Origin of the sequence: Cryobacterium sp. SO1 (assembly GCF_004210215.2) — a bacterium.
In the GTDB taxonomy this organism is placed as follows: Bacteria; Actinomycetota; Actinomycetes; order Actinomycetales; family Microbacteriaceae; genus Cryobacterium.
The window spans coordinates 1,702,508-1,931,385 of record NZ_CP067394.1 but is presented as its reverse complement, the minus strand read 5'-3'; the positions used below and the strand labels follow the sequence as shown (position 1 = coordinate 1,931,385).

Genomic DNA, 228,878 nt, shown 5'->3' with positions numbered 1-228,878 from the left:
GTGCCCGAACTGTTTCAGCGACCTAGCCCCTGCGGGACAACTGGTGCTCGCCTGTGCCAACCGGCATCGCTTCGACACCAACCGCCGTGGATTCGCCTCACTCGTCGTCGGCTCACGGAAACTTATCGGGGACTCCCCCGCGATGCTCGACGCCCGGGACACCTTTCTGGAACGCGGCTGGTACGCCGAGTTGCGCAGCGCTCTCGGCGCGCTCGTCGCCACCGAATCCCCGGGCCGGGTCATCGACATCGGCTGCGGCACCGGCTACTACCTTCGCGGTGTCTTGGCCAGCACGACAGCCGCCGCGGCGCATCCTACCGCTCGCAGCGGGCCCGAGCACCCGCAGTCGCCTGACCCCGGTGTCCGTGCACTGGCCATGGACCTGTCCGCGGCCGCTGTAGCGCGCACGGTCCGTTCCGGGCTCGCCGACGACAGTGCGATGACGCAGGGACTTGTCGCGGACGTCTGGTCGCCGTTGCCCATCAGGAACGGCGCGGCCGACGTGCTGATCAACGTGTTCGCACCCCGGAATCCGGCCGAGTTCCATCGCATCCTCGGCCCCGGTGCCCTGTTGGCCGTCGTGGTGCCGCACCCGAGCCATCTGCAGGAGCTCCAGGCCGCCGGCCTGGCCCTGGCCGTGCACGACAACAAGAGCGATGACCTGATCGGCAGTCTCGCGTCGGGTTTCGTTCTGGAGGGCACCGAGGACCTCAGCCGGGTCCTGACGCTCTCCCCCGATGACGTCGCCGCCCTGATCGGCATGGGCCCGTCCTCACACCACGCGCCGCATTCGGCGTCGTCTTCGAGCCCCTCCGGAGAACGCACGTCAACCGACGTCACCGTCGCGTTCCGCCTGCTCGCCTTCCGGCGAACCGGGGTCTGAACGCCGCGCACGACACAGCGCCAGTGACCCTGGGGTCACCGGCGCTGTGTCACCGGATGCGCCGCTAGCGGGCGAACAGGCCCCGGTAGTACTCGTACACCCAGCCGACGAGGCTGATCACGCCGAGGCCCACGGCGATGAATGAGATCCAAAAGCCGGCGGCGAGCCCCAGGAACAACAGGGCCGCGCTGGCCGCGAGCAGGATGGGCCACCAGCTCCACGGGCTGAAGAAGCCCAGTTCGGGGTCGCCGTCATCGATGTTCGCGTCGAGCATGTCCTCGGGCAGTTCGCCGCCCTGCGCCTTGTACACGCGGGACAGGTAGAAACCGATGAACGCCACCAGCAAGGCGCAGAGGGCGATCGCGAAGGTCCCGACCCACTCGATGCGTCCCTGGTTCGGGTCCACGAGGCCCCAGACGATATACGCCACCGTCACCACGGCAAGGAACACCGTCAGGATCCAGTAGAGGTTGATATTGGCTTTCATCTACTTGACCTTTTCCGATCCTGCGTCATACGTGGGGGCATCCGGCGCGTCCTTTGCCGGACCGATACCGACGGGCATGCCGGCCTCCGGGTGGTTCAGGTCGAACGCCGGACGCTCGGAACGGATCCTGGGGATCGACGTGAAGTTGTGCCGCGGCGGCGGGCAGGAGGTCGCCCACTCCAGGGAGGCGCCGTAGCCCCACGGGTCGTTGACCGTGACCTTCGGAGCCGTGCGCGCGGTGACGTACACGTTGAGGAAGAACGGGATCATCGACACGGCCAGGATCATCGAGCCGACAGTGGAGAGCTGGTTCATCCAGGTGAAGCCGTCATCGGGCAGGTAGGACGCGTAGCGGCGGGGCATGCCCACCACGCCGAGCCAGTGCTGCACCAGGAAGGTCGTGTGGAAGCCGACGAACAGCAGCCAGAAGTGCCACTTGCCCAGGCGTTCGTTGAGCATCTTGCCGGTCCACTTGGGCCACCAGAAGTAGAAACCGCTGAACATGGCGAAGACGACGGTTCCGAAAACGACGTAGTGGAAGTGTGCAACCACGAAGTAGGTGTCGGACACGTGGAAGTCCAGCGGCGGCGACGCCAGGATGACGCCGGTCAGGCCGCCGAAGGTGAACGTGATGAGGAAGCCGATCGCCCAGAGCATGGGGGTTTCGAAGGTCAGCGAACCGCGCCACATGGTGCCGATCCAGTTGAAGATCTTCACACCGGTCGGTACCGCGATGAGCATGGTCATCAGGGAGAAGAACGGGAGCAGGACCGAGCCGGTCACGTACATGTGGTGAGCCCACACCGTCACGGACAGTGCCGCGATCGAAATGGTGGCGTAGATCAGGGTCTTGTACCCGAAGATCGGCTTGCGGCTGAAGACCGGGAAGACCTCGGAGACGATGCCGAAGAACGGCAGCGCAATGATGTACACCTCGGGGTGGCCGAAGAACCAGAACAGGTGCTGCCAGAGGATGGCGCCACCGTTGGCCGGGTCGTAGATGTGCGAGAGGAAGATCCGGTCGCTGGCGGCGGCGAGCATCGCCGCGGCGAGGACCGGGAACGCCATCAGGATCAGCAGCGAGGTGACCAGGGTGTTCCAGGTGAAGATCGGCATACGGAACATGGTCATGCCCGGCGCGCGCATCGTGATGATCGTGGTGATGAAGTTCACGCCACCGAGGATGGTGCCGAAACCGGACAGACCCAGGCCCACCATCCAGAGATTGCCGCCGATTCCTGGCGAGAACGTTGTGGAGGCCAACGGTTGGTACGCGAACCATCCGAAGGACGCCGCACCCTGCGGGGTGAGGAAGCCGCCGACGGCGATCAGGCTGCCGAAGAAGAACAACCAGAACGAGAACGCGTTCAGTCGCGGGAAGGCCACATCGGGTGCACCGATCTGCAGCGGCATCAGTGCGTTCGCGAAGCCGAAGAACAGCGGCGTGGCGAACATGAGGAGCATGATCGTGCCGTGCATCGTGAAGAGCTGGTTGTACTGCTCCTTGGTCTGCACGATCTGCAGGCCGGGTTCGAAGAGCTGGGCGCGCATCACGAGCGCCATCACCCCGCCGAGGCAGAAATAGATGAACGAGGTGATCAGGTACATGTACCCGATGACCTTGTGGTCGGTGGAGGTGATCCACCGGACGACGATGTTGCCCTTACGGTCGACACCGGTCGGCCGTGCCGCCGGGGTGGCCGCCGGGGCGCCGGCGGGAGCTGTTGTCGTGCTCATGGTCTAGTTGCCTTCCTCAGCCGTCGGGGCGTCGGTGCCTGGGAGATTCGAGTTGCGGTCGTATTCGTTGGAGACCTGGCCGTCGTTGCCGGCTGCGCGGAGCGAGTCGACGTACGCCTCGTAGTCGGCCTCTGACACGACTTCCACGTTGAAGAGCATCAGGGAGTGATACTCGCCGCACAGCTCGGCGCACTTGCCGTCGTACGTTCCGATGCGTTCGGGGATGACCGACATGTAGTTGGTCTTGCCGGGAATCATGTCCTTCTTGTAGAGGAAGTCGATGACCCAGAAAGAGTGGATGACGTCGCGCGCCTCCAGGGCGATCTCGATCTTCTTGCCGACCGGAAGGACGAGGGTGGGGATCTCGGACTCGACGAGTGCGCCCCTCTCCCCCTCGAGGTCGGGCTGACCCTGGATGCCCTGGGTGAACACGTCGTCGGTGACGTAGTTGAAGTCCCAGGCCCACTGCTTGCCGATCACTTCGATCTGCAGGTCGGGTTCATCGAACCTGGCCTCGATCGCGTTCTGGTCCCGAGCGGTGAACGCGAAGAAGCCGAGCACCAGAATCAGCGGAACGATGGTGTAGAAGATCTCGATCGGCATGTTGTAGCGCAGCTGCACGGGCAGACCGGTCTGGCCCTTGCGGCGTCGGTAGACCACGACGGCCCAGATGGTGAGGCCCCAGGTGATCAGACCGACGATGAGCAGGACGATCCACGAGGTGGTCCAGAGACCGGAGACACGCTCGGTGTTGTTGGTCACCGGAGCCTCGCCCTCCTCGAAGCCGGGCAGGTACCCGTTGAGTTGAGCCTGGGTACATCCGGCGAGGACAATGGCTAGCGTTGCTGCGACCGGAATGGCGGCCCATCGGAGACGGCGGTTTCTGAGCACCGGTGACCTTTCGGGAGACGTGAGGGCACTACACAGGAAGTGCTTTTATCATCTCTAGCTTACTCCGCGCCGGTCCCCGCTGAGTGCACGAACGACGGGCCCGTGGCAATTTTGGACCACGGTCCCGGCGCGGCAACAGGGTCGAAGGGCCTGTTCCCGGCGGTTTCCCGGGCCTGTTCCCCGATGAAGGTCACCGCGGGGCTACGTACGAAGGAGACCGTCCGAGGACGGTCTCCTTCGTGGGCAACGGAACGTCTAGTGGAAAGAGTCTCCGCAGGCGCAGCTGCCGCCGGCGTTGGGATTGTCGATGGTGAAGCCCTGCTTCTGGATGGTGTCCTCGAAGTCGATGGAGGCTCCCTCCAGATAGGGCACGCTCATCTTGTCGACGACGACCTCAACACCGTTGTAGTCCATGACAGCGTCACCCTCGAGGGTGCGCTCGTCGAAGTACAGCTGGTAGATCAGGCCCGAGCAACCGCCGGGCTGTACGGCCACGCGCAGACGCAGGTCTTCGCGGCCTTCCTGGGTAAGCAGGCTGCGGACCTTCTGGGCTGCGACATCGGTGAGGCCGACGCCGTGGGCGTCGGTGCGGGTTTCGATCGTGTCGGTCATGGTACTCCTCGGTATTATCCGGTTTCGCTTCGGTGAGCATCCCACGCGCATGGGGTCCGGCCGGCGAATCTGTTCCTAGTGTATCCGCCCCGCCCGGGAACGGGCTGGACCGTTGGCACGGGTTGCCTGATCAGTGTCCGGTGCGCGCGTTCAGGCGGCCCAGCAGGAACGCCTCGCTGAGCACAGCCCGGGTGAAGACGCCCAGGTGTAGTGACTCGTTGGGGCTGTGCGCACGGGAATCCGGGTCTTCCACCCCGGTGACCAGAATCTGGGCGTCGGGGAATTCCCGGACCAGGTCCGCGATGAACGGGATCGAGCCGCCGACGCCGATGTCGACGGGGTTGACCCCCCACCCGGCCGTCATGGCCAGGCGGGTTTCGGCCACGGCCCATCCCCCGGTGTCCACCAAGAACGGTTCTCCGGTGTCGAGATCGTCGATCTGGATGTGGGCGCCGAACGGCGCGTTCTGACGCAGGTGAGCCTCGATCGCGGCCGCGGCCTCCTTGGCGGACTGACCCGGCGCGATGCGCACGCTGATCTGCACGCTGACGGAGGGGGTCAGGGTGTTGGACGCGTTGGCGACGCTTGGCGCGTCGATGCCGGTGACGGTCATCGCGGGTTGCGACCAGATCCGGCTGAGGATCGTGCCGTGGCCGATCGGCTGGACGCCCTCGAGCAGGCCGGTCTCCTGGCGCAATGCGGATTCCTCGTACGACGGGGTCGGTGCGTCGTGACTGGTGAGACCCGTTATCGCCACGGACCCGTCCGCGGCGTACAGGGTGCCCAGCAGTGTGATGGTCGCCATCATCGCGTCCGGAACGGCGCCGCCGAACATCCCCGAGTGCGACGCATGCGCCAGGGTGCTCACGGTGAGCCGGAAGGTGACGTTGCCGCGCAACCCGGTGGTGATCGCCGGGGTGTGGATGTCCCAGTTGTTGGAGTCGGCGACGACGATCGCGTCGGCCCGCAGCGCCTGCCGGTTCTCGCTGAGGAAGGTGGCGAACGAGCGACTGCCGAACTCCTCCTCACCCTCGATGAAGAGTGCCAGGCCCAGGTCGAGGTCGCCGCCGGTGGCCGCGTGGAGGGCGCGCAGCGCGGCGACATGCGCCATCACGCCGGCCTTGTCGTCGGCGGCGCCGCGCCCGTACAGTCGGTCGCCGCGCACGGTCGGTTCGAACGGGGGCGATTCCCAGTGTTCGTCCAGTCCAGGGGGTTGCACGTCATGGTGGGCGTAGAGCAGCACGGTGGGACGCCCGTTCTTGGCCGCGCGGGTGGCGAGCACGGCGGGCTGTCCGAGTTCGTCGGCACCGGGGATCCCGGCCTGGGTGACAGTGACGGCGTCGAAGATGCCGATCTCCCTCGCCAATTCGGCGACGGCCTCGGCGCTGTTGCGCACGTGCTCCCGGTCGAAGGCCGCCCAGGACACGGAGGGGATCCGCACCAGCGTGCAGAGGTCGGCGATGGTGCGCGGGAGCTCCCGTTCGACGGCGTTCCTCAGCGCGGATTCGAGTGTTTGCGCCGTGTCTTGCTGGGTGGTTCCTGCTTCTGTATCCGCGGTATCCGTCATGCGGGTAATCTTAAGGCAAACCTGACTGCAAGGAACTGATGTGGCTAAGCAACCTGTAAATCCCGGCGCAGAGCCGTCGATCGAGTCTGCCGACGAAACGAAGGCCCGCCTGGCCGGAACGCCCGGCGGCAAGGGCCAGCCCACGCCGAGCCGCCGGGTGCAGGAAGCCGCGAACAAGCGCCCCCTGGTTCCGGACGACCGCAAGCTCGCCGCCAAACAGGCCCGCGCCAAGTCGGCCGAGGGCCGCGAGCGGGCCCGTCTGGGCATGGCCGCCGGCGAGGACAAGTACCTGCCGTCGCGTGAGCGCGGACCGCAGAAGCGTTTCGCCCGCGACTACATCGACGCGCGATTCAACGTGGGCGAGTTCATGATCCCGGTCATGTTCCTGGTCATCCTGCTCACGTTCTTCCCGGACCCGTCGGTGCAGACCTACGGCATCCTCGCGCTCTGGGCGTTCTTCCTGGTGGCGATCGCGGACTGTATAGTGCTGGGATTCATCCTGACCAAGAAGATCGAAGCCAAGTTCGGTGCCGACCGGGCCGAGAAGGTTCGTTGGTACGCGGCCATGCGAGCCCTGCAGCTGCGGGTCATGCGCCTGCCGAAACCGCAGGTCAAGCGCGGCCAGTACCCGGCCTGAGCCACGACACACAGCAACCCCTCGCAGCTCTCGCTCCGAGGGGTTTTTCGTGCTCGGCGGTCAACGCCGGTAGGCGCCCAGACGAACGAGTGGAACGCGCAGTTCCTCGTCGGTGAGCGAACCGTGCTGGCCGATCATGCCGCGTGCGGACTGATTGGGTTCCCGGGAGTCGTAGTAGGCGATGAGCTTGCGGGCGGCGACGATGACGTCGCCGATGCGGGGCAGCGCCTCGGCCCGCACGGCGCCGAACAATCCCGCGCCGACGGCTTCGGCCCTGGTGAAGACCCAGGCTCGCTCACCCTCCACCGCACGCCAGTGATCGGCCAGCGCGTCCGCGTCGACCCCCGGTTCGGTGTAGAGCTGTAGGCAGCGCGGGTCGCCGCCGATGTGCCGCACACCGGCGACGAGGTGCGGCACGGTGTCGAAGAGCACCTGCCTGGCTTCGGGCACGTCGACGACACCGTGGTCCGCGGTGAGGATCATGCCCTCGTCCTGCCGTAGGCCGCCGGCGAACCGGGCCGCTTCCGCGTCCAATGCCTCCAGCTGGGCCAGCCAGCGCGGTGATTCCCAGCCGTGGGCGTGCGCGCTGATGTCGAGCTCCGGCACGTACAGATAGATCAGCGCCCGGGGCTCGGTGTCGAAGACCGCGCGGGCCGCGGCGAAACGCGCACCGATGGTCTCCGCCGGCAGGTAGTGTGCGCCGCGGAGCACCGCCTGGCTGAAACCCGATCCGGCGAACCGCTTGGGTCCGACGGCGAAGCTGGGGATCCCGGCCTCCGCGGCGCGCTCGAAGACCGTGGGCTGGTTCTGCCAGAGGTGCGGTTCCATCTGTTCGTCCCAGCCGGTGAGCTGGTTGACCACCCTGTCGTGCGCGCTGTCCAGGACCCTGTAGCCGACCAGGCCGTGGGTGCCGGGCGCGACCCCGGTGGCGAGGGAGGCGATACCCGCGGCGGTGGTGGCCGGGAATACCCCGTCGACCACATCGGCCTTGGCCAGGTTGCTGGTGAGGAACCTGGCGTGCCCGGCCCTGGCCCGCAGATTGCTGACGCCCAGACCATCCGCCAGCACCACGACGGCCTTGCCGGTGCTCGGCAGGCCGAGCGGGTTCGGCTCGGCCGACAGCGACGCCAAGGAACTTGTCAACACATCGGCAAGGCGGACGGCGCTGAAGGGCCGGACCGGTAGCATAGGGGGCATCTGGCCCAGTCTGACATAGACCCGGCCGCACGTTTCCTCAGCGCCGGTCCGTGCGCATCAGCCACGTGCCGCCGGTCCTGCCGGTGTGCACCACACAGCAGAATCTACGAATGAGCCGCTCAGACAAAACAGTGTCAGACACCACGGGGCCCGCTGCATCGACCGAGCGCATCGAAGACGTCGATGTGTCCACGGAGATGCAGGGGTCGTTCCTCGAGTACGCCTACTCGGTGATCTACTCGCGTGCCCTCCCCGACGCCAGGGACGGGCTCAAGCCTGTGCAGCGGCGCATCCTGTACCAGATGAGCGAGATGGGCCTGCGGCCCGATCGCGGTCACGTCAAGTCGGCGCGGGTCGTGGGTGAGGTGATGGGCAAACTGCACCCGCACGGCGACACGGCCATCTACGACGCCATGGTGCGCATGGCTCAGGCGTTCACCCTCCGGGTGCCGCTCATCGACGGGCACGGCAACTTCGGCTCACTCGACGACGGCCCGGCCGCCCCCCGGTACACGGAGGCGCGCCTGGCTGCGCCCGCGTTGGCGATGACCGAACACCTCGACGAGGACGTCGTGGACTTCGTGCCCAACTACGACAACCAGCTGACCCAGCCGGACGTGCTCCCGGCGGCCTACCCGAACCTGCTCGTCAACGGGGCCAGCGGCATCGCGGTGGGCATGGCCACGAACATGGCCCCGCACAACCTGATCGAGGTCATCGGGGCGGCCCGGCATCTGCTTGCGCACCCCCGGGCGACCCTGGACGAGCTGATGGAGTTCATTCCCGGCCCCGACCTGCCCACCGGCGGCACGATCGTCGGCTTGGCGGGCATAAAGGACGCCTACCTGACCGGGCGCGGCAGCTTCAAGACCCGGGCCAAGGTGACCGTCGAAGCGATCACGGCCCGCAAGGCCGGACTCGTCGTCAGCGAACTGCCGTACCTCGTGGGCCCCGAGCGGGTCATCGAGAAGATCAAGGACGGGGTCAACTCCAAGAAGCTCAGTGGCATCTCGGACGTCACCGACCTCACCGACCGGACCAAGGGGCTGCGCCTCGTGATCGGGATCAAGACCGGGTTCAGCCCGGAGGCCGTGCTCGAACAGCTCTATCGAGTCACACCGCTGGAAGACTCCTTCAACATCAACGCCGTCGCCCTCGTCAACGGCGGCCCGCAAACCCTGGGCCTGGTGGAGTTGCTTCAGGTCTACGTCGACCACCGCATCGAAGTCGTCACGCGTCGTTCGGCGTACCGACTGGCCCGCCGACTGGAACGGCTGCACCTGGTCGAGGGTCTGCTCATCGCGATCCTGGACATCGACGAGGTTATCCAGGTCATTCGCGCCAGCGACGACACCGACCAGGCCCGCACCCGCCTCATCGACGTGTTCGACCTCAGCCAGCTGCAGGCGGAATACATCCTCGAGCTGCGGCTGCGCCGCCTGACCAGGTTCTCCCGGATCGAATTGGAAACCGAACGGGACCAGCTGCTCGCCGAGATCACGGAGCTCAAGGCCCTGCTCGCCAGCAAGCAGGCCATCCGCACCCTGGTCTCCGACGAGCTGGCCACCATTTCCGACAGGTTCGGCACCCCGCGGCGCACCCTGCTCACCGAGGCCCGACCGAGCATCGCCGGCGCGTCCGCCCGGAAGGCGGCCGTGCTCGAGGTGACGGACTCCCCCACCCGGGTGTACCTGAGCACCACCGGCCGCATCGCCAGAGTCGACCTGCCGGCACCCGGCGACGACCAGACCGAACGAATCACGCCGGCACACCGCCGCAGCAAGCACGACGCCGTGCTGTCGGTGCTGGACACCACCAGCCGGTGCGAGATCGGGGCCGTGACCAATCGGGGCCGGCTCATCCGGTTCTCCCCCGTTGACCTTCCGGGATTGCCGCCAACCTCGATCCAGCTCGCCGCCGGCGTGCGCGTGCGCGACTATCTGTCGTTGGGCAGCGGCGGCGAGGTTGTGCGGGCCCTGGTGGCCCTGGACAGCGACCGGGCCATTGCGCTCGGTACCCGGCAGGGCGTGGTGAAACGGCTCACCCCGAATGACTGGGCGAACAAGCCCGATTTTGAGATCATCGCGCTCAAGCCCGGTGACGAGGTCGTCGGCGCGGTTCAGGGCTCCGAGGACGACGAGCTCGTGTTCGTGGCCTCCGACGCGCAGCTGTTGCGGTTCCCCGCCGCTGCAGTGCGCCCGCAGGGCCGAACGGCGGGCGGGATGGCCGGCATCAAGCTGGGTCCGGAAGCGCGGGTGGTCTTCTTCACCAGCCTGTCCGCCGATGCCGCCGAGAACGCCGTCGTCGCGACGATCGCCTCCGGCAGCCAGACCCTGCCCGGCACGGATCCGGGCAGCGCGAAGGTGTCTGCGTTCACCGAGTTCCCCGCCAAGGGACGAGCCACGTCAGGGGTGCGCTCGCACCGTTTCCTCAAGGGCGAGGATGTCCTGGGGGTGGCCTGGGTCGGCGCGGCACCGGCGCGCGCACTGGGCGCCGAGGGAACAGCCCGGACCCTGCCAGAAACCTGGGCACGACGCGACGCCTCCGGCACCATGCTGGATGCCGTGATCGGCTCGATCGGCTCGGGAATCGGTTGAGCACTCCCGGCTGCTCCTGCCGGATGGCCGGGTGTTCGCAGTAGGGTGGGGCATGCTTGAACTTCGCGGTTCCACCATCCTCGTTGTCGGGGCCACAGGCGGGCTCGGCCGGGAGATCGCCCGCCAGCTCTCCGACGCCGGGGCGACCCTGGTCCTCAGCGCCAGGGACCCCGCCGTCCTGGCCGCCCTCGGCCTGCCGGGCGCCATCGTCGCCGCCGATCTCACCGACCCGGCCGCCGTGCGACGGCTCGTGGACGTTGCGGCCACCGTGACCGGCCGACTCGACGGAATAGTGGTGGCCGCGGGGGTGGTGGCCTTCGGTCCGGCGGCGGGGCTCACCGCCGACACCATCGCCCGGCTCTTCGCGGTGAACACCACCGCGCCGATGCTGCTGCTCCAGGCCGCCCACGCGCCCCTCGCGGCATCGGCCGCCGCCGGCCGGTCGCCCTTCCTGCTGACCCTCAGCGGGGTGGTCAGCGAGAGCCCGACCGCGAATCTCGCGGCCTACTCGGCGTCGAAGGCCGCACTGGCCGCTTTCGGGTCCGCGGCGGGCCGGGAACTGCGACGGGTGGGCATCCGGGTGATCGACGCCAGACCCGGGCACACCGAGACGGCCCTGTCTAGGCATCCGATCAGCGGGACCGCGCCGCGCCTGCCGGTCGGCCTTGACCCCGTCGCTGTGTGCGCCCGAATCGTGCGCGGCATCGTAGACGGCGAACGGGACCTGCCCAGCACGGCCTTCGCGCCCGTGTGACCGGCGTGAGCGGCCCGTCGGTCAGACGTCGATACGCTCGCGGCTGAGTTTGTCCGAGCTGTCGATGATGAATTCCTTGCGGGGGGCGACGTCGTTGCCCATCAGTAGTTCGAAGACCTTTCCCGCCATTTCGGCGTCGGCCACCTGGACCCGGCGCAGGGTGCGATGCGCCCGTTCCATGGTCGTCGTCGCCAGCTGATCGGCATCCATCTCGCCCAGTCCCTTGTAGCGCTGGATAGGATCCTGATAGCGCTTCCCACTCTTCTTGAGTGCGGCGAGCACGCCCTGGAGTTCGATTTCAGAGTAGGTGTAGATCGTCTCGTTAGGCTTGTTGCCGGGGTTCATCACGATCACCCGGTGCAACGGGGGAACTGCGGCGAAGATCCGGCCGGCCTCGATCATGGGCCGCATGTAGCGGAAGAACAGGGTGAGCAGCAGCGTACGGATGTGCGCGCCGTCGACATCCGCGTCGCTCATGATGATGACCTTGCCGTAGCGTGCGGCGGAGAGGTCGAAACTGCGGCCGGAACCGGCGCCGATGACCTGGATGATCGACGCGCATTCCAGGTTGGAGAGCATGTCGGAGACCGAGGCCTTCTGCACATTGAGGATCTTTCCCCTGATCGGCAGCAGCGCCTGGTGCTCGCTGTCCCTGGCCAGTTTCGCGGTGCCGAGGGCCGAGTCGCCCTCCACGATGAACAGCTCGCTCAGGGCGACGTCGTTACTGCGGCAGTCGACCAGCTTCGCCGGCAACGACGAGCTCTCCAGGGCGTTCTTGCGCCGCTGCGTCTCCTTGTGGGCGCGGGCGGAGATGCGCGACTTCATTTCTGCCACGATCTTGTCCAGCACCACCGCCGACTGGGTTTTGTCGTCGCGCTTGGGCGAGGTGAACCGCTCGGTCATGGTCTTGTTGATCACGGCGGCCACGATGGCCCGGACCGCCGGCGTGCCGAGCACCTCCTTGGTCTGACCCTCGAACTGCGGTTCGGGCAACCGGACGGTGAGCACCGCGGTCAGGCCGGCGAGGATGTCGTCCTTCTCCAGCTTGTCGGAGCCGACCTTGAGCCGCCGGGCATTCTGCTCGACCTGCGCCCGCAGGAACTTGAGCATGCCCGCGTCGAAGCCCGCCTGGTGGGTACCGCCCTTGGGGGTGGCGATGATGTTGACGAAACTCTTGATCACGGTGTCGTAGCCGGTCCCCCATCGCAGGGCGATGTCGACCTGGCACTCCCGGACCAACTCGGTGGGGATCATCGCGCCGGTGTCGGTGAGTACCGGCACGGTTTCAGTGAAGCTTCCGGCGCCGGTCAGCCGCCAGGTGTCGGTGATAGGCGTGTCGACGGCGAGGTGATCCACGAATTCGGAGATGCCGCCGGCGAAGGTGAAGGACGCTTTCGCGGGCTCGGCGCTGCGCCGGTCGTCGATGTCGATGGTGAGGCCCGGAATCAGGAACGCCGTCTGGCGGGCCCGGCCCATCAGGTCCTCGGTTTGGAAGGTTGCGCCCTTGGTGAAGATCTGGCGGTCGGCCCAGTACCGGATGCGCGTCCCGGTCACGCCCTTGCGCACCTTGCCGACCACCCGCAGTTCGCTCGTGCTCTCGAAGGGCGTGAACGGGGCATCCGGGCTTTTCTCGCCGGTGTCGGCGAAGACCCCTGGCTCGCCTCGGTGGAACGACATCGCCCAGGTCTTGCCGTCCCGGTCGACCTCGACGTCGAGCCGTTCGGACAGCGCGTTCACCACCGAGGCGCCGACGCCGTGCAGGCCGCCGGAGGCGGCATAGGAGCCGCTGCCGAATTTGCCCCCAGCGTGCAACTTGGTGAAGACGACCTCCACACCGGACAGTCCGGTCTTCGGTTCGATGTCGACGGGGATGCCGCGGGCGGTGTCACTGACCTCGACGCTCTCGTCGGGGTGCAGCACGATACCGATCGACGACCCGTGGCCACTGAGCGCCTCGTCGACGGAGTTGTCGATGATTTCCCAGAGGCAGTGCATCAGCCCTCGGGAGTCCGTCGAGCCGATGTACATGCCGGGGCGTTTGCGCACCGCGTCGAGGCCTTCGAGGACCGAGAGGTGGCGGGCGGAATAGTCAGAACTCACAAGGGACAAGAATAGCGACCCGGCCGCGTCCCGCTCCGATCGACACTCGCGCGGGGTCCGATGCGCCGGGTTCACCGCACCGAGTGCTACGCGGTGAGCGAAATGTCACCCAACTGTGGCCCAATCGGGGCCGGAGCGTGTTTACATGGTGAGTAAGGATTCAATTGGTATCACCTGGTATCAGTCTGGAGGAGGAGAATATGTCCCAGATCGCCACCGAGAACGGTGCCGTCGACCAACAGGGCGCCCCCCACCAGCTCACCGCGGCCGACCGCTGCGACGCTTGTGGCGCTCAGGCCTACATTCGTGTAGTCGTGAATAACAGCGAGTTGCTCTTCTGCGCCCACCACGGACGCAAGCACCAAGAGAAGCTCGCGGCCATCGCCGAAAGCTGGCACGACGAGTCGAGCCGACTCTTCGACGACCAGAAGTCGTAGTCGCCGCTCGGCGCCGCAGTCCGCTGCGGCGCCGAGGGCGCACTACTCCGAGGTGAGGCCGAGCCGCACAGCAACTTGGTTGCGTGCGGCTTTTGCTATGCCGTCGACCGATTCGGTCTGCGCGGACGGAGCCAGGGTCAGGCCCCTCGCGTCGCAGGCAGACCGGAGCAGCCGGTCGGCGAGTTCCGGATTGCGGGCAAGGACCGGGCCGTGCAGATGAGTCCCGGTGAAGGTTCCGTCGACCACACCCTCGGTGCCGTCGCCGTTGCCGATGCCGGAGGAGACCGTGCCGAGCGCGGTCGGGCCGCCGCCGTAGCCGCGGAGATGGTTTTCGAAGCCGAGCAGGCGCAGCCCCCCGGCGTCGACGGCGAGATCGTCGGCGACACGAGCGGGCAGGGCACTCGCGCGGCCGGCCACCAGGCCAAGACCATCGACCGACGAGCCGTCGGCCAGGTCAAGGCCGGCACTGAGCAGTTCCCACCCGGTACCGACAGCCAGCACGGGCACTCCCCCGGCCAGCCAGGCACGCAGGGGCGCGGCCAGGGTGTCGAGGGCGTCGCGGGCTGCGGCGAGATCGGTGTCGGTTCCCGATCCGATCACGACAAGGTCGACGGTCTCGGGAAGGTCGGCGGCGGACTGAACGGGCACGATCCTGGCCGTCAGTCCGGCCCAGCGCGCGCGCTGGGCAAGCACCCGCGCGTTCGCGGCGTCGCCGTTGGTGTCCAGCAGCCGCGGCAGCAGGGTCACAATGGTCAGGTCTGCCGGGTGGTCTGCTGTCATGACGGGTCCGCTTCGTTGGTCTCCAGGCCGAGGTGAGCCCGGGTGCGCCGCATCGAGTCGGCCGAGAAGATGATGGTCTTGACACCGCGGGCGGGCTCCGGCAGGGCCAGGAAGTCGTCGAGCGCCCGGCCGAGGTCGGGTTCGATCCGGTCGACGAGCACGCCGTCATAGGCCAGCTGCAGGCCGATGTCGTGGGCTTTCGAACCCGAGGCGATCAGCACGTGGCCGAGGCCGGACGTGTCTGCCGGCCAGAGGTAGGACGGGTCGCGCACATCGGAACCGATGGCGACGAGAATCTGTTCAGTGTCAGGGTCAAGGCTGTCCACGTTCAGCTGCAGGCTGGCCGGGTTCTGCACCAGAACGAATTCCACGGTGGTGCCGCGCACCTTCACGATCTCGCCCCGGCCGAAGACCGGGGGGATGGTGGAAATCGCCGCGACAGCGACGGCGGCATCGAACCTGTCGAGCAGGGCCGCCCGTGCGGCGGCGAGGGCAGTGAGTGCGTCCACGGCGTAGTGGGTGCCTCTGGCCGGCAATCGCAGCTCGTGCAGCCGCCCGTCGACCAGGACGCTCGCGTCGAGCCCGCTGACGCCGGTCAGAATCATGCCGTCGGCGGCCTCGAGCCGGGTCGGCGAGGTGAGGGTATACCCCAATCCGTGCGGGTTCGCCGCAAGCACCTCGTCAGCCACGCCGTAGCGGGCAACGCTGACGCCGGCGGCGATGCCATCCCCCAGCCTGGCCAGGTAGAGGTCGTCGGCGTTCAGCACGACGGAGCCGGTGGCACGTGCGGCGATCTTCGCCAGCATCGCGGCGACCATGTCGGAGTCGTGGAACCTGTCGATCTGATCGACCATCACATTGGTCAGCACGACCACGCGCGGGTGCAGGGTGGCCGAGATCAGCGCGCCATGGCCCTCATCCATTTCCAGTACGGCGATATCGCCCGCGATGCGGCCGGTCAGGCTGACCCGCTCCAGCAGCGCCGAGGTGAGACCCTGGCTGATGTTCGCCGTCGACTGGTTGGTGAACACCGACAGACCGTGGGCGCGCAGGGCGGCAACGAGCATCTTGGTGGTCGTGGATTTGCCGGCCGACCCCGTCACGATGACGAGCCCACCGGGAAAGCCGTTCAGGGTGCGCGGGAGGAACCCGGGCGCGATGGTGTTGACCACCAGGCCGGGTACCGCAGACCCGCCACCGGGTTTGCGCCAGCGCGCGAGGGTGCGCGCGATCCTGCCGAGCAGGATCGCCGGCGCGTACCGCACAGGCAACTCTTTACTCGAGGTAGTCGCGCAGCGACTGCGACCGGGACGGGTGGCGCAGCTTGGCCATGGTCTTCGACTCGATCTGGCGGATACGCTCCCGCGTGACGCCGAAGGTGTCACCGATCTGGTCGAGGGTCTTGGGCATGCCGTCGCCGAGGCCGAAGCGCATCCGGATCACGCCGGCTTCACGCTCGGACAGCGAGTCCAGCAGGCTCTCGAGCTGCTTCTGCAGCATGGTGAAGCCCACGGCGTCGGCGGGAACCACCGCTTCAGTGTCCTCGATCAGGTCACCGAATTCGCTGTCGCCGTCCTCGCCGAGGGGGGTGTGCAGGGAGATCGGCTCGCGGCCGTACTTCTGCACCTCGACGACCTTTTCCGGCGTCATGTCCAGTTCGCGGCTCAGCTCTTCCGGCGTGGGTTCACGGCCAAGGTCCTGCAGCATCTGGCGCTGCACCCGGGCGAGCTTGTTGATGACTTCCACCATGTGCACCGGGATGCGGATGGTGCGGGCCTGGTCGGCCATGGCCCGGGTGATGGCCTGGCGGATCCACCAGGTCGCGTAGGTGGAGAACTTGAAGCCCTTGGTGTAGTCGAACTTCTCGACCGCACGGATGAGGCCCAGGTTGCCTTCCTGGATCAGGTCCAGGAACTGCATGCCACGACCGGTGTAGCGCTTGGCCAGCGACACCACCAGGCGCAGGTTGGCGCCGAGCAGGTGGCTCTTCGCGCGGGCGCCGTCCTTGGCGACCCACTGCAGTTCGCGTCCGAGCGCGCTCTTCTTCTCGGCGTCGGTCATCTGGGAGAGCTTGTCCTCGGCGAAGAGTCCGGCCTCGATACGCATGGCCAGTTCGACTTCTTCGGCGGCGTTGAGCAGCGCGACCTTGCCGATCTGCTTCAGGTAGTCCTTGACCGGGTCAGCCGTCGCGCCGGTGATGGCGCTGGAGTAAACCGGGACCTCGTCCTCGTCGTCGACGAGGGACAACACGAGCGCACCGCTGGGCAGCGGCTCGGCGGGGGCGACCCGCTTGGCGGTGCCGTCGGTGGAGTCTTCATCATCACCGTCGTGCTCCTCGCCGGGCGCCGCGACCTCGTCGTCGCCGGCTTCGGCAGCCCCGGCCTTCTTCTTGCCCGCGGGCGCCTTGGCCTTGGTGGCGGCGGCGCGCTTCCGCGGCGCCGCCTTCTCGGGCGCGTCGGCACCCTCAGCGGCCGCAGCCTTGGCGGCGCGCGTCGCGGCGGCCTTCTGCGCGGGCGTCTTGGCCACGGTGGCGGTCGATGCGCCGTCGGCCGGCGCGGTCTCGGTGGTCTTCAATTCGGGCTCTGTCTTCGTTGGGGTTGCCATTCGAACACCTCTCATGCCGTGGTTCGTGCGCGTGCGGCGCGCCCACGCTCTTCCTGACATGCGGCACGGGCCGGGTTCAGCGCAAGAGCGGGGATTTTTGGGTTGTACGTTTTTGGGGCAGTACGTTTTTGGGGCAGTACGTTTTTGGGCAGTACTAGGACCCATGTCAAGTCCCCGGGATTGCATCCGACAAACAGCCGGAGCACCCAGGAACCAGAACGGGTCCTATTGACAATTATTGCACGGATTGTGTATAAACCGAGCCAAGCCTGCCTACAGTCCCCGTCTGCGGTGCCGCAACTTCCTAGAGAGTTCAACCCAGAGCGGGGCGACTTCTATTCCCTCGTCACGAGAGAGCAGACGCCTGGTTCGCTTGCGGGTGTTGATGAGCATCACCACACCGGTGCCGACGATCAGGAACTGCACAGTGAACGCGATCCGGAACGAGTCCAACGAGTACAGATCGCTGGCCCCGCCCTGCGCCTGGCGCCAGCCGTCCTGCAGGTCCAGGAGCACCCCGATCAGGAACATCATCACAAAACTGGCCAGGAATCCGCCGACGTTGACCACGCCGTTCGCCGACCCGAGGCTGCGCTGCGGGTTGAAGGTGCGGGCGAAGTCGAAACCGATCAGCGACCCGGGGCCGCCACCGCCCAATACGATCAGCAGCAGAACGATGAGCCAGAGGGGCGGGGCCACCGGCCACAGGAGCACCAGCGCCCACGCTGTGGCCATCGCCGTGACGATGCCCAGCACGATGTTGCTGCGCCGCAACGGATGCCGCGCCGTCAGCACGCCCAGGATCGGCCCGCAGATGATTCCCGCCGCGACCGGGATGGTGAGCATCACCGCGGCCATGCTCGACTCGTAGCCGAGCCCGTACACCATGAACGGGAAACCCCACAACAGGGTGAAGACGGTTCCGGAGGACTGGGTGACGAAGTGGGACCAGAATCCCAATTGGGTACCCGGCCGGCTGAAACTGTGCCGGAGCTGGGTCAGTGCACTGCCCCAATCGCTCGGCCGCGGCTGGTCGAACGAACCGGCCGGCCGGTCGCGGATGCCGACGACCACCACCACGAAGGCCACGAAGGCCACCAGGGTGGCTGCCAGGAACGCCGGCGTCCAGCCGAACTCGTGCAGGATCCACGCCAGCGGCACGGCTGAGAGCACCTGGCCCAGCTGGCCGATGTTGCCGAACCATTGCGAGAGCTGGGGCACGATGCGCCCGGAGAACCATGAAGTGATCAGCCTGATCATCGAGATGAAGATGGTGGCGTCGCCCGCCCCCACCAGCATCCGGCCCACCACCGCGATCGTGATGGACGGTGCGAAGGCGAGAATCAGCTGCCCCGCCACCATCAGCACGGTGCCGGAGAGCATAAGCACACGGGGCCCGAACCTGTCGATCAGAACCCCGACCGGGATCTGGGCGGCGGCGTACACAATCAGCTGCACCACGGCCAGGCTGGACAGTACGGCGGCAGAGCCACCGAATCGTTCGGTTGCCGACACCCCCGCGATGCCGAGCGACGTGCGCTGCAGGACGGCGGACAGGTACACGAACGATCCGAAGGAAAAGATCAACCAGGATCGACGAGAGTTCACCCGCCTCAATCTAGCCGGATGGTCGGTCTGACCTGACCACCCGGGTGCCGACAGGCTACGGCTGCTGGCCGTCGTCCCGGCCGCGCCTGGTCGCGAGGAATTTCTCCAGCTCGGCGGCGATCTCGTCCGCCGACGGCAGCGCACCGTCTTCGTCGGTCAACGGCGACCGCAGGGTGTTCCCCTCCATGTAGGCGTCATAGCGTTCCTCGAGGGTGCCGACGAGTTTGGCCAATTCGGGGTTGTCGCCAACCTGCTCGTCGATCCGGCCGATGAATTCCCGGTTCTTCTCGCGCAACCGGTCGGTGGGGAAGATCAGCCCGGTGGACGCGCTGGTGCTTTCCAGCGCCGACAGGGCCGCGGAGGGGTATTCGGTGTCGGCCAGGTAGTGCGGAATGAGGAGAACGTAGCCGATGGTCCAGGCGCCGATTTCCTGCAATCTGAACTCGACGAGGTGCAGGGCGTTCGCGGGCACCTGGGTGTGCGGGCGCCACACCGACATGCTCTCGATAAGGTCGGTGCGGTTGCCGCTGACCGTCACGCCGATGGGCCGGGTGTGCGGCACCGGCATCGGGATGGCGTGCACCCACGTCGTGGACGACACGGTGAACCGGCCGACCAGCTCGAGCACCGCGGCCGTGAACTGCTCCCACCGGAAGTCTGGTTCGAAACCGGCCAGGAGAAGGAACGGCTGGCCGATCTCGTCGTGCGCGAGGTACATGCGGAGTCTCGGCGGCTGGTAATCGGTCAGGTGGTCCTGATCGAAGTAGATGATCGGGCGCCTGGCCCGGTAGTCCAACAGTAGATCGGCGTCGAACTCCGCGATCACCTCGTGCTCGAGGGTCGCGAGCAGGTATTCGGTGAACTGCGACACGGCCCCGCCGGCGTCCGCGAATCCGGTCAGGCCGGCGACGAGATGCAGCCCTTCAGGAACGCCGGCGGCGTCCGCAGTGAGCGTATAGATTTCATCGGGATCGCGCATTCGTTAACTCTAGGCGGAGGTTTCGCCCGGCGTCAGGGAATCGTGGCCAGGCCGTGGTGCCCAGAGCGAACACCTGCGCCCCGTAGCATCGAGGCATGACCGTTTCCCGCGTTTCCGTGTCCGCACAGCCCTCGATCAACTCCACCGCAGACGTCATCGTCCTCGGCGCCGTGCAGGGAAAGGACGGACCGACCCTGCTCGCCGACCCCGGTTTCGAGCAGATCGCCGCACAGTTCGCCGCCGTCGGCGTGTCGGGAACGAAGGACCAGCTGGTACGTTTCGCGCCCGTCGTCGGTGCCGCCCGCAGCATCGCCGTGATCGGACTGGGCTCTGTCGTCTCACCGGAATCGCTGCGCTACGCCGCCGGTTCGGCGGTACGGCAGCTCACCGGCACCGCAACGGTGGCCTTCGCCTGGCCGTTGACCGACCAGGACCAGGCTGACGCCGTGCTCGAGGGCGCCGCGCTCGGTGCGTACTCGTTCACGACCTACCGCACGGCATCGCTGGCGTCCACGAAACTGCCGGCCGCGGACATCACCGTGCACACCGACCAGGCCGCCGAGGACGCGTCCGAACGGGCCGGAATCATCGCCGACGCCGTGAGCCTGGTGAAGGACCTCGTCAACATGCCGCCGCTCGACCTCTACCCCGCCTCCCTGGCCGACTTGGCGGCGGCCGCGGCCGAGGGACTCCCGGTGACCCTGACGGTGTGGGACGAGGAACAGCTCGTCGCCGACGGGTTCGGCGGGATTGCCGGCGTCGGCCAGGGCTCGACCCGGCCGCCCCGGCTGGTCAAGGTCAGCTACGACCCGATCGGCGCGACAAAGCACCTGGCCCTGGTGGGCAAGGGCATCACCTTCGACACCGGCGGACTGTCCCTGAAGCCGCCGGCATCGATGGTGGGGATGAAATACGACATGACCGGCGCCGCAACCGTGCTGGCCGTCACGATCGCGGCCGCCCGCCTGCGCCTGAACGTGCGGCTCACGGCCTGGCTGTGCATCGCCGAGAACATGCCCTCCGGTTCGGCCATCCGTCCCAACGACGTGCTCACCATCCGCGGCGGACGAACCGTCGAAGTGCTCAACACCGACGCCGAAGGCCGGCTGGTGCTCGCGGACGGCCTCGTCGCGGCCGGAGAGGAGAACCCGGACGCGATCATCGACGTGGCGACACTCACGGGCGCTGCCGTTGTGGCCCTCGGCACCCGCTACTCCGCCGTGCTCGGCGACGACGACCTCGTCGCTCACGTTCTCGCCGCCAGCAAGGCCGAGGGAGAACTGGCCTGGCCGATGCCGATGCCCGAGGAACTGCGCGCTCTGCTCAACTCCGACGTCGCGGACATCGCGAACGCCAAGATCGGCAACACCGGCGGTGGGATGCTCCTGGCAGCGGTCTTCCTCAACGAATTCATCGGCAAGACCGGCGAGGGCGCCGACGCAACCACCATTCCGTGGGCCCACCTCGACATCGCCGGCAGCGCCCAGCTTGTCGGCGGCGGGCTCGGGTTCACGGCCCCCGGGCCCACCGGCGTGACGGTGCGCACCCTGCTGCGACTGGCCGAGGACTTTTCACGCCCGTAGTAGGGTCATATAGGCAGGAAAATCCTTGCCGTTCAACGTCTGTCCACGCACAACACGTGCGTCGGACGGGCCGTGAAAATGTATGTGATGCACGAGGGAGTATCTGGGTGTCTGAACAGAATTTTGACCTTGTAGTTCTCGGTGGCGGCAGTGGTGGCTACGCGGCCGCGTTGCGTGCCGTTCAGCTGGGCCTGACCGTCGGCCTGGTTGAGAAAGACAAGCTCGGTGGCACCTGCCTGCACGTCGGTTGTATCCCGACCAAGGCGCTGCTGCACTCGGCCGAGGTCGCCGACGTGAGCCGCGAGTCGGCCAAGTACGGGGTGAACACCTCCTTCGAAGGCATTGACATGGATGCCGTGACCAAGTTCCGCGAGGGCATCGTCGCCAGCAAGTTCCGTGGCCTGCAGGGACTGATCAAGGCCCGCGGCATCACCGTCATCGCGGGTGAGGGCACACTCATCTCCCCCACGACCGTCCAGGTCGGCGAGGACACCATCGTCGGCAAGAACGTCGTGCTGGCCACCGGGTCGTACTCCCGGTCGCTGCCGGGCCTGGCCATCGAAGGACGCGTCATCACCAGCGAGCAGGCCCTCGAGCTCAACTACGTGCCCAAGAAGGTCGCTGTGCTCGGCGGCGGCGTGATCGGCGTCGAGTTCGCCAGCGTCTGGAAGTCCTTCGGCGCCGACGTCACCATCATCGAAGCCCTCCCCCACCTCGCTCCGAACGAGGAGGAGTCGGTGTCCAAGCAGCTCGAGCGGGCGTTCCGCAAGCGTGGCATCGACTTCTCCCTCGGTGTGCGGTTCCAGTCGGTCAGCCAGGATGACTCCGGCGTCGTCGTCACCCTCGAGAACGGCACCACGATCGAGGCCGAGCTGCTGCTCGTCGCCGTCGGTCGCGGCCCGTCCACCGCTGGTCTCGGTTTCGAAGAGGCCGGCATCACCATGGACCGCGGCTTCGTCATCACCGACGAACGCCTCGCCACCAACATCCCCGGCGTCTACGCCGTCGGCGACATCGTCCCCGGCCTGCAGCTTGCGCACCGCGGCTTCCAGCACGGTATCTTCGTCGCCGAGGAGATCGCGGGCCTGGCCCCGATCGTCGTCGACGACCTGAACATTCCCAAGGTCACCTACAGCGACCCCGAGATCGCCTCAGTCGGTTACTCCGAGGCCAAGGCCGTCGCCACGTTCGGTGCCGACAAGGTCACCAGCTACGAGTACAGCCTGGGCGGCAACGGCAAGAGCTCGATCCTCGGTACCGCGGGGTCGATCAAAGTCGTCCGCGAGGCCGATGGACCCATCATCGGCATCCACATGATCGGCGCCCGCGTGGGCGAACTGATCGGCGAAGGCCAGCTGATCGTGAACTGGGAAGCGTACCCTGAGGACCTCGCTCCTCTGCTACACGCGCACCCCACGCAGAACGAAGCGCTTGGCGAGGCCTTCCTGGCCCTGGCCGGCAAGCCTTTGCACGCGATGTAGCCCGTTTCGGCACACAGATTCTCACTAACATTGGTCAGACATTAATGGTTTCAAAGGAGACAAACGCATGAGCGAATCCGTCAACCTCCCGGCACTCGGTGAGAGTGTCACAGAGGGTACGGTTACCCGCTGGCTGAAGAACGTGGGAGACCGCGTCGAAGTCGACGAACCGCTGCTCGAAGTTTCGACCGACAAGGTCGACACGGAGATCCCATCCCCCATCGCCGGTGTCATCGAAGCCATCCTCGTCCAGGAGGACGAGACCGTCGAGGTCGGCACCCCACTGGTGACCATCGGAGACGGCTCGACCGCCGCCGCGCCCGCCGCTGAGGCACCTGCCGCCGAGGTACCCTCGACCGAAGCGCCGGCGCCCGCCGAAGCACCCGCCGCCGTCGCGCCGCCCGCTCCGGCAGCCGTTGAGCCGGCGCCCGCCGCAGCACCGGCCCCGGCAGCACCGGCCCCCGCAGCCCCCGCACCCGTCGCCGCTGCCCCCGCAGCAGCTGCACCCGTGGCACCTGCCCCCGCAGCACCGGCCCCCGCAGCCCCCGCACCCGTCGCCGCAGCCCCCGCTGCAGCTGCACCCGTGGCACCTGCCCCCGCTGCGCCCACACCGGTCGCTGCCGCTCCGGCAGCACCTGCTCCGGCAGCACCTGCTCCCGCAGCACCCGCCGCCGAGCCCACCCGTGGCGCTCACAGCGGCACCAGCGGCTACGTCACGCCCATCGTTCGCAAGCTCGCGAACGAGGCCGGCGTCGACCTCTCCACCATCACCGGCACCGGTGTCGGCGGACGGATCCGCAAGCAGGACATCATCTCCGCATCGGCCGCGCCCGCCACCCCGGCCGCTGCCCAGGTCGAGGTGTCGCCGCTGCGCGGAACCACGCAGCCGATGTCGCGCTTGCGCAAGGTCGTCGCGGAGCGCGCCGTCGCCTCCATGCAGCAGACCGCCCAGCTCACCACCGTCGTGGAGGTGGATGTCACCCGTGTCGCCATGCTGCGCGACAAGGTGAAGGTCACCTTCCAGGAGAAGACCGGCAACAAGCTCTCCTTCCTGCCCTTCTTCGCCCTGGCCGCGGCCGAGGCGTTGAAGGCGAACCCGATCATCAACGCGACCGTCGACGGTACGTCGATCGTGTACCCGGGCCAGGAGAACATGAGCATCGCCGTCGACACCGAGCGTGGCCTGCTGACGCCCGTCATCCGCGACGCCGGCGAACTCGATCTGGCCGGCTTCGCTGCCCAGATCGCCGACCTGGCTGCGCGCACCCGCGACAACAAGCTCAAGCCCGACGAACTGTCCGGTGGCACTTTCACGCTGACCAACACGGGTTCGCGCGGCGCGCTGTTCGACACCCCGGTGGTCTTCCTGCCGCAGAGCGCCATTCTCGGCACCGGCGTGGTGTACAAGAAGCCCATCGTCGTCACCGACAAGGGCCTGGACTCGATCGCCATCCGCTCGACGGTGTTCCTGGCGCTCTCCTACGACCACCGCATCATCGATGGAGCGGACGCCTCGCGCTTCCTCACCACGATGAAGGCGCGACTGGAAGCAGGCGCGTTCGAGGCCAACCTCGGAATCTAGCAGCACAGCTCAGCGTTCCTGGCCACGTAGCGGTCAGTAGTCGAAGAGCTCGCGTAACCGCCAGCCGGCCTCGCCCCTGATCACCAGGGCCGAGGCCGGTTGTGTCTGCGGCGTGCCCGCCGCCGGGGTGAGCACGATCAGCGCCGCGTTACCCCGCTGCTCCTGGACGGTCGCCGTGAAACCCGGCTCCTCGACATTCCTGTTCGCGGGTCGACCATCCGCCCTCTCGCTGTCGCCGGTCGTCTGCCGCACCGCATAGGAATCGGCGGCCATGGCTGCTGACCCGGCCTGGTCGACCCCGTCGAGGCAGAGCACCGACGCAGCAGCCAGGCACCGCTGGCGCAGGTGCAGAAGCGCCAGGGTCGCTGCCGCGGGATCGTCACCCACGAGCGTCGCCGAGTACTGCTCCGATCCTGGCGGCGCGCCGTCCTGCGAAGAGGGCGACTCCGAGTCGTCAGTAGCCGGTGCCGAGTCCGGCGGGTCGGTGACCTCCCCCGATATTGCCAGAGAGCCTGTCCAGGACAGCGCCGCCAGGCTGCCGGCCGAGAGGACAACGGCCAGGCAGACGCCGACCAGGACCGGTCGGCGGGCTCGTCCCAGCGCACCAAACCACGACGCCGTGAACCACGACGCCCTAATCCGCGACGCCGTTCTCCGCCACATCGCGCCCGTCCGCACGACATCGGTCCGGATCGCATCACGCCGCGTCGCCACCTGCCGCAGCACGCGCTGGACCGGGCTACCCTTCCTGCCGCCGAACGGCCGGACCGCGTCCCGACCGACCGGATCAGGGACCGCCGTCAGCCTCGCTGACCTGGTCAGCGTCCTCGGCGGCGTCGCCGGCCCGGCAAGCAGCCCAGTCCACAGGCCAGGCATCAGTCCGGCCGGCGTGCCAGGCTCCGGTTCCGCGGCGCCGGCCATGACGCCACGCACCGCAGTGGCCGGGGCCCAGCCGAAGAGGGCTGATTCCACTGCCGTGAGATCTGCCGGCACGGGCCGCGCCGTGGCCGCCGCCTCGAATTCCGCCAGCAGCGAGCCCGCTGTCGCCGCTTCCGCCGTGCCAGGGTCCAGATGCTCCAACAACGATCTCAGCCATCCCGCCAGCCGCACCAGGTCGTCCCGCCGCCTGGCCGCCCCGGCTCCCCCGGGCGGCAGCTCCTCCAGTGCGCCCAAGCCGAGCAGCACCGGCCTGCCCGCGCCGTCGAATCGCACGCAGTCCGCTCCGATCATCGGATGGCTGAAGCCGGCGTCGTGCAGCGCCTGGAGGGTCGCCGTGATCGTCGCGGCGATCGTGACCACCTCCCCGGCTGCGATCCGGCCCCGCTCCGCCAGCAGGCGATCCAGGGGCGAACCGGCCAGACGGTCCATCACCAGGCAGAGCCGGCCGTCCGGAGCCGTGGCCACGTCCCGCAGCGGCACCAACCTCAACGGTGGCACCGTGAGCATCGCTCGCACCTGCCGGTTCAGCGCCGCGCCGTCCGCGTCCAGACGAAACACCTTCAGTGCCACCGTCAGGCTCGCAGCCTGCCCGTCGGCTGCCTGCGCATCGGATGCCTGACCGAGGTATATCGTCGACCGGCTGCCGGTGCCGATCCGGCGCACCACGCGGAACCCGGCCAGGGTTCTCTCGTTCGCGGGGCCACGCGTCTGTTCCATCGGGCCACCGTGCCGTGACGACCACCTCCCGGCGTCTCCCGGTGGATTTCTGGGGCAAACTCGCGCCGCGCTCCAACTGGGGAGGAGCGCCCCCTAGACTGGCTGGATGCTCGACTTTGTCGTCGCGGGGCTAAGCGCCAACTCCGTGCCGTATTTCGAGGGCCTTGAGCTCCAGCGCGCAGTCCACCGCACGGTGGTGTCCGGTCATCGACCGAACACCGTCCTACTCCTTGAACACCCCGCCGTCTACACGGCCGGCAAACGGACCCAACCGGAGGACCGTCCCACCGACGGCACCCCGGTCGTGGACGTCGACCGTGGCGGCCGGATCACCTGGCATGGGCCAGGGCAGTTGGTCGGATATCCGATCCTCCGCCTGCCCGAACCGGTCGACGTGGTCGGCTACGTGCGGCTGCTCGAGGGCATCCTCATCGAGACTCTGGCAGATTTCGGCATCGACGGCCGGCGGGTTGCGGGCCGCAGCGGGGTCTGGGTCGGACCCGTCGGGGCCGAAGACAAGATCGCCGCCATCGGCATCCGGGTCGCCGACGGCGTGACCATGCACGGGTTCGCACTCAATTGCAACAATGCGCTTGAGCCGTACGACCGCATCGTCGCCTGCGGCATCAAGGACGCCGGTGTCACCACGATGTCCTTGGTCCTCGGCCGCGACGTCAGCCCCCAGGACACCGTCGACCCCGTGACCGCCCATTTCCGTGCCCGGCTGGCGGTGCCCGCGTGAGCGCCGCACCGGATGGGCGCCGGATGTTGCGGCTGGAGATCCGCAATGCCGAGACGCCCATCGAACGGAAACCGTCCTGGATCAAGACTCGTGCCCGGATGGGCCCCGAGTACCGTCAGCTGCAGGACCTGGTCAGCAGCGAGAACCTGCACACGGTCTGCCAAGAGGCCGCCTGCCCGAACATCTACGAGTGCTGGGAGGACCGCGAGGCGACCTTCCTGATCGGCGGCTCCCAGTGCACTCGACGCTGCGACTTCTGTCAGATCGACACCGGCAAGCCCGCCGACTATGACACCGACGAGCCCCGGCGGGTTGCGGAGTCCGTTCTGCGGATGAACCTGCGCTACGCGACGGTGACCGGTGTCGCCAGGGACGATCTGCCCGACGAGGGCTCCTGGTTGTACGCCGAAACCATCCGGCAGATCCACCAGCAGAGCCCGGGTACCGGCGTCGAGATCCTGGTCCCGGATTTCTCGGGCAACCGGGACCATCTGGCGGAGGTGTTCTCCGCCCGGCCGGAGGTTTTCGCGCACAACGTCGAAACCGTCCCGCGGATCTTCAAACGCATCCGCCCCGCATTCCGCTACGACCGGTCCCTGGACGTGCTGAGCCAAGGTCGCGCGGCGGGCCTGATCACCAAGTCGAACCTGATCCTGGGCATGGGCGAAGAACGCGCGGAGGTATCCCAGGCCCTCGCCGACCTCTTCGAGGCCGGCACCGACATCATCACCATCACGCAGTACCTGCGGCCTAGCCCCCGGCACCTGCCGGTGGCCAGGTGGGTGCGACCGGAGGAGTTCGTCGAGCTCAAGGCTGAAGCCGAACAGATCGGTTTTCTCGGGGTGCTCGCCGGCCCTCTGGTGCGCTCGTCCTACCGCGCCGGCCGGCTCTGGGCGCAGTCGATGACGGCAACCGGTCGGGAGGTGCCGGAGCACCTGCAGCACCTCGCCGACGCGGCCCTGGGCTTCACCCAGGCCGTTTGACCCTAAATCCGTCACGCGGATATCGACCGACTGGGTAGTCTTAGAACCATGGCACGCAGCAAGGACAAGAGTCCCCGCACCCCCAAAGAACCTGGCCGCTTGAAGCAAATGTGGCAGGTCTTCCAGATGACCCGGCGCTACGACTCGAACATTGTTCTGTTCATGATCCTGGGCTTCCTGATTCCGGTCCTGATCGGCCTGGCGTTCGCGCTCCTGCTGACCCCCGACAACGGCTTCACGATCGCCCTCTGGATCGTCGCCGGCGTGCTGGGCGGTATTCTGGCGATGCTGATCATCCTGGGCCGCCGTGCCGAGAAGGCCGCGTACTCGCAGATCGAGGGCCAGCCCGGCGCGGTCGGCGCGGTTCTGCGCAGTTCCCTCAAGCGCGGCTGGGTCGGCAGCGAGATGCCCGTCGCCGTCAACGGCAGGACCCAGGACGCCGTCTACCGCGCCGTCGGCCGTGGTGGCGTCGTTCTCATCAGCGAGGGCCCGCGCACCCGCACAGCCCGGATGCTGGAGGAGGAAAAGCGGTCGGTGGCCAAGGTCGGCGGAAACGTCGCTGTCACGGTCATCGCCGTCGGCCCGGACTCGGACGCCGTTCCGTTGCACAAGCTCGCTCGCCGCTTGACCAAGATCAAGCCGTCGCTGACCAAGGCCGAGGTGCTCGCGGTGAACAACCGTCTCAACTCCATGACCAGGAAGCTGCCGATTCCCAAGGGCGTCGACCCCACGAAGGCCCGCCCGCAGCGCGGCAACTGACCGGCAGAACAGATCGAGGGCACGGGTCACCCCGTGCCCTTCCTGCGTTCTCCGACGCCGGCTCTCCGGCTACCGCCGGATCAGAACGGTGCCCGCGATCTTGTCGTGGAAGCCGCGCTGGTCCGAGTCCCAGACCAGGGCGGGCACGGCCAGACCCAGGAGCACCGACCGCGCGATCGGGCGCCACAGGCCGGCGCGCTCCCCGGTGATCGTGATCAGACGCAGGCCCACCAGCCAGTGGCCGATGCTGGCACCGAACGCGGCCAGCTGCACGGCCTGTAGGAGGACGAACACCCCCAGCACCACGAAACCGTCATAGTTCAACAGGGTGTAACCCCAGATCAGACAGGCCAGCCCGACGGCGATGGCCCAGTCGATGACCAGCGCGGCGATCCGCCTGCCCACCCTCCCCACCGAGTGCGGACCGACCCGGGGCAGGCCCAGGCGCTCCCCCGGCCAGGTACTGGGCGGTAGCTGCCCGAAGGTGGTGGGACCAGAAGGCGTCGAATTCACCCGATCAGTTTACCGAGCGCCCCTCTGTAACATGGAGGAAACATAAGCGTCATTCTTAAGTAACCGGCTCGTAATAGTGTCGGGGAAGCCGCAGTGTGCGACATTTCCCGTCACCCACGCCTACGTCGTTTGGAGTAAACCCGCATGTTCCGCGATTCGTCCGAAGTGCTCTCGTTCATCAAGGACACCGATGTCAAATTCCTTGACCTCCGTTTTACCGACCTGCCGGGTGTGCAGCAGCACTTCAACATCCCCGCGTCGACAGTCGACGAGGACTTCTTCACCGTCGGCCAGATGTTCGACGGCTCGTCGATCCGCGGTTTCGCGTCGATCCACGAATCCGACATGCAGCTCATCCCCGACGTCACCAGCGCCTACATCGACGCGTTCCGCGCCGAGCGCACACTGATCATGCTTTTCGACATCTACAACCCCCGCAACGGCGAGATCTACTCCAAGGACCCCCGCCAGGTCGCCAAAAAGGCCGAGAAGTACCTCGCGTCCACCGGCATCGGCGACACCGCGTACTTCGGCTCAGAGGCCGAGTTCTACATCTTCGACGACGTGCGCTACGAGGTCAACCAGCACACCAGCTTCTACTCGGTCGACTCCAGCGAAGGCGCCTGGAACTCCGGCCGCAAGGAAGAGGGCGGCAACCTCGCCAACAAGACCCCGTTCAAGGGTGGCTACTTCCCGGTCAGCCCGGTCGACCAGCACGCCGACATGCGCGATGACATCTGCCTCAAGCTGATCGACGCCGGTCTGATCCTGGAGCGCAGCCACCACGAGGTCGGCACCGGCGGCCAGGGCGAGATCAACTACAAGTTCGACACCATGGTGCACGCGGCCGACGACCTGCTGAAGTTCAAGTACATCGTCAAGAACACCGCGCACGAGTGGGGCAAGACCGCCACCTTCATGCCCAAGCCCCTCTTCGGCGACAACGGCTCCGGCATGCACACCCACCAGTCCCTCTGGGCCGACGGCAAGCCGCTGTTCTATGACGAGGCCGGCTACGGCGGACTGTCCGACGTCGCCCGCTGGTACATCGGCGGCCTGCTCAAGCACGCCCCCGCCGTCCTCGCGTTCACCAACCCGACGGTCAACTCCTACCACCGCTTGGTGCCCGGCTTCGAAGCACCGGTCAACCTGGTCTACTCGGCCGGCAACCGCTCCGCGTCGATCCGCATCCCGATCACGGGAACCAACCCCAAGGCCAAGCGCCTCGAGTTCCGTGCTCCCGACGCGTCCGGCAACCCGTACCTCGCCTTCGCCGCCCAGCTGATGGCCGGCCTCGACGGCATCAAGAACCGTATCGAGCCGCACGAGCCCGTCGACAAGGACCTCTACGAGCTGCCGCCCGAAGAGGCCAAGAACATCCCCCAGGTTCCGGCATCGCTGGAGGAGGCCCTGCAGGCGCTCGAAGCCGACCACGACTTCCTCCTCGCCGGCAACGTCTTCACTCCGGAACTCATCGAGACCTGGATCGACTACAAGCGCGAAAAGGAAATCAAGCCGCTCGCGCAGCGCCCGCACCCGTTCGAGTTCGAACTGTACTACGGGGTCTAATCCTCCGATTGCACGATGAAGGGGCCGCAACCATCAGGTTGCGGCCCCTTCGCCGGTTTCAGCAGGTCGGCGGCGTCCTGGTCAGCCCGAGAAGGGCCCCGGCCGCTCCACCGGTCCGTAGAACCGGCGCTCGAACACGGCGCGGGCCCGCCGGGTGACGCCCAGGTAATCTTCCTCGAGCTGGTTTGCCGAGCCGGGGGGATATTCCATCATGCGTGCCACGCCGTCCAGCTGCATCCGGTCGCTGGGCAGCACGTCCGCCGTCTTGTTCATCCACAGGGTGATCGCCGACCGGCACCTGGATGCGAACAACCAGGCCGCGCGCAACACATCCGTGTCAGACTCCGAGATCAGGCCGGCCCGGGTGGCCTCGTCGAGCGCCTCGAGCGTCGAAGTCGTGCGCAGGGCCGGCAACGCTGCCGCATGCTGCAGCTGGAGCAACTGGACGAACCATTCCACGTCGCTCAGCGAGCCACGTCCCAGCTTCAAGTGCCGGTTCGGGTCGGCTCCCTGCGGCAGCCGTTCGTTCTCGACCCTCGCCTTGATCCTTTTGATCTCGCGGACGTCCTGCTCGCTGATCTGCTCCGGGTAGCGCACGGTGTCCATCACGGCGTGGAAGCTTCGCAGCAACGCCGGTTCACCGGCCACACCGCGGGCCCGCAGCAGCGCCTGGGCTTCCCAGGTCAGCGACCAGCGACGGTAGTAGGCCTGGTACGAGTCGATGGATCGCACCACCGCGCCGTTCTTTCCCTCGGGACGCAACCCGATATCCAGGTCGAACGGCAGCCGATTGTCCTCGGTGAGCCGGTTCAGCTCGCGGACGATGAAGGTCGCCCGGTCGTGGGCCGCACCGCCCTCGAGGGCGGCCGGCCGGAACACGTACATCACATCGGCGTCGGATCCGAAGCCGAGCTCCGCTCCCCCGAACCGGCCCATGGCGATCACGGCGAATTCGATGCCGTCCGGGGCGAACGGCCCGTCGTCACCGGTGAGTCCAGCACCGCGGATGGCACCGAGCACTCCCTGGATGATGACGGTGGACACATCCGTGAGGCCTGCCGCCAGCTCGTCGATGGTGAGCCGGCCTAGGATCGCCGATAGCGCCAGCCTGAGCATCTCCCGGCGCCGACTGGTTCGCAGGACCGACGCGGCCGCGTCGGGGCCACCGTGCCGAGCCAGCACCGCTCGGGCCTCGTCCTGCAGGACACTCAGCGGGCGGGGGCGCAGATCGTCGTCGTGCTCCAGCCAGGCGACGGCCTCCGGGATGGTCTCCAAGAGCTCCCCGACGTACCGGGACGCCGAGAGCACCCTGGTGAGGCGCTCCGCGGCCCCGGACGAATCCCGGAGCATCCGCAGGAACCAGTAGGTGGAGCCGAGGCTGTCGCTCAGGCGCCGGAACGCCAGCAGCCCGTAGTCAGGGTCCGCCCCGTCGGAGAGCCACTGCAGCAAGACCGGCAACAGGTGCTGCTGGATGGTCGCCCGCCTGGACACCCCGCTCGTGAGCGCGGCGATGTGAGCCAGGGCGCCCTTCGTGTTGCGGAATCCGATCGCGGCCAGCCTGGCCTCGGCCTGCGCGCTCGTGAGGTTGAGGCCCTCCGCCGGCAGGGCGGCGACGGCGGACAACAGCGGGCGGTAGAACAGCCGTTCGTGCAAACCGCGCACCCGGTGTTTGGTCGCCTCCCACCGGGCCGTGAGGGCTGCGGCGCTGGTGGCGAGGCCCGTCGCGCGAGCCAGCACCCGCAGCCCGGCCTCGTCCCTGGGCAGCAGGTGGGTGCGCCGCAGCCTGTCCAGTTGCAGCCGGTGCTCCATCAGGCGGAGCATCCGGTAGTCCTGCGCGAATTCGGCGGCTTCGGCTCGTCCGACATACCCGGAATCGGCCAGGGCGGCCAGCGCGGGAAGGGTGCCCGGCTGTCGGACGTCGGGGTCGGTCTGACCATGGACGAGCTGGAGCAGCTGCACGGTGAACTCGATGTCGCGCAGGCCGCCAGGGCCCAACTTGAGTTGCACGGCCACCTCGTCGGCGGGGATGTTGCTCGTGACGCGTTCCCGCATCCGCTGCACGGAGTCGACGAAGTTCTCCCGGCTGGCGCTCGTCCAGACCTTCGGGGCCACGGCGTCGACGTACCGTACGCCGAGTTCCAGATTGCCCGCCAGCGGCCTGGCCTTCAGCAGCGCCTGGAATTCCCAGCTCTTCGCCCACCGGTCGTAATAGGCAATGTGCGATTCGAGTGAACGCACCAGGGCGCCGGACTTCCCCTCGGGGCGAAGGTTCGGGTCCACCTCCCACAACTCGGGCTCCAGGCTGGGTTGGTTCAGCCCGCGCATCATCAGGACCGCGAGTCTGGTGGCGATGTCGACGGCCCTGGCGGCGCTGAGTCCGCGGTCTTCGTCGCCCTCTGCGACGAAGATGACGTCGACGTCACTGACGTAGTTCAACTCCCCCGCCCCGGCCTTGCCCATTCCGATGACGGCGAGCTTGGTCAGACGGACCTCGTCGGCGGGGTAGACCCCGGGCGCGGCGACCGGGCCGCTGCACATTCCCCTGGCGACGGCAAGCGAGGCCTCCAACGCCGCCGTGGCCAGGTGGGCCAGGGCTCTGGCGATCCGGTCGAGCCCCGCGACCGGGTCGCCCTGTTCCAGGTCGAACGCCGCCAGTTCGGCGAGGCGCCGGCGGTAGCGCACGCGAAGCGCCACCCACCCCTCGTCGCCGAGGAGGGCGGCGAACCCATCGGTGGACTGGACGGCGTCGAGCAGGTCGTCGGTCAGCTCACCGGGACCGGCCGGGGCGGTGGTCTTCTCGTGCAGTACCGCGAGTTCGGCGGGGTGCCGGAGGAAAAAATCGGTGAGGCCCGTCGATGCCCCGGTCACCAGCACCAGGCGCTGCAAGGAGCCGGCATGGCGCCGGAGCGTTCCGAACTCCGCCGGCGCCTGGCGCACGAGCGACAGCACGGCGAACAGCGCCGCATCGGGGTTCGCCGCACGGCTGAGCAGCGGGAACAGATCGGACGGGTCGGGGCCCCCGAGTTCACCGACTTCGTCGAGTCGGGCGCGGGCCTCGCCGAGATCGGCGAAGCCCACCCGAGCGAGGTCCGTCAGTGTCAGCTGTTCTCTCGCCATGTCGCGTGCCTGTCGTGGACCTCGCCCTTAAAGCATCTCGAGGTTCTTTGTGAGTTCGAATGGGGTGACCTGGGACCGGTACTCGCGCCATTCCTGGCGCTTGTTCAGCAGGACGTAGTTGAACACATGTTCTCCCAACGTTTCGGCGACCAGTTCGGACTCCTCCATGTACTGGATGGCGTGGTCGAGGCTGGCGGGCAGCTGGTGGTAACCGAGCGCGCGACGTTCGGTGTCGCTGAGCCCCCACACGTTGTCCTCGGCCTCCGGCGGAAGTTCGTAGCCCTCTTCGATGCCCTTGAGCCCGGCGGCGAGCATGAGGGAGTACGCGAGGTACGGGTTGGCCGCCGAATCGATCGCGCGGTACTCGATGCGCGAGCTCTGGCCCTTGTTGGGCTTGTACAGCGGCACGCGAATCAGCGCGGACCGGTTGTTGTGGCCCCAGCACACGAAGCTCGGGGCTTCGTCGCCGCCCCACAGCCGTTTGTACGAGTTCACGAATTGGTTGGTTACGGCGGTGATCTCCGGCGCGTGGCGCAGCAGGCCGGCAATGAACTGGCGACCGGTTGCGGACAGCTGGTACTGCGCACCGGCTTCATAGAACGCGTTGGTGTCGCCTTCGAACAGGGAAAGGTGGGTGTGCATTCCGGAGCCCGGTTGGTCCGACAGCGGCTTGGGCATGAACGTCGCGTAGACGCCCTGCTCGATGGCCACTTCCTTGATCACGGTGCGGAACGTCATGATGTTGTCAGCGGTGGTAAGGGCATCCGCGTAGCGCAGGTCGATCTCGTTCTGGCCCGGGCCGGCCTCGTGGTGGCTGAACTCAACCGAGATGCCGAGGTCCTCGAGCATCCGCACCGACCGGCGCCGGAAGTCGTGCGCCGTGCCGCCGGGGACGTTGTCGAAGTAGCCGGCGGAATCAACCGGTACCGGTCCGTTCTTGCCGAACTTCGACGACTTGAGCAGGTAGAACTCGATTTCCGGGTGGGTGTAGAAGGTGAAACCGCGTTCGGCGGCCTTCGCCAGGGTGCGCTTGAGCACGTTCCGGGGATCGGCGACGGCGGGCTGGCCATCGGGCGTGGTGATGTCGCAGAACATGCGGGCGGTGGGGTCTACCTCGCCCCGCCACGGCAGGATCTGGAACGTGGTGGGGTCCGGGTGGGCCAGTACGTCGGCCTCGAACGAGCGAGTCAGTCCCTCGATCGCTGAACCATCAAAACCCAGTCCCTCGGCGAACGCACCCTCGACCTCGGCCGGTGCGATGGCGACCGACTTCAGGGTGCCGACCACATCGGTGAACCATAGTCGAATGAACTTGATGCCCCGTTCCTCGATGGTCCGAAGAACGAAGTCGCGCTGCTTGTCCATTCACGCCCTTTCTTGTTGCTCCTAGGCTACCGGCTGCCGACGGCGTACGCGCGAGAACCGGCTGATCGAGGCGCGAATGACAGCGGAATGGGCCGCTGAGTACACTGAGCACATGCCAGACTCCGCCACGCCAGATGCCGCCAATGCCGTCGAGGTGCAGAATCCATACGCCACTGCAACTCCCAGCGCCGCCCCTGGTCCCAAGCGTGTGCGCACCAGGCATTTCCAGAACGCGAAGCAGCAGGGCATCCCGATCACCGGCCTGACCAGCTACGACATGATGACCGCCCAGATCTTCGATCAGGCCGGCATCGACTTCCTGCTGGTGGGCGATTCCGCCGGGAACAACGTCTTCGGTTACGAGACCACCCTGCCCGTCACCGTCGACGAACTCATCCCGCTCACCCGCGCCGTGGCCAGGGCCGTGACCAGGGCTCTGGTCGTGGCGGACATGCCGTTCGGCACCTACGAAACCGGCCCCTCAGAGGCACTGCACACCGCGGTTCGCTTCATGAAGGAGGCCCAGGCCCACGCGGTGAAGCTCGAGGGGGCGTGCGCAGCCGGAAGCAGATTTCTCGTATCGTGTCAGCAGGCATCCCGGTCATGGCCCATATCGGCTTCACCCCGCAGAGTGAGCACGGCCTGGGCGGCCACATGATCCAGGGTCGCGGCGCCGGTGCCGAACAACTGATCACGGACGCCCTCGCCGTTCAGGATGCCGGCGCGTTCGCTGTCGTGTTGGAGATGGTGCCGGCCGGCATCGCGGCGCAGGTCACCGAGCGCCTGGAGATCCCCACCATCGGGGTCGGCGCCGGACCCGGCGTGGACGGCCAACTCATGGTCTGGACCGATTTCGCCGGGATGACCCAGGGCAGGGTGCCCCGGTTCGTGCGGCAGTACGCGAACATGCGCTCGGTTCTCACCGACGCCGTGCACGCCTTCAAGGGAGACGTCGAGTCCGGCGCCTACCCTGGTCCAGAGCACAGCTACGAGTAGTTGGGCAGGGGCTGGACCTCAGCGGTCCTCCCCCTCGTCTTCCTCGGCCCACTTGGCGCTGTTGGCTCGCAGTTTGTCGAGCGCATGCGTCGCCTCGTCGAACGTCGAAAACGGTCCGACCCTGTCGGCTGACGGGGACAGCATTCCCTTCTCGACAGCGCCCGTGCGCATGTTGTACCAGAACTGGTGATCAGCTTCTTCGGCCATAAGCTTGATCCTATGCCTAAGGATTCAATCGGTCATCTCATTCCGGGAGCCGTGTCCAGCCACCGCTCCGTTCCCGCCCACATCGTTCGCCCAGAGTACGTCGGTCGCACCGCACCGGCCCGGTTCACCGGATCCGACGTGTACTCCCCCGAGCGGATCTTGTTGATCAGGGAGTCCGGTCGGATCGCTGCGGAAGCGATCCAGGAGGTCGGGCGGGCCGTGCGGCCCGGCGTCACGACCGAGGAGCTGGACAGGGTCGGTCATGAGTTCCTGACCCGGAACGACGCGTACCCTTCCACGCTGGGCTATCGCGGCTACCCGAAGTCGTTGTGTTCCTCGGTCAACGAGGTCATCTGCCACGGAATCCCCGACGACACCGTGCTGGAGAACGGTGACATCGTCAACATCGACATCACCGCCTACAAGAACGGCGTGCACGGCGATTCGAATGTGACCTTCATCGTCGGCGAGGCCACCGAAGAGGTCACCCTTCTCGTCGATCGCACCCGGGAGGCCCTCGCTCGCGGCATTAAGGCCGTCGCACCCGGCCGGCAGGTGAATGTGATCGGCCGCACCATCGAGTCGTACGCCAGACGGTTCGGTTACGGCGTCGTTCGCGACTTCACCGGACACGGAGTCGGCGACGCCTTCCATTCGGGTCTGATCATCCCGCACTACGACTCTGCACCGCAGTACGACACCGTGATGAAGGTGGGCATGGTCTTCACCATCGAACCGATGCTGACCCTCGGGACCAGCGAATGGGACATGTGGGAGGACGACTGGACTGTGCTCACCCGGGACCGCAGCATCACCGCGCAATTCGAGCACACCCTCGTGGTCACCGAACGCGGTGCCGAAATCCTGACGCTGCCGTAGCAGGTAGATTGACTCCATGAGTTCAACCACTGCCATCGGCATCGACATCGGCGGAACCGGAATCAAAGGGGCGGTGGTCGACCTGGCCACTGGGGCCCTGCTCTCCGACCGTCTCAAGCTGCCCACTCCAAAGGGCGGCCGCCCCCAGGACATCATCGAGACCACCCGCCAGCTGCTCGCAACGGTGTCGGCCGGGGCCGGCGAGTTGCCCATCGGGGTGTGCTTCCCCGCGGTCGTCAAGAACGGCCACACGATGTCGGCGGCCAATGTGTCCGACAGGTGGATCGGTCTTGCCGCGGAGAACCTGTTCGAGAAGGGCCTCGGGGTCCCCATCCATTTTGTCAACGACGCTGACGCGGCCGGATACGCGGAGTCCATGTTCGGTGCCGCGAAGGGTGTGAACGGTGTGGTTCTGCTCACCACTCTGGGCACCGGGATCGGGACCGCTCTGATCAACGACGGAGCACTCGTGCCCAACACCGAACTCGGCCACCTGGAAATCGACGGGGTCGATTACGAGACCCGCGCGGCGTTCTCCGCCAAGGAACGGGACAACCTCAGCTGGGACAAGTGGGCCTTACGCCTGCAGAAGTACTACTCCAAGCTGGAGTCCCTGTTCACGCCGGACCTGTTCATTGTCGGCGGCGGCGTGTCGAAGCACCACGAGAACTTCCTCCCGCTGTTACACCTGAACACCAGGATCATTCCCGCCGTTCACCGCAACAACGCCGGGATCCTCGGCGCAGCCGCGCTGGCCGTCAAACACGCACCGGTCAGCGTTTAAACGTTCAGCTGTACGCCCGGGTGGACTGGCGCTGACGGCGGGCTCGCCACCAGAGCCGGACCCGGTGCGCAAGCCGGCGGACCCCCTGCGTGAGCCGGTGGGCGGCGGGAAACTCCGTGCCGAGGACGGCGACGCCCACGAAGACGATCAGCCAGCCCGGGCCGGGCAGAGGCACCAGGATCAGGCCGACGACGACCACAGCCAACCCGGCCAGCGCGACAAGCAGCCGGTACGGGGCATGGAGGCGCGGGTGCCGGTGGATCCAGGCCCGCGACCGGCGCAACAGAGCACGAACGCGCTGCAGAAACCCACCGGGGCCTGCCCCAGCGCGCGGGTCTACGGGGCGGAGCGTTTCGACGGCGCCAGGCTGGGACACGGATGTGCTCATGGAATGAGCGTAGAACCACCGCCTGGGAAATACGCCATACCTGCCGGCCCCTCCCGCACAACTCACAGGTTCGAGGAGGGAATGGGCCGACTGTTACGCCGGGTTTTGTCCTGGTTTGCACCGTGGACGGCCATCTATCTCGGGACTACGTTGCCGCAGCCCTCTAGCGGTCTACCCGGAAACTCGGCGAGCCGCCTTGGCGTTTCCTGTTCGACCTTGCTCCGGACGAGGTTTACCTAGCCGGCCAGGTCACCCTGGCCGCTGGTGGTCTCTTACACCACCGTTTCACCCTTACCGCCGGCTTGCGCCGGTGGCGGTCTACTTTCTGTGGCACTGTCTCGCGGGTTGCCCCGGGTGGGTGTTACCCACCGTCCTGCTCTGTGGAGCCCGGACGTTCCTCGGCATCACGGGCCCGAAAGCCCGGATGACGCGACCGTCTTGTCGACCCATTCCGTCGTCGAGCCTACAGCTCCCCGGCCACCTCTCGGTACCAGGCCGAGGCGCGGCCATGGGTCAGGCTCAGATGCCGGATTCCTCGGTGCGCACCAGGATGGCACCGCAATCCGGGCAGAAGACGATGTCGTCGGCGGGTGCGGCACGTACCTCTTCCAGGTCGTTTCCGGTCAGGGTCATGGTGCAACCGCTGCAGGTGCGGGCGCGCAACAGGGATGCCGCGTTTCCGCGACCGGCCACCCGCCGCTTTTCGTACAGGGCGGCCAGGTCGGCGCCGATGGCGGAGACGATGGCAACCCGGTCCCTGGCCAGCTCGCCGAGCTGACGGTTCAGATTAACCAGCAGCAGGTCGCGGTCGGCCTCGATACCAGCAACCCGGCCGGCCACCGCTGCCCGCTCGGCCTCGGTCTCGGCGAGGGCCGCTTCCTTCTCCTCGAGTCGTTCCATCACGGCGAGTTCGATGTCCTCGAGCGTGACCAGGCGCGCCCCCAGAGCCTTGAGCTCGCTCTCCAGAGCATGGACGTCCTTGATGGAGGAGGTGTGCTGGGCGCGGTCGGTGTCCCGGGCTATGCGCTTTTCGACCACCGCGACGTCGGACTCGATGCGGCGCAGTTCGATCTGGGCGTCTTCGACCTCGCCGGCACGGCCCGTGAGCACCGTCTTGGACGCGTCGAGACCGCGACCGAGGGCGACGAGCTCGGCATGCTGCGGCAGAGCCTTGGCCTGGTGTTCGACCTGCTGCAGCTTGATGTCGAGGGCCTGGAGCCGCAGGAGCTCTTTCTGCTCAGTGGGAGATGCCTTCACGTTGTCCTGACCTTCATGTTCATGGAGTTGAAATGTACGGGGGCGAGCTGAGCTCACTGGGTTACGGCGAAATCCCAGGGGTCGGTCCGTACTTCGCTGACCTCGACACGAATGCCGGGCAATCTGCTCCGCAGCGCCGCGGCGGCCACGTCCAACCAGAGCCATTCGCTGGCCCAGTGTGACACGTCGATGAGGGCGGGGCCAACCCCGGCGAGGATCGACTGCTCCCTGGATTCCGACGCCGGGTGATGGCGGAGGTCGGAGGTGATGAAGACGTCGGCTGAGCGCACGGCGGGCTCCCGCAACAGCGAGTCGCCGGCGCCGCCGCACAGCGCGACGGTCTCGATCGTATCGGCGTAGCCCCCGGCCACGCGCACGCCCGTCGCCGTCGGCGGAATCAGTCCCGCGAGACTCCGGGCAAGCAGACCGAGAGTCGTGGGCTTGGGGAGCCGGCCGACCCGGCCGATTCCGGTGCCGGGGAGCGAACCGGCCGTGATCGGCCGAACGTCGACCAGTCCGAGGCGTTGGGCGATGACATCCGAGACACCGTCTTCGACGACATCGGCGTTGGTGTGCGCGGCGAGGAGGCCGCAGTCCGCCCGGATCAGGCGGGCCAGCATTGCGCCCTTGTAGCGGTCTTCGGCCACGCTGGTGACCCCGCGGAGCAGGAGCGGGTGGTGGGCCAGCAACAGGTCGGCGCCGGAGGAGATCGCCTCCGCGACGGTATCAGCGACCACGTCGACGGCAAGCAGGATGGACTCCACCCGGCCGGCGGGGTCGCCGCTGATCAGGCCCGGCGCGTCCCAGTCCTCCGCACCGGACAACGGCCACAGATCATGGGAAACCCGGGCGACTTCAGCGAGCGAGAATGACACCTCACCAGCCTAGTCGCCGAGTCACCACCCCAGCGTGCCCGGCGCACCCTTGAACGGGCCGACGATGCGGTCGGTGATCCACCCGCCGTAGAAGTCGCCCGGCTGGGCGCGCACAACCTCGCCGTCCACCGTGCACTCCTCCAATCGGCCGGGGTACACGGCCACCCGCCCGGCCAGCGACTCGAAGCCGGCGAGGGGATGGGGGTAGTACCACGCCACGGCATCGGCCAGGCGGTCACCCACGACGATGCTGAGATACGACGCCAGGCCCTTGTATTCGCAGACGCTGTGCCCGTTGACCGGAGTGAGCACACCGTCTGCGAATGCGGACCTGGGCAGGTAATAGGTGGGCGGATGGCTGGTTTCGAGCACCCTGAAGCTGTCCCGGGTGTCGGCGATGACGGCGCCGTTGAACCGCAGGACCAGGTGTTCGCCGCTCGGCTCCACCCGCGGCGGCCGCGGATAGTCCCAGACCGATTCCTGGCCAGGGCCCGGCACGTCAGGGTGCCGCTTCATCACAGACATCGGCTACTGCCTGGGGCGCAGCCCGGCGCCGTACACGGCGGCCTGGGTGCGCCTGGCCATGCCGAGCTTGGCGAGCAGGCCCGACACGTAATTCTTGACGGTCTTCTCGGCCAGGTCCAGCTGGTCGCCGATCTGGCGGTTCGTCAGTCCCTCCGCGATCAGTTCGAGTACCTGGCGTTCCCTGGTGGTCAGGTTGGACACCGGCGAGTCGGCGGCCGTTCCTGTCAGTTCGGTGACCACTTTGCGGGTGACCGCCTTCTGTACCAGAGACTCCCCCCTGGCAACCCGGCGGATGGACTCGACGAGGTGCTGCCCACGGATGTCCTTGAGGACGTAGCCGGACGCGCCTGCCAGCACTGCCGAATAGCTGGCCTCGTCGTCGTCATAGGCGGTGAGCATGAGGCACTGCACCACCGGATTGGCCGACCGGATCGTGCGGCACACGTCGATGCCGCTGCCGTCGGGCAAGCGCACATCGAGTACGGCAACGTCAGGTACCGTCGCGGCCACCCTGGCCACCGCCTGCCGTGCGGTTGATGCCTCGCCGACGACCTCGAGGTCGGGCTCGGCGTTGATCATGTCCGCGATTCCGCGGCGCACGACTTCGTGGTCATCCACGAGGAAGACTCGGATCATCACGATTCCTTTCGTACAAGTTCGGGTTCGATGAGGGCGGTCCAGCGCAGTCGGCTGCCGCCCCTGGCTCGGTTCTCCAGCACGACGTCGCCGCCCCAGTGCTCGGCTCTGACCGCCAGGTTGGCCAGGCCGCTGCGCCGGTCGGATTCGACGACTCCGATGCCGTTGTCGACGACCTCGATCACCACGAGGTCGTCCGCGACACTGAGGTTGACCACCGTCTCGGTCGCCTCGGCGTGGCGGATCACGTTCATCAGGCCCTCGCGGATGACCGCGGCTATGTCATCTGACATGTCCGGCGGGGTCAGCAGGTCGATCGGGCCGGTGAAGACGAGCCGTGGAGTCTGCTCGAACAGGGAGGCTAGTTCACTGAGCAGATCAATGACGCGGTGCCGGATCGAGCCGCGGTCACGGCTGGTCTGGGCGGTCAGGGCGAAGATGGCGGTACGGATCTCGACGATCGCGACGTCGAGTGCCACGACCTCCTCGATGATCCGTTCCCGGACCTCGGGGTCGTCGACCGACCCGCTGATGGCCTGCAGCCCGATGCCGGCCGCGAAGACGCGCTGGATGACGTTGTCGTGCAGGTCACGCGCGATCCGGCTGCGGTCTTCGAGCAGGGCGAGCTTCTGTCCGGCTGAGCGGCCGCGGGCGAGCTCGAGCGCGACGCTGGCCTGACCGGCGAAGTCCGCGGCCATCTCCAGGTCGGAGGTCGTGAAGCGCGGGCGCCCGGCAGAGCGGGACACTGTCATGACACCGTGGGTGCGACCGGAGGCCAGCAACGGGATCACCATCGTCGGGCCGAGCACCAGCTGAGCGTCCGGCTGGTCGAGGCTTGCCCCGCCGTCGGCGGTGAGGATGGGCTGGCCGCTCTCGAACGCGCGGCCCACGGTGGTTCCGGCCGACGGGATCACCAGGCCCTTCACCTGCTTGGCGAGTTTTCCCCTGGCGGTGTCCACGATGAGAGTGGTCTCGCCCGCGGCCAGGACCACGCACACGAGGTCGGCGTCGGCGAGCGACGCGAATCGGTCGGCAAGCAGTTCGAGGGAGGCGTCAGCCCGGTCGGAGAGGAGCGCTGCGCTGATCTCGGCCGACGCCGCCGACCAGCGCTGCCTGCGGCGGGTTTCGTCGAACAGCCGGGCGTTATCGATCGCGATCCCCGCCGTTGCGGCCAGGGCCGTGAGTAGTTCCTCGTCCTCTTCGCTGAAGGCCCCGGACAGCTGGTTGGAGAGATAGAGGTTGCCGTATACCTCCCCGCGCACTCGCACGGGCACGCCGAGGAAGCTGTCCATCGGAGGGTGGTGCGCCGGGAAGCCGGAGGACCGGGCGTCCTCGCCCAGGTGGGTCAGCCGGATGGCGTGCGGATCGTCGATGAGAGCACCGAGCAGGCCATGGCCGGCGGGCAGGTGACCGATTCGGACGGCCAGTTCGTCGTGAATGCCGACGTGGATGAATTGCTCCAGATTGCCGTTCGGGGCGATGACCCCCAACGCGCCATACTGCGCTCCGACCAGGTCGACGGCGACGTCGACGATGCGACGTAGGACGGCGGCGAGATCAAGTTCCTCGACAACAGCCTGGCTGGCCTGCAGCAGGCTGCGCAGCCGGCCCTGTGTGGCAAGCACCTTCTGGGCGTTCAAGACGAGTTCGGACAGCGCCTGATCCAGTGCGGACCGCGGCCCGTCCGGGAAGGAAAGCCTGGTCTCAGGAACGGTCACGGAATGCGTCCCCTTTCGTTCGGAGCTAGAGCAAAGTGTACCTGACTGGGACCTTCGGCCCTTTCGCAGTTCAGCGGTCCGACGCATTCTGGAGGCGTGGCATCTCCCGAAGCACCCCGGGAAGAACTGGAGATCAACTCATGGTTGAGCGAGTGATCGTAGCCGTTGACGGGGGTCCGGCGAGCCGGGTCGCCCTGAACTGGGCGTTGGCCCGGGCAGAGCAGGTGCCCCTGCACCTGGAGCTGACCACCGTGGTTGAACTCGGCTGGTCGCCGGTCGGCGGCCCGGAGGATGACTTCCAACCCGTGTACGAACGTGCCCTGGCCGAGGCCAGCCGCTATGTGGCGCAGAACTTTCCCGAGGTCAAGGCGACCAGTGTCGTGCGGCGGGGGGCTCCGGTGGACGAATTGGTCCGGGCCTCGGCCGAGGCCGACCTGCTGGTCATCGGCACGAACAAGACCAGCACCCTGGTTGGGGCGGTGCACGGCACACTGCCCCTTCGGCTGGCCGCCCACGCACTCTGCGCCGTCGCCGTCATTCCGGCCGAATGGGTGTCCCGCGGCGAGAAGGTCGTCGTGGGAATCGAGGACGACGGAACCATGGACGCCCCCCTCGAGGTCGCGGTGGCTGAGGCCGCCCGGCGCGGTGTCCAGCTCGAGCTTGTGCATGCCTGGTCGATTCCGGCCACCCTCGGCGTGGACTTCGGTGCCGCCGTGCCCTTCGATGCCCTGGTGGAAGCCCACGAGGACATCGTCTTGCGTGCCTTTCAGCGGGTCAAGTCCGACCACCCGTCGGTCGTCGCATCCACGGCTCTGCTGCAGGGGCCCGCGGCGCCTGCACTGGTCGAGGCCGCCGCGACGGCAGCTCTTCTTGTTGTCGGCACTCATGGGCGCGGTGCCGTTGCCGGCCTCATCCTCGGTTCGGTGAGTCACGATGTGCTCCTGAACATGCCGTGCCCGGTGATCGTCGTTCCGCGCAGCCGTCGTGCCGCCGAACAGAGTGGAGCGGGGGCATCCTCATGAGCGCCACCTACTACATCGGCGTCGACGGCTCAGGGCCGAGCCGCGCCGCGCTGCGCTGGGGGGTCCGCCGGGCCGCCGAACGCAATGCCGCCGTGGTGCTGGTCAACACCGTTGACGACGAGTGGGGCCTGGTCGGGCGCGACGCTGCCGCCGATGCCGAGCGCCAGGCGCGCGAGCTCCTCATCGAGGAGTCCGCCCGGGTCGCCGAACTGCATACCGGGGTGACCCTCACCACGCGGATTGTGCACGGCGGCACCGCATGGGCGCTGGCCACACTGCCCAGCCCTGAGGACCTCCTGATCGTCGGCACCCACAAGACTGGTTTCCTCCGAGGCCGGGTGCTCGGCTCCCGCAGCGTGCAGATCGCTTCTGCGGCGCGTTGTTCCGTGGCCATCGTGCCCGACACGACCCTCGACTCCCGCCACGACGTGGTCGTCGGCGTGGACGGCACCGACGGGTCGATCCCCGCGGTGCGAATGGGCGCGCAGGAGGCAGACCGGTTGGACCAGGATCTGCTCCTGGTGCACGCGCCTCCAGGCTCTCCCCGCTCCGACGCGTCCCGCTCCGAATCCGGGCGGAACGATTCCGCGGATGACCGCAGCCCGCAGACCGCACGACTGATGCAGGACGCCGCGGCCGTGGCCGCTGCGACGGCTTCGCGGATCACCGTGCGGCGCCGGATCGCGCACCGGGACCCCGCCGAGGCCCTCCTCGACGCCAGTTTCGACGCCGCCCTGCTGATCTTGGGCGTGTCAGCGCGGCACGGCGAGAACACCCTGATCGGCTCGGTCACCCATGATGTGCTGATGAACATCAACGTCCCTGTCCTCATCGCGCGGGGGGTCGGCAACACGAGCGACACCGCGTCCTTGTCGTGGGCGGCCAGCGCCTGATCAGTAGTCGAACTCGTCGAACTGCGGAGATCCCATCGGGGCGCCCGCCCACACCAGTGACGGGTACATAGCGTTCGCCCGCACCTTGTCCTGCAGCGCCTGGATTGTTTCGGTCTCGGTGAGTTCTGATTCGCCGTCAGCGCTGGTCACGCTGACCAGCTGACTGGAAGAACCGATCAGGAATTGCGCCCGCCCGTGGCTACCGTCTGAGGCGATCACCGGAATATCGACAACATCGGTTTCCTGGCGGTTGCTCAGCGCTTCGGCATACAGCATCACGGCATCGGCGAGTGCGCTGCCGGTGACGATGGAACCCCCGGGGTGATAAATGCGTTTCATTGTGTGTCCCCTGCTGATCACGGAAATTGTCGCGTGCTGCAGCCGGGGTCCGGGGCTATAGAGAGATACTACGTCCGCAACGGCTAAAGCGCGAGGTCTCCGCTGACGATCCGTGCGGCCACCTCGGCCAGCGGCAGGCCGTTGGACCTGGCGTGCTGGCGCATCAAGGTGAACGCCTCATCCATGTTCGCGCCCCGGGTGTAAGCCACGACGCCCTTAGCCTGTTCGATGACGACACGGCTGCTCAGAGCGAACTGCAGCTGCTCTCGCGCCACATCGCTTTCCCGCAACGCACGCTCCTGGAGGATCCCGATGGTGGCCACATCCGCCAGGGCCTGCACGGTGGCCGCGTCATCGACGGGAAGCCCGCCGGTTCGGTCCCAGAACAGGTTCAGCGAGCCGATCGTGGTCGCACGCAGGCGCATCGGCACCGAGAACATCGAACCGAATCCCTGCTCGAGCGCTCCGGCGCGAAAACGTGGCCACTTCGGCCCTGACGCGTCGATGTCGGGGACGGTCACGGCGCGTCCGGTGATCACACTCTCGACGCACGGTCCGGAGCCGCTGCGGAGTTGAAGGATCTCGACGAGGCGGCTGCGCTCGTTAGTCGAGGCGATCACTTCGAATTCCTGATCGTCGGTCAGGATGATGCCAGCGGCCGAGGCGTCGAAAAGGAGGACGCAGTGGGACACCAGGGTGTGCAACAGATCCACCAGGTCATAGCCGACCACAAGCGTGTCGGCGAGAGTCACGAAGGCCTCGACGAGTCGGCCCTCGCGTGTCTGTGTCGCCATCACACCATCATAATGACTCGGACGGATTGGACCATTCCTCGGCGAAGTCGATTCGACGGGCGACGATGTCGGCTGCCACGTCGCGCACGGTGCGTCCCCGGGCGAAGGCGTAGCCGTTGATGATCAGGAGCGCATCCGCGGCGTTGACACCGAGTTGGGCCAGCACCATGCCGGTGGCCTGGTGTACTTCTCGGCGGGAGAAACCGCCGTCGTCCGACGCCGACGAGGCCAGGGGATGGTCAGCTAGCGCCCGTCGCAGCACCTGGCGCGAACAGATGGCGGCGAGCACCGTGGCATCCACGACCTGGGTCGACGACAGTGACAGCGGTGAGTGCGCGTAGAGGTCGATCGCGCCGATGCTCAGCGACCCGAGCGCAAGGGGGAACGCGTAGATCGCTCCGACGCCCGAGCCCGAGACCGCCTCCGCGAACAGGGGCCACCTCGAGGAATCCATCTGCAGGTCCGCGTGCAAAGCCGGTCGACCGCTGGAGCGCGCATCCCAACACGGGCCCTCACCCAGGTCGAACTGCAGTTCATCGAGTCTGGCCGCCTGCGCGTCGCTTGCGCAGACGGTTTCGGAGCCGAACGGGGCACCGAGGGTGGACACGGCGACGCCGGTCACCGGCAGCACCTGCAGGAACGGCAGGCACAGACTGGTGCGTCCATCGACCGCGCCGGTCAGGTCCTTGACGGCGGCACCGAAAGCCGGATGCTCAGACATGTGTCATCACGGGGAGAACGCGCTCCGTGCGCGCTACTGCCAAGGTGACCTCATTACTGACGGGCTTCGGAGGCCGCCGGAAGAGAGTGGGCCCTACCGGGCTCGAACCGATGACATCCACGGTGTAAACGTGGCGCTCTACCAACTGAGCTAAAGGCCCCCACCCGGCGAGGCCGGAACGGGATGGAACGAGCTTAGCGACTTTGGCGGCGCCTGCAAAAGTCAGGCCGGCTGCAGCTCGTGCAGTGCGGCCCGGTACGCCGCCAGTGAGCGGGCCTCCCCAGGTGCCGTGATGAAACTCGCCCTGATGATGCCGTTCGGGTCGATCAGGAAGGTCGCCCGGTTGGCGAAGCCCTTATCGTCGAGAAAGACGCCGTATTCCTTCGCCACGGCACCGTGCGGCCAGAAATCCGCGAGCAGAGTGAACCCGTAGCCCTGCTGATCGCCCCAGGCCCGCAGGGTGTGCCGGGAATCCACCGAGATGCCGATCAGCTCGACGCTGTTGTCGGCGAAGAGGGCGAGGTTGTCGCGCAACTCGCAGAGTTCACCGCTGCAGATTCCGGAGAAGGCCAGGGGGAAGAACACCAGCGCCACGGACTTCTCACCCCGATACCGGCTGAGCTGGATTCGCTCGCCGTACTGGCTGACGAGCTCGAAATCGGGTGCCTGCGTGTCATTCTCCAGAGCCATGGGTGTCCTTTCCGGCCATCGGGGGACGATGGCTGAATACGGGGGGCAAGCCTAGCCGCCGACGAAGGCTTCACCAACACGACAGGGTCGCCGCGATCCGGCCCTCATCGCCGTGCGCGCTTCCCAGCAAGAATCACTAGGCTGACGTGGTGCCTTTCGGTCGTGACCCGACCTAGCTCTGTCCGGCACGCCTAACCAGGCACGATCCTTCCCCCACACGATCTGCCCTACAGAAAGAGGTCGAGTGTGACTGTCAACGACCAAGACCCATACTCAATGGACAACTCAGACGCCGATCCGGATGAGACCAGCGAATGGTCGCAATCTCTCGACGCGCTGGTCGCGGCCAACGGCCCGGGCCGGGCCCGCGAGATCATGCTCAGCCTGCTCAAGCGGTCCAAGGAATTACACCTGAACGTTCCGATGGTGCCCACCACGGACTACATCAACACCATCGCCTCGTCCAACGAGCCGGACTTCCCCGGCGATGAAGACATCGAGCGCCGTTACCGAGCCTGGATCCGCTGGAATGCCGCCGTGCTCGTGCACCGCGCCCAGCGGCCCGGCATCGCCGTCGGTGGCCACATCTCGACGTACGCCTCGTCCGCCGCTCTGTACGAGACCGGTTTCAACCACTTCTTCCGCGGCCAGGACCACCCCGGTGGCGGCGACCAGATCTTCATCCAGGGCCACGCCTCCCCCGGCACCTACGCCCGTGCCTTCCTCGAGGGCCGCCTCAGCGCCAACCAGCTGGACGGGTTCCGCCAGGAGAAGTCCCACGCCCCGGACGGCATCTCGTCTTACCCGCACCCGCGCCTGATGCCGGAGTTCTGGCAGTTCCCGACGGTGTCAATGGGCCTGGGCCCGATCAACGCGATCTACCAGGCACAGCTGAACCGTTACCTGACCAATCGAGGCATCAAGGACGCCAGCGACCAGCAGGTCTGGGCGTTCCTGGGCGACGGCGAGATGGACGAGGTCGAAAGCCGCGGCCAGCTCCAGGTCGCCGCGAACGAGGGACTCGACAACCTCAACTTCATCGTCAATTGCAACCTGCAGCGCCTCGACGGCCCTGTCCGCGGCAACGGCAAGATCATCCAGGAGCTCGAGAGCTTCTTCCGCGGTGCCGGTTGGAACGTCATCAAGGTGGTCTGGGGCCGCGAGTGGGACGACCTGCTCTCCCGCGACACCGACGGCGCCCTGCTGAACCTGATGAACGTCACCACGGACGGTGACTACCAGACCTACAAGGCCGAGAGCGGCGCCTACGTGCGCGAGAACTTCTTCGGCCGCGACCCGCGCGCGCTTCAGCTCGTGGAGGGCTACACCGACGATCAGGTCTGGAACCTCAAGCGCGGCGGGCACGACTACCGCAAGGTCTACGCGGCGTTCAAGGCTGCGTCGGAGCACAAGGGCCAGCCGACGGTCATCCTCGCTAAGACGGTCAAGGGCTACGGCCTGGGCCCGAGCTTCGAAGGCCGCAACGCGACCCACCAGATGAAGAAGATGACGCTGGACAACCTCAAGACGTTCCGCGACAGCATGCACGTGCCGATCACGGATGCCCAGCTCGAGGCGAACCCGTACCAGCCGCCGTACTACACCCCCGGTGAGAACGACGAGGCGATCGAGTACATGCACGAGCGGCGCCGCGCTCTCGGTGGCTACCTGCCCGAGCGCCGGAGCAAGTTCACCCAGATCAACCTGCCGAACGACTCCACCTACGCCGTCACCAAGAAGGGTTCAGGCACCCAGGAGATCGCCACGACCATGGCGTTCGTCCGCCTGCTCAAGGAGCTGCTGCGCTCGAAGGACTTCGGCCACCGCATCGTGCCGATCATCCCCGACGAAGCCCGCACCTTCGGCATCGACGCGTTCTTCCCGAACGCGAAGATCTACAACCCCAACGGCCAGCACTACACCTCGGTGGACCACGCCCAGCTGCTCGCCTATAAGGAGAGCCCGCAGGGCCAGATCCTCCACGTCGGCATCAACGAGGCCGGCGCCCTCGCCGCGTTCACGAACGTCGGAACGTCGTACGCCACCCAGGGTGAACCGCTCATCCCGGTGTACGTGTTCTACTCGATGTTCGGTTTCCAGCGCACCGGCGACGCCATGTGGGCTGCCGGAGACCAGATGGCCCGGGGCTTCATGATCGGCGCGACCGCCGGCCGGACCACCCTCACGGGTGAAGGCCTGCAGCACGCCGACGGTCACTCGCCGCTGCTCGCGTCGACCAACCCGGCCGTCGTGTCGTACGACCCCGCCTTCGGCTATGAGATCGGGCACATCGTCCGCTCCGGCCTCGAGCGGATGTACGGCGGCACCCACACCGACCCGAACGTCATGTACTACATCACCGTCTACAACGAGCCGCAGGTCCAGCCCGTCGAGCCGGCCGATGTCGACGTCGACGGCATCATCCGCGGCATCCACCGCGTGTCGGTGTCCGATATGGCCGGTCCGAAGGCCCAGCTGCTGGCCTCCGGCGTCGCGGTGCCCTGGGCACTCGAAGCGCAGGCCCTGCTCGCCCAGGACTGGGGCGTGTCCGCCGATGTCTGGTCGGTCACCTCCTGGGCCGAGCTCCGCCGGGACGGTCTCGCGGCCGAGGAACACAACTTCCTCTACCCGAACGAGGAACCCCGCACGGCCTACGTGACCGACAAGCTCGCTGACACGGCCGGTCCGTTCGTGGCGGTCTCCGACTTCATGCACGCCGTACCGGATCAGATTCGCCAGTTCATCCCCGGCGACTTCGCGACCCTGGGCGCCGATGACTTCGGCTTCTCCGACACCCGCCCCGCGGCCCGCCGGTTCTTCAAGATCGACGGCCCGTCCATGGTGGTGCGCACCCTGCAGCAGCTCGCGAACAGCGGCGAGGTGGACCGCAGCCTCATCCAGCAGGCCATCGACAAGTACCGCCTGCACGACGTTTCGGCCGGTACCACCGGCTCGGCCGGTGGCGAGAGCTAACCCGGAACGTGGCACCGGCGCCGAAGACAAAGGAACAGACCCTCACCTGGTTGCGCACGATTTCGGGTGAGTTGTCCACGGCGACTCTGAAACGGCTCGAGGACACGCTGCCCTGGTATGGCGATATGCCACCAGGGCGGCGGTCCGCCGTCGGCCTGGTGGCCCAGGCCGGCATCACCTCCTTCATCTCCTGGTACGACGACCCGCGGTCGACACCGTGGATCGCCGCGGACGTCTTCGGAGCCGCCCCCAGGGAGCTGCTCCGCTCGGTGAGCCTGCAGCAGACCCTGCAGCTGATCAGGGTCACGGTCGAGGTCGTCGAAGAGCGCGTCAAAGACGGTTCGGAGACGCTCCGCGAAGCGATCCTGCTGTACTCCCGCGAGATCGCCTTCGGGGCCGCCGATGTCTACGCCCGCGCCGCCGAGGCCAGGGGTCTCTGGGACGCCAGGCTCGAGGCCCTGGTCGTCGACTCCATTCTCAGTGGTGAGTACGACGACGAACTGCCCAGCAGGATCGCGGCCCTCGGCTGGCACGGCCACGGTGAGGTGTGTGTGCTGGTCGGCACGACGCCGAAAATGCTCGACGTCGACCAGCTGCGCCGGGCTGCACGACACATGACAGCTGACGTGCTCATCGGCGTGCAGGGCAACCGGCTGGTGCTGGTCATCGGCCGCGCCCACCCGGCCACCCCGGAGACCGACGAGACCACCCACACGCCCCCGTCGCTCAGCTTCATGGAGATCGCGATGCAGCTCGAGCCCAGCTTCGGGCCCGGCCACCTGGTGCTCGGCCACGAGGTTCCCAACCTCGTCGACGCCTCGAAGAGCGCCAAGGCAGCCCTGGCCGGCTTCGCCGTCGCGCGGTCCTGGCGAAACGCGCCCAGGCCGGTACAGGCCGATGACCTGCTTCCCGAACGGGCCCTGGCCGGCGATCCGCTCGCTCGTGCCACGCTCATCCACCGGATCTATCGCCCGTTGCAGGCGCATTCCACCGAACTCCTCACCACACTGTGGTGCTACTTGGACAACGGCCGGTCTCTCGAAGCGACCGCGCGGGAACTGTTCGTGCACCCCAACACAGTGCGCTATCGCCTCAAGCGCGTGTCGGACGTGATCGGCTACGACGCCACCGGCGCCAGGGAGGCGCTGATCCTGCAGTCCGCTCTCATCATCGGTTCGATCAGCGACCACGACGGCTCGACCCGTCGCCGCTGAGCGCCGCGAGAGGACCGTTTGCGATATCTGACAAACGTTTTGCGGATACTCGGTAGATTTTCCACATGCCCCCTGTGCCTCGAGTTGGGAGACTGAGGAAATGATTGTTGTCGTCTGTCCCGGTCAGGGCTCACAAACGCCCGGATTCCTCGAACCGTGGTTGCAGAATCCGGCCTATGCCGACCAGTTGCGGGCCATGTCGGAGCAGTCCGCCACCGACCTCGTCACGGCCGGCACCACCGCCGACGCCGAGACGATCCGCGACACCGCGATCGCCCAGCCCCTCATCGTGGCCGCCGGGATTCTTGCCTTGAACGCCCTCTTCTCCGATGGCCGCCGAGCAGCAATCGGAGGCATCGCCGGGCACTCCGTCGGCGAGATCACCGCCGCCGCCGGGGCCGGTGTGCTCAGCGCCACCGACGCGCTCACGTTCGTCGGTGAGCGCGGGCGCGCCATGAAGGCAGCCGCCGCCCTCACGCCCACCGCGATGAGCGCCGTCCTGGGCGGCGACGAAGCCGAACTCCTGGCCCGACTCGACGAACTCGGCCTCGAGCCGGCCAATTTCAACGGTGGCGGGCAGATCGTGGTCGCCGGAGCGCGTGAGGCGCTCGCCGCCCTCGCCGCCGACCCGCCGGCCAAGAGCCGCGTCGTCCCGATGCAGGTCGCCGGAGCCTTCCACACCCGGTACATGCGCCCCGCCGTGGCACACCTCACCGACATTGCGACCGGCCTGCGCCCCCGAGATCCTTCCCTGCCGCTGTGGACGAATCATGACGGCAGCACTGTCGCGGAGGGGTCGCGTTTTGTCGACCTGCTCGTCGGCCAGGTGTCCTCGCCGGTACGGTGGGACCTGTGCATGCAGTCGTTTGCCGACGCCGGAGTGACCGGAATCATCGAGGTCACACCGGCCGGCGCACTCGTCGGACTGGCCAAGCGCGCCCTGCGGGGCATCCCGAGCGTGGCCATCAAGACCCCCGATGACCTGCCCGCTGCGTACGCACTGATCGACCACCAGGCCTGAATCAGCCAGAGTCGCCACCGGAAGAGACGAATGACCCAGCCACAACTCCTGCAGTCGCAGGGCGCCCAATACACCCGCATCCTCGCCGTCGGTGCTGCCCGCGGTGACCTCGTCGTCCCCAATGACGACCTGATCGGTCCGATCGACTCGTCCGACGAGTGGATCCAGCAGCGCACCGGGATCATTACCCGCACCAGGGCCAGCCAGGACGTTCAGGCCGTGGACCTCGCCACGACCGCGGCGCTGGAAGCCATCGAACGCTCCGGCATCGCCCCTGAGCTCATCGACGCCATCATCATCGCCACCATCAGCAACGGTCGCCAGACGCCGTCGATGGCCGCCGTCGTCGCCGAACGCATCGGTGCGGTTCCCGCGGCCGCCTTCGACCTCAACGCCGCCTGCGCCGGCTACGCCTACGGCGTCGCCCAGGCGGATGCCCTCATCCGCTCCGGCGCCGCCCACTATGCGTTGGTCATCGGTGCGGAGAAGCTCTCCGACATGGTCGACCCCGCGGACCGGAGCATCTCGTTCCTGCTCGGCGACGGCGCCGGCGCCGTTGTCATCGGCCCGAGCGAGTACCCCGGCATCTCCGCCTCGGTGTGGGGCTCGGACGGGCGGGCGGACGCCGTCGGCATGAACGGCACCCTGCAGGAATACCGCCGGGGCGAGAAGGAGTGGCCGACACTGCGCCAGGAGGGCCAGACCGTCTTCCGCTGGGCCGTCTGGGACATGGCGAAGATCGCCAAGCAGACCCTCGCAGCCGCCGGTATCACCGCCGATCAACTCGCTGCGTTCATCCCCCACCAGGCGAACATGCGCATCGTCGACGAGTTCGCCAAGCAACTCAAGCTTCCGGAGTCCGTCGTCATCGCCCGCGACATCGCCACGACCGGGAACACCTCGGCCGCGTCGATCCCCCTTGCCACCCACCGCCTGCTCGAGGAACACCCCGAACTCAGCGGAGGTCTTGCCCTGCAGATCGGCTTCGGAGCCGGTCTGGTTTACGGCGCGCAGGTGGTTGTGCTGCCGTAGGTACCCTCTGTCCATCTAAACTGAGTCTCGGTCAAACGAGACACCCCCCTAGGAGAAAACAACATGGCATTGTCCACCGAAGAAGTTCTTGCCGGCCTGGCCGAGCTCATCAACGACGAGACGGGCATCGCAACCGACACGGTTGAGCTGGACAAGTCGTTCACCGACGACCTGGACATCGATTCCATCTCGATGATGACCATCGTCGTCAACGCTGAAGAAAAGTTCGACGTCAAGATCCCCGACGAAGAGGTCAAGAACCTCAAGACCGTCGGCGACGCCGTCGAGTTCATCGTCAAGGCCCAGGACTAGGTCCACGCCCGAACGGGCCGGTTGGCATCTGCCGGCCGGCCCGTTCTCCAGGGACGCTCCACCCGGGGTTTCCACCTCGCTTCGCGCACGTTCCCGCTCGCCCACGTTCTGACGGAGAGTCGTTGTTATGACCAAAAAAATTGTTGTCACCGGTCTCGGTGCCACCTCGCCCCTGGGCGGGAACGCCACTGACACCTGGAACGCACTCCTCGCCGGCGAGTCCGGCGCATCAAACCTCGACTACGAATGGGTCGAGCGCACGTCGCTCCCCATCACCTTCGCCGCCCAGGCCAGGGTCCGCCCCGTGGACGTTCTCGCCCGCCAGGAGACCAAGCGCCTCGACCCCTCCAGCCAGTTCGCACTGATTGCGGGCCGTGAAGCTTGGGCCGACGCCGGCATGCCCGCCGTTGAACCCGAACGACTCGCCGTGGACTGGGCCACGGGTATCGGCGGCGTCTGGACCCTGCTCGACGCCTGGGACACCCTGCGCGAGCGTGGACCCCGCCGGGTTCTGCCCATGACCGTACCCATGCTGATGCCGAACGGTCCCGGAGCCGCAATCGGCATGGACCTGCACGCGCGCGCCGGCATCACCACCGTGGTCTCAGCGTGCGCCTCGAGCACCGAGTCGCTCGTGAACGCCTACAACCGTCTGCAGGCCGGCCTGGCCGATGTCGTCATCGCCGGCGGCTCGGAAGCGGCCATCCACCCGCTGCCGATCGCGTCGTTCGCGGCCATGCAGGCACTCTCCAAGCGGAACGACTCCCCCGCCACCGCGTCTCGCCCCTACGACATCAGCCGGGACGGCTTCGTCCTGGGCGAGGGTGCCGCCGCGCTGGTCATCGAAACCGAAGAACACGCGCTCGCCCGCGGGGCGCACATCTACGCCGAACTGCTTGGTGGCTCCATCACAAGCGACGCCTATCACATCACGGCTCCGGATCCTGAGGGGTCCGCCGCGGCCCGCGCCATGATCGCGACCATCCAGAACGCCGGTGCGGACCTGTCTGACGTGATGCACATCAACGCCCACGCCACGAGCACCCCGGTCGGTGACATCGCCGAGTACAACGCGCTCCGCCGCGTGTTCGGCGACCTCCTCGACGGCATCCCGGTCTCGGCGACAAAGGCGTCCACCGGCCACCTGCTCGGCGGCGCCGGCGCGATCGAAGCCCTGTTCACGGTCAAGGCCCTGGCCGAGCGGATTCTGCCGCCGACCATCAACCTGACCGAACAGGATCCCGCCATTCCGCTCGACGTGGTCACCGCACCACGTGCGCTGGGCACCGGGGACCTCCTGGCGATCAGCAACTCGTTCGGCTTCGGCGGCCACAACGCCGTCGTCGCGTTCCGCTCGGTCTGACCCGCCCCCGCCGGCTCGCGACTCTGCCACCGACCGACCTCGAAGCCGCCGGAAGTCGCGAAGATGCGCGACGTCGTCATCCTGCGATGCAACCGATCGTGCTCTAGCCAAACGAGCCGTTCGACCACCACCACACTCTCCGGAGTCCCGAATGGTGACAGTCCGCGCTACGTTAGCGATGCTCGGCAACCCTCAATCCAGCCAAGAGGAGATCGAGGAGCCGTGCCGCCTGGTCTGAGCTTGCGGGCGAACATGCGACGATCAGAGTCCCCATCAGAGCCGCCACCACGTCGTCGGCTCGCGCATCTCTTCGGAGGGTTTCCGATGCACGTCCGGCGTCGAGAATGACGTCCACCGCCTCCGTCAAGAGAACTACGGTTTCCGACTTCGTCAGCGCACCGGATCTCACGAGGGCTTCCAGGCTGTCGGCCATACCGCGTTTGGTCATAACGAACACGCTCCACTGCCTCATCCACTCGCGGAGCGCCCGATCCGCCGGCATGTCCCGGATCAGAACGGGTGCACGACCGCACAGACGTACCAGCTCGCCGCGGTAGACCTCCTCGACGAGCGCCTCGCGGGTCGGGAAGTGACGGAAGAGAGTCCCGATCCCCACGCCCGCGTCTTGTGCGATGTCTTTCAGGGTCGGGGCTTCCTCTCGAGCAAACGCGGACGTCGCCGCTTCGATAAGGCGTTTGCGGCTTCGTTGAGCGTCGGCTCGTGGCGCAGGTCGCGAGAGATCGAAAGTCATGAAAGTGGAGTCGGCTCCGTTTAGGTGTAGTGTCGGCCCAATCGGAGCCGACTCCGAATAGTCTATGAGATCTGAGAAGGACAGCCACCGTGCGAGCAGTCATAATCCACAGTTCCACCTGCATCGCGGTCGAAGACCGCACACCACGAGCCCCGGAGACGGGGGAAGTCAGGATCCGCGTCGTCGGGGCCGCTGTGAATCCGTCCGACCCGTTCCTGTGGCGCTTGATCGGCTCAGGATCGATTCAGCCGGGGCTCATTCCCGGGCTCGACGCGGCTGGCATCATCGACGTCGTCGGCCCGAACGAGACGCGCCTCTCCGTCGGGCAACGAGTCATGGCCGTCGTCGACGCGCGCAGGCACGAAGGAGGCGCGCAAGCCGAACTGGTCGTTGTGCCGTCCGTTTCGGTTGCCCCGCTCCCCGACGACGTCGACCTCATCGAGGCCTCCACGCTGCCCATGACTGGCCTCACCGCCATCGAAGGACTGCGCATGCTCGACCTCCCACCCGGCTCCACGCTCGCCGTCACCGGCGGAGCAGGCCAGCTGGCATCATTCCTCATACCCCTCGCCAAGCGGGTCGGAATCCACATCATCGCCGATGCGAGGGCGGAAGACGCCGAGCTCGTCCGAGGTTTCGGGGCGGATGACGTCGTACCTCGAGGGGAGAGTTTTGTCGACGCCGTGCTAGCCCTTGCCCCCGGCGGCGTCGACGCCATCTTCGACACCGCAAATCTCACCAGGGCCGTCCTCCCCGCGATCCGCGAGGGTGGCGCGATCGCCGTCATCCGCGGATGGGACGATCAGGGCGCACCCGACCGACGCGTAGCGGTGCACGCCGTCGACGTCGGCAACGCCATGGCCGACACCGCCTCACTGGAACTACTCGCAGCCCAAACCGCCACCGGGCACATCCGGCTGCGCGTGCTCGACACCTACCCGCCAGAAGCAGCGGCCGACGCCTACATCCGGATGGAGGGCGGCGGGCTGAGGGGACGCCTTGTGATCACCTTCTGAAAGGCCCCATAGCCCCCGAGTGTCAGCGGTCGTCCTCCTCAGACCAGACACTGAGCCCGGCCCGCAACGTGGTCACCGCGGGCAGTGACGCAGCCGTTCAGCCGACGTTGTGCAGCCAGACGACGCTGGAGAAATCGCTGGCGTGCCGGTACGGCTCAAGCTCGTCATCCCACGCCTGGCCCAGCGCCCGCCGCAGCTCCCGATGAAGGTGCACGGTGTCGGTGCCGGCGGCACGGATCGCCGCGCGCAGCCTGTCCTCAGGCAGGACGACGTTTCCCGCCGTGTCAGTCTGGGCGAAGTGGATGCCCAGCGCCGGCGTGTGTAGCCACCGGCCGCCGTCCCGGCCGGGCCCGGGGTCCTCGGTCACTTCGAATCGCAGCTGATCCCAGCCCAGTAGGGCCGACGCGATCGTCGCTCCCGATCCCGCGGCGCCTTCCCAGAAGAACTCCGCCCGGTGGGAACCGGTGAGGGCCGGTTGCTCAGTCCAGTCGAAGCTGACCGCCACATCCAGCGCGCGACTGGCGGCCCACTCCACGTGCGGGCACAGCGCGGCAGGCGACGAATGCACATACAAAACTCCCCGTGCAGCCGGTGACTGACGAGTACGGGGTGCCGTCATGGTGTTCTCCGTTCCCAGGTTGGTGTTCGAGGTGCGTCTTCCCCAACGATCTCGAACGAGGGCCAACCAGGACACGCTGAACAGAATTCGGCGGTGCGGTATTAGCTGAATTATGCCCCACCCCGCAGGAGAATCGCAACAGACCCTCGCTTCCTAATGTATATTCGGTATGGCTTTAGAGGTCGACAGCGACCGCAAGCAGCCCAAAGTTGGAGGCATGGTGTCGGTTCGAAACTCGCTGCTGGCGATCCTCACGATGGGCCCCGCCTACGGCTTCCAACTGCACGGTGAGCTGGCGACCAGGACCGCGGGCCGGCGCTCGGTCAACGTGGGTCAGATCTACAGCACCCTGGAGCGCCTGACGCGCCAGGGCGCCGTAGAGGACGCGGGCAGCACCCCCGACGGGTTGCCGCTCTACAGGCTCACCGCTCCCGGCCGTGTGGAGGCACTGGCCTGGCTGCAGGACACCGACAGCGGCTCCGGCGCCGAGTGGAACGACATGCTGGACCGGGTGCTGATCGCCTCCTCCCTTCCCCACGTCGATCTCGCACCGGTGCTGGCGGGTTACCGGACTGCCTGGCTGGTGCGCCCGGACCGTGGCGGAGACTCCCGCCGGTCAATCGTGGAAACCGGCCAGGAACGGTTGGGCCGATCCGCCCAGGACCTGCAGGCCCGGGCCGCGCTGGCCTGGCTGGACACCGTGGCCGACGCCGTAGCCGACACGGTGGCCGACACAGTGGCCCCAGACACGCCGGTTCAACTGCATCGCGGACTCAGCCAGCTGCGACCCAAGCGGGGCCGCAGGCCCGCCACACCGGCCTGAACTATTTCGCGTCCGCGTAACTGTCCACCACCACGCAGGTGAGCGGAAAATCGACCGGGAAGTCCCCGAACAGCAGTCGTCCCGCTGCCCCGGCAGCCTCGGTGACTATCCGTGCGACGTCGTCGGCCAGCGCGGCCGGAGTGTGCACGATGACTTCGTCGTGCAGGAAAAAGACCAGATGCGGGGCGACCTCGAACTCGCCGCGTGTGGTCAGCCCCTGCACAGCGGTCCCGGTGGCCGGGACCGATGCCGACAGCGCGGTCAGGCCCTTCCGGATCTCGGCCATCCAACACAGGGCCCACTCGGCGGCGCTTCCCTGCACGATGAAGTTGCGGGTGAACCGGCCCCAGTCCCTGGCCTGGCTCCTGGCCCTGCGCTCATCGGCCGCGGTAGCCCCGGCCTCAGACGCGCGCGCCTGGTCGTCCTGCCAGCCGAGCCCCGGGCGCGGCGAGGACCGGCCCAGCCGGGTACTGACCACGTCGCCGCGCTCCCCCGCCCTGGCCGCCGTCTCGGTAAAGGCAAGCGCCCGCGGGTACACGCGTGCCAGGCGCGGGAGCAGCCGCCCGCTCTCCCCAGAGGTGGCGCCGTACATGGCGCCGAGCATGGCGACCTTGGCGTGTGCCCTGGTCTCCACCACTCCGCTGGCCACGATGCCCGCGTAGAGGTCTGTTCCACGGCCCGCCGCGGCCATCGCGGCGTCGCTCGACAGCGCCGCCAGGATCCGGGGCTCCAATTGGGCGGCATCCGCCACCACGAAGCTCCAGCCCGGGTCGGCGACGACGGCGCCGCGAATCTGCCGGGGCAGTTGCAGCGCGCCGCCGCCACGAGTCGCCCATCGTCCGGTGACCACACCGCCGGGCAGGTATTCGGGGTGGAAACGGTCGTCGATGATCCAGCTCTCCATCCAGTGCCACCCGTTGGCGGCCAGGAGTCTGGAGAGCTTCTTGTAGCGCAGCAGGGGCTCGATGACGGGATGGTCGAGTTTCTCAAGCTCCCACGCGCGCGTGCTCGCCACGCGCAGCCCGGCGCGGTTGAGCGCCTTGAGCAGTTCCGGCGGCGAATCGGGGTTGACGGTCTGGTCGCCCAGTTCGGCGCGGATGCCGGCCGCCAGTTCCTCCAAGCGCGCCGGACGGATTCCCGCGGCAACCCGCGGACCGAGCTCGGCGGTGAGCAGCCTGTCGTGGATCGCGCTGCGCCAGGGCAGCCCGGCGAACTGCATCTCGGCGGCGATCAGGGCGCCGACGGATTCCGCGGCCAGAAGCAGGCGCAGCCGGCCCGGCTCGACACAGGTGCGGATGGCCGTCAGCTGAGCCTGGAACTCCGCCAGCGCGTCATCCGGGAGCGACCCAGCCCCGTCGTGCCCAGTCCCGTCGTACTGGGCCGCACCGAGGTCCATCTCGAACAGGGTGGCCCCGACAGCCGCCGGCTCCGCTGCGGGCGCGGCCGGCGTGTCCCACCGGCTCGCCGGCGCGTTCGCCAGGACGCTGCCGCCTGTCAGTGCGGAATTCCGCAGGATGACGTGGCAGAGCCGCAGATCGTGGCAGCGCGCCACCCTGACGTTCCCCCGCAGGACAACCGGGTAGATCCGCGCGGTGTCCGCCCAGACCCAGCGGACGACGTCGTGTTCACGCTCGCGGAGCAGGGCGAGGAACTCAGGAGTCGTCAGTCGCCGGTCCAACCCGGCGGCTGCACCGGCGGAGTCCAGTTCCTGGACCCTGATCCGCTCCGAGGGAGACCCGGTCACCAGAATGTACACAGTTCATTGTCCCGCCTGTCATTGTCCCGCCCGCGTCGGTCACCGACGCGCGCCGACGCGGTGCCCCTGCTGCCCTACGCGCGCGGGAAGATGGCGACGGGCACCGGAAGGTGGACGACCTGGGTGCTGTACCCGCCGGTGCCCGCAACGGATTCGCTGGAGATGGTCATCGCGAAGTCCAGGATCACGCCGTAGGTGTCGGCGCTGAGCTGGCCGATCTGGTTGGATTCCAGCTGGAACCCGCCCTTGGGTGAGGTGATCAGCAGACCTTTGTCGGACCGAAGGACCTCGGGGTCGAGGGTCACCAGTGTCGGGTCGGTGTCGAGCACGAACGGCGACACGCTGGCTCCGTTGGTGGTCGACGTCGTGGCGGTCACCGAAATGTTGGACATGAAGACCCGCCGCTTGGTGGCGAACGGAGCCTCGGCCGGAACTGCCTTGTCGAAGACGCTGATCACGAACGAGAACAGCTTGTCGCTGTCCGTATACCACTCGTGGGTTTTCTGTTCCGTCCACATGTCCAGCTGCAGCTCGAGGTCGGTACCGATCACCAGCGTCGGGTGGATTGAGCCCATGTCGGTGAACACCGAATCGAAGACGAGCTCGGGTGTCGCCGTGGGGGTCGGCGTGGTCACCGCGACGTTCTGCTGCACCGGCTGGGCGCCGATCAGCGGCATGAACGAGCTGCATCCGGTCAGGCCGAGAGCGAGGACCGTCAGCGCTCCCGCGACGAGGGTGCCAGTGGTGCGAGCACTGGGGGTGAACCGTCCGGGCATGTCGACTACTTTCGAGAAGGAGACTAGGGAACGACGGGACACGATTCTCGTAGGGTGGACGGGACTTGAACCCGTGACCGTGCGGTTATGAGCCGCGTGCTCTAACCAGCTGAGCTACCACCCCGTGCCTGACCATAGTATCGGCCCAACGCGGTACCGACCGTTCAGTCGCGGGACGGCGCCGCGTCCAGCACCTCCGGGTGGGTCGCGGACGGACTCCCCAGCGTTGCAAGGTTCGGGTCCACCGTCGATTCGCCACGGTAGAGGCGTTCGAAAGTGTTCAGGGTGCGCTTGATGTCGTGGGCCTCGATGAGCTTCAACGACTCATGCTTGAGGGCGTCCAGCTCCTCCGGCGACCGGGAGAACACCAGGCTGAGCTTGTCGGCCAGGTCCTGGGCGCTGCCCGGTTCGAACAGATACCCGTTCTGCCCGTCGTGCACCAGGTGCGGCAACGCCATCGCGTTGGCGGCGACGACCGGGAGCCCGGAGGCCATCGCCTCCATGGTCGCGATGCTCTGCAGCTCCGCGATGGACGGCATCGCGAACACCGTGGCCCGCGAGTACGCCTCGCGGAGTTCCTCGTCGGTGACGTACCCGGTGAAGGTGAACTGGCGGCTCAAGCCAAGCGACTCCACGAGGTGCTCGAGGTTACGTCGCTGGTCGCCGCCGCCGACGATCTCCACCTGGACCTCGAGGCTTGTGTCGAGCAGGGCGACGGCCTGCACCAGGACGTCGATCTGTTTCTCCCCGGTGACCCGGCCGACGAAGAGTATCCGGTTCTCGGTCCGCGGAGCAAACCTGGGCGAATAGTTGTCAGCGTTGATGCCGCAGGAGATGGCCTGCACTCCGGACAGGCCGGTGTACTTCTCCAGGAACTCGGCCGCCCGGCGGGTTGGCGTGGTGACGGCCTCCGCACGTTTGAAGGTGTGCTCGGCGTCTTTCCACAGCGCCCGGACGAGTTGGTCCTGGAAGCCCTTGGGGACCAGCGAGAACTGCAGCATGTTCTCAGGCATGAAGTGATTGGTTCCGATGATGCGGATGCCGCGCTTCTCCGCTTCGATGGACACCCCCCGGCCGACCACGATGTGGGACTGGAAGTGCACCACGTCGGGCTGGAAGGAGTCGAGAATGGCACGGCTCTTGGCGCGCACGATCCACGGCAAGGCGAAACGCAGCCAGTCGTGCGGTCGCCAGCGCCAGCTGTGCAGGCGGTGCACGGTCATGGATTCACCCTCGTGCACCTCGGTCCAGGTGCCGTACTTGCGTGTCGGGGCCGGCGCCATGATCTGCACCACGTGACCGCGACTGACCAGGCCGGCGGCGAGCCGCTCGGCGAACCGGGCAGCACCGTTCACATCGGGGGCGAACGTATCGGCGGCGATGAGGACCCGGATGGGTCGTGTCTCTGCCGGCATTGCCGGGTCGGACGTTTTGGCCGGTACGTCAGATGAAGCGCTCAAGTGGGATAGTCCCTACGTAGGTGGGCCGGGGATCAGCGTCCGGCGGGAAGTCTGGGTGTCAACGAAACTGAGCCGTCGAGGTCTGATAGGACCCTATTCTAAACCGGATGGCCCCTGGCAGCCCCCAGGCGCGGCGAGTTGACGAGAACCACAGGTCACGCCTGGGTTTGCGGGTGGTGCTTGGCCAGCCTGAAGACACCCCACACGGCCACGGCCCCGGCGACGGCAAAAAGCGCGGCGGCCCAGGCCGGTGCCTGGGACGCCTCCCCCAACACGATGACTCCGATGCCCACCGCGATCATCGGATCGATCACGGTCAACCCCGCGATGACCAGGTCCGGCGGCCCGGACGAGTAGGCGTTCTGCACGAAGTAGGCTCCAGCGCCGGCGGCCAGCAGCAGGCCGGCCACGCAGACGAGGGTGAGCCACTCAAAATTACCGTTCTGGATTCGGTTGATGATCACCTTGGCGAGCGTGGCCACGAATCCGTACAGAACCCCGGCGCCGATGATGTAGAAAATGGCCTTGAACCGGGTGCGGAGCAGGGCGAATGCGACGCCGAATGCGGCCAGGACCACCGTGAGGACGACCAGGATGCTGATGAGGTTCGCATCCGTCACCGGCTTGTCGACGGCCGTGAACGCGGCGACGGTGACGAAGAGTCCCACGCCGCCGACGCACATGGCAATCGCGATGACCGAGGCCCGGTTGAGCCTCACGTGGCTCACCCTGGCGTTCAGGATCGCCGTGATCACCAGTGCCACGGCGCCCAGCGGCTGCACGACGATGAGGGGCGCGAACGCAAGGCTGGTCAGCTGAAAGGCGATGGCCAGACCGAGCATCAGGGTGCCGAAGACCCACGACGGCCTGGAGAGCAACAGCATCAGCTGCCGGGTGTTCAGCCCGCCGGTGACCTCCCGGGTGTGCGCTTCCACTTTGGTCACGCCGCGATGCTGGAACTGGGCGCCCAGCGAGAGGAACACCGCGCCGATCAAGGCGAGCGGAATGCCGATTGCCTGACGTGGATCGATCGTTATCTCGCCAGCCAGGTCTGTCAGGTCGGGAGTCACTCAACGAGACTATCGAGATCCATGCCGATATCCTTGCTGAATGGCCGTCCGACCGATTGTAATTTCAGGAGATCCCCTCCTGCACTCCCCCGCAGCTCCCGTCGTCGACTTCGACGACGATTTGCGCACACTGGTGCAGGACATGTTCGAGACCATGGACGCCGCTCCCGGCGTGGGTCTCGCCGGACCCCAGGTGGGTGTCGGGCTGCGGCTCTTCACGTTCAGTTACCTCGATGACGACGAAATCGAGACCAGGGGCGTCGCGATCAATCCCGAGCTGTGGATCACGCCGGTTCCCGCGGGCGAGGCCGACGAGGACGAGGACGTCGAGGGGTGCCTGTCGTTCCCCGGCGAACGGTTCCCCCTGCTGCGCGCCGGCTCTGCCGTGCTGCGCGCCGTCGACCTCGACCAGACGCCCTTCGAGATCCCGGCGGAGGGCTGGCTGGCACGCATCTTCCAGCACGAGTTCGACCACCTGGACGGCACCCTGTACGTGGACCGGCTCGAACACTTCTACGCCAAGATCGCCGCCAAGGTGAGCCGCAAGCGCGGCTGGGGCGTACCCGGCCTGAGCTGGCTGCCCGGCGTGGACGACCTCGACGGCTGAAGCCGGCGTTCAGCGGGACAGATCGACGCCGTGCACCCCGTTATGGAAGCGCAGGGACGGGAACACGGCCGAGACCGAGAACCCGACCCCCGGCACCGTTCCCGCGTTGAAGATGCCGCCGAAGAGCTGGGCACGTTCGCGCATCTGAGTGATCCCGGCGCCGGAGATGCTCTCGCTCAGCGCCCGGAGGTCATCGTCGATCGTGTAAGCGGTCTTGGCGGCGAAATCCGTGGCCGAGGCGCTCTCCCTCTGGGCCGCGGCTCTGATGCCGTCGTCGTCGATCAGCAGCTGCAGGCCGTCCTGGGTCCAGGTGAACGACACCCGCGCCTCGGTGCCGGCGCCGCCGTGCTTGAGCGCATTCGCGAGCGCGCTCTGCAGAATGCGATAGATGGCCAGTTCGGCCCCGGGCTTGAGCGGGAAGCGGTCGCCGGATTCGGTGAAACCGACGGCCAGGCCGGCATCGCGCATCACACCGAAAAGATTGCGGGCCGACTGCAGGCCCGGCGCCACGGTGGCGATCGACTCGCCCTCCCTGGCGATGGTCAACACCCGGCGCAGGTCGGCCAGCGTGACCCGGCCGTCCTCGACCAGTGCCGTCGCCGCTCGGACGGCTGTGGACGGGTCGCTCTGGGCCGTGTACCGAGCCCCCTCCGCCCTGGTGATCAGGCGGGCCAGCGACAACACGGCAATGTCCTGCAGCTCGCGGATGATCGCGAGGCGGCCGTGCTGCTCGGCGAGGGAGAGTTCGAGGTCGATGCGCACGCGTTCGGCGGCAGACCTGTCGAAGCGGTGTCGACGCTGCCGCAGGGCGGCCAGCAACCAGAGGAGGAGCAGTGCCGCGGACAGCACGGCCAGTACGACGCTGAGAACCTGCCAGGGAACCACAACCGCCACCTTTCGCATCATTCGGGATCAGACTAGCGGCCCGACCCGGCGGCCAGAGCGGTCCACCGGTCCCGGGCACAAAAAAGGCCACCGGGGGTGGAGCCCCTAGTGACCTTTTCGCTCCCCGACTTGGACTCGAACCAAGAACCTGCGCATTAACAGTGCGCTGCTCTGCCAATTGAGCTATCGAGGAAAGCGTGCTCAGCGAGAGTTTCTTTCGCTTGAACAGCGTAGCCACTTTACCAAAAGTTCGCCGTGCACCAAATCCGGGGGCAGCCTCAGTACCCCGCAACGGGGTCGACCACCCCGACGAAGGGCCTGCTGCCCAGTAAAGCCGCCACATTGAGCCGAATTCGCTCGGCCAGTAGCGGCGCGGTCATCTCGGGCGTGTCGGCCATATGCGGGGTGATCAGGCACCGAGGCTCGCTCCACAGGGCATGGCCGTCCGGCAACGGCTCAGGGTCGGTGACGTCGATCGCCGCTCCCGCGATCCTTCCGGCGGCCAGGGCGTTCACGAGCGCGTCAGTGTCGATCAGCGGGCCCCTGGCGATGTTGACCAGGTGGGCCGTCGGAGCCATCAAGGCGATCTGGGCGGCACCGATCAGGTGCCGGGTCTCCCCGGTCAGGGCGGCGGCGACCACCACCACGTCGGCCTTCCCCAGTTCGGCGTCCAACTGCGCCACCGGCACCGTCCGGGCGGCGCCCGGCACCGGCTCGGAGCTGCGACGCACCACCACGATGTCGGTGCCGAACGGCTCGAGCAGCCGGATCAGCTCGCGGGCAATGCCGCCGGCCCCGATCACCAGCACCGTGCGGCCGTAGAGGGACACACCGGCCGGCTCCGCATTCCAGGACCGCGCCCTGGCCCGCTGCGGCAGCACCCGCAGCGACGCGAGGATCAAAGCCAGCGCGTGTTCGGCCACCGGCTGGGCGTAGGCCCCTTTGGCGCTGGTCACAAGCAGGTCGTCCCGCCGATGCCGCGCCAGAATCGACGCGAAAGCATCCACGCCGGCCCAGGGCAACTGCACCCAACCGAGTTGGGGGTTCTCCGCCAGGATGTTCTCAAGTTCGGCCGCCCGGGCATAGGAGAGCCAGATCAGCCCCTTGGTCTGCGCTGACAGCGGTGCGACGACTCCCCCGCCGGCTCCGACGGCCTCGGCAAAGAGGGCGTTCTCGGTGGGCAGGATGGCTACGGCGCCTGGCTCCGGTCGCCAGGCGCCGGTTCGCACCGGTTCGTCCTGGACCACAGCGCGGTGCTGGCCGGTCATGCCTGTGCACTCCGGTCGTCGCCCTGGCTCGTCTGCGGGCCGGATGGCTCCGGAAGGGTGATGCCGGCCGGGGCATCCGTCGTCTGAGTGCCGAAGGTGAGCGCGGAGGCGAGTTCGACGACATACGGGTGCCACGGGTTGTCGAATACCTCGTCGATCGTGCCCAAGCCGACCAGGACACCCTGATGCATGACCCCGATGCGGTCGGCGACCCGCCGGAGCACGCTGAGATCGTTGCTGATCAGCAGCGCAGAGAATGCGCGTTCACGTTGGAGTGCGCCGATCAGGTCGATGACGTCGTCGCGCACCAGGGCATCCACGCCCGCGGTGGGTTCGTCGGCGATGAGCAGCGACGGCCCGAAGACCAGCGCCTTGGCCAGCGCAACCCGCTGGCGTTGTCCGCTGCTGAGTTCGTACGGATACGAGCCGAGCACCGAGAGCGGTAGGCGGACGGCGTCGATCATGGTCGCGACGAGGGTCTCGAGTTCGGCCGTGTCATAGTACCGGTCGCGTTCGAGAACGGGTTCGGCAACGATGTCGGCCACGGTCAGGCTGGCGGGGAGCGTGCTGGCGGCATCCTGGGCGAGCATCCCGACCCCGAACGTGAGCCTGGCCAGCTTGCGGCGACCGATGCGCCGCAGCCGGTAGCCCAGCACGGTTGCCTCGCCACCCGTGATCTGCGCGTGCACCTCGCCGCGGCCGGGTCCGGAGTCTGCACCGGACAGCACCCGGGCGATCGTGCTCTTTCCCGACCCGCTCTCGCCCAACAGCCCGAGAACCTCTCCCCTGCGCAGGGTCAGCGTCAATCCGCGCAGCGCCACGAAGGCGGAACTGGCGCCGTGGGCCGCGTATTCGACGGTCAGGTCGCTGGCAACGATCGGATACGGATCTGCTTCGACGCGTCTCATGCTCTCAATACTGCCGCACGCAGCCCTCAGAGTCCTCTTCGGTCAATCCGCCGCACGCAACCGCCGGAGTTCCTCCCTGCGCTTGGCCTGAGCGGCCGGATCGGGCACAGGCAGGGACGCGAGGAGGCGTTGGGTATACGGATCGCGCGGGGCGCCGAGCACTTCGGCGCCGGTTCCCTCCTCCACCAGGTGGCCGTGGTAGAGCACGGCGATCCGGTCGGCGAGGATGTCGACGACGGCGAGGTCGTGGCTGATGAACAGGGCGGCGAAGCCGAATTCGGATTGCAGTTCGGCGAAGAGTTCCAGCACCCTGGCCTGCACAGACACGTCAAGGGCTGAGGTGGGTTCGTCAGCGATCAGCAGCGCCGGCTCAAGAGCAAGGGCCCTGGCCAGGCTGGCTCGCTGCCGTTGGCCACCGCTGAGCTCGTGCGGGAATCTGTCGCCGAAGGCCCGCGGCAGTTGAACGGCCTCGAGCAGCTCGTCGACCCGCGCCCGCGCGGCCCTGGGGCTGGAGGCGCGCCCGTGCACCACGAGGGGTTCCGCCACACAGTCAGCGATGGTGAGCAGCGGGTTGAAGCTGGAGGCCGGATCTTGGAAGACGAAGCCGATGTCGCTGCGCAGGTGCTTGAACCGGCGTTCCTTGAACCCGTTCATCTCGTGGCCCAGCACGCTCAGCGAGCCGTCGGTGACCCGGGTGAGACCGGCGATGGCCCGGCCGATGGTGGTCTTGCCCGAGCCGCTCTCTCCCACCAGCCCGAGCACCTCGCCGGGGCGGATCGAGAAGCTCACACCGTCCACGGCCACGAAGCCCGGCCGGCCGAGCCGGCCGGGGTACTGGATGCGCAGGTTGTCCGCGACGACAACGGGGGTCTGCGCGGCCCACTCGGGGGCGCGGGCCTCCGCGCGCTCGGCGGCGCGGATGACGCCCTGGCCGACGTACGGCACCGCGGCGAGCAACCTCTGGGTGTAGGGATCCTGGGGCGAGGTGAACAGGGTCTGCGCGTCGGCTTCCTCGACGACCTTGCCCTGGTACATCACCGCGACCCTGTCGGCGAGGTCGGCCACGACACCCATGTTGTGGGTGATCAGGACGATCGCGGTGCCGAACTCGTCCCGGCAGCGGCGGAGCAGGTCGAGGATCTCCGCCTGCACCGTGACGTCGAGAGCCGTGGTGGGCTCGTCAGCGACGATGAGACCGGGTTCGAGAACCAGGGCCATCGCGATCACGACCCGCTGCTTCTGGCCGCCGGAGAACTGGTGCGGATAGTAGTTCACCCGGACCTCCGGGTCGGGAATGCCGACCCGGCCGAGCACCTCGATGGCCATCTTCTTGGCGTCGGCCCGGCTCACGGCGCCGTGCGCCCTGATGCCCTCCATGATCTGCCAGCCCACGGTGTAGACAGGGTTCAGCGCCGTGGACGGCTCCTGGAACACCATCGACACGTCGGTGCCGCGCACCTGGCGCAGGCGCTGGCGGCTGAGCGCTATGACGTTGTTCTCGCCGGCCCCGTCCCGGCTGGTCAGGATCACCGCCCCCTCGGACATCGCCGTCTCGGGCAGCAGGCCGAGGATGGTCTTGGCGGTGACGGTCTTGCCGCTTCCGCTCTCGCCGACGATGGCGAGCACCTCGCCGCGGCGTACACTGAGGCTCACCCCATCGACGGCACGCACAGCGCCGTCGTCGGTCGAGAATGACACGCCGAGGTCGTTGATCCGGAGCACGGTCTGCTCCGAGCGTGCGGTGCGGGAATCGCTCATGAGGTGGCCTCGCCGTCGTTCGGGTTGATGGGGGCACTCTCGAGCCCGTCCAGACCGCCGGGGCCGGCGGTCAGGGTGCCGCCGGGCACCACGGAGGTCTCGGCGACCAGGCCGGCGGAGGCGCCGACCGCGCGGCGGCCGCGCAAACGGGGGTCGGCGAGGTCGTTCAGGCTCTCCCCGACCAGGGTGATGCCCATCACGACCAGCACGATCGCCAGGCCGGGGTACAGCGAGGTCCACCAGATTCCGCTGGACACATCGGAGATGGCCTTGTTGAGGTCGAAGCCCCACTCGGAAGCGGCGGTCGGTTCGATGCCGAATCCGAGGAAGCCGAGGCCGGCCAGGGTGAGGATGGCCTCCGAGGCGTTGAGGGTGAAGATCAGCGGCAGCGTGCGGGTGGCGTTGCGCAGAACGTGCCTGAGCATGATCCGGATGTTGCCGGCACCGAGCACCCGCGCGGATTCGACGAAGGCCTCGGACTTGATCCGCACAGTCTCGGCACGGATGACCCGGAAGTACTGCGGGATGAACACCACGGTGATGGAGATGGCCGCCGCCATAACGCCGCCGACAAGGTCGGACTTGCCGCCGGAGATCACGATGGACATCACGATGGCCAGCAGCAGCGACGGGAACGCGTACACCGCGTCGCAGACAACCACCAGGACCCTGTCGAGCCAGCCGCCGAAGTATCCGGACACCAGGCCGAGGAACACACCGGCGAAGATCGACAGCAGCACGGCGACCACGATCACGAACAGCGCCGTCTGGGCGCCCCAGAGCACGCGGGAGAGCACGTCGTAGCCGCCCACAGTGGTACCGAACAGGTGCGTGCCGCTTGGCGGCTGCTGGGCGCCGAAGACCCCGTCGGTGCCGCGCAGCTGGCTGTAGCCGTACGGAGCGACCAGGGGCGCCAGGACGGCGGTGAGCACAAACAGGGTGGTGATGACCAGGCCAGCCACGAGCATGACGCGTTGCAGGCCGACGCTCTGGTGCAGCTGGTGGACGATGGGCAGGCGGGCGAGGCGGCTGGGCCCGCGGGAATCGATCCGGGACATGTCAGTACCGCACTCTCGGGTCGATCAGCGCGGCGATGATATCCACGATGAAGTTGGACACGGCGACGATGACCGCCAGCAGGGCGACGATGCCCTGCACGGCCGCGAAGTCACGGGCCTGCAGGAATTGGGAGAGCATGAAGCCCAATCCCTTCCACTCGAAGGTGGTCTCGGTCAGGACCGCGCCGCCCAGGAGCAGGGCGATCTGCAGACCGATCACCGTGATGATCGGGATCAGCGCCGGCCGGTAGGCGTGTTTCCGTACGAGCCGGAACTCGCTGACGCCACGGGACCTGGCCGCGTCGACGTAATCGGTTCCCAGGGTGCCGATCACGTTGGTGCGCACCAGGCGCAGGAAGACGCCGGCGGTCAGCAGTCCCAGGGCCACGGCGGGCAGCACGGCGTGGGTGAGCACGTCGGCCAGGACAGCCGGATTGCCGGTCTGGATGGCGTCGATCGTGTAAAAACCGGTCTTGCCCGGCAGGAGTTGCATCTGCAGCTCCGAGCTCGTTGAGGCCCGGCCGGCGACCGGCAGGACCTTCAGCCAGACGGCGAAGATGAGCTTGAACAGCAGGCCGGAGAAGAACACCGGGGTGGCGTAGCAGAGGATGGCGAAGATGCGCAGCGATGCGTCCGGCGACTTGTCCCGCCAGTAGGCGGCGACCATGCCCAGCGGGATCCCGACGATGAACGCCACCAGCAGGGAGTAGAAGGCCAGTTCGGCGGTCGCGGCGCCGTAGGTGATGAGCACCTCGGACACCGGCCGGTTGGTGCTGATGGTGGTGCCGAAATTGCCGGTGAAGATCTGGCCGAGGTACTCGACGTACTGCACCAGGATGGGCCGGTCGTAGCCGGCCGCGGCCACCCGCTCGGCGAGCTGGTCGGCGCTCAGCCGGCCGCCGAGGGCGGCCGTGATCGGGTCACCCGTGGTGCGCATCAACCAGAACACCATGGAGACCAGGATGAAGATGGTGGGAAAGATCAGCAGGAACCGGATCACGATGTAGCGGACGATTCCGCCGCCGGGCTGCTTTTTCTTCGGTGCCGTCGTGGCGGGTGGCCGCCCGGCCGCCGGTGCCGCTGGTGTAGTCACTACAGTCGTCATTCCTACCTCACTCGTGCAAAACGAAAGACGGGAGCGCTCAGCGAGTCTCGCCTGAACGCTCCCGTCGACTAGCTAGGTGAAACCTGTGAGCCTAGCCCTTGGCGAGGGCCGCGTACCGGAACTTGAACGACGCGTCGAGCGTGTCGCTGGCACCGGTGACCGTTGTACCGGTCACGGCGACCTGGGCACCCTGCAGCAGGGGCACGGTCGACAGCTGGGCTGCGACCTTGTCCTGGATCTCTTCGAGAAGCGCGGTGCGGGCGTCGGGATCGACGGTCACAGCCTGCTGGAGGATCAGGTCGTTGACCTCCTGGTCGACGTAGTGGTTCTTGAGGAAGTTCTCCGTGAGGAAGAACGGGGTCAAGTAGTTGTCCGCGTCGGAGTAGTCCGGGAACCAGCCGAGCTGGTAGGCGGGGTACACGTCGCTTGAACGGTCCTTGGAGTACTGCACCCACTCGGTGGTCTGCAGGTTCACCGTGAACAGTCCGCTCGACTCCAGCTGGTCCTTGATCAGCGCGTACTCGTCGCCCGAAGAGGGACCGTAGTGGTCGTTGCTGTACTGCAGGTTCAGCTCAACGGGCTCGGTGATGCCGGCTGCGGTGAGGGTGGCCGTGGCCTTGTCGACATCCGGAGCGCCGTTGCCGTCGCCGTAGAGGCCCATGAGGGACTCGGTCGCACCGGTCAGACCGGCCGGGACGTAGGAGTACAGCGGCGTGTAGGTGCCCTTGTACACCTGGTCGGCGAGCTCTTCGCGGTCGACGAGGTCGGCAACAGCCTGGCGCACGGCGAGGGACTTGGCCGGGTCGGCGTCGGCCGTCGTTGCGCCGAACGGCTGGGTGTCGAAGTTGAACGTGATGTAGCGGATCTCGCCGCCGGGTCCGTCGACGACCTTGACGTTGTCGTTGCCACGGAGATCTTCGATGTCTGTCGCAGACAGGCTCCGGAAGGCCACATCGATGCCGCCCTCCTGCACCTCGAGCTTGAGGTTGGAGGAATCGGCGAAGTACTTCACGTTCACGACGTCGGTCTTGGCCGGTCCGAGCAGCCCGGCGTAGTCCGGGTTGGCCTTGTAGCCGATGAGGTTGTTGAAGTCGTAGCTGGTGATCACGTACTGACCGGCGAAGGCGTTGGCCTCGACGATGTCGTCGTCGCTGGTGAGTTCGGTTGCCGAGAAGGATTCCTCGTCGACGATCGGACCGGCGGGGCTGGACAGGATCTGCGGGAAGATCTGGTCGTCGGGGGCGATCAGGTTGAACACGACGGTGGTGTCGTCGGGGGTGTCGACGCTCTCCAGGTTGTAGAGCAGCGAGGAGGGACCGTTGTCGGCGGCGATGGCCAACTGGCGGTCGAAGGAGAACTTGACGTCTGAGGAGGTCAGCTCGTTGCCGTTGGCCCAGACCAGGTCGGGCTTGAGGGTGACCGTGTACTGCGTCTGCGCGGTGAACTCGGCGGACTCCGCGATGTCAGGCTCCACGTCGGGGCTGCCGTATGGGGTGTTCATGAGGAACGGGAAGACCTGGTTCTGTACGGCGAAGGATCCGTTGTCATACGAGCCGGCGGGGTCGAGCGTGGTGACCTTGTCGGTGGTGCCGATGGTGAGCGGAGCGCTGCCGGCATCCTCGGCCGGGGTGCCTGAGCAGCCGGCGAGAACGAGTGCCGCGGCGGCGAGACCGGCGGCGACGCCGACCGCGCGGCCACGCCTGGTGGGTTCAAAAGCCATAGTCGAATGCCTCTTCCTCAAGGTGTGTGGGTCTTGGCGAATTTCGCGTATCTGAAGTCGATCGCAGATATGCGTTGCTGTAAACCAAGAATTAGCACACTATGCGCGCCAAACGGCCATTCCGCGATGCATCTTAATAGACCCGCAATATACGAAGCCGCTCACTCAACGCGGAGGTTGCGCCGTTCGGCTTCGACCCGCACGAGTTCGCGCTGGATGGCGACGTAGACCTCACGGTTGGTCGAATCCGCCCGTTGCAGGCGGCCGAGCAGTTCGGCTTTCTGGCGCAGCAGGTCCTTCTCGATCAGCACAATGGTGATGTCTCGGACGTACCGCGTCACCTCGCGCTCGGTGCGCTCGGGCAGGGGCGCCATGGCTAGTTCGGTCACCAGGTTCGCCAGGGGCGCCGGGGTCTCCGCGACGACCCGTTCGAGCCAGTCCGGCGCGGCGGCGTGCGAGAGGGCCGTCGCGAGGGCGTCCCTGACCACGGCGAGGGTGGAGTTGGTCATCACGGTGGACACGGCGCGTTGCACAAGGTCCAGGCCCACCAGGGTCGGGTGCTGCAGCATCGCCATCAGCGCGTCGCGTTCGATCCGGGTGACCGGGTCCGCGGGCAGGTCCGCCAGAGCGAAGAGGCGCTCGCGCGGCGCGGCTGCCGGCTCCCCGGCCCGGCGAGGTTCCTGGGCGGGCGCGGTGCGGGACCTCGCCTGGGCCTGGCCAACGGCCCGGGACACTTCGCCGAGGTCCATGCCGAGCATCCTGGAGAGCTCATGGGTGTAGCCGGGCCGGAGTGACGGGTCCCGGATGTCGCTGACGACCGGGGCTGCCGCACGCAGGGCGGAGACCCGTCCTTCGACGGTGTCCAGGTTGTACTGGGCCAGCAGCTGACGGATCATGAACTCGAACATCGGCTTCTTGGACTCGACCAGACGGCGCACCGCGTCGTCGCCGCGGTGCAGGCGCAGGTCGCAGGGGTCCAGCCCCTCGGGGGCGACGGCCACGAAGGTCTGCGCGCTGAATCGTTGTTCCTCGGCGAAAGCGCGCACGGCGGCCTTCTGACCGGCCGCGTCGGGGTCGAAGGTGAAGACGACCTCGCCGACGCCGCTGTCGTCGCCGAGCACTCGGCGCAGCACCTTGATGTGGTCGACACCGAAGGACGTGCCGCAGGTGGCGACGGCCGTGGTCACCCCGGCGAGGTGGCAGGCCATCACGTCGGTGTATCCCTCGACGACCACGACCTGGTGGCCGCGTGAGATGTCCCGTTTGGCCAGGTCGAGCCCGTAGAGCACCTGGGCCTTGTGGTAGATCGGGGTTTCGGGGGTGTTCAGGTACTTGGGGCCCTTGTCGTCGTCGAGCAGCTTGCGCGCGCCGAAGCCGATGGTCTGCCCGGTGATGTCGCGGATGGGCCAGACCAGCCGGCCGCGGAACCTGTCGTAGACGCCACTGGACCCCTCCCGGCTCGAAACGAGGCCGGCGAGGGTGAGTTCCTCGGTGGAGAAGCCCTTGCCGCGGAGGTGCGTGGTCAGTTCGTCCCAGCTCTTCGGCGCGAATCCGACCCCGAAGCGGGCGGCGGCCTGGGCGTCGAAGCCCCGTTCTCCGAGGAAGGTGCGCCCCACCTGCGCTCCTGGACTGCCGAGCTTGTCGACGAAGAAGTCCGCGGCGGCCTGATTGGCCGCGTACAGGCGGGCCCGGTTGGTGTGGTCGGGGGCGCCACCGTCACCGCCCTCGTAGTGCAGTTCCATGCCGGCCCGACCGGCGAGCCGTTCGACGGCCTCGCTGAAGCTGACGTGGTCCATCTTCTGCAAGAAGGAGTAGACGTCGCCGCTCTCTCCGCACCCGAAGCAGTGGTAGAAACCGACCTGCGGTCGCACATGGAAGCTCGGGCTGCGCTCATCGTGAAACGGGCACAGTCCCTTCATCGAGCCGACACCCGCGGACTTGAGGGTTACGTAATCGCTGATGATATCGGCGATATTCGTGCGCGCCTTGACCTCTTCGATATCGCCCTGACGGATCAGACCTGCCATGGCTCCATCCTCACCTCCCGGGTGAGGTGCAGGCGGCGGTGCAGCGCGATCGCGCTCTGGTCGGTGAGACTGGCTACCTGGTCGACGATCACGCGTTTCCGCGCGGAGTCGTCAGGGGCCGCTGCCCAGTCTTCCCTGAAGCCGGGATCCAGGTGCTCGTCGCCGGTGTCCAGCAGGGTGTCGGCCAGGTAGGTAAGGGTTTCACGCTGCTCGACGTAGAGCGGCTGGCGCACATGGGTGGACATCACGAACGCGGCCACGATGCCCTTGAGCACACCGATCTCGGCCTGAACCTCGCGCGGAACGACGACGTGGGCTGAGAAGCGGATCAGGTGCCTGTCGGGGTATGCGGCCCGGGTGGCCGAGACCGCCGTACCGCTGAACCGGCCGATCAGCTGGCTGGTCAGGTTCTTCAGCCGACCCTGGTCTCGCCGGCCGGCGTCCCAGCCGCGCACCCAGACGTCCAGGGCGTCAAGCCTGTCGTACGCGGCCATGAGCTCGTCGTGGCTGAACTGCCCGCCGGTCCACTCGTACATCGAGGTGACCAGGGCGGCGTGCTCGCTGCGGCTGCCCAGAAGTTCCACGTCCAGGTAGCCGCCGACGACGGCATCCTCGAAGTCGTGCACCGAATAGGCGATGTCGTCGGAGAGGTCCATCACCTGCGCTTCGACGCAGAGCTGCCGGGCAGGCGCACCGTCCCGCAACCACTCGAAGGCGGCCCGGTCGTCCTCGTAGAACCCGAACTTGGCCCGGCCGCTCGGGTCGGACACGGAGGAGTCTGCCGCCCACGGGTACTTGCAGCTGGCGTCCAGGCTGGCGCGGGTGAGGTTGAGCCCGAAGCTTTCACCGTTGTCACCGAAGACCTTGGGTTCGAGCCGGCTGAGCAGGCGCAGGGTCTGCGCGTTGCCCTCGAAGCCGCCGATATCGGCCGCCCAGGTGTTCAGGGCTTTTTCGCCGTTGTGGCCGAAGGGCGGATGGCCGATGTCGTGGGCGAGGCAGGCGGTATCGACGATGTCCGGGTCCAGCGCCAGGCGGAGCGCCAGCTCCCGACCGATCTGGGCGACCTCGAGCGAGTGGGTGAGCCGGTTTCGGGCGAAGTCCAGGCCGGCGGCGGGACTGAGCACCTGGGTCTTCGCGGCCAGGCGGCGCAACGCGCTGGAATGCAGCAGCCTGGCCCGGTCGCGGGCGAAATCGCTGCGGCTCGAGTCGTGCTCTTCCGGACGGAATCGTGCTTCGTCGTGGATGCTGTAGCCGGTCTGATTAACCACCGCTGGTGTCCCCTTCGCCCTCGGTGAGGTTACTGCGCTCGGCCCCGGCGATATCGCGCGAGTCGAGCCAGCGTTCGGGCAGCGAGGTCTTCTTGGGGCTGCCGGCGCGGCCGCGTTGGCCTTCGGCGCCGATGCCCGGGTAGGGCTGGTCAGGGTCCATCGTCGCGAGCAGTTCGTCGAGCTGCTCGAGTGAGACGACGGAGGCGAGGCTGGCGCGCAGGTCACCGCCGACGGGGTACCCCTTGAAGTACCAGGCCACGTGCTTGCGCACGTCGCGGCAGGCGCGTTCTTCACTGTCGAAGAACTCGGTGAGCAGTTCGGCGTGCCGGTGGAACGCATCCGCGACCTGACCGAGGGTGGGTTCGGCTTTGAGCACGTCGCCGCGGAACGCGGCGGCGAGATCGCCGAACAGCCACGGGCGGCCGAGGCAGCCGCGGCCGACCACGACGCCGTCGCAGCCGGTCTCATCGACCATGCGCAGGGCATCGGCGGCAGACCAGATGTCGCCGTTCCCGAGAACCGGCACGCTGGTGATGGCGTTCTTCAGGGTGGCGATGGCCGACCAGTCGGCGTGGCCGGAGTAGTAATCAGCGGCGGTTCGGGCGTGCAACGCGATCGCGGCGACACCGGCTCCCTCAGCGACCCGTCCGGCCTCGAGGTAGGTGAGGTGGTCGGAATCGATGCCCTTGCGCATCTTGACGGTGAGCGGGATGTGTCCGGCTGCGGCGACGGCGGCTTCGACGATTTCGCGGAACAGGGTGATCTTCCACGGCAGGGCCGCGCCGCCGCCCTTGCGGGTGACCTTGGGCACCGGGCAGCCGAAGTTCAGGTCGATGTGGTCGGCGCGGTCCTCCGCAACGAGCATGGTGACGGCCTCTGACACCGTCTTCGGGTCGACGCCGTACAGCTGGATGGAGCGGGTCGTCTCGCTCTCGTGGTGCGTGATCAGGCGCATCGACTCCGGGGTGCGCTCGACGAGCGCCCTGGAGGTGATCATTTCACTGACGTAGAGGCCAGCGCCGTATTCGCGGCAGAGCCGGCGGAAGGCGGTGTTGGTGATGCCGGCCATGGGGGCGAGCACCACCGGCACGTCAAGCTCGATGTCGCCGATTTGAAGCGGGGACAGCAGATTCTGCGTGGGAGTCGAAGTGTTCATCTTGTGCAATTCTCCCAGACCCGGCTGTGTCCGGACGCCACGCCCGGCCATCGGTGGAAAACCGACGACCGGGCATGGCTCAGGCGGAGTGACGGCTAGATACCGCAGGAACCGCCGCCGCAGCATCCGCCGGCAGTGTCGTCCTGCTCGAGCAGCTGGATGATCGGGCGGGGCGCGGTGGGCGTTGAGGCGACAGTGCCGGTGGTGTTCTCGCTCATGCGTGGGTCTCCTCTGTGGTCATGGACTCTGTACTCATGGACTCTGTGCTCATGGACGTGCTGGTCGCTGCTGCTGCTTTTTCGCCCCGCACCTGGCGGAGGGCTTGCGCAAAGGTATCAGGGTCCTGGGCGCCGGAGATGCCGTACTTTCCGTCGATCACGAAAAAGGGCACCCCCTGGATGCCGTACTGGGCGGCTTGGTCGACGTCGGCCTTGACCGCGGCGAGGTACTCGTTGTCGGTCAGGGAGCGCAGCACGTCGGAGCGGTCCAGGCCCACCGTTGCGGCGAGGTCGGCGAGGTCCTCGATGCGGCCGACGTGGCCGCCGTCGACGAAGTAGGTCTTGAGCAGGCTCTCCTTCATCTGCAGCTGCAGCCCGTGCGCCTTGGCATAGTGCAGCAGCTCGTGTGCCTTGATGGTGTTGGTCTGGTGCACGGAGTCGTAGTCGTAGTGCAGGCCGACGCTCTCGGCGATGCCGGTGACGCGCTCCAGCATCTCCAGCACCTGCGGCACGGGGATGCCCTTACGCTCACTGAGGTAGTCGATCGGGCTGCCCGAAAAATCGACGGGGGTGTCCGGGGCGAGTTCGAAGGAGTGGTACTCCACCTCGACCTCGTCGCCGAAGGCGGCGACGCCGGCCTCGAACTTGCGTTTGCCGATATAGCACCAGGGGCACTGTACGTCGGACCAGATGTCTACTTTGATGGTTTCGCTCACGAGGAGGCTAACCCGAGCTGGCCCTCCAGTTATTCCCGCTCAGGCGGTGGGCGTGTCCACGGCGCCGCCGTAGCGGCGGTTCCTGGCGGCGTAGAGCTCGATCGCGTGCCAGAGGTCCACCCGGGAGAAGTCAGGCCAGAGGGTGTCCAGGAACACCATCTCGGCGTAGGCGCTCTGCCAGAGCAGGAAGTTGCTGGTGCGCTGCTCCCCCGAGCTGCGCACGAACAGGTCGACGTCAGGCCGCGTGGAGGTGTACAGGTGCCGTTGGATGGACTTCTCGGTGATGCCGGAGGGCTTGAGCCGGCCGGCGGCGACGTCTTCGGCCAGCGCCCGCACGGCATCCGCAATCTCGGTGCGGCCGCCGTAGTTGACGCACATGGTCAAAGTGAGCACATCGTTGCCTGCGGTGAGCTTCTCCGCGAACTGCAGCTCGTTGATCACGGATGCCCACAGCTTGGGTTTCCGGCCCGCCCAGCGCACCCGCACACCCCAGTCGTTGAGCTGGTCGCGGCGGCGGTGCAGCACGTCCCGGTTGAAGCCCATCAGGAACCGCACCTCGTCGGGTGAGCGCTTCCAGTTCTCGGTGGAGAACGCATACACGCTGATGTGCTTGACGCCGATCTGGATCGCCCCGGCGACCACGTCGAGCAGCGCGGCCTCGCCGGCCTTGTGGCCCTCGACCCTGGAGAGTCCCCTGGCGTTGGCCCAGCGGCCGTTGCCGTCCATCACCACGGCGACGTGCTCTGGCACCACCCTGGTGGGCAGCGCCGGCGGGTAGAGTCCGGTCCAGTCCACCGGTTTGAACGGCACGGCGTCTTTGTGGGTGAACGGAGTGCCTGAGCTGTTCGCGGCGGAACGGAAGGGGTTGGGCGTCATGGGCGCACGTGCTCCAGTGATCGTAGGCCGCGTCCGAGGTGCCACTGCGTGTATGCGGCGACGACCCCGGTGGCCTGGGCGTGGGTGGTGTCTGAGGCCTCGGCCGTGTACGCCCAGTCCCCGGTGAGCAGGGCGCTGAGCAGGGCGATGGTGTCGGGGGCGAGGCGGGGTGAGCCCGGGGCGGCGCAGTTGTCGCAGACGATGCCACCGACCTGGGCCACGAACGCCGAGTGCGGCCCCGGCGCGCCGCAGCGGGCGCAGGCCTGGAAGCTGGGCGCCCAGCCGGCCATTGAGAGGGACCGCAGCAGGTAGGAGTTCAGGGTGGCGCCGGAGCCGTGCTCATGCCTGGACAGTGAGCGCAGCGCCCCGACAAGCAGCAGGTACTGCTGCAGGGACCCTTCCGATTCGGTGAGTTTGTCCGCGGTCTCGACCATGGCGCTGGCGGCGGTGTAACTGCCGTAGTCGGCGGTGATCACGGCCCCGTAGGAGCCGATCGACTCGGCCTGGTTGACGATGTCGAGGCTGCGGCCGATGTAGAGCTGCACGTCGACGACCATGAAGGGTTCCAGCCTGGCGCCGAATTTCGACGCCGTGCGGCGCACGCCCTTGGCCACCGCGCGCACCTTGCCGTGCTGGCGGGTGAGCAGCGTGATGATCCGGTCGGCTTCACCCAGCTTGTGGGTGCGCAGCACGACGGCTTCATCACGATAAACGGGCACGGTCAATTCTCCCACCCCGGCGGCGGGATGCCGACGCCCGCGCCGGAGGAGTTGTTCACCGTGGTAGGTATTGACGGTGCCCACTCCGCTTTTCGCCATTCCGCTCTGGATCGACCTCGTCGCCGTCGCCATCGGCGCGATCCAGGGGGCGATGTTCGCCGGCCGGTTCACCGACCGCCGGATGGACCTCCTGGGCATCTCGATCATCGGCATCACGGTGGGGCTGGGAGGCGGTCTGCTCCGCGACATCCTGCTCGGCGGGGTTCCGGCCGCGCTGCTGAGCAACTGGTACCTACCCGTCGCCGCGGTGTTCGCGCTGCTGGGGATGCTGCTGCAGAGCCTGTTCAACCGGCTCGGCGCCCTGATCATCACCCTGGATGCCGTGACGATCGGCCTGTTCGGCGTGATCGGCACGACCAAGGCCCTCGCGGCCGGCCTGCCGGAGATCCCGGCGCTGTTCGTCGGGGTGGTCTCCGCCGTGGGCGGGTCGGTGCTGCGGGACATGATGCTCAACGTGCCGATAGCCGTGATGCACGTCGGGTCGTTGTACGCGGCCGCCGCGCTTGCTGGGTGCGGGCTTCTGGTCGTCCTGGTGGCGTTCGAGATGCAGATCACCGTGGCGGCGATGATCTGCGTGGTCGCGACGACGGTCATCAGGGTCCTCGCGGCCCGGTTCGGCTGGAGCCTGCCGCAGCAGCGGGCCATCGGCAGCTGGCCGCACTGGCGTCGGCGGGGTCCCATCCCGCCGCTGCGGGTCTGGCCCCTGCGACGGGTCCGGACCGCCCCGGAACCCGCCCCGGAACCTGCCGAGGAACCGACCCTCACCGGGGACCGCTGACCGAACCCTCACCGTTTTCTGAGGATTTATCATTCCGAGCGGTTTTGGCCTCGCCTTAACCCGCATCTGGGGTCAGTATTGAGGCACAACCACGTCGCAGGGAGGTACTCCATGAAACGATTCGAGGGCACTGCGCCCGAACTGTTGCCTGTCCTTTCCCGGGGCAAACACAAGTCCCCACGCAGTGGAGCGTGCTTCATGGAGTTCGCGTCGCATCTCTCCGGTGAGGCGTGGAGCGATCATCCGGCCTGCACCCACCCGGTTTTGGCCTCGCTGGCACGTATGGTCAACGACTGCACGTCCGATGACGCCAGAAGCCGTCTGATGGTGTTGATCCCCTCCGTGATCGGGCTGCGCGGCGACGACCAGCGCATTCGTCTCGTCGTGGCACTCCGTGCCGCGACGGCCGGTCTGCCGGTGGTCAGCGCCGATCACCAGCGGGCCCTGGCCGTGGGCATCCTCAACTGTCAGCGCCACCTGGCGCGGGCCTCAGAAGGACCCCCGATCGATGTGTCCGACCAGGTGCGGGCGGCGTTTGACAAGGCACCGCAGACCGAACGTTGGGCGCGGGAGTTCATGGGCTCGGTCGGATCGTGGTCGCGGACCCGGTTCACCGACCGCACCGCGGAGTCGATCATCCGCATCACGGTGCAGGGCATCGCCGAGGCGTGCATTCCCGACACCGACGAGCGGCTTCACGACCTGTTGGCGCAGGCGATCGACGACTGCACGGCGGTGCTGGGCAAGCCGGCCGGCGAGCCCGTGCCCGCACCGCAGCCGCTGACGCCGGCCGAGGCGCGGCGGGCCATGCGGGTCTGAGCAGCGCAAACACAACGGTGCAGACACATCGACACCGGTCAGACTCAGTCTGACCGGTGTCGTTTCTGACTGGGCCAGGCCCTAGACGGCTGCCATCTCCCGGTCGCCGGATTCGGCCCGGATCCCGCGGTTGACCGCCGAGACCACGGCCTTCAGGGATGCCGTGGAAATGTCGGGGTCGATGCCGACACCCCAGAACCGCTTGCCATTCACGTCGAGCTCGACGTAGGCCGCCGCGGTGGCATCCCCGCCGGCCGACATGGCGTGCTCAACGTAGTCGTACAGGGTGATGGCGATGCCCCGGTCGGCCATCACGCCCAGGAATGCCGCGATCGGACCGTTTCCGGTGGCCGTGGCGGGCGCGACGGTGTCGGAGTCGCGCAGGTCCACCGTGAGGTCGACGGCGCCGGCCAGGTCGCTGGAGGTGCGGGTGGAGAACAACTCGAACCGGCCCCACTTCGCATCCGGGTTGGTGTGGAGGGCGGGCAGGTACTCGTCGTTGAAGATGTCCCAGATCTGCTCGCTGGTGACCTCACCGCCGTCGGCGTCGGTCTTGGCCTGCACCACGCCGGAGAACTCGATCTGCAGCTTGCGCGGCAGGTCGAGGTGGTGGTCGGTCTTGAGCAGGTACGCCACGCCGCCCTTGCCCGACTGCGAGTTGACCCGGATGACGGCCTCGTAGCTGCGGCCCAGGTCCTTGGGGTCTATGGGCAGGTACGGCACCGCCCAGACCAGGTCGTCCACGCTCCGTCCGGTCGTGGCGGCTTCGGCGGCCATGGCCTCGAAGCCCTTCTTGATCGCGTCCTGGTGGGAGCCGCTGAAGGCCGTGAAGACCAGGTCGCCGGCCCAGGGGCTGCGTTCGGGAACGGGAAGCTGGTTGCAATACTCCGCGGTGCGCTTGACCTCGTCGATGTTGCCGAAGTCGATCTGGGGGTCGATGCCCTGGGTGAACAGGTTGATGCCCAGCGCCACCAGGTCGACGTTTCCGGTGCGCTCGCCGTTGCCGAACAGGCAGCCCTCGATACGGTCGGCGCCGGCCAGGTAGCCCAGCTCCGCGGCCGCGATCGCGGTACCGCGGTCGTTGTGCGGGTGCAGGGACAGGATCACGTTCTCGCGGTGCGCCAGGTGCCGGCTCATCCATTCGATCGAGTCGGCGTAGACGTTGGGCGTGGCCATCTCGACCGTTGCCGGCAGGTTGACAATGACCTTCCGCTCCGGCGTCGGTTCGAAGATCTCGATGACCTGATTGGTGATGTCAACGGCGAATTCGAGTTCGGTACCGGTGAAGCTCTCCGGCGAGTACTCGTAGTAGACCGTGGTGCCGGGCACGGTCGCCTCGAGCGCCCGGCAGGTGCGGGCGCCGAACAGGGCCAGGTCGATGATGCCCTGCTTGTCCTCGCGGAACACCACCTCACGCTGCAGCACGCTGGTGGAGTTGTACAGGTGCACGATGGCCTGCTTCGCACCGATGATGGACTCGTAGGTGCGGCGGATCAGGTGCTCACGTGCCTGGGTCAGCACCTGGATGGTGACGTCGTCCGGGATGGCGCCGTCCTCGATGAGGCTGCGCACGAAGTCGAAGTCGGTCTGGCTCGCCGACGGGAAGCCGACCTCGATTTCCTTGTAGCCCATCCGCACCAGCAGGTCGAACATGATCCGCTTGCGCTCGGGGCTCATCGGGTCGATGAGCGCCTGGTTGCCGTCGCGCAGGTCCACGGCGCACCACCGCGGGGCCTCGGTGATGCGGTTCGCCGGCCAGGTGCGATCGCTTAGGTCGACCCGGAACGTGTCCTGGTACGGGCGGTACTTGTGCACCGGCATGCCCGATGCGGCTTGATTGTTCTTCATGGTCTGGTGTCTCCTCGCGAGTGGTGGTCAGCCGACGACGAACTCCGCGACGAGTGAGGCCTCAGATTAGGACTCGTCGCGGCAGCTAAGGAGGAGCAGACCGAACAGCACACACCGAGGCTAACACCGTTTTGCCGTGCGGTCACCTGGCTCACGCGGCAGCCAGGGCCGTCACGGGAGCCACGGAGACGGCCCGGCGGGCCGGCACGAGGCTCGCCACGACGGCGAGCAGCACGGTGCCGACCACGCTGAGCACGACCAGCAGCCAGGGCACGGCGGGCGCGATGATGCCGCCCTCGGAGGACCAGCCGAACAGGGCCTGGGCGGCGGCCCAGCCGTAGAACACACCGAGGACCAGGCCGAAGGCGACGGCGGCCGCGGCCATCTGCAGGCTCTCGGCCAGGATCATCCAACGCACCTGGACGGCGGTGAATCCCAGAGCGCGCAACAGTCCGATCTCGCGGGAGCGTTGCAGCACGCTCTGCGCCAGGTTGTTGACCATGCCCACCGCGGCGATGAGGGCGCTGAACCCGACCAGAACCGAGATCACCGCCAGCGTGACCGATACCGACTCACTGATCGCCGCCCGGGCTTCCGGGTCCTCCATGGTCCGCTGCATCATGACTTCCATGGTCGAGCCGGCCACGGCGAACATCGTGATGAGCGTCACACCGATCACCAGGCCGATGGTGGCCCTGGCGCTGCGCTCGGGGTGGCGTTGCGCGTTGGCCGCTGCGAGTCGTGCCGGGGCGCTGGAACCGAGGACCCGGCCGACCAGGGCCAGCACCGGCGGCATGATCAGGTGCGACCCGAGAACAAGCCCGCTGAAGGAGATGATGCCACCGACCAGGCCGATCAGCACGCCCAGTGGTGACTCCTGTCCCACGGCGACCCCCGCGAGCAAGAGGAGCACCCCCGAACCCATCATGAGTATCGCGATGCGCGCGCGCCTGGGCCGGCGGGTCACCTCCTCCACTGAGCGTTCCTCGGCCGCGCCGACGGCCTGCATCGGACTGACGCTGAGCACCCGGCGTGAGCCCGCCCAGGCCGCGGCCCAGGTGGAGACGACGACCACGATCACCGGGACGGCGAGCACCGGCTGGATGAGGGAATAGGCGACGTCGGGCAGCACGTCGGTGGCGACCAGGATCCGCAGTGCCACGAAGCCGAGCAGGATGCCCGCCACGGCGCCGGCGACGGCGCCGATCGCCCCCACGGCGAGGCCGTCGGTGGCCACGGCCCGGCGTTGTGCGCCCGCGCTGGACCCGATCAGGCGCATCAGGGCGATGGTGCGGGTGCGGCCGGCGATGATGGTCGCCACGGTGTTCGTGGTGACGATCGCCGAGACGTACACGGCGATCGCGATGAACAGGGCGGCAACAATCGTCAGTGTGATCCGTACCGATCCCATCTCCGTCACGCCCCAGGCGTTCAGGACTGTGGTGATGACGCTCGTGACCTCGAGCAGGACCACGCCGAAGGCCGAGGCCAGGGCGGCCACGAGCACGCTCGCACCGCGGCCGGCGTGGTCATTCCGGCGTGAGCGGGTACCGGCGCTCATGCGCGCTGCTCCATGCCGAGCATGATGCGGGAGATCTCTTCGGCCGAGGACTTCTCCCGATCCTCAACCACCCGGCCGTCGGCCAGGAAGAGGATGCGGTCGGCGTAAGCAGCCGCGACGGGATCGTGGGTGACCATGGCTATGCTCTGGCCGTACCCGATGCTGGCTGCCTTGAGCAGAGTGAGCACCTCCCGACCGGTGCGGGAGTCCAGGTTGCCCGTGGGCTCGTCGGCGAAGACCAGCTCCGGGCGGGTCGCGAGGGCCCGGGCGATCGCGACGCGCTGCTGCTGGCCGCCGGAGAGCTCGTGCGGCCGGTGGGTGAGCCTGTCGGTCAGGCCGAGGGACTCGATGAGCTGTTCGATCCAGGTGCTCTCGGTGGTGCTCGGCTTCCGGCCGTCCAGCGCGAACGGCAGCAGGATGTTGCCGCGCACGTCGAGCGTGGGCACGAGGTTGAACGCCTGGAAGATGAAACCGATCCGGCGCCGGCGGAGCACGGTGAGCGCGGCGTCGGCGAGGCCGCTGATCTCGGTGTCGCCGAGCCAGGCGCGCCCGGAGGTGGCGGTGTCCAGGCCGGCCATGATGTGCATGAGCGTCGACTTTCCGGAGCCGCTCGGGCCCATGATGGCCGTGAACTGGCCACGGCGGATGCCGATCGAGACGTCGTCGAGGGCTGTCACCGCCGTGGACGACGAGCCATAGGTCTTTCCGAGGTGGGTCACTCTGGCCGCGAGGCCGAGGTCTGAGGGTGTGTTTTCCATGCTTTCAGGCTAGGAATTCGCAGGGTCCGACCGCGTCGGGCTGTGGAGGTATCGCGGCCGCCGCACGGATGATCCCTGGTCGCGCCGGGTCATCCTCTGGGAGTGTTTGGCGGCTAGGAGGTCAGGCGGTGCTGGAAGGCGAAGACCACCAGCTGCACACGGTCGCGCAGGGAGAGCTTGCCCAGGATCCGGCTGATGTGGGTCTTGACCGTGGCCTCGCTGAGGAACTCCCCCGCCGCGATCTCGGCGTTGCTCAGGCCCAGTGCGGCGAGGGCGAAGATCTCGCGTTCCCGGCTGGTGAGGGTGCCGAAGGCCTCCGGCTCCTCGCGCTCGGGTTCGGGAGCGTCGAAGTGGGCGAACAGTTCCCGGGTGGCCGACGCGGCGATGACGGCGCTGCCGGCGTGCACGGTGCGGATCGCCGCCAGCAGGAACTCCGGGTCGGCGTCTTTCAGCAGAAAGCCGCTGGCGCCGCCGCGGATGGCGCGGCCGGCGCTTTCGTCGAGTTCGAAGGTGGTGAGGACCACGATGCGAGGCGGTATGGTCCCGGCCGAGTCGGCTGCCGCGAGGATCGCCGCGGTGGCGTCGATGCCGTCCATCACGGGCATCCGGATGTCCATCAGGATCACGTCTGGGCTGACCGCTGCGGCCATGGCGACTCCGGCGGCGCCGTTGCCGGCTTCGCCGACGAACTCGAGGTCGGCCTGCGAGGACACCAGCATGCGGATGCCTGCCCGGAAGAGGGCCTGGTCGTCGACCAGGCCCACCCGGATGCGCGCGGGAGCCGCCGCCGCCTCGCTCACTGCACGGCTCCGGGTGCGGCCAGGGCCGCGGCCTGGTCTGCCGGGAGAGTGGCCGCCGGCTGGGCCAGGGCGTTGGTGGTGATGGCCGGGAGTCGCGCGGCCACGATGAACCGGTCGCCGATAGACTCCGCGGCGAGGGATCCGCCGGCCAGGAGCGCCCGCTCCCGCATCCCAGGGAGGCCGTGGCCGATCTCCCCCGAGTGGTCGGTGGAGGAGTCAACGCCCACCGCATTGTCAATCGTCACCGCGACCCATCCCTCCGTCCAGGCGAGCGTCAAATATACCGAACGATCCGCATCTCCGTGGCGGAGGGCATTGGTGAGGGCCTCCTGCACGATCCGGTACACCGCCAGTTGTGCACCGGACCCGAGGGTGGTGGGGGTTCCGGTCGTCGTCCACTCGATGTCGAGCCCGGTGCTCTGCATCTGCGTCACCAGGCGGTCGAGGTCGGCCAGCACCGGCTGCGGTCCGGCGGCGTCGTCCTGGCGCAGCCGGGTGAGCAGGATGCGTACGTCGCCGAGAGCTTCCCTGGCCGTGCTCGAGATCGTTGTGAGCGCCTCGTCGACGGCTTCGGGATTGGCAGCGCGGGCGTAGCGGGCGCCGTCGGCCTGGGCGATCACCACGGCCAGGGAGTGGGCGACGACGTCGTGCATGTCGCGGGCGATCCGGTTGCGTTCCTGTTCAACGACCACGCTGCGCTGGGCGACGCGCTGTTCCTCCACGGCTCGGTGCTGGCTGAGTCGGCCCTCCCTGGCGGTCTGCCAGGTGCGCATGAGTAGTCCGAGGGTCCAGGAGAGGCCCAGAACCGCGACGCTCGCGATCAGGGTGACGACGAAGGACCACACCAGGTCGGCTGCGTTGCCCTGCGCGAGGGCGTCGCCGACGGACAGGACGCCTCGCTGTCCGACGGCGATGTACGCCGCAGCGAGTATGGCGCCGACCCCGACGCAGACCAGGCCGGCCCAGCGCAGCACCTTGCCGCCATACGCCGTCGTGGCATACAACACGGCGAGCACCGCGAAGTTGCCCATGAGCACCGGCAGCCCCGCCAACATCTGGGCGAGAGCGCTGACCCAGGCGAGCGTAAGCGCCAGGCCAGGTGACAGCCGGCGCACGGCCAGGGCGGTGGTGAAGCCGACCAGTACGAGGAACGACATGACGCCAGTGCCGGCGTCGAGGATGAGGCAGAAGAGGAAGAAGGCGACCGAGATTCCGACATCGACGGCGAGGGTGCGCCGAGAGACGGCCCGGAGAACGAACCGGCCGCCGGTGCGGCCACCGAACAGGTCACCCACCAGAGCGACCAGGGGGCCTCGGAAAGGAATACCGAACGACACCGTGCTCGTCGGTGCGCCCTGCGGGAGCATCAGCCAGGTCTCCAGGGTCAGGGCGTCGGGATCAACCGGCCCAGCGGTCATCCGGCGATCGGCCCTGCCCCGCACGACCAGCGCCAGCGCCCAGCCGCCCACCAGGGCGAGGGCGGCCAGGAAGCCTCCGGCGAGCCCGAACCCCAGGTCGCCGAGGAACCTCAGTGTGGTCGGCAGGTCCTGGGGGTTTGGCATGGTGAGGGGCAGCAGCTGGAAGACGGTGACGAGCATGCCGAGGAGAAGCGCTGCGGACAGACCGACGAACCTGACCCCACGCCGCCCGTAAAGCCCGGCACCCCAGACCGCCAGGCAGCCGGAGGTGAGAAGCAACGGTACGGCGCCCGGCCATGACACATAGCCGGTTCCGGCGGTGACCACGGCCGTTGTCGCGACGGCGCCGATGGCCAGGCCCAGCAGCGGGGCGAAGCGAGACAGGCCCACCGCGATCGCGAACATCCAAACCGTCAACAGCACAGCCGTCTGGCCCATCCACAGTGCGGGGGTCCCCCACGCCAGGGCGAAGATCACGCCGAGCGCGGGTTCCAGCGCCCAGCGGAGGGGGGCGGTACGCGTGAAGAACCCTGGAACCGGCATGGATACAGCGTAGGGCTCTCTCGGTGCACCCTCCGTGTTCCGGGCGTCACATCATCCGGGCGTCCGAGGATGTCATCCCAGAGATGTAGCGCGGTCTGCCGTCATCTGTCGGTGAGGTCCGCCACCAGCCCCTCGACCGCGGAGGCGTCCGTACCGAGCGAGCGGCCCCGTCGGACGAGGGCTCCCCCGATGGCATCCAGCTCGTTTGGCTGCCCGGCCTCGAGGTCGTTCTGCAGCGACGAGCGCATCGCGGGTGGCAGTGCGGAGAGTGCGCCGGCCAGCTGCTCCGGGTCGGTGGGGACTCCGTCGAGGCTCGCGATCCGGGCCACCTCGACCAGGAGTGCAGTCGTGAGCGCCGTGTCGCGCAGCAAGGCAGCACCGATCGGTAGCCGCCAGTACGAGGTGAGCAGGGCCATCGGGGCGAGGAAACGGAGTTTGGACCAGAGCACCTCCCGGTCGGTGCCGCCCACCGTGACGTCGAGTCCGGCGAGCTGCCAGGCGGCGGTGATGCCGGCATTGGCGGCGTGGCCCGGCACGGTGAGGCGGAGGAAGGGGCTGCGGTTTTCGATCTCGGTCGGGCCGAGCCTGGTCGATTCCACGGCGACGGAGGCGCCGGCCACCAGGGCTCCGGGCGCGGAATCCTGAAGGAGCGCCAGGTGTTCGATGCCGTTGAGCAGGGAGACCACTTCTGCGGGTCGAGCCTCTGCGAGCGTGCCGGTCAGGGTGGGGAGGGCGAAGGCCTTGGTGGCGATGATGACGCGGGCGCCGTCGGGGATCTCGGTGACCGCCGTGATTCTCGAGACACCGTCGCCGAAGTTCCGGCTGTGGATCGCGAGCCCCGCCGAGCTGATCGCTCGAGCGGTTTCGGGCCTGGCGACGGCCACGACCTCGATGCCCGCACGTTCCATCAGGGCGGCGAGCAGACCGCCGACAGCCCCCGCACCCACAACGGCGATGACCGGCTCAGACATTGGATTCCGTCGACATGGTGTGGCTCCCTGGTACTCGGGCTCGGCCGCCGCGGTCCGGATGGCCGTGGCTAGGTCCCATTGTGGCAAAGACTGCCGGCGGCCTAGGGTGTTGAAATGCCACACAACGCTGCTGCGCTCGCCGCGCTCGCCGACGAGCGCTTCGTTTCGCTCACCACGTACCGCCGGTCCGGCGACGCGGTGTCGACTCCGGTCTGGATCGCGAGGGATGGCGATGACCTCATCGTCACGACCCCCAAGCAGAGCGGCAAGGTCAAGCGGCTGCGCAATGACAGCCGGGTCCAGCTGCGAGCCTGCTCGCGTACTGGGGCGGTCAAGGATGGCTCCGTCGCGGTGGACGCCCGTGCGGTGATCGACGATGACGACCGCAGCCGGGCGCTGCTCACCAGGGTGTTCAGCGGCAAGTACCGCACGCAATACCGGGTGTTCATGTTCATCGAACGGCTGGGCAAGACCGGCGCGAAGCAGCATGTCCTGCTGCGGATCAACGCCGGGGACACGCCGCCGGGGTAACGGCCTGGCGGACTGACCGCTATCGTTCCTGGTCACCCACCGCGCCCCGCTCATTCGGTGTGGGGTGGTTTTCGGGTTGTGGGGTTGTGGGCGCGGTGTTGGGGTGGTGTGCGCCAGGTGCCGGTGGGGTCGATCCAGTGTGGTGCTTTGACTTCGGGCATGCCGAGGATCATGCGGATTTTCCAGCCGTCGGTGTGGGTGATGCCGTGGTGGTGGCGCCAGCAGAGCAGGACCCCGTTGGTGACGTTGGTGGGGCCGCCGTTCTGCCAGGGCACGACGTGGTGGACCTCGGTCCATTGGGGTGGGCAGGTGCAGCCGGGGATGATGCAGCCGCCGTCGCGGGCGGTGATGGCTTTGCGTTGCATCGGGGTGAAGCAGCGGGCTTTGTTGCCCAGGGCCAGCACGGCGCCGGTGCCGCCGAAGAAGATCGGTTGGAAGCCGCCGTTGTCGATCATTTGGTTGATGGTTGTCATCGAGATCGGCCCCTCGATGCCGTCGATCCAGCCGACACCGGTGCCGGCGAGCAGGTCGGTCGCGCTCACGTGCACCATCACCGTGGGTGGCATGCCGCCCATGGTGGGGGTGCGGGGGTCTTGGGCGACCTGGACCAGGATGCCGCGGAGGATGTCGGCGCGTTTTTGGCCGCCGGTGCGTTCGTCCAGGATCTGGCCGGGCACGAGTTCGCCGGCCTCGATGCGCTGCTGGTCCTCCGCGGAGGGGAACGCGGGTGCACTGCGGGCGGATTGGAAACTGTCGAAGAGGGTGTGGATGATGCCCTTGAGTTCCGGGGTCACTCCGCCGCGCAGCGGGTGCAACCCCCGGGTCAGCTTGCCGAAAGAGAGCGTCGATTTCGCCTCGAGGACAGCTTCGGTGGGTGCGGCGCCGTCGGGGTTCAGCGCGGCCTGCCAGGTCAGGGTCATTTCCCGGATCCGGTCGGCGGGGAAGGTGAACCCGGCCGAGTCACCCAGGCGGGCGACCGGACCCGTGCAGGTGGCAGTGCCGGACGCGGTGTCGGAGTCGCTGTCGGTGTCGGCGCCGCTGTCGCTGTCGCTGTCGGCGCCGGTGTCGGTGTTGCTGTCGCCGTCCGTGCCGGTTTCTGCCGGGCCGGGGGTGCGACCAAAGACCGACCCGGTGGCGCTTTCGACCAAACCGGCCTCCCCGGCATCCACATCCGCCTGATTCGCGTCGAAACGGCCGTGCACCTTGTAATCGGACAAGCCCTTGACGATATTCTCGGCCGCGTCAATGCCGAGCTCGCCCGCGGCCAGCGCCGCGGCCACGAACGGGAACACCGGCTCCAACACCACCCCGCCCAACACCCGCGGAGCCACCTTCTCCCCCAACAGCACCCGACGTTTCATCTCCGGCACCGATGCGCCGGTCAACCGGATCAACAGGTCATTCGAGTGCGTCGCGCCCAGGCGCCAGGCCATCGAGTCCCGGCCCAACCCGGACCTAGACCGGTAGCCCACCACCGTCGCGGTACTGACCCGGGCCGCATCCACCGGCCGGCCGGTGCGCTCCACCATCTGCGTCAACGCCACCACCTCGGCGTCACTCAACGCATTCACGTCCAGCGAATCCATCACCGCCCGCACCGTGTCAGCGGCACCCTCCAAAGCCTGCAACTTCTCACCGAACACCCCCGTGTGAGCACGCTGCACCCCGGCCATCTCCGCCGGATCCCGCCACGCCGGCCGCCCCTCACCCGCAGGGCGACGCGGCGTAGCCAGGCGGCGGTTGGCGGAGCCGGACGCCGTGTCGGTGGCGCCCCTTAGCCTGTGGGCATCCGACCCAGCCGCATCCAAGCCAGAAGCAACAGAGCCGGAAACAACAGAGCCAGGCGCAGCAAAGTCGGAAGCATCCGGCGCCGGCGCGGCCAGGGCCGTGTTCCAGTCACAGAGATTCGAACCGGCGGGAGGAATTCCCGTCGGTGCGGTGGAGCCTGACACCAGCTCGTCGTCCATACCCCCATTCTCTCACGAATCGAAGATAAATGTGAGGAAAAGTCAGATAGTCCACAAGGCAATTTCGCAATTTTCTTCCCGCCTCCTGGGGACGGCCCGCGGGGTCGACAAGCTCGACCAGCGACGGTGGGCGCGTTGTTTGAGGGCGGCTTGCGGGGTCTCGGAAGACTCGACCGGTGAGGTGGGGGCGGTGTCGGGCATAACGTGCCAGACAGGGTTGCCCTACGAGGTGTGTGCGGTATGACGACAACGCCCACCCGGCCACTCGGTGAGGAGCGGCCGGGTGGGCAGGGTGAAACGTGCCGGCGCTAGAAACCCAGGCGGCCTAGCTGCTTCGGGTCACGCTGCCATTCCTTGGCGACCTTCACCCGCAGCGAGAGGAACACCCGCTTGCCGACGAGGGGCTCGATCTGCTTGCGGGCGCGCATGCCGACGTCTTTCAGCCGGCTGCCCGACTTACCGATGATGATGCCCTTCTGGCTGTCGCGTTCCACGAAGAGGTTGGCGTAGATCTCCACCAGTTCCTGGTCGTCGCGCTCGATGATGTCGTCGATCGTCACGGCGATCGAGTGCGGCAGCTCGTCGGTGACTCCCTCGAGGGCCGCCTCCCGGATGTACTCGGAGATCCGCGACTCCAGGCTTTCGTCGGTCACGGCATCCGCAGGATAGAGCGGGGCGTCGCTGAGTGGGAGCAGCCGCAGCAGTTCGCTGCTGAGCACATCGAGCTGGATGCGGCTGGTCGCCGAGATCGGCACGATGGCCTCCCAGTCGCGCAACTGCGACACCGCGAGGAGCTGGTTGGCGACACTGGTCTTGGAAGACATGTCGATCTTGGTGACGATGGCCACCTTCTTGGCGCGCGGGAAATTGTCCAGCTGCTCGTTGATGAACTTGTCGCCAGGGCCGATCGGTTCGTTGGCCGGGATGCAGAGGCCCACCACGTCCACACCGCTGAGGGTGGACTGCACCAGGCTGTTCAACCGCTCGCCGAGTAGGGTGCGGGGGCGGTGGATGCCGGGGGTGTCGACCAGGATCAGCTGGCCGTTCTTCTGATGCACGATGCCGCGGATCGCGCGGCGGGTGGTCTGCGGCTTCGACGAGGTGATCGCCACCTTCTCTCCCACCAGGGCGTTGGTCAGGGTGGACTTGCCCACGTTGGGGCGTCCGACGAAGGAGACGAACCCCGCGCGGAAATCAGGTTCTTGTGTCATTGCCGTGTGCTCCTTCGGTGTCCGGCATTCCGAGGAATGCGGACTGTGCGTCTCTCAACGCCTTGTCTGGTTCAACCAGCACTGTGCTGATTCGTTTTCGTCGACCCTCTGTGCGTTCCGCGGTGAGGATCAGCCCGCTGGTTCTGGCTTCGGACCCGGCGACCGGCAACCTGCCGAGCACCTTGGCCAGCAAGCCGCCGACCGAGTCGACTTCGTCATCGTCGAGGTCGAGGTCGAAGAGTTCGCCGAGTTCGTCGACGGGTAGCCGGGCACTGACCCGGAAGCGGCCCGACCCGAGGTCTTCGATCTCGACGACGTCGCGGTCGTACTCGTCGGAGATGTCGCCGACGAGTTCCTCGATCAGGTCCTCGAGCGTGACCAGCCCGGCGATACCGCCGTACTCGTCCACCAGAATGGCGAGGTGGTTGGATTCGAGTTGCATCTGGCGGAGCAACGCGTCGGCCTTCTTGGATTCGGGCACGAACTGGGCGGGCTTGGCGAGTTCGCCCACGCGCAGCGCCTCCAGGTTGCGGGGACGTTCGTAGACCAGCCTGGCGACGTCCCGCAGGTAGAGGATCCCGGTCACGTCGTCGACTTCACCGTCGACGACGGGGACCCTGGAGAACCCCTTGCTGAGGAACAGTCCCATCGCCGCACCCACGGTGGCGTCGGCGTCGATGGTGACCATGTCGGTGCGCGGGATCATCACCTCCCGCACGACGGTCTCACTGAACTCGAAGATGGAGTGGATCAACTCGCGGTCGTCCTCCTCGATCACGTCGAGTTCGGTGGCCTCGTCGACCATGCTCAGCAGCTGGTCCTCAGACGTGAACGTTGCCAGCCGGGTGCGGCCGGGGGTCACCCGGTTGCCGAGGGCCACGAGCGCATTGGCGACGGGGCCGAGCAGCATCCGGAGGAAATGCACCAGAACCGCCGTGAGAGTCAGCAGGGTCTTCGGATGCGCCCGGCCGACGCTGCGCGGGCTGGCTCCGACGAGGACGAAGGACACCGCTGTCATCAGCAGGGCCGAGAGCAGCAGGGCCAGCCACAGCTGTTCGATGGTCGTGGCGAAGACCAGGGTCACCAGCACCGCGGCCGTGGTTTCCGCGATGATGCGCACGAAGTTCACGGCGTTCAGGTGGGCGCCGGTATCGGCGGCTATCGCCCGCAACGAGCGTTTGGATCGTGCAGTGGCCGCGAGCTCGGCGATGTCCGCCCTGGATTGGGACACGATCGCCGCGTCGACGGCGGCCATCAGCCCGCCGAAGGCGACGAGCAGGATGGCGGCGGTCAGGAACCACCCGACGATCATCGGGGCCGGCGTCGTTCCTGCATGGTGAAGCCGATCAGGATGTCGCGCTGGATGGCGAACATTTCCTTCTCTTCGTCGGGCTCGGCGTGGTCGAAGCCGAGCAGGTGCAGCACGCCGTGCGCGGTGAGCAGGAGCAGTTCGTCGAGGGTGCTGTGGCCGGCGGTCTCGGCCTGGCCCTGGGCCACCTGCGGGCACAGCACGATGTCGCCGAGCAGCCCGGCCGGGGTCTGGGCGTCTTCGGTTCCCGGGCGCAGCTCGTCCATGGGGAAACTCAGGACGTCGGTGGGACCGGGTTCGTCCATCCACTGCACGTGCAGCGCCTCCATGGCGCCCTCGTCGACCAGGACGATGGCCAGCTCGGCGTCGGCGTGTACGTGCATGGTGTCGAGGGCGAAGGCGGCGAGGCGTTGGATGGCGGCTTCGTCGACCGGGATGGCCGACTCGTTGTTGATTTCGATGCTCAACTGGATCTCCGTTTCGGGGTGCGATCGCGCGGATTCCCCTGGTGCGGAGCGCGGGAGGCGAAGTCGCGGGCCTGCTCGCTTTCGTAGCGTTGGGCCTGCTTCTGCGCGTCGTATTCGGTGTAGGCGTCGACGATGCGGCCCACGAGGCTGTGGCGCACGACGTCGGCACTGGTCAACCGCACGAAGGCGATGTCGTCGATGCCATCGAGAACCTTGGTGACCAGCCGGAGTCCGCTGGCGCCCGCGGGCAGGTCCACCTGGGTGATGTCGCCGGTGACCACCATCTGGGAGCCGAAGCCGAGGCGGGTGAGGAACATCTTCATCTGCTCCGGCGTGGTGTTCTGCGCCTCGTCGAGCACGATGAACGCGGAGTTGAGGGTGCGACCGCGCATGTAGGCGAGTGGGGCCACCTCGATGGTGCCGGCCGCGAGGAGTTTGGGCACCAGCTCGGGGTCCATCATCTCGAACAGCGCGTCGTACAGGGGCCTCAGGTAGGGGTCGATCTTGTCGGTCAGGCTGCCGGGCAGGAAGCCCAGCCGCTCGCCGGCTTCGACGGCGGGCCGGGTGAGGATGATCCGGTCGACTTCCTTGCGCTGCAGGGCTTGCACGGCCTTGGCCATGGCGAGGTAGGTCTTGCCGGTTCCGGCCGGTCCGATGCCGAAGACGATGGCGTTCTCGTCGATCGCGTTGACGTAGTCACTTTGGCCGAGGGTCTTGGGCCGCACGGTGAGGCCACGGGAGGTGAGGATGGCCTGCCCGAGCACGGTCGAGGGGCTGGAGCTCGAGTCGGCCCCGAGCATCCTGGCGGAGGTGCTCACCTCGGTGTCACCGAGGTCGGCGCCGGTGCGGAGCAGCGCCTCGAGCTCCTCGATCAACCGGACCACCGCGTCAACCGAGGCGGTGGGGCCGGTGAGGGTGACCTCGTTGCCGCGCACGTGCACGGAGACGTTGGGGTATTCCTTCTCGATTGTGCCGAGGAACCGGTCCTGAGGCCCGAGCAGGCGCACCATGGCGACGCCGTCGACGAGGAGTTTCCGCACCACGCCCACGGCGCCGGTGCCGGACGTCTCAGCGTCAGAGGGTAGCAAGCGTGCCCTCCTCAAGGACGCCGCCGAGGACGTGCGCGTGCACGTGGAAGACGGTCTGGCCTGCGGAGGCTCCGGTGTTGAAGATCAGCCGGTACTCGCTGCCGCAGTGCTCGTCGGCCACCCGGCCGGCCACGGCGATCAGCTCGGCCAGGAGCGCCGGGTCCCCCGCCGCCAGTTCGCCGACGTTGCGGTAGTGCTGGGATTTGGTGGTCACCACGACGTGCACGGGCGCCTGTGGGGCGATGTCGTTGAATGCGATGATGTGATCGGTCTCCGCGACGATGGTCGCCGGAATTTCGCGCGCGACAATGCGGCTGAAGATCGTGGGTTCTGCACCGGAGGAAGCCATAGTCCTATCTTAAGCGCTCCTACCAGCGGCCGAGGGTTGCGTTCAGGATGGCGACCGCGGCCGGGCCGGCCGTCGACGTGCGCAGCACGGTGTCACCCAGGCGCACCCGGCTGGCGCCGGCCTGTTCGAGGATGTCCAGTTCGCGGGGGGCGATACCGCCCTCGGGCCCCACGACGAGCACGATGTCCCTGTCGTCGGTGGGTACGGCGACGGCGGTCAGCCTGAGTTCGGCCGTCGGCTCGAGCAGCAGCATCCGGCTGGTCGTGGCCAGCACGGCCAGCTGCTTGGTGCTGGACAGCGGCAGCACCTCCGGCAACCAGCCCCTGATGGACTGCTTGCTGGCTTCGCGAACGATGGCGGACCACCGCGCCTGCCCCTTGGCGATCTTGGGACCTTCCCAGCGGGCCACCGACCGGGCGGCGGCCCACGGGATGACCCCGTCGATTCCGAGCTCGGTGGCGGCCTGCACGGCGAGTTCGTCGCGGTCGCCCTTGGCCAGTGCCTGCACGAGCAGGATCCGCGGTTTGGCCGCCGGCGTCCGGGAGACCGTGTCCACCCTGGCCGTGAGTTCCGCCGGCGCGGCCGTCAGGACCGTGACGCCCAGCATCAGGCCGGCGCCGTCGCCCAGCAGTAGCGTCTCGCCGGGCCGAACCCGGCTGACCGTGACGGCGTGCTTGGCCTCGGCCCCGGTGAGGCTCACCGTGGCCCCGGCCCCGGGCACGGGGTCGGCGGCGCGGGCGCCGTCGGCGGACGTGACGAGAGTGTCGGACAGGAAGAAATGCGCCATCTACGCCGCGGCTCCTAGCCGAGGAACCTGTCGCGGAGCTTCGCGAACAGGCCCTGCTGGAACTGGCTGAGGGCGGGCGCGGGAACCTTGTGCCTGGCGGCGAAGGCCTCGATCAGTTCTCGCTCCTTGTGGTCGAGCTTGGTGGGGGTGAGCACCTGCACGCCGACCCGCAGGTCGCCGCGGCCGTTGCCGCGCAGTCTCGTGACACCGCGGTCTTTGACCGTGAGGATCTCGCCGCCCTGCACTCCGGGGCGCAGCTCCACCTCGATGTCACCGTCGAGAGCCTTGACCGTGGCTGTCGCACCGAGGATGGCGTCGGTCATCGGCACCTCGAGGGTGCAGAGCAGGTCGTCGCCGTCGCGGCTGAAGACGTCGTGGTGACGCACCTTCATCTCGAGGTACAGGTCACCGTTCGGCCCGCCGGCCGGTCCGGCTTCGCCGCTGCCGGGCATCTGGAGGCGGAGGCCCGTGTCGACGCCGGCGGGGATGTCCACCGGCACGGTGCGGCGGGCACGCACGCGGCCCTGGCCCTGGCAGGTCACGCAGGGGGTCGCGATGATGGTGCCGTAGCCGCGGCACGACCCACAGGGGCTCGAGGTCATGACGTTGCCGAGCAGCGAGCGCACGGCACGCTGGATGCTGCCGGTACCGTGGCAGATGTCGCAGGTGACCGGCGACGTGCCGGGCTGGCAGCAGGTGCCCGAACAGGTGGCGCAGACGATCGCCGTGTCCACCTCGATGTCGCGGTGGGTGCCGAAGATGACCTCGTCGAGGTCGAGTTCGACCCGGATGAGGGCATCCTGGCCGCGCTCGCGCCGGGACCGGGGCCCGCGGCTGCCGCCACCGCCACCGCCGAAGAACGTCTCGAAGATGTCGCCGAAGTTGCCGGCGTCGAAGCCGCCGCCGCCCTGGCCGGAGCGCCCGTCGCCGCCGCGGTCGTAGTTCTGGCGCTGCTTGGGGTCACTCAGAACATCGTAGGCGTGCGTGACGGTCTTGAACCGTTCGGACGCCTCGGCGCCGGGGTTCACGTCGGGGTGCAGCTGGCGGGCGAGCTTGCGGTAGGCCTTCTTGATGTCGTCGGTGCTGGCATCGCGGGTGACGCCGAGTGCTTCGTAATGGTCAGCCAAAGCTGGCTCTCCTTGCGGTTGTGCGTGCGGTATTGGGTGGGAAGTCGTGCAGGAAAATAGGTGGGGTCAGTTCTCGCCGAGCAGGCGCGAGAGGTACCTGGCGACGGCGCGCACGGCGGCCATGTTGTTGGAGTAATCCATCCGGGTCGGGCCGAGGACACCCAGCCGGGCCGCGTCACCGCGGGAGGTGTATCCACTGGTGAGGACCGACGTCTCGCCGAGCCCGAATGGTGCGTTCTCGCGGCCGATGCTCACTGACACGCCGTGCTGGTCTGTGGCCATCTCGCCGAACAGCCGCAGCAGCACCACCTGCTCCTCGATCGCCTCCAGCACCGGATAGATGCTGCCGGTGAAGTCCTCTTCGGTGCGCACCAGGTTCGCGGCGCCCGCCATGACCAGACGGTCCTGCCGGTTGGCGCCGACCTGGTCGCGCAGGGTGGAGGTGATCAGGTCGATCAGGTCCTGCACCTCCGGCGCGCCCAGACCGGTGGACCCGTTGAGTGCTGTAGCGGCCTCGCTCATCCTGAGGCCGCCCACCACGGCGTTGAGCCGGGAGCGGAGTTCGGCCAGTGCGGCTTCCTCCAGTACCCTGGGCAGTTCGACGACGCGCTGTTCGACCCGCCCCGAGTCGGTGATCAGGACCGACAGCACCCGGGTGTCGCTCAGCGGCACCAGTTCGATGTGGCGCACGGTGGCGCGGGACAGCGACGGGTACTGCACGAGGGCGACCTGGTGGGTGAGCTGGGACAGCAGTCGCACGCTACGGGCGAGGACTTCGTCGAGATCGGCTGACTGCCCGAGGAACACCTCAATGGCCTGACGCTGGGCGCCGGTGAGCGGGCGGAGGTCGGCGAGGTGGTCCACGAACAACCGATAGCCCTTGTCGGTCGGGATGCGCCCGGACGAGGTGTGCGGGGCGACGATCAATTCCTCTTCTTCGAGGAGCGCCATGTCGTTGCGGATCGTGGCGGCCGACACACCGAAGGCGTGCCTGTCTACGATGGACTTGGAACCGACGGGTTCGCGGGACGCGACGTAGTCCTGGACGATGACCCGAAGCACCTCAAGGCTGCGATCTGACACCATGATCATTCGCCTCCCTCGTACCCGGTGTGCCTGATCTGGATTGGCACTCTCATTGTTTGACTGCCAATCATATCGCGGGTGGCGGGGATACCCATTGCTCCCGGAGGATTTCGGGCAGTAGCGTTGAACCAACTCCACCCACGCACCGCTCACCGAAGGACATTGTCATGAGCTATCCCACGGGACAGGGACCAGCACAACCGCCGGCAGCCGGGGCGCCGCTCACCCCGGAGCAGGACCGGCAGTGGGCCTCTCTGGCCCACCTGGGCGGCATCCTCTTCTTTCCCCCGGCCCTGATCATCTGGCTGGTCTTCAAGGACCGCGGGCCGTTCACCGACACTGAGGGCAAGGAAGCGCTGAACTTCCAGATCACGCTCCTGATCGGCTACGTCACCATCAACCTTGCCGCCACCGTTCTGGGCCTTGTCACCTTCGGCCTGTTGTCGGTGCTCTCGTCCCTGGGCTGGGTGCTCTGGCTGCTCGGCTCGATCTTCTCGGTCGTCGCTTTCTTCAGCGCCCGGGAGGGCCGCGGCTACCGCTATCCGTTCTCTCTCCGCCTGATCAGCTAGTTTTCCCACTCGGTGAACGCCAAGCGGCGCTATTCTGGTGAAGCGACACCCGTGCGCACCCGGCCTTTCCACCGGAGTCCCCAAAGGAGATCCAATGTCAGAGGCAACACCTCCCCCCGCCACCCCGTACCAGGCACCGAGCCAGCTGAGCCCGGCCGACGAGAAGCTGTGGGCCACCCTGATTCACATCGGCGGAATCATCTTCAGCTTCCTGCCCGCGCTGATCGGCTACATCGTGCTCAAGGACCGTGGCCCGTTCATCCGTGCGCACACAGCGACAGCCCTGAACTTCCAGATCACCCTGGCCATCGCCTACCTTGTCGGCGGGATCCTCACCGTCATCGGCATCGGCGTGCTCATCCTCGCCGCCGCCGGCATCCTCAACATCGTGTTCAGCATCATCGCCGCCGTCGCGGCCAACAAGGGCGAGTGGTACAGCTACCCGCTGACCATCAAGTTCCTCAACTAGCCCAAAAGCCCACGCGAACTGTGAGTTAAGCCCCTCAAGCGCGCGCGTTTTGGGGCTTATCTCACAGTTCGCGGGGGTTCAGTCCGTGAGGAGCCGGCGCACCACGGCGTCGGCGAGCAGCCGGCCCGTGAGGGTGAGTTCGATGTTCCCGCCGATGGCCGCCCGGCCGTCGATCAGCCGATCGTGGATCAGACTGGCCACCTCACGGCGGCCGAGCGCTGAGAGCGTCGCGACCGGGATGCCTTCCCGGATCCTGGTCAGCAGCAGCACTCGTTCGGTTTCGCGGGTGGCGTCGTCCAGGGTCTCGCGTCCGGCGGCCGGCGACTGGCCGGCCAGGATCCGGTCGGCGTACGCTGCCGGATGCTTGACGTTCCACCAGCGGACACCGCCGACGTGGCTGTGCGCCCCGGGGCCGACGCCCCACCAGTCGGTGCTGCGCCAGTAGGAGAGATTGTGGCGGGAGCGGTGCGCCTCGTCCGTGGACCAGTTGCTCACCTCATACCAGCTGTACCCTGCCTCTTCCAGCCGCCTGTCGGCCAGCTCGTAGAAGTCGGCCTGCAGGTCTTCGTCGGGCTGCACGAGCTCGCCGCGACGGATCTGCCGAGCGAGCTTGGTGCCGTCCTCGACGATGAGCGAGTAGGCGCTGATGTGGTCGGGCTTCTGACCGATCGCCTGCTCGAGGCTGGCCTGCCAGTCCTCGATGGTCTCCCCCGGCGTGCCGTAGATCAGGTCGAGGCTCACGTCCAGGCCCGCCTCGCGTGCCCACTGCACCACGAGCGGCACGCGCTCGGGATCATGAGTGCGCTCGAGAGTGGCCAGGACGCGGGGAACCGCGGACTGCATGCCGAAGGACACCCGGGTGAATCCGGCGTCGGCCAGCTGGCGCAGGTATGCCGCATCCACGGAGTCGGGGTTGGCCTCCGTGGTGATCTCGGCCCCTGGCACGATGCCGAAGGTATCGCGCACCGAGCGCAGCATGCGCACCAGGTGGTCGGCGGGCAGCAGAGTGGGGGTGCCGCCGCCGAAGAAGACGGTGGCGGCGGGGCGCGCCGGCACGCCGGAATCGGCGAGGATGCGCGCGGCAGACTCGACCTCGAGAACCGCCTGGCTGGCGTAGTCGCTCTGCTTCACACCGCGGAGTTCCGTGGCGGTGTAGGTGTTGAAGTCGCAGTAGCCGCAGCGCACCTTGCAGAACGGCACGTGCAGGTAGACGCCGAAGTCGCGTTCCGCGGCGCCGACCGCGGCCGAGGCCGGGATCAGCCCGTCCAGGGGCGCGGGGTCGCCGACCGGGTGCGGTCCGGCCATCAGCCCATTCCGACGGGGTGGAGGGCGAGCAGGTACCGGCGGGTGTAGCGCTCCTGTTGGAACCGCAGCACCGGCCAGGCCAGCCGGTAGTACCAGGTGCTTGGACGGGAGAACGAGCGGATGGTGAGCCAGACCGAATCGTCGGCGCGCCGGTCGACGATGAAGCACTCCTCGCCGTTCTGCGGGTGACCGCGCATGGTGCCGTAGCCGAAACCGATCTTGTCGACCTCATCGATGACGTAGACCACCCGCACCGGCGCGGCGACGGTGAACGGGCCGTTGGGGATCTTCAGCACGACGGTCATGCCGTTGCTGATGAACGGGGTGCCGTCCTGGGCGAAGGTGGCCTCGTTCACCGGGTGTTCCTGGTCGGGTGCCGGGGTGCCTTCATCGGTGAAGACGATCCCGGTGTACTGCACGCCGGTTCCGGCGTCGAGGTCGGTGACCTCGATGCCGCTGCCGCGCTGCACTCCCCAGGTCATCAGTGCCGTCGTCGCCACCCGGAACCGGTCCTCGCCGCTGCCCAGGCGCACGGTGCGCTCGAGCGGGCGGTGCCCCTTGGGCGGGTAGCGCATCAGGTCGGGGGCGAGCGTGCCGCCGATGGCCGCGTAGGTCACGGCGGCGTCGGTGAAGGTCGAGCGGCGCATGATCGTTACTTCTTTTCCTTCTTGGGCGGCTCGTCGCCGGAGAGTGCGGCGATGAACGCCTCCTGCGGGACCTCGACCCGGCCGACCATCTTCATGCGCTTCTTGCCCTCTTTCTGCTTTTCGAGCAGCTTGCGCTTGCGGGAGATGTCACCGCCGTAGCATTTGGCCAGAACGTCCTTGCGGATGGCGCTGATCGATTCGCGGGCGATGATGCGGGCGCCGATGGCGGCCTGGATGGGCACGTCGAACTGCTGGCGCGGGATGAGCTTCCGCAACCGCCCGGTCATCAGGACGCCGTAGTCGTAGGCCTTGTCGCGGTGCACGATGGCGCTGAACGCGTCGACCTGTTCGCCCTGCAGCAGGATGTCGACCTTGACCAGGTCGGCCTCCTGCGAGCCGATCGGCTCGTAGTCCAGCGACGCGTAACCGGCGGTCTTGCTCTTGAGCTGGTCGAAGAAGTCGAACACGATCTCGCCCAGCGGCATCGTGTAGCGGATCTCGACCCGGTCCTCACCGAGGTATTCCATGCCGAGCAGGGTGCCGCGGCGGCCCTGGCAGAGTTCCATGATCACGCCGACGTAGTCCTTGGGCGCGAGGATAGCGGCCTTGACGATGGGCTCCTCGACGGCGGCGATCTTGCCGTTGGGGAACTCACTCGGGTTGGTGACCGTGACGGTCTTCTTGTCGTCGGTGGTGACCTCGTAGATCACGCTGGGCGCGGTGGTGATCAGGTCGAGGTTGAATTCGCGGTCGATGCGTTCGGTGATGATCTCCAAGTGCAAGAGGCCCAGGAAGCCGCAGCGGAAGCCGAAGCCGAGGGCCACGGAGGTTTCGGGTTCGTAGACCAGGGACGCATCCGAGAGCTTGAGCTTGTCGAGCGCTTCGCGGAGCGCCGGGTAGTCGCTGCCGTCGATCGGGTACAGGCCCGAGAACACCATGGGCTTGGGCTCGGTGTAGCCGGGCAGCGCCTCGGTGGCGGGCTTGGCCGCGGTCGTGACGGTGTCGCCCACCTTGGACTGGCGGACGTCTTTCACCCCGGTGATCAGATAGCCCACCTCGCCGACGCCGAGGCCCTTGCTGGGCGTGGGCTCGGGACTGGTGACGCCGATCTCGAGGATGTCGTGGGTGGCGCGCGTCGACATCATCTGGATCTTCTCGCGCGGGCTGAGGTGCCCGTCGATCATGCGCACGTACGTGACGACGCCGCGGTAGCTGTCGTAGACGGAGTCGAAGATCATCGCGCGGGCCGGCGCGTTCGCGTCGCCGACCGGGGCCGGGATCAGCGAGGTGGCCCGGTCGAGCAGCTCGGACACGCCCACGCCGGTCTTGCCGGAGACCCGCAGCACGTCGTCGGGGCTGCCGCCGATGAGGCTGGCGAGCTCCTTGGCGTACTTGTCGGGGTCGGCGGCCGGCAGGTCGATCTTGTTGAGCACCGGGATGATGGTGAGGTCGTTCTCCAACGCCAGGTACAGGTTTGCCAGCGTCTGGGCTTCGATGCCCTGAGCGGCGTCGACGAGCAGAATGGCGCCCTCGCAGGCGGCGAGGCTGCGGGAGACCTCGTAGGTGAAGTCGACGTGGCCGGGGGTGTCGATCATGTTCAGTGCATACGTCTGACCGTCCATCTCCCACGGCATCCGCACGGCCTGGCTCTTGATGGTGATGCCGCGTTCGCGCTCGATGTCCATCCGGTCCAGGTATTGGGCGCGCATGGACCGGTCATCGACGACGCCGGTGATCTGCAGCATCCGGTCGGCCAGCGTGGACTTGCCGTGGTCGATGTGCGCGATGATGCAGAAGTTACGGATGAACGCGGGGGCGGTGGCGGCCGGTTCCAGCGCCTTGAGAGCTCTCGGTGACATGATGGGCCCAATTCTCCCATGCCCCGCCGTGCCGGTGTGACCCGCCCTGCCGACCTACCGGTCAACCGTTCGACGGATGACGCCTTCTGCCGGCCTGATTATGCTGAGCGGACCATGTCCACCATTGCCCTGCGCCCCCACCCCGCCCGCCGGGATCCCATGCCGCCGGCCAGCATCGGTGACGGGCTGCCGCATTCGGCCCTCACCCCGGTGTTCTCCGGCCTGCGTATCGGCCTGCACCTGCTGATCGTGCTGTTGACCGGCCTCGTGGTCGTTCGCACCCTGATGGGTCCCGCCGCCGGCACGGGTGTCACCCTGGTGCTGGCGGCCGTGTTCCTCGGCACCTACATCGGTGGCAGCGAGCTGGCCAGACGCCGGCCGTCGGCCTGGTTGGTGCCCGTGTGGATGACTCTGCTGCTGGTGGAATGGCTGGCGTTGACAGTGTTGGAACCGGATGCCGCGTTCATCGTCTTCCCGCTGTTCTTCCTGCAATTGCATGTCTTGCCCCTCCGGGCGGGAATCCCGCTGGTGTTGCTGAGCGTGGTGCTGACGATCTGGGCGATGAGCTACCACGTGGGCCTGAGCCTGGGCGCCACCATCGGCCCGCTGGTGGGGGCCGCGGTCGCGGTGGCGGTAGGGCTGGGCTACCGGGCGCTCCTGCGTGAGGCAGCCGAACGGCAGCACCTGATCGAGGACCTGCTCGCCACCCGCACCCAGCTGGCCGCCGCCGCCAGGGACGCCGGCACCCTCGCCGAGCGGGAACGCCTAGCCAGGGAGATCCACGACACCGTGGCGCAGGGCCTGTCCAGCATCCAGATGCTCCTGCACGCCGCGGAGAGCCGGACATCCGACCCGGCGGCACTGGAGCACCTGCGCCTGGCCAGGGACACCGCGGCGGCCAACCTGCAGGAGACCCGCCGATTCATCCGGGAACTCACCCCGCCCGCCCTCGACACCCAGACCCTGCCCGGCGCCCTCACCAGGCTCGCCGCGTCGGCCGAACGCACCTCGGCGGGCAGTGCGGTTGGCAGTGCGCTGGGCAGCGAACGGGCCACCCGGGTCAGCCTGCACGTGACGGGCGACCCGATAGCCCTGCCGATGCCGCTGGAAACGACCCTGCTGCGGATCGCGCAGGGCTCGCTGGCCAACGTCGCCCAGCACGCCCGCGCGAACCGGGCCGAGGTCACCCTGAGCTACATGACCGATGAGGTGGCCCTGGACATCGTCGACGACGGCCGGGGCTTCACCCTCACCGCCGCGACGGCCCAAAGCCCGGACTCGTTCGGGCTGGTCGCCATCCGGCAGCGCGTCGAAGCGCTCGGCGGCAGTTTCGTTCTGGAGTCGGCGCCGGGCCACGGCACCGCCGTTGCGGTGCGATTCCCGATCCGGGAGGGGCTGGCATGATCCGGCTGCTGCTCGCCGACGACCACCCGGTGGTGCGGGCGGGCCTGCGCGCCGTGCTCGGCGCCGAGCCGGACCTGGTGGTGGAGCTGGAGGCGGCCACCGCGGAGGACGCCGTGGCCCTTGCCGCGTCCGGCCGGGTCGATGTGGTGCTGATGGACCTGCAGTTCGGCGGCGCGCAGCCCGGCTCCGGCCTGCAGGGCGCCGAGGCCACCCGCCAGGTTCGGGCGGCACCGGGCGCACCGCACGTCCTGATCCTGACCAATTACGACACGGATGCCGACATCCTCGGGGCCATCGAGGCCGGCGCGAGCGGGTACCTGCTCAAGGACGCTCCGCCGAGCGAACTCGTCGCCGCCGTCCGGGCCGCCGCGGCGGGCCAGAGCGCCCTGGCGCCGGCCATCGTGACCCGGCTGGCCGACCGTTCGCGGATCCCGGAGGGCCGGCTCTCCCCCCGGGAGGTCGAGGTGCTCGGCCTGGTGGCGGCCGGCCGTTCCAACCGGCAGATCGGTCAGGACCTGTTCCTCAGCGAGGCCACGGTGAAGTCGCACCTGGTGCACATCTTCGGCAAGCTCGGCGTCGGCTCCCGCACCTCCGCCGTCGCCAGCGCCCGCGCGTCCGGCACCATCCGGGGCGTCTGATGAGTGCCGGTGGGCCGCGAATCCCGGTGCTGCTGGTGCACGGGATCCGCACGTCGGCCAGCATGTGGCGGCACCAGCTGGAGTGGCTGGCGGCGGCGGGGCATCCGGTGCTCGCGATTGACCTGCCCGGCCACGGTTCGCGCCTGGACGAGCCGTTCACCCTCGAGGGCGCCCTCGCCGCCATCGATGCCGGCGTCGACCGGCTGGGCGGACCGGTGCTCCTGATCGGCCTGTCTCTCGGCGGGTACTATTCCATCGCGTATGCGGCCAGGAACCCGGACCGGGTGCTCGGCCTGGTGGCCGCCGGGTCCTCGTTCGAACCGGGCGGGCCGGGCCTGGCCGCCTACCGCCGGCTCGCCGGGCTCATCCATCGCCTACCCGACCGCGGCCTCCGGTTGCACACCTTCATGGTGCGGCGGATGCTCCCTTCGGACGCCGTGCAGGATGTGCTCGCCGGCGGTGTGGCCCTTGACGTCATGGACGCGGGCCTCGCGGCGACCGGAAGGTTGTCGCCGCTGGCGGATCTGCGGGCCTTTCCCGGCCGGGTGTGGCTGGTCAACGGTGCGTACGACCACTTCCGTCTGCACCAGCGACGGTTCCTCACAGCGGCCAGGCACGGCACCCTGGTGACGGTCCCCGGCGCCGGTCACCTGGTGAGCCTGCACCGGCCGCACCGGTTTGATACTGTGCTCAGGCGCATCATCGCCGGCATCGAGGCGGATCTCGCCCCCGACTCCCCCGATCCGGTCAACCATCCGGGCCGATAGCTGGTATCGTTGCCTGTTGGCTTGCGTGTTGGGTCCCACCCCACACGATTTTCGCCGCACGGTGCCCTCTATCACCGGGCGGCCCATCCGAACAAGAACCTAACGAAAGCGTAAAAAACGTGGCAAATATCAAGTCGCAGATCAAGCGGATCCTCACGAACAAGAAGTCGCAGGAGCGCAACAAGGCGGTCAAGAGCGAGTTCAAGACCGCCATCCGGTCGACCCGCCTCGCCGTCGCCGCCGGTGACAAGGACAAGGCTGTCGCCAGCCTCGCCGTTGCTTCCAAGAAGCTCGACAAGGCCGTCAGCAAGGGCGTCATCCACCAGAACCAGGCAGCGAACAAGAAGTCCGCTATCGCCAAGGCTGTCAACGCGCTCTAAGCACACGCGCTCGAGCCAGCCCGCTGCGCGCACGTCGGTGCGGCCGGCACGCTCGGTGCGGTAGACAAGCTCGGTGCAGTAGATACGACGGACACACCCCCGCCCTCCTGGGCGGGGGTGTTCTGCGTTGACCGGCGGCCCGGCCGGGCCTTTCCGTGCTGACCGGCCGACGCTATGGTGTCGGCGTGATGAGCGAACGGACGGGCCCCCAGCAGCCAGGCCACACCGGCGCCGACAAACCGTCGGCCTGGCGCCGTCAGGCCAGGTTCCTCGGTGCCGCGTTCGCCGTGGCGGCCGCCGTGATCGCGGTCGGGCTGAGGTTCGCTCCCCCGGTGACGGCCTACGCGGGCCTGAGCCCCTGGGTGTTCGCGGGCCTGCTCGGCTTCATCCTGGTCTTGGCCGGCGCCTGCGTGCTGTTCGCCGCGTCGCTGCCCGCCACACCGCCGGCCGTGCGGCCCCAGGTGCAGCCGCCGCCCGGCCCAGCAGCCGGCCCGCCGCCGCCGTGGAACACCGCTGGGCCCGCTGACGCTGTCTCCGCAACGGCTGGCTCTGCCGCGCCTGGCCCTGCCGTGGCTGACTCAGCCGTGACTCCGGCGCATCCGGCCGCGCCCGGACGCGGGCTGACCATCCTGGGATCGGTCTTGGGCGTTGTCGGTCTGGCGCTGGCTGCTCTGGCGGTAGTGCTCACCGTGCTGCTGCCCGCGCCGACCGCGCGAATCGAGGTGCAGTTCACCGACCTGTACGGCCGGGTGCAGCTGGAGTATTGCCCGAGCCTGCCCGGGGCGTTCGCCGCGACGGCCTCGCAGGCCGATCTGGCCGGTTCCTCGACCATCCTGCCGGTGAAGGTGAGTGGCGAGACCTGCGGGAACCCCGAGTACACCGACGGGGTGTGGATCTACCTGAACCGAGCTTCGGTCACGGTGTCCGACCGGCTCTGAGATTCAACCGGCTCTGAGATTCACCCGGCTCTGAGATTCGTCGGGCTCGGAGATTGATCCGCGATTCATTCGCCGCGTTTGGCGATGACGGTGACGACGCGCTCGAGAGCGAAGACCGGGTCACGACCGGCACCCTTCACGGCCGCATCGGTCTCTGCGAGCATCACGATGCACCGCGCCAGGCCCTCATCGGTCCAGCCGCGCAGATCGCGTTGGGCGCGCTCGACCTGCCACGGGGCGAGGCTGAAGGTGGCCGCCAGCTGGGCGGAGCCGCCGCGCACGCCGAACACCTTCGCCATGGTGCGGATTTTGCTGGCGAATGCGGCGACGATCGGCACCGGGTCGGCACCTGAGGACAGGGCGTGCCGCAGGGTGACGAGAGCCTCGCCGAGCCGGCCGGCGATGGCGGAATCGGCCACCTTGAACGCGTTGGTCTCGACCCGGCCACCGTAGTAGCGGTCCACGGTGGTCTCGGTGACCTCGGCGCCGGTGTCGGCGATGAGCTGCTGGCAGGCTGCCGAAAGCTCGGCGAGGTCGTCGGAGAACGCGGCCACCAATGAGCGAAGCGCGCTCGGAGTGACCCGCTTGCCGGCTGCGCGGAATTCGGCGGTGGCGAAGTCGTGTTTGTCCGAGTCCTTCTTGAGTTCGGCGCAGACCACCTCGACGGCACCGCCGACGCCGCTGCGGATGGTGTCAAGCAGTTTCTTGCCGCGCACTCCCCCGCCGTGGCGCAGCACGACATAGGTCTCGTCGGCGGGGTTCTGCAGGTAGTCGATGGCCTCGCTGAGGAAGGTGTCGCTGCACTTCTCCACGTTGCTGACCCGGATCAGCCGGGGTTCGCCGAACAGCGATGGGCTGGCCAGGGTGAGCAGCTCACCCGGCGCGTAACTGTCGGCCTGGATGTCGCTGACCTCGAGGCTGGGATCTTCGAGTTTGAGGAAGTCCCGCAGCGACCGGATGGCTCGTTCGGCGAGGAAGGTCTCGGTACCGGAGACGAGGACGACGGGGGCCGGGCGCACCTGGTGCCAGGCGAGCTGCGGAATCTTCGCGGTACCGGCCTTGGCGGCCGGTTTGCCGGTTCGTGCCTGTGCGGTTGTTCGTGCGGCCACGCGGCTCCCTTCGCTACCACCAGCCTAACCGGCGCCTGTGACCTTCTCCGTCCAGACCCGGAGTCCCCTGCCGGCCGGCGCGACGACGACCAGTCCGTCCTGATCGGTCCGGAACGCGGCGGTGCCCGACGACCCGAGGATGTCCAATATCGACTGGGTGGGGTGGCCGTAGCCGTTGTCCGCACCGACGGACACCAAGCCCACGGATGCCCGGATCTCGGCATAGAGGGCGCCGCTCTGGTCGCGGGAACCGTGGTGGGCGACCTTGACCACATCCACGGCTCCGATCGGGCCGGCCGCGCGCAATGCCTCCTGCGATTCCTCGCCGAGGTCGCCGAGAAACAGGGAACGGATGCCGCCGCCCTCGAACTGGATCGTGACGCTACCGGGGTTCCCCGTCTGGAAGAGTGCGGAGCCGCGGATCGGCCAGAGCACCTGCCAGGACAGAGAGCCGAGGGTACCGCTATCTCCCCGGCCGGCCTCCGTCACGGTGGCCCCGCCTGCGGCCAACTCGGCGTGCAGCCGGGCGTCCTCGGCGTTCTCCGGCGGACCGACGAGGGCCGTGCCGACCCGGCCGAGGACCGCGTCCAGCCCGCCGACGTGATCCAGGTCGTAGTGGGTGAGCACCAGCAGGTCCACCCGGTCGATCTGCAGGGCGTCCAGGCAGGCGGAGAGCAGCGCCGGATCCGGCCCGACGTCGACCAGGGCGACCCGCTCGCCGTCCCGCACGAGCACGGCATCGCCCTGCCCGATGTCGCAGGCGGCGATCTGCCAGGTGGCCGGGAAGACCGCGGCCCGGCCCAGCCCGGTGCCTGCAACCGTGCCCACGGTGGCTCCAGCCGCGACGCAGACCAGTGCACCGCTGGCCACCCGCAGCAGGGTCGCCGACCGGCCGGGGCTGCGACCGACCAGTAGGACCAGGACCGCCGCAGTGCAGGCCAGCGTGAGCAGCACCCCCGTCGGACCGCCCAGCCAGGGCAGGGTGCTGCCGGGCAGCGTCGTCGACGCCTGCGCCACCGCGGCGATCCAGGTCGCGGGCAGCCAGGCCAGCCAGATCAGCGCCGTCGACAGCCACGGCAGCCAGGGCAGCAGCAGGCAAGCGGCCAAGCCCACGATGGTGGCCACCGGGGCTGCGGGGGCCGCCAGCAGATTCGCCGGCACGCCGTATGCGGGCAGGGTCGGGCTCAGCAGCACCAGGACGGGCTGACAGGCCAGCTGGGCGGCCAACGGTATCGCGAGCAGCACGGCCAGCGGTCGGGGCATCCAGCGCGTGAGCCGCCGGCTGAGCGGCCCGGCGAGCACCAGCAGGCCGAGGGTCGCGAGCACCGACAGCGCGAAGCCGTAGTTGCGGGACAGCCACGGGTCGGCGACCAGGAGACACAACGAGGCCAGCGCCAGTGACGCGACACCCCGGCCCGGGCGGCCGAGCGCGCCGGATAGCAGCACGATGGTCGCCATGGTCGCGGCGCGCACCACGCTGGGCTCCGGCGTCACCAGCACCACGAATCCCGCCAGCACCCCCAGTCCGATTGCGACTCGCGCTCCGCGCCCCAACCCCAACGAGGCCGTGCTCAGCAGCACCAGGGCCAGCACGATCGCGCAATTGGCTCCGGACACCGCGGTGAGATGGCTGAGCGAGCTTGTGGTCATCGCCTGGTCCAGGTCATCGCTGACGCCGGTGGTATCGCCGATCGCCAGGCCCGGCAGCAGGCCGGCGCCCTCCCCCGGCAGCTCCCCGGCCGCGTCGGCGAAGCCATGGCGCAGGGTGTTAGCCCAGTCCAGCCACCACGGTGCGGTGCGCACGGTCTCCGGGCTGCCGCGGCCGAAGAACAGCGCGGCCGCGGCATCGCCAGGATCGGTCGGCGCCACCGTTCCGGACAGCCGGATCTCGTCGCCGATGGATGGGATTCCGGCGGCAGCGTCGGCGAAGACGACGACGGGGACTTCCAGTCCGGTCGTGGGCACGCCACCCGCCTGTGGGCCCAGGTCCGCGTGCCCGAGTGCGGTGAGCGTGGCCCTGAACCGGAGCTGTGGGTTGCCGCCGATGGTCACTCCGGCGCTCGGCACCGGCGGGGACCAGACCGTGAGGGTGGCGGTGACCTCGGTGTGGTCGTCCAGCACGATGCGCAGCACCTCCGGCGACCGTGCGGGAGCCTGCACGGCCACGGCCACCGCGGCCAGCGCGGCGGCCGCGGCACAGACGGCAATGGTGCCAAGCACCTGGGCGAAGAGCGTGCGGTCGACTCGGCGGAATCGCGGGCCGTCGAAGGGGCGGCGTCGCGGCTCGTGGAGCCGTCGACCGGTCCGGCCCGATCTGCCCAGCAGCGCTGCCCAGACCACCAGGGTCACGGCGGCGCCCGCGAGCAGGGCGGCAAGGATCGCCGCCGCCGTCGGCATCGCCACGAGCAGGCCGGCCGAGGCCCAACCCGCGGCCGCCGGCGGGGCCAGACGCAGGTCCAGCCTCATACGGTGATCAAGTCCTTCAACGCGGCGAAGGTCTTGTCACCGATACCGGTCACGTTGCGCAGGTCCTCGACACTGGCGAACCGTCCCTCCGCGTCGCGATAGTCGAGGATCCGCTGCGCCATCGCCGGTCCGATTCGCGGCAAGGTGTCCAGGTCTGCCAGGGTCGCGGTGTTGAGGTTCACCTTCGGCGCGGCACCGCCGATTCCGCCCACGGCCGCACCGTTGGCCTGGCCGGACCCGGCCTGCGCGCCGGCGGGTGGTCCGGGCCCGGTCTCGCCCTGAGCCGGGACGTAGAGTTGTTCGCCGTCGGTGACGAGCCTGGCCAGGTTGAGGCCGGCCTCGTCGGCGGTGGGCAGCAGGCCGCCGGCGGCGGCAACGACGTCCACCACCCGCGCTCCCTGGTGTACCTCGAACAGGCCGGGCCGGGCCACCGCGCCTAGCACGTGCACGAACACTCCCGGAGCCGGGGTCGCGCCGGCCGGTGCCGGCGAGCCGGACGCACCGGTCGGGTCGCCCGCAGGACCCGCAGAAGCATCCGTGGGCACGACCGACGTCGAGTTCGCCGCCACCTCGACACTGTGGCCGACCTGCCCGATGGCGGTCACGGCGACGGACACGCCCAGCGCCGCGAGCAACAGCACCATCGCGGCCCCCACGCCGATGCGGAGCCGGCTGCGGCCGGTGACGCCGGAGGCGCCACCGGATGCCGCGCGGGAGGGCGCGCGGGCCGTGGGAGCGAGGCTGTTGAACGGGTCGAAGGCCATGCCGGCACGCTACGGCGCACCGTTGCCCGCATCGACCTCACGCGGGAACCTGTGCCGAAACGGCGCCGGGCCCGCCTGTGGAGGAGGGCCCGGGCGGGAGCCGTTACGGGCCCGGAACCGTTACCGGGCGGGTTGCGTGACGATGCTGACCATCCGGGGTGCGCGCACGATCACCTTGACGATCTCGCGGTCGCCGATGGACCGAATCGCCGCGGCCGACGCGCGGGCAAGGGTCTCGAGGGCGGCGGTCGTGATCTTCGGGGAGACCTCGAGGCGGTCCCGCACCTTGCCGTCGACCTGCACCACCGCGGTCACGGACTCGGCCACCAGCAGGCTGCGGTCGGCCTTGCGCCACTGGGCGAGCGCGACGCAGGGCTCGTAGCCCAGGCGTTCCCACATGTCCTCTGCCGTGTACGGGGCGAACAGGTTCAGGGCCATGGCGGTCACCTCCGCCGCCTCACGCACGGCGGCATCGCCGGCACCCGCGCCGGTGTCGATGACCTTGCGGGTGGCGTTGACGAGCTCCATCATGCGCGCCACGACGACGTTGAACTTGAACGCCTCGATGAGCGACGGGGCGTCGGCGAGGAACCGGTGGGTGACCCGGCGAAGCGCCACGTCGCCGGTCTTCCAGTCCACGTCGAGGGCGCTGGTGACGTCGCGGGCGACGCGCCAGGCGCGGGCCAGGAACTTCGCCGAGCCGACCGGGGACACGTCGGCCCAGTCGATGTCGTCTTCGGGCGGGCCGGCGAACGCCATGGTCAGGCGCACGGCGTCGACGCCGAATTTGTCGACCTCCTCGGTGAAGTAGACCAGGTTGCCCTTGCTCTTGCTCATCTTGGCGCCGTCCAGGATGACCATGCCCTGGTTGAGCAGTGCCGTGAACGGTTCGGTGAAAGTGACGTAGCCGAGGTCGAAGAGCACCTTGGTGATGAAGCGGGCGTAGAGCAAGTGCAGGATGGCGTGCTCGACACCGCCGACGTACTGGTCGACGGGAGCCCACTTGTCGGCTTCCTTCGGGTCGAAGGCCTTGGTGTCGTCGGTGGGGTTGAGGAAGCGCAGGAAGTACCAGGAGCTGTCCACGAAGGTGTCCATGGTGTCGGCATCGCGCTTGGCCGGGGTGCCGTCGATCGGGTTGACCACGTTCACCCAGTCGGTGGCCCCGCCGAGCGGCGAGGTTCCCTTGGGCTTGAGGTCCAGGCCGTCGGTCGGCGGCAGCAGCACCGGCAGCTGGTCCTCAGGCACCGGGATCTCGGTGCCGTCTGCGCCGTGGATGATCGGGATCGGGGTGCCCCAGTAGCGCTGGCGGGAGATCAGCCAGTCGCGCAGCCGGTAGTTCTTGGCCGCGCGCCCGGTGCCGTCGGCGGCGAGCTGGTCGATCATCCGTTTAATGGCGTGGGCCTTGGTGAGGCCGTTCAGCGTGCCGGAGTTGACCAGACGGCCCGCGCCGGTGAGGGCGACGCCGCTCTGGGCGGGGTCGAGCGCGTCGGAGTCGAGGGACGGCAGCTCCTCGGAGCCGTCCAGCATGCCGGGGGTGATCACCGGGATGACCCCGGTGACCGGTGCGGTGGTGTCGACGACGACGCGCACGGGCAGGTCGAAGCGCAGGGCGAAGTCCAGGTCGCGCTGGTCGTGGGCCGGCACGGCCATCACGGCGCCGTGGCCGTAGTCGGCCAGCACGTAGTCCGCGGCCCAGATCGGCAGGCGTTCGCCGTTGGCCGGGTTGATGGCGTAGCGCTCGAGGAAGACACCGGTCTTCTCCCGGTCGGTGGCCTGGCGTTCGATCTCGGTGCTGTTCTGCACCTGCACCAGGTACGCCGCGAAGCGCTCCCGCACCTCGGCGGAGGCGTCGGCGACGAGCTCGGCGGCCAGGTCGGCATCCGGGGCGACAACCATGAACGTGGCGCCGAAGAGGGTGTCGGGGCGGGTCGTGAAGACGCTAACCCGCTCCTCGCGGCCCTCGATGGCGAAGTCGACGTCGGCGCCGATGGAGCGGCCGATCCAGTTGCGCTGCATGTTGAGCACCTTGGCCGGCCAAGTGCCCTCGAGCTGGTTGAGGTCGTCGAGCAGCCGGTCGGCGTAGTCGGTGATTCTGAAATACCACTGGGTGAGCTTCTTCTTCACCACGACGGCGCCGCTGCGCTCGCTGGTGCCGTCGGCGAGGACCTGCTCGTTCGCGAGCACGGTCTGGTCCACCGGGTCCCAGTTGACCCAGCTGTCCTTGCGGTACGCCAGGCCCTTCTTGTAGAGCTGCAGGAACAGCCACTGGTTCCACTTGTAATATTCAGGGTCACTGGTGTGCAGTTCGCGAGACCAGTCGAAGGAGGCCGCGTAGAGCTTCATGCTCTTCTTCTGCTGCGCGATGTTGTCGTAGGTCCAGCCGCGCGGGTCGATGCCGCGCTTGATGGCGGCGTTCTCGGCGGGCAGGCCGAAGGAGTCCCAGCCGATCGGGTGCAGAACGTTGAAGCCTTGCTGACGCCAGTATCGGGCAACGATGTCGCCGAGGGCGTACACCTCGGCGTGGCCCATGTGCAGGTCACCGGACGGGTACGGGAACATGTCCAGCACGTACTTCCGCGGACGGGTGTCGTCGGGGTCGCTGGTGCGGAAGGGCTCGAGCTCGTCCCAGATCGGCGCCCATTTCGCCTGGATGGCGGCGAAGTCGTAGCCGTCTTCGTCCTCGGGGCCGTTGGACATGGTGTCGTGCTCGTGTGCCACGTGACTCTCATTCATTGTGGTGAGGTGGCGTTTACGCGCAACAAAGTGGTCCCGTTGGCGACGCCCAAGCTCCTAGGTTACTAAACCTCGGCCACGTGCCGGGGCCGGTCCCCCGCCGGACGCCCGAATGGCGCTGATCAGGGCCCTGGCCTTGATCCGGGTCTCCTCGATTTCCTCGGCGGGCACCGAGAGCGCGGTGATGCCTCCGCCGGTGCCGATCGAGGCGCCCGCCGGCCCCAGCACGATGCTGCGGATGACCATGGCCAGGTCGACGGTGCCGTCGCTGCCGAGATAGCCGAACGCCCCCGCGTAGATGCCGCGGTCGCCGCCTTCGAGCGCGGCCAGGATCGCCATGGCGCTGGCCTTGGGCGCGCCGGTCATCGACCCGGCCGGGAAGGCGGCCTCGATGGCGTCGATACCGGTCAGGCCCGGCGCGAGACGTGCCTCGACGGTGCTGACCAGCTGGTGCACATGCGGGTAGCTCTCGACCTGCAGCAGGGACGTCACCGCGACGGAGCCGAGGGCGGCGACGCGGCCCAGGTCGTTGCGCATCAGGTCGACGATCATCAGGTTCTCGGCGCGCTCCTTGTCGCTGGCGAGCAGTTCCTCGGCGAGCATCCGGTCGGTCGCCGAGTCGGCGGACCTGGGTCTGGTGCCCTTGATGGGACGGGTGCGCAATCGCCCCCGTGGGCTCACGGAGAGGAATTCCTCCGGCGAGGCGCTCAGCAGCGCGTGCGCGCCGAACCTGAGCAGGCCGCCATGGTGGCTCGGGCTGCCCGCGCGCAGCTGCCGGTACACCGTGAGGGGGTCGAAGCTGCCGGCGACGGTGACCTCGTTGGTGAGGCAGAGCTGGTAAGCGTCACCGGCTGCGATGCGGCGCTGGCAGGCGTCGATCAGTCGGGCGTACTGCGTCTCGTCGTGCCGCCAGCGCACCTCGAGCGGCTCGGCGGATGCCTGTGGCCGGGCCGGCGTGGGTGCTGCGGCCTGCTCACCGAGGCGTCGGGCGGTGCTGAGCAGCCAGTCCTCAACGTCGTTCCCGGCCTCCCCCGTCGTCGACCCGGCCAGCAGGGTGACCGTGTGGGCGGCATGGTCGAAGGCTATGGCGCGGTCCACGAAAAGCAGCGCCGCATCGGGCGGAGCGCCGTCCGGCAGGCCGTCGGATGCCCGCCCCGGCCGGGCCAGCCCGTAGCCGAACCAGCCCACCCAGCCGAGCCGAAAGCCGACGTCGTCCGGGGCGTCGGCTGCTTGGGTGGTGCTGCCCTGTTCCGAACGAAGGAAGTCGAAGATGGTGCCGACCGACGTGACGGGCGCCGTGGCGGGGTCCATCGGCCGTGAGCAGGTCACGGTGCCGGCGCGGGCCGACACTGTGACGAGCCGCGAGCCGTGGTGCGCGCCAGCGAGGTAGCTCACCCCGCTCCGGGCGTCGGCGCCGGCATCGAGCCAGATTGCGTACGGTGACTCCGCGAACAGCCGGTCGAAGGCCTCGGCCGGGTCGAGCCAGTGCGGCAGTGCCACCGAGCGCAGTGGTACCGAGCACAGTGGCACCGAGCGCAGTGGTACCGAACGCAGTGGAACCGAGCGCAGATCCTGCAGCGCCTCCGAGCGCACAGGGAGGCCCCGGTCGGGGTGGCTGGGGGTGGTCGGCACCGCTCCAGCCTAGGAGGCCGCTGAACAACTTTGGGTGCGGGTGTCGCTTATTTAAGGCGCGCCTGCGGCGGGTCGGCTCTTGGTCGTTAAGACTGGGGTGATGCAGGGTTGTGATGATGGTCAGCGTGAGATTTACGATGTCGATGCCGTAGCGGGGCACTTGCTTCCGCCTGGATCGGTGTTCGCTTTCCTCGCAGCGCACCGTCGGGAGCTGTTTCCCGATGATGCGTTTGCGGACTTGTTTTCCTCGCAGAACGGCCGCCCGTCAATACCGGCGGACGTGATCGCGTCGGTGATGGTGTTGCAAACACTGCACAACCTTTCCGACAGGGAAGCGGCCGAGGCGTTGACGTATGACCTGCGGTGGAAAGCCGCCTGCGGGTTCGCGCTGACTGAAACCTCTTTCCACCCGACCGTGCTGGTCTATTGGCGCAAACGCTTGGCTGCCAGTGACCGGCCGCACCGCATTTTTGAGGCCGTGACCGCGGTCATTGCCCAGTCCGGAGCATTGTCGGGGCGCAAACGCCGGGCGTTGGACTCAACAATTTTGGAGGATGCGGTTGCCCGGCAGGACACCGTCACGCAGCTGGTCGGACAGATCCGCCGTGTTGGCCGGGAGATCCCCGGCGCGGACGTGAGCGTCGCCGGCTTGACCGGCCATGATTACTCCCAGCCGGGCAAGCCCGACATTGCGTGGGACGACCGCGACGCCCGCGACGAGCTCGTCTCCCGCCTGGTCACCGATGCTCTCGCTCTGCTGGGCAGCATCAACGTCCATATCCTCAACAAGAAGCAGCAGGAAACCGTCGCGCTGCTTGCCTTGGTCGCCGGCCAAGACGTGGAACCCGCCGACGGGTCCGACGGGACCGACGGGCGGTGGCGGATCGCCCGCCGGGTCGCTCCCGACCGGGTGATTTCCACCGTCGATCCTGATGCCCGCCATGCGCACAAGAGCCGCCAGAAAAAGATCGACGGCTATAAAGCCCACGTCAACGCGGAGCCCGACACCGGGTTGGTGACGGCGGCAATGCTCACGAAAGCCTCTGGTTCGCAAAACAGCGACGCGGCTCGCGGCGGCGAGCTGCTCGCGGCCGACGTCAGCATCGGTGAGCAAAACATTGACGTGCTGGGTGATTCGGCCTATGGCAGCGGCGGGCTCCTGACCGAGATTCATGCCGCTGGGCACCGGCCGATCATCAAGCCGATGCCGCTGGGCCGAGCCGTTCCGGGCGGATTCACCATCGATGACTTCACCGTGGATGAAACCCTGCAGACCGTGACCTGCCCGGCCGGGAACGTCCGGTCGCTCAGCCCGAAACGACGGGCCAGTTTTGGTAGTTCGTGCCAGGCCTGCCCGCTGATGGCGCAGTGCACCACCGCGAAGTCCGGCAAGAAGATGCAGATTCATCCGCTGGATCAGGTTCGCCGGGAGCACCGCGTCACCGCTCAGGACCCGGACTTTCAAGCCCTTTATCGCCAGCACCGTCCAATGATTGAACGGACGCTGGCGTGGATGACGCGCGGGGCCCGGCGGGTCCGCTACCGCGGCGTTGCCAAGAACAATGCGGGGTGGGTGATCCGTGCTGCCGCGATCAATCTCAAACGGCTCCTCAACCTCGGTTTGACCAGCCAGAACGGGGTTTGGGCCCTTGGATAACACCCCGACGCACAAGGACCACCTCGGCGCACGGTCCCAGGCGGCAGAGCCGCCCACTACGGCCCCATCGATCAGCCCCGACGCGAGATCCCACCATCGTGGCCGATCGCTCAGTCGACCGCACAAAGCCCCACAGCGGAGCAAAAAAACACTCTAAGAACTCGCCGAGGCAACTGGACCCCTAATATTCAGCGCCCTCCTAGGGCGCGTGCGGCGCTGGCCCGCGGGATGGGCGAGTCAACCGATCTGCCACGGGAAGATGCCGTGGGTGACAACAGCCATAAGGAGTCCCCAGACGGCGCCGATCGGGAGGGCGAGAACAATCCTCACAGTGCGCGGCTTCAGCCACGGGATGAGGGCGAATGGGAGGCCCATGACCACGGCGGCGAAGACACAGGCTTGGACGGCCAGGCCCGCATCGCTCGTGTCGAGCCCGTAGCCGCCGCCGCTGCAGCCGCTGATCCCGCACCACGATATCCCAGCGAGGACGGCTGCCGGCAGGCACAGGAGAATGGCGACGGGAACGGCCCACAACAGGTGCAGGACCTGGCGCGGTTGGAGCCCGTTGGTCACGTGCCGGGACGTGCCGGGGTTGCCAAAGTCGGTCACCGTTCAGTGTCCTGCGGCGCGGCCGGTCGCCGCCAGTGCCCAGAACACGGGCCAGGACCGCCGACGCGGCGCACAACACGGGGCCGCAAACACGCTTTAGGCTGGCGAGGTGAACGACGTACTCAACTGGATCCTGGACGCCGTGAGCGCCGTCGACCCCGTCGTGCGCACCCTGCTGGCTGGATTGGGCATGCTCCTGGAGACGTCGGTGCTGATCGGTTTGGTCGTCCCCGGCGACACCATCGTGATCGTCGCCAGCACCGCGGTAGAGGACCCCGTCGAATACGTCGCCCTGGTGCTGACGGTCATCCTGGGCGCCCTGGCCGGTGAGAGCATCGGCTTCTACCTGGGCCGCCGGTTCGGCCCGTGGATACGCCGGAGCTGGTTGGGCCGGCGGATCGGTGAGAAGAACTGGGCAGCGGCGGAGCGCTACCTCGCCAGACGCGGCGGTATCGCCGTGTTCCTGTCGCGGTTCCTGCCGGTGTTGCACTCGGTCATCCCGCTCACCGTCGGTATGAGCACCATGCGCTATCGCACCTTCCTGACCTGGACGGTGCCCGCCTGCGTTCTGTGGACCCTGGCCTACGTGAGTGTCGGCGCCGCCGCGGCCGAGGGGTATCGCAGCATTTCAGACCAGCTGCACTTTGCCGGCTATCTCTTCGTCGGCGCGATCGCGGCGTTCGGCGTGGTCGTGGTCCTGGTCAAACGGTGGCTCAAGCGTCGCGAGGCCAGGTTCATGGAACGAGAGCTCCCCCCGGAGTAGCGTCGCGCTGCAGTCCTGACCCGGCGGAGAGGGTGTACGTGCTGGTGATCAGCCCGGCCGGAACCGGGGTGTGCGAGATGAGAAGCACGGCACGTCCCGCGTCGGCCGAGGCCGACAGGATGTCGCGAACGAGCGTGTCGCCCAGACCGGTATCCACGTTGGCCGTCGGCTCATCGACGATGAGAACCGGGAAGTCGGCGAGCAGCGCCCTGGCCAGTGCTATCCGCTGGGCCTGACCGCCGGAGACGAGTGCCCCACGTTCACCCACCCTGGCATCCAAACCGCCGCGCCGGCGGACCCAGTCGGCCAGCCCGACGCGCGCGAGCACCTCGAGCAGGTCAGCGTCGGTGGCGGTGTCCCGCGCGAACAGCAGGTTCTGCCGCACGGTGTCGTCGAACAGCCACGGCCGCTGCTCGCACAGGCCCACGACCCGCCGGAGATCGGACGGTGCCAGCTCCCGGGCTTCCACACCGTTGATCCGGTACGACCCCGTGTAGTCGAGGAAGCGCACCAGTGTCTGCGCGAGGGTGGTCTTGCCGGCGCCGCTGGCCCCGGCCAGGTGCACGCGGTCCCCCGCGTCCAGCCGCAGGGTCACCCCGGCCAGCGCGGGCCGATCCGCGCCCGGCCAGCTGGCGCCCAACCCGGTCAATTCGATCAGCGCTCGGCCCGGCTGGAGCGCCCCCTGGTCCCCGACCGCAGCCGACTTCGAATCCTCGCGGAGCACGACACCCGCCGCCGGGATCTCCGCGGGAATCTGCTCGGGCACTGCCGTCGCGACCCGTTCGGCGCTGGAGCGGACCTGGCGCCAGGCGCTGATGGCCGGCGGGATCATGGCGAAGACTTCGAACACGGCCATCGGAACCAGCACGACCACGGCAAGAGCGGGGCCGGAGAAGCCGCCGGTGCCCAGGGTCGGGATTGCCGCGATGAGCGCGAGGACGGTCGCGGCGCCGGCGCACAGTGAGATCACGGCGGCCTGCACTCCGGCTCCCGTGGAACTGCGGAGCGAAGCCCTGCGGAGTCTGTCCTCCACCACGGAGAGGGCAGTCAACCTCGCCTCGAGGGCGCCGAAGGCGGTGAGCACGTCGAGGTTCTCGACCACCTCGAGGACCTCGTCGGCGAGGGCGCCCCGAAGCGGCGCCAGGGCGCGCTCAGAGCGGGCCGACAGCGCGGCCGTCGCGAGGGTGCCGACGACACCGGCGACGATCAGGCAGAGTGCCAGGGTCAGCCCAGCCGCCGGAAGGACCCACCAGACCCCGATCACGCTGAGCACGGCCACCAGGCCGGAGGTTGCCAGGGGTTGGACGACACGCAGCGGCAGGTCCTGCAGGTCGTCGACATCCCTCACCAGTCGGGTGAGCAGGTCGCCCCTGCGGGTGCCGGAGAGCCCGGCGGGGGCCAGGGGCAGCAGTCGGGCGAAGATGCCCAGCCGAAGGGCGCCGAGTTGGCGGAATGCCGCATCGTGGCTGAGCAGTCGCTCCAGGTAGCGGAACGCCGCACGGGAGAGGGCGAAGGCGCGCACGCCCACGACGGCCAGGCCGAGGAACAGGATCGGCGGCATCTCGGCGGCGCGGGTGATCAGCCAGGCCGAGCAGGCGAGGAGGGCCACGGCGCTGGCGGCGCTGGCCACTCCCGCCGCGAGGCCGGGCAGGCTGCGGCGCGCCGGTGGTTGGGCGAGCCTGAGCACCGACCGGGTGGCCGGGGAGACACCGAGCGTGACGGGAGAACGACGATCAGACATGGGCGACCTCGTTCAGATGGACGACGTGGTCCGCGGCGACGACGAAGGCCGGTCGATGACTGACGACGATCACGACGCGGCCCTGGCCGGCCAGCGTGCGGAGACCGTCGATGAGGGCATTCTCCGCATCCGCGTCGAGGGCGGAACTCGGCTCGTCGAGCACCAGGACCGCACAGTTCAGGGCGACCGAGCGGTAGATCGCCCTGGCCGCGGCGACCCTCTGGGATTGACCGCCGGACAGCCCGGCCCCGTTCACGCCCAGGCGAAGCTCGGGATCCAGGTCTCCGGCACCGGCCCAGCCGAGTGCGGTTCTGACCAGGGCGTCGTCGGTGACGCTTGCGCCCAGGGCGACGTTGCTGGAGACAGTGCCAGAGAACAGGCCGGGGCGCTGACCGGCCCAGGCGAGCCAATCCCGGTCGTCGTCCGGCATCACGGTCACGGGCCCGAGCAGAACCTTGCCGTCGTACGGGACGAAACCCTGGATGGCGCCGATCAGGGTGGATTTTCCCGCTCCGCTGGGTCCGCGCAGCACGCTGAGCTGGCCGGCCGCGAAATCGGCACTGAGGCGGTCGATGATTGCGGCGTCGCCGCGCCTGACGGTGACCGCGTCCAGACTGAGTGTGGTCGGAGGCCCGGTAGGAGCCGCGGCCTGTATCCGGTCACCACGACCGGCCGGCACGTGCTGGCCCGGCAGTTCGTTGTGTCCCGGCTGATTGTTTCGGTCGGGCTGTTCGTCATCGTCGAGGATGGCGAACACCTCCTCGGCCGCGGCGAGGCCATCGGCCGCGGCATGGAATTGCGCGCCGACCTGGCGTATCGGCAGGAACGCCTCAGGTGCCAGGAGTAAGACGAACAGTCCGACGCCGAGCAGCAGCGAGCCGTCGACGAGCCTCAACCCGATGGAAACGGCGATCAGGGCCACCGAGAGGCTCCCGGCGAGCTCCAGCGCGAACCCGCTGAGGAACGACACCCGCAACACCTTCATGGTGCGGCCCCGGTACTCGTCGGTGAGGCTGGCCAGGCGTGCCGTCTGGCGGCGGTCCCTACCGAAGATCTTAAGGGTGGCCAGGCCACCGACGACGTCGAGAAAACCGGCCGACAGACGCTGCAGGGCATCCCACTGCTGGCGTTGCACGACCTGCGTGGCCTGCCCGATCAGAATCATGAACACGGGGATCAGCGGCAGCACGATGATGACCGTGATGCCGCTGGCGGGGTCCTGCCAGAGCATCACGAGCACCAGGATCGGGGTGGCGATCGCCGTCAGCAGCAGCTGCGGCAGGTACCTCGCGAAGTAGTTGTCGAGCGCGTCCAGCCCACTCGTGACCACTGTCGCCACCCGGGCGGACTGCTGACCGGCCAGCCAGTCGGGGCCACGCTCGGCCAGCCGGGCGAGCACCGCGGTGCGGAGCTGGCTCTTCACGGCCGCTGCCCCGCGAGTGGCGGCGACTTCCACCAACCAGACCAGGACGGCACGCAGGATCACCACCGCGGCCAGTGCGGCCACGGTGCCGGCGATCGATTCCAGCGCGGAGCCTCCGACCGCCAGGGTGATGCTCTGGCTGAGGAACCAGGCGAAGGCCACGACCGTGAGGGTCTGGGCCAGGCCCAGAACCGCACCGACGAGAAGGAACCACCGCGCTGCGGAGGCGTGGGTGAGAAGTCGCGGATCGAGGGGACGCATCCGTTGTAGTGTACGGCGGCCTAGTGTGTTGCGGCTTCGATGTGGGACCGGCTGATTCGCTTGCGGAACACCCAGTACGTCCAGCCCTGGTAGCCGATGATCACCGGAGCCGCGATCAGAGCGGTCCAACTCATCACCTGCAGTGTGTACGGCGTCGACGAGGCGTTCTCGATGGTGAGGCTGTTGGCCACATCGTTGCTGGCCGGCATCACGTCGGGGAACAGCGACGCGAACAGGGTGAGCACAGCGAACCCGATGGTCACGGCCATCAGAGAGAACGCCGTGCGCTCGTTTCCGCGCAGGTTCGCCAGGTAGCCGGCGATCAGGGTCACGGCCGCGACCGCGGCGAGGATGCCGGAGGCGAGAGTGCCGTAGGCCAGCGTCGTCCACACCAGGAACGACGCCGCGACGACGATGGTCACCAGTCCCGACTTGATCGCGAGCGAGCGGGCACGCACCCGGATGTCGCCCTCGGTCTTGGTGGAGACGAAGATCACGCCGTGGGTGAAGAAGAGCAGCATCGTGGTGAGGCCGGCCAGCAGCGCGTAAGGGTTCAGCAAGTCGAAGAAGCTGCCGATGTAGTTGAAGTCAGCGTCCAACGGCACGCCGCGCACGACGTTGCCGAACGCGACTCCCCAGAGCAGGGCCGGAACGGCGGACCCGACGACGATCATGGCGTCGAAGGACTTCTTCCACTTCAGTTCCGGGCGCTGGTGCCGGTACTCGAAGGAAACACCGCGGGCGATCAAGGCCAGCAGGATCAGCAGCAGCGCCAGGTAGAACCCGCTGAACATGGTGGCGTACCACTCCGGGAACGCCGCGAACAGCGACGCTCCCGCCACGATGACCCAGGTCTCGTTGAGGTCCCAGACCGGGCCGATGGTGTTGATCAGGACGCGCCGGTCCGTGTCGTCCTTTCCGAGGAACGGGAGGGACATGCCCACACCGAAGTCGAATCCGTCCAGGACGAAATAGCCGATGAACATCGCGGCGATGATCCAGAACCACAGGATATTGAGTTCCATCGTGAGCTCCTAGTAGACCGTGGTCGTTTGCTTGATTTCGCCGGACACCGGGTCGGGTACCGTCTCAGGGTCCGGTCCCTTCTGCACAGCCTTGAGGATCAGGCGGAACTCCACCACGGCCAGAGCGCCGTAGAGCAGGGTGAAGGCGATAAGGGAAATGAGGATCTCGAGCCCGCTGACGTTCGGCGAGACCCCGTCTGCGGTCTTGAGCAACCCGAAGACCAGCCAGGGTTGGCGGCCCATCTCGGTGAAGACCCAGCCGACGCTCATGGCCAGCAGCGACATCGGGAACGACCAGATCGCGATCTTCCACATCCAGGTCTGGGGGCTCTTGCCCTTGCGGGTGAACCAGAGGCCGGCGACGGCGACGAGGATGTGCGCGATGCCGAGTCCGATCATCCAGCGGAACGACCAGTAGGTCACCCAGATGATCGGTGCGTAGTCGCCGGGCCCGTACAGCTGCACGTACTGCTCCTGCAGGTTGTTGATGCCCTCCACGGTGCCGTCGAAGGTGTGCGTGGACAGGAACGACAGCAGGTAGGGGATGCGAATCGAGAACAGTTCGCTGACGCCGTCCGGGGTGCCGAGGGTGAAGATCGAGAAGGACGCATTGGCGCCGGTGGCCGTGTTGTACATGGCCTCGGCCGCAGCCATCTTCATCGGCTGGGCCTGAACCATGGCCAGGCTCAGCTGGTCGCCCATCAGGGTGGTGAGCGCCCCGGCGATGACCATCATCCACAGCCCGAACTTGAGCGCGGGCCGCATGGTCTCGAGGTGCTGGTTGCGGGAGAGATGCCAGGCCGCCACCGAGATGATCAGGCCGGCGGAGACCATGAAGCAGGCGAAAATCGTGTGCGGGAACGCCGCGAGGGCGATCGGGTTGGTGAGCAGCTCGCCGATGCTGGTCAGCTCTGCCCGGCCCTTGACCTCGTTGATCTGGTAGGCGACCGGGTTCTGCATGAACGCGTTGGCGGCGATGATGAAGTAGGCCGACGCGATGCTTCCCACGGTGGTGAGCCAGATGGTGGCCAGGTGCAGCCCCTTGGGCAGCTTGTCCCAGCCGAAGATCCACAGACCGATGAAGGTGGCCTCGAGGAAGAACGCCGTGATGCCCTCGAAGGCCAGAGGGGCGCCGAAGACGTCACCGACGAACCTGGAGTAGTCCGACCAGTTCATGCCGAACTGGAATTCTTGCACGATGCCCGTCACGACTCCCATGGCGAAGTTGATCAGGAAGATCTTGCCGAAGAAGTGGGTGAGCTGCAGGTACTTGGCCTTGTTGGTGCGGTACCAGGCGGTCTGGAAGATCGCCACGGTCGTGACCAGGCCGATGGTGAGTGGCACGAACAGGAAGTGGTAGATCGTCGTGAGACCGAACTGCCACCTCGACAGGAGTAACGGATCAAGCCACTCGTTCATTTGTCCTCCGGGACGTGAGTTTTCTACGTGTCGTAGAAGACTACTATTCTACGGCCAGTAGAAAACACCTCTTTCGTTGATAAACTGGTGCGCATGGGAAGTTTGGGTGTGCTCGAGAGAATGTTGATGGACCTGCTGTGGTCGGCCGGCACTCCCCTGACCGCCAACGAGTTGCGCGACGCCCTGCTGAACCCCGAGGCCACCGGGGCGAAGCCGCTCGCGACGACGACGGTGCTCACGGTGTTGTCCCGCCTGGAGAACAAGGGTTTCGTCACCCGCGACCGCGACAGTCGACCGCACGGATACACGGCTGTGAGCTCGCGGGCGCAGCACACAGCCGAACTGATGCATGAGGTCCTGGGCACCACCACCGATCGCACCGCCACTCTGGCCCGCTTCATCGGCAACGTCAGCCCGCAGGAGGCCCAAACTCTGCGCGCCCTGCTCGAGAGCGTCAGTCCGTCGTCGGAGTGACGCGACCACGCGCAGGAGCTCCCAGAGCCCTGCCCCCCGCACACACCCTGGACCGGTAGGTCAGGTGCTCACCACCGCACTGACCCTGATGGTGCTCGCCGTCGTCCTGGCCTGGCCTGTCCCGATCCTCCTCGCCGGGGCCGACTGGCCGCCGCGTGCGCCGGGCCTGGCCCTAGCCCTGTGGCAGTCGATCGCCCTGGCCGGCGGTGTCTCGATGATCGGCTCGTTGCTGGTCTTCGGCCTGATCCCGTTCGGAGCCACCCCCGTGTCCGCCCTCGGCGCGGTCGCCGGGTACGTCATGGCGGGCACCCTGCCCGCCGGGGCCACACTGGCGGGCGTGATGGCGCTCTGCCTGGCGGTGATCCTGGCCACCCATCTTCTACTCAACCTCAGTGCCACGTTCATCCGCGCTGAGCGGGAGCGCCGACGCCACCACACTCTGATCGGCCTGCTCAGCGACCCGTTGCCGTTCGACAGCACGGGCACCAGGGTGATCGATCATGCGGCGCCGGTGGCCTACTGCCTGCCCGGCGCCACTCGTTCGGCGACGGTATTGTCGCGGGGGCTGCTGAAACTTCTGGATCCCGACCAGCTGCGCGGCGTCGTCGCTCACGAGCGGGCGCATCTGCGCCAGCAACACCATCTGGTGCTGCTCGCCTTCAAGTCCTGGCACAGCGCCCTGCCTTGGTTCCCGATCGCCAATCGTGCCGAGAACGCTGTGGCCTTGCTGGTGGAGATGCTGGCCGACGACCGGGCTAGGCAGGAGGTCGATGACCGCACGCTGGCTACGGCGATCGCCCTTGTCGGCACCGCCCACCTGACCGAAGATCCGGGCACGGCGTTCGCGACGGCCGGGTTTGCGGATGCCGGCTTCGGCGCGAACCGCCCCGGCACACTTCCCCGGCCGGACCATCCGGTCGATGGGTCCGCCGAGATGGTCGGACCGCGCGTACACCGGCTCATCGGTGCGGGGACGGTGCTGGGCCCGGTCGGTCGGATCGGGGTGATCGCGGCCACGGTCGGTCTGCTGGTGCTGCCCACCGTGCTGCTGGTCACGACCTGATCCGTGGCAGACTAACGGCCCCGCCACAGGGCGGGGCCGTTAGGGTTGCGCGGCGATATTGACGCGACGCTGCTTGCGCGATGCGCCTAGATCAGGCCTTCATTGGTCAGCCACTCGGTCGCGATGGTGTCGGCGGCGGCCTGGTCGTTCACGCTCTGGGCGTTCAGGCCCACGAGGGTGTCGGTGGCCAGGGCCGCACTGACCGCGTTGAGGATGTCAGCGGCCGAGCCGTCGACCTTGTCGGAGACGAGCGGCACGACGTTGTCAGGAAAGAACAGGCTGTCGGGATCATCGAGGGCGACGAGGCTGTTCGACTCGATGTTGGGATCCGCCGTGTAGATGTTGGCCAGCTGGATCTTGTTGTCGACGAGGGCCTTGACGGTCAGGGGTCCGCCGCTGTCCTCCACCGGGGTGAAACCGGCGATCTCGATGCCGTACTTCTCCTTGAGCGCTGTCGGCCCGTACGGCCGGGTTTCCAGCTCGGAGTTGCCGCCCACGGTGATCGGTTCGGTCACCTCGGTGAGCGAGGCGATATCCGTGAGGCCGTAGGCATCCGCGAACGCCTGGGTGACGGTCCAGGAGTTCTGGTCGGCCGCATCTGCCCGGTCGAGCACACTCAAGCCGTCGGGTAGGGCGGCTTCGAGGGCCGTGTAGACCTCGTCGGGGCTGCCGCCGGCGGCGTCGGCCTCGAGGGCCTGCAGCAGGCTGCCGGAGTACTCGGGGAAGACGTCGATCGAGCCTGCCTCGATCTCGGGGAGGTAGGCCTCGCGCTGTCCGATGCGGAACTGGCGGTCGACCGTGAAACCACCGTTCTCCAGCGCTTGGGCGTAGATCTCCGCGATGATCTCGTTGGAGTAGTAATCCTGCGATCCGACAACGAGTGTCTCGGAGTCGGCGGAACTGTTCCCCTCGTCCAGCGGGTCCCCGGACGCGCACCCTGCAAGGGCTACGACAGCCCCAACCGCGACCGCGCTGACAAGCGCGAGCCGGCCTCGTGTGATTGTGAACATGCTGTTGTCCTTCCTCAGGTACCGATGTTTCGGTAGATGTGTCACCGTGCGGCTGTGGGGCTGCCGGTGCGAAGCGTTGGAGTTGTGGCGAGGCGCCCGGAGACACCCCTTGGTACAACGAACCGTTGGATCAGCGCGAAGATTCCCTCCAGAGCCAAAGCCAGAACAATGACGAGTATCGACCCGCCCAGCATCTCGGGATAGTCGCGGGTTTTCAAGCCCGAGAAGAGATACCGGCCCAGACCGAGATCGGCCACGTAGGCCGCGAGCGTTGCGGTGGCGATGACCTGGAGCGTGGCAGAGCGCACGCCGCCGATCAGGAGGGGCAGGCCGAGGGGCACCTCCACCTTGCGAACGATCTGCAGCTCCGACATGCCAACGGCTCGGGCAGCATCGACGGTGCGCCGGTCGATCGCCTCGAAGCCGGTGTAGGCACCGGCCAGGATGGGCGGAATCGCCAGCACCGTCAGTGCCACATACGGGGCCACGACGCCGATGCCCACCCAGAGAGCCACCAGGGTGAGCAGGCCAAGGGTCGGGATGGCCCGCAGGCCTCCAGACGTCGAAACCGCGAGTTCGCGGCCCCGACCGGTGTGGCCGATGAGGTAGCCGAGTGGGATCGCGATCGCCGACGCGATCAGCACGGTGACGAGGGAGAAGACGAGATGCTGGCCGATCCGCAGCGGGATCGCGTTCAGTCCGACATAGTTGGCCGGGTCGAGGATCCAGTCGATGGCGCTGGCGAAGAGGTTCATGCGGCGCTCACCTCGACAGGCGTACTCGGCTTGGCCGGAGTGATCCGCCGCGTCCACGGCATCAGTACCCGCCCGGCGAGCACGAGAGCACCGTCGAAGAGCAGAGCCAGGCTGACCGTGGCGATGAGCCCGGCGATGATCTCGGCCTGGATTCCACGCTGGAACCCGTCGGTGAAGAGGCTGCCCAGGCTCTGCACGCCGATCACTGCTCCGACGGTGACGAGGCTGACGGTGCTGACGGCGACCACTCGCATGCCGGCCAGAAGCACCGGTCCGGCCAGCGGAAGTTCCACCTGCCAGAACCGTGACCAGGTCGAATAGCCCACGGCCGAAGCGGACTGTCTCACGTCGACATCCACCGAGTCCAGACCGTCGGACACCACTCGCACCATAAGGGCGATGCCGTAGAGGGTGAGGGCGATGATCACATTCACCGGGGAGAGCAGACTGGTGCCGATCACGGCAGGGAGCACAAAGATCAAGGGCAGCGACGGCACGGCGTAGAGCAAGCCCGCTCCGGTGAGGATGATCCCCCGGCTGACCCGGTAGCGGCGTGCCAGCCAGCCGAGCGGGACGGCGATCACGAAGCACAGCAGGATCGGCGGCAGGCTCAGCACCACGTGGTCGAGCGTGCGTGCCCAGATCAGGCCCAGGTTGGCCAGGACCCAGGTCATCGCGCGCCTTCGCGTTTCAGCACACCGGCGAGGCGCCCGTCGCTGTCCACGAGGACGTCCTCGTTCCCGTGCCGTTCCACGTGCAATGCACGCCGGCCCCGATCGGCGCCGACGAAGCTGGCCACGAAGTCATCGGCGGGGTTGGCGAGCAGCTCAGCGGGCGAGCCCACCTGGGCGATCCGGCCGCCCTCGCTCAGGATCACGATCTGGTCGCCGAGCAGGAAGGCTTCCTCGATGTCATGGGTGACGAAGACCACGGTCTTGTCCAGTTCCTTCTGAAGGCGCACCAGCTCCTGCTGCAGCTCCGCGCGCACGATCGGATCCACCGCGCCGAACGGCTCGTCCATCAGCAGGATGTTCGGGTTGACCGCCAGCCCCCTGGCCACACCGACACGTTGCTGCTGGCCACCGGAGAGCTGGCTCGGATACCGGTCGGCCAGCGAGCGGTCCAGGCCGACGGTGTCGAGCATCGCCAGGGCATCCGCTCTGGCCTGGCGTTTGGGTGTGCCGCGCAGCAGCGGCACGGTCGCGACGTTGTCGATAACGGTGCGGTGCGGCAGCAGCCCGGAGTTCTGCATGACGTAGCCGATTCCGCGGCGCAGCTTCACCGGGGGCAGGGTGGCGATGTCCTCGCCGTCGATCTCGACCGACCCGCTGGTCGGGTCGACCATCCGGTTGATCATCCGCAGCAGCGTGGTCTTGCCCGACCCTGAGGATCCGACCAGCACCGTCGTCTTGTGGGAGGGCAGGACCAGGCTGAAGCCCTCGACGGCAAGGGTGCCGTCGGGGAAGCGCTTGCTCACGGAACGGAACTCGATCATGGCTGGGCTCAATCCTCGAAGCGGACCTGACACTCGTCGGCCCCGGGTTTCTGGGACGATGAACGGGCAAGTACGGAAAGACTAGCCAATCATTCTTCGGAGCAAGATCCAAAGCGGATTGCCGTTTACGTCACAATCGCCAGGGCGAAGGTCCCGAATCAGGCGTCCGGGCCGTAGTAGCCGACGAGGTAGTCGTGCATGATGCGGCGGCACTCGGCGATGAAGCGCTCATCGCCCTGGCTGTTCCAGGTGAAGGCACGGGACAGGAGGGAATCGGCCATCTCCACGGCGACCTCGAGCCTGAAGATCAGGTCGGGTCCGCCGGACAGGCCGAATTCATCCGACAGAACGCCGGCGATCTGGTTGGCGAAGAAGCCGGAGTCCAGCTCGTCCGGCACGCTGGACTGTGCGCGTTCTCGGTCGGCGAAGTGCAAGATCCGGAATCCGGGTTCGGCACGATAGAGGTCGACGAACGCCGAGATCCCGCAGTCCACGGCTTCCCACCAAGTGCTCGGCTGGGTCTCCTTGAGGGTGTCGGCGACGCGCTGCCTGAATCGTTGCACCGCGCGCTCGCGGAGGCCTTCGAGGACTGCGACGCGGTCGGGATAGTAGCGGTACACGGTGCCGATGGAGGCACCGGCGCGCTCCGCGACCATGGCTGTGGTGATGCGGTCGAAACCCACCTCGTCGACGACCTCTGCGGCGGCATCGAGGAGTGCGGTCAACCTGGCGGCACTGCGCTGTTGGATGGGCTCGGTACGAATCTGCCGCCCTTGTGCGACAGAGTCTTCACCGAATAGGTCGATCAGCGCCACGTGGCCTCCTTGAATATACGACACAATCTTAGGGCCAGCGGTTGAGCGCGAGGCACATGACATACCCCCCGAACGGAGCGGGAGCGCGGTGCCCAGGCTTGTCGTCAGCGGCCGGGCGTGCGCCTGGCCGGCAGCGCTGGCGGGCGAGAGGGACGCTGCGGCGCATGAGAGACTGAGGTGTGTCCAAGTCCCCCGCCACGCCCGCCATGCCCCTGGACCCTGCGCGCCTCATGCACCGAGCGGCGCGGATCGAGGATTGGCTGCATGACAAGCGCGAGAAGTTCGCCCGCCGGCGCGGACACCTGCCGATCGTCATCCCCTACTCCGGCTATGGCACCACGGAGCGGGTGCGGATCCTGTGCCGCGTCCTTCTGTCCAAGCCGGTGAAGGCTGGCGGCACCGCGCGAAGGCGGCGGCGGAATGACGGACGCGATGCGAGCATCCGGGGCTGGCGCAGCTTCACGAGCGTGCCGGTCAACGACGTCACGGTCACCATCGACATCGGCGGCAAGGCCCATCGGGTGCAGGCCGACCGCGGTGGTGTCGTCGACACTGTGATGGAGGTCAACCTGGAGCCGGGCTGGCACACCGCCACGCTGCACACCCACGCCTCGGTGAGCGTCGAGGCGCCGGTCTTCGTGGTCGCCCCCCACGTGCGAACCGGGGTCATCTCCGACGTCGACGACACCGTCATGGTCACCACCCTGCCCCGGCCGTTGCTGGCGGCGTGGAACACCTTCGTGCTGGACGAGCACGCCCGCGTTCCCACGCCGGGCATGGCCGTTCTGCTCGACCGTCTCGCCGACGCGACACCGGGCGCTCCCGTGATCTATCTCTCCACCGGCGCCTGGAATGTCGCGCCGACCCTGAGCCGCTTTCTCTCCCGCAACCTGTACCCGGCCGGCGCGTTGTTGCTGACCGACTGGGGCCCGACCCACGACAGGTTGTTCCGCAGCGGTCGGGAGCACAAGCGGGACAACCTGCGTCGTCTGGCGCAGGAGTTCCCCGAGATGAAGTGGATCCTGATCGGCGACGACGGGCAGCACGACGAGGCTATTTACGGCGAATTCCAACAGGACTTCCCGCAGAGTGTCGCCGCGGTCGCCATCCGCCGGCTGTCGCCGAGCGAGGCCGTACTGGCCGGTCGCCGGGCCAAGGATGCGGTTGGAGCCAAGCCTGACCCACGCTGGGTCTACGGGCCTGACGGCGCGAGCCTGGCGGAGCAACTGGCGGACCTCGGACTGATCCAAAATCCGGGGGCGCCCGGCCCGACCGACTGAAACGGTTCGCGGCGGGCACTGCTGGAGCACCTGCCGGCCGACCGGTTAGGAGAGGCCGATTAGGAGAGGACCGGCGCGGCGCGGCGCCCGGCGAGCAACCGGTCGAGTCCGCGGTTGATCTGCCGGGCCCAAAGCGGGCCGCGGTAGAGGAACCCCGTGTACCCCTGCACCAGGGTCGCCCCGGCGTCGAGGCGTTCGACGACCTGCTCAGCGGTCTCGACGCCACCGACCGAGATGACGCACAGGTCCGCCGGCACACTGGCCCGGATCAGGCGCAGCACCGCGAGGGACCGGTCGTTCAGGGGCGCTCCGGAGAGCCCGCCCGCGCCGGCGGCGGCCACAACGGCCGGGTCGGTCAGCAGGTTCTCCCGGCTGATGGTGGTGTTGGTGGCGATGATGCCGGCCAGGCCGAGCTCCACGGTCAGGCCGGCGATGCGGGTGACATCGTCGTCGGTCAGGTCGGGGGCGATCTTGACCAGCAGTGGGGTGTCGCCGGCCCGGTCCTGAACTGCCCTCAGCAGCGGGGCCAACTGGTCGAGCTCCTGCAGGCCGCGCAGCCCCGGTGTGTTCGGTGAGCTGACGTTGACCACCAGGTAGTCCGCGATCGGGGCCAGGGCCACCGTGCTGACCAGGTAGTCGGCCGTGGCGTCCTCGACCGCGGTGACCCGGCTCTTGCCGATGTTGATGCCAAGGACCGGGCGGCTGCGGGTGGCTCGCACCTCGCACAGGCGTGCGACGGCCGCCTCTGCTCCGCCGTTGTTGAAGCCCATCCGGTTGATCACGGCGCGGTCGGCGATCAGCCGGAACAGCCGGGGTTTGGGGTTGCCGGGCTGGGCGATGGCCGTGAGCGTGCCGACCTCGACGTGCCCGAAGCCCAGACTGCCGAGGCCGATGACGGCGTGACCGTCCTTGTCGAAACCGGCGGCAACGCCGAAGGGCGAGTCGAAGTGCAGACCGAGCGTGTCCACGCCGATGTCGGTGCGCGGGCGGGTGAATCTGTGCACGAGCGGGCCAAGGCCAAGTCGCGGGAGCCACCGGATCACCTCGACAGCCAGGTGATGCGCCTGTTCGGGGTCGATCCGGGTGAGCACCAGTGTGAAGAAAGTCCGGTACACGTCTACCGTTCCGGTTCGGGGTCGGAGTCCGTCGTGGCGGCGTGTTCGGTGCGCAGCTGACCGATCGCGCTCTCGAAGTCGTCGAGCGAGTCGAACGCCTGGTAGACGCTGGCGAAGCGCAGGTAGGCCACTTCATCGAGGTCTCGCAGAGGGGCGAGGATGGCCAGGCCGATGTCGTTGGCTTCGATCTGGGACGCTCCGGTCTGGCGGATGGTCTCCTCGACCTTCTGCGCGAGCATGGCCAGGTCCGAGTCGGTGACCGGACGGCCCTGGCAGGCCTTGCGCACGCCAGCGACGATCTTCTCGCGGCTGAACGGTTCGACGACGCCGCTGCGCTTGATGATGTTGAGGCTGGCGGTTTCGGTGGTGCTGAACCGCCGACCGCACTCCGGGCACTGCCGGCGACGGCGGATCGAGAGCCCGTCATCGCTGGTGCGCGAGTCGATGACGCGGGAATCGGGGTGGCGACAGAACGGGCAATACATCGTGCTTACGAGCCTACCGTTCCGAGGGATCGGTGAATCGCGCGCTGACGGCGTCGCCGTGGGCGGGCAATGCCTCGGCAGCGGACAGGGCCAGGATGTGCTCGGCGACACCGGCGAGGCCCTCGCGGGTGTACCGCACCACTTGCTGCGGGCGCAGGAAGGTGTACGCGCCGAGGGCCGCGGAGAACCGCGCTTGTCCCCCGGTGGGGAGTACGTGGTTGGACCCGGCCGCGTAGTCGCCGAGGCTGACCGGTGCGTACGGGCCGAGGAAGATGGCGCCGGCGTTGTCGATCAGTGCGAGCACGGCATCGGGGTCGACGGTCTGAATCTCGAGGTGCTCCGGGCCGAACGCGTTGCTGAACGCGGCGGCCTGCTCGAGGTCGTCGACCAGCACGATCGCCGACTGGCTGCCGCCCAGCGACGCCGTCACCCGTTCGGTGTGCGTCGTGCTGCCGGCCAGATCGGTCAGGAGTACCTCGACGGCGGTGGCGAGCTGGGCGGAGTCCGTGACCAGCACGGCGGCCGCGAGCTCATCGTGCTCGGCCTGGCTGACCAGGTCAGCGGCGACGAAGGCGGGGTCGGCTTCGGCGTCGGCGATCACCAGGATGTCGGTCGGACCGGCTTCGGAGTCGATGCCGGTGACGCCGCGCACCAGACGTTTTGCGGCGGCCACGTAGACGTTGCCGGGGCCGGTGACGAGCTGCACGGGATCGAGGCCCAGGCCGGGAACGCCGTAAGCGAAGGCACCGACAGCGCCGGCGCCGCCCATGGCATAGATCTCGTCGACGCCGAGCAGGCCGGCCACGGCGAGGATGGTGGGGTGCACCCGCCCACCGAAGTGGCTTTGCGGCGGGGAGGCGAGGGCGATGGAGGTGACACCGGCCACCTGGGCGGGGACCACGTTCATCACAACGCTGGACGGGTATACGGCCTTGCCGCCGGGCACGTAGAGCCCGACCCGCTGGACGGGACGCCAGCGCTGCACGATTTCGGCACCATCGGCGATGGTGGTGGTCACCAGCGGCGGCACCTGCGCGGCGCTGGCGAGTCGCACCCGACGGATGGTCTCCTCGATCGCGATGCGGACATCCGGGTCGAGGGCGGCGAGGGCCTCTTCGACGTGGGAGGCCGGCACGCGCACGTGCCCGGGGCGCACCCGGTCGAGGCGTTCGGCCTGGTCGAGCAGTGCCTCAAGACCTCGGGCGCGCACGTCGTCGATCAGTTCGGCTGCGACGTCACTGGCGACGGTGACGCTGGTGAGGGCCCGGGGCACCGAGGCCAAAAGTTCGGCCGGAGCAGGCCGCGTTCCTCGAAGGTCAATCGTCTGGATCATGTTCCTCCAGCTTATCCAAGAACGCCCGGCGCACGGGAATAGGCTGGTTGGTGAAACGATTGGCACCCACTATGAGCGATCGCACCGCGCAACCGGCCGGGTTCCCCCGCGCCCCGGCCCTCGGCACCGACCCGAACGCCCCCGGCGACCTGGCCGCGTTCAAGAACGCGTTCCGCCGTCACGCGGCCGGAGTCGCGGTCGTGACGGCACTGGATGCCCTGGGGCACCCGGTCGGATTCACCGCGACCTCCCTGGCCTCGATGTCGGCGGTACCTCCCCTGGCGACCTTCAACATGGCGAAGTCGGCCAGTTCCTGGCCGGCCGTCGCGGAGACCGAACGCCTGGTCATTCACCTGCTCGGGTTGCGCAACCGCTCGCTGGCCGAGCGCCTAGCCGGTCCCAACACCGAGCGCTTCGTCGGTGATCACTGGCGGGTAGGGCCGTATGGGCTGCCGCTGCTCAACGACGTGACGTCATGGATGGTCGGTCGTATCGTGGAGCGCGTGAGCGTGCACAACGCCGCTGTCGTCGTGGTCCAGATCGAGGGCGGCGGCCTGGGCGAGGACGACGAAGCGCTGATCTATCATGAGCGCCGCTACCGGGCTCTGGGCGATACCGTCTAGTCGCTCGGCCGCTGGGACACCCCTGTCGGCTCTGCCGGCAGGCGGGCCTAGGCCGTCGGCGTCGCGGCCGCCCGGGCAGCGGCTTTGCGCCGTTGCCGTTCGGCTTCCGTTGCGGCGGCCTCAGCCGGTGTGGGCGCTGTTCCGCCGAGGTGGGCAGGTTGCCACCAGCGTCCGGCTCCCGGGTCCGGGTACCGGGCCTGCAGTCCGTCGACGAGCCTCTGCAGAACGCCGTGCAGCCGATCGGTGACCTGTTGCGGGTCGTCGTCGGCGCCCACGGCGATCGGGGTGCCGACCGCGAAGGAGACCGGTGTGCGATAGGCCTCCCCTAGTGACGGCTTGTGGTTCTTCGTCAGCAGCCGGTGGCCACCCCAGACGGCGATCGGAACGATGGGCACCCTGGCTTCCTTGGCCATCCGTGCTGCGCCGGTCTTGAGGTCGCGCACAGTGAACGAGGCGTTCACGCCGCCCTCGGGGAACACCCCCACGAGTTCGCCCAGGCCCAGAGCCCGCACGGCATCGGCGTAGGCCTGGGCCCCCGCCGTCATGTCGACGTTGATGTGCCGCATTCCGCGGAGGAGCCATCCGACGACGGGCTTGTCGAACGCGCCCTTTTTCGCCATGAAGCGGATGTGCCGACGGTTCTTTCGCCAGGTCATCCATTCGACCAGGGCGAAATCGGCGTAGCCGAAGTGGGTGATGGCGAGTACCGCTCCGCCGGCATCCGGCAGATTGGTGAGGCCGATAACCGACGGCCTCAATCTGAAGGCTCCGAAGATTGTGCGCCCCGCCGTAATCGCCGTGCTGTAGATGGGTTCCCCGGTGCGCGTTCTCATAAGACCAGCGTAGGACCACACGCTGTCAACGTGCTGGTGGCTGGCCCGTGTGGCCGTCGCGCTATCGTGTGGGCAGCGGAGCGAAGGTGGCTGTGGGCGAGGGACTTATGGACGGCACGGTGACGACGGGCTGGGGTGACTTCGCCGTGGCGATGGCGGGTGCGGCGGCGGCGCTGGCGGGTCTCGTGATGGTGGCGATCTCGGTCAACATCAAGGAGATCCTCGCTTTTCCCGGGCTCACGGCCCGGGCGGCCGCGGCGATCGGGTCCCTCGTACTGGTCGTGGTGACGGCAGCCTTGATCCTGGTGCCGGGGCAGCCCGCGGCGCTGCTCGGCGCCGAGGTGCTCGTCGCCGGCGTGCCCGTGATCGTGCTGCACGCTGTCTCCCTGCGTCTTCGGAGGCGTGACAGCGAGGGCCAGGGGCATCCCTTGGCACTCTCCGTGGCGCTGGCGGCCCTGCAGTTGCTCCCCGTGATGGTGGGTGCTCTGCTCCTGGTCCTCGCCGGCGTCGGTGCGGGACTCTATAGTGCGGTTCTCTCCAGTGCGGGTCTCTCCAGCGCGGGTCTCTCCAGCGCGGGTATGTACTGCCTGGCGGCCGGCGTGGTGCTGACCGTGATCGGCTCGATGCTCGACGCCTGGGTCCTCATGGTGGAGATCCTCCGTTAGCCTGCCCCTCCCCCTCGCTCCCACCTCGCGAACCGTGAGTTAAGCACCGCACTTTCGCGATTTTGGGTGCTTTTCTCACGGTTCGCGGATGGGTCGGGTGGGGTGTGGGGGCGTGCGGGGGCAGTGTCGGTGGTAGGTGAGACGATCTCATTATGAGTAACCCCGACCAGGCACTACCGCCCGCTCCGGATGATGACCACTACTCTCCGGGGTCCGCTCCACCTGGCAACACCCCCGCCCCCGCCGACCCGACGCAAGCTGGGTCGGCGGAGTCCCCCGCAGCTGAACCGGCACTCGAGCCGGCCGGACTCGAGTCCACCGCGGCCGGGCCTACACCGGCGGGGCCCGCACCGGCGGGGCCCGCACCGGCGGGGCCCGAACCGGCAGGGCGTGAGGCTTATGTCCCCAATCCGACCTTGGATGAGCGGGTCTGTTCGGAGCTGGCTCGCCGCACCGAGCTGATCGCGGCCGAGGCCCGGGCCATCGCCCACGCTCAGGCCCGGCAGGCCGAGTTCCTCGTCGAGCTGCAGAGCTGGAGCGAGGACCCGCAGGTGTCCTCCCGGCTGCACGGCAACCCGGAGAGCATCCGGTTGGCCGACGTGAACGCGGCCAGCATGACCGAGGATCAGGCCCGCGCGGCCTTCTATGGCCGGTGGGAGGACCGGGACGTGGCCCGGCGCACGATCGTGAGTGAGACCGCCTGCCTGCTGCGGATGGCCGAACGCACGGTGGAACACCTGATGGAGCAGTCACTCTGGCTGCTGTCGGCCCCGGCAACCTTCCACGCCCTCTCCAACGGCGAGATCAGCTACCGGCACGCCACCGTGCTCATCGACCAGATGCGCACCCTGCCCATCGACGACCAGGAAGCCTTCGAGGACAAGGTCCTGCCGGACGCGAAACGACTCCCGGTGGCCCGGTTCACGGACAGGGCCCGCCGACTCCGGGAGCGGTTGCACCCGGAGTCCATCGTGACCCGCACCACCAACGCCCTGGCCGAGAGGCGCACCCGGTGGGAGGCAGCCCCGGACGGGATGGGCTGGTTGCACTGGTACGGCACCGCCCACGACACCAAAGCCGCCTACACCCGGATCAACACCATGGCCGTGAAACTGAATAAACTCGGCGACCCCACCCGGGCCGGCGACGCGGCCGGGAAAGCCGGCGCCGACGCTGGCGCCGACGTGAACGCGGCGGCGGACGCGAGCGCAGGGAACGGCACGGCGGCGAACGCGGGGACCGGCGCGACGGCAGATGCGGCAGCTGACGAGGAGGAGACGAAACGCACCCTCGATCAACTCCGCGCCGACATCACCCGGGCCCTCCTGCTGGACGGCATCACCCCCGACGGGATGGGCGCCGGGATCCGCGGCACGGTCATGATCACCGTGCCCGTGCTCACCCTGCTCGGCCTGGACGAGGAACCCGCCACCCTCGAAGGCTACGGCCCCATCTCCCCCGAGATGGCCCGACAGATCGCCGGACACGCCCCCAGCTTCACCCGACTACTCACCCACCCCGAAACCGGAGTCGTGCTCTCCCTGGGCAAAACCCAACACAAGAACACCACAGCCATGAAGAAGTGGCTGAGGGTGCGCGACGAAACCTGCCGATTCCCCGGCTGCTCCCGGCCCGCGGTCACCAGCGACATCGACCACACCCACGACTGGGCCGACGGCGGCACGACCGACTGCGACAACCTCGCCCATCTCTGCGAACCCCACCACCGACTCAAACACCTCACCCACTGGCGCGTCACTCAACAACCCGGCGGGATCCTGCTCTGGACCTCCCCAGGCAAACGCAGCTACCGCACCGACCCCGCCAACCCCATGGGACCACCCCGACCCCAACCACCGGTCGTGGGCCCGAAAACCCGGAAACGACCCCCGGAGGATAGCTACCTGATGCCTCCCCGGCACCGGCCAACCCGGACACCCACACCACCGGTCCCCGACAACCCGCCGTTCTGACCCGCCCCGACCCGTCGGCTCACGATGTCCACTGCGACGGGCTGAGCACAAGACGACACGGTCGACCGAGGCCGGTGACCCAGCGGGGCGGACTCGGTGGGGCAGACCCGATGAGGCAGACCCGATGAGGCAGCCTAGGTGAGGCAGTAGGGCCCCAGGAGGCTTTTCAGTTCGCCGAAGAGGTCGGCGGTCACCGTTACCCGGCTTGGCAGCTCGAAGACGCGAGCGGTGTCGCCCTTGATCAACTTGAGGCGCACCTCCGAGGTTCCGCCGTGCCGTTTGAGCACCTCGCCCAGTTGGGTGACCGTCTCCGTGGTGGCGCGGGCCTCGAAAAGCGTGATCGAGAGGGTTCCGTGGTCGGATGCCTGCCCGAGTTCGGGCGCGAAGATGCTGTACGCGTGCAGGTTCATGCCGTCGTCGCGGAGGCTCACCCGACCGCGAACCACCACGACGGAGTCGCTGACGAGGTCCAGGGAGAACTCCTGGTACGCCTTGCCCATGAACATGACATCGATTTCGCCGCCGAAGTCCTCGACCGAGATGATGCCGTACTGGTTGCCGGACTTCTTGGCGATCCGGTGCTGCACATTGGTGATGAGCCCGGCCACGGTGACGGTGTCGGCATCCTGGGTGTGCTCTGAGCTGATCAGGTCGGTGATGGTGGTGCTGGCGTGCTTGGCCAGCGGGATCTCCAGGCCGGCCAGAGGATGGTCGGAGACGTAGAGTCCGAGCATGTCGCGCTCGAGCGCCAGCTTCTCCTTCTTGCTCCACTCCGGCCGCTCGGGTACTTGCTCGGTCTCCTGAGGATCGTCGAACAGGCTGTCGAAGTCGAAGCCGACCATGCCGTGCGACTCGTCGCGCTTGATCTTGACGGCGGAGTCGACAGCGCCTTCATGGATTTCGAACATGGCCCGGCGGGTGGCACCCAGAGAGTCGAAGGCGCCGGATTTGATCAGCGATTCCACCGTGCGCTTGTTGGTGACCTGCAGCGGAACCTTGCGCAGGAAGTCGTGGAAGGACTCGAAGTCACCCTTCTCGGTGCGAGCGGCCCGGATCGACTCGACCACGTTGAAGCCGACGTTGCGCACGGCGCCCAGGCCGAACCGGATGTCGGTGCCGACGGCGGCGAAGAAGCCGATCGACTCGTTGACGTCCGGCGGAAGTACCTGGATGCCCATGCGACGGCACTCGTTGAGGTAGAGCGCGAGCTTGTCCCTGGCGTCACCGACGCTGGTCAGCAGCGCCGCCATGTACTCGGCCGGGTAGTGCGCCTTGAGATACGCGGTCCAGTAGCTCAGCACGCCGTACGCGGCCGAGTGCGCCTTGTTGAAGGCGTAATCCGAGAACGGTAGAAGGATGTTCCACACGGTGGTAACGGCTTCCATCGAGTAGCCGTTGGCCATCATTCCGCCGGAGAAGCCCTCGAACTGCTTGTCCAGTTCGGACTTCTTCTTCTTGCCCATCGCGCGGCGCAGGAGGTCGGCCTGGCCGAGGCTGAAGCCGGCCAGCTTCTGCGCGATCGACATCACCTGCTCCTGGTAGACGATGAGTCCGTAGGTGCCGCCGATGATGTCCTCGAGCGGCTCTTCGAGCTCCTTGTGGATCGGGATGATCTCCTGCTGGCCGGTCTTGCGCAGGGCGTAGTTGGTGTGCGAGTTCGCCCCCATGGGGCCGGGTCGGTACAGCGCGATGACGGCCGAGATGTCTTCGAAGTTGTCGGGCTTCATGCTGCGCAGCAGCGCGCGCATCGGGCCGCCGTCGAGTTGGAACACGCCGAGGGTGTCACCGCGGGCGAGCAGTTCGTAGGCGAGTGGGTCGTCCAGGCCGAGGTCTTCGAGCACCGGGCGATGCCCACGGTTGGCATCGATGTTGTCGAGGGTGTCGTCGATGATGGTGAGGTTGCGCAGCCCCAGGAAGTCCATCTTGATCAGGCCCAGGCTCTCGCAGGCCGGGTAGTCGAATTGCGTGACGATCTGGCCGTCGGCCTCACGGCGCATGATCGGGATGATGTCGATCAGCGGGTCGGACGACATGATGACACCGGCCGCGTGCACACCCCACTGGCGCTTGAGGTTCTCGATGCCCAGCGCGGTGTCGAAGACCGTGCGAGCCTCGGCATCCGTTTCGATGACGGCCCGGAAGTCACCGGCCTCACGGTACCGCGGGTGGTCCTTGTCGAACATTCCGGTCAGCGGCATGTCCTTGCCCATGATGGGCTGCGGCATGGCCTTGGTGAGCTTGTCGCCCATGCCGAACGGGAAGCCGAGCACCCGGCTGGAGTCCTTCAGGGCTTGCTTGGCCTTGATGGTGCCGTAGGTGACGATCTGCGCAACGCGCTCCGAGCCGTATTTCTCGGTGACGTAGTGAATGACCTCGCCGCGGCGACGATCGTCGAAGTCGACGTCGAAGTCGGGCATGGAGACCCGGTCGGGGTTCAGGAACCGCTCGAAGATCAGCCCGTGCACCAGCGGGTCGAGGTCGGTGATGCCCATCGCGTATGCGACCATCGAACCGGCGCCAGAACCACGGCCGGGGCCGACCCGGATGCCGTTGTCCTTGGACCAGCTGATGAAGTCGGCGACGACCAGGAAGTAGCCGGGGAAGCCCATTTGGGTGATGACGCCGACCTCGTAGTCGGCTTGTTTCCGCACGGCCGCTGTGACGCCGTTCGGGTACCGGCGGATCAGGCCGAGCTCGGTCTCCTTGATGAACCAGCTTTCCTCGTTCTCCCCCTCCGGGGTGGGGAAGCGGGGCATGTAGTTGGCCTGGGTGTTGAACTTGACGTCGCAGCGCTCGGCGATGAGCAGCGTGTTGTCGCAGGCCTCGGGGTTGTCCCTGAACAGGTGGCGCATTTCGGCGGCGGTCTTGAGGTAGAACTCGTTCGAGTCGAACTTGAACCGGTTCGGGTCGTCGAGGGTGGAGGCCGACTGCACGCAGAGCAGGGCGGCGTGCGCCGTGGCATCGTGCGCGTGGGTGTAGTGCAGGTCGTTGGTGGCCACCAGGGGCAGGTCGAGTTCTTTGGCCAGCTTGAGCAGGTCGGTCATGGTGCGGCGCTCGATGTCGATGCCGTGGTCCATGATCTCGCAGTAGAAGTTGTCTTTGCCGAAGATGTCGCGCAGCTCCCCCGCGGCCTGCCTGGCCTCGTCGTACTGGCCGAGCCGCAGCCGGGTCTGCACCTCGCCGCCGACGCATCCGGTCGTGCCGATCAGGCCCTTGGAGTAGGTGCTGAGCAGTTCACGGTCCATGCGGGGCTTGAAGTAGTAGCCCTCGAGGGAGGCGAGGGAGGACAGCCTGAACAGGTTGTGCATGCCCTCGGTGTTCTCCGAGAGCAGGGTCATGTGGGTGTACGCGCCGCTGCCACCGACGTCGTCGCGGTTCTGGGCGTTGGTACCCCACTTGACCCGGGTCTTGTCCCGACGGTCGGTGCCCGGCGTGATGTACGCCTCGGTGCCGATGATCGGCTTGATGCCGGCGTCGGTGGCCGTCTTCCAGAAGTCGAATGCCCCGAACACGTTGCCGTGGTCGGTGACGGCGATGGCCGGCATCTTCTGTTCGGCGGCGGCGGCGATCAAGGGTTTCACCCGTGCGGCACCGTCGAGCATGGAGTACTCGCTGTGCACGTGAAGGTGGACGAACGAATCATTCTGCGACGACACTACTGCTCCAGCTGCTCTGGGGTTTGTCTGATGAAGAAGGAGGGGTGCTGGTATTCCAGCCTAAGCGCCAGGAGGCGACCCTGCTCTGATCAACGCGGCCCAATCGATCAACGCGGCCTCATCGATCAACGCGGCCTAATCGCCACGCAGGATGCGCAGGGCGTTGGCCAGGTCGTCCGGGTACTCGGCGTTGAAGGTGACCCACTCGCGGCTGGATGGGTGCTCGAACGAGAGCTGCTTGGCGACCAGCCATTGGCGGGTCAGTCCCAGCCGGGCGGTGATCTTTGCATCGGCGCCGTACATGGCGTCACCCACGCACGGATGCCGCTGGGCGGCCATGTGAACCCGGATCTGGTGGGTTCGGCCGGTTTCGAGGTGAACCTCGAGGAGTGACGCCGACGGGAATGCTTCGAGCGTCTCGTAATGCGTGACGGAGTCCTTGCCTCCTGCGATCACGGCGAACTTCCAGTCAGAGCGCGGGTGGCGTCCGATCGGTGCGTCGATGGTGCCACTGGACGGGTCTGGGTGGCCCTGCACGACGGCGTGGTAGATCTTGTCGACCTCCCGGTCGTGGAATGCCCGCTTGAGGTACGTGTAGGCGTTCTCGGACTTCGCGACGACCATCAGGCCGCTGGTGCCCACGTCGAGGCGGTGCACGATGCCCGCGCGCTCAGAGGCCCCGGAAGTGGCGATTCGGTAGCCGGCGGCGGCGAGGGCGCCGAGTACCGTCGGACCGGTCCAGCCGACGCTGGGGTGGGCGGCGACGCCGGAGGGCTTGTTCACCACGACGATGTCGTCATCATCATGCACGATGGTGAGGTCGGGTACCGCGATGGGCACGATCACGAGGTCCTGCTTCGGCGCCCAGCTCACGTCGAGCCAGGCCCCAGCGCGCAGCTTGTCCGATTTGCCGACGACAACGCCGTCCTGGGTGACGCCGTCGGACTCGGCGATCTCGGCTGCGAAGCTGCGCGAAAAGCCGAACAGCTTGGCGATGCCCGCGTCGACGCGGACACCGTCCAGGCCGTCGGGCAGGGGAAGGGCTCGGTTTTCCATGTTGCCGTTCAGTTGGGGGTGACGAGAGGAGCGGGGCCGTCAGCGACGTCGATCCCAGCGGCGGGCTCGGGGGCATCCCGTGCAGGTGCCGTGGTGCGACGGCCATCGAGGCCGATACCGCGCAGCGTGAGGAACATGAACAGAAGCATGCTCACTACGATGCAGGAGTCTGCAATGTTGTAGATGGCCGGCATCATCCAGGGGGTGTAGATGAAGTCGACGACGTGTCCGAGGCCGAAGCTTGGCTCGCGGAACAGTCGGTCGGTCAGGTTGCCGAGCACGCCGCCGAGCAGGAGACCGAAAACGATCGCCCAGGGGCTTGAGCGGATGCGCGGGGCGAACCACACGACGAACACGACGACACCGGCCGCTATGAGTGAGAACACCCAGGTGAGGCCGGTGGCGAAGGAGAATGCCGCGCCGGGGTTCCGGATGAAGTGCAGTTGAAGCACGTCACCCAGAACCCGGGCGGTCTCGCCCTCGGTCATCGTAGAGACGACGAGGGCCTTGCTGATCTGATCGAGCGCATACCCGGCCACGGCCACAAGGGCCAGGACGAGCAGGGCGCGGTAACTGACCTTCGTCGGGTTGTTACGCGCCAAAGCCCTGGAAGCTCGCCTTCGGCGAGTTGCCCGAGTCCTTGCCCGCACCGGCGCCGACGGGCGACGCGGAGTCGAGGTCGCGAAGCTGACCCTCGATGTAGCTCTTCAGCTTCTGGCGGTACTCGCGCTCGAACGTGCGCAGTTCCTCGATCTTGTTCTCGAGGACCGAACGCTCCTTGTCGAGAATGTTGATCTGAGCGCGCTGCTTGGCTTCGGACTCCGCGATCACGCGGGCTGCCGTGGCGTGGCCCTCGGCGATCAGGGCGTCGCGCTTCTCGGCGCCTTCCTTGACGTGCTCCTCGTGCAGGCGGCGAGCCAGCTGCAGCAGGTTGGTCGTGCCGGCGGTCTCGTCGAGCGGCTCGGCGGCCGGGGCTGCGGCGACGGGCGCTGCGGCAACGGGCTCGGGCACAACGGCGACGGGCTCAGCGACGGGCTCGGGAGTGTTGACGGGCTCCGCGACCTTGGCAGGAGCCGCACTGGCCCCAGCAGCACCGGCAGCCGCGCCCTCGCCACCGGAGAGACGAGCCTTGAGCTCCTCGTTCTCCTGGGTCAGGCGTCGCAGCTCGACAACGACCTCGTCGAGGAAGTCGTCAACCTCGTCCTGGTCATATCCCTCGCGGAACTTGGTCGACTGGAACCTCTTGTTGACTACATCTTCCGGAGTTAGCGCCATGGCTTTCCACCTCAAAACTTAATTGCGAACAGTTGTATAAACGATTGAGCGAACACGTGCGTGCGACCAACTGGCCCGCGGTGTTGTACCGGGCCGGTTGGCCGTCATCGATCAAGAATACATGCCGAGGCCCTGATGAGGCTGCGGGTCAGAACCGAATCGCCGTAATCCACATGCCGATGATGCAGCAGAGCATCGTCAGGCTCCAGCCGAAGTCGAACGCGATCGGGCCGACGCGGAGCGGCGGGAAGATGCGACGAAAGAAGTTGATCGGTGGGTCGGTGAGCGTGTAGACGACTTCGATGAGCACGAGGACGAACCCGTGCGGTCGCCATGACCTGTTGATCCCCCGCACGAGGTCGACGATGAATCGACCCCACATCACGAAGAAGTAGAGAAGCAGGCAGTAGTAGGCGATCCCGAGGACCAGGTTGACTACGGACACGTCGGGTTAGGACTGGGCGAAGAAGGAGGAATCGGTGTCCCCCTCCTCAGCGGCGTTGTCGCCGGAGATCACGACGTGCGACGGCGACAGCAGGAACACCTTGGCCGTGACGCGCTCGATCTTGCCGTAGAGGCCCTGGGACAGGCCGCTGGCGAAGTCGATGAGACGGCGAGCGTCTGCATCACTCATCTGGGACAGGTTGATGATGACCGGGATGCCCTCACGGAAGGACTCGGCGATCACCTGGGCGTCGCGGTACTGACGCGGGTGGACGGTGAGGATCTCGTTCATTTCAGACACGACAACATTCTTGGGGGTGGAGGTCTTGTGCAACGGCGTGACCGGTGCGCGGCCAGACGTGTGCGATCCGTTCGCCGGGGTGGCGTGGGACGACGCGGCATGGGCTGACTGGGTGGGGAGAGTGGAGACGGGAGCCGCTGCGGGCGCCTCATATTCCAGCTCTTCGTCTGCCAGACCCAGGTAGACCATGGTTTTCTTGAGCGGGTTGGACATCTCGACCTCCGTGTTGGTATTACGACGTTTTCAGATTAACCGCTGCCGGGCGATTCCCGGTGATTGCGGTGCCAATTCGCAGGTGTGTCGCGCCTTCGGCGATGGCGGCCGCGTAGTCCTGGGACATGCCCATCGACAGATAATGGGCGTCGGGGGCAATGGCGCGCATTTGGGACCCCAGCTCGCTGACCAGGGCGAATGAGCGCTTCGGATCCGCGCCGAGCGGTGCGACAGCCATCAGCCCGAGCAGCCGGAGACCCGGGGCCGCGAGGACGCGTTCCACCAGCGGCGCGAGGTCGGGAATCGACACCCCACCCCTGGCCGGGTCCTCGGTGAGGTTTACCTGCACGAAACAGTCCAGCGCTGAAATTTCCGGCACCGAACCATCCGGCACTGAATTATCCGGCACCGACCCATCCGGCACCGAGCCATCCAGCGCCGAACTGGCCAGGCCGGTCACAAGCGAGGCCCGGTCCACGGAGTGGATGACCGAGGCGTACGAACGAATCTGCCGGGCCTTCTTGCCCTGCACCTGGCCGACGAAATGCCATCGGATGCCGGATCCGGCCAGATCTGTGGCCTTGGCCTGCGCCTCCTGGTGCCGGCTCTCACCGAAGTCGCGCACGCCGAGCTCGAGGAGCTCACGCACCAGCTCGATCGGCTGGAATTTTGTCACCACCACTGTGGTGATGTCGTCCACCGACCGGCCGGCGAGCCGTGCGGCGTCGGCGATGCCGCCGCGCACGTCCGCCAGCCGTTGCGAGAGATCCGGATCGGTCATTACTTCAGGAAATCGGGGATGTCCAGGTCGTCCGAATCGTCCTCGAAGGCCGGGTCGGCTACCGGAGTGCTTGCCGCGGGGTCGCTCGACCAGACCGAACCGGTGGGCTCGGCGATCGGGGAACTGTCGGATGCGGCTGCGGCGCCTGCGATGGCGCCCGTGGCTCCACCGGAGACCCCGGCGGCCACACCGGCGGCGACGAGGTCGGAGCGACGAACCTCGGCCACCTTGGCGCCGGGCTCACCGCCGTCGAATCCTGCGGCGATGACGGTGACGCGCACCTCGTCACCCAGGGTGTCGTCGATGACGGCACCGAAGATGATGTTGGCTTCGGGGTGAACGGCTTCCTGCACCAGGCGGGCCGCGTCGTTGATCTCGAAGATGCCGAGGTTGGAGCCACCTTGGATCGAGAGCAGCACACCGTGGGCGCCGTCGATGGACGCTTCGAGCAGCGGGGACGCCACGGCGAGTTCGGCGGCCTTGATGGCACGGTCAGCTCCCCGGGAGGAACCGATGCCCATCAGGGCGGAACCGGCGCCCTGCATGACCGACTTGACGTCGGCGAAGTCGAGGTTGATCAGGCCGGGGGTGGTGATCAGGTCGGTGATGCCCTGCACACCGGCGAGGAGCACCTGGTCTGCGGTGGCGAACGCCTCGAGCATGCTGATACCACGATCACTGATCTCCAGCAGGCGGTCGTTCGGCACAACGATGAGGGTGTCGACCTCGTTCTTGAGCGAGGCGACCCCTGTCTCGGCCTGGGCCTGGCGACGCTTGCCCTCGAAGCCGAACGGCTTGGTGACAACACCGATGGTCAGGGCGCCGATGGACTTGGCGATCCTGGCCACGACGGGAGCCCCGCCGGTGCCGGTTCCACCACCCTCGCCTGCGGTGACGAAGACCATGTCGGCTCCGGCCAGCGCCTCTTCGATTTCCTCGGCGTGGTCCTCGGCGGCACGACGGCCGACCTCGGGGTCTGCTCCGGCGCCGAGACCTCGGGTGAGGTCGCGGCCGACGTCGAGCTTGACGTCTGCATCGCTCATCAGGAGTGCCTGGGCATCCGTATTGATGGCGATGAATTCGACCCCTCGGAGGCCGAGCTCGATCATGCGGTTGACGGCGTTCACGCCGCCGCCGCCAATTCCAACAACCTTGATGACTGCTAGGTAGTTCTGATTAGTTGACACGTCCGGCCTCCGGTGGAACCCTAAACCTCTAGTCGAGGCTTAAAGTTATGCTGAGTATGCAATTCCTAAACTCGAAGTTAGGTGCCACCGGGAGCGCCTTGGGGAGGCGCGCCCGCGTGTCGGAAATACCCAGTCGGATCTCAGCGAACGACGGCGCTGTCCGGCGAGGAGACATCGTATTCGGTCACGCTTCCGACGGGGTGGCTCACGAGCAACGCGGCCAGCACGACGGCCTTGTACTCGCTTCGTTCCGCGTTGCCCCAGACCACGCGGGCTCCCCCGCCCAGGGTGAGCGCGACGTCGTCCTTGGTGGCGGCGGTGACGGTGTCCAGCTGGCCGCGGATGCCTTCCGGCAACGCCCCAACGACGGCGATGGCGGCCTGGAAGCCTGCACCGCTGGCGCCGCCGGCGGAGTCGATCCGAGGATAGCCCTCCGGGCGGTCTGGCCCGCTCTGGATGACCACACCGGCGGCGTCGACAAGGTCGAAGCCGGCGGTGGAGGTTATCGCGCCAACGGGTTCGCGTTCGACGATGCGCACTACGAGGGTGTCCGGGGGCCTGCTCTCGGTGACATAACTCCGAATCAGGCTGAATTCGCTGAGCTGTTTCTTCACCTCGGTCAGGTCCAGCAAGGGCAACGGGGTGCCCAATTGTCCGTCGAGGGCCTGGGCCACGTCGGCCGCAGGGATCCGGTTGGTGCCGGTGATCTCGATCGTGCGCAACGCCATCAGCGGCGAGAAGACGCCGACGAGGACGAAGGCCACGAGGGCGACTACTGCACCGGCCGCGGCGATCCACAGGTTGCGGCGATGCCGGGACCTGGACGTGAAGCGTCGCACCTCGCTGCGTTCGTACTGCTTGCGGGCGCGCCGCGCGGCGCGCAGCCGACCGCGAGCCGCACGCGCGGTCAGCGGAGCGTCCGGCGCCTCCGCCGTCTCCTGGGCATCTGACTGCCGGGCCGTGGTTTTTCGGGCCCTCGGTTTCCGGGCCTTCGTGTTCGGGGCATTCGTCGGCGGGGCATTCGTCGGCGTGGCATTCGTCGGCGGGGCATTCGTGGGCGTGGTCTGCTGTGGGGTCTTCGTCGCCTTCCGGGCCTGTGGCCGGTCTCCTGCTGCGGGGGCGGAGGCAGAGGTGCCGGCGGCGGTCGGCAGCACTATCGGCTCGGTCACGGCCTCAGGCTCGGCACGGGAGGGCGCGGCCGTGCGGGCGGAAGCGTTTGCCGCTGCAAGCCGGTTTGAACCGCGCACGGGTTTCTGGCGCGGCGCCGGTGCGGGCGGCGGCGGCCCGGAGGGCTGTGCTGCCGCCGAAGGCGCCGGGGGCCCTGCGGGACGTTTCATGCCCGAACGCCGGGGAGGTCCGTCATCCGCGCGTCCTCGCCGAGGACTCTTCGGCGAGGGATTCGAGCAGCTGCGGCACGATGCGGTAAACGTCTCCACAGCCGAGCGTCACGACGAAGTCGCCGTCCCTGGCTATGGTGCCGAGGTAGTCAGCGGCATCCTGCCATTCGGGGATGTAGGCGACGTGGGTCGGGTCCTGGAAACGCTCGGAGACCAGCGCACCGGTCACCCCGGGTTCGGGGTCTTCGCGGGCTCCGTAGACCGCGAGCACGATGGTCTCGTCGGCGTACTTCTCCAGGGTGTCAGCGAATTCCTGAGCGAACAGCCGGGTGCGGCTGTAGAGGTGCGGCTGGTGCACGGCGATGATCCGGCCTGAGCCGACCACTGTGCGGGCGGCGGAGAGCGCTGCCGCCACTTCGGTGGGGTGGTGGGCGTAGTCGTCGTAGACGCTCACGCCGCGCACGGTGCCGTGCAATTCGAACCGGCGCTCGGTTCCGCCGAACGCCGCGATCGCCTCGAGGGAGGAGGCCGGGTCGAAGCCCAGGCCCACGAGCACGGCGAAGGCGCCGGCGGCATTGATCGCATTGTGCCGGCCGGGGATGCGCAGGGTGGCCGAGTAGTCGACCCCGTCCCAGTTCACGGTGAAGCTCACGGGGCCTGCGGTGCCGATGGAGTGCACCCGGGCTGTGGCACCTTCTGCTTCGCCGAAGGTGATGATGCGCTTGTCGGAGAGCCGTTCGGTGACGTGGACAGCTCCGGGGTCGTCGGAGGAGACCACCACGAATTCGTCGGCGTTCTGCGCGAATTCGACGAATGCCGCCTCGAAGGCCTCGAGCGAGCCGTAGTGGTCGAGGTGGTCCGGGTCGACGTTGGTGATCAGCGCGATACCGGTGTTGTAGAGCAGGAAGGAGCCGTCGGACTCGTCGGCCTCAACCACGAAGAGATCGTCGGCTCCGCTGCCGGCGCTGACGCCGAGGGATTCGATCACGCCGCCGTTGACGAAGCTGGGGTCCTGGCCGAGGCCGAGGAGCCCGGTGACGATCATGCCCGTGGAGGTGGTCTTGCCGTGCGCACCGGCCACTGAGACGAGCCGGTGCGAGCGGATCAGCCAGGCGAGGGCCTGGGACCTGTGCAGCACCGGCAGACCGCGTTCGGTGGCGAGCACGTATTCGGGGTTGTCCTGCCAGAGGGCGCCGGTGACGACCAGACTGTCGGCGTCGCCCACGTTGGCCGCGTCGTGGCCGATAGTGATGGTCGCCCCCAGCGCGCGTAGGGCCTGCACGTTGTCGGAGTCGCGCGAGTCGGAGCCGGTCACGGTGTGGCCGGCGGCGAGGAACAGACGGGCGATACCGCTCATCCCCGAGCCGCCGATACCCACGAAGTGCACAGTGCCGAGGTCTTCGGGAACTATCAGGGTCAGGTCTGGCTTGATCACGTGTGCGTCTTTCTGGCTGGCGGTGCGCGGGTGAAGCTGTTAGGGCGGTGCTGCGGGTGCTGCGAGCGGTTCGGGTCTGGCGTCAACGTTACGCGGAGTGCGGTGCCGTTGCACCCGGCGCAGCACCCGGCTCAGCACCGGGCGCCGCACCGGACGCCTCATCGACGAGCTCGAGTGTGCGCGCGGTGCCGTCAAGCACCCCGGCGGAGAGGGCGGCGGCGCTCATGTCGTGAATGCGCCGGGGTTCGGCCAGCACCGGCAGCAGCTCGGCTCGGATCCAGCCGGGCAGGAAGTCGGCGTCGTCGACGAGGATGCCGCCGCCGCCGGCCACGACGTCGGCGGCGTTGAACCGCTGTTCGCCGTTGCCGACCGGGTATGGCACGAACGCCGCGGGGATCCCGAGGGCGCTGAGTTCGCTGACCGTTGCTGCTCCGGCGCGGGAGACGGCGAAGTCGGCGACGGAGAGCGCCAGGTCCATTCGGTCGCAATAGGCGATCATCCGGTAACCGGGCAGACGGGGGTCATCGACCTCCGCGGCGTTGCCGGTGATGTGCAGGACCTGCCAGCCGGACTCGGAGAGGACAGTGGCGGAATCCACAATGGTGCGGTTGATGCGACGGGCGCCAAGGGAGCCGCCGGTGACGAGCAGGACCGGTCGGTCGGAGTCGAGGCCGAAGAACTCCAGGCCGGCCGGCCTGGAGCCGGCCCGGTCGAGCGTTTCAATTTCCCGGCGCAGCGGCATGCCGACCACGCGGGCATGGCGGAGGCGCGTGCCGGGGAAGGCCACCCCGACCGACCGGGTCAGTGCGGCGCCGACCCGGTTGGCCAGCCCGGGCTTGGCGTTGGCTTCGTGGATCGCGATCGGCACGCCGGCCCGGCGCGCGGCCAGGTACGCCGGGGTGGCGACGTAGCCGCCGAAGCCGACGACGACGTCAACCCGGCGTTGGCGCAGAATGGCGGCGACGTCGTTGATGGCACGATTGAACTTCGGCAGGAAGCCGAGGGCGGCCCGGTTCGGCCGCCGGGGGAAGGGCAGCCGCGGGACTATCAGGAGTTCGTAGCCGCGCTCGGGAACCAGCCTGGACTCCAGTCCCTCCGCGGTGCCGAGCACGAGCACGGTCGCGGCGGGGTCGCGGAGTCTGAGCGCGTCGGCGACGGCGAGCAATGGATTGACATGGCCGGCGGTGCCGCCTCCGGCCAGCAGGTATGTCGTCATCTGGTGCTTCCTCGTTTCGGGGCGCCCGGCGCCGGAGCCAGGCGGGTGGGGACGGCCGGAGCCGGACGTGCGGGCGCAGCCGCGCGGCTCGTGGGCTCTTCGGCCAGGTTATGGTCGCTTCGGGCGAAGGACAGCACGACACCGATCGCCGCGAGGGTGGTCAGCAGAGCCGTGCCACCGGCGGAGATCAACGGGAGCGGCACGCCGAGCACCGGGAGCACGCCGAGCACCACACCGATGTTGACCAGGGCCTGGCCGATGATCCAGACCATGACGGCCGAGGTGGTCACCTTGATCTGCATGTTGGCGGTACCGCGCATGATGCGGATGAACGCGAAGGCGAGAAGGACGAACATCAGCAGCACAACGACGGCGCCGATCAGGCCGAGCTCTTCACCGATGATGGCGAAGATGTAGTCGTTGTCCGCGGCCGGCAACCATGACCACTTGGCCTTGGAGTTGCCCAGGCCCGCGCCGAACACTCCCCCGTTGGCCAAGGCCCACGTGCCGTGCAGGGGTTGCCAGCAGGCAGCCGAGATCGTGCCGTTCAGCTCGTCGCAGCCGTCGACGGCGAAGCTCAGGATGCGGGTCATCCGGTTTTCGCTGCTGATCGCGAGCAGGCCGCCGGCGACCACGCCGATGCCCAGCGGCAGGGCGAGCATCCGCAGCCGCACACCGGCGAAGAACAGCGCTCCGAACAGGATCCCGGCCATGATGATCACGGTTCCGAGGTCACCGCCGATCATCACCAGCATGACCGAGCCGCCGCCCACGCCGAACACCGGGATGTAGACGTGGCGCCAGTCGTCGAGCTTGTCCTGCTTTTGCGCCAGGATCACGCCGAGCCAGATCACCAGGGCGACCTTGATGGCCTCTGAGGGCTGGAACTGCACCCCGCCGATGGAGAGCCAGTTGGTGTTTCCAGCGACGGTGACGCCCAGCGGGGTGAAGATCACCAGACATTGGAAGAAGCAGGACACGGCCAGGGCCGGCCAGGCGACGCGCTTCCAGAAGGTCACGGGCAACCGGCTGATCACCAGCATCAGCGGGATACCCAGGACCGCGAAGATGCCCTGCCGGAACAAGCCGCCGTAGAAACCGGCGTCCTCCAGGTAGGAGTCCACCGACGAGGAGGACAACACCATGACCAGGCCGAAGAGCACCAGGAAGAGCGTCGTGCCCAAAAGGAGCAGGTAGTTCGTCGATTCGGCGCGGAAGACCTTGCCGAGGTTGATCCGGGTCAGGTTGCTGCCGCGCTGGTTGTCGCCGTGCTCAGGCACCCGGGTACGAGGACGGATCTTCATGCGACCCACCTCCCAAATAATCGTGTACGGCCTGGGCGAACATCGCCCCGCGTTCCGCATAACTCGCGAACTGGTCCATGGATGCCGCGGCCGGCGCCAGCAGGACCACGTCACCGGCCTCGGCCAGGGACGCGGCCATATCGACGGCGGACGGCATGACCTGTCCAGTGTCATCTGAGTCGATCTCGAATACGCGCAGGGCCGGGGCGTGTCGCCGGAATGCGGCAAGGACTTCCGCCCGCTCGACCCCGATCACCACGGCACCGCGCAGCCGACCGGCGTGCCGGGCGACGAGGTCGCCGATGTCGACTCCCTTGAGCAGACCACCCACCAACCAGACGACGGAGTCGAACGCCGCGAGCGACGCGTCAGCCGCATGCGGGTTGGTGGCCTTCGAATCGTCGATCCAGCTGATGCCGTCGTGGGTCGCGATGACCTCGATCCGGTGCGCGTCCAGCCTGAAGGTGGCCAGGGCCGCGCGGATCGCGTCCGGCGGCACGTCGAAGGACCTGGCCAATGCGGCGGCGGCCAGGATGTTGGCGACCACGTGCGGTGCGGCGAGGCCGACGGCGACGAGGTCGGCGACCGTGGTGAGTTCGATGGCACTGTCGAAGCGGTCCTCGAGGAACGCACGATCGCAGAGGATCCCGTCGACGATGCCCAGGTCGCTGGGCCCTGGCACGCCAAGGCCGAAGCCGATCGCCCGGGCACCGTCACTGACGTCGGCGTCCTCGACCATGCGCATGGTGGCGAGGTCGGCCTTGTTGTAGACGCAGGCCACAGTGGTGTTGGCGTAGACCTTCGCCTTCGCGTCGCGGTACGCGAGCGCTGAACCATGCCAGTCGATGTGGTCGTCGGCGATGTTGAGGCAGACGGTGGAGACCGGCACGAGGGCGCCGGGGCCGCTCAGCGGCAGGTGGTGCAGCTGGTAGCTGGAGAGTTCGACGACGAGAACATCCCAGCCCTGCGGGTCGCGGATCGCGTCGAGCACGGGAACACCGATGTTCCCGCACGGTGCGACGCGGTGCCCGCCGGCGGCGATCATCGTCGCGGCGAGCTGCACTGTCGTGGTCTTGCCGTTGGTGCCGGTCACCAGGATCCAGGGTGCCGCGGGTCCGACCTTGTCGCGTAACCGCCAGGCCAGCTCGATGTCGCCCCAGACCGGGATGGCGTGACTGGCGGCCCACTGGAGCAGCGGATGGTCGGGGTGGAAGCCAGGGGAGACGATGATCAGCTCGGGGTCGTGGGAGACCAGCGCGTCAGGCGCCGCGTCCAGATCGGCGGTGACCAGGGGCACACCGAGCACCTGGAGCAGGCGGGCCCTGTCGTCGGGGGCCCGGCCGGCCACGACGAGGACGTCGGCACCGAGTTCGGCCAGGGTGTCCGCCGCGGCGAAACCCGTCATGCCCAGACCGAGGACGGCCACGCTGAGGCCCCTCCAGTCCGAGTGCCAGCTGGTCAGGGTGTCTAACCGGCGGTGCCGGTCCGGGGCTTGGCGGGGTGGGTCGAAGGAATGGGCGCCCATCAGCGGGCCACCCGGGCCAGCCACTCGAGGTAGAACGTTCCGACGCCGGCAGCCACGAGCAGCCCGCCGATGATCCAGAATCGCACCACGACGGTGACCTCTGCCCAGCCCTTGAGTTCGAAATGGTGATGGATCGGGCTCATCAGGAAGATCCGCTTGCCCCGGGTGACCTTGAAGTACGCGCGCTGCACGATGACCGAACCTGCCTCGATCACGAAGAGGCCGCCGATGAGTACCAGCAGCAGTTCGGTGCGGCTGAGGATCGCCAGCGCGGCCAGCGCGCCGCCCAGGCCGAGCGAGCCGGTGTCGCCGAGGAAGATCTTGGCCGGCGATGTGTTCCACCAGAGGAAGCCGATGAGGCCGCCGACGATAGCCGCGGCCACGATGGCCAGGTCGAAGGCTTCGGGCCCTGCATAGCACTTGTACATGTCCGCGATATCGGATCCGCCGGGGTTGCAGGACTGGTTGGACTGCCAGAACCCGATGATGATGTACGAGCCGATCGCGAACACCAGGGAACCGGTGGCGAGGCCGTCGAGGCCGTCGGTGACGTTGACCCCGTTGGATGCGGCGGCCACGATCAAGCAGATCCAGATGATGAACGCGGCGATCCCGATGAACGTGCCGAGCTTCATGAAGTCCAGTGGCAGGTCCCTGATGAACGAGATGTGCGTGGACGCCGGAGTCTGGCCGTACTTGTCCGGGAACTGCAGCGCCATCCACCCGAAGGCGCCGGCGACGACGACCTGCCCGGCGATCTTCTGCCAGCCGCCGAGGCCGAGGCTGCGTTGGTTGCGGGTCTTGAGGAAGTCGTCGAGGAACCCGACCAAGCCCAGCCCAACCATCATGAACAGCACCAGCAGCGGTGACGCCGTGAGCGGTCGCTGTTGCACCCACATCGCCAGGAAGTAGCTGATCAGGACGCCCACGATGATGATGATGCCACCCATGGTGGCGGTGCCCCGCTTGGCGTGGTGGCTCTTGGGTCCGTCGTCGCGGATGAACTGGCCCCAGCCCAGCTTGTGGAACAGCCGGATGAACAGCGGGGTCAGCGTCAGGGTGAAGACGAGGGACATCGCTCCGGCCAGCAGGAGGGCAATCACGAGTACAACTTTCCCAGTCGGTCGCCGAGGAATCGGAGTCCAGCTGAATTTGATGATTTGACGAGCACGGTGTCGCCAGGCTTGATGGTGTCGCGAAGCAGGTCGAAGGCCTCGTCCGCGGTGTCAACGTACGCCGATTCCCCGTCCCAGGAGCCCTCGTTGATGGTGCTGATGTGCATGCGACGGGCGGCACGGCCGACCACGATGAGCTGGGAGATGTTCAGGCGCACCGCGAGGAGCCCGATCCTGTCGTGTTCCTCGCCGGACAGCTCCCCCAGCTCGCTCATCTCACCGAGCACCGCGATGCTGCGCCCGCCGGGCTTCCGAATCTGGGCCAGGGTCTTGAGCGCCGCGGTCATCGAATCGGGACTGGCGTTGTAGGCGTCGTTGATGACGGTGACGTCGTCCCGACCACCGAGGACCTCCATGCGCCAGCGTTCGGCGACGCTAACTGATTCGAGGGCGCTGACGATGTCGTCGATAGGGACCCCGAGGGCGTCGGCGGCGGCGGCCGCCGCCAAGGCGTTCATCACGTGGTGCTCGCCGAGGACCCTGAAGGACACGGGACGGCTGGCGCCGTCCGGCAGGTGCAGGGTGAAGCTGGTGCCGGTGCGGCTGCCGTGGATCGCGGAGGCCCGCACGGTTGCGCCGTCGCTCTCACCGAACCACAGCACGCGGGCGGCGGTGACGGCGGCCATACCGGCCACCCGGTCGTCGTCGATGTTCAGGATCGCGATGTCGGTGGAGCCGAGGTCGGTGACCATCTCGGATTTGGCGCGAACGGTGGCTTCGATACCGCCGAACCCGCCGGCGTGGGCCAATCCCACCTTGAGCACGATGCCGATGTCGGGTCGGGCCATCCGCACCAGGCGGCGGATCTCGCCCTCGGCGCTTGCGCCCATCTCGGCGACGAGGAATCGGGTGTCCTTCGTGACTTCGAGCATGGTCAGTGGGGCGCCGACCTCGTTGTTGAACGAGGCGCGCGCGGCGACGGTGGGGCCGACGCGTTCGAGGATGGCACGCAGGAGGTTCTTGGTGGTGGTCTTGCCGTTGGATCCGGTGATACCGACGACCTGGAGGCGGCCCGCGGCACGGACCCGGGTGATCACTGCCGTGGCGAGGTCGCCCAGGGCGACGACGGCGTCGGGCACCAGCACCTGGGCCACAGGCAGATCCAGTACCCGTTCGACGATGATCACGACGGCGCCGCCGGTGACGGCGGCCGGCGCGAAGAGGTGACCGTCGGTCTCCTCCCCCGGCTTGGCGACGAAGATGTCGCCGGCGGTCACCTCACGGGAGTCCGTATGCACGGCTCCGCCGACGAGCGACTCGATGGTCAGGGCGTCAGGGGCCGACGGGTCGACGAGGTGCCCCGTGTACAGGTGCAGTGTGCCGTTCGTGGCGGCGGCGATCTCTGCCAGGGTCAGGGCGATCATTACAGCCACCCGGCTTCCCGCAGGGCGAGTCGGGCGTCATCCCTGGCTGAATACGGGAGTTTCACTCCGGCTACCTCCTGGTAGTTCTCGTGGCCGGGCCCTGAGTAGAGCACGACATCGCCCTCCGCGGCCAACGATAGCGCGCGGCGGAAGGCTGTGGCGGGGTCGGGGACCTCGTAGAGTTCCCCCGCAGGCACGGCCTCGCGTGCCGCGGCGAGCAGGGTGGCCCTGATGGTGGCCGGGTCTTCGAACCGCGGATGGAAGTCCGTGATGACGACGGCATCCGCACCGCGGGCGGCTATGGCGCCCATGGCGGCGCGCTTGGTCTTATCCCGGTCGCCGTCGGCGCCGAAGACCATGATGATGCGCCCGGCGGTGGAGTCGCGGATCGCACCCAGGGTGTTGAGGAAGGCGTCCGGGCTGTGGCCGTAGTCGATGTAGACCAATGGGCCCCGGTCTCCGGAGATCAGTTCGGCGCGCCCAGGGATGTATGCGTCGATGCCGCCGTCGCGGGTGAGGGCATGTTCGATGGCGGCCAGGTCGAAGCCGCTCTCCACCAGCATCACGATGGCCAGGGCCGCGTTGGCGGCCATGTACCAGCCGAGCAGCGGCACCCGCGTCTGCAGCCGTCGGCCGTCGGGTCCGTCGAGGGTGAATTCGGTGAAGCGGGCACCGGCCTGCACGACGTTCATGCGCCAGTCCGCTTCGGCCGGCCGGCGGTCGGCGTCGGCCGAGCCGACCACGGGGTTGTTGGCGAGGGTGGTGACCGGGATCCGGCTCTCCGCAGCGATGCGGCGGCCCCACGCGGAGTCCACCGTGACCACTCCGCGGCGGGAACGGCCGGGCTGGAAGAGCTCCAGCTTGGACTGGAAGTACTCCTCCATGGACGCGTAGTCGTCGAGGTGGTCGTGGGAGAGGTTCGTGAAGCCCGCGACGTCGAAGACCAGGCCGTCGACCCGGTGGCGGGTGATCGCCTGGGCTGACACCTCGATACCCACGGCACGCACCTCGGCTTCGCGCATCCGGGCCAGGAGGGCGTGCAGTTCGCTGGCCTCCGGGGTGGTCAGGGAACTCGTCACGGCGACGTCGCCGATCCGGCGCTCGGCCGTTGAGGTGAGCCCCGCGACGACGCCGAGCTGGGTGAGGATGGCGAAAACCAGGTAGACGACACTGGTCTTGCCATTGGTGCCGGTGACGGCGAAGAGGTCCGCCGGGTTCTCGGCAGTGCGATGGATCCAACCGGCGACGTGGCCCAGCGCGGTACGGACGTCGACGGTGACCAGGATCGGCAGGCCGCAGCCCGCGGCCAGCAGCGCGCCGGCCTCGTCGGTCAGCACAGCGACGGCACCGGCTTCGCGGGCGGCCTGGGCATACGCGGCACCATGGCTCATCCGGCCGGGCACCCCGACGAACAGGTCGCCGGGTTGCACGGTGCGCGAGCTGAGGCTCACGCCGGTCAGTTCCCGGGTCGCGGTATCGCCGCGGGTGTCTAGCTCAAATTCATCGACCAGTCCGGACAACGATCGCGGGACCGGATGCTGAGGACGGAGAGCCGACGGTGCCGAATCGGTCACGAGGCTCACTTTCTTACCAGGTACCGGGGAGATCAGGCGCGGCGGCGCCCGAGGGAACTGCCCGGTACTTTTTCAGCACCTGACTCATGACCTCTTGAAAGACCGGAGCGGGTGCTGCTGACGAATTCATGTTAACAGGATCGGCCAGACTCACCGAAACGACGTACTGCGGATCGTCGGCCGGGGCGAAGCCGGACACCGACACCAGGTAGCCCGTGGAGTAGCCGCCGTTGCCGTCGGGCATCTGCGCCGTGCCGGTCTTGGCGGCCGCCCGGTATCCCGGGATCTTCCACGTGTCGGCCAGCCAGGCCTTCTGGTACACCATTTCGAGGATGTCCGCCGTGTCGCGCGCCGCTGAGGCCGAGACGACCTGGGTGCCCTCGGCTGCGGGAACCTCGGTGAGGGTGCCGTCTGCCGCGCGGCAGCCGGATACCAGCTGCACGGGCATCCGGACGCCGCCATTGGCGATGGTCTGGTAGATACTCGACACCTGCAGCGCCGTTGTGGTCAGACCCTGGCCGAACATGGTCGCGTATCCGGTCTGGTTGTCCCACTCGTCGGCCGGGTGCAGGATGCCGGGATCCTCGCCCGGGAAGCCGCTCTCGGTTTCGGTGCCGACACCGAACTTGGTCATGTAGTCGTAGCGCTGCTGGTCGTTCAGACGCTCGCCGAACTGCGACGTGCCCGTGTTGGACGACTCGATCAGCACCCCGGCGAGGGTGAGGCGCAGGTCGCCATGCGCCGAGCTGTCGTTGATGTTGGCGCCGTTCTCGGGCAGGTAGCGGTACGGGGCCACAACCTGCGACTCCGGCGTCGCCAGGCCCGCGTCGAGGACCGAGGCTGCGGTGAGGGCCTTGAATGTCGAACCAGGCTCATAAGAGGCTGTGAAGGCGCGTGAGCCGCGATCTTCGGGGTTGGTCGTGGCGTTGACGTCGTTCGGGTCGACACTGGGATAGTCGGCCACAGCGACGAGCTTGCCGGTCTTGACCTCTTGCACGACGACGTTGCCCCACGCCGCACCGGTCTTCTGGGCCTGTTCGGCGAGCACCTGCTGCACGAAGAATTGCAGGTCAGAGTCGATGGTGGTGATCACGTCGCTGCCGTTGACGGCGGACTCGGTGGCAACAGTGCTTTCCGGCAAACGCACGCCGTCGGCGCCGCGCTCGTAGGTTTCGATGCCGTTGTTGCTGGCGAGGCAGGAGTCTTCGCCGGCCTCAAGACCGGCCTGCGCCTCACCCTCCGACGAGACGAAGCCGACGATATTGCCTGCGACGGCACCGTTGGGGTAGACCCGGCCGGGGTTCTGGGTGAAGGTGAGCCAGGGGATCTCGAGCGCGTACAGCGCTCTGAACGCGTCAACGCCGACCTTCTTGGCGACGAGCGCGTAGTCGGACTTGGGGTTGTCGGCGAGGGAGTCGGTGATCAGGGCCTGGACCTGATCGGCGGACAGGCCGACGACAGCGCCGATTTCCGCGACGGACTGGGCCAGGGGAACTGACGTCTCGACCCCGTCGACGGTGCGGGTGAACGGTGAGGCGTTTTTGGGCGAGAGGGCCACGTCGTACCGCATCACGGTTCCGGCCAGAACGACGCCGTTGGCGTCGAGGATCTCGCCCCGCGAGCCGTACACGGTGCGCTCGACCGATCGGTTGCCGAGCGAGTCGGCACTGAGGGTCTCGGCCCGCACGAGCTGGATGTCGACAAGGCGCACCACGAACAGGCCGATGATGGCGAAGAGCACGACGACCGTGGCCGCGACCCTGCGTTTGCTGGACATGTTGGTTTTGGCCACGTGGTGGTCCTCCTGTATCGGACTGTACCGGCGTCTATCGAGTGGTCGGCGACGGCAGGCCGTCGGCTACCGTAACTGCTACAGGGGTTGTTCCGGCCGCAGGCGCGCCGGAGGCGACGCTGGCCCCCTGGCCGCCGGCGGGTACCTGGGTGACCAGCGGCACGCCGGTGAGCAGGGAGTTCGGGACCAGGCTGACGGCACCGGCCTGGCCGCCGCTGGCGGAGGTGGGAGCGCCGAGGACCGCGCCGTCGGAGAGCCGCAGGTAGGCCGGTGTGGAGTTGCTGACCATGCCGAGTGCTTCGGCGTTGGCCGCGAGGCTCTGCGGCGAGGACACCCGGATCAGGTCTTCGCTCACGCTGTCGGCTGTGCGGCCCAGTTCCACCTGGCTGGCGCGCAGGGCCGAGATCTCGTAGGCCCCCTGCGAGATCCCAACGCTCAGCAGCAGCTGGGCGATGACGATGGCGCCCACACAGGCTACGGCCGACAGTGCGTAGACGATCCGGGGACGCTTGTGCGTGCTCGGGCTGACGATCTCGATGTGACGGCGTTCGTCGGCGCCTGGGCGTTCGGTGAATTGGGGCCGCGCGTCAGCTGTCAGCACCCGGGCCAGGTTGTCGCTCATTCGGCTCTCCTCAGTCGTTCGGCGGCACGCAGGCGAACCGATGTTGCACGGGGGTTGATGGCTTTTTCTTCGTCGGATGCCAGTTCGGCGCCCCGGATCAGCAGGGTGAACAGCGGCTGGTGTTCCGGAAGCTCCACAGGCAGTCCCGCCGGGGCGCTGGAGGTCGACGCGGCGGCGAACATCCGCTTGACGATGCGGTCTTCGAGCGACTGGTAGGCCATCGAGACGATTCGGCCGCCGACGGCGACGGCTTCCATCGCGGCCGGGATAGCACGTTCGAGGACGGCCAGCTCCTGGTTGACCTCGATGCGCAGCGCCTGGAAGACCCGCTTGGCGGGGTGGCCCATTCGCTGAACGGCGACCGGGGTGACCTTGGTGATGACCTCGACGAGTTGGGCGGACCTGACGAAGGGAGTCGTTGTGCGCGCCTCAACGATCGCCTTGGCGTAGCGGCCGGCGAGCTTCTCTTCGCCATACTCCTGGAAGATGCGGCGAAGGTCGGCCTCGCTGTAATCGGCGAGGATCCGCTCGGCAGTGAGCGGAGAGGTGCTGTCCATGCGCATGTCCAGCGGGGCGTCCTTGGAGTAGGAGAAGCCTCGCTCGACCTGGTCGAGTTGCATGCTGGAGACTCCGAGGTCGAAGAGGATGCCCTGGACCTCGCTGATGCCGAGGCCGGCGAGGGCGTCGAGGATGCCGTCGTACACGGTGTGCACGAGGTGGATGCGGTCCCGGAATGGCTTGAGGCGCTCCTCGGCCACGGCCAGGGCGTCGAGGTCGCGGTCCAGCCCCACCAGGGTCAGATCCGGGAACCGGGTGAGCATGGCTTCGGCGTGGCCGCCCATGCCCAGCGTGGCGTCGACGAGGACCGCGCCGGGCTTGTCCAGCACCGGGCCGAGGAGTTCGATGCTGCGCTCGAGCAGCACCGGGGTGTGGATCTCGTTGAGCTGCGGTTTCTCGACCGGACGTTCGGGGGTGTTGTCGCTGTTCATCTCGTTGCTCGTGTTGTCGTCTGTGTTGTTGTCTGCGCTGGTGTTCATAGCTACCGGGGCTGGATCCTGGGGCCGGATCCCCATCCGTTCCGCCTGGCACCGGGGAAGTGTGTCAGGAGGGCAACGGCTGGGAGTCGGGCACCAGGAGCTAGAAGAGTCCCGGAATCACCTCCTCCGTGATGTTGGCGAACGAGGCTTCCTGCTCGATGAGATAGGCATCCCAGACCTCGGTGTCCCAGATCTCCACGCGGTTGCCCACGCCGATCACCGTGAGGTCGCGACCCAGGCCCGCATAGGCCCTCAGGTTGGCGGGGATGGTCACCCGGTTCTGTTTGTCGGGAGTCTCGGCGCTGGCGCCGGACAGGAAGACGCGGAAGAAGTCGCGTCCCTCCTTGCTGGTGATGGGCGCCTGGCGGATCTTCTCGTGCACGTCGTCGAAATCACGCGAGGTGAAGACGTAGAGGCAACGTTCCTGGCCGCGCGTCATCACGATGCCGGTCGAGAGGTCCTCGCGGAACTTGGCCGGCAGGATGACGCGTCCTTTTTCGTCGAGCCTGGGGGCATAGGTCCCGAGGAACATTCATCACCCCTCTCTTCCGGCCAAGGTCAGGTGTTGCTCCACTTTACTCCACTATCAACCACGATGTCCGAAAAACGCGCGATATTGCTGCGAAAGTGCCCAAATATTCCCCAGGAACACTGTGAATCACCGGGTGGAGGAAAATCCCACGTTTTGGATACTTTTGGGGCGGATTTGGGCACAAAAAAGGACCGGCATGATGGCCGGTCCTGCGGGCTGCGACGAAGTGGGCGAAAAGGGAGGGGTGCGGGGGTGGCGGGCGAGGTGAATGCAGAACGCCCGCCGTCTGGGTGACGGCGGGCGTTGTTGACTGCTGCTGAGCGTTACTGCTGCGTGGTGTGCACTTCGTTACTGCTGGCCGTCCTGGCGACGGTCCCAGCGATCATTGAGCTTGTCCATGAAACCCTGCTGGCTGCGCGCCTGCGCGGGGCGGCGGGACTGGTTGGCCGACGGCCTCGTCGCCCGGGCGGTGCGGCCGGGAGTGACGGCCAACAACACCCCCCCGAACATGATGATGAATCCGACGATGCCCAGCCAGAGCTGCTGCACCGCAACACCGGCGACAAGAGTCGCTATCCCGACGACGCCGGCGAGTACCCCCAGCACGATGGAACGGTAATTGGGGCGGAGGCGGGTACCTCCGACGCTCGCCACGAATTCGGCATCGTTGTGATAGAGACTGCGCTCCATCTCTTCGAGGAGTCGCTGCTCTTGTTCTGAAAGCGGCATCTCATTCCTCCAATTGGGGATCGAGCGGATTAGACCCTAATTCTAGTCCCGCCGAGATGGCTAGGCTAGGCGGGTGACCGAAAGCACTCGACTGGTCGATCTGGTTCATTCTCGTATCGACGAATTCATCAATACGCGTGAGTCAATTGTGACGACCATAAGTCCGGACCTTGCTGTCCTGGTGGACTTCTCACGGCAGTTTCTCAGCGGCGGCAAGCGGTTCCGCGCACAGTTCGCGCACCTCGGTTGGCAGAGCGTTCCGGCCCATGCCGAACCAGGCGCAGCGGGTCCGCTCGCGACCCCGCCGGGCAGCACCCTCGGCAGGAGTCTCGGCACCCCGACCGGCATCGTGTCCGTCGCCTCGGCGCTGGAGGTCTTCCACGCCGCCGCGCTCGTTCACGATGACATCATCGACAACTCCGACACCCGCAGGGGCGCCCCATCCGCGCACCGCCGTTTCGAGAGCCTGCACGCTGCCCAGGGCTGGGCCGGAAGCCCGGCCGACTTCGGCCGGGCCTCGGCGATCCTACTCGGCGATCTTCTGTTGGGCTGGAGCGATGAGCTGTTGGATGACGGACTCGATGACGCCGCGGACCGAGCCAGCGCCCGCCGGGCACGCAGGGAATTCAACCTCATGCGCACCGAGGTCACGGCCGGCCAGTACCTCGACATCCTCGAGGAACGTGCCTGGCTCGTGCAGCCGGAGGCCGAGCTGCTCGATCGGGCTGTTCGGGTCATAGTGTACAAGTCGGCCAAGTACAGCGTTCAGGCGCCGCTGGTGATCGGCGCGGCCCTCGCCGGCGCAACCGACGACCAGCTCGACACCCTGCGCGCCTTCGGCCTGCCGCTCGGTATCGCCTACCAGCTCAGGGACGACCTACTCGGCGTATTCGGGGACGCGGCAGTGACCGGCAAGCCCAGCGGAGACGACCTGCGGGAGGGCAAGCGTACGGTCCTGATCGCCCTGACCCGGGAACGCCTGGACCGGTCCGCGCGGCAGACCGTGGACAGCCTGCTCGGCCGTGCCGATCTGAGCGCGGACGAGATCTCCTCGCTGCAGCAGATCATCGTGGACAGCGGAGCCGTCGACCGGGTGGAGACGCTCATCCAACAGAACGTCGCCCAGGCCCTCGCGGTGCTGGACGGGTCGGATGTGGCCGACGGGGTCGGGGAGGAATTGATCGAATTCGCCGGCACCGTCACACGACGCGTCTTCTAGCGACGCGCCAGGCCGAGCTGCGGCTGGGCCAGACTGCGGCTAGGCCAGACTGCGGCTAGGCCAGACTGCGGCTAGGCCAGACTGCGGCTAGGCCAGATTGCGGCTAGGCCAGCGCCTGGGCGACGCGGCGCACCTCGGCCTTGCGACCGGCCAGGAGCGCGTCGATCGGCGGAACACCGAGGCTGTCATCCACCTGGATCAGCCACTCCATGGCCTGCTCGTCGGTGAACCCGTCGTCGGCGAGCACGATCAGTGTGCCGCGAAGCTCGCCGAGAGGCGCGCCATCGCGGATGAAGGACGCCGGCACGCTGACCTTGCCGTCGCGACGAACGGCGAGCAGGTGCTTGTCCTCAATGAGCTGCCGAACCCGGCTGTGGCTGAGGCCCAGAACCTCAACGAGGTCGGGAATGTCGAGCCACGCTGTTTCGGTCGAGGGGACGGAGTGCGGTTGAACTGAAGACGAATCGGTCACGCATCAAGCCTCCCACGATTCGGCATTGCCGACAAACCCCCGACGAGACCGCTCCACCCAGCAGACTGCCCGCCCTGAGCGGCCATTTTGGCGGATCCGTGCCTTTTCGCCAGACATCCTGCCTCGTACCCGCGTGGTTAATTGACTCGGCATACCATCTGTGTCAGCGTTGAGGACACGTCAGCTATCACTCAGGTGGTTGGCGCCAGCGGTCAACGAGCGGAGCGTTATGTCGGTTAGAGCCAGCAAGATCGAAACGGGTACGGTCCGACAGGACTCCCCCGTCGAGACGACAGGCTCGCCCGCCACCTCGAGCGCCTCCACACCAAGCTCGGCCAGGCACCGCCCGGCCACGACCGGAGTGCGGCGTTCCATCGGCGCCTTCGCCAGCATTCCCCTTGTTGTGGTGAGCACCATCGCGATCGTGCTGAACCTGGCGTCACCGGCTCAGGCCGCCACCGCCCTGAAAAAGCCGCTGAAGAGCCGCACCACACTGCCGCAGGCTATGCCCAAGCCGGTGCAGGTCGTACAGCCGGCCACGTCGACACCCGCGCCCAGCCAGTACACCGTTGTCGACGGCGACACCATCAGCGCAATCGCCGGAAAGTTCGGCCTGTCGACGGCGTCGGTCCTGGCCCTGAACGGTCTCGGCTGGTCCGCCGTGATCTTCCCCGGCCAGGTGCTCACCCTGTCGACGACCCCGCTCGCCGTCGCCGCCACCCCGGCCTCTGTCGCAACCGAACTCACCAGGTACACCATCCAGTCCGGCGACACCCTCAGCGGCGTCGCCGCCGCACACGGGGTGCCCACCGACGCCCTGTTCAGCGTGAACGGCCTCGGCAGCAACAGCATCATCTTCCCCGGCCAGGTCATCGTGCTGCCCGCCGCCGGCTCCGCCACCGCAACGGCCACCGCATCGACCACCGTTGCGACTGTCGCGGCGACGGCCACCACGACGTCGACGCCCGGCAGCCACACCGTGGTGGCCGGCGACACCCTGGACAAGGTCGCCACCGGCGCCGGCGTCTCGGTGCAGGCCGTACTCGAAGCCAACGGCCTGGGCTACTCGAGCATCATCTACCCCGGCCAAGTCCTCGCCCTTCCCAGTGCCGCGTCCGCCGGCACCGCGTCCGCCGGTTCGGCACCGGTTCTGGATGCCGCCCCGGCCGTCGTGATCACCCCGACGCCCACCCCGGCACAGGGAGCGGTGACACCGCTCACCGCTGAGATGACCGCGAACGCCAAACTCATCATCGCCGTCGGCCGGCAGGCCGGGGCCAACGACGCCGCGCTGGTGGTGGCCCTCGCCGCCGCCGCGCAGGAGTCGGGTTTGCGCAATGTCGACTACGGCGACCGGGATTCGCTCGGACTCTTTCAGCAGCGTCCCAGCTCCGGCTGGGGCAACGAGGCTCAGGTCATGGACGCCGAACGGTCCACCAGGGCGTTCTTCGGCGGAGCGGTGAACCCGAACCCCGGCGTCACCCGTGGCCTGCTGGACATCGAGGGCTGGGAGGCCATGACTCTCACCCAGGCCGCCCAGGCCGTGCAGATCTCCGGACACCCCGATCTGTACGCCAAATGGGAGACATCCGCCCGCAGTTGGCTCGCCGACCTCGGCTGAATCTCGCAATTGAGGTCTCAGTGACCGAATCGTGTCCCGCCGCGCTGCGGGCCGTCCAGAGGAACGCCCGAGTTTTCCGTAGACTCGACGGGTGACCGAAAGCCCCTCAGACCCCATGATCGGCCGTCTCATCGACGGCCGCTATCAGGTGCGCTCCCGGATCGCCCGCGGCGGTATGGCCACCGTGTACCTCGCCACCGACCTGCGCCTCGAACGCCGAGTGGCGATCAAGATCATGCACGGCCACCTGGCCGACGACAACGCCTTCCGCAGCCGCTTCATCCAGGAGGCCCGTTCCGCGGCCCGGCTCGCCCACCCCAACGTGGTGAACGTATTCGACCAGGGCCAGGATGCCGACATCGCCTACCTGGTGATGGAACACCTGCCCGGCATCACGCTGCGCGACCTGCTCAAGGACTACGGCCGGCTCACCCCGGAGCAGACCATGGACATCCTCGAGGCCGTGCTCTCCGGTCTCGCCGCCGCGCACAAAGCCGGGATCGTGCACCGCGACGTGAAGCCGGAGAACGTCCTGCTCGCCGACGACGGCCGCATCAAGATCGGCGACTTCGGTTTGGCGCGCGCCGTGAACAACAACACGGCCACCGGCCAGGCGCTGCTCGGCACCGTTGCATATCTCTCCCCCGAACTCGTCACCCGCGGCGTCGCCGACGCCCGCAGCGACATCTATGCGCTGGGCATCATGACCTACGAGATGCTCACCGGCGAACAGCCGTACGTGGGCGAGGCGCCCATGCAGGTGGCCTACCAGCACGCCAACGACACCGTGCCGATGCCCAGCCTGGTCGCGCCGGGCGTGCCCGGTGAGCTTGACGAGCTCGTGCTCTGGGCCACCGCGCGTGACCCCGAGGAGCGCCCGCGCGACGCCAGGGTGATGCTCGACCAGCTGCTCGACGTGGAGAAGCTGGTGCGGCCCCGCGAGGACACCGCCATGCAGGCAACGATGGTGCTGCCCCGGGGCGTTGCCGCCGCATCCGCCGACGCCGAAACCCAGATTCTCGGCCGGGGGCCGCTGACCACGGCCGCCATCGCCACGGACGCATCCGCTCGCGACGACGACGAACCCGACAACACCGCCCGACTCGCGGGGACGGCCACCAAGCGCCGCCGGCGGGGTTACTGGTTGTTCGCCCTGATCGTGCTCCTCGCGGCGCTGGCCGGCGGAGCGGGCTGGTACTTCGGTGTCGGCCCCGGATCGGAGATCCAGGTACCTTCGCTGGTGTCGGCGACCCCCGAGGACGCCACGGCCCAGCTCGAGGAGCTCGGTTTCGTCGCCGCGCAGGGCACCGAGTACAGCACCGATATCGCGGCCGGACTGATCGTCAGCACCGATCCGGGCGACGGCTCCAGAGTGCCCAAGGGCAGCACGGTGACACTGAACGTGTCGCAGGGCCCCGCACCCATCACGCTTCCGGTGCTGGCCGGCCTCAGCACGGATGCCGCGTCGCTGGCGATCGCCGAAGCCAAGGCAGTTCCGGGAACCATCGACGAGGTGTTCAACGGTGATGTCGAGGAGGGCCTGGTGATCTCGGCCAGCCGGGAGAGCGACGGCGGCGACGTCTCCCAGGGCGGTGACTACTTCGAGGGACTCAACGTCAACCTCACGGTGTCGCTCGGCGGTATCCCCGATGTCACCGGCGAGTCGGTCGACGACGCCATCAGCATCCTCGAAGACAAGAACCTCGTCGCCACCTCGGGCGAGGAGACCTACAGCGACGCCATCGCCGAAGGCGACGTCATCTCGGTCGCCGCCACGGAGGAAGGCCAGATCCGGGCCGGATCCACCCTCATCCTCACGGTCTCGCGCGGCCCGGAGCCGGTGGAGATCCCCAATGTCGTGGGTATGTCCTGGAACGAGGGCAAGCAGGTGCTCACCGACCTCGGCTTCGAACTGAACTACAACCTGGCCGCAGACGCCATCGCGGCGATCATCAGCATCAAGTCGACGGATCCGGCAGCGGGCACCCTCGCGGCCAAGGGCAGCTCGATCACGCTCACGCCCACCAACCCGTTCGGTTAGCGGGTACGTCACCGGGTCTCGACGGGCTCGACCAACGTACCGGTCCCGACAGGCACAGCGTGCAAGCACCGCGTGCCGACGAGCCCGCGTGACACGAGGTCGCAGACGAGCGGGGCCCAGACGCGAGATGCCCCGCTGCGGACGAGTTGCTCCGGCGTAGGGGAGCAGCTGGTCCGGAACGGGGCAACCGGGTGGAGCGGGACTGCGCGGGCGGGACTGCGCGGGCGGGACTGCGCGGGCGGGCGGTTAGCGCGCGGCCAGTTCCTCGGCCACCAGGAAGGCGAGTTCGAGGGACTGCATGTGGTTCAGGCGCGGGTCGCAGAGCGACTCGTAGCGGGTCGCCAGGGCGGCCTCGTCGATGTGCTCCGAGCCGCCGAGGCACTCCGTGACATCGTCGCCGGTGAGCTCGACGTGGATGCCGCCGGGGTGGGTCCCCACGGAGCGGTGCGCCTCGAAGAAGCCCTTGACCTCGTCGACGACGTCGTCGAAACGACGCGTCTTGTAGCCGGTGGGCGTCGTGACGCCGTTGCCGTGCATCGGATCGGTGACCCAGAGCGGCGTCGCGTCGCTGGCCTTGATGGCCTCGAGCAGCGGCGGCAGGGCGTCGCGGACCTTGCCGGCGCCCATCCGGGTGATGAAGGTCAGCCGGCCGGGCTCGCGGTTGGGGTCGAGCTTGTCGATCAGGCGCAGCATGTCGTCGATCGAGGTGCTCGGGCCGAGCTTGACACCGATGGGGTTGCGCACCCTGGAGAGGAAGTCCACGTGGGCGCCGTCGATCTCGCGGGTGCGTTCGCCGATCCAGACGAAGTGCGCCGAGGTGTTGTACGGCGTGCCGGTGCGGGAGTCGATGCGCGTCATGGGGCGCTCGTAATCCATCAGCAGGCCCTCGTGGCTGGTGTAGAACTCCGTGCGGCGCATGGCCTCGAAGTCGGCGCCGCAGGCGATCATGAACTTGATGGCGCGGTCGATGTCCTTGGCCAGGCCCTCGTAGCGCTGGTTGGCCGGGTTCTTCGCGAAGCCCTGGTTCCAGCTGTGCACCTGGCGGAGGTCGGCGAAGCCGCCCTGGGTGAAGGCGCGAATGAGATTGAGGGTGGATGCACTCGTGTGGTACGCCTTGACCAGCCGGTCGGGGTCCGCTTCGCGGGACTCCGGGGTGAAGTCGTACCCGTTGACGATGTCGCCACGGTAGGCGGGCAGGGTGACGTCGCCACGGGTCTCGAAGTCGCTGGAGCGCGGCTTGGCGAACTGGCCGGCCATCCGGCCCATCTTCACAACGGGCATGGACGCGCCGTAGGTGAGCACAACGGCCATCTGCAGCACGGTCTTGACCCGGTTACGGATCTGCTCGGCGGTGGCACCACTGAAGGTCTCGGCGCAGTCACCGCCCTGCAGCAGGAAGGCCTCACCGCGGGCGGCCTGGGCCAGGCGGTCGCGCAGGATGTCGACCTCGCCGGCGAAGACCAAGGGCGGCTGCGTGGCCAGCTCGGCGGATGCGGCCGCGACGGCATCCGCATCCGGCCAGGCCGGCTGCTGCTTGATGGGAAGCGTGCGCCAATAGTCCAGTCCGGCGATCACAGATTTGTCTGCCATTACAACCGGTTCGGTGGGGTCTACCACGGGACTGAGCCTGTTTTTCTCTTCTTCGGCCCGCGCATGCGCGGGCCTGGGGTGATCGATATTCGAGCCTAGCGTGAAAGGCTGGCGCGCTTCTCTTTGACACTGGTGGCGTAGACGTCGACGTACTCCTGAGTGCTGAGGCGGCGCAGTTCGTACATCAACTCGTCCGTCACGGAGCGCAACACGAACCTGTCACCCTCCATTCCCTCGAAGCGGCTGAAGTCGAGCGGCTCACCGATGACGATGCCGATCCGTCGCACCTTGGGGATGCGGGTGCCGGTCGGCATGGCCTTCTCGGTGTCGATCATGGCCACGGGAACGACGGGAACGCCAGCCTCCAGCACCATCCGGGCCACGCCGGTGCGGCCCCGGTACATGCGGGCATCCGGGCTGCGGGTGCCCTCGGGATAGATGCCGAGCGCTCCCCCGCCGTTCAGCACGGCCAGGCCGGTGTTCAGGGAGTCTTCCGACGCCTTGCCGCCGGAGCGGTCGATGGGCAACTGGCCGGTGGCCTTGAAGAATTGCCGGGTCGCCCAGCCTTTGAGGCCGGTGCCGGTGAAATACTCGCTCTTGGCCAGGAACACCACCCGACGTGGCACGACCAGCGGAAGGAACACCGAGTCGATGAACGACAGGTGGTTGCTCGCGAGAACCACGCCGCCCTCCTTGGGGATGTTGTCGAGCCCGATCACCCAGGGCCGGAAGAGGCCCAGCAGGATGGGGCCGGCCACAATATTCTTCATGAACCAGTAGAACATCGGTGTCCTTAAGTGAGCGAGGGCCGGTCAACGGCGTGGCGCACCGTCACACTCGGCACGGTCATACGCGGCACGAACAGCCTACTCACCGGTGACGTGTCGGCGGGCAAGGTCGGCAGCGCCGACGACGCCGGCGTCGTTGACCAGCTCGGCGATCGCGAACTCGGCCTCGGGGTGGTAGCCGCGGGCCGGGAGGTTGTCGAGATATGCCGTGCGGATCGGCTCGAGGAGGAGTTCGCCGGCCGCGGCGACCCCGCCACCGAACACGAACACCTGGGGGTCCAGCACTGCCGCGAGGCTCGAGCAGGCCTGGCCGAGCGACGCGCCCAGCTGACGGAGCGCCGCGAGGGCCCCCGGGTCGCCATCCTGGATGAACCGGCCGACATCCTTGCCGGTCAGCTTGCCCCGCTTGGAGCGCGCTGTCGCCAGCCCCAGGCCGATACCGCCGGCATCCGCGAACTCGTTCGCTATGCGCAGCAGCGCCCGGCCGGACCCGTACTGTTCGATGCAGCCGTGCGCGCCGCAGCCGCAGGGCAACCCGTCGGGCACCACTCGCATGTGGCCGAGCTCGGCTCCCACGCCGAAGCCGCCGCGGAACAGCTTGTCGTTGGACACGATGGCCCCGCCGACGCCGGTACCGATGGTGAGCGTGACCATGTCGCTGTACAACCGGCCGGCCCCGAAGCAGAACTCGGCCCATCCGGCCGCGTTGGCGTCGTTCTCGATGATGATGGGGATGGACAGGCGCGACTCAAGTTTTTCGCGCAACGGCTCGTTTCGCCAGTTGATGTTGGGCGCGTAGTAGACCGTGGACTGGGCCGCGTCGATGAACCCAGCGGCGGCCACTCCGGCGGCCACGACGTCCTCGCCCTCTGACAGCCCCTGGATCATCTCGACGACCGCGTTCTCGATCTCGCCGGGGTCCCCGGCGTTGGTGGGCCGGCGGTCCGACCTGATAATGGATCCGAATTCGTCGACGAGGGCACCGGCGATCTTGGTCCCGCCGATGTCAATCCCAATGGCGTGCACGAGCGCACCTTTCGTAGGTAGGGCAACAGTGTGTTCTTCAGGTCGGCTCTCAAACGGCACGGGGCACGCAGCAACCTGATCGACCACGCAAGGCACCCCCTAGAGTGTAGTAAATGACCACGCCGCCGGGAGAATCGCAGGTTCACCCCGAATCAGCGGCTAGAGTGAACGCACTTACCCGTCCGGTGCCAAAGGAGTTACCGTGAAACAGTTCGATGAGCCCGCCGTCGTCCCCGCCGACCCGAACGCGAACGTCACCGACCTTCTGGTCGACCGTCTTGCGCTGACCCCCAACCTGGTGTTGTTCTCCCGCCCGGACAACGGAGGCTGGCTACCGGTCACCACCGCCGAGTTCCACGCGGAGGTCGTCGCCTTGGCCAAGGGATTGGTCGCTGCCGGCGTACAGCCCGGCGACAAGATCGGCTTGACCTGCAAGACCCGCTACGAGTGGACCCTGATCGACTTCGCCGTCTGGTTCGCCGGCGCCGTGCTCGTGCCCGTCTACGAGACGAGCTCGCCCAGCCAGGTGCAGTGGATTCTCAGCGACTCCGGCGCCACGGCGCTGATCGTGGAGACTGCGGACCACTTCGCCCGCTTCGACGAGGTGCATCCGGAGCTGCCGAACGTCGAGACGGTCTGGCAGATCGATCTGGGCGACCTGGACAAGCTCGCCGCCAGGGGCGTCGATGTTCCGGATGCCGAGATCGATCGCCGCCGTCGCCTGGCCGTGGCCTCGGACATCGCCACCCTGATCTACACGTCGGGCTCCACCGGCCGACCCAAGGGCTGTGTGCTCAGCCACGGCAACTTCGTCGAGACCAGCCGGAACGCCGGGATCGCGCTCAAGCCCGTCCTCACCGACGAGAACGGCGCATCCACCCTGCTGTTCATCACGACCGCCCACGTCTTCGCTCGCTTCATCGCGGTGCTGTGCGTGCACGGCGGCGTCAGGGTGGGCCACCAGCCGGACACCCGGCAGTTGCTCCCGTCGCTGGGCAGTTTCAAGCCGACGTTCCTGCTTGCGGTCCCCCGGGTCTTCGAGAAGGTCTACAACTCCGCCGAGCAGAAGGCCGAGGCCGGCGGCAAGGGCAAGATCTTCCTGGCCGCCTCTGACGTCGCCGTGGCACACTCGAAGCTGGTCGAGGCCGGCGAACGGATCCCGCTGGGCATGAAGATCAAGTTCGCCCTGTTCGACAGGCTCGTCTACAGCAAGCTGCGCACGGCGATGGGCGGCAACGTCAAGTTCGCCGTGTCCGGCTCCGCCCCGCTCGGCGCTCACCTTGGTCACTTCTTCCACAGCCTGGGCATCGTGATCCTCGAGGGTTACGGCCTGACCGAGACCACAGCCCCCGCGACGGTGAACCTGGCCACCAAGTCGAAGATCGGCAGTGTCGGCCCGGCCCTGCCCGGCGTCTCAGTGCGCGTCATGGATGACGGGGAGATCGAGGTGAAGGGGGTCAACGTCTTCACCGAGTACTGGAAGAACCCCGAAGCCACCGCGGCCGTTTTCGACGACGGCTGGTTGAAGACCGGTGACATCGGCGCGCTGGACGACGACGGTTTCCTTTCCATCACGGGGCGCAAGAAGGAGATCATCGTCACCGCCGGCGGCAAGAACGTCGCCCCGGCGGCCCTCGAGGACCCGATCCGGTCCAACCCGCTGGTCGGCCAGGTCGTCGTTGTCGGCGACCAGAAGCCGTTCATCGCCGCACTGGTCACCCTCGACCCTGAGATGCTCCCGGTCTGGCTGAACAACAACCACGAAGACGCCACAATGTCGCTCATCGACGCGTCCGTGCATCCGAAGGTCCTCGCCGAGGTGCAGCGGGCCATCGACCACGCCAACGAGTCGGTGTCACGGGCGGAGTCCATCCGGAAGTTCGTGGTGCTTCCGATCGAGCTCACCGAGGCGGCGGGCTACCTCACCCCGAAGATGAGCATCAAGCGCGACCTGATCCTGCGCGACTTCGCGGCCGAGATCCAGAACCTTTACGGCGCCAACCCGACGACGGCGGCCGTACCGGTGCGCGATCGGGTGCAGGACTAGACAGCGCCGGCTGTTCCGACAACGAGCTGTTCCGAAAACGAGCTGCCCCGCCGAGGCGGGGCAGCTCGTTTTCGCATCCGGGGTTCAGAACCAGTCGGACTCGCGGACTTCCTTCATCGCGGCCCGACGGTTCTCCTTGTCCAGCCGGTCCAGGTAGAGTAACCCGTCCAGGTGGTCAGTCTCGTGCTGCAACGCCTGGGCCATCAGTCCCTCGCCGGCGACAGCGACCGGATTGCCGTCGAGGTCCATGCCGGTGACCCTGGCGAACGGATACCGCTTGGTCGGGTACCACAGGCCGGGTACGGACAGGCAACCCTCGTCGACCAGCTCGGGCTCCCCCGCCAGTTCCACCAGGACCGGGTTCAGGATGTAGCCGATGTGGCCGTCGATGTTGTAGCTGAACGCGCGCAGGTTGACGCCGATCTGGGCGGCGGCCACCCCGGCCCGGCCGGGCAGCTTCACGCTGTCGACAAGGTCTTCGACGAGGCTCCGCACCCGGGCGTCGATGGCACCGATCGGCTCCGAGCGGGTTTTGAGGACGGGGTCGCCCAGTAGGCGGATCTGACGTTCGGGCACGGGAGACTCTCTTCGGATGGAACGGCGGGTTCGGCGATGGTGCGGCGTTGGTGGGAGGGGTAGGACAGGTCGTGCGGGGCGAGACTCAGACGCGGCGTTCGGCCGGCAGTCCTTCGACGACGAGGGCGGCAAGGGTGCGCGCGGCCAGTCGAGTGATCGGCTTGAGGTCCTTGAAGGAGACCACACTGCCGGCGGCCAGTTGTGGGTCGTACGGGATCCGCACGATCTCGCGAACCCTGGAGCGGAAGTGCGATTCGATCTCCTCGAGCTTGACAAGGTTGGTGCCCTGGGTCGCCGTGTTGAGAGCGACGATCGCGTTGCGCACGAGTTCGCCATAGCCGTTGGCCTCGAGCCAGGTGAGGGTTTCGGAGGCCAGCCGGGCCTCGTCCACGCTGCCGCCGGACACGATCACGATGGAGTCGGCGCGCTGCAGGGTGGCCCGCATGACCGAGTGCACGATGCCGGTGCCGCAGTCGGTCAGAACGATCGAGTAGAACCGCGCGGCGAGGTCGGCGACGACGTTGTAGTCGTTCTCGTCGAATGCCTCGCTCAGGAGCGGGTCGGTGTCGCTGGCCAGGATGTCCAGCCGGGTCTCGTCCCTGGACACCAGCACGGAGAAGTCGGTGAAGCCGCCGATGGAGGCGGCCTTCGTGACGACATCGCGCACCGTTGACCTGGTCTGCTTGGAGACCCGTTCGGAGAGGGTGCCCCGGTCGGGGTTGGCGTCGACGGCGATGATCCGGTCTTCCCTGGCGTCGGCCATGGCCATGCCGAGCAGGGCGGTGACGGTGGTCTTGCCCACACCGCCCTTACGGGTGAGGATCGGCACGAATCTCGCCCCACCCTCGAACTGCTTCCGGATGCGCTCGTCCATCGCCTGGTGGGCGCGTACGGCGGCCGAGTCGCCCAGGTTGATGAGGTGGAACGAGGCCCTGTAGACGAACCGGTTCCAGCTGCCGTTCGGCGGCCGCCTGGTCTTGCGGTTGACCTCGAGCAGGCGGTCGGACGTGAGCATCGACGCGGACTCCGGGGCAAGGGCATCCGCACGGCTGCGGTCGCGCCGGCTGGCCGTGGCGGCGTTCGTCGGACCGGTACTCAGCGACAGGGCCGCCGCCGCGGTGCCGCTCACGCCGAGCGGAGCAGCGACCTCGCGGGCGCGCTGCGGCGTGACGATCTCGATGGTGTGGGTGCCCGGGTGGGTGGTGCCCGGTGCGGAGACGTCCGACCGGGTGGCCCCGCGGGCAGAACCGTCGGCCGCCGAGGTGCGCAGCACGGCGGACCGGGTCAGGCCGGGGCTCCCGAGAGGGGCGCCCAGGCTGTCCGGCAGCGCCGCGGCCAGATTGTCGAAGGTGTGCGGCGGCAGCTCGCTGTGGTACTCGTCGCCGGGTCGCGTCGCTGTGGTCGCGGCGCCGGCCCCGGTCTCCGCCGGGGCCAGCTGGCCGTCACCCTCGTCGTGCGGTTGGGCATCGTCTGTCCGTCGATCTGTCACAGCAGACTCCTCGTTCTTCCACGGGCCTGGGAATGGGGCCCAAATCAGGCCTCAGCCTAGCGCGGCCGCACCACCACGAGCAGGTCTCCAGCGTCGACCTGCTGCGTCGCGGGGATCGCGACCCGTTCCACGACGCCGGCGATGGGCGAGGTGATCGCCGCTTCCATCTTCATGGCCTCGATGGAGGCGACGCTCTGGCCGGCCGCGACGACGTCGCCCTCGGCGACCTGCAGGGTGACCACACCGGAGAACGGCGCGGCAACCTGGCCGGGCTGGTTGGCGTCGGCCTTCTCCGCAGCCTTGGTGACCACGGCGATGCTGCGGTCCCGCACGAAGACCGGACGCAGCTGGCCGTTGAGGATGGTCATGACCGTGCGCATGCCCTTGTCGTCGGCCTCGCCGATCGCCTCAAGGCCAACGTAGAGCCGGACCCCCTTGTCGATCTCGACTGAGTGCTCGGTGCCCTGGCGCAGGCCGTAGAGGTAGTCGACGGTGTCCACAACGGACAGGTCGCCGAAGAGCTCGCGGATCTGCTGGAAGTGCCGGGTGGGGGCGGGGAAGAGCAACTGGTTGAGCATGCCGCGGCGGGTGGGGCTGTCGCCGTCCAGCGCGCCTCGCTCCTCGTCGGTCAGCTCGGTGGTGCTGACCCGGATGTTGCGTCCCTCGAGCACCTTGGTGCGGAAGGGCTCCGGCCAGCCTCCGGGCAAGTCGCCCAGTTCGCCGGCCATGAACCCGACCACGGAGTCGGGCACGTCGTACTTGGCCGGGTTGGCCTCGAAGTCGGCCGGGTCGGCGTTGACAGCGGCGAGGTAGAGGGCCAGGTCACCGACGACCTTGGACGACGGCGTCACCTTGGGCACGCGGCCCAGGATGCTGTTCGCCGCGGCGTACATGTCCTCGATGAGCTCGAAGTCGTCGGCCAGGCCCAGCGCCACGGCCTGGGTGCGCAGGTTGGACAGCTGACCGCCGGGGATTTCGTGCTTGTACACGCGGCCGGTCGGGGCGCGCAGGCCCGATTCGAACGGGTGGTAGACCCGGCGCACGTCTTCCCAGTACGGCTCGAGGTCGCACACGTTCTGCAGCGAGATGCCCGTGTCGCGCTCGGTGTGCACGAGCGCGGCCACGAGCGACGAGGCCGAGGGCTGGCTGGTGGTGCCGCCCATCGGGGCGCTGGCCACGTCCACAGCGTCGGCGCCGGCGCCGGACGCCGCGAGCAGCGTCGCCAGCTGGCCGCCGGGGGTGTCGTGGGTGTGCACGTGCACCGGCAGGTCGAAGCGTTCGCGGAACGCCGTGACGAGCTTCTCGGCCGCGGCCGGACGCAGCAACCCGGCCATGTCCTTGATGGCCAGGATGTGCGCGCCCGACGCCACGATCTGGTCGGCCAGGCGCAGGTAGTAGTCCAGGGTGTAGAGGTTCTCGGCCGGGTCGAGCAGGTCACCGGTGTAGCAGACCGCGACCTCGGCAACACTGGTGCCGGTGTTCAGCACCGCGTCGATGGCCGGGCGCATCTGGTTGACGTCGTTGAGGGCGTCGAAGATGCGGAAGATGTCGACACCGGAGTCGCTGGCCTCGCGGACGAAGGCATCCGTTACCTCGGTGGGGTAGGGGGTGTAGCCCACCGTGTTGCGGCCGCGCAGCAGCATCTGGATGTTGATGTTGGGCAGGGCCTCCCGCAGGGCGCCGAGGCGCTCCCACGGGTCTTCGCCGAGGAAGCGCAGTGCGACGTCGTAGGTGGCACCTCCCCAGGCCTCGACCGAGAGCAGCTCGGGGGTCAGCCTGGCGACGTACGGGGCGACGGCGACGAGGTCCTTGGTGCGCACCCGGGTGGCCAGGAGCGACTGGTGGGCGTCACGGAAAGTGGTGTCGGTGACGGCCAGAGCGGTCTGCGCGCGCAGGGCGCTGGCGAAGCCGACAGGGCCGAGCAACTGCAGCTTCTGCCGGGAGCCCTCGGGTGCCGGCACGGTGAGGTCGATCTTCGGCAGCTTCTCGGCCGGGTTCAACAGGGTGATCGGCACGCCGTTGGGCTGGTTGACGGTGACATCGGCCAGCCAGTTGAGGATCTTCGTGCCGCGGTCCTTGGAGGCTCGTCCGCGCAGCAGCTGCGGGCGCTCTTCGATGAACGAGGTGCTCAGGTCGCCGGCTGCGAAGTCGGGGTCTTCGAGCACGGCCTGCAGGAACGAGATGTTCGTGGAGACGCCGCGGATGCGGAACTCGGCCAGGGCACGCTTGGAACGGGTGACCGCCGAGGCATAGTCGCGGCCGCGGCAGGTGAGCTTGGCGAGCATCGAGTCGAAGTGCGGGCTGATCTGGGCGCCCGGGTTGATAGTGCCGCCGTCCAGGCGGATGCCGGCGCCGCCGGGCGAGCGATAGGTGGTGATCTTGCCGGTGTCGGGGCGGAACCCGCTGGTGGGGTCTTCGGTGGTGATCCGGCACTGCAGGGCGAAACCGCGCAGCTTGATCGAGTCCTGGCTGAGGCCCAGGTCGGCGAGGGTCTCCCCCGCGGCGATGCGGATCTGGGACTGCACGAGGTCGACGTCGGTGACCTCTTCGGTGACGGTGTGCTCAACCTGGATGCGCGGGTTCATCTCGATGAACACGTGCTGGCCGGCGCGCTCGCCCACGGTGTCGAGCAGGAACTCGACGGTGCCGGCGTTGACGTAGCCGATCGACCTGGCGAAGGCGACGGCATCCTTGTGCAGGCGCTGGCGGATCTCTTCGGGCAGGTTGGGGGCCGGCGCGATCTCGATGACCTTCTGGTGACGCCGCTGCACGGAGCAGTCCCGCTCGAACAGGTGCACGGTCTCGCCGGTGGCATCCGCGAGGATCTGCACCTCGATGTGGCGGGGGCGGAGCACGGCCTGCTCGAGGAACATGGTGGGATCGCCGAAGGCGCTGTTGGCCTCCCGCATGGCTTCTTCGAGCGAACCGCGCAGGTCGGCCATCGTGGCGACGCGGCGCATGCCGCGCCCGCCACCGCCGGCGACGGCCTTGGCGAAGATCGGGAAACCGATCTCCTCGGCGGCCGCGATGAGCTCCTCGACGTCGCGCGACGGTGCGCTGGACTTGAGGACCGGAACACCGGCGGCGATGGCGTGTTCCTTGGCGGTGACCTTGTTGCCGGCCATTTCGAGCACGTGCGAGCCAGGGCCGATGAAGGTGATGCCGGCGGCCTTGGCCGCTTCGGCGAGCTCGGGGTTCTCGGAGAGGAATCCGTAGCCGGGGTAGATGGCGTCGGCGCCGCTCTCCCGGGCCACCCGGATGATCTCGGCGACATTCAGGTAGGCGCGCACCGGGTGACCCGGTTCGCCGATCTCGTAGGCCTCGTCGGCCTTCAGCCGGTGCAGCGAGTTACGGTCTTCGAACGGGAAGACCGCGACGGTTTTCGCTCCCAGTTCATAGGCGGCGCGGAATGCGCGGATTGCTATCTCTCCACGGTTGGCGACGAGGATTTTAGTGAACATAGAGACCTTTCGATCCGGGAGCGGCGCACAGCTGACGGTTAGGTTCTCTAAGACTAGTGAAGGTAACGTATCTACTTGTGCACGTACTTAGCGTTAGCTCCCTCAAGGGAGGGGTAGGCAAGACCACGGTAACCCTTGGTCTGGCTTCTGCCGCCTTCGCCCGCGGTGTTCGGACCCTCGTGGTCGACCTCGATCCGCAATCAGATGTCTCTACCGGGCTCGACATCCAGCTCGCCGGCCACCTCAATGTCGCCGACGTTCTGGCTTCGCCGAAGGAGAAAGTCGTGCGCGCAGCCATTGCGCCCAGCGGCTGGACCCGTGGCCGGCCCGGCACGATCGACGTCATGATCGGCAGCCCCTCGGCCATCAATTTCGACGGCCCGCACCCCAGCATCCGGGACATCTGGAAGCTCGAGGAGGCCCTCTCCACCGTGGAGAAGGACTATGACCTGGTGCTGATCGATTGCGCCCCGTCGCTGAACGCCCTCACCCGCACCGCGTGGGCCGCGAGCGACCGGGTTGCCGTGGTCACCGAACCCGGCCTGTTCTCGGTCGCCGCCGCTGACCGGGCCCTGCGCGCGATCGAAGAGATCCGCCGTGGCCTCAGCCCGCGCCTGCAGCCGCTGGGCATCATCGTCAACCGTGCCCGCACGGCGTCGCTGGAGCACCAGTTCCGGATCAAGGAACTACGGGACATGTTCGGCCCGCTGGTACTCAGCCCCCAGCTGCCCGAGCGCACCAGCCTGCAGCAGGCCCAGGGCGCGGCGAAGCCGTTGCACACCTGGCCCGGTGACAGCGCCCAGGAGATGGCGCACTACTTCGACCAGCTCCTGGACCGGGTGCTGCGCACCGCGCGCATCGGCGAGTACGCGGAAGTTCCCACGAGCTAGCGCCGTACGCTCTCGCGACCTGTGAGAAAAGCCCCGAAACGCGTGCGTTTTCGGGGCTTTTCTCTCAGTTCGCGGGGTTAGGAGACTTTGCGGGAGACCCGTCGGGCGGCCAACTCGTCGGAGGGGTCGCTGGACTGGGTGTTGAGTTCGACGAGGGTGGTCTCCACTTCGCGCAGGACCTTGCCTACGGCGATGCCGAAAACACCCTGGCCGCGGCTGACCAGGTCGATGACCTCGTCGTTGGAGGTGCAGAGGTAGACGCTGGCGCCGTCGCTCATGAGGGTGGTCTGGGCCAGGTCGTTGACGCCGGACTCGCGCAGTTGGTTGACCGCGGTGCGGATCTGCTGCAGGGAGATGCCGGTGTCGAGCAGGCGCTTGACAAGCTTGAGCACCAGGATGTCGCGGAAGCCGTACAGACGCTGCGAGCCGGAGCCGGCGGCGCCGCGGACGGTGGGTTCGACGAGTTCGGTGCGGGCCCAGTAGTCGAGCTGGCGGTAACTGATGCCCGCGGCTCGGGCGGCGACCGCGCCCCGGTAGCCGGAGTTCTCATCGAGTTCAGGCATGCCGTCGGTGAAGAGCAGTCCCTGACCGTACCGAGACGAATCGTCTCGGGGATTGAGCTCACTCATGCGCGCCTCTCGGGGGTGGATGCGAACCTTCAGGCCGCACTTCAACGTTAGCGAGGCCGGGGGCCTCAACCGATGACATCCGTCCGAACGTCTCGGCGTGTCGAAGGAACCCGGTAGATTCGCTGAGCTGAACTTTCAGTCTACGACTTATTTGGTCAGGCGGCCCAGGGCCGAGCGGATGAGGCTGCCGCGGATCACCTCGAGCTGGCCGGCGATCTCCACGGCCATTTCGGCCGCCTTGGCGCGGCTGGAGGCGTCCTTGCGACGGGCCAGGGGAACCAGGGCGCTCTCGATCAGGCCGAGCTCGCGTTCAGCGGCCCCGCGGAAGCCGCGGAGATGCCGGGGCTCGATCCCGCTGCGTTGCAGGTCCACCAGGGCACGGAGCACCTTGAGGGCGTCGTCGCCGTAGTGTTCGGCGGGCACGATGATCGAGGCTGTGACGGCGTCGTGCAAAAGCGTGGAGGAGGCGCCCGACTCGCGCAGCAGGTCGTCGCGGGTGTAACGCCTGGCGATCACGAGGATGCTCGGACCCGGGGCGCCGCCGCCGGGGAGCACGGGTGACAGACCGGAATCGAGGTCGTCCAGGTAGGCGCGAATGACCTTCAGGGGCAGGTAGTGGTCGCGCTGCATAGACAGGATCAGTCGCAGCCGATCCAGGTCGCCGCTGTCGAACTTGCGGTAGCCGGATTCGGTGCGCGCTGGGGAGACAAGTCCCTGTTCCTCGAGGAAACGCAGTTTGGAGGGGGTCAGGTCGGGGAATTCAGGTGTCAACCGGGCCAGGACCTGGCCGATACTCAAGAGTGACGTCGCGCCCGGCAGTCTGGCCTGGGCGGAGGACGCCGGCACTAGTCGCTCGCCAGGTGAACGAGGTCGAGCCGCGAGGCGTAGAACGTGAGACGGAACTTGCCGACCTGTACTTCGGAACCGTCGGTGAGGGCGGCCAGGTCGATGCGTTCGCCATCGAAGTACGTGCCGTTGAGCGAGCCAAGGTCTTTCACCCGGAACGCCCGGCCGTTGCGCAGAAATTCCGCGTGCCGGCGGGACACCGTGACGTCATCGAGGAAGATGTCGGCGTTGGGGTGTCGTCCCACCGTGGTGAGATCGGCGTCCAGGAGGAACCGGGCACCGGAGTTGGGGCCGCGGCGCACCACCAGGAGGGCGGATCCAGAGGGCAGGGCCGCAATGGCTTCCTGTTCCTCGACGGTGACATTGGCGTCGAGTGCGGCCAACGACGCCGCGAACTCCTGGCTGAACGTCATCGTCGTATCGACGTTCCCCGTGGCATTCTCGGGCGCCACCCTACGCTCGGGTTCTTTCTTCTCGTCGGAATCGACCACCGTGCACCTCCTACGGGTAAATCGTATCGGATGGATGGGGCCTTCAAGCGCGCGGCAGGCGAATCACCCGAACGGTTTCGATCGCGTAGATCACGCCGGCCCACCAGTACAGGTACGCGCCCCACAGGCCGAAGGCCCATCCGACGGGCTGGGACCACCAGGACAGCTCCGGGAACGCCTGGCCGAGCATGATCATCGGCAGTGCATAAAAAAGACAAAAAGTCGCCACCTTGCCCAGCTGATGCACAGGAAGCGGACCGAAACCGTGGTTGGCCAGCACAACGCCCAACCCGAGCAGGAACACGTCACGGCCGACGACGACGACGACGATCCACCACGGCACCAGATCGCGCCAGGCCAGACCGATCAGCGCGGCGAAGATGTACAGCCGGTCCGCGGCGGGATCGAGCAGCTGTCCCAGCCGGGTGATCTGATTGAATGCGCGAGCGATCGCGCCGTCCAGGAAGTCGGTGAGGCTGGCGACAGCGAGGACCAGGAGCGCCCAGGCGTCCTCGCCGTTGACCAGCAGGCCGAGAAAGACCGGAACCAGCGCCAGTCGAAGGAAACTGAGCAGATTCGGCACCGTCAGCACCCTAGAGCTGAGGTCGGTTGGAACGGGCCCGGTCACGAGACGAGTCTACCGAGGAGCCGGCCGACCGGCTCAGGCTTGCTTTCTGGCCGTGCTCTTCTTCTTTGTGGCCCGGGTCGCGGACTCAGCGGTTGTGGTGGCCGCCGTCGCCTCGTCGCGGCCGGACCGGCTGCGGTCGACGCTGCGACGCAGGGCCTCCATCAGGTCGAGCACCTCTCCTCCGCCGGCCTCCTCCTCGGAGTGGCCGAAGGTGGCCTCGGTGTCGATCGCGTCACCCTTGGCGAGTTTCTCCTCGATGAGTCGACGCAATTGCGCCTGGTACTCGTCGGTGTAGTTGCCAGGGGTGAAGTCGTCGGCGAACGAGTCAACGAGCGCCGCTGACAGGTCCAGCTCCCGGTCGGAGATCTTCACGGTCTGCTCCAGGGCAGGGAACTCGGCCACGCGCACCTCGTCGTCCCAGAGCAGGGTCTGCAGCATGAGAACACCGCCTCGCACCCGGAGCGCGGCGAGCCTGGTCTTCTGGCGTAACGCGAAGTGCACGATGGCGGTGCGATCGGTCTGCTCCAGGGTGCGTAGCAGCAGGACGTAGGCCTTGGGCGAGGAGCCGTCGGGCTCCAGGAAATAACTGCGGTCGAACAGGATGGGGTCCAGCTGGCCGCTCGGCACGAATTCGACGACGTCGATCTCGCGGCTGCGTTCCTCCGGCAGCGCCTTGAGGTCGGCATCCGTGATCACCACGGTCTTGTCACCGTCGGTGAATGCCTTGTCGATGTGCGCGTAGTCGACGATCTTGCCGCAGACCTCGCAGCGGCGCTGGTAGCGGATGCGGCCGCCATCCGCGTCGTGCACCTGGTGCAGTTCGACGTCGTGGTCCTCGGTGGCGCTGTAGACCTTGACCGGCACGTTGACCAGCCCGAAGGTGATGGCGCCCTTCCAGATCGATCTCATCGTTCGTCCTCCCGCCCCCAGTACACACCCGTCCGAGGGCGGGAGGCTAGACCCACGGCCCGGCCTGGAGCAAGCTGGGCACATGGCAACTGGCCCGAGGGCTGCAGGCACGTCTGCCGGGGGCACCGACGGCGCCCACCGGGAGGTCGTGCTGGTGGGCGGCCGCCGGGTCACGCTCACCCACCTGGACAAGGTCATGTACCCGGAAACCGGGACCACCAAGGCCGACATCCTCGGCTATTACGCGGCGGTCGCGGATGCCCTCATCCGGCATTCGCGGGACCGCCCGGCGACCCGCAAACGCTGGGTGCACGGGGTGGGCACGCCCCAGGAGCCCGGGCACGTGTTTTTCCAGAAGAACCTGGGCGACGGCACGCCGGCCTGGGTAGCGCGCCGGGAACTGGCGCACACGGCACGCGTGACCGTCTATCCCCTGGTCAACGACGTGGCCACCCTCACCTGGCTCGCCCAGATCGGCACTCTGGAGATTCACGTACCGCAGTGGCGCTTCGATACGGCCGGCGCCCCAGCCCGACCCGACCGGCTGGTGCTGGACCTGGATCCCGGCGAGGGGGTCGGCCTCGCCGAGTGCGCGGAGGTGGCCCGGTGGGCACGGGCACTGCTGCTGGACATGGGGCTGGACACCCTGCCGGTGACCAGCGGGAGCAAGGGCATCCACCTCTATGCAGCGTTGGACGGCAGCCACTCCTCCGAGCAGGTGGGCCAGGTGGCGCACGAGCTGGCCAAGGCTCTTGAAGCCGACCATCCCGGCGAGGTGCTCAGCGCCATGACCCGGTCGCTGCGGGCCGGCAAGGTCTTCGTGGACTGGAGCCAGAACAATGCGAGCAAAACCACCATCGCCCCGTACAGCCTGCGCGGACTGATGCGCCCCCTGGTGGCGGCACCCAGGTCCTGGCGGGAGCTGGAGTCGCCGGGGCTCGAGCAGCTCGACTACCGGCAGGTGCTCAAACGACTGGAACGGAGCCCGGACCTGCTGGGCCCGGTGGCGGACGCCATCGAGGCCGGCGGCGCCGGGGCGGCCGCACGAACCGAACCGGACCGTCTGCACCAGTACCGCAGCAAACGTGACGCCCGCCGAACCCCTGAGCCGGTCCCCGCCACGACGCCGGCGCCGGGCTCGGGCGGCGGCGGCGGGGCATCGTTCGTGATCCAGGAACACCACGCCAGGGCCCTGCACTTCGACCTGCGCCTCGAGCACGACGGCGTCCTGGCCTCGTGGGCGCTGCCCAAGGGAGTGCCTGTGGACCCCACCCACAATCACCTGGCGGTGCGGACCGAGGACCACCCGCTGGAGTATCTCGAGTTCGAGGGTGACATTCCGGCTGGAGAGTACGGCGCCGGCTCCATGTCGATCTGGGATTCCGGCAGTTATTCGCTGCAGAAATGGCGGGACGACGAGGTCATCGTCATCCTGCACGGGCGGCCGGACGGCGGGCTGGCCGGCACCCACAGGGAGTTCGCGCTCATCCGCACCGGCGGGGACACGTCACGCAATTGGCTGATCCACCTCATGAAACCCAAACGCCCGGGTCCGGCCGGCGACCGGGCGCCCACGCTGGCGCGGCGTGATCCGGCCCCGGCGCCCGCTCCGCTCCCCGCCTCCACTGGCACCTACTCCCCATGCTCGCCCGGCCGGGCAGCCTGCAGGACCTGTCGGCGGAGATCGAGTGGGCGTACGAGATGAAGTGGGACGGCATCCGCGCCCTGGCCTACGTCGAGCCCGGCGCCACCGGGCGGGTGCGCTTACTCACCCGCAACGGCAACGATGTGACGGGGTCGTTTCCCGAGCTCGTCGACGACCTGCGCGCGGCGGCAGATACAAGCGGGGCGGTGCTGGACGGCGAGGTCGTGGCCCTGGACGCGAAGAACCGGCCCGACTTCTCGCGGCTGCAGAGCAGGCTCGGAGTCACCGATGCGCGAGCCCTGCAGGAGGCCCAGCGGCTGGCCCCCGTGCACTACTTCGTCTTCGACCTGCTCGAGCACGGCGGCACCACACTTACCGACCAGCCATACTCGGCCCGCCGTATCGCGCTGGAGGAACTCGTGACGGCATCGAGCGCCGTGGCCACCAGAACCGCGCCCACCAGCACCGTGCCCACAGACACCGTGCCCACAAACACCGTGCAGGTACCGCCGTCGTTCAGCGGCGACGCCCAATCGCTGCTTGCCACCAGTGTGCAGCTCGGCCTGGAAGGGCTGATCGCCAAGGCGACCGGAAGCACCTATTCCGGCGGACGGCGCTCCGACCAGTGGGTGAAGATCAAGCACGTCAAGGCGCAGGAGGTGGTGATCGGCGGCTGGCGCCCCGGGAACGGGCACCGCGGCAGCACCTTCGGCTCGCTGCTGGTGGGCATTCCCGAGCCGGGAAGCCCGGGCGAGGCCCCGGCCGGCCGGCTGCGCTACGCCGGGCGGATCGGCACGGGCTTTCGTGACCGGGATCTCACGGCCCTGCGCCGACGGCTCGACGAACTCCCGGCTGCGGCGAGCCCGTTCGACGACGTGCCTCCCGAGGATGCGGCCGACGCGGTCTGGGTGCAGCCGGCGCTGGTGGGCGAGGCGGAGTTCGCCGAGTGGACGCCGTCGGGCCGGCTGCGGCACCCCAGCTGGCGGGGCCTGCGTCCCGACAAGACGCCCCTCGATGTGGTGCGGGAGGGAACGGCTCCCGGATGACCGCCACCGGCGCATCCGCCCTGCTGGTGTGCCTGACGCTGTGTGCGGCCGCCATCGCCATGACCTGGCTGCTCTCGCTGCGTACCAGGGAGTACCCCTGGGTCGACCGGTCGTGGTCGCTGTTGCCGCCGGTGTACCTGTGGGTGTTCGCCGGCGCCGGCGGGTTGACCGACCCGCGGCTGGTGCTGATGGCTGTGCTCGGGACACTCTGGGGCGCGCAGCTGACCGTCAACTTCGCCCGCAAGGGCGGCTACCGGCCCGGCGGTGAGGACTACCGGTGGGCGGCGCTTCGCCGCCGGATGAGTCGTCGCCGCTTCGCGCTGTTCAACGCGGTCTTCATTTCCGGCTACCAGAATCTGCTGCTGCTCATCACGCTGCCGGCCTGGGTCGCCCTGGCGAACCGGCGGACACCGTTCGGTGCCGCCGATCTGGTCGCCGCCGTCCTGTTCCTGGGCTTCCTCGTCGGGGAGAGAGTGGCCGATCAGCAGCACTGGGACTTCCAGCGTTCGCGCCGGGTCCACCGCGCACGCGGTGGCACCGATCCCGGCTTCCTGCGGACGGGCCTGTTCGGGTACTCCCGGCACCCCAACCACTTCTGCGAGATCGCCCAGTGGTGGGTGATGGCCGGCTTCGGCGCCATCGCCGCGGGAACCTGGCTGCAGGTGGGGTCGCTGGGCGCGGTGCTGCTGACCGTGCTGTTCGTGGGGTCGATCGCTTTCACCGAGAGCATCTCGGTCTCGCGCCACACCGGATATCCGGCGTCTCAACACCAGGTCTCTGTGCTGGTGCCGTGGCCGCCGCGCCGAGCGGCGACCGGCGCGGTGGGGGCATCCGGCGCATCGGGCGCATCCGCTGGCGACGATCCGGTCAGGCGAGGCGGCCCCTGAGCGCCGGCCAACTGGCGGCGAAGCCCGGATGCAGCGGCAGCAGTTCCACCTCCGCCGGTGGAACCCAGCGCAGCGCGATGCTCTCGGTATCGCTGATCACCGGCTCGAAGGCCTCGAGGGCCCGCACAACCACCGTGGTGTACGACCAGAAACCCAGGTCGACCACCGAGCTGAAGTTCAGCCTGAGTAGATGGGCGGGCACACCGGCCTCCTCGCCGGCCTCCCGGACGGCGGCATCGAACGCGCTCTCGTTCTCGTGTCTGGCCCCGCCGGGCACGCCCCAGGTGTCACCCTGATGGCTCCAGATGGCGCGGTGTTGCAGGAGGACTCCACGGTCGGGATGGTGCACCAGGAGACCCGCCGCCCCGTAGACGCCCCAGAACCTAGCACCGTCAGGCCCGTAGACCCACGCATCACCACTGCCGCTCATTCCTTAAGCATGCCGCACCCGCCAGGGAACATCAGCAGCACCCCGGGTAAGATCAAGCCCGGCGGACCCCCCATCGCCCCACCCAAAGGACGTACGAGCATGACGACTTCCACACCTGCCTCCGCACTGACCGTCGCCGGCCTGGCCCGCTACATCGACCACACCCTGCTCAAGCCCGAGGCCACCCAGGCCGACGTGGCTGCCCTCATCGCCGAGGCCGTTGAGCTTGGCGTCTACTCGGTCTGCGTGTCACCGTCGATGCTGCCCCTCACCATCCCCGTGGATGCCGACCTCAAGGTCGCCGTCGTCTGCGGTTTCCCCAGTGGCAAACACGCCAGCTCGATCAAGGCCGCTGAGGCCGCCCTGGCCGTGTCGCAGGGCACTGATGAGGTCGACATGGTCATCGACATCGGAGCGGCCAAGGCCGGCCGGTTCGATCTGGTCGAGGCCGACATCAGCGCCGTGCGCGCCGAGCTCCCCGCTCCGCTGATCCTCAAGGTGATCATCGAATCCGCCGCCCTCACCGACGACGAGATCGTGGGTGCCTGCCGTGCCGCCGTGACCGCCGGAGCCGACTTCGTCAAGACCTCGACCGGGTTCCACCCGGCCGGCGGCGCTACCGTGCACGCCGTCCGCCTCATGGCGGCAACCGTGAACGGCGCGGCGCGCGTCAAGGCCTCCGGCGGAGTACGCAGCCACGCCGACGCCCTCGCCATGATCGATGCCGGCGCCAGCCGCCTCGGCGTGTCGGGCAGCAGGGCCGTGCTCTCCGGAGCACCGGTCGAGCCCTCGGCCAACCCCGCCGCCTACTAGAGCCCTTCACCGTGTAAGTAGCCGCCGGACGGGGCGGGAGTTTCTGGTGCCGAATCGGACATGTGCACCCGGCGTACCGGGTGCACTGGTCCGCACGGGGACCAGTTGAGTTTGGGTCAGACCGAAACGATGGTGTGCACGGGAACGTCGCCGAGGCGGCTGCGCCCGTCGAGATCGGCCAGTTCGAGCACCACACCCACGCCGATCGTCACGTAGCCGGCCCGTTCTATGAGCCGGGCGGTCGCCGCGACCGTGCCGCCGGTGGCGAGCACGTCATCGACGATGAGAACCCGGGTGCCGGCGGGCAGCTGCCCGACCTCCACCTCGAGGCGCGCGGAACCGTACTCCAGGTCGTATTCCTCGGTGAGTACGGTACCGGGCAGCTTCCCGCCCTTTCGCACAGCGAGCACCGCACACTCGGCGGCGTAACCGATACCGGCCGCGAGTAGGAATCCGCGAGCCTCGATGCCGGCCACTGCATCGAACTGTCCGCGGTACCGCTCGCTCAGGTCGTCGATGATCGCCCGGAACGCCACGGCGTCGGCGAACACCGGGTTGAGGTCACGGAACAGGATCCCAGGGAGAGGGAAGTCCGAATACGAGGCGAGGAGGGTGTGCACGTGCTGGGCGGCGGGAACAATCACGTGCTCAAGGGTACCCCGCGGCCTCTGAGCCCTCAGACGGCTCCGGCCGGCTCAACGAGTCCAGCCGACTCGGCGTGCCCGGCGTGCCCGGCGTGCCCGGCCGGCTCGGCTCGGCCGGCTCGTGCGGCTCGGCCGGCTCGTGCGGCTCGGTCGGCTCGTCCATTGCGCCGCTGAGCTCGTCGAGGAAGCTCACCACGGCGCGCTGCTCCGGCGCTGTGAGCCTTTCGGCAGCGGCCAACATCCGCTGGTGCGCCGCGCCTAATACGCGCCGGATCTCGTCGTGGGCACGTCGGGTGGCGTGCAGCACCTGCGCCCGCCGGTCGCTCGGGTGCGGTTCGCGGTGGAGCCGGCCGGCGGCCTCCAAACGGGAGAGCAGCTTGGCGGTGGCCGCGGAGGAGATGCCCAGGAAAACGCTGAGGTCTTTCGGGCCGATCGACTCCGAACGTTCCTCAGCCGCGATCAGGTGGCGCAGAGCGACCAGGTCGGAATCGTTCATCTCCATGTCGGAGCGCGCCCTGATGCGCATGGCCACGTCGGCCGCACGGAAACGGCGCACCGCTCGCAGGACATCCACGGCGCTCACAGACGCAGTGCTCGCAGATGCAGTGCCCACGGATGCGGTACTCACCGATGCGGTGACGACAGGCACGGCGTCCCCGGCGGCGTCGTTCGGGTAGAAGTAGCCCGGTGAACCGGGTCGTCTCAGCTCGGCGGCGGGTTCGACGTCGGCGGGCATAGCGACCATGCTAGCCTCGATTATCGCTAACTCGGTTAGGTACTTTTTGGAGTATCTTGGCTGCACGAGAGGGAGTCCCGTGATGCACACAGCAGAATCCACCATCGAGCGTGCCGGTGATCAGCAGACCGGCGGCAGTGGGTTTGTCGACGACCTGGTGGTCCTTCTCGACCAGAACGGCCGCGAGATCGGTACCGCCCCCAAGAGCAGCGTCCACGGCGCCGACACCTCCCTGCACTTGGCATTCTCCTGCTACGTGTTCAACGACCGCGGCGAGGTCCTGATCACCCGACGGGCCCTGACCAAGAAGACCTGGCCCGGCGTGTGGACGAATTCGTTCTGCGGCCACCCGGCCCGGCCGAGACCCTACCCGACGCCGTGCGGCGCCGCGCGGACTTCGAGCTTGGCCTGGCGGTGACCGATATCGACCTGGCGCTGCCCCTGTTTCGCTACCGCGCGACCGACAGCAGCGGCATCGTCGAGAACGAGGTCTGCCCGGTGTACCTGGCAGTGGCGACTGGCGACCCGGTGCCCAACCCCGACGAGGTGATGGAGTTCACCTGGACCGACCCGGAGACCCTGCAGGGCTCCGTGCTGGCCAGCCCATTCGCCTTCAGCCCCTGGATGGTTCTGCAGATGCGGGAACTGGAGACCTTCCGTGCATGAGATCCAGACGCTCGGCGTCGAAACCGAGTTGCACCGATTCTTCGCCGCGGCCCGGCTGCGCGCCAGCGACTACGGCGACCACTACGTCGCACTCTGGGATTCCCTCGACCAGGCCAGCCGCGGCGGCAAGCGCGTGCGGCCCGCCCTGGTGCTGGCCGCCTATGACGGTTTCGGCGGCACCGACCACACCCTGTCCACCCCCGTCGCGGTGAGCTTCGAACTGCTGCACACGGCGTTCCTGATCCACGACGACGTGATCGACCGCGACCTGTCACGCCGCGGGATGGCCAACATCGCCGGCCGGTTCACCGAACGCGCCATTGCGCACGGGGCCCAGAGCGCACAGGCTGAGGCCTGGGCCTCGACCGCCGCCATCCTGGCCGGCGATCTGGCGCTGAGCGAGGCCCATCGCGCGCTCGCCCTGCTGCCGGTGCCCGCCGAACTGCGCGGCCGGCTGCTCGACCTGCTCGACAGGGCCGTGTTCGTCTCCGCCGCGGGCGAGCTGGCGGATGTGACCAACACGGTCAGCCGGGTCCCCCTCACGATCGACCAGGTCGTCACGACGCTCGAACACAAGACGGCGATCTACTCCTTCGAGGCTCCCCTGCAGGCCGGTGCCGTCCTCGCCGGGGCACCAGAGGAGGCCATCGACGCCCTCGGACGGTTCGGCCGCCTGATCGGCGTCGCCTTCCAGCTCACCGATGACCTGCTGGGCGTTTTCGGCGACCCGGACAGCACCGGCAAGAGCGTCATCGCTGACCTCCGCGAGGGCAAGCAGACCGCGCTCATCGCGCACGCCGGCGCCACGGACCGGTGGCCCCTGATCGCGCCCTTTCTGGGCAAGAGCGACCTCACCGACGCCGAGGCGGACCTGGTACGCGGCCATCTGCGCGACTGCGGCGCCCCGGAGACCGCGGATGCCCTCGCTCGTGAGTACGCAAGCCGCGCGGTGGACGCCCTGCAGGGACCGCTGATGCCCGACACCCTGCGCACCACCCTCACCCAGTTGGCGCTGAGCGCCGTGACGCGGCAGAAATGAGCCGCAATACGCTCGGGCCGGCCGTCGGAGCCCCGACCACCGGTCTGGCCAACTACAACGCGGCCGCCCTGGCCAGCGCCACCACGGTCATCGGGCAGTACTCCACATCATTCGGCCTGGCCGCGCGGCTGCTGGCCCCCGGTGTGCGCGAGGAAGTACGCAGCATCTACGCGCTCGTGCGCATCGCCGACGAAATCGTCGACGGCGCCGCCAGCGGTGCCGGCATCGACCTGGCCGGTCAGCGCGAGCTGCTCGACGACCTCGAGCAGGAAACCGAGCGCGCGATGGCGCGCGGCTTCAGCACCAACCTCGTGGTGCACGCCTTCGCCGTCACCGCACGACGAGTGGGCATCGAACCGGCTCTCACCCGGCCGTTCTACGCCTCGATGCGGCGGGATCTCGACCCGGCCCCGTTCACGGCGGCCAGTGTGGCCGAGTACATCTACGGCTCGGCCGAGGTCGTCGGGCTGATGTGCCTGCGCAGCTTCCTGCGGGACTCCCCGCGGTCACCCTCGGACCACGCCATTCTTGAACACGGCGCACGCAGCCTCGGCGCCGCGTTCCAGAAGGTCAACTTCTTGCGCGATCTGGCCGCCGACCGGGATTCGCTCGGCCGCAACTACTTCCCGGGCGTCGACCTCACCCGGCTCACCGAACCGCAGAAGCAGCTGCTGCTCGATGACATGGATGCCGACCTCGAGGCCGCCGAACGAGTGCTGCCGCTGCTGCCGACGAGCAGCCGACGCGCCGTCACCGCCGCCCACCGGTTGTTCGCCCGGTTATCTGCGAAACTGCGGGAGACCCCCGCCCACGCCTTGATGAGCACCCGCGTGCGGGTGCCGGATCCGGAGAAACTGATGATCGCCCTCTCGTCCTCGTTCGGCCCGCAGGCGTGGCGACGGTGAGCAGCCCGACCGGACGTACCCCGACCACGGCCCCCCTCACCCGCACGGTCGTGATCGGCGGCGGTATCGCCGGCCTGGCCAGCGCGGCACTGCTGGCCAAGGAAGGTCACCAGGTCACCCTGTTGGAGGCCCACGACACCCTCGGCGGCCGCGCCGGTTTCTGGGAGGCCGACGGCTTCCGCTTCGAAACCGGGCCGTCCTGGTACCTCATGCCGGAGGTGTTCGAGCACTTCTACCGGCTGATGGGCACCAGCGCGGCCGAGCAGCTGCAGCTGACCAGGCTCGACCCCGGCTACCGGGTGTTCTTCGAATCGGACTCCGAGCCCGTCGACGTGCGCGCCGAACGGGCCGACAACATCCGTCTGTTCGACACCCTCGAACCCGGCGGCGGTAAAAAACTGGAGAAGTACCTGGCCAGCGCCAAAGAAACCTACGATATGGCCGTGGCCAGGTTCCTTTACACGAGTTTCGCCTCGTTCAAGCCGCTGCTGGTGCGCGACGTGCTTTCCCGGATGGGCCGGCTTGGCCGGCTGCTGCTGCAGCCGCTGGACAAGTTCGTGGCCGGCTACTTCCGCGACCCCCGCATCCGCCAGATCCTCGGCTACCCCGCGGTGTTCCTCGGCTCCTCCCCCGACCGCACCCCGTCGATGTACCACCTGATGAGCCACCTCGACCTGGCCGACGGCGTGCTCTACCCGCAGGGCGGCTTCACCCGGCTGATCGAGAGCATCGTCGACCTGGCCCGCGCGGCCGGCGTCACCATCGAGACCGGCGCCACCGTGCAGGCGATTCGCTCGGGACCCACGCCCGCCGGCCGGCGCGCCCAGGCCACGGTCGAGGGCGTCACCTACACCAACGCGGCCGGTGAGACCGTGCGGTTGGATGCCGACCTGGTCGTCTCGGCCGCCGACCTGCACCACACCGAAACAGAACTGGTCGAGCCGGCCAAGCAGACCTACCCGGAAAGCTGGTGGCGAAAGCGCACCTCCGGACCCGGTGCCGTGCTGGTGTTGCTGGGCGTCAGCGGCGAGCTGCCCAAGCTCGCCCACCATACCCTGTTCTTCACCCAGGACTGGGCCGACAATTTCGACCGCATCTTCGGGAAAGAGACCTCGGTGCCCAACCCGGCATCGTTCTACGCCTGCCTGCCCAGTGCGACAGATCCGGGCGTGGCCCCGGACGGCGCCAGCAACATGTTCTTGCTCATCCCGGTGCCTGCCGACACCGGCATCGGCCACGGCGGCATCAACGGAGCCGGTTCGGCCTCCGTGGAGGGCATCGCGGATGCCGCGATCGGCCAGCTCGCCCAGTGGGCCGGAATCCCCGACCTCGCCGAGCGCATCCTGGTGCGGCGCACCATCGGACCGGCCGACTTCGCCGACGACCTCAACTCCTGGAAGGGCGGCGCGCTCGGACCGGCGCACACGCTCAAGCAGAGCGCTTTCTTCCGCGGCAGCAATGTGTCCAAGCACATCGACGGCCTGTACTACGCCGGCGGCACAACGATTCCCGGCATCGGCCTGCCGATGTGCCTGATCAGCGCCGAGATCTTGCTCAAGCGGATTCGCGGGGACGTGAGTACGGGCCCACTGCCCGAGCCCCGGCCCGCCGTTTTGCGTTGACCGACGGATGCTGACCCGACGGACCCGGCGGATGGTGACCTGAGCGATGCTGAGTTTCGCGTATCTGCTCGCCCTGCTGGTGTCGTTGACCGGGATGGTGGTGCTCGACCGCCGGTTCGGCCTGTTCTTCTGGCGGGCACCCCGCGCCGCGGCCGTCGTGCTCGCGGCGGGGGTGCTGTTCTTCCTGGCCTGGGACCTGATCGGCATCTCCGCCGGCATCTTCTACCGCGGCGAGACCGCGTTCATGACCGGGCTGCAGGTGGCGCGGGAGCTGCCCATCGAAGAGGTCTTCTTCCTCACCTTCCTCTGCTACCTGTTCATGAATGCCCTGCAGGGCGCCCGGGTGCTGCTGGAGCGGAGGCGCGCCTCGTGAGCTACCTCGGACTGAACGCCGTGTTCCTCGGCCTCGCGGCGCTGGTGGCCGCCGTGGCGCTGTGGCGGCGGCCGGCGTCGAGGCGGCTCTACGCGGCATCCGGGCTCGCGCTGGTCGCCGTGCTCGTGCTCACCGCGCTCTTCGATAACATCATGATCGGGGTGGGGCTCGTCGCGTACGACCCGGCTCTGATCTCCGGAGTGTTCGTGGGGATCGCGCCCGTGGAGGACTTCGCGTATCCGGTGGCCGCGGCCCTGCTGCTGCCGGCCGTCTGGTCGCTGCGCGGCGGCGATGCCCGGCGTCCGACGGCCGGACGCGCCGAGCAACCCACGGCATCACCCGCAGCATCACCCGCAGCACCACCCGCAGAAGCACAGGACGCATGACCGAGGCGATTCACCCCACCGGCCCCACCGGACTCGGCCACTCCGTGCGGCAGGTGCTGCTGTCCTCGCGTCCGCTGAGCTGGATCAACACGGCCTTCCCGTTCGCCGCCGCCTACGTCGTGACGACGGGCCGGGTCGACGCGCTCCTCGTGGTGGGCACCCTGTTCTTCCTGATCCCGTACAACCTGCTGATGTACGGCATCAACGACGTCTTCGATTACGAGTCCGACCTGCGCAACCCGCGCAAGGGCGGCGTCGAGGGCGCCATGCTCGATCCGGGCATGCACCGCACGGTGCTGATCTCCGGCGTGGCGACGGCGCTGCCGGTGCTGCTGCTGATGCTCGTCCTGGCCGGCGCGAACCCGTGGTCGTGGGTCGTGCTGTCGATCAGTCTGTTCGCCGTGGTCGCCTACTCAGCGCCGGGCTTGCGCTTCAAGGAGCGGCCGGTACTGGACTCGGTCACCTCGAGCGTGCACTTCGTCAGCCCGGCGGTCTACGGCCTCGCGGTGGCCGGCGCCGTGGTCACACCCGACCTGGTGGCGCTGTTGGCGGCATTCTTCTTCTGGGGCATAGCCAGTCATGCCTTCGGCGCCGTGCAGGATGTCGAACCCGACCGGCAGGGCGGCATCAGCTCCATCGCCACGGCGTTCGGCGCCGCTCAGACCGTGCGCCTGGCCATCGGTTTCTGGCTTCTCGCCGGGCTGCTGATGCTCGTCACCACCTGGCCCGGGCCGCTTGCCGCAGTCCTGGTGATCCCGTACATTCTTGCCGCGTGGCCGTACCGGTCGATCAGCGACGCCGAGTCCGAACGTGCCAACAACGGCTGGAAGCGATTCCTGCGCCTGAACTTCTTCACCGGGTTCCTGGTGACCATGCTGCTCATCCTGTGGGTCGTGCTGCGCTGACCTCGTGCTGCGCCGAGGAGCCGCCGGCGCCCGCGTATAGAGTCGAGGCATGGAATTGCGAAGCGCACGGGTGGACAGCTGGGCGTGGGCGGTGCGGATGTACAAGACCCGTTCGCAGGCCACGGCGGCCTGCCGGGCCGGGCACGTGCGGGTGAACGGCGAACGAGCCAAGTCGGCCCAGGCCATCAAGCCCGGCGACGAGGTGCGGATCAGGGCCAACGGGTTCGACCGGGTGCTGGTGGTCTCCCGAATCATCGTGAAGCGGGTGGGCCCGAGCGTGGCCGCCGAGTGCTTCGTGGACAACACCCCGCCACCGCCACCGCGCGAAGAGGTGGCCCTGGTGCCCATGCGCGACCGCGGGGCCGGCCGGCCCACCAAGCGCGAGCGGCGCGAGATCGACGAGTTGCGCGGACACTGAGCGGTGCGGACACTGAGCGGTGCGGACGCTGAGCGGCCCGGCCGCCACTCGTCCGGCTGCTGAGCGATCGGCTGCTGAGCGATCGGATGCAGGACTACTCCGGCGGCAGCGTCACCGCTGGCACCAGGGTACCCACCTCGGTGCGCACCCACCACACGTGCTCGGCCCGGCGCTCGGCCGGCGTGCTGAACCTGTAGCGGAACATCCGGGCGCGCACGAACCGCGGCGGCTGCCCGGCGAACGGATCGTGCGCGAGCAGCCGCAGAGTGGCCGGGTCCGCCTGCAACAACCGGGCTAGGAACGCCTCGAACCAGGCCGTGTCGCGAGAGCCGAGCGCCAGGAACCACATCAGCCAGTCCAGGCGCAGGTGATACGGGGCGAACTGGCCGGGCAGCCGGGCCGGGTCGCCGGGCTTGCCTCGGAATCCGTATGCCCGCCAGGCCGTGGCGTCCTGCGGGTCAGCGGAAGCGCTGCCCTCGACGATCACCTCGAACCGCTCCTGGGTGACGGTGCCGAACGCACCGTAGGCGTTGACCAGGTGGAACGGATTGAAGCTCGCGTTCATCAACTGGCGGCGTCGGAACAGGTTGCGGGCCGGCCAGTAGCTGAGCACCAGTAGCAGAATGACCACGGCGAGTACCACCACCACGAACCAGAGCGGCTGCTCCCCCGGCGCCGTGCTGCCGCCGGGCGCCGCCGCCGGCAGCCCGGGCAGCATCAGGCCGCCCAGCCAGCGGAAGGAGGCGTCGTCGACGGCCGCGAACGCCAGCACGATGGTGATCCAGTTGAGCCAGGCGAAGTTGCCGGTGACCACCAGCCACAGTTGGCTGAGCACGATCAGGCCCGCCGCGATCGACGCCACCGGCTGCGGGGCGAAAAGCAGGAAAGGCAGACCAAGCTGCACGGCGTGGTTGGCGAGCACCTCGCCCCGGTGGAACCAGCGGGGCAGGTGGTGCACGAACCAGCTCACCGGGTTGGGCATCGGCTGGGTCTCGTGGTGGTAGAACAGGGCGGTGAGGTCGCGCCACTCGCGGCCGCCCCGCAGCTTGATCAGGCCGGCGCCGAATTCGAGCCGGAACACCAACCAGCGTAGGAACAGCAGCATCGGCAGCGGGGTGGCGACGGCGCTGGAGCCCAGGAACGCCACGATGAACCCGGCCTCCACCAGCAGGCTCTCCCACCCGAACGAATAGAAGGTCTGCCCCACGTTCACTATCGAGAGGTAGCCGGCGAAGAGCAGCAGGAAGACGAGCATCGGCAGCCAGGCGGGGCCGAGCTGGGGCAGGCCCAGCACCACGGTGGCGGCCAGGGCCATCCCGGACCAGGCGACCGCCCGCAGCATACGGTCGGAGTAGCGCCAGTGGAACAGGCTGGGCGACCGTCGGAACGGCACCACCGCCGTGAACTGCCGGACCGGGAGCAAGCCGGTGTCGCCGAGCAACGCCGGGAACTGGTTATGGGCGGAGACGAACGCGATCAGGAACATCGCGGCGATGCCTCGCTGCAGGATCTCGCGCGCGAGGTCGTACTCCCCCGTAGCGAACCAGTCCATGGTGCAGATCACCCTAGGCCCGTGGAGCCACCGTCTCAAGGCCGGCACCCGTTGACGGACAGAAACTGCTTGACGGGAGAACTAAACCGGTATAGATTGTCCTAAACCGGTTAAGGTAGCCACACGGCCGACCCGCACCCGCCATCAACGAGGAGGCCCATGGATCCCGCCCAGGATTCCAGCAAGGTGACGATCGCCGACGTGGCCAGGGAGGCCGGGGTCAGCAAGGGCCTCGTCTCGTTCGCGCTCAACGACCGTCCCGGCGTGTCCGCCGAGACGCGTGCGCGCATCCTGCAGGTCGCCGGAACCCTCGGCTGGACCCCATCACTGCGGGCCAGGTCGCTGTCGTCCAAGCGGTCATTCGCCCTCGGCCTCGTCATCGCCAGGGACCCCGAGGTGCTCGGGTCCGACCCGTTCTTCACCTCCTTCATCGCCGGCGTCGAGACCATCCTCGCTCCGGAGGGCCTCGCCCTGGTGCTCAGCGTGGTGCCGGACGTGTCGACCGAACTGGCCACCTATCGAACCCTCGTGGCCGACGGCCGGGTCGATGGCGTTTTTCTCAGCGACCTGCGGCAGGATGACGCGCGCATCCCGTACCTGTCCGAACTCGGCCTGCCGGCCGTGACCCTCGGTCGCCCCGACCAGCCCAGCCCGTTCCCGTCGGTGTCGATCGACGACACCAACGGCATCAGCGAATCGGTGCGGCACCTGGCCGGTCTCGGGCACCGGCGGATCGCCCATGTGGCCGGCAGCCCCGCGATGCTGCACGGCAACCGGCGCAGGGCCGCCTTCACCGCCGCCATGCGCGACGCCGGCTTGGGAGACGGGCAGGTCGTCGAGACCGACTTCTCGATCTCGGCGGGGGCGGATGCCACGCGCCGGTTGCTCCGTCAGGCCCAGCCGCCCACTGCCATCGTCTTCGCCAACGACCCGATGGCCATCGCCGGCATCGGCGTCGCCCAGGAACTCGGGGTGAGCGTGCCTGACGACCTCTCGATCACCGGGTTCGACGACATCGAATTCGCCCGGTACGTCTACCCCGCGCTCACCACGGTGGGCGCGACCCCGATGGTCTGGGGCCGGGCGGCCGCGACCACCCTGCTGGGGCTCATCCGAACCGGGTCCGCCGATGACATTGAGCTTCCCGCCGCCCGTCTGATCATCCGGGGTTCGGCGGCGGCTCCGACATCCCACTGATTCGGTTCCCGCCGAGAGCCGCCTCACTCACACGTACCGCCGGCACGAAATGCCGCAGCAGAGCTGCTGCGGGATCATGAATGGAGAACGACATGCACAGCAACATCCGCCCACGCACCACTCCCCGAAACGGCAGGCGCCTCGTGGCCGCCGCCGTCACGTCCGCAGCCATGGTCGTCGCCCTCGGCGCCTGCTCCAGCGGCGGCAGCTCGGGTGGCGCCGACTCCAGGGGTGACATCACCATCTGGTATTCGAACAACGAGAACGAGGTGCTCTGGGGTAAGCAGATGGTCGAGGCCTGGAACGCCGACCACCCCGATGAGCAGGTCAAGGCCCAGGAGATCCCGGCCGGCAAGAGCAGCGAAGAGGTCATCGGCGCCGCCATCACCGCCGGCAACGCCCCCTGCCTGGTCTTCAACACCGCCCCGGTGGCGGTGCCACAGTTCCAGAAGCAGGGCGGGCTGGTGGACCTCAGCAGTTTTGAGGACGGCGACGCCTACATCCAAGAGCGCACCGGCGACCTTGCCGACCAATACCAGAGCGACGACGGCAAGTTCTACCAGATGCCGTGGAAGTCCAACCCGGTGATGCTGTTCTACAACAAGGACCTCTTCGCCGCGGCAGGGCTCGACCCGGAGAACCCCGCGCTGGGCACCTACGAGGAGTTCACGGCCACCGCACGCACCCTGGTCTCCAGCGGCGCGGCCGAGTACGCCATCTACCCCTCGCCCACGAGCCAGTTCTTCCAGAGCTGGTTCGACTTCTACCCCACCTACGCGGCCGAGACCGATGGCAGCCTCCTCATCGAGGACGGCGCAGCCACGTTCAACTCGGACGAGGGCGTCGCGGTCGGCGAGTTCTGGAAGACCCTGTACGCCGAGGGCCTTGCGGGCAAGGAGCAGTACCAGGGCGACTCGTTCGCCGACGGCAAGGCCGCCATGTCGAGCGCAGGGCCCTGGGCCGTTTCGGTCTACAAGGATGCGGTGAACTGGGGAGCGGTGACCTTCCCCACCAGCGCCGGCAGCCCGGCCGAGGAGGCGTACACCTTCAGCGATGCGAAGAACGTGGGAATGTTCACGGCCTGCGAGAACCAGGCCACGGCCTGGGACGTGCTGAAGTTCGCCACCAGCCAGGAGCAGGACGGACAGCTCCTCGAGCTGACCGGCCAGATGCCGCTGCGGGCCGACCTGACCAGCGCCTACCCCGAGTACTTCGCGGCCAACCCGGCCTACGAGCAGTTCGGTGACCAGGCGTCGCGCACGGTCGAGGTACCCCAGGTGGCCAACTCCGTCGCCGCTTGGCAGGCGTTCAGGGACGCGTGGACGAAGCACGTCATCACCGGAGAGGGCGACGTCGCCGACGCCTTCGACGCAGCCGCCGACAAGGTCAACGAACTGATCGCGCAGCCGTAACCCTCATGTCCACGACAGTCTCACCCGAGAGCGTCACCCCGAACCCCGCCGCCAGGCCCGCACGGCCTGGCGGCGGGGGCCCCCGCCGGGGCCGCAGGCGCCAGTGGCTGGGCAAGAACCCGCTCGGGCTCGTGCTCAGCGCTCCGTACCTGGCCTTCGTGCTGCTGGTCTTCGCGTATCCGCTGGTCTTCGCCTTCTACATGTCGTTCCACGACTACTTCTTCGCCGCCCCCGGCGCCGTGGTCGACCGGCCGTTCGTCGGACTCGCGAACTTCCAGGAGGTGCTCTCCGATCCTGCGATCATCCGGTCGTTCGGCAACGTCGGCATCTTCCTGTTGATCAACGTGCCGCTCACCGTGGTGCTCTCGCTCGTTCTCGCCACTGCACTGAACAAGGTCGTCCATGCCCGCACCTTCCTGCGGGTGGCCTTCTACGTGCCGTACGTCACGGCCAGCGTGGCCGTGGTCGGCGTCTGGATCTTCCTGTTCAGCGGTAACGGCCTGGTCAATCAGATCCTCGGCCCGCTGGCCCCCGACCCGGCCTGGCTGATCAACGAACAGTGGGCGATGCCCACGATTGCCATCTTCGTCACCTGGAAGGGCATGGGCTTCTTCATCCTGCTCTACCTGGCCGCCCTGCAGAACGTCTCCGAGGAGCTCTACGAGGCCGCGGCAACTGACGGTGCCGGCAAGATCCGCATGTTCTTCTCGATCACCGTGCCCGGCGTGCGGCCCGCGACAGTGCTGGTGCTCCTGCTGGCCACGGTGACCGGGGCGAACCTGTTCACCGAGCCGTACCTGCTCACCGGCGGTGGCGGCCCGAACGGCGCCTCGTCGTCGCCCGTGCTGCTGATGTATCAGCGCGGCATCGAACAGGGCGCGCCCGACATCGCCGCCGCGATCGGGGTCATCCTCGTGATCGGTGTGCTCATCCTGGCGTTCATTCAACGCAAGCTGGCCGGAGGGGACGAATCGTGAGCACCGTCGCACGCTCGAGGACGCGCAAGGTCGACGGCCTGAGCCGTGGCCAGAACATCCTGCGTTACGCCGTGCTGTTCGCGGGCGCCCTGGTGTTCCTGTTCCCGTTCTATTACATGGTGATCGGCTCGCTGCAGACCGAACCGGACTCGACCGTGGCCGGGGCCTTCCCGAACCCGGCGAACATCACCGGCGAGAACTACACCGCCATCAACAGCCGCATCGACCTGTTGCAGGGCCTGGCCAACTCCGGCATCTTCGCCGGCGGTGTCATCCTCTGCACCGTCGTGTTCGGTGTGCTGGTGGGCTACGCCCTGGCGCAGCTGCAGTGGCGCGGACGCGGCATCACCTTCGCTCTGGTGCTGCTCGTTCAGGTGGTGCCGTTCCAGCTGCTGATGATCCCGCTCTACGTGATGATCGCCAGGGACTACGGCCTGGCCGACAACTACCTGGGCATGATCCTGCCGTTCGCGATCAACTCGACGGCGGTGCTCATCTTCCGGCAGTACTTCCTGCAGGTTCCCCGGGCGCTCTTCGACGCGGCCAGGATCGACGGCGCGGGCGAGCTCAAGATTCTCTGGAGCATCGCGTTGCCGCTCGTGCGGCCGGCACTGCTGACCGTTGTGCTGCTCACCTTCATCGGCCCGTGGAACGAGTTCCTCTGGCCGTTCCTGATCACCAAGGAGGCCTCGCTGCAACCGCTCGCGGTCTCGCTGGCGAACTACCTCACCAACGTCGCGGCCACCGCGGCGAATCCGTTCGGCGCGATCCTGGCCGGCGCCTGCGTGCTGGCCGCCCCCGCGGTCGTGCTCTTCATCCTGTTCCAACGGCACTTCGTCTCGAGCGACATCGGCTCGGGCGTGAAAGGTTAGTCATGAGCTCTACCACCACCACGACCACATTCCCGTACACCCTCACCAGGATGGGCGTCATCATGTCGCCGGAGGACGGTAACGCCCTCGAGGCCGAGGGGGTGCTCAACCCGGGTACCGGGCACACGCCGGACGGCACCCTGTACCTGCTCCCCCGGCTCGTCGCCACCGGCAACGTCTCCAGGGTGGGGCTGGCCCGGGTGATCATCGAGAACGGGGTGCCGACCGGCGTCGAGCGCGAGGGCGTGGTTCTCGCACCGGACCGGGGCTGGGAGCGCGGCGCGAACAACGCCGGCGTCGAGGACCCCCGGGTGACCTTCATCCCGCGTCTCGGCCTGCACGTGATGACCTATGTCGCCTACGGGCCGCTCGGCCCCCGCACCGCCGTGGCGGTCTCCGATGACCTGCGCGAGTGGCGTCGGCTGGGGCCGGCCCTGTTCGCCTACGACGAATCCCTGGACATGGACCTCAACCTGTTCCACAACAAGGACACGGTGTTCTTCCCCGAGCCGGTCACCGCACCGGACGGGGTGGAGAGCTTCGCTGTACTGCACCGGCCGATGTGGGATCTGGAGGAGACCAAGCCCGGCGAGGGCATCCGGGTGCCGGCCGGTGTCACCGACCAGCGGCAGAGCATCTGGATCAGCTACGTGCCCGTCGCCGACGCGCTGGCGGATGTCTCCGCGCTCACGTTCTGGCGCGGGCACCGGTTTCTGGCCGGCCCCGAGTACGCGTTCGAGGAACTCAAGATCGGCGGCGGCCCGGCACCCCTGCGGGTTCCGGAGGGCTGGCTGCTGCTGCACCACGGCGTCACGGGCATCCTCGCCCGCGCGTTCGACCAGCAGCAGAAGGTGAACTACGCCGCTGGCGGCATGATCCTGGACGCCGACGACCCCACGATCGTGCTCAGCCGCACCAGCGAGCCGCTGCTGAAGGCCGAGACCGCCGATGAGACCAGCGGCATCGTGCCCAACGTGGTGTTCCCCACCGCCATCGAGGAGATCGAGGGCCAGCTCTACGTGTTCTACGGCATGGCCGACTCGAAGATCGGCGTGGCCAGGCTGGATCGCCGCGTCGCCGAGTAGGAGCCGGGGCCACAACTGGTGCCCGTTCGGACGATTGCACCCGTTACGCCGGGCCCAATTGTCCGTTCGGGGACCAGTTGGCTCGGCGGGGGTGCAGGGCGGGGCCGCCGGGGCCGGCAGGGCTGGGCTGCCGCGGCCGGCTAGGAGGGCGCTGAATATTAGGGGTCCAGTTGCCTCGGCGAGTTCTTAGAGTGGTTTTTTGCTCCGCTGTGGGGCTTTGTGCGGTCGACTGAGCGATCGGCCACGATGGTGGGATCTCGCGTCGGGGCTGATCGATGGGGCCGTAGTGGGCGGCTCTGCCGCCTGGGACCGTGCGCCGAGGTGGTCCTTGTGCGTCGGGGTGTTATCCAAGGGCCCAAACCCCGTTCTGGCTGGTCAAACCGAGGTTGAGGAGCCGTTTGAGATTGATCGCGGCAGCACGGATCACCCACCCCGCATTGTTCTTGGCAACGCCGCGGTAGCGGACCCGCCGGGCCCCGCGCGTCATCCACGCCAGCGTCCGTTCAATCATTGGACGGTGCTGGCGATAAAGGGCTTGAAAGTCCGGGTCCTGAGCGGTGACGCGGTGCTCCCGGCGAACCTGATCCAGCGGATGAATCTGCATCTTCTTGCCGGACTTCGCGGTGGTGCACTGCGCCATCAGCGGGCAGGCCTGGCACGAACTACCAAAACTGGCCCGTCGTTTCGGGCTGAGCGACCGGACGTTCCCGGCCGGGCAGGTCACGGTCTGCAGGGTTTCATCCACGGTGAAGTCATCGATGGTGAATCCGCCCGGAACGGCTCGGCCCAGCGGCATCGGCTTGATGATCGGCCGGTGCCCAGCGGCATGAATCTCGGTCAGGAGCCCGCCGCTGCCATAGGCCGAATCACCCAGCACGTCAATGTTTTGCTCACCGATGCTGACGTCGGCCGCGAGCAGCTCGCCGCCGCGAGCCGCGTCGCTGTTTTGCGAACCAGAGGCTTTCGTGAGCATTGCCGCCGTCACCAACCCGGTGTCGGGCTCCGCGTTGACGTGGGCTTTATAGCCGTCGATCTTTTTCTGGCGGCTCTTGTGCGCATGGCGGGCATCAGGATCGACGGTGGAAATCACCCGGTCGGGAGCGACCCGGCGGGCGATCCGCCACCGCCCGTCGGTCCCGTCGGACCCGTCGGCGGGTTCCACGTCTTGGCCGGCGACCAAGGCAAGCAGCGCGACGGTTTCCTGCTGCTTCTTGTTGAGGATATGGACGTTGATGCTGCCCAGCAGAGCGAGAGCATCGGTGACCAGGCGGGAGACGAGCTCGTCGCGGGCGTCGCGGTCGTCCCACGCAATGTCGGGCTTGCCCGGCTGGGAGTAATCATGGCCGGTCAAGCCGGCGACGCTCACGTCCGCGCCGGGGATCTCCCGGCCAACACGGCGGATCTGTCCGACCAGCTGCGTGACGGTGTCCTGCCGGGCAACCGCATCCTCCAAAATTGTTGAGTCCAACGCCCGGCGTTTGCGCCCCGACAATGCTCCGGACTGGGCAATGACCGCGGTCACGGCCTCAAAAATGCGGTGCGGCCGGTCACTGGCAGCCAAGCGTTTGCGCCAATAGACCAGCACGGTCGGGTGGAAAGAGGTTTCAGTCAGCGCGAACCCGCAGGCGGCTTTCCACCGCAGGTCATACGTCAACGCCTCGGCCGCTTCCCTGTCGGAAAGGTTGTGCAGTGTTTGCAACACCATCACCGACGCGATCACGTCCGCCGGTATTGACGGGCGGCCGTTCTGCGAGGAAAACAAGTCCGCAAACGCATCGTCGGGAAACAGCTCCCGACGGTGCGCTGCGAGGAAAGCGAACACCGATCCAGGCGGAAGCAAGTGCCCCGCTACGGCATCGACATCGTAAATCTCACGCTGACCATCATCACAACCCTGCATCACCCCAGTCTTAACGACCAAGAGCCGACCCGCCGCAGGCGCGCCTTAAATAAGCGACACCCGCACCCAAAGTTGTTCAGCGGCCTCCTAGAGGCCTAGGCTCGATCTGAGCTGGTCGGCCGCGACCTGGTCGTCCCGGTCCGCGGCGAGGTTGGCCTCGAGGTTGGCCTCGGTGACGGCCTTGAGGATCTCGGCACGCTGGATGGAGATTCCCCGCGGGGCGTCGACACCCAGGCGGATGCTGTCGCCGCGGACCTCGAGCACCGTGATGACGATGTCGTCACCGATGAGGATCTTTTCCCCCTGTTTGCGCGTGAGAACCAGCATCCGCTCAGCCTATCGCGAACGGCCGCGGCGGCCCGGCTGGGGCAAGCCAGCCGATCGGCAGACCCAGCTCCAGCACGGTGCCGGGAGTGGCCGTGGAGTCCACGCCGAGCACAGCGACGGCGTCGATCGAGACCCACATGCCCGCGTCCCGCACCCAGCGGGCCGTGTCTGCGGGCTTCCGGCCGGCGTGCACAACGGCCCAGACCTGGTCGGCGCCCAGCGCGGCAGGGTCACCGGACGCGTGCGCCACGAGGATGCTCCGGCCCTGTTCCACTCCCCTGGCCCGGGCGGCGAGGGCCGAACGGCGGTCGGCGATCTGGTCCCGCTCGTCGTAGAGCACTGCCGTGGCGCCCGCCGACAGCAGCCTGGCGGCCACGGCCACGTCGTCGGGCAGGCCGAGGAGCAGGATCAGATCGCCGGGGCCGTCCAGCATCGTCGGCGCCCCAGACGACAGTGCCGGCCGGTCGCCGGGTTCGTGTCGGTCCGGCTCCGCTGAACGGAACGGCTCCGCCGAACGGAACGGCACCACTGAACCGACCGGCACCGAGGAACCGAACGGCTCCGCCGGCTCGTCCGGCGCCGACGCGCCGCCGGGCCGAAGGGCGGGCGAGGTGGCGAAGGTCAGCTCGTCCATCAGCCGGGCGAAGTCCGGGGTGCCCGTCGACACGTCCGGTGCGACGGCGGTCTCGCGGGCCGCTCGACGAGGAGACGCCGGGTCGGTGCGCAGAAGCGTCTCGGCCGCATCCGCGTCATCGAGCAGCGCCGCGATGCCGAGCCTGGTGGTGACCTCATCCCTCGGGCGGGCGGCACGGCGGCGCTGAGAGCCGCGCTCCACCAGGACCTGGACCGGGGCGTCGGGCACCTCGACGGTCACCTCGATGTGCCGTTTGGCGAAGAAGCCCCGGATACCGCCGACGGTCACCTGCTCGGCAGCGACGATGCGGGCGCCGTCGCCGTGCTCGGCGAGCACGCGGGCCTGCAGTTCGGGCAGGGTGGAACCCTCAAGCCGCAAGCGTTTCGTTTGCACGGACCACCCCCACCGTTTCGATGGCGACCCTGGCGGAGGTGACCTCTTCGTAGGACAACACCGGCAGGCCACCGGCCTGCGCCGACACCAGACGGTGGATGGCCGGCCGGAGCGCCGGAGCGCAGACCAGCACGGCCGTGCGGCCGCTGGCCTCGACGGCGGCGATGGTGCTGCGCAGGGAGCCGAGGATGGCGTCGACCCGGACAGGGTCGAGCAGGATCTGGCTGCCCGCGTCGCTCGGCCGCATGCCCTCGAGCATCGACTGCTCGAGGCCGGGCTCGATCATGATGACCCGAAGGAGCGCGCCGTCCAGGTATAACGCTGTGAGCGCGGGCCCGAGCGCCTGCCGGGCTGCCTCGACGAGGCCTTCCGCATCGACGGACACCTTCGCACGCACCGACAGGGCCTCGTAGATGCGCGGCAGGTCGTTGATCGGGATCTGCTCGGCGAGCAGCCCCTGCAGCACCCGCTGAACCTCGGCCAGGGAGAGCAGGCCGGGGATGAGGTCGTCCACGGCCGACGGGCTGACCTGGCGGACGCCATCCGTGAGCACCCGCACGTCTTCACGGCTGAGCAGGCGCGCGGCGTTGCCGGTGATGATCGACGACAGGTGCGTCACGAGCACCGAGACCCGGTCGATCACCGTGGCGCCGGCCATCTCCGCCCGTGGCCGCATCTCGCCCGGCACCCATTTGCCGGCCAGACCGAAGACCGGTTCGATGGTCGCCGTGCCCGGCAGCGACTCCAGGTTGTCGCCGAGCGCGAGCACCTTGCCGGCCGGGGCGATGCCGCGCCCGGCCTCGACCCCGGCGATGCGGATGGCGTAGGTGGACGGCGGTAGGTCGATGTTGTCCCTGGTGCGCACCGGCGGCACGACCATTCCCAGGTCGATCGCGATTTTGCGGCGGAGTGCCCGCACCCGGGCGAGCAGGTCGTCGGAGGCCCCGGACACGAGGTCCACGAGGTCGGGGGCGAGCTGGATCTCGAGGGCATGCACGCGCATCTGCTCCATGAGGTCCTCGGCCGTGTCCGTCCGGGGCGCCAGCCCTTCCACGGCCGCGGCCGCGGCGGCGCCGGCCTTGGCCTTGGCCTCGTTGCCCTTGATCCGCTGGGAGATGACGATCAGTCCAGCGCCGACGATGATGAACGGGATGATCGGCATGCCGGGGATGAGCGCCATCAGGATCGCGGCGGCGCCGGCGATCATCAGCGCGGTGCGGGACTGGGTGAGCTGGGCCGACGCTGTGGCGCCGATGTCGGACTCGGCGTTGGAGCGGGTGACGATCATGCCGGTGGAGACGGCCATCAGCAGGGCGGGAATCTGGGTGACCAGGCCGTCGCCGATCGTGAGCAGGGCGTAGGTGTTCAGCGCGTCGCCGACCTCCATGCCGCGCTGCAGCATGCCGATGGCGATGCCGCCGATCAGGTTGATGATGATGATGATCAGGCCGGCGATGGCGTCACCCTTGACGAATTTGGAGGCGCCGTCCATGGCCCCGTAGAAGTCGGCCTCAGCGGAGACTTCCGCACGACGGTCCTTGGCCTGCACGTCGGTGATCAGGCCGGCGTTCAGGTCGGCGTCGATGGCCATCTGCTTGCCCGGCATGGCGTCGAGGGTGAATCTGGCGCCCACCTCGGCAACACGTTCGGCGCCCTTGGTGACGACGACGAACTGGATGACCACCAGGATCAGGAAGATCACGGCGCCGATGATGATCGACCCGCCGACGGCGACGTGGCCGAACGAGGCGATCACCTGGCCGGCGTACCCGTCGCCGAGCACCAGCCGGGTGGACGCGACGTTCAGGCCGAGCCTGAACAGGGTGGCCACGAGCAACAGCGACGGGAACACCGAGAAGTCCAGCGGCTTCTTGACGAACATCGTAGTGAGCAGGGTCACCAGGGCCAGCAGGATGTTCACGATGATGAGCACATCGAGCAGCCCGGCGGGAATCGGCACCACCAGCAGCAGGATGATGCCGACCACTCCGATCGGAACGGCGAGTTTTGCGAGCGTGCTGTTCACTTAGATGGCCTCCGCCGGGTGGGTGAAATGAGGGCGAGTGGTGTGGGTCATGGTGTGCACGCCGGAGCGTGAACCGCGGGTCTTCAGGGCGAGCACAAAGGCCAGCACCCGGGCAACGGCGTTGTAGAGCTCCACCGGGATCTCCTGGCCGAGCTCGCAGGCGCTGTGCAGGGCCCGGGTCAGCGGGATGTCCTTGACGATGGGCACGGTGTCGGTCTCGGCCTGCTCGCGGATGCGGGCGGCGATCACCCCGGCCCCCTTGGCGACGACCCTCGGGGCTGACTTGCCCGGTTCGTACCGGAGGGCGATGGCGAAGTGGGTGGGGTTGATCAGCACCACGTCGGCGGTGGCGACGGCGGCGATCATGCGGTTGCGGCTCATCGCCAGCTGGCGGGCCCGGCGTTGGGAGCGGATCAGCGGGTCACCCTCTGAGCTCTTGTGCTCGTCGGTGACCTCCTTCTTGGTCATCCTCGTGCGCTTGCGGTTCCGCCGCATCACCACCATCACATCGGCGGCGGCCAGCACCAGGCCGGCGATCACGGCCGATTGCACCAGCGCGGCGGTGCCGTCGCCGGCCGCGCCGATCAGGACCATCACCGGCAGACCGCCCGCGGTCATCAGCACCGGCGTCAGGCCCTGGATCACCGAGGTGAGCACCACGCCGACAACGATGGTCTTCAGCAGAGCCTTTACCCCCTGCCAGAGCGCCTGGGTGCCGAAGGTGCGTGCGAGCCCGGTGACCGGGTTGAACTGCTCGTACTTGCCGGCGACCTTCTTGATGTGCACGCCGCCCTGCAGGATCGATCCCGCCAGCACCGCCACGCAGACCACGACGAGCATGGGAGTGAGGACGCCGCCCATGGTGCCCAGCCCCTCGGCGAGCAGCTGCAGCGCCCGCTCCGGGTTCGGGTTCTCGGCCACGTTACGGATGTCCAACAGCTGCGACCGCCCGGCGGCCGCACCGGCCTCGATGGTCATCGGCATCATCACCGCGGCGGCGCCGATGCCGACCCACGCGGTGAGGTCCTGCGACCTGGCCAGCTGACCCTTGGACCGGACCTCCCGCATCCGCTTCTCTGTGGCTTGTTCGGTGCGTTCACCCGCGTCGCTCATCAGCGCACCCCCCACATGCTCGACACCGCGTCGTCGGTGAGCGAGGCGACGATGCCGGGCAGGGCCATGAACCCGGCGGCGCCGAGGGTGAGGGTGATCAGGATCTTGAGCGGGAAACCGAGCGCGAACGCGTTCAGCGCCGGGGCCACCCTGGTGAGCAGGCCCAAGCCGGCGTCGGCGAGGAACAGCACCACGATCAGCGGTCCGGCGATCTGCACCGAGGCCAGCAACATCTGGCCGACCGCGGCGGTGACCGTCTGCATCGGCACGGCGAGGTCGATGCCGCCGCCGACCGGCAGCGCGGCGAACGAGCGGGTCAGGCCGCCCAGGATCAGCTGGTAGCCGCCGGAGGCGAACAGCAGGGCCAGCGCGGTCATCTGGTAGAGCCGGGTGAACTGGGCGCCGTTGACCATCGACTGCGGGTCGAAGCCCTGGGCGAGCTGGAAGCCGCCGAACAGGTCGATCAGGTTGCCGGCCGATTGGATGGCGGAGAACACGACGAGGACCAGGAAACCCAGCACGCCGCCCACCACGATCTCCAACAGCAGCGCCACGATGAACCCCCCGGTGTCCGGCGAGGCGTAGCCGGGCACCACCCTGGGCGCCACGGCCAGCGCCAGGCCGAGCGCGAGCATGCCCTTGATGCGCAGCGGGAACGCGTTGAAGGAGAACGGCGGCGCCACGACGAGGAACGCGATCATGCGCACCCCGGCCAGCATCACCGCCTCCAGCCAGGCGAAGTCCAGGGTGATGTTCACCTAGCCGCCGCCGATCAGGCCGGGAATCTTATCGAACAGGTTGGTGGTGAACGAGACGATCTCGGAGATCATCCAGTGCCCGCAGATGAGCATGGCGATACAGACCGCGATGGCCTTGGGCACGAAGGAGAGCGTCACCTCCTGGATCTGGGTGATCGACTGCACCAGGGAGATGGCGAAGCCGACCACCAGGGCGGTGATCAGGATGGGTGCCGAGAGCTTGGCGGACACGACGATGGCCTGCAGGCCGATGTCCAGGACGGCGTTGGGGTCCATCAGCCACCCCGGTAACTGTTGACCAGGGTGGTGATGATCAGGCCCCAGCCGTCGACGAGGATGAAGAGCAGGATCTTGAACGGCAGCGAGATCATCACCGGCGGCAGCATCATCATGCCCATCGACATCAGCGCCGCCGACACCACCAGGTCGATGACCAGGAACGGGATGAAGATCACGAAGCCGATGATGAACGCGGCCCGCAGTTCGGAGATCATGAACGCCGGGATGAGGGTGACGAGCGACACCGCGGCGGGGTTGGCCGGGTTGGGCTGGTCGGACGCCCGCACCATCAGGGCCAGGTCTTCCTGCCTGGTGTGCGCGAGCATGAAGGTGCGCAACGGCTCCGAGCCCGTCGTCACCGCATCGTCGAAGGTCATCGAGCCGTTGAGGTAGGGCTGCAACGCCTCGGTGTTGATGTCGGTGAGCACTGGAGCCATGATGAACAGCGACAGGAACAGGGCCAGGCCCGCGAGCACCTGGTTGGGCGGGATCGACGGCAGCGCGAGGGCGTTGCGGGTCATGGCGAGCACCACGAAGATCTTGGTGAACGACGTCATCATCAGCAGCAGCGCCGGCGCCACCGACAGCAGGGTGATGCCGATCAGGGTCACGATGGCCGAAGACGGCGCGCCGTTCGGCCCGTTGATCTCCACGGTGAGGCCCGTTCCCGGGGTGGCGGCCGGGGTGGGGACGGCAGGGTCGATGGGCACGATCGGCACTATCGGCTCGGTAGGGGCGAGCGGCGCCGCGTGGCTGGTTGAGGCCACGAGCAGGATCAGGGCCACCACGATGACGGCCACAAGAGCCGCCATGACGACCCATCGGGCCAGGACCTGCCGGGTGGGGACGGGAGGGGCCAGGACGGGCCGGCCGAGAGCAGGGTTCGCGGTTTTCACCGGCCGTGCCGAAGCAGAGCGGCGGTCTGTTGCCACGTCGAGGGCGAGAGGATGGAGCCGCCGAGCCGACCGCCCTGGCTGCGATCCCGTCGCGGACGGAAGGTCAGCGGCGGCTCTGCCGGTGTGTCGGTGTCCGACGGCACCAGGGTCGGTCCCCCGGATGCGGCGTGCAACGACCTGGCGAAAGCGACAGCCGACTGATCGTTGCCGCCCTCGGTGCGCACGGCGCTGATGCCGGCGCCGCCGGCCACAGCCGCGGCCGGGTCGGTCTCGCCGTCGTGCAGCACGCTGATCGACTGCTCGGTGACGCCGAGCACAAAACGGCGGCCGTCGACATCCACCACCACCACTGAGGCCTTCTGGCCGAGGCCCTGCCGGCCCACGACGGTCACCACATTGGCTGCGCGCGACCCGGCGCCCCTAGTCAGGCGTCGTTGCAGCACCCAGAGCAGCCCGAGCACAACGGCCAGGGACAGGATCACTCGCAGGGCGACGACGACGGTGTCCACCTAGGTCAGGCTCTCGGCCACATCGAGGATCTGGGTGATCCGCACGGCGTAGTCCTGGTCGACGACGACGATCTCACCGTGGGCGATCAGGCGGCCGTTGAGGAGGATGTCGGCGGGCGATCCGACGGAGCGGTCCAGTTCGACCACGGCGCCCGGTTCGAGGGCGAGCACGTCGCGCACCGTCATCCTGGTGCGGCCGATCTCGACCGTGAGGGCCATTTCGACGCTGTTGATACGGCCGAGGTTGCCGACCACGGTGCGGTCGCCGGTTGCGGCGGCCGCGCTGTTCAGGCGCAGCCGGATCGCGAACCAGCCGACGGTGACGCCGCCGCCGGTGAGCTCGAAGACCACGGTCTCCGCATCGAGGAACAGGGTGGTCGCGTCGTCGATCCGGGCGTCGCCCAGCACACCGAGGCCGAGCACGCCGGCAGCGCGCTCGAGGGCCGGGCGGATGATGTCGTCTCGCGAGACGAGGCCGCTCTCGGCGCCGGCCGCGGCGTCGAGGGAGCCGGGGTCGGCGAGGACCACGGCCAGGTCGGCTGAGGTGGCGCCGACGAACGAGGCCACGACGGCACCGTGCACGGTTCCCCCGGCGCGGCCGACGACGCCGGCGCCGGAACCGACCGTCGCGGTGAGGATGGTGGGCGTGGGCAGCACCGTGAGCAGGGCGGCGACGGCCGCGTCCGCGACTCCGTCGGAGAGCCCTGAGCCGATGACGCCGACTCCGCCGGCGGCGGACGGTGACTGGGCGGAGGCGGAGCGCTGAAGCGTCATGGGGTCTTTTCCTCGGTGTCGATGATGATGCAGGCCAGGCGGGAGCCGGTGGAGCCGACGGCAGCGCGGGCCAGAGTGCGGCCATCCACCACCAGGTCGAGCGGTCGGTGGGTGGGATGCGGGATCGCCAGCACGTCGCCGATCGCGAGGGCCAGGATGGCGCTCGGCAGCACCCGCGCGTGCGCGAGCCGCAGGGACACGTCCACGGGCACCCAGCCGAGCTGGGCGCGCAACAGGTCCACCGGCGGGGTGGCCGAGACCGGAGGGCCGGGTTCGCCGAGCTGGGGTAGCAGGGCTTCGGCCGGGAGGGCGAGGGTGGCCGCCGTGGTCTTGTCGCCGACCCTGATAGTGAAGGAAGCCACGATCATCAGGTCGGACGTGGCCGCAGCCTGCGCGAACTGGGAGTTGTACTGGATGCCGTCCACCGCGATGGGCAGGGTGAGCAGGGCGCCGAGGGAGTACCGCAAGTCCTCGAGGGCGTCGTCCATCAGCCGGCGAACGAGGGCCTGCTCGATCTGGGTGAACGGCCGCTCCGGCGGAAGGGGCAGCCCGGTGCCGCCGAGCATGTGGGCGACCCAGTACAGCGCGGCGGCGGACGGAAACTGGATGACGGCCTGGGCGTCGAGGCCCTCGACGGTGCACAGCACCATGGCGGTCGTGGCGGGGAGCGAGGAGGCGTACTCGTCGTAGCCGCTCATCACCACCTGTTCGCAGGTGACTTGGGAAATCATCCGCACCTGGGCGGTCAGCTGGGTACCCCACTGGCGGGCAAAGGTCTCAAAGGCCAGCTCGAGCACCCGGGCGTGGTCACGGGCCAGCGTCGTCGGTCTGCTGAAGTCGTAGACCTCTACAGCGCGCGCGGGTTTTCCGGGCACGCCGCTGCTGATATGTTCCTGGACCGTCACGACTGGCACTATCGGCGGGTTGAATACGGATGTTAGCGGCGTCGGCAAAGTCGTCGGTGCCGTTTTGTGCCGCCCGGCCGCCCGGCCTGCCCGTGGCCTCAGTGCCCGGAGGTCACCGCCGAGGTGTCGCCGCCGGTGGCGGGGGTGCTGTCCTTGGCTTCGCTGTCCTTGGGGTTGGTGTGCACGGCGGTGCTGTCCGTGGGGGCCGACTCGTCGGGCACGGCCGTGCCATCGAGCACGGACGGGATCAGCGCCCGCACGCTGTCGGGCTGGTTGGAGAGCAGGACCACGTCGACCCGGCGGTTGCGAGCCATGGCGGCCAGGTCATCGCCGGTGTCCACCGGCCGGGCCGAGCCGTAGCCGATCGCGCCGATCCGCTCCTGCGCCACCCCGGTGCGTTCCACCAGGTGGCGCAGCACCTGGGTGGCCCTGGCGCTGGAGAGCTCCCAGTCGGTCGGGTAGTTGATGGTCACCCCGTGCCTGTCGGCGTGTCCCTCGACCGAGACCTCGCGTTGGCTGCCCGCCAGCACCGGGCCGATGATGTCGAGCACCGAGACCGCCTGGGAGCTGAGGGTGGCGACATTGGGTTCGAAAAACGTCTCGGACCCGACCAGGCCCACCGAGAGGCCGCGCTCGTCGATGGCGTACTCCACGAGGGCGTCGAGGCCCACGGCGGTGAGGGCCGTCTGCATGGCCTCCTGCACGGCGGTGAGGTCGTCGACCTCGGCGATGGCCAGGTCGAGGTCGGACAGCCCGACATCCTGGTTCACCGCCGGGGTGTCGACCAGGTCGGCCGGCACCACGACGCCCTCGGCGGTGTCGATCTTGCCCACGTCCACCGCGCCGAAGCCCGTCGCCAAGGAGTTCTTCAGCTGTACGAACTTGGCCTGGTCCACGGTGGACATGGCGAACAGCACGATGAACATGCACATCAGCACGGTGACCATGTCCATGTACGAGGCCATCCAGCGCTCGTCGACGTGCTCCTCGTGTTCCTCCTCGAGCCCCCGGCCCCGGCCCCGGCCGCGTCCGCTCACGCGGCCTTCTTGAGGGGCTTCTCGGACGAGGGCTTCTGGGCCTTGCCGCCCTTTGACCCCTTCGCCGATTTACCGGATGCCGCCGGCACCATGGCCTGCAGGCGCTCGCCGAGCAGCCGGGGCTGGCTGCCGGCCTGCACGGCCAGAGCGCCCTCCATGAGCAGCGTCATCCGTTCGGCTTCGATGTCGGAGAGTCGCTTCAGCCGGCTGCCGATGGGGAGCCAGAGGAAGTTCGCGGACAGGAGCCCCCAGAGAGTTGCGACGAACGCGGCGGCGATCATGGGCCCGAGGGTGGATGGGGTGTCCAGGTTCTCGAGGACGTGCGTGAGCGAGATCACGGTGCCGATGATGCCCACCGTGGGGGCGTAGCCGCCCAGTGTGGTGAAGAACTTGGCCGCGTTGCGGCTCTCCTTGGTGCGGGTGGCGATCTCGTCTTCCAGCAGGATGCGCAGCTCATCACCGTCGGTGCCGTCGGCGATGTTCTGCAGTGCGCCGCGCAGGAACGGGTCGTTGATCTTGTCGGCCTCTTGCTCGAGGGCGAGCAGCCCCGAGCTGCGGGCCTTCTCGGCCAGACCCACCACCTGGTCGATGAGCTTCTGGGGCGGGGTGGTCTTGCCCAGGAACGCACCGGGCAGGGCCTTGACGGCCTTGACGGTGTCGCGCAGGGTGCCGCCGGCGATTCCGACGGCGATGGTGGCGCCGAAGACCAGAACCATCGGGGCGGGTAGCAGGATCGCGGTGACGTGCGAGCCCTCGATGGTGATCATTGCAAAGAGAGCGCCGAAGGCGAGAACGATGCCGATCAGGGTTGCGGGGTCCATTTACAGCCTCCGGGGGCGCAAGGGGACAACGGCGTCCGGGCGGGTGTAGGGATTGCTGTCTGTGCTCCCCGTGGAAGCGTCGGTGCCGCTGTAGGCCAGTCCGATCACGCGTGCCCGGTAGGCGGCGATCTTCTCGATGACCTCGGTCAGGCTCTCGGTCACGATGAACTTGGCGCCGTCGACCATCACCAGGGTGGTGTCGGGGTTCACATGGATGCGCTCAATGAGGTCAGGATTGATCGCGAACTGACTGTCATTCAGCCTGGTTACAACGATCATGGACCCGTCCCTGGTTCCCGGACGACTCCAGCAGTCGTCAACGGCCACTGTCGGCCGGTCCCCGCGTTACGTTAGATGGCCCGGTGGGACGTGTGACCGTGCGCTCGCTCTGACCCGAGAACGTTATCCACAAGTTGACGTTTACTCACACAAAGCTTCGGAATCGGGCTAGATTCGCAGTATGAACAACCAGTCGACCATCGTAGACACGTTCGCCGCTTCCCGCGGTGACGCGTTCGTGGATGCCGCCGCGAACGTGGCCAGGCTGGGCTCGTGCAGTGTTGAGTACGACGCGTTGTCGGATGCGGAGGTGTTGGCCGGTCAGCGGATCCTCGCGCAGGCGCAACGCGAGTTGGATACCCGCAAGGCGTGGATGGCGAAGACCCTCGGGCAGCGCTCCCGGTGGGAGCTGGGCCAGTCCGGCCTGGCCGCGCAGCAGGGCTTTCTGAACCCCGAGGCGTTGATCCAACAGCTCACCGGGGCGAGCAAGGTCGAGTCGCGCAAGCTCGTGGGGGTGGGCCGGATACTCGCCGAGGCCGAGGAGGCCGAAGCCCAGGCCGCCGCCGCGCAGGCGGAGGCCGAGGCGGCGGCCGCCCGTCGGCTGCGCGACGAAGCGCTGGATCCGGCGGGTGACCCGGGGGCGCGTGACTGGGACGCGCTTGGCCCGGGCACCGCCGAGGGGTCCGGCCCGGCCGCCCCTTCGGTTCCGCTTCTGCCGCTGCCGTGGCACACACCGATCTCGCACGCCGTGAACGACGGCACCCTGTCCATCGATGCCGCGCACGCCCTGCGCACCGGCCTGGGCGACGTCGACACCGTCGTCACTGGCCCGGCCCTGGCCGACGCCCTGACCCAATTACTCGCCGACGCCGCCTCGCTGAACGTGGACCAACTGCTCAAAAAGGCCCGGCAGATGCGCGACTGCCTCGACGAGGCCGGCATCCGGGTGCGCGAACAGAAAGCCTGGGACGACCGCTACCTGCACATCTGGACCCTGAACACCGGCCAAGTCCGCATCGACGGCCTCTTCCCGCCGGAACAGGGCGAATTCATCAAGTCCACCTTCGACAGCCTCACCAGCCCCCGCCGCGGCGGCGTGCGCTTCGTCGACACCGACCGGGCCGCCTGGGCCAAACGAGTCAAGGACGACCCCCGCACCACCACCCAGATCACCTGCGACGGCTTCATCGACCTGCTCACCGCCGGCACCACCGTCAACCCAACGAGATGCTCGGCGGCCGCCGGCCCGCCGTGCAGATCCTCACCACCACCGCCGGCGCTACCGGCCAACCCGCCCAGCCCACCCAGCCGGGCGAAACCACCCAGCCCACCAAGCCCACCCAGCCGGCCGAGCCCACCCAGCCCACCCAGCCGGGCGAACCCACCCAGCCCACCCAGCCCACCCAGCCCACCCAGCCGGGCGAACCCACCCAGCCGGCCGAGCCCACCCAGCCCACCCAGCCGGGCGAACCCACCCAGCCGGCCGAGCCCACCCAGCCCACCAAGCCGGGTGGGCCCGCCGAGGCCGCCGAGCCCGGCAAACCCACCCAACTCGACGGACCCACCGGACCGACCAGACACACCGGACCGACCAGACACACCAGACCCACCGGACACACCGGACACACCGGCCAACCCACCCCGCCGGGCGAGCCGACCCAGGCCGCCGATCGCACCGGACCCGCCGATCAGACCGGACCCACCAGGCCCACCGGATCCTCTGGACCAGGCGCGACAGGCGTCACCGGCCACCCCACCGGCGCTACCAGCACGACCGGCACCGCCGGCACCACATCCGGGCCTCCCGAACGCGACCCCTGCCCGATGGCCGAGCCGCTGCAGCCCGGGTTCCTCAGTGACGCCGACGACATCCTGATCTGCCTACCCGGCCAACCCGGCCACGGCTACATCGAAGGCAACACCGCCCCCATCTCCCCCGAAACCATCGAACGCCTCATCTGCGACTCCGGCACCATCAACATCACCTTCGACCAGCTTGACCGGCCCCTCGACGTCGGGCACGAGCAACGACTGTTCAACCGGGCCCAACGCCGAGCCCTCGCCGCCCGCGACGGCGGCTGCCGCTGGCCCGGCTGCGACCGACCACCCGCCTTCACCGAAGCCCACCATATCCAACACTGGCAGCGAGATAACGGCCGAACCGACATCAACCAGGGCATCCTGCTCTGCCGCGCCCACCACTTGCTGCTGCACAACCAACGCTGGCAAGTCTTCGAAGACGACGGCCGGTACTGGCTCAGGCCACCCGCGACCATCGACCCCGGCCAGGCACTCATCGAGATGCCCAGCCGCACCCGGCCACGGCCCACCTCAGCCCGCACACACTGATCGAGCGGGTCTACTTCGGCAAGCTCAGCACGACGTCGACAACCTCGACCAGCGCAGGGTCGCCACCACCCGCTGATCGAACGGGTCACTGACAAGCTCGACCAACGCAGGGTCGCCACCACCCGCTGATCGAGCTTGTCGAGATCCCGCGAGATGGGGGATTTTTGGGACACGTCTCACCGGGTCTACTTCGACAGGCTCAGCACGACGTCGCCAAGCTCGACCGACGACGGGACCGCTTACTGCGTCCGTTAGCGCTTCAGGTTGGTGAGCTCCTGCAGCACCTCGTCCGAGGTGGTGATGATGCGGGCGTTCGCCTGGAAGCCGCGCTGGGCGACGATGAGGTTGGTGAACTCCTGCGACAGGTCCACGTTCGACATCTCCAGGGCGCCACCGGTGAGCGAACCCAGTCCAGTGGAGCCCGGAGCGCCGAGTTCGGCCGTACCGGAGTTGAAGGTGGCCCGGTAGCCGTTCGAGCCGGTCTTCTCGAGGCCGCCCGGGTTGGTGAAGGTGGCGAGGGCGATCCGTCCGAGCGCCTTCTGCTCGCCGTTGCTGAACAGGCCCACGAGGGTGCCGTCCTTGCCGAAGGTGTATGACTCGAGCGAGCCTGGGGCGCTACCGTTCGCCGCGGCCTTGACCGTGCTGATCCCGGCCAGTCCCTTGAGACTGGTGAGGTCCACCGTCACTCCGCCGGCGGCAGGGTCACCGATGACGAGCGTCCCACCTGACGTCACCGAATCTCCCGTGAAGCCCAGCGAAGTCGTTACCGGGGTACCGCCGTTGTCGATGCCGGACACGTCCCATCCACTGGCCGACTTGGTGAAGGTCAGGGAGAGTGTGCGGGCCGCGCCCGAGGCGTCATAGACCTTGACGTCTCGGAGCACCTGCGTGTCTTTGACGGCGTCGGACGGCAGCGTGCCTGTCACCGCAACCGCATTCGTTGCCGTGCCGGGGATGACGGCGTTGACCGGCAGCGCCAGGTCCCCGACGGCGCCACCCTCGTTGACCACGCCGTTCACCGCACCCCAGCCCTGCACGATCGCACCGGACGGGGTGACGAGGCGCCCCGCGGAGTCGAAGTCGAAGGAGCCGGCGCGGCTGTACACCGTCTCGCCGCCCTGCTGGGTGATGAAGAATCCGTCGCCCGAGATGAGCATGTCGGAGGCCTTGCCGGTGGCCTGCGACGATCCCTGCGCGAAGTTGGTGGCGATGCCGGCCACCTGCACGCCGAGTCCCACCTGGGCCGGGTTCGTGCCACCGGTCCTGGCGCCCGGGCCGCCGGCGCCCTGGGTGAGCTGGGAGAGGGTGTCCTGGAACTGGGTGGCCGAGGCCTTGAACGCGGTGGTGTTGACGTTGGCGATGTTGTTGCCGGTCACGTCGAGCATGGTCTGGTGGGCGCGGAGGCCGGAGATACCGGAGTACAGGGAGCGAAGCATGGGAGCTTCCTTTCGAGAGAGTGACTGCAGCGGATGGGTCAATACGGTGATGTCGTTCTGGTGCCGGGCGGGCTGTTCACCTGGTGGTGGCTGGCTGGCGGGCCGGCGACGGCGGGCGTCGAGGGGCAGGGTCGCGCGTTGTTCACGCGGTGCGGGCTCACCCCTTCGGGGCGGTCACCCCCGAGATCGCGTCGAGCGCCACGCTGGCGGTGCCGACGGTGACCTGGGGCACCGGGCCGGCGAAGGACACCGCGGTCGCGATGCCGGTGACGCTCGCGCCGGCGGCATCCGTGTAGGTGACGTTCTGGCCGACGAGGGCGGCAGCGGCCGTGCGCATCTGCAGCGAGAAGTTCTCGTCCGCGGTGGTGGACAGCGCGGTGAGTTTTTCCATCATGGCCAGCTGGGTGGTCTGGGCGATCATCTGGTTGGTGTCCATGGGTGAACTCGGGTCCTGGTTGCGCAGCTGGGCCACCAGAAGAGCCATGAAGGTCTCGGAGTCGAGGGTCTGTTTGGGCGTGCGCACCGGGGTGTTCGAGTACATGCTGGCTCCGGTGGTGGAGTCTGCGGCGGCGGTGGACACGGAGCCGACGGCGTCGATGGTCATGGGGTCTCGTTTCTGGGAGTCGGCGGGCGGTGCGGGGACGGACGCGGGTGGGATGGGGGCGGGTCAGACAAGAACATCGACTCGTCCCCTCGCTTGGTCGGATCGTGCGGGGTCTGTCCCGGCGTCGACGGCCGTGGTGTCGGTGCCGATGGAGGTGGACCGGAGCCAGGGATCGGTTGCACCGGGCTCCCGGCGGCGGTCCTGGGCCCCGCGTGGATCCCCGCCGAGCGTCGCACTCCCCTGGCCCTGCTGGTCGGCCCCTGAGCGGTCCTGCCGGCCCGAAGAGCCGGCGTCACCGGGCTGGTTGCGTGCGGACACGTCGAGGCTTGCCGATAGTGCACCACCGGCGAGGTCGCGGCGCAGGTCGGGCAGGATGAGCCGCAGTGCTTCCCGCGCCATGTCGGTGGGGGCGAACAACTCCAGACGGATGCCGGCGGCGCTGATCTGCGCCCGCACCACGACCGGTCCGAGGTTGTCGGGAGTGACGCTTATCGACATCGTGTGTTCGCCGGGTCCCGCGGCCGCGAGGCTGAACAGCGGACGCGCGACCTGGCTGGCCAGCGGAACGGGAACGGCAGGACCGGTCGGCAGCGGCGATGCCGCGGCACCGGCCGGGGTAGCGGCCGCGGGGGCAACCGGACCGGAGAGTGAGGGTGGAACGAGGCCGGCTGCCGGACTCTCGGCAGCAGCAGGATCGCCCGTGGCGATGTCGGGAGACCGGGTAGACCAGACGGCGCCGGTGGCACCGCCGTTGGCAGCCCCGGTCGAGGCGGGTCCGGTCTCGGAGGTCCCAGACGCGGAGTTTTCAGACGCGGAGGTCCCAGTCGCGGGGGACCCAGTCGCGGGGGTCCCAGTCGCTGAGGTCCCAGTCGCGGGGGTCCCGGTTGCGGGGGTCCCGGTTGCGGAGGTCCCTGTCGCGGATGTCCCGGTCGACGCTGCCCCGGTCGATGCCGTCCCGGTAGAAGCTGTCCCGGTCGCTGCATCCCCGCGTGAGGCAGCCCCGGTCCCGGCGTTCCAGGTACTTGCGGCCGCGATACCGGCGGCAGCGGCAGCGGCACCGGCAGCAGCACCGGCACCAGCGGCCGCGGCACCGGCGGCCGCGGCACCGGCGGCGGCGATAGTGCCGCTCACCGCAAGTCCGTTTGCCATCGCCCCGTTCGCGGCCGGCCCGTTTGCGCCGGTCTGTTTTGAGGCGGCGCCATTCGCGGCGAATCCGTTCGCGGCGGTGCCGTTCGCGGCGGCACTCGACGCGGCGGTACTGGACACGGCGGTACTGGACCCGTCGACTCCGGTCGCGGCCGGTGACGGGTTCCCGGACACCGCGGTCGGGCCGGGTGCGCCGGACTGGGCCGATGTTTGAGCCGCCGGCTGGATCGTCGGCAGCACGGCTCCGGATACGAGCACGGCATCAAGCGTTCCGGCCACGGTGACGTCACTGGATTCACCCGAAGACACGTCGTCGCCGGCGGCACGCGGACGGCCTCCGGCCGGCGCGGCCGCTTCCAGGTCGGCCGCGCTCGCGAGGGCACCCGTCGGGAGGGGGTCGGCGGACGCAGCGGATCCGGGCCGGCCCGGTCCACCCGGGACTGGTGTGTCGGGGCCGGCCCCATTGGCCAAGAAGGCAGCCGGCATTGTGCCCGCGGGTTGGGCAGTGAGCCGGGCTTGGGTTGCGGGGTCGTCGGCGAGCCCGGCATCCCTCGCTGCGGGGCCCGAGGCTGAGACGTGCTGCGCGGGATTGATGAGCGCAGGATTGGTGTGCGCGGGCCTCGTGGTCCCGGGCTTGGCCAGCGCGGGCGAGCTCGGTGCGGGCTTGGCACGTGCGGGCAGCGGCGGCTTTGGGGAATCGAGAGCCGTAGGCGTACTGGCCCGCGCTCCGGCCGAGCCGGTCCTGGCGCCCTGCCCGGTCACGGCACCGCGCATGGCTCCCGCAAAGGAGTCGGCACCGGCAGTGGACTCCTGCCGGGATCCCCGCGAGCCGTGATCGAGGGTGGACCCCGCGGCTCCGGTGGAACGAGGGAACTGTGCGGCTGCTGTGGTCGTCATGAGGACAGTCCTGACTTGGACGTGCCGTTGAACATTGACGCGAATGCAGCCGTCAGCATGTCGGTGGAGTTGGAGGCCTGGCCGGCCGTCGCCGCCTGATCGGGGATCACCCGGCGGATGGTGGTGATCTCGGAGTCGTCCATGTAGGCGTCCACCTTGCAGACCGTTCGTCCCTCGTAGGGCGCATGGATCACCTGATTGTTGCCGGCGTAGATCAGGATGTGGTCGCCGCCGCCGGTGACGATGAGGTCGCCGGGCTTGGCCTCGGCCAGCGACGCCACCTCGGTGCCGATGGTCATCTGCCCGGACACCAGTCGGGGAACTTCGATGCCGAGGTCGGCGTAAACGCGCTGCACCAGACCGGAACAGTCCATTCCGGAGCTGTCCTCGCCGCCGAACACGTAGGGCACACCGAGATACTTCTCGGCGGCCGCAACAACACCGGCGCCCGTTGCGCCCGAGCCTGCGGCGCCGGTGGCAGTGGCAGCGCCAGTGGCCGCGCCGGTGGCCGCGGTGCCGGTGGCCGCGGCAAAAGCGTCGGCGAAGCTGGTCGCTGAGACGGCCGAGGCAGCGGTGCTGCTTGCCGTGCTGGTCGTCGCGAGTCCGGTACCGCCGGAGACCAGGTCATTGAGCTGAACCAGCCTGGACTGGATCTCGCCCATCCGGCCGAGCGCATCCACCATCGTCATTTCTTCTCCCCTGTCGTTGTCTCGCCCAGCCGCCGGTGCCAGCTCGTCGACGCGATCTCGTCGATGACGGTCTGTTCGGCGTGCAGTTCTTCAGCAGCGGCCAGGTCGCCGTGGCGCCCCTCGAGCTTTTCCAGGCTCACCGCGGCGGATTTCTTCGACTCGAAATCGCGCTGCGCGTCGACGACTCCCTGTTCGGCGATGGCATCGAGCGCCGTGAGTTCGGCCAGCATGCTGCGGGATGACGCCCGGGCGGCGGCGATCGCGTAGAGCGTGTCGGCGCCGGTGGCACTGATCGGCAGGTGCTCGAGCGCGGCGCGGGTCTCGTCGATGCGTGTCGCCGCGGCCCGGAGCCGCGCGTTGGCCACGGCCAGGTCGCCGGCGGCCTGGTCCTGTTGCAGGTGCCGCAGGCGCAGCAGGCCTGCGAGCGAGAAGGCGCGGCTCATCGGGTGACGCCCAGCAGTCGGGCCAGCGTGGCCAGTCGGTCCCACGCCTCGGCGGCCGGGGTGTGTTCGTCCATCCGCTGTTGCAGGAACGCCGTGATCGCCGCGTCGTGATCAACGGCGGCGTCGACCAGCGGGTTGGTGCCTCGGCGGTAGGCGCCCACATCGATGAGGTCCTGGGCGGCGCGCCGGGCGGCGAGCACCGCACGCAGCGTGCCAGCCACGGCGGCCTGCTCCGGGGTGGTCACCCGCGACGCCACCCGGGAGATGGAGGCGAGGGCGTCGACGGAGGGAAAGTGGCCGAGGACGGCGAGTTTGCGATCGAGCACCACGTGGCCGTCCAGAATCGAACGGGCGGCATCGGCGATGGGTTCGTTGTGGTCGTCGCCGTCCACGAGCACCGTGTAGATGCCGGTGATCGAGCCGGCCTGGTCGGTGCCGGCGCGTTCGAGCAGCCGGGCGAGCAGCGAGAACGTCGACGGCGGGTAGCCGCGGGTAGCCGGCGGTTCCCCCACCGACAGGCCGATCTCCCGCTGCGCCATCGCCACCCGGGTGAGCGAGTCCATCATCAACATCACGTCGGCGCCCCGGTCCCGGAACGACTCGGCGATGCGGGTGGCCACGAACGCGGCCCGCAGCCGCATCATGGCCGGCTCGTCCGAGGTCGACACCACGACGATCGACCGGGCGAGTCCCTCCGGCCCCAGGTCGTCCTCGAGGAATTCGCGTACCTCGCGGCCGCGCTCGCCCACCAGGGCTATCACGGAGACTTCGGCATCCGTGCCCCGCGCGATCATCGACAGCAGCGACGACTTGCCCACGCCGGAACCGGCGAACAAGCCCATCCGCTGCCCCTTGCCCACGGTGGTGAGGGTGTCGAGCACCCGCACGCCCAACTGCAGGGGCGATTGGATGCGCGACCGGGCCATGGCAGACGGGCTGGCGTTCTCGAGCGGCACCCGTTGCTCAACAACGAGGGGCCCCTTGCCGTCGATGGGGCGGCCCAGCCCGTCGATCACCCGGCCGAGCAGGCCTGAGCCGGTGGGCACGAGAAAGCCGACACCGCTGCCGCTGGCGCGCACGGGGTCGCCGACCCGGATGCCGGTCAGCCGGCCCAGCGGCATGCAGCGCATCCCGTCAGGGGTCGTGGCGACGACTTCGGCGTCCACGCCTGCGGTGTGAGCGGTACCGGCGGACGTCTGGCCGATACCGGGCCCGCCGATCACGACAAGATCGCCGATGGCGCCGTTCAGCCCGCGCACATCCACGCTCAGTCCCACGATCGACGACACCACGCCGACCCGCTCCGGGCGGGCCGCCGCCAGGGCGCGTGCCAGGCGGTCGGTGCTGTCCGGCCGGGTGAGGGTCATGCCGTACCCCCGGCCAGGGCCGCCCTGGCGCGCTGCAGCGCGCTGCCGATCCGGGCATCCAGGTAGCCGTCGGGGAACTCGCTGACGGCGTCGCCGCGGGACAGGCTCGCATCCGCCACCAGGGTGACGCCCGCCTCGGCCACGGCGGCGACGTCGAGCGCGGCCAGGTCGTGCGGGTTCAGTCGCACGGTGTGGGTGACGGTGCGGCCGGTGGTGTGGCTGATAGTGCGGCCGGCGGCCGGTGCCCCCGCCGGGCCGTCGGCGATGGTGCGCCCCAGCGCGGCCCGCACCGCGGCGGTTTCGTCGGCCAGGGTGTGACCGATGATCGCCTCGGCCAGGTCGATGGCGGCGTCCAGCAGGGTGTCCTCCACGTCGTGCAGCACGGGGACCGTGCGCTCCTCGAGCGCCCGGACCGCGGCGTTCAGCCCGGCCAGCGTGCGGTCGTGTTGCTCGTCAGTCGCCCGCATCAGCTCGGCGTGTTCGGCCTCGAGCCCGGCGACCCGTGCGTCGACGGCCGCCGCTGCCGCGCGCAGGCCCTCGGTGTATCCGGCGGCGTGACCTCTGGCCTGCCACTGACGTTCGATCCTGGCGCGGTCCTCGCCCGGGCCGCGGCTCTCGCCGGCGTCGGCGAGGGTGGGAAAGACCAGCGCTGAGAAGTCGTTGTCCGTCGCTTCCATGGCGGTCGCGCCAGCGCCAACCAGGCCGGGGCCGGCCGCGCTAAACAACGAAATCATCCTCGTCGGCGCGCTGCACGGTGATGGCCCCCTGAGCGGCCAGGTCTCGGATCGCCCGCACGATGGTGGCTCGGGCTTCTTCCACCTGAGAGACCCGAACGGGTCCGAGGTTGACAACCTCGTCGTTGAGGATCTCCCGGTTCCGCTCGGACAGGTTGCGTTGGATGATGTCGACGACCAGTTCGCTGGAGCCCTTCATGGCAACGGCCAGAACGGCGCCGTCGATGCCGCGCAGCACCAGCTGCACATCGCGGTTTTCCAGCTTGACGATGTCCTGGAAGGTGAGCATGCGGGAGCGGACCTCTTCGGCCAGCACCGGGTCGCGTTCATCCAGCGCCTCGAGCAGGGCGCGTTCGGTGCTGATGTCCGCACGGTTGATGATCTCCACCAGCGGTTGCACCCCGCCGACGACCTCGGCGGAGTCCCTGGACGCCGCGACGGCGCCGATCCGCTTCTTGAGGATCTCGGTGACCACCCGCAGGGCCTCCGGCGTTGCGGGTCCGGTGGAAGCGATGCACTGGGCAACATCGGTGCGCACCGGGCCGTCCAGTCCGGACAGGATCGCGGAGGCGTGCTCGGGGCGGAGGTGTGCGAGCACCAGGGCGATGGTCTGCGGGAGTTCGCCGTCCAGCAGCGACAGCACCTGCACCGGGTCGACGCTGTCGAGGAATTCGAAGGCCTTGCCGGCCATGGACGTGGCCACCCGGCTCATCACCCCGGCCGCACGTTCGGCGCCGAATGACTTCTCAAGCAGCCCGATCGCCACGGCGTGGCCGCCGCGGGGGTTGCGGGCGCCGATGGTGGTGAGCTGGTGGAACTCGGCGACGGCGCTGTCCATGATGGAGGAGTCGACCCGGCGCAGCTGCACGATCTCGGCGATGATCTCGGCAGCCTCGACCTCGGAGAACTGCTTCATCACCTCAGAGGCACGCTGCTGATCCATGGTCATCAAAACCACGGCCACCTTCTGGGTTCCGGTCAGGCCCACTTTGGTGTCCATCAGGCCGGCTGCCGATCGTCCATCAGGCCGCGCAGCATCTCGGCCGCCATCTGCGGATCACGCAGGGCGAGGGCATCGATGTCGGCCACCCGCTGGTCACCGCCGCCTGGCAGGGCGCCGCCACCGGCCACCGGGTACGCCTGGGTAGGCGCTGAGTCGATGAACAGCGGCGCCATCTGCGGCGGCAACGAGAACGGCACCGTCGGCGCGTCCAGAGCCGACCGCGCTTGAACCAGGTCGTTCAGCTCGATGGCCTGCCGGCTCTGCCGGCGTGAACGCC

The 228,878-nt window shown here is 68.0% G+C and carries 210 protein-coding genes, 3 tRNA genes, 1 other RNA gene and 2 pseudogenes (1 of these 216 cut by a window edge); 68 read left to right on the top strand and 148 right to left on the bottom strand.

Features of this window, described 5'->3' with window-relative positions; all coding sequences use genetic code 11:
- Positions 1-43: 43 nt before the first annotated feature.
- Entirely contained in the window at positions 44-883 is an 840-nt protein-coding gene (locus tag BJQ95_RS09080; protein WP_130177526.1) for a hypothetical protein, read from the top strand.
- A gap of 64 nt (positions 884-947) precedes the next feature.
- Here the strand turns inward: BJQ95_RS09080 and BJQ95_RS09075 are convergent, their stop codons facing one another.
- The 5 genes from BJQ95_RS09075 to BJQ95_RS09055 all read right to left on the bottom strand — a co-directional run bounded on the left by BJQ95_RS09075 (position 948) and on the right by BJQ95_RS09055 (position 6,177).
- Positions 948-1,370: a cytochrome c oxidase subunit 4 gene (locus BJQ95_RS09075; RefSeq protein ID WP_130177527.1), complete on the bottom strand. Its 423-nt coding sequence runs from the start codon at positions 1,368-1,370 to the stop codon at positions 948-950.
- Entirely contained in the window at positions 1,371-3,107 is a 1,737-nt protein-coding gene (ctaD, locus tag BJQ95_RS09070) for a cytochrome c oxidase subunit I (RefSeq protein WP_130177528.1), read from the bottom strand.
- A gap of 3 nt (positions 3,108-3,110) precedes the next feature.
- Positions 3,111-3,998, bottom strand: a complete 888-nt coding sequence (gene coxB / locus BJQ95_RS09065) for a cytochrome c oxidase subunit II (protein ID WP_130177529.1) — start codon at positions 3,996-3,998, stop codon at positions 3,111-3,113.
- A gap of 255 nt (positions 3,999-4,253) precedes the next feature.
- Positions 4,254-4,610: an iron-sulfur cluster insertion protein ErpA gene (gene erpA / locus BJQ95_RS09060; RefSeq protein ID WP_130177530.1), complete on the bottom strand. Its 357-nt coding sequence runs from the start codon at positions 4,608-4,610 to the stop codon at positions 4,254-4,256.
- Between the two features lie 130 nt (positions 4,611-4,740).
- Positions 4,741-6,177, bottom strand: a complete 1,437-nt coding sequence (locus BJQ95_RS09055) for a dipeptidase (RefSeq protein WP_130177531.1) — start codon at positions 6,175-6,177, stop codon at positions 4,741-4,743.
- A gap of 40 nt (positions 6,178-6,217) precedes the next feature.
- On the opposite strand from BJQ95_RS09055, the gene BJQ95_RS09050 reads away from it, so the two are divergent.
- Entirely contained in the window at positions 6,218-6,814 is a 597-nt protein-coding gene (locus tag BJQ95_RS09050) for a DUF3043 domain-containing protein (protein WP_256041599.1), read from the top strand.
- 60 nt (positions 6,815-6,874) lie between these two features.
- Here BJQ95_RS09050 and BJQ95_RS09045 read toward each other — a convergent pair whose 3' ends face one another.
- The gene (locus tag BJQ95_RS09045) at positions 6,875-7,945 is read right to left on the bottom strand and encodes an alkaline phosphatase family protein (protein WP_240694714.1); all 1,071 of its coding nucleotides are present in this window, start codon (positions 7,943-7,945) and stop codon (positions 6,875-6,877) included.
- Between the two features lie 176 nt (positions 7,946-8,121).
- On the opposite strand from BJQ95_RS09045, the gene BJQ95_RS09040 reads away from it, so the two are divergent.
- Positions 8,122-10,608, top strand: a complete 2,487-nt coding sequence (locus BJQ95_RS09040; protein ID WP_130177533.1) for a DNA topoisomerase (ATP-hydrolyzing) subunit A — start codon at positions 8,122-8,124, stop codon at positions 10,606-10,608.
- 52 nt (positions 10,609-10,660) lie between these two features.
- Positions 10,661-11,362, top strand: a complete 702-nt coding sequence (locus tag BJQ95_RS09035; protein WP_130177534.1) for an SDR family oxidoreductase — start codon at positions 10,661-10,663, stop codon at positions 11,360-11,362.
- Positions 11,363-11,383: 21 nt separating this feature from the next.
- Here the strand turns inward: BJQ95_RS09035 and BJQ95_RS09030 are convergent, their stop codons facing one another.
- Complete coding sequence (locus tag BJQ95_RS09030; RefSeq protein ID WP_205750099.1) at positions 11,384-13,462, bottom strand: type IIA DNA topoisomerase subunit B; 2,079 nt, start codon at positions 13,460-13,462, stop codon at positions 11,384-11,386.
- Positions 13,463-13,662: 200 nt separating this feature from the next.
- On the opposite strand from BJQ95_RS09030, the gene BJQ95_RS09025 reads away from it, so the two are divergent.
- The gene (locus BJQ95_RS09025) at positions 13,663-13,899 is read left to right on the top strand and encodes a hypothetical protein (RefSeq protein ID WP_130177536.1); all 237 of its coding nucleotides are present in this window, start codon (positions 13,663-13,665) and stop codon (positions 13,897-13,899) included.
- 42 nt (positions 13,900-13,941) lie between these two features.
- On the opposite strand, the gene BJQ95_RS09020 is transcribed toward BJQ95_RS09025, so the two are convergent.
- From BJQ95_RS09020 to BJQ95_RS09000, 5 genes are all read right to left on the bottom strand, one after another.
- Positions 13,942-14,679: a type 1 glutamine amidotransferase gene (locus tag BJQ95_RS09020; RefSeq protein WP_130177537.1), complete on the bottom strand. Its 738-nt coding sequence runs from the start codon at positions 14,677-14,679 to the stop codon at positions 13,942-13,944.
- Positions 14,676-15,944: a MurT ligase domain-containing protein gene (locus BJQ95_RS09015; RefSeq protein ID WP_130177538.1), complete on the bottom strand. Its 1,269-nt coding sequence runs from the start codon at positions 15,942-15,944 to the stop codon at positions 14,676-14,678. The genes BJQ95_RS09020 and BJQ95_RS09015 overlap by 4 nt, the downstream gene beginning before the upstream one ends.
- 10 nt (positions 15,945-15,954) lie before the next feature.
- The gene (locus tag BJQ95_RS09010) at positions 15,955-17,343 is read right to left on the bottom strand and encodes an RNA polymerase sigma factor (RefSeq protein WP_370688383.1); all 1,389 of its coding nucleotides are present in this window, start codon (positions 17,341-17,343) and stop codon (positions 15,955-15,957) included.
- A 213-nt stretch (positions 17,344-17,556) separates the two neighbouring features.
- Complete coding sequence (locus BJQ95_RS09005; RefSeq protein WP_130177540.1) at positions 17,557-18,891, bottom strand: nitrate/nitrite transporter; 1,335 nt, start codon at positions 18,889-18,891, stop codon at positions 17,557-17,559.
- A 55-nt stretch (positions 18,892-18,946) separates the two neighbouring features.
- Positions 18,947-19,870, bottom strand: a complete 924-nt coding sequence (locus BJQ95_RS09000; RefSeq protein ID WP_130177541.1) for a proteasome assembly chaperone family protein — start codon at positions 19,868-19,870, stop codon at positions 18,947-18,949.
- Between the two features lie 95 nt (positions 19,871-19,965).
- On the opposite strand from BJQ95_RS09000, the gene BJQ95_RS08995 reads away from it, so the two are divergent.
- The 3 genes from BJQ95_RS08995 (at position 19,966) to BJQ95_RS08985 (ending at position 24,516) form a co-directional block, all read left to right on the top strand.
- Complete coding sequence (locus tag BJQ95_RS08995) at positions 19,966-21,453, top strand: leucyl aminopeptidase (protein ID WP_130177542.1); 1,488 nt, start codon at positions 19,966-19,968, stop codon at positions 21,451-21,453.
- 107 nt (positions 21,454-21,560) lie between these two features.
- A complete protein-coding gene (gene lpdA, locus BJQ95_RS08990; RefSeq protein ID WP_130177543.1) occupies positions 21,561-22,934 on the top strand; it encodes a dihydrolipoyl dehydrogenase in 1,374 nt (457 codons plus the stop codon).
- Between the two features lie 67 nt (positions 22,935-23,001).
- Positions 23,002-24,516, top strand: a complete 1,515-nt coding sequence (locus BJQ95_RS08985; protein WP_256041598.1) for a 2-oxo acid dehydrogenase subunit E2 — start codon at positions 23,002-23,004, stop codon at positions 24,514-24,516.
- 33 nt (positions 24,517-24,549) lie between these two features.
- Here BJQ95_RS08985 and BJQ95_RS08980 read toward each other — a convergent pair whose 3' ends face one another.
- Entirely contained in the window at positions 24,550-26,172 is a 1,623-nt protein-coding gene (locus BJQ95_RS08980) for a hypothetical protein (RefSeq protein ID WP_130176860.1), read from the bottom strand.
- Positions 26,173-26,278: 106 nt separating this feature from the next.
- Between BJQ95_RS08980 and lipB the strand changes: the two genes are divergently transcribed.
- Genes lipB through BJQ95_RS08965 form a run of 3 tightly spaced genes read left to right on the top strand, consistent with a single transcriptional unit; the run spans position 26,279 to position 28,656 of the window.
- Positions 26,279-26,914, top strand: a complete 636-nt coding sequence (gene lipB, locus BJQ95_RS08975) for a lipoyl(octanoyl) transferase LipB (RefSeq protein ID WP_130176859.1) — start codon at positions 26,279-26,281, stop codon at positions 26,912-26,914.
- Positions 26,911-27,897 (top strand): lipoyl synthase, encoded by a 987-nt coding sequence (gene lipA / locus BJQ95_RS08970; protein WP_205750061.1) that lies wholly within the window; start codon positions 26,911-26,913, stop codon positions 27,895-27,897. The genes lipB and lipA overlap by 4 nt, the downstream gene beginning before the upstream one ends.
- Before the next feature lie 48 nt (positions 27,898-27,945).
- Positions 27,946-28,656, top strand: coding sequence for a DUF4191 domain-containing protein (locus BJQ95_RS08965; RefSeq protein WP_130176858.1), 711 nt, complete (start codon positions 27,946-27,948; stop codon positions 28,654-28,656).
- 69 nt (positions 28,657-28,725) lie between these two features.
- Here the strand turns inward: BJQ95_RS08965 and BJQ95_RS08960 are convergent, their stop codons facing one another.
- Positions 28,726-29,169 (bottom strand): RDD family protein, encoded by a 444-nt coding sequence (locus tag BJQ95_RS08960; RefSeq protein WP_130176857.1) that lies wholly within the window; start codon positions 29,167-29,169, stop codon positions 28,726-28,728.
- A gap of 144 nt (positions 29,170-29,313) precedes the next feature.
- Here BJQ95_RS08960 and glnA point away from each other — a divergent pair, with 144 nt between their 5' ends.
- A complete protein-coding gene (gene glnA / locus BJQ95_RS08955) occupies positions 29,314-30,738 on the top strand; it encodes a type I glutamate--ammonia ligase (protein ID WP_130176856.1) in 1,425 nt (474 codons plus the stop codon).
- Between the two features lie 81 nt (positions 30,739-30,819).
- On the opposite strand, the gene BJQ95_RS08950 is transcribed toward glnA, so the two are convergent.
- Both BJQ95_RS08950 and BJQ95_RS08945 read right to left on the bottom strand, forming a co-directional pair.
- Positions 30,820-33,855: a bifunctional [glutamine synthetase] adenylyltransferase/[glutamine synthetase]-adenylyl-L-tyrosine phosphorylase gene (locus tag BJQ95_RS08950; RefSeq protein ID WP_130176855.1), complete on the bottom strand. Its 3,036-nt coding sequence runs from the start codon at positions 33,853-33,855 to the stop codon at positions 30,820-30,822.
- Positions 33,856-33,882: 27 nt separating this feature from the next.
- A complete protein-coding gene (locus BJQ95_RS08945) occupies positions 33,883-35,220 on the bottom strand; it encodes a glutamine synthetase family protein (protein ID WP_130176854.1) in 1,338 nt (445 codons plus the stop codon).
- 112 nt (positions 35,221-35,332) lie between these two features.
- Between BJQ95_RS08945 and panB the strand changes: the two are divergent.
- Positions 35,333-36,216: pseudogene (gene panB / locus BJQ95_RS08940) on the top strand (3-methyl-2-oxobutanoate hydroxymethyltransferase).
- Positions 36,217-36,234: 18 nt separating this feature from the next.
- Here panB and BJQ95_RS08935 read toward each other — a convergent pair.
- Positions 36,235-36,423, bottom strand: a complete 189-nt coding sequence (locus BJQ95_RS08935) for an SPOR domain-containing protein (protein ID WP_130176852.1) — start codon at positions 36,421-36,423, stop codon at positions 36,235-36,237.
- Positions 36,424-36,435: 12 nt separating this feature from the next.
- Between BJQ95_RS08935 and map the strand changes: the two genes are divergently transcribed.
- Both map and ppgK read left to right on the top strand, forming a co-directional pair.
- A complete protein-coding gene (gene map / locus BJQ95_RS08930; RefSeq protein WP_130176851.1) occupies positions 36,436-37,302 on the top strand; it encodes a type I methionyl aminopeptidase in 867 nt (288 codons plus the stop codon).
- 16 nt (positions 37,303-37,318) lie between these two features.
- Entirely contained in the window at positions 37,319-38,086 is a 768-nt protein-coding gene (gene ppgK, locus BJQ95_RS08925) for a polyphosphate--glucose phosphotransferase (RefSeq protein ID WP_130176850.1), read from the top strand.
- A gap of 4 nt (positions 38,087-38,090) precedes the next feature.
- Here the strand turns inward: ppgK and BJQ95_RS08920 are convergent, their stop codons facing one another.
- The 7 genes from BJQ95_RS08920 to BJQ95_RS08890 form a co-directional block, all read right to left on the bottom strand.
- A complete protein-coding gene (locus BJQ95_RS08920) occupies positions 38,091-38,474 on the bottom strand; it encodes a TIGR02611 family protein (protein ID WP_130176849.1) in 384 nt (127 codons plus the stop codon).
- A gap of 78 nt (positions 38,475-38,552) precedes the next feature.
- Positions 38,553-38,923, bottom strand: an RNA gene (gene rnpB / locus BJQ95_RS08915) — RNase P RNA component class A.
- A 70-nt stretch (positions 38,924-38,993) separates the two neighbouring features.
- Entirely contained in the window at positions 38,994-39,731 is a 738-nt protein-coding gene (locus tag BJQ95_RS08910; protein WP_130176848.1) for a zinc ribbon domain-containing protein, read from the bottom strand.
- A gap of 53 nt (positions 39,732-39,784) precedes the next feature.
- On the bottom strand, positions 39,785-40,606 hold the full coding sequence (locus tag BJQ95_RS08905; protein ID WP_130176847.1) for a Nif3-like dinuclear metal center hexameric protein: 822 nt from the start codon (positions 40,604-40,606) through the stop codon (positions 39,785-39,787).
- A gap of 21 nt (positions 40,607-40,627) precedes the next feature.
- A complete protein-coding gene (locus BJQ95_RS08900; protein WP_370688391.1) occupies positions 40,628-41,122 on the bottom strand; it encodes a DUF427 domain-containing protein in 495 nt (164 codons plus the stop codon).
- A 12-nt stretch (positions 41,123-41,134) separates the two neighbouring features.
- A complete protein-coding gene (locus BJQ95_RS08895; protein ID WP_130176845.1) occupies positions 41,135-41,767 on the bottom strand; it encodes a response regulator transcription factor in 633 nt (210 codons plus the stop codon).
- Positions 41,767-43,485, bottom strand: a complete 1,719-nt coding sequence (locus BJQ95_RS08890) for a GAF domain-containing protein (RefSeq protein WP_256041597.1) — start codon at positions 43,483-43,485, stop codon at positions 41,767-41,769. The genes BJQ95_RS08895 and BJQ95_RS08890 overlap by 1 nt, the downstream gene beginning before the upstream one ends.
- Before the next feature lie 152 nt (positions 43,486-43,637).
- Between BJQ95_RS08890 and BJQ95_RS08885 the strand changes: the two genes are divergently transcribed.
- Both BJQ95_RS08885 and BJQ95_RS08880 read left to right on the top strand, forming a co-directional pair.
- Positions 43,638-44,507 carry a universal stress protein gene (locus BJQ95_RS08885; protein ID WP_165384873.1) on the top strand — a complete coding sequence of 290 codons (870 nt, stop codon included), beginning with the start codon at positions 43,638-43,640 and terminating at the stop codon, positions 44,505-44,507.
- Positions 44,504-45,400 (top strand): universal stress protein, encoded by an 897-nt coding sequence (locus tag BJQ95_RS08880; RefSeq protein WP_130176843.1) that lies wholly within the window; start codon positions 44,504-44,506, stop codon positions 45,398-45,400. Before BJQ95_RS08885 ends, BJQ95_RS08880 begins: the two co-directional genes overlap by 4 nt.
- Here BJQ95_RS08880 and BJQ95_RS08875 read toward each other — a convergent pair whose 3' ends face one another.
- The 5 genes from BJQ95_RS08875 to BJQ95_RS08855 form a co-directional block, all read right to left on the bottom strand.
- Positions 45,401-45,760: a hypothetical protein gene (locus BJQ95_RS08875; RefSeq protein WP_130176842.1), complete on the bottom strand. Its 360-nt coding sequence runs from the start codon at positions 45,758-45,760 to the stop codon at positions 45,401-45,403.
- A gap of 62 nt (positions 45,761-45,822) precedes the next feature.
- Positions 45,823-46,533 (bottom strand): GAF and ANTAR domain-containing protein, encoded by a 711-nt coding sequence (locus BJQ95_RS08870; protein WP_130176841.1) that lies wholly within the window; start codon positions 46,531-46,533, stop codon positions 45,823-45,825.
- Between the two features lie 7 nt (positions 46,534-46,540).
- Positions 46,541-47,254, bottom strand: coding sequence for a GAF and ANTAR domain-containing protein (locus BJQ95_RS08865; RefSeq protein ID WP_240694646.1), 714 nt, complete (start codon positions 47,252-47,254; stop codon positions 46,541-46,543).
- Positions 47,255-47,341: 87 nt separating this feature from the next.
- Positions 47,342-47,414, bottom strand: a tRNA-Val gene (locus tag BJQ95_RS08860).
- A 62-nt stretch (positions 47,415-47,476) separates the two neighbouring features.
- Positions 47,477-47,944 carry a peroxiredoxin gene (locus tag BJQ95_RS08855; RefSeq protein WP_130176840.1) on the bottom strand — a complete coding sequence of 156 codons (468 nt, stop codon included), beginning with the start codon at positions 47,942-47,944 and terminating at the stop codon, positions 47,477-47,479.
- 246 nt (positions 47,945-48,190) lie between these two features.
- Here BJQ95_RS08855 and aceE point away from each other — a divergent pair, with 246 nt between their 5' ends.
- The 6 genes from aceE (at position 48,191) to BJQ95_RS08825 (ending at position 55,859) form a co-directional block, all read left to right on the top strand.
- Positions 48,191-50,917 (top strand): pyruvate dehydrogenase (acetyl-transferring), homodimeric type, encoded by a 2,727-nt coding sequence (gene aceE / locus BJQ95_RS08850; protein WP_130176839.1) that lies wholly within the window; start codon positions 48,191-48,193, stop codon positions 50,915-50,917.
- Positions 50,918-50,967: 50 nt separating this feature from the next.
- Positions 50,968-52,131, top strand: coding sequence for a CdaR family transcriptional regulator (locus BJQ95_RS08845; protein WP_205750060.1), 1,164 nt, complete (start codon positions 50,968-50,970; stop codon positions 52,129-52,131).
- 100 nt (positions 52,132-52,231) lie between these two features.
- On the top strand, positions 52,232-53,152 hold the full coding sequence (locus tag BJQ95_RS08840; protein ID WP_130176837.1) for an ACP S-malonyltransferase: 921 nt from the start codon (positions 52,232-52,234) through the stop codon (positions 53,150-53,152).
- A gap of 30 nt (positions 53,153-53,182) precedes the next feature.
- Entirely contained in the window at positions 53,183-54,184 is a 1,002-nt protein-coding gene (locus BJQ95_RS08835; protein ID WP_130176836.1) for a beta-ketoacyl-ACP synthase III, read from the top strand.
- Between the two features lie 63 nt (positions 54,185-54,247).
- Positions 54,248-54,496, top strand: coding sequence for an acyl carrier protein (locus tag BJQ95_RS08830; RefSeq protein ID WP_022883990.1), 249 nt, complete (start codon positions 54,248-54,250; stop codon positions 54,494-54,496).
- Between the two features lie 127 nt (positions 54,497-54,623).
- Entirely contained in the window at positions 54,624-55,859 is a 1,236-nt protein-coding gene (locus BJQ95_RS08825) for a beta-ketoacyl synthase (protein ID WP_130176835.1), read from the top strand.
- A 172-nt stretch (positions 55,860-56,031) separates the two neighbouring features.
- Here BJQ95_RS08825 and BJQ95_RS08820 read toward each other — a convergent pair whose 3' ends face one another.
- On the bottom strand, positions 56,032-56,610 hold the full coding sequence (locus BJQ95_RS08820) for a TetR/AcrR family transcriptional regulator (protein WP_130176834.1): 579 nt from the start codon (positions 56,608-56,610) through the stop codon (positions 56,032-56,034).
- Positions 56,611-56,699: 89 nt separating this feature from the next.
- On the opposite strand from BJQ95_RS08820, the gene BJQ95_RS08815 reads away from it, so the two are divergent.
- On the top strand, positions 56,700-57,626 hold the full coding sequence (locus BJQ95_RS08815; protein ID WP_130176833.1) for an NADP-dependent oxidoreductase: 927 nt from the start codon (positions 56,700-56,702) through the stop codon (positions 57,624-57,626).
- Between the two features lie 97 nt (positions 57,627-57,723).
- On the opposite strand, the gene BJQ95_RS08810 is transcribed toward BJQ95_RS08815, so the two are convergent.
- Positions 57,724-58,245 carry a DUF3145 domain-containing protein gene (locus tag BJQ95_RS08810; RefSeq protein WP_130176832.1) on the bottom strand — a complete coding sequence of 174 codons (522 nt, stop codon included), beginning with the start codon at positions 58,243-58,245 and terminating at the stop codon, positions 57,724-57,726.
- Between the two features lie 217 nt (positions 58,246-58,462).
- Between BJQ95_RS08810 and BJQ95_RS08805 the strand changes: the two genes are divergently transcribed.
- Positions 58,463-59,068: a PadR family transcriptional regulator gene (locus BJQ95_RS08805; protein ID WP_240694645.1), complete on the top strand. Its 606-nt coding sequence runs from the start codon at positions 58,463-58,465 to the stop codon at positions 59,066-59,068.
- Between the two features lies 1 nt (position 59,069).
- Here BJQ95_RS08805 and BJQ95_RS08800 read toward each other — a convergent pair whose 3' ends face one another.
- The 5 genes from BJQ95_RS08800 to BJQ95_RS08780 all read right to left on the bottom strand — a co-directional run bounded on the left by BJQ95_RS08800 (position 59,070) and on the right by BJQ95_RS08780 (position 64,130).
- Positions 59,070-60,824, bottom strand: a complete 1,755-nt coding sequence (locus BJQ95_RS08800; protein WP_130176831.1) for a bifunctional 3'-5' exonuclease/DNA polymerase — start codon at positions 60,822-60,824, stop codon at positions 59,070-59,072.
- 74 nt (positions 60,825-60,898) lie between these two features.
- Positions 60,899-61,600 (bottom strand): hypothetical protein, encoded by a 702-nt coding sequence (locus BJQ95_RS08795; protein WP_130176830.1) that lies wholly within the window; start codon positions 61,598-61,600, stop codon positions 60,899-60,901.
- A 50-nt stretch (positions 61,601-61,650) separates the two neighbouring features.
- Positions 61,651-61,724: transfer RNA gene (locus tag BJQ95_RS08790), tRNA-Ile, on the bottom strand.
- A gap of 40 nt (positions 61,725-61,764) precedes the next feature.
- Entirely contained in the window at positions 61,765-63,015 is a 1,251-nt protein-coding gene (locus tag BJQ95_RS08785; protein WP_130176829.1) for a glycosyltransferase, read from the bottom strand.
- Positions 63,016-63,215: 200 nt separating this feature from the next.
- Positions 63,216-64,130, bottom strand: coding sequence for a DMT family transporter (locus BJQ95_RS08780; RefSeq protein WP_130176828.1), 915 nt, complete (start codon positions 64,128-64,130; stop codon positions 63,216-63,218).
- A gap of 40 nt (positions 64,131-64,170) precedes the next feature.
- On the opposite strand from BJQ95_RS08780, the gene def reads away from it, so the two are divergent.
- Positions 64,171-64,737 (top strand): peptide deformylase, encoded by a 567-nt coding sequence (def, locus tag BJQ95_RS08775; protein WP_130176827.1) that lies wholly within the window; start codon positions 64,171-64,173, stop codon positions 64,735-64,737.
- 9 nt (positions 64,738-64,746) lie between these two features.
- Here the strand turns inward: def and BJQ95_RS08770 are convergent, their stop codons facing one another.
- From BJQ95_RS08770 to recO, 15 genes are all read right to left on the bottom strand, one after another.
- On the bottom strand, positions 64,747-65,643 hold the full coding sequence (locus BJQ95_RS08770; RefSeq protein WP_256041596.1) for a sensor histidine kinase: 897 nt from the start codon (positions 65,641-65,643) through the stop codon (positions 64,747-64,749).
- 99 nt (positions 65,644-65,742) lie between these two features.
- Positions 65,743-65,815, bottom strand: a tRNA-Asn gene (locus tag BJQ95_RS08765).
- An 85-nt stretch (positions 65,816-65,900) separates the two neighbouring features.
- Positions 65,901-66,890: an NAD(P)-dependent oxidoreductase gene (locus BJQ95_RS08760; RefSeq protein WP_130176825.1), complete on the bottom strand. Its 990-nt coding sequence runs from the start codon at positions 66,888-66,890 to the stop codon at positions 65,901-65,903.
- Positions 66,887-67,798, bottom strand: coding sequence for an ATP-binding cassette domain-containing protein (locus tag BJQ95_RS08755; RefSeq protein WP_130176824.1), 912 nt, complete (start codon positions 67,796-67,798; stop codon positions 66,887-66,889). The genes BJQ95_RS08760 and BJQ95_RS08755 overlap by 4 nt, the downstream gene beginning before the upstream one ends.
- A 42-nt stretch (positions 67,799-67,840) precedes the next feature.
- The gene (locus BJQ95_RS08750; RefSeq protein ID WP_130176823.1) at positions 67,841-69,556 is read right to left on the bottom strand and encodes an ABC transporter ATP-binding protein; all 1,716 of its coding nucleotides are present in this window, start codon (positions 69,554-69,556) and stop codon (positions 67,841-67,843) included.
- Positions 69,553-70,614: an ABC transporter permease gene (locus BJQ95_RS08745; protein ID WP_130176822.1), complete on the bottom strand. Its 1,062-nt coding sequence runs from the start codon at positions 70,612-70,614 to the stop codon at positions 69,553-69,555. Before BJQ95_RS08745 ends, BJQ95_RS08750 begins: the two co-directional genes overlap by 4 nt.
- A gap of 1 nt (position 70,615) precedes the next feature.
- Positions 70,616-71,719, bottom strand: coding sequence for an ABC transporter permease (locus BJQ95_RS08740; protein WP_130176821.1), 1,104 nt, complete (start codon positions 71,717-71,719; stop codon positions 70,616-70,618).
- Positions 71,720-71,810: 91 nt separating this feature from the next.
- Complete coding sequence (locus BJQ95_RS08735; RefSeq protein ID WP_130176820.1) at positions 71,811-73,439, bottom strand: ABC transporter substrate-binding protein; 1,629 nt, start codon at positions 73,437-73,439, stop codon at positions 71,811-71,813.
- Positions 73,440-73,600: 161 nt separating this feature from the next.
- Positions 73,601-75,466, bottom strand: coding sequence for a DNA primase (gene dnaG, locus BJQ95_RS08730; protein WP_130176819.1), 1,866 nt, complete (start codon positions 75,464-75,466; stop codon positions 73,601-73,603).
- The gene (locus tag BJQ95_RS08725) at positions 75,454-76,734 is read right to left on the bottom strand and encodes a deoxyguanosinetriphosphate triphosphohydrolase (protein ID WP_240694643.1); all 1,281 of its coding nucleotides are present in this window, start codon (positions 76,732-76,734) and stop codon (positions 75,454-75,456) included. Before BJQ95_RS08725 ends, dnaG begins: the two co-directional genes overlap by 13 nt.
- Positions 76,727-77,890 (bottom strand): tRNA dihydrouridine synthase DusB, encoded by a 1,164-nt coding sequence (dusB, locus tag BJQ95_RS08720; protein ID WP_165384872.1) that lies wholly within the window; start codon positions 77,888-77,890, stop codon positions 76,727-76,729. Before dusB ends, BJQ95_RS08725 begins: the two co-directional genes overlap by 8 nt.
- A 95-nt stretch (positions 77,891-77,985) precedes the next feature.
- The gene (locus BJQ95_RS08715) at positions 77,986-78,108 is read right to left on the bottom strand and encodes a hypothetical protein (RefSeq protein WP_256041595.1); all 123 of its coding nucleotides are present in this window, start codon (positions 78,106-78,108) and stop codon (positions 77,986-77,988) included.
- A complete protein-coding gene (locus BJQ95_RS08710) occupies positions 78,105-78,824 on the bottom strand; it encodes a DsbA family protein (RefSeq protein ID WP_130176816.1) in 720 nt (239 codons plus the stop codon). Before BJQ95_RS08710 ends, BJQ95_RS08715 begins: the two co-directional genes overlap by 4 nt.
- A 39-nt stretch (positions 78,825-78,863) precedes the next feature.
- The gene (locus tag BJQ95_RS08705) at positions 78,864-79,700 is read right to left on the bottom strand and encodes an isoprenyl transferase (RefSeq protein ID WP_130176815.1); all 837 of its coding nucleotides are present in this window, start codon (positions 79,698-79,700) and stop codon (positions 78,864-78,866) included.
- Entirely contained in the window at positions 79,697-80,419 is a 723-nt protein-coding gene (recO, locus tag BJQ95_RS08700; RefSeq protein ID WP_130176814.1) for a DNA repair protein RecO, read from the bottom strand. The genes BJQ95_RS08705 and recO overlap by 4 nt, the downstream gene beginning before the upstream one ends.
- 76 nt (positions 80,420-80,495) lie before the next feature.
- On the opposite strand from recO, the gene BJQ95_RS08695 reads away from it, so the two are divergent.
- Both BJQ95_RS08695 and BJQ95_RS08690 read left to right on the top strand, forming a co-directional pair.
- Positions 80,496-81,257 carry a trimeric intracellular cation channel family protein gene (locus BJQ95_RS08695; protein WP_205750059.1) on the top strand — a complete coding sequence of 254 codons (762 nt, stop codon included), beginning with the start codon at positions 80,496-80,498 and terminating at the stop codon, positions 81,255-81,257.
- Positions 81,258-81,455: 198 nt separating this feature from the next.
- Complete coding sequence (locus BJQ95_RS08690) at positions 81,456-82,076, top strand: hypothetical protein (protein WP_130176813.1); 621 nt, start codon at positions 81,456-81,458, stop codon at positions 82,074-82,076.
- Between the two features lie 81 nt (positions 82,077-82,157).
- Here BJQ95_RS08690 and leuA read toward each other — a convergent pair whose 3' ends face one another.
- The 6 genes from leuA to BJQ95_RS08660 all read right to left on the bottom strand — a co-directional run bounded on the left by leuA (position 82,158) and on the right by BJQ95_RS08660 (position 89,975).
- Positions 82,158-83,924, bottom strand: a complete 1,767-nt coding sequence (gene leuA / locus BJQ95_RS08685; RefSeq protein WP_130176812.1) for a 2-isopropylmalate synthase — start codon at positions 83,922-83,924, stop codon at positions 82,158-82,160.
- A 151-nt stretch (positions 83,925-84,075) separates the two neighbouring features.
- Positions 84,076-85,485 carry an ABC transporter permease gene (locus tag BJQ95_RS08680; protein ID WP_130176811.1) on the bottom strand — a complete coding sequence of 470 codons (1,410 nt, stop codon included), beginning with the start codon at positions 85,483-85,485 and terminating at the stop codon, positions 84,076-84,078.
- A complete protein-coding gene (locus BJQ95_RS08675) occupies positions 85,482-86,243 on the bottom strand; it encodes an ABC transporter ATP-binding protein (protein ID WP_130176810.1) in 762 nt (253 codons plus the stop codon). The genes BJQ95_RS08680 and BJQ95_RS08675 overlap by 4 nt, the downstream gene beginning before the upstream one ends.
- A 113-nt stretch (positions 86,244-86,356) precedes the next feature.
- Positions 86,357-86,962, bottom strand: coding sequence for a response regulator transcription factor (locus tag BJQ95_RS08670; protein WP_130176863.1), 606 nt, complete (start codon positions 86,960-86,962; stop codon positions 86,357-86,359).
- 77 nt (positions 86,963-87,039) lie between these two features.
- Positions 87,040-89,004, bottom strand: a complete 1,965-nt coding sequence (locus BJQ95_RS08665) for a sensor histidine kinase (RefSeq protein ID WP_205750058.1) — start codon at positions 89,002-89,004, stop codon at positions 87,040-87,042.
- A 101-nt stretch (positions 89,005-89,105) separates the two neighbouring features.
- The gene (locus tag BJQ95_RS08660) at positions 89,106-89,975 is read right to left on the bottom strand and encodes a ketopantoate reductase family protein (RefSeq protein ID WP_130176809.1); all 870 of its coding nucleotides are present in this window, start codon (positions 89,973-89,975) and stop codon (positions 89,106-89,108) included.
- Positions 89,976-90,089: 114 nt separating this feature from the next.
- On the opposite strand from BJQ95_RS08660, the gene BJQ95_RS08655 reads away from it, so the two are divergent.
- Complete coding sequence (locus tag BJQ95_RS08655) at positions 90,090-90,506, top strand: PPOX class F420-dependent oxidoreductase (RefSeq protein WP_130176808.1); 417 nt, start codon at positions 90,090-90,092, stop codon at positions 90,504-90,506.
- Positions 90,507-90,556: 50 nt separating this feature from the next.
- On the opposite strand, the gene BJQ95_RS19425 is transcribed toward BJQ95_RS08655, so the two are convergent.
- The 9 genes from BJQ95_RS19425 to hrcA form a co-directional block, all read right to left on the bottom strand.
- On the bottom strand, positions 90,557-92,170 hold the full coding sequence (locus BJQ95_RS19425) for an HNH endonuclease signature motif containing protein (RefSeq protein WP_305088572.1): 1,614 nt from the start codon (positions 92,168-92,170) through the stop codon (positions 90,557-90,559).
- A gap of 611 nt (positions 92,171-92,781) precedes the next feature.
- A complete protein-coding gene (gene era, locus BJQ95_RS08645; protein WP_088456110.1) occupies positions 92,782-93,684 on the bottom strand; it encodes a GTPase Era in 903 nt (300 codons plus the stop codon).
- On the bottom strand, positions 93,668-94,996 hold the full coding sequence (locus BJQ95_RS08640) for a hemolysin family protein (RefSeq protein WP_130179336.1): 1,329 nt from the start codon (positions 94,994-94,996) through the stop codon (positions 93,668-93,670). Before BJQ95_RS08640 ends, era begins: the two co-directional genes overlap by 17 nt.
- Positions 94,993-95,460 carry an rRNA maturation RNase YbeY gene (gene ybeY / locus BJQ95_RS08635; protein ID WP_130179337.1) on the bottom strand — a complete coding sequence of 156 codons (468 nt, stop codon included), beginning with the start codon at positions 95,458-95,460 and terminating at the stop codon, positions 94,993-94,995. The genes BJQ95_RS08640 and ybeY overlap by 4 nt, the downstream gene beginning before the upstream one ends.
- On the bottom strand, positions 95,457-96,470 hold the full coding sequence (locus BJQ95_RS08630; protein ID WP_130179354.1) for a PhoH family protein: 1,014 nt from the start codon (positions 96,468-96,470) through the stop codon (positions 95,457-95,459). Before BJQ95_RS08630 ends, ybeY begins: the two co-directional genes overlap by 4 nt.
- Positions 96,471-96,534: 64 nt before the next feature.
- On the bottom strand, positions 96,535-96,897 hold the full coding sequence (locus BJQ95_RS08625) for an HIT domain-containing protein (RefSeq protein WP_130179338.1): 363 nt from the start codon (positions 96,895-96,897) through the stop codon (positions 96,535-96,537).
- 19 nt (positions 96,898-96,916) lie between these two features.
- Positions 96,917-97,684: a 16S rRNA (uracil(1498)-N(3))-methyltransferase gene (locus BJQ95_RS08620; RefSeq protein ID WP_130179339.1), complete on the bottom strand. Its 768-nt coding sequence runs from the start codon at positions 97,682-97,684 to the stop codon at positions 96,917-96,919.
- A gap of 14 nt (positions 97,685-97,698) precedes the next feature.
- Positions 97,699-98,811 carry a molecular chaperone DnaJ gene (dnaJ, locus tag BJQ95_RS08615; RefSeq protein ID WP_130179340.1) on the bottom strand — a complete coding sequence of 371 codons (1,113 nt, stop codon included), beginning with the start codon at positions 98,809-98,811 and terminating at the stop codon, positions 97,699-97,701.
- Positions 98,812-98,877: 66 nt separating this feature from the next.
- A complete protein-coding gene (gene hrcA, locus BJQ95_RS08610; protein WP_130179341.1) occupies positions 98,878-99,897 on the bottom strand; it encodes a heat-inducible transcriptional repressor HrcA in 1,020 nt (339 codons plus the stop codon).
- Positions 99,898-100,064: 167 nt separating this feature from the next.
- Here hrcA and BJQ95_RS08605 point away from each other — a divergent pair, with 167 nt between their 5' ends.
- Both BJQ95_RS08605 and BJQ95_RS08600 read left to right on the top strand, forming a co-directional pair.
- The gene (locus tag BJQ95_RS08605) at positions 100,065-100,466 is read left to right on the top strand and encodes a DUF4870 domain-containing protein (protein WP_130179342.1); all 402 of its coding nucleotides are present in this window, start codon (positions 100,065-100,067) and stop codon (positions 100,464-100,466) included.
- A 94-nt stretch (positions 100,467-100,560) separates the two neighbouring features.
- Positions 100,561-100,935, top strand: coding sequence for a DUF4870 domain-containing protein (locus tag BJQ95_RS08600; RefSeq protein ID WP_130179343.1), 375 nt, complete (start codon positions 100,561-100,563; stop codon positions 100,933-100,935).
- A gap of 78 nt (positions 100,936-101,013) precedes the next feature.
- On the opposite strand, the gene hemW is transcribed toward BJQ95_RS08600, so the two are convergent.
- Genes hemW through lepA form a run of 3 tightly spaced genes read right to left on the bottom strand, consistent with a single transcriptional unit; the run spans position 101,014 to position 104,746 of the window.
- Complete coding sequence (gene hemW / locus BJQ95_RS08595) at positions 101,014-102,240, bottom strand: radical SAM family heme chaperone HemW (protein ID WP_130179344.1); 1,227 nt, start codon at positions 102,238-102,240, stop codon at positions 101,014-101,016.
- Positions 102,240-102,887, bottom strand: a complete 648-nt coding sequence (locus tag BJQ95_RS08590; protein ID WP_130179345.1) for a DUF1990 family protein — start codon at positions 102,885-102,887, stop codon at positions 102,240-102,242. The genes hemW and BJQ95_RS08590 overlap by 1 nt, the downstream gene beginning before the upstream one ends.
- Positions 102,888-102,892: 5 nt before the next feature.
- On the bottom strand, positions 102,893-104,746 hold the full coding sequence (lepA, locus tag BJQ95_RS08585; protein ID WP_130179346.1) for a translation elongation factor 4: 1,854 nt from the start codon (positions 104,744-104,746) through the stop codon (positions 102,893-102,895).
- A 114-nt stretch (positions 104,747-104,860) separates the two neighbouring features.
- On the opposite strand from lepA, the gene BJQ95_RS08580 reads away from it, so the two are divergent.
- The 5 genes from BJQ95_RS08580 to BJQ95_RS08560 all read left to right on the top strand — a co-directional run bounded on the left by BJQ95_RS08580 (position 104,861) and on the right by BJQ95_RS08560 (position 108,873).
- Positions 104,861-106,150: a sensor histidine kinase gene (locus BJQ95_RS08580; RefSeq protein ID WP_370688382.1), complete on the top strand. Its 1,290-nt coding sequence runs from the start codon at positions 104,861-104,863 to the stop codon at positions 106,148-106,150.
- On the top strand, positions 106,147-106,788 hold the full coding sequence (locus BJQ95_RS08575; RefSeq protein ID WP_130179347.1) for a response regulator transcription factor: 642 nt from the start codon (positions 106,147-106,149) through the stop codon (positions 106,786-106,788). Before BJQ95_RS08580 ends, BJQ95_RS08575 begins: the two co-directional genes overlap by 4 nt.
- The gene (locus BJQ95_RS08570) at positions 106,788-107,555 is read left to right on the top strand and encodes an alpha/beta fold hydrolase (protein WP_130179348.1); all 768 of its coding nucleotides are present in this window, start codon (positions 106,788-106,790) and stop codon (positions 107,553-107,555) included. Before BJQ95_RS08575 ends, BJQ95_RS08570 begins: the two co-directional genes overlap by 1 nt.
- Before the next feature lie 119 nt (positions 107,556-107,674).
- Positions 107,675-107,935 carry a 30S ribosomal protein S20 gene (gene rpsT, locus BJQ95_RS08565; protein ID WP_130179349.1) on the top strand — a complete coding sequence of 87 codons (261 nt, stop codon included), beginning with the start codon at positions 107,675-107,677 and terminating at the stop codon, positions 107,933-107,935.
- A 188-nt stretch (positions 107,936-108,123) separates the two neighbouring features.
- Entirely contained in the window at positions 108,124-108,873 is a 750-nt protein-coding gene (locus tag BJQ95_RS08560; protein WP_130179350.1) for a hypothetical protein, read from the top strand.
- A gap of 65 nt (positions 108,874-108,938) precedes the next feature.
- Here BJQ95_RS08560 and holA read toward each other — a convergent pair whose 3' ends face one another.
- From holA to BJQ95_RS08535, 5 genes are all read right to left on the bottom strand, one after another.
- Complete coding sequence (gene holA / locus BJQ95_RS08555; RefSeq protein ID WP_130179351.1) at positions 108,939-109,982, bottom strand: DNA polymerase III subunit delta; 1,044 nt, start codon at positions 109,980-109,982, stop codon at positions 108,939-108,941.
- Positions 109,983-110,006: 24 nt separating this feature from the next.
- Complete coding sequence (locus BJQ95_RS08550) at positions 110,007-112,448, bottom strand: ComEC/Rec2 family competence protein (RefSeq protein ID WP_130179352.1); 2,442 nt, start codon at positions 112,446-112,448, stop codon at positions 110,007-110,009.
- Positions 112,445-113,212 (bottom strand): helix-hairpin-helix domain-containing protein, encoded by a 768-nt coding sequence (locus BJQ95_RS08545; protein WP_130179353.1) that lies wholly within the window; start codon positions 113,210-113,212, stop codon positions 112,445-112,447. The genes BJQ95_RS08550 and BJQ95_RS08545 overlap by 4 nt, the downstream gene beginning before the upstream one ends.
- A 120-nt stretch (positions 113,213-113,332) precedes the next feature.
- Positions 113,333-115,909, bottom strand: coding sequence for a leucine--tRNA ligase (gene leuS, locus BJQ95_RS08540; RefSeq protein ID WP_130179355.1), 2,577 nt, complete (start codon positions 115,907-115,909; stop codon positions 113,333-113,335).
- A gap of 93 nt (positions 115,910-116,002) precedes the next feature.
- Entirely contained in the window at positions 116,003-117,577 is a 1,575-nt protein-coding gene (locus BJQ95_RS08535; RefSeq protein WP_240694965.1) for an anthranilate synthase component I family protein, read from the bottom strand.
- Positions 117,578-117,677: 100 nt separating this feature from the next.
- Here BJQ95_RS08535 and BJQ95_RS08530 point away from each other — a divergent pair, with 100 nt between their 5' ends.
- Complete coding sequence (locus tag BJQ95_RS08530) at positions 117,678-119,234, top strand: IS1182 family transposase (protein ID WP_130178737.1); 1,557 nt, start codon at positions 117,678-117,680, stop codon at positions 119,232-119,234.
- A 237-nt stretch (positions 119,235-119,471) separates the two neighbouring features.
- On the opposite strand, the gene BJQ95_RS08525 is transcribed toward BJQ95_RS08530, so the two are convergent.
- Entirely contained in the window at positions 119,472-119,843 is a 372-nt protein-coding gene (locus BJQ95_RS08525; RefSeq protein WP_130177963.1) for a hypothetical protein, read from the bottom strand.
- Positions 119,844-119,952: 109 nt separating this feature from the next.
- Between BJQ95_RS08525 and BJQ95_RS08520 the strand changes: the two genes are divergently transcribed.
- On the top strand, positions 119,953-120,606 hold the full coding sequence (locus BJQ95_RS08520; RefSeq protein WP_130177964.1) for a DedA family protein: 654 nt from the start codon (positions 119,953-119,955) through the stop codon (positions 120,604-120,606).
- Here BJQ95_RS08520 and cydC read toward each other — a convergent pair.
- Genes cydC through BJQ95_RS08500 form a run of 4 tightly spaced genes read right to left on the bottom strand, consistent with a single transcriptional unit; the run spans position 120,578 to position 126,475 of the window.
- Entirely contained in the window at positions 120,578-122,347 is a 1,770-nt protein-coding gene (cydC, locus tag BJQ95_RS08515; protein WP_130177965.1) for a thiol reductant ABC exporter subunit CydC, read from the bottom strand. The two genes, BJQ95_RS08520 and cydC, sit on opposite strands and share 29 nt — an antisense overlap.
- On the bottom strand, positions 122,340-124,031 hold the full coding sequence (cydD, locus tag BJQ95_RS08510) for a thiol reductant ABC exporter subunit CydD (protein ID WP_130177966.1): 1,692 nt from the start codon (positions 124,029-124,031) through the stop codon (positions 122,340-122,342). The genes cydC and cydD overlap by 8 nt, the downstream gene beginning before the upstream one ends.
- A 20-nt stretch (positions 124,032-124,051) precedes the next feature.
- Positions 124,052-125,056, bottom strand: coding sequence for a cytochrome d ubiquinol oxidase subunit II (gene cydB, locus BJQ95_RS08505; protein ID WP_130177967.1), 1,005 nt, complete (start codon positions 125,054-125,056; stop codon positions 124,052-124,054).
- 9 nt (positions 125,057-125,065) lie between these two features.
- Positions 125,066-126,475 (bottom strand): cytochrome ubiquinol oxidase subunit I, encoded by a 1,410-nt coding sequence (locus BJQ95_RS08500; protein ID WP_130177968.1) that lies wholly within the window; start codon positions 126,473-126,475, stop codon positions 125,066-125,068.
- A 93-nt stretch (positions 126,476-126,568) separates the two neighbouring features.
- Between BJQ95_RS08500 and BJQ95_RS08495 the strand changes: the two genes are divergently transcribed.
- Together BJQ95_RS08495 and BJQ95_RS08490 are read left to right on the top strand one after the other, a co-directional pair.
- The gene (locus BJQ95_RS08495) at positions 126,569-126,949 is read left to right on the top strand and encodes a BlaI/MecI/CopY family transcriptional regulator (protein WP_130177969.1); all 381 of its coding nucleotides are present in this window, start codon (positions 126,569-126,571) and stop codon (positions 126,947-126,949) included.
- Positions 126,950-127,013: 64 nt separating this feature from the next.
- Positions 127,014-128,012 (top strand): M56 family metallopeptidase, encoded by a 999-nt coding sequence (locus BJQ95_RS08490; RefSeq protein WP_240694768.1) that lies wholly within the window; start codon positions 127,014-127,016, stop codon positions 128,010-128,012.
- Positions 128,013-128,098: 86 nt separating this feature from the next.
- Here the strand turns inward: BJQ95_RS08490 and BJQ95_RS08485 are convergent, their stop codons facing one another.
- The 5 genes from BJQ95_RS08485 to BJQ95_RS08465 form a co-directional block, all read right to left on the bottom strand.
- Positions 128,099-129,022 (bottom strand): ABC transporter substrate-binding protein, encoded by a 924-nt coding sequence (locus BJQ95_RS08485; RefSeq protein ID WP_130177970.1) that lies wholly within the window; start codon positions 129,020-129,022, stop codon positions 128,099-128,101.
- Positions 129,023-129,063: 41 nt separating this feature from the next.
- Positions 129,064-129,777 (bottom strand): ABC transporter permease, encoded by a 714-nt coding sequence (locus tag BJQ95_RS08480; protein WP_130177971.1) that lies wholly within the window; start codon positions 129,775-129,777, stop codon positions 129,064-129,066.
- Positions 129,774-130,451, bottom strand: coding sequence for an ABC transporter permease (locus tag BJQ95_RS08475; protein ID WP_130177972.1), 678 nt, complete (start codon positions 130,449-130,451; stop codon positions 129,774-129,776). The genes BJQ95_RS08480 and BJQ95_RS08475 overlap by 4 nt, the downstream gene beginning before the upstream one ends.
- Positions 130,448-131,272, bottom strand: a complete 825-nt coding sequence (locus tag BJQ95_RS08470) for an ABC transporter ATP-binding protein (protein ID WP_130177973.1) — start codon at positions 131,270-131,272, stop codon at positions 130,448-130,450. The genes BJQ95_RS08475 and BJQ95_RS08470 overlap by 4 nt, the downstream gene beginning before the upstream one ends.
- A gap of 158 nt (positions 131,273-131,430) precedes the next feature.
- The gene (locus BJQ95_RS08465; protein WP_240694769.1) at positions 131,431-132,087 is read right to left on the bottom strand and encodes a TetR/AcrR family transcriptional regulator; all 657 of its coding nucleotides are present in this window, start codon (positions 132,085-132,087) and stop codon (positions 131,431-131,433) included.
- Between the two features lie 206 nt (positions 132,088-132,293).
- On the opposite strand from BJQ95_RS08465, the gene BJQ95_RS08460 reads away from it, so the two are divergent.
- Positions 132,294-133,367 carry an App1 family protein gene (locus tag BJQ95_RS08460; RefSeq protein WP_240694770.1) on the top strand — a complete coding sequence of 358 codons (1,074 nt, stop codon included), beginning with the start codon at positions 132,294-132,296 and terminating at the stop codon, positions 133,365-133,367.
- Positions 133,368-133,426: 59 nt separating this feature from the next.
- Here BJQ95_RS08460 and BJQ95_RS08455 read toward each other — a convergent pair whose 3' ends face one another.
- From BJQ95_RS08455 to hisD, 3 genes are read right to left on the bottom strand one after another with little or no spacing between them, the layout of a single operon-like run.
- Complete coding sequence (locus BJQ95_RS08455; RefSeq protein WP_130177975.1) at positions 133,427-134,482, bottom strand: quinone-dependent dihydroorotate dehydrogenase; 1,056 nt, start codon at positions 134,480-134,482, stop codon at positions 133,427-133,429.
- 2 nt (positions 134,483-134,484) lie between these two features.
- Positions 134,485-134,967: a transcriptional regulator NrdR gene (nrdR, locus tag BJQ95_RS08450; protein WP_130177976.1), complete on the bottom strand. Its 483-nt coding sequence runs from the start codon at positions 134,965-134,967 to the stop codon at positions 134,485-134,487.
- 13 nt (positions 134,968-134,980) lie between these two features.
- The gene (gene hisD, locus BJQ95_RS08445) at positions 134,981-136,300 is read right to left on the bottom strand and encodes a histidinol dehydrogenase (RefSeq protein ID WP_130177977.1); all 1,320 of its coding nucleotides are present in this window, start codon (positions 136,298-136,300) and stop codon (positions 134,981-134,983) included.
- 71 nt (positions 136,301-136,371) lie between these two features.
- On the opposite strand from hisD, the gene BJQ95_RS08440 reads away from it, so the two are divergent.
- The gene (locus BJQ95_RS08440) at positions 136,372-136,923 is read left to right on the top strand and encodes a flavin reductase family protein (protein WP_130177978.1); all 552 of its coding nucleotides are present in this window, start codon (positions 136,372-136,374) and stop codon (positions 136,921-136,923) included.
- A 47-nt stretch (positions 136,924-136,970) separates the two neighbouring features.
- Here BJQ95_RS08440 and BJQ95_RS08435 read toward each other — a convergent pair whose 3' ends face one another.
- Positions 136,971-137,756, bottom strand: coding sequence for a 1-acyl-sn-glycerol-3-phosphate acyltransferase (locus tag BJQ95_RS08435; RefSeq protein ID WP_130177979.1), 786 nt, complete (start codon positions 137,754-137,756; stop codon positions 136,971-136,973).
- A 92-nt stretch (positions 137,757-137,848) separates the two neighbouring features.
- On the opposite strand from BJQ95_RS08435, the gene BJQ95_RS08430 reads away from it, so the two are divergent.
- Positions 137,849-138,421 carry a hypothetical protein gene (locus BJQ95_RS08430; protein ID WP_130177980.1) on the top strand — a complete coding sequence of 191 codons (573 nt, stop codon included), beginning with the start codon at positions 137,849-137,851 and terminating at the stop codon, positions 138,419-138,421.
- A 416-nt stretch (positions 138,422-138,837) separates the two neighbouring features.
- Complete coding sequence (locus BJQ95_RS08425; protein WP_256041593.1) at positions 138,838-140,394, top strand: HNH endonuclease signature motif containing protein; 1,557 nt, start codon at positions 138,838-138,840, stop codon at positions 140,392-140,394.
- A gap of 134 nt (positions 140,395-140,528) precedes the next feature.
- On the opposite strand, the gene dnaE is transcribed toward BJQ95_RS08425, so the two are convergent.
- The 21 genes from dnaE to BJQ95_RS08320 all read right to left on the bottom strand — a co-directional run bounded on the left by dnaE (position 140,529) and on the right by BJQ95_RS08320 (position 164,949).
- Positions 140,529-143,996 carry a DNA polymerase III subunit alpha gene (gene dnaE / locus BJQ95_RS08420; RefSeq protein ID WP_130176619.1) on the bottom strand — a complete coding sequence of 1,156 codons (3,468 nt, stop codon included), beginning with the start codon at positions 143,994-143,996 and terminating at the stop codon, positions 140,529-140,531.
- Between the two features lie 189 nt (positions 143,997-144,185).
- Positions 144,186-145,106, bottom strand: coding sequence for an RluA family pseudouridine synthase (locus BJQ95_RS08415; protein ID WP_130176603.1), 921 nt, complete (start codon positions 145,104-145,106; stop codon positions 144,186-144,188).
- 8 nt (positions 145,107-145,114) lie between these two features.
- Positions 145,115-145,708 carry a signal peptidase II gene (gene lspA, locus BJQ95_RS08410; RefSeq protein ID WP_240694625.1) on the bottom strand — a complete coding sequence of 198 codons (594 nt, stop codon included), beginning with the start codon at positions 145,706-145,708 and terminating at the stop codon, positions 145,115-145,117.
- Positions 145,698-146,381, bottom strand: coding sequence for a DivIVA domain-containing protein (locus BJQ95_RS08405; RefSeq protein ID WP_130176604.1), 684 nt, complete (start codon positions 146,379-146,381; stop codon positions 145,698-145,700). Before BJQ95_RS08405 ends, lspA begins: the two co-directional genes overlap by 11 nt.
- 148 nt (positions 146,382-146,529) lie before the next feature.
- A complete protein-coding gene (locus BJQ95_RS08400; RefSeq protein ID WP_130176605.1) occupies positions 146,530-146,826 on the bottom strand; it encodes a YggT family protein in 297 nt (98 codons plus the stop codon).
- A 6-nt stretch (positions 146,827-146,832) separates the two neighbouring features.
- Positions 146,833-147,339 carry a cell division protein SepF gene (locus BJQ95_RS08395; RefSeq protein ID WP_130176606.1) on the bottom strand — a complete coding sequence of 169 codons (507 nt, stop codon included), beginning with the start codon at positions 147,337-147,339 and terminating at the stop codon, positions 146,833-146,835.
- Between the two features lie 19 nt (positions 147,340-147,358).
- Entirely contained in the window at positions 147,359-148,120 is a 762-nt protein-coding gene (locus BJQ95_RS08390) for a YggS family pyridoxal phosphate-dependent enzyme (RefSeq protein ID WP_130176607.1), read from the bottom strand.
- Positions 148,120-149,307, bottom strand: a complete 1,188-nt coding sequence (gene ftsZ, locus BJQ95_RS08385) for a cell division protein FtsZ (RefSeq protein WP_130176608.1) — start codon at positions 149,305-149,307, stop codon at positions 148,120-148,122. Before ftsZ ends, BJQ95_RS08390 begins: the two co-directional genes overlap by 1 nt.
- A 140-nt stretch (positions 149,308-149,447) precedes the next feature.
- A complete protein-coding gene (locus tag BJQ95_RS08380) occupies positions 149,448-150,476 on the bottom strand; it encodes an FtsQ-type POTRA domain-containing protein (protein ID WP_165384864.1) in 1,029 nt (342 codons plus the stop codon).
- A 190-nt stretch (positions 150,477-150,666) separates the two neighbouring features.
- A complete protein-coding gene (gene murC, locus BJQ95_RS08375) occupies positions 150,667-152,079 on the bottom strand; it encodes a UDP-N-acetylmuramate--L-alanine ligase (protein WP_130176610.1) in 1,413 nt (470 codons plus the stop codon).
- Between the two features lie 88 nt (positions 152,080-152,167).
- Positions 152,168-153,295, bottom strand: a complete 1,128-nt coding sequence (locus BJQ95_RS08370) for a glycosyltransferase (RefSeq protein WP_130176611.1) — start codon at positions 153,293-153,295, stop codon at positions 152,168-152,170.
- The gene (gene ftsW / locus BJQ95_RS08365; RefSeq protein WP_205750044.1) at positions 153,292-154,599 is read right to left on the bottom strand and encodes a putative lipid II flippase FtsW; all 1,308 of its coding nucleotides are present in this window, start codon (positions 154,597-154,599) and stop codon (positions 153,292-153,294) included. Before ftsW ends, BJQ95_RS08370 begins: the two co-directional genes overlap by 4 nt.
- Positions 154,568-156,124 (bottom strand): UDP-N-acetylmuramoyl-L-alanine--D-glutamate ligase, encoded by a 1,557-nt coding sequence (gene murD / locus BJQ95_RS08360; protein WP_130176613.1) that lies wholly within the window; start codon positions 156,122-156,124, stop codon positions 154,568-154,570. The genes ftsW and murD overlap by 32 nt, the downstream gene beginning before the upstream one ends.
- On the bottom strand, positions 156,124-157,227 hold the full coding sequence (mraY, locus tag BJQ95_RS08355; RefSeq protein ID WP_130176614.1) for a phospho-N-acetylmuramoyl-pentapeptide-transferase: 1,104 nt from the start codon (positions 157,225-157,227) through the stop codon (positions 156,124-156,126). The genes murD and mraY overlap by 1 nt, the downstream gene beginning before the upstream one ends.
- Positions 157,224-158,663, bottom strand: coding sequence for a UDP-N-acetylmuramoyl-tripeptide--D-alanyl-D-alanine ligase (gene murF / locus BJQ95_RS08350; RefSeq protein ID WP_130176615.1), 1,440 nt, complete (start codon positions 158,661-158,663; stop codon positions 157,224-157,226). Before murF ends, mraY begins: the two co-directional genes overlap by 4 nt.
- The gene (locus BJQ95_RS08345) at positions 158,663-160,237 is read right to left on the bottom strand and encodes a Mur ligase family protein (RefSeq protein WP_130176616.1); all 1,575 of its coding nucleotides are present in this window, start codon (positions 160,235-160,237) and stop codon (positions 158,663-158,665) included. The genes murF and BJQ95_RS08345 overlap by 1 nt, the downstream gene beginning before the upstream one ends.
- A gap of 13 nt (positions 160,238-160,250) precedes the next feature.
- Positions 160,251-162,029 carry a penicillin-binding protein 2 gene (locus BJQ95_RS08340; RefSeq protein ID WP_240694626.1) on the bottom strand — a complete coding sequence of 593 codons (1,779 nt, stop codon included), beginning with the start codon at positions 162,027-162,029 and terminating at the stop codon, positions 160,251-160,253.
- Positions 162,030-162,063: 34 nt separating this feature from the next.
- On the bottom strand, positions 162,064-162,651 hold the full coding sequence (locus BJQ95_RS08335) for a hypothetical protein (protein ID WP_130176617.1): 588 nt from the start codon (positions 162,649-162,651) through the stop codon (positions 162,064-162,066).
- A complete protein-coding gene (gene rsmH, locus BJQ95_RS08330) occupies positions 162,648-163,640 on the bottom strand; it encodes a 16S rRNA (cytosine(1402)-N(4))-methyltransferase RsmH (protein WP_130176622.1) in 993 nt (330 codons plus the stop codon). Before rsmH ends, BJQ95_RS08335 begins: the two co-directional genes overlap by 4 nt.
- Positions 163,641-163,788: 148 nt before the next feature.
- Positions 163,789-164,220 carry a division/cell wall cluster transcriptional repressor MraZ gene (gene mraZ / locus BJQ95_RS08325; RefSeq protein WP_130176618.1) on the bottom strand — a complete coding sequence of 144 codons (432 nt, stop codon included), beginning with the start codon at positions 164,218-164,220 and terminating at the stop codon, positions 163,789-163,791.
- A gap of 348 nt (positions 164,221-164,568) precedes the next feature.
- Positions 164,569-164,949 (bottom strand): DUF3040 domain-containing protein, encoded by a 381-nt coding sequence (locus BJQ95_RS08320; protein ID WP_130179241.1) that lies wholly within the window; start codon positions 164,947-164,949, stop codon positions 164,569-164,571.
- A gap of 73 nt (positions 164,950-165,022) precedes the next feature.
- Between BJQ95_RS08320 and BJQ95_RS08315 the strand changes: the two genes are divergently transcribed.
- Positions 165,023-166,168: a polyprenyl synthetase family protein gene (locus BJQ95_RS08315; RefSeq protein WP_256041591.1), complete on the top strand. Its 1,146-nt coding sequence runs from the start codon at positions 165,023-165,025 to the stop codon at positions 166,166-166,168.
- Positions 166,169-166,271: 103 nt separating this feature from the next.
- On the opposite strand, the gene BJQ95_RS08310 is transcribed toward BJQ95_RS08315, so the two are convergent.
- Positions 166,272-166,640 (bottom strand): Rv2175c family DNA-binding protein, encoded by a 369-nt coding sequence (locus tag BJQ95_RS08310; protein ID WP_165385033.1) that lies wholly within the window; start codon positions 166,638-166,640, stop codon positions 166,272-166,274.
- Positions 166,641-166,869: 229 nt separating this feature from the next.
- Here BJQ95_RS08310 and BJQ95_RS08305 point away from each other — a divergent pair, with 229 nt between their 5' ends.
- Positions 166,870-168,261, top strand: a complete 1,392-nt coding sequence (locus tag BJQ95_RS08305; RefSeq protein ID WP_165385034.1) for a LysM peptidoglycan-binding domain-containing protein — start codon at positions 166,870-166,872, stop codon at positions 168,259-168,261.
- 91 nt (positions 168,262-168,352) lie between these two features.
- Positions 168,353-170,302 carry a Stk1 family PASTA domain-containing Ser/Thr kinase gene (gene pknB, locus BJQ95_RS08300; protein WP_130179242.1) on the top strand — a complete coding sequence of 650 codons (1,950 nt, stop codon included), beginning with the start codon at positions 168,353-168,355 and terminating at the stop codon, positions 170,300-170,302.
- 246 nt (positions 170,303-170,548) lie between these two features.
- On the opposite strand, the gene BJQ95_RS08295 is transcribed toward pknB, so the two are convergent.
- The 3 genes from BJQ95_RS08295 to BJQ95_RS08285 form a co-directional block, all read right to left on the bottom strand.
- Positions 170,549-171,892 carry a class II 3-deoxy-7-phosphoheptulonate synthase gene (locus tag BJQ95_RS08295; RefSeq protein WP_130179243.1) on the bottom strand — a complete coding sequence of 448 codons (1,344 nt, stop codon included), beginning with the start codon at positions 171,890-171,892 and terminating at the stop codon, positions 170,549-170,551.
- Between the two features lie 95 nt (positions 171,893-171,987).
- A complete protein-coding gene (locus tag BJQ95_RS08290; RefSeq protein WP_130179244.1) occupies positions 171,988-172,677 on the bottom strand; it encodes a 1-acyl-sn-glycerol-3-phosphate acyltransferase in 690 nt (229 codons plus the stop codon).
- Positions 172,678-172,758: 81 nt separating this feature from the next.
- Positions 172,759-173,706 carry an ROK family glucokinase gene (locus tag BJQ95_RS08285; RefSeq protein WP_130179245.1) on the bottom strand — a complete coding sequence of 316 codons (948 nt, stop codon included), beginning with the start codon at positions 173,704-173,706 and terminating at the stop codon, positions 172,759-172,761.
- Positions 173,707-173,908: 202 nt separating this feature from the next.
- Here BJQ95_RS08285 and BJQ95_RS08280 point away from each other — a divergent pair, with 202 nt between their 5' ends.
- The gene (locus BJQ95_RS08280) at positions 173,909-175,753 is read left to right on the top strand and encodes a long-chain fatty acid--CoA ligase (RefSeq protein WP_130179246.1); all 1,845 of its coding nucleotides are present in this window, start codon (positions 173,909-173,911) and stop codon (positions 175,751-175,753) included.
- A gap of 84 nt (positions 175,754-175,837) precedes the next feature.
- Here the strand turns inward: BJQ95_RS08280 and BJQ95_RS08275 are convergent, their stop codons facing one another.
- From BJQ95_RS08275 to BJQ95_RS08265, 3 genes are all read right to left on the bottom strand, one after another.
- Complete coding sequence (locus BJQ95_RS08275; protein ID WP_256041589.1) at positions 175,838-176,329, bottom strand: peptide deformylase; 492 nt, start codon at positions 176,327-176,329, stop codon at positions 175,838-175,840.
- An 85-nt stretch (positions 176,330-176,414) separates the two neighbouring features.
- Positions 176,415-177,818 (bottom strand): MinD/ParA family protein, encoded by a 1,404-nt coding sequence (locus tag BJQ95_RS08270; RefSeq protein ID WP_240694946.1) that lies wholly within the window; start codon positions 177,816-177,818, stop codon positions 176,415-176,417.
- Between the two features lie 56 nt (positions 177,819-177,874).
- A complete protein-coding gene (locus tag BJQ95_RS08265) occupies positions 177,875-181,279 on the bottom strand; it encodes a pyruvate carboxylase (protein WP_256041588.1) in 3,405 nt (1,134 codons plus the stop codon).
- A gap of 77 nt (positions 181,280-181,356) precedes the next feature.
- On the opposite strand from BJQ95_RS08265, the gene BJQ95_RS08260 reads away from it, so the two are divergent.
- On the top strand, positions 181,357-182,169 hold the full coding sequence (locus BJQ95_RS08260) for a ParA family protein (protein ID WP_130176042.1): 813 nt from the start codon (positions 181,357-181,359) through the stop codon (positions 182,167-182,169).
- A gap of 77 nt (positions 182,170-182,246) precedes the next feature.
- On the opposite strand, the gene BJQ95_RS08255 is transcribed toward BJQ95_RS08260, so the two are convergent.
- From BJQ95_RS08255 to BJQ95_RS08235, 5 genes are all read right to left on the bottom strand, one after another.
- On the bottom strand, positions 182,247-182,798 hold the full coding sequence (locus tag BJQ95_RS08255; RefSeq protein WP_130176043.1) for a MerR family transcriptional regulator: 552 nt from the start codon (positions 182,796-182,798) through the stop codon (positions 182,247-182,249).
- A 147-nt stretch (positions 182,799-182,945) separates the two neighbouring features.
- The gene (locus tag BJQ95_RS08250; RefSeq protein ID WP_130176044.1) at positions 182,946-183,644 is read right to left on the bottom strand and encodes a MerR family transcriptional regulator; all 699 of its coding nucleotides are present in this window, start codon (positions 183,642-183,644) and stop codon (positions 182,946-182,948) included.
- Positions 183,644-184,057 carry an FHA domain-containing protein gene (locus BJQ95_RS08245; RefSeq protein WP_130176064.1) on the bottom strand — a complete coding sequence of 138 codons (414 nt, stop codon included), beginning with the start codon at positions 184,055-184,057 and terminating at the stop codon, positions 183,644-183,646. The genes BJQ95_RS08250 and BJQ95_RS08245 overlap by 1 nt, the downstream gene beginning before the upstream one ends.
- A gap of 121 nt (positions 184,058-184,178) precedes the next feature.
- Positions 184,179-184,763 (bottom strand): CDP-alcohol phosphatidyltransferase family protein, encoded by a 585-nt coding sequence (locus tag BJQ95_RS08240; protein ID WP_240694556.1) that lies wholly within the window; start codon positions 184,761-184,763, stop codon positions 184,179-184,181.
- Positions 184,764-184,796: 33 nt separating this feature from the next.
- Entirely contained in the window at positions 184,797-185,672 is an 876-nt protein-coding gene (locus tag BJQ95_RS08235; protein ID WP_130176045.1) for a Ku protein, read from the bottom strand.
- Between the two features lie 82 nt (positions 185,673-185,754).
- On the opposite strand from BJQ95_RS08235, the gene ligD (BJQ95_RS08230) reads away from it, so the two are divergent.
- Genes ligD (BJQ95_RS08230) through BJQ95_RS08220 form a run of 3 tightly spaced genes read left to right on the top strand, consistent with a single transcriptional unit; the run spans position 185,755 to position 189,250 of the window.
- Positions 185,755-187,377 (top strand): non-homologous end-joining DNA ligase, encoded by a 1,623-nt coding sequence (gene ligD / locus BJQ95_RS08230; protein ID WP_256041587.1) that lies wholly within the window; start codon positions 185,755-185,757, stop codon positions 187,375-187,377.
- Positions 187,314-188,363, top strand: coding sequence for a non-homologous end-joining DNA ligase (ligD, locus tag BJQ95_RS08225; protein WP_256041586.1), 1,050 nt, complete (start codon positions 187,314-187,316; stop codon positions 188,361-188,363). The genes ligD (BJQ95_RS08230) and ligD (BJQ95_RS08225) overlap by 64 nt, the downstream gene beginning before the upstream one ends.
- Positions 188,360-189,250: a DUF1295 domain-containing protein gene (locus tag BJQ95_RS08220; RefSeq protein WP_130176047.1), complete on the top strand. Its 891-nt coding sequence runs from the start codon at positions 188,360-188,362 to the stop codon at positions 189,248-189,250. The genes ligD (BJQ95_RS08225) and BJQ95_RS08220 overlap by 4 nt, the downstream gene beginning before the upstream one ends.
- Here the strand turns inward: BJQ95_RS08220 and BJQ95_RS08215 are convergent.
- Positions 189,231-189,680: an NUDIX domain-containing protein gene (locus tag BJQ95_RS08215; protein ID WP_130176048.1), complete on the bottom strand. Its 450-nt coding sequence runs from the start codon at positions 189,678-189,680 to the stop codon at positions 189,231-189,233. The two genes, BJQ95_RS08220 and BJQ95_RS08215, sit on opposite strands and share 20 nt — an antisense overlap.
- 99 nt (positions 189,681-189,779) lie before the next feature.
- On the opposite strand from BJQ95_RS08215, the gene deoC reads away from it, so the two are divergent.
- Complete coding sequence (deoC, locus tag BJQ95_RS08210; protein WP_130176049.1) at positions 189,780-190,493, top strand: deoxyribose-phosphate aldolase; 714 nt, start codon at positions 189,780-189,782, stop codon at positions 190,491-190,493.
- 116 nt (positions 190,494-190,609) lie between these two features.
- On the opposite strand, the gene BJQ95_RS08205 is transcribed toward deoC, so the two are convergent.
- Positions 190,610-191,137, bottom strand: coding sequence for an adenine phosphoribosyltransferase (locus tag BJQ95_RS08205; protein ID WP_130176050.1), 528 nt, complete (start codon positions 191,135-191,137; stop codon positions 190,610-190,612).
- A gap of 4 nt (positions 191,138-191,141) precedes the next feature.
- A complete protein-coding gene (locus tag BJQ95_RS08200; RefSeq protein WP_165384824.1) occupies positions 191,142-191,873 on the bottom strand; it encodes a MarR family winged helix-turn-helix transcriptional regulator in 732 nt (243 codons plus the stop codon).
- A 103-nt stretch (positions 191,874-191,976) separates the two neighbouring features.
- Here BJQ95_RS08200 and idi point away from each other — a divergent pair.
- The 8 genes and pseudogenes from idi to BJQ95_RS08160 all read left to right on the top strand — a co-directional run bounded on the left by idi (position 191,977) and on the right by BJQ95_RS08160 (position 198,187).
- Positions 191,977-192,539: pseudogene (gene idi, locus BJQ95_RS08195) on the top strand (isopentenyl-diphosphate Delta-isomerase).
- Positions 192,532-193,578 (top strand): polyprenyl synthetase family protein, encoded by a 1,047-nt coding sequence (locus BJQ95_RS08190; protein WP_130176053.1) that lies wholly within the window; start codon positions 192,532-192,534, stop codon positions 193,576-193,578. The pseudogene idi and the gene BJQ95_RS08190 overlap by 8 nt, the downstream one beginning before the upstream one ends.
- A complete protein-coding gene (locus tag BJQ95_RS08185) occupies positions 193,575-194,483 on the top strand; it encodes a squalene/phytoene synthase family protein (RefSeq protein ID WP_130176054.1) in 909 nt (302 codons plus the stop codon). Before BJQ95_RS08190 ends, BJQ95_RS08185 begins: the two co-directional genes overlap by 4 nt.
- Positions 194,480-196,105 carry a phytoene desaturase family protein gene (gene crtI, locus BJQ95_RS08180; RefSeq protein ID WP_130176055.1) on the top strand — a complete coding sequence of 542 codons (1,626 nt, stop codon included), beginning with the start codon at positions 194,480-194,482 and terminating at the stop codon, positions 196,103-196,105. Before BJQ95_RS08185 ends, crtI begins: the two co-directional genes overlap by 4 nt.
- 46 nt (positions 196,106-196,151) lie before the next feature.
- Complete coding sequence (locus BJQ95_RS08175) at positions 196,152-196,478, top strand: lycopene cyclase domain-containing protein (protein ID WP_370688381.1); 327 nt, start codon at positions 196,152-196,154, stop codon at positions 196,476-196,478.
- Positions 196,475-196,864 (top strand): lycopene cyclase domain-containing protein, encoded by a 390-nt coding sequence (locus BJQ95_RS08170; protein ID WP_256041585.1) that lies wholly within the window; start codon positions 196,475-196,477, stop codon positions 196,862-196,864. Before BJQ95_RS08175 ends, BJQ95_RS08170 begins: the two co-directional genes overlap by 4 nt.
- Complete coding sequence (locus BJQ95_RS08165) at positions 196,861-197,769, top strand: prenyltransferase (RefSeq protein ID WP_130176057.1); 909 nt, start codon at positions 196,861-196,863, stop codon at positions 197,767-197,769. The genes BJQ95_RS08170 and BJQ95_RS08165 overlap by 4 nt, the downstream gene beginning before the upstream one ends.
- A gap of 49 nt (positions 197,770-197,818) precedes the next feature.
- Complete coding sequence (locus BJQ95_RS08160; protein ID WP_130176058.1) at positions 197,819-198,187, top strand: RNA-binding S4 domain-containing protein; 369 nt, start codon at positions 197,819-197,821, stop codon at positions 198,185-198,187.
- Positions 198,188-198,281: 94 nt separating this feature from the next.
- On the opposite strand, the gene BJQ95_RS08155 is transcribed toward BJQ95_RS08160, so the two are convergent.
- A complete protein-coding gene (locus tag BJQ95_RS08155; protein WP_130176059.1) occupies positions 198,282-199,739 on the bottom strand; it encodes a lipase maturation factor family protein in 1,458 nt (485 codons plus the stop codon).
- 159 nt (positions 199,740-199,898) lie between these two features.
- Here BJQ95_RS08155 and BJQ95_RS08150 point away from each other — a divergent pair, with 159 nt between their 5' ends.
- The 5 genes from BJQ95_RS08150 (at position 199,899) to BJQ95_RS08130 (ending at position 205,282) form a co-directional block, all read left to right on the top strand.
- On the top strand, positions 199,899-200,936 hold the full coding sequence (locus BJQ95_RS08150; RefSeq protein WP_130176060.1) for a LacI family DNA-binding transcriptional regulator: 1,038 nt from the start codon (positions 199,899-199,901) through the stop codon (positions 200,934-200,936).
- 92 nt (positions 200,937-201,028) lie between these two features.
- The gene (locus BJQ95_RS08145; protein ID WP_130176061.1) at positions 201,029-202,348 is read left to right on the top strand and encodes an extracellular solute-binding protein; all 1,320 of its coding nucleotides are present in this window, start codon (positions 201,029-201,031) and stop codon (positions 202,346-202,348) included.
- Positions 202,349-202,353: 5 nt separating this feature from the next.
- Positions 202,354-203,325, top strand: coding sequence for a carbohydrate ABC transporter permease (locus tag BJQ95_RS08140; RefSeq protein ID WP_256041584.1), 972 nt, complete (start codon positions 202,354-202,356; stop codon positions 203,323-203,325).
- 38 nt (positions 203,326-203,363) lie between these two features.
- Complete coding sequence (locus tag BJQ95_RS08135; RefSeq protein WP_130176067.1) at positions 203,364-204,197, top strand: carbohydrate ABC transporter permease; 834 nt, start codon at positions 203,364-203,366, stop codon at positions 204,195-204,197.
- A 2-nt stretch (positions 204,198-204,199) separates the two neighbouring features.
- Positions 204,200-205,282, top strand: a complete 1,083-nt coding sequence (locus BJQ95_RS08130) for a glycosidase (RefSeq protein WP_130176063.1) — start codon at positions 204,200-204,202, stop codon at positions 205,280-205,282.
- Positions 205,283-205,625: 343 nt separating this feature from the next.
- Here the strand turns inward: BJQ95_RS08130 and BJQ95_RS08125 are convergent, their stop codons facing one another.
- The 14 genes from BJQ95_RS08125 to BJQ95_RS08060 all read right to left on the bottom strand — a co-directional run bounded on the left by BJQ95_RS08125 (position 205,626) and on the right by BJQ95_RS08060 (position 217,933).
- A complete protein-coding gene (locus tag BJQ95_RS08125) occupies positions 205,626-207,182 on the bottom strand; it encodes an IS1182 family transposase (protein ID WP_130178737.1) in 1,557 nt (518 codons plus the stop codon).
- Between the two features lie 87 nt (positions 207,183-207,269).
- Positions 207,270-207,509: a carbon storage regulator CsrA gene (gene csrA / locus BJQ95_RS08120; protein ID WP_130178222.1), complete on the bottom strand. Its 240-nt coding sequence runs from the start codon at positions 207,507-207,509 to the stop codon at positions 207,270-207,272.
- A 4-nt stretch (positions 207,510-207,513) separates the two neighbouring features.
- Positions 207,514-208,536 carry a hypothetical protein gene (locus BJQ95_RS08115; protein ID WP_130178223.1) on the bottom strand — a complete coding sequence of 341 codons (1,023 nt, stop codon included), beginning with the start codon at positions 208,534-208,536 and terminating at the stop codon, positions 207,514-207,516.
- Positions 208,511-210,562 carry a flagellar biosynthesis protein FlhA gene (locus BJQ95_RS08110; protein WP_130178224.1) on the bottom strand — a complete coding sequence of 684 codons (2,052 nt, stop codon included), beginning with the start codon at positions 210,560-210,562 and terminating at the stop codon, positions 208,511-208,513. The genes BJQ95_RS08115 and BJQ95_RS08110 overlap by 26 nt, the downstream gene beginning before the upstream one ends.
- On the bottom strand, positions 210,563-211,675 hold the full coding sequence (locus tag BJQ95_RS08105; protein WP_130178225.1) for a flagellar biosynthesis protein FlhB: 1,113 nt from the start codon (positions 211,673-211,675) through the stop codon (positions 210,563-210,565).
- A complete protein-coding gene (locus BJQ95_RS08100; protein WP_130178226.1) occupies positions 211,675-212,433 on the bottom strand; it encodes a flagellar biosynthetic protein FliR in 759 nt (252 codons plus the stop codon). The genes BJQ95_RS08105 and BJQ95_RS08100 overlap by 1 nt, the downstream gene beginning before the upstream one ends.
- Complete coding sequence (gene fliQ, locus BJQ95_RS08095) at positions 212,434-212,709, bottom strand: flagellar biosynthesis protein FliQ (RefSeq protein ID WP_130178227.1); 276 nt, start codon at positions 212,707-212,709, stop codon at positions 212,434-212,436. It abuts the gene before it with no gap.
- Positions 212,709-213,524 (bottom strand): flagellar type III secretion system pore protein FliP, encoded by an 816-nt coding sequence (gene fliP, locus BJQ95_RS08090; protein ID WP_130178234.1) that lies wholly within the window; start codon positions 213,522-213,524, stop codon positions 212,709-212,711. The genes fliQ and fliP overlap by 1 nt, the downstream gene beginning before the upstream one ends.
- Positions 213,525-213,604: 80 nt before the next feature.
- Positions 213,605-214,117 (bottom strand): flagellar biosynthetic protein FliO, encoded by a 513-nt coding sequence (fliO, locus tag BJQ95_RS08085; RefSeq protein ID WP_130178228.1) that lies wholly within the window; start codon positions 214,115-214,117, stop codon positions 213,605-213,607.
- Positions 214,118-214,891, bottom strand: a complete 774-nt coding sequence (gene fliN / locus BJQ95_RS08080) for a flagellar motor switch protein FliN (protein WP_130178229.1) — start codon at positions 214,889-214,891, stop codon at positions 214,118-214,120.
- Entirely contained in the window at positions 214,888-215,796 is a 909-nt protein-coding gene (locus BJQ95_RS08075) for a flagellar motor switch protein FliM (protein WP_256041583.1), read from the bottom strand. The genes fliN and BJQ95_RS08075 overlap by 4 nt, the downstream gene beginning before the upstream one ends.
- Before the next feature lie 98 nt (positions 215,797-215,894).
- The gene (locus BJQ95_RS08070) at positions 215,895-216,833 is read right to left on the bottom strand and encodes a flagellar motor protein MotB (protein WP_130178230.1); all 939 of its coding nucleotides are present in this window, start codon (positions 216,831-216,833) and stop codon (positions 215,895-215,897) included.
- Entirely contained in the window at positions 216,830-217,654 is an 825-nt protein-coding gene (locus tag BJQ95_RS08065; protein ID WP_130178231.1) for a motility protein A, read from the bottom strand. Before BJQ95_RS08065 ends, BJQ95_RS08070 begins: the two co-directional genes overlap by 4 nt.
- Complete coding sequence (locus BJQ95_RS08060) at positions 217,655-217,933, bottom strand: flagellar FlbD family protein (protein ID WP_130178232.1); 279 nt, start codon at positions 217,931-217,933, stop codon at positions 217,655-217,657.
- 181 nt (positions 217,934-218,114) lie between these two features.
- On the opposite strand from BJQ95_RS08060, the gene BJQ95_RS19420 reads away from it, so the two are divergent.
- Positions 218,115-219,809 (top strand): DUF222 domain-containing protein, encoded by a 1,695-nt coding sequence (locus tag BJQ95_RS19420; protein WP_305088571.1) that lies wholly within the window; start codon positions 218,115-218,117, stop codon positions 219,807-219,809.
- Positions 219,758-220,282 carry an HNH endonuclease signature motif containing protein gene (locus BJQ95_RS08050; protein ID WP_256041611.1) on the top strand — a complete coding sequence of 175 codons (525 nt, stop codon included), beginning with the start codon at positions 219,758-219,760 and terminating at the stop codon, positions 220,280-220,282. The genes BJQ95_RS19420 and BJQ95_RS08050 overlap by 52 nt, the downstream gene beginning before the upstream one ends.
- Before the next feature lie 251 nt (positions 220,283-220,533).
- On the opposite strand, the gene BJQ95_RS08045 is transcribed toward BJQ95_RS08050, so the two are convergent.
- From BJQ95_RS08045 to fliF, 9 genes are all read right to left on the bottom strand, one after another.
- Positions 220,534-221,718, bottom strand: coding sequence for a flagellar hook protein FlgE (locus BJQ95_RS08045; RefSeq protein WP_130178928.1), 1,185 nt, complete (start codon positions 221,716-221,718; stop codon positions 220,534-220,536).
- A gap of 157 nt (positions 221,719-221,875) precedes the next feature.
- Positions 221,876-222,322 (bottom strand): flagellar hook assembly protein FlgD, encoded by a 447-nt coding sequence (locus tag BJQ95_RS08040; protein WP_256041582.1) that lies wholly within the window; start codon positions 222,320-222,322, stop codon positions 221,876-221,878.
- Between the two features lie 63 nt (positions 222,323-222,385).
- Positions 222,386-224,365 (bottom strand): flagellar hook-length control protein FliK, encoded by a 1,980-nt coding sequence (locus tag BJQ95_RS08035; RefSeq protein WP_256041581.1) that lies wholly within the window; start codon positions 224,363-224,365, stop codon positions 222,386-222,388.
- The gene (locus tag BJQ95_RS08030; protein ID WP_130176795.1) at positions 224,362-225,054 is read right to left on the bottom strand and encodes a C40 family peptidase; all 693 of its coding nucleotides are present in this window, start codon (positions 225,052-225,054) and stop codon (positions 224,362-224,364) included. Before BJQ95_RS08030 ends, BJQ95_RS08035 begins: the two co-directional genes overlap by 4 nt.
- Complete coding sequence (locus tag BJQ95_RS08025) at positions 225,051-225,497, bottom strand: hypothetical protein (RefSeq protein WP_130176794.1); 447 nt, start codon at positions 225,495-225,497, stop codon at positions 225,051-225,053. Before BJQ95_RS08025 ends, BJQ95_RS08030 begins: the two co-directional genes overlap by 4 nt.
- Positions 225,494-226,864, bottom strand: coding sequence for a FliI/YscN family ATPase (locus BJQ95_RS08020; protein ID WP_130176793.1), 1,371 nt, complete (start codon positions 226,862-226,864; stop codon positions 225,494-225,496). Before BJQ95_RS08020 ends, BJQ95_RS08025 begins: the two co-directional genes overlap by 4 nt.
- Positions 226,861-227,589 (bottom strand): FliH/SctL family protein, encoded by a 729-nt coding sequence (locus BJQ95_RS08015; protein ID WP_256041579.1) that lies wholly within the window; start codon positions 227,587-227,589, stop codon positions 226,861-226,863. Before BJQ95_RS08015 ends, BJQ95_RS08020 begins: the two co-directional genes overlap by 4 nt.
- The gene (fliG, locus tag BJQ95_RS08010; protein WP_130176791.1) at positions 227,582-228,598 is read right to left on the bottom strand and encodes a flagellar motor switch protein FliG; all 1,017 of its coding nucleotides are present in this window, start codon (positions 228,596-228,598) and stop codon (positions 227,582-227,584) included. Before fliG ends, BJQ95_RS08015 begins: the two co-directional genes overlap by 8 nt.
- Positions 228,598-228,878 carry the 3' end of a flagellar basal-body MS-ring/collar protein FliF gene (fliF, locus tag BJQ95_RS08005; protein WP_130176790.1) on the bottom strand. It continues 1,336 nt past the right edge of the window, so 281 of the gene's 1,617 nt are visible here — the last part of the coding sequence; its start codon lies off the right edge, out of view — the gene reads right to left on this strand; its stop codon occupies positions 228,598-228,600. Before fliF ends, fliG begins: the two co-directional genes overlap by 1 nt.

What these genes read in the sequence shown, in the direction of transcription:
- BJQ95_RS09075 (WP_130177527.1), bottom strand. Translation starts at nt 1,370, where the DNA reads ATGAAAGCCAATATCAACCTCTACTGGATCCTGACGGTGTTCCTTGCC.
- ctaD (WP_130177528.1), bottom strand. Translation starts at nt 3,107, where the DNA reads ATGAGCACGACAACAGCTCCCGCCGGCGCCCCGGCGGCCACCCCGGCG.
- erpA (WP_130177530.1), bottom strand. Translation starts at nt 4,610, where the DNA reads ATGACCGACACGATCGAAACCCGCACCGACGCCCACGGCGTCGGCCTC.
- BJQ95_RS09055 (WP_130177531.1), bottom strand. Translation starts at nt 6,177, where the DNA reads ATGACGGATACCGCGGATACAGAAGCAGGAACCACCCAGCAAGACACG.
- BJQ95_RS09040 (WP_130177533.1), top strand. Translation starts at nt 8,122, where the DNA reads ATGAGCCGCTCAGACAAAACAGTGTCAGACACCACGGGGCCCGCTGCA.
- BJQ95_RS09035 (WP_130177534.1), top strand. Translation starts at nt 10,661, where the DNA reads ATGCTTGAACTTCGCGGTTCCACCATCCTCGTTGTCGGGGCCACAGGC.
- BJQ95_RS09025 (WP_130177536.1), top strand. Translation starts at nt 13,663, where the DNA reads ATGTCCCAGATCGCCACCGAGAACGGTGCCGTCGACCAACAGGGCGCC.
- BJQ95_RS09020 (WP_130177537.1), bottom strand. Translation starts at nt 14,679, where the DNA reads ATGACAGCAGACCACCCGGCAGACCTGACCATTGTGACCCTGCTGCCG.
- BJQ95_RS09010 (WP_370688383.1), bottom strand. Translation starts at nt 17,343, where the DNA reads ATGTCAGGAAGAGCGTGGGCGCGCCGCACGCGCACGAACCACGGCATG.
- BJQ95_RS09000 (WP_130177541.1), bottom strand. Translation starts at nt 19,870, where the DNA reads ATGCGCGATCCCGATGAAATCTATACGCTCACTGCGGACGCCGCCGGC.
- BJQ95_RS08995 (WP_130177542.1), top strand. Translation starts at nt 19,966, where the DNA reads ATGACCGTTTCCCGCGTTTCCGTGTCCGCACAGCCCTCGATCAACTCC.
- BJQ95_RS08985 (WP_256041598.1), top strand. Translation starts at nt 23,002, where the DNA reads ATGAGCGAATCCGTCAACCTCCCGGCACTCGGTGAGAGTGTCACAGAG.
- BJQ95_RS08980 (WP_130176860.1), bottom strand. Translation starts at nt 26,172, where the DNA reads ATGGAACAGACGCGTGGCCCCGCGAACGAGAGAACCCTGGCCGGGTTC.
- lipB (WP_130176859.1), top strand. Translation starts at nt 26,279, where the DNA reads ATGCTCGACTTTGTCGTCGCGGGGCTAAGCGCCAACTCCGTGCCGTAT.
- BJQ95_RS08965 (WP_130176858.1), top strand. Translation starts at nt 27,946, where the DNA reads ATGGCACGCAGCAAGGACAAGAGTCCCCGCACCCCCAAAGAACCTGGC.
- glnA (WP_130176856.1), top strand. Translation starts at nt 29,314, where the DNA reads ATGTTCCGCGATTCGTCCGAAGTGCTCTCGTTCATCAAGGACACCGAT.
- BJQ95_RS08950 (WP_130176855.1), bottom strand. Translation starts at nt 33,855, where the DNA reads ATGGCGAGAGAACAGCTGACACTGACGGACCTCGCTCGGGTGGGCTTC.
- BJQ95_RS08945 (WP_130176854.1), bottom strand. Translation starts at nt 35,220, where the DNA reads ATGGACAAGCAGCGCGACTTCGTTCTTCGGACCATCGAGGAACGGGGC.
- BJQ95_RS08935 (WP_130176852.1), bottom strand. Translation starts at nt 36,423, where the DNA reads ATGGCCGAAGAAGCTGATCACCAGTTCTGGTACAACATGCGCACGGGC.
- map (WP_130176851.1), top strand. Translation starts at nt 36,436, where the DNA reads ATGCCTAAGGATTCAATCGGTCATCTCATTCCGGGAGCCGTGTCCAGC.
- ppgK (WP_130176850.1), top strand. Translation starts at nt 37,319, where the DNA reads ATGAGTTCAACCACTGCCATCGGCATCGACATCGGCGGAACCGGAATC.
- BJQ95_RS08920 (WP_130176849.1), bottom strand. Translation starts at nt 38,474, where the DNA reads ATGAGCACATCCGTGTCCCAGCCTGGCGCCGTCGAAACGCTCCGCCCC.
- BJQ95_RS08900 (WP_370688391.1), bottom strand. Translation starts at nt 41,122, where the DNA reads ATGAAGCGGCACCCTGACGTGCCGGGCCCTGGCCAGGAATCGGTCTGG.
- BJQ95_RS08895 (WP_130176845.1), bottom strand. Translation starts at nt 41,767, where the DNA reads ATGATCCGAGTCTTCCTCGTGGATGACCACGAAGTCGTGCGCCGCGGA.
- BJQ95_RS08880 (WP_130176843.1), top strand. Translation starts at nt 44,504, where the DNA reads ATGAGCGCCACCTACTACATCGGCGTCGACGGCTCAGGGCCGAGCCGC.
- BJQ95_RS08870 (WP_130176841.1), bottom strand. Translation starts at nt 46,533, where the DNA reads ATGGCGACACAGACACGCGAGGGCCGACTCGTCGAGGCCTTCGTGACT.
- BJQ95_RS08865 (WP_240694646.1), bottom strand. Translation starts at nt 47,254, where the DNA reads ATGTCTGAGCATCCGGCTTTCGGTGCCGCCGTCAAGGACCTGACCGGC.
- BJQ95_RS08855 (WP_130176840.1), bottom strand. Translation starts at nt 47,944, where the DNA reads ATGGCTCTGGAGAATGACACGCAGGCACCCGATTTCGAGCTCGTCAGC.
- BJQ95_RS08840 (WP_130176837.1), top strand. Translation starts at nt 52,232, where the DNA reads ATGATTGTTGTCGTCTGTCCCGGTCAGGGCTCACAAACGCCCGGATTC.
- BJQ95_RS08835 (WP_130176836.1), top strand. Translation starts at nt 53,183, where the DNA reads ATGACCCAGCCACAACTCCTGCAGTCGCAGGGCGCCCAATACACCCGC.
- BJQ95_RS08830 (WP_022883990.1), top strand. Translation starts at nt 54,248, where the DNA reads ATGGCATTGTCCACCGAAGAAGTTCTTGCCGGCCTGGCCGAGCTCATC.
- BJQ95_RS08825 (WP_130176835.1), top strand. Translation starts at nt 54,624, where the DNA reads ATGACCAAAAAAATTGTTGTCACCGGTCTCGGTGCCACCTCGCCCCTG.
- BJQ95_RS08820 (WP_130176834.1), bottom strand. Translation starts at nt 56,610, where the DNA reads ATGACTTTCGATCTCTCGCGACCTGCGCCACGAGCCGACGCTCAACGA.
- BJQ95_RS08810 (WP_130176832.1), bottom strand. Translation starts at nt 58,245, where the DNA reads ATGACGGCACCCCGTACTCGTCAGTCACCGGCTGCACGGGGAGTTTTG.
- BJQ95_RS08805 (WP_240694645.1), top strand. Translation starts at nt 58,463, where the DNA reads ATGGTGTCGGTTCGAAACTCGCTGCTGGCGATCCTCACGATGGGCCCC.
- BJQ95_RS08795 (WP_130176830.1), bottom strand. Translation starts at nt 61,600, where the DNA reads ATGCCCGGACGGTTCACCCCCAGTGCTCGCACCACTGGCACCCTCGTC.
- BJQ95_RS08785 (WP_130176829.1), bottom strand. Translation starts at nt 63,015, where the DNA reads ATGCCGGCAGAGACACGACCCATCCGGGTCCTCATCGCCGCCGATACG.
- def (WP_130176827.1), top strand. Translation starts at nt 64,171, where the DNA reads ATGGCCGTCCGACCGATTGTAATTTCAGGAGATCCCCTCCTGCACTCC.
- BJQ95_RS08770 (WP_256041596.1), bottom strand. Translation starts at nt 65,643, where the DNA reads ATGATGCGAAAGGTGGCGGTTGTGGTTCCCTGGCAGGTTCTCAGCGTC.
- BJQ95_RS08760 (WP_130176825.1), bottom strand. Translation starts at nt 66,890, where the DNA reads ATGACCGGCCAGCACCGCGCTGTGGTCCAGGACGAACCGGTGCGAACC.
- BJQ95_RS08755 (WP_130176824.1), bottom strand. Translation starts at nt 67,798, where the DNA reads ATGAGACGCGTCGAAGCAGATCCGTATCCGATCGTTGCCAGCGACCTG.
- BJQ95_RS08750 (WP_130176823.1), bottom strand. Translation starts at nt 69,556, where the DNA reads ATGAGCGATTCCCGCACCGCACGCTCGGAGCAGACCGTGCTCCGGATC.
- BJQ95_RS08745 (WP_130176822.1), bottom strand. Translation starts at nt 70,614, where the DNA reads ATGTCCCGGATCGATTCCCGCGGGCCCAGCCGCCTCGCCCGCCTGCCC.
- BJQ95_RS08740 (WP_130176821.1), bottom strand. Translation starts at nt 71,719, where the DNA reads ATGACGACTGTAGTGACTACACCAGCGGCACCGGCGGCCGGGCGGCCA.
- BJQ95_RS08735 (WP_130176820.1), bottom strand. Translation starts at nt 73,439, where the DNA reads ATGGCTTTTGAACCCACCAGGCGTGGCCGCGCGGTCGGCGTCGCCGCC.
- dnaG (WP_130176819.1), bottom strand. Translation starts at nt 75,466, where the DNA reads ATGGCAGGTCTGATCCGTCAGGGCGATATCGAAGAGGTCAAGGCGCGC.
- dusB (WP_165384872.1), bottom strand. Translation starts at nt 77,890, where the DNA reads ATGAACACTTCGACTCCCACGCAGAATCTGCTGTCCCCGCTTCAAATC.
- BJQ95_RS08715 (WP_256041595.1), bottom strand. Translation starts at nt 78,108, where the DNA reads ATGAGCGAGAACACCACCGGCACTGTCGCCTCAACGCCCACCGCGCCC.
- BJQ95_RS08705 (WP_130176815.1), bottom strand. Translation starts at nt 79,700, where the DNA reads ATGACGCCCAACCCCTTCCGTTCCGCCGCGAACAGCTCAGGCACTCCG.
- BJQ95_RS08690 (WP_130176813.1), top strand. Translation starts at nt 81,456, where the DNA reads ATGGAGTTCGCGTCGCATCTCTCCGGTGAGGCGTGGAGCGATCATCCG.
- leuA (WP_130176812.1), bottom strand. Translation starts at nt 83,924, where the DNA reads ATGAAGAACAATCAAGCCGCATCGGGCATGCCGGTGCACAAGTACCGC.
- BJQ95_RS08680 (WP_130176811.1), bottom strand. Translation starts at nt 85,485, where the DNA reads ATGAGCGCCGGTACCCGCTCACGCCGGAATGACCACGCCGGCCGCGGT.
- BJQ95_RS08675 (WP_130176810.1), bottom strand. Translation starts at nt 86,243, where the DNA reads ATGGAAAACACACCCTCAGACCTCGGCCTCGCGGCCAGAGTGACCCAC.
- BJQ95_RS08670 (WP_130176863.1), bottom strand. Translation starts at nt 86,962, where the DNA reads ATGCTGGTGTCCTCGCAGGCCGACCTCGAGTTCGTCGGCGAAGCCGGC.
- BJQ95_RS08665 (WP_205750058.1), bottom strand. Translation starts at nt 89,004, where the DNA reads ATGCCGGTTCCAGGGTTCTTCACGCGTACCGCCCCCCTCCGCTGGGCG.
- BJQ95_RS08660 (WP_130176809.1), bottom strand. Translation starts at nt 89,975, where the DNA reads ATGTCTGAGCCGGTCATCGCCGTTGTGGGTGCGGGGGCTGTCGGCGGT.
- BJQ95_RS08655 (WP_130176808.1), top strand. Translation starts at nt 90,090, where the DNA reads ATGCCACACAACGCTGCTGCGCTCGCCGCGCTCGCCGACGAGCGCTTC.
- era (WP_088456110.1), bottom strand. Translation starts at nt 93,684, where the DNA reads ATGACACAAGAACCTGATTTCCGCGCGGGGTTCGTCTCCTTCGTCGGA.
- BJQ95_RS08640 (WP_130179336.1), bottom strand. Translation starts at nt 94,996, where the DNA reads ATGATCGTCGGGTGGTTCCTGACCGCCGCCATCCTGCTCGTCGCCTTC.
- BJQ95_RS08630 (WP_130179354.1), bottom strand. Translation starts at nt 96,470, where the DNA reads ATGGTGCGCCTGCTCGGGCCTCAGGACCGGTTCCTCGGCACAATCGAG.
- BJQ95_RS08625 (WP_130179338.1), bottom strand. Translation starts at nt 96,897, where the DNA reads ATGGCTTCCTCCGGTGCAGAACCCACGATCTTCAGCCGCATTGTCGCG.
- BJQ95_RS08620 (WP_130179339.1), bottom strand. Translation starts at nt 97,684, where the DNA reads ATGGCGCATTTCTTCCTGTCCGACACTCTCGTCACGTCCGCCGACGGC.
- hrcA (WP_130179341.1), bottom strand. Translation starts at nt 99,897, where the DNA reads ATGGTGTCAGATCGCAGCCTTGAGGTGCTTCGGGTCATCGTCCAGGAC.
- BJQ95_RS08605 (WP_130179342.1), top strand. Translation starts at nt 100,065, where the DNA reads ATGAGCTATCCCACGGGACAGGGACCAGCACAACCGCCGGCAGCCGGG.
- BJQ95_RS08600 (WP_130179343.1), top strand. Translation starts at nt 100,561, where the DNA reads ATGTCAGAGGCAACACCTCCCCCCGCCACCCCGTACCAGGCACCGAGC.
- hemW (WP_130179344.1), bottom strand. Translation starts at nt 102,240, where the DNA reads ATGGCCGGACCGCACCCGGTCGGCGACCCCGCGCCCCTGGACGGGCTG.
- BJQ95_RS08590 (WP_130179345.1), bottom strand. Translation starts at nt 102,887, where the DNA reads ATGCGCCGCTCGACCTTCACCGACGCCGCCGTGACCTACGCGGCCATC.
- lepA (WP_130179346.1), bottom strand. Translation starts at nt 104,746, where the DNA reads ATGTCACCGAGAGCTCTCAAGGCGCTGGAACCGGCCGCCACCGCCCCC.
- BJQ95_RS08580 (WP_370688382.1), top strand. Translation starts at nt 104,861, where the DNA reads ATGTCCACCATTGCCCTGCGCCCCCACCCCGCCCGCCGGGATCCCATG.
- BJQ95_RS08575 (WP_130179347.1), top strand. Translation starts at nt 106,147, where the DNA reads ATGATCCGGCTGCTGCTCGCCGACGACCACCCGGTGGTGCGGGCGGGC.
- BJQ95_RS08570 (WP_130179348.1), top strand. Translation starts at nt 106,788, where the DNA reads ATGAGTGCCGGTGGGCCGCGAATCCCGGTGCTGCTGGTGCACGGGATC.
- BJQ95_RS08560 (WP_130179350.1), top strand. Translation starts at nt 108,124, where the DNA reads ATGAGCGAACGGACGGGCCCCCAGCAGCCAGGCCACACCGGCGCCGAC.
- BJQ95_RS08550 (WP_130179352.1), bottom strand. Translation starts at nt 112,448, where the DNA reads ATGAGGCTGGACCTGCGTCTGGCCCCGCCGGCGGCCGCGGGTTGGGCC.
- BJQ95_RS08545 (WP_130179353.1), bottom strand. Translation starts at nt 113,212, where the DNA reads ATGGCCTTCGACCCGTTCAACAGCCTCGCTCCCACGGCCCGCGCGCCC.
- leuS (WP_130179355.1), bottom strand. Translation starts at nt 115,909, where the DNA reads ATGTCCAACGGCCCCGAGGACGAAGACGGCTACGACTTCGCCGCCATC.
- BJQ95_RS08530 (WP_130178737.1), top strand. Translation starts at nt 117,678, where the DNA reads ATGCAGGGTTGTGATGATGGTCAGCGTGAGATTTACGATGTCGATGCC.
- cydC (WP_130177965.1), bottom strand. Translation starts at nt 122,347, where the DNA reads ATGTCTGATCGTCGTTCTCCCGTCACGCTCGGTGTCTCCCCGGCCACC.
- cydD (WP_130177966.1), bottom strand. Translation starts at nt 124,031, where the DNA reads ATGCGTCCCCTCGATCCGCGACTTCTCACCCACGCCTCCGCAGCGCGG.
- cydB (WP_130177967.1), bottom strand. Translation starts at nt 125,056, where the DNA reads ATGGAACTCAATATCCTGTGGTTCTGGATCATCGCCGCGATGTTCATC.
- BJQ95_RS08500 (WP_130177968.1), bottom strand. Translation starts at nt 126,475, where the DNA reads ATGAACGAGTGGCTTGATCCGTTACTCCTGTCGAGGTGGCAGTTCGGT.
- BJQ95_RS08495 (WP_130177969.1), top strand. Translation starts at nt 126,569, where the DNA reads ATGGGAAGTTTGGGTGTGCTCGAGAGAATGTTGATGGACCTGCTGTGG.
- BJQ95_RS08485 (WP_130177970.1), bottom strand. Translation starts at nt 129,022, where the DNA reads ATGTTCACAATCACACGAGGCCGGCTCGCGCTTGTCAGCGCGGTCGCG.
- BJQ95_RS08480 (WP_130177971.1), bottom strand. Translation starts at nt 129,777, where the DNA reads ATGAACCTCTTCGCCAGCGCCATCGACTGGATCCTCGACCCGGCCAAC.
- BJQ95_RS08475 (WP_130177972.1), bottom strand. Translation starts at nt 130,451, where the DNA reads ATGACCTGGGTCCTGGCCAACCTGGGCCTGATCTGGGCACGCACGCTC.
- BJQ95_RS08470 (WP_130177973.1), bottom strand. Translation starts at nt 131,272, where the DNA reads ATGATCGAGTTCCGTTCCGTGAGCAAGCGCTTCCCCGACGGCACCCTT.
- BJQ95_RS08460 (WP_240694770.1), top strand. Translation starts at nt 132,294, where the DNA reads ATGCCCCTGGACCCTGCGCGCCTCATGCACCGAGCGGCGCGGATCGAG.
- nrdR (WP_130177976.1), bottom strand. Translation starts at nt 134,967, where the DNA reads ATGTATTGCCCGTTCTGTCGCCACCCCGATTCCCGCGTCATCGACTCG.
- hisD (WP_130177977.1), bottom strand. Translation starts at nt 136,300, where the DNA reads ATGATCCAGACGATTGACCTTCGAGGAACGCGGCCTGCTCCGGCCGAA.
- BJQ95_RS08440 (WP_130177978.1), top strand. Translation starts at nt 136,372, where the DNA reads ATGAGCGATCGCACCGCGCAACCGGCCGGGTTCCCCCGCGCCCCGGCC.
- BJQ95_RS08435 (WP_130177979.1), bottom strand. Translation starts at nt 137,756, where the DNA reads ATGAGAACGCGCACCGGGGAACCCATCTACAGCACGGCGATTACGGCG.
- dnaE (WP_130176619.1), bottom strand. Translation starts at nt 143,996, where the DNA reads ATGCTCGACGGTGCCGCACGGGTGAAACCCTTGATCGCCGCCGCCGCC.
- BJQ95_RS08415 (WP_130176603.1), bottom strand. Translation starts at nt 145,106, where the DNA reads ATGGAAAACCGAGCCCTTCCCCTGCCCGACGGCCTGGACGGTGTCCGC.
- BJQ95_RS08405 (WP_130176604.1), bottom strand. Translation starts at nt 146,381, where the DNA reads ATGGCGCTAACTCCGGAAGATGTAGTCAACAAGAGGTTCCAGTCGACC.
- BJQ95_RS08395 (WP_130176606.1), bottom strand. Translation starts at nt 147,339, where the DNA reads ATGTCCAACCCGCTCAAGAAAACCATGGTCTACCTGGGTCTGGCAGAC.
- BJQ95_RS08390 (WP_130176607.1), bottom strand. Translation starts at nt 148,120, where the DNA reads ATGACCGATCCGGATCTCTCGCAACGGCTGGCGGACGTGCGCGGCGGC.
- BJQ95_RS08370 (WP_130176611.1), bottom strand. Translation starts at nt 153,295, where the DNA reads ATGACGACATACCTGCTGGCCGGAGGCGGCACCGCCGGCCATGTCAAT.
- ftsW (WP_205750044.1), bottom strand. Translation starts at nt 154,599, where the DNA reads ATGAAGATCCGTCCTCGTACCCGGGTGCCTGAGCACGGCGACAACCAG.
- murD (WP_130176613.1), bottom strand. Translation starts at nt 156,124, where the DNA reads ATGGGCGCCCATTCCTTCGACCCACCCCGCCAAGCCCCGGACCGGCAC.
- murF (WP_130176615.1), bottom strand. Translation starts at nt 158,663, where the DNA reads ATGATCGCCCTGACCCTGGCAGAGATCGCCGCCGCCACGAACGGCACA.
- BJQ95_RS08335 (WP_130176617.1), bottom strand. Translation starts at nt 162,651, where the DNA reads ATGAGCGACAACCTGGCCCGGGTGCTGACAGCTGACGCGCGGCCCCAA.
- rsmH (WP_130176622.1), bottom strand. Translation starts at nt 163,640, where the DNA reads ATGAACAGCGACAACACCCCCGAACGTCCGGTCGAGAAACCGCAGCTC.
- mraZ (WP_130176618.1), bottom strand. Translation starts at nt 164,220, where the DNA reads ATGTTCCTCGGGACCTATGCCCCCAGGCTCGACGAAAAAGGACGCGTC.
- BJQ95_RS08320 (WP_130179241.1), bottom strand. Translation starts at nt 164,949, where the DNA reads ATGCCGCTTTCAGAACAAGAGCAGCGACTCCTCGAAGAGATGGAGCGC.
- BJQ95_RS08305 (WP_165385034.1), top strand. Translation starts at nt 166,870, where the DNA reads ATGTCGGTTAGAGCCAGCAAGATCGAAACGGGTACGGTCCGACAGGAC.
- BJQ95_RS08295 (WP_130179243.1), bottom strand. Translation starts at nt 171,892, where the DNA reads ATGGCAGACAAATCTGTGATCGCCGGACTGGACTATTGGCGCACGCTT.
- BJQ95_RS08290 (WP_130179244.1), bottom strand. Translation starts at nt 172,677, where the DNA reads ATGTTCTACTGGTTCATGAAGAATATTGTGGCCGGCCCCATCCTGCTG.
- BJQ95_RS08265 (WP_256041588.1), bottom strand. Translation starts at nt 181,279, where the DNA reads ATGTTCACTAAAATCCTCGTCGCCAACCGTGGAGAGATAGCAATCCGC.
- BJQ95_RS08255 (WP_130176043.1), bottom strand. Translation starts at nt 182,798, where the DNA reads ATGAGTGAGCTCAATCCCCGAGACGATTCGTCTCGGTACGGTCAGGGA.
- BJQ95_RS08245 (WP_130176064.1), bottom strand. Translation starts at nt 184,057, where the DNA reads ATGACGTTCAGCCAGGAGTTCGCGGCGTCGTTGGCCGCACTCGACGCC.
- BJQ95_RS08235 (WP_130176045.1), bottom strand. Translation starts at nt 185,672, where the DNA reads ATGAGATCGATCTGGAAGGGCGCCATCACCTTCGGGCTGGTCAACGTG.
- ligD (WP_256041587.1), top strand. Translation starts at nt 185,755, where the DNA reads ATGGCAACTGGCCCGAGGGCTGCAGGCACGTCTGCCGGGGGCACCGAC.
- ligD (WP_256041586.1), top strand. Translation starts at nt 187,314, where the DNA reads ATGCTCGCCCGGCCGGGCAGCCTGCAGGACCTGTCGGCGGAGATCGAG.
- BJQ95_RS08220 (WP_130176047.1), top strand. Translation starts at nt 188,360, where the DNA reads ATGACCGCCACCGGCGCATCCGCCCTGCTGGTGTGCCTGACGCTGTGT.
- BJQ95_RS08215 (WP_130176048.1), bottom strand. Translation starts at nt 189,680, where the DNA reads ATGAGCGGCAGTGGTGATGCGTGGGTCTACGGGCCTGACGGTGCTAGG.
- deoC (WP_130176049.1), top strand. Translation starts at nt 189,780, where the DNA reads ATGACGACTTCCACACCTGCCTCCGCACTGACCGTCGCCGGCCTGGCC.
- BJQ95_RS08200 (WP_165384824.1), bottom strand. Translation starts at nt 191,873, where the DNA reads ATGCCCGCCGACGTCGAACCCGCCGCCGAGCTGAGACGACCCGGTTCA.
- BJQ95_RS08185 (WP_130176054.1), top strand. Translation starts at nt 193,575, where the DNA reads ATGAGCCGCAATACGCTCGGGCCGGCCGTCGGAGCCCCGACCACCGGT.
- BJQ95_RS08175 (WP_370688381.1), top strand. Translation starts at nt 196,152, where the DNA reads ATGCTGAGTTTCGCGTATCTGCTCGCCCTGCTGGTGTCGTTGACCGGG.
- BJQ95_RS08165 (WP_130176057.1), top strand. Translation starts at nt 196,861, where the DNA reads ATGACCGAGGCGATTCACCCCACCGGCCCCACCGGACTCGGCCACTCC.
- BJQ95_RS08160 (WP_130176058.1), top strand. Translation starts at nt 197,819, where the DNA reads ATGGAATTGCGAAGCGCACGGGTGGACAGCTGGGCGTGGGCGGTGCGG.
- BJQ95_RS08155 (WP_130176059.1), bottom strand. Translation starts at nt 199,739, where the DNA reads ATGGACTGGTTCGCTACGGGGGAGTACGACCTCGCGCGCGAGATCCTG.
- BJQ95_RS08150 (WP_130176060.1), top strand. Translation starts at nt 199,899, where the DNA reads ATGGATCCCGCCCAGGATTCCAGCAAGGTGACGATCGCCGACGTGGCC.
- BJQ95_RS08145 (WP_130176061.1), top strand. Translation starts at nt 201,029, where the DNA reads ATGCACAGCAACATCCGCCCACGCACCACTCCCCGAAACGGCAGGCGC.
- BJQ95_RS08140 (WP_256041584.1), top strand. Translation starts at nt 202,354, where the DNA reads ATGTCCACGACAGTCTCACCCGAGAGCGTCACCCCGAACCCCGCCGCC.
- BJQ95_RS08130 (WP_130176063.1), top strand. Translation starts at nt 204,200, where the DNA reads ATGAGCTCTACCACCACCACGACCACATTCCCGTACACCCTCACCAGG.
- BJQ95_RS08125 (WP_130178737.1), bottom strand. Translation starts at nt 207,182, where the DNA reads ATGCAGGGTTGTGATGATGGTCAGCGTGAGATTTACGATGTCGATGCC.
- csrA (WP_130178222.1), bottom strand. Translation starts at nt 207,509, where the DNA reads ATGCTGGTTCTCACGCGCAAACAGGGGGAAAAGATCCTCATCGGTGAC.
- BJQ95_RS08105 (WP_130178225.1), bottom strand. Translation starts at nt 211,675, where the DNA reads ATGAGCGACGCGGGTGAACGCACCGAACAAGCCACAGAGAAGCGGATG.
- fliQ (WP_130178227.1), bottom strand. Translation starts at nt 212,709, where the DNA reads ATGGACCCCAACGCCGTCCTGGACATCGGCCTGCAGGCCATCGTCGTG.
- fliP (WP_130178234.1), bottom strand. Translation starts at nt 213,524, where the DNA reads ATGGCGGCTCTTGTGGCCGTCATCGTGGTGGCCCTGATCCTGCTCGTG.
- fliN (WP_130178229.1), bottom strand. Translation starts at nt 214,891, where the DNA reads ATGACGCTTCAGCGCTCCGCCTCCGCCCAGTCACCGTCCGCCGCCGGC.
- BJQ95_RS08065 (WP_130178231.1), bottom strand. Translation starts at nt 217,654, where the DNA reads ATGGACCCCGCAACCCTGATCGGCATCGTTCTCGCCTTCGGCGCTCTC.
- BJQ95_RS08060 (WP_130178232.1), bottom strand. Translation starts at nt 217,933, where the DNA reads ATGATCGTTGTAACCAGGCTGAATGACAGTCAGTTCGCGATCAATCCT.
- BJQ95_RS19420 (WP_305088571.1), top strand. Translation starts at nt 218,115, where the DNA reads ATGAACAACCAGTCGACCATCGTAGACACGTTCGCCGCTTCCCGCGGT.
- BJQ95_RS08050 (WP_256041611.1), top strand. Translation starts at nt 219,758, where the DNA reads ATGGCCGAGCCGCTGCAGCCCGGGTTCCTCAGTGACGCCGACGACATC.
- BJQ95_RS08045 (WP_130178928.1), bottom strand. Translation starts at nt 221,718, where the DNA reads ATGCTTCGCTCCCTGTACTCCGGTATCTCCGGCCTCCGCGCCCACCAG.
- BJQ95_RS08040 (WP_256041582.1), bottom strand. Translation starts at nt 222,322, where the DNA reads ATGACCATCGACGCCGTCGGCTCCGTGTCCACCGCCGCCGCAGACTCC.
- BJQ95_RS08035 (WP_256041581.1), bottom strand. Translation starts at nt 224,365, where the DNA reads ATGACGACCACAGCAGCCGCACAGTTCCCTCGTTCCACCGGAGCCGCG.
- BJQ95_RS08030 (WP_130176795.1), bottom strand. Translation starts at nt 225,054, where the DNA reads ATGACGATGGTGGATGCGCTCGGCCGGATGGGCGAGATCCAGTCCAGG.
- BJQ95_RS08025 (WP_130176794.1), bottom strand. Translation starts at nt 225,497, where the DNA reads ATGAGCCGCGCCTTCTCGCTCGCAGGCCTGCTGCGCCTGCGGCACCTG.
- BJQ95_RS08020 (WP_130176793.1), bottom strand. Translation starts at nt 226,864, where the DNA reads ATGACCCTCACCCGGCCGGACAGCACCGACCGCCTGGCACGCGCCCTG.
- fliG (WP_130176791.1), bottom strand. Translation starts at nt 228,598, where the DNA reads ATGGACACCAAAGTGGGCCTGACCGGAACCCAGAAGGTGGCCGTGGTT.